Source organism: Rhodococcus sp. RCBS9, from assembly GCF_029457415.1.
Taxonomy (GTDB): Bacteria; Actinomycetota; Actinomycetes; order Mycobacteriales; family Mycobacteriaceae; genus Rhodococcus_F; species Rhodococcus_F qingshengii.
In genome coordinates this window covers 6,067,672-6,298,357 of the sequence record NZ_CP120422.1, presented here as the reverse complement: position 1 = coordinate 6,298,357, position 230,686 = coordinate 6,067,672, and the positions used below count along the sequence as shown (strand labels likewise).

Here is a 230,686-nt window from a genome sequence, read left to right as displayed (position 1 = left end):
CGGCGCGTGCATCGGTTTCCTCTGGTGGAATGCCGCACCCGCCAAGATCTTCATGGGCGACACCGGTTCTCTTGCCCTCGGCGGCATGCTCGCCGGATTGTCGATCACCACCAGCACGGAACTGTTGATGGTGGTCATCGGTGCACTGTTCGTCGCGGAGGCCGCGTCGGTGGTGATCCAGGTAGCGGTGTTCCGGTCCAGCCGACGGCGGGTCTTCCGAATGGCGCCGTTCCATCACCACTTCGAACTCGCCGGGTGGGCTGAAACCACGGTCATCATCAGATTCTGGTTGCTGGCGGCTATTGCGTCGGCTATCGGATTGGCACTCTTCTACAGCGAATACCTCGCAGCGCTCGGAGGCTGAAAACCATGACCAGCTCAGCGGATTCCGAGAACGACCTGTCCTGGCTCCGCGGTACGCGAGTGCTGGTCGCCGGTGGGCGGGTGTCCGGTCAAGCGACCATCGAACCTCTCGTCGCCCTCGGTGCTGTCGTGACGGTTGCCGATTCGACCTTGGACTTCGCGGAGCGCTGCGCGGAGCTCGGCGCGGGCATGGTGACCACCACCTCGATCGAGGATGCCCCGGATTCGATCACCGAGTACGGGCTCGTAGTCACCAGTCCCGGCTTTCGGCCGGATGCACCGATCCTTGCAGCCGCCGCCGGTCACGGGATTCCCATCTGGGGAGACGTCGAGTTCTCCTGGCGCGTCGACCACAGCGGGCACTTCGGCACACCCCGTAAATGGCTCGTCGTGACGGGGACGAACGGAAAGACCACGACGACGTCGATGCTGGCCTCGATTCTCGACGCCGCCGGAGTTGTCGGCCGAGCCTGCGGAAACATCGGGCTGCCGATACTCGACGCACTCGCCGAGACGTCGCCGCGCGTGGAGTACCTCGCTGTCGAACTGTCGTCCTTCCAATTGCACTGGGCGCCTTCGGTGCGTCCGGATGCCGGCGTGGTCCTCAACGTCGCCGAGGATCACCTCGACTGGCACGGCGGAATGAGCGCGTACGCCGAGGCCAAGTCGCGGGCGCTGAGCGGAAAGGTCGCGGTGGTCGGCCTCGATGACGCGATCGCTTCCGAACTGGGAACTCGCGCAACTGCAGACATTGTCACCGGGTTCAGATTGGGTGAACCGGGCGAAGGGGAACTGGGTGTCGAAGCGGGACACCTCGTGGACAACGCATTCGGCGATCACGTCCGCTTGGCCGAAGCAGCGTCGATAGATCCCGCCGGCCCGGCAGGCGTCATGGACGCGCTGGCCGCCGCCGCCTTGGCGCGGGCACTCGGATTCGAGGCAGACGTCGTCGAACGCGGTCTGGCCGCACACAAGGTCGGCCCACACCGAGGGGCGCTGGTCGGCCGTGTCGGGTCCGTTGTGTACATCGACGACTCCAAGGCCACCAATCCGCACGCAGCCAGACCGTCGATACTCGCGCACGATCGCGTCGTCTGGGTTGCAGGCGGTCTGCTCAAGGGAGCCAGCGTCGACCAATTGGTGAGCGAAGTCGGCCCTCGACTCTCCGGCGCTGTCCTTCTCGGGCGTGACGCTGGTGTGATCGAGGACGCGCTCGCGCGACACGCACCCGATGTTCCCGTGGTGCACGTGATGTCGGGGGACGATGCAGTGGTGAGCGAAAACAGCAGCAACTCGACTCTCACCATCCGGCTGCCGTCGGGTGCCGACGCGGATGCCGTCATGGCCGCAGTGGTAGTCGAAGCTGCCGAGTTGGCGTCCCCCGGTGATGCAGTTGTACTCGCCCCGGCCGCCGCGTCCTTGGACATGTTCGCCAGCTACGGACATCGTGGTGACAGCTTCGCCGCCGCCGTCGCCGCATTACCCGATCCGTTCACGGATTCGCCTGGCCAAGCCGGGAACTTGCTATGACCAAGGGTCCCAAGACCCGAATCGGTGCCTGGTTGGCGCGGCCGTTGGCGTCGTTCCACCTGGTGGTGACGATTGCCACGATGTTGACTGTCTTGGGGCTCGTGATGGTTCTGTCGGCGTCGAGCGTCGAGCAGTACGTGTCCGGTGGCTCGGCGTATTCGTTGTTCACCCAGCAGTTGATCTTCGCGATTCTCGGAGCTGTGCTCTTCTACGTCGCGCTGCGGATCCCGGCGAGAGTGCTCCGGCAGTATTCGTTTCCGCTGTTCGTCGTCGTGCTGATCATGCTGGTACTCGTCCTGATTCCGGGAATCGGCACAGAAGCGCAGGGCGCGCGTCGCTGGTTCAACGTCGGCGGGTTCTCGGTGCAGCCCTCGGAAATCATGAAGGTCGCGTTGGCGATCTGGGGCGCCCATCTGTTGGCTTCGCGGCGGCCGGACGACCGATCCGTGAAGTCGATCCTGATTCCGCTCGTGCCCGCAGCAATGCTGGTCTTCGCGCTGGTCGTCGCGCAACCGAACCTCAGTACGACCATCGCATTGGGAATCATCGTCGGGGCCCTGCTGTGGTTCGGTGGGCTGCCACTGAAGCTCTTCGGCTCGATCGCGGTGACGGGCGTCGTCGTGGCGGGCGTGCTGGCGATGACGGCCGGTTATCGTTCCGATCGAGTTCAAGCCTTCTTCAACAAGAGCGACGACCTGCAGGGCAACAACTATCAGGCCAAGCAGGCTTTGTATTCGCTCGCCGACGGGGGCCTTTTCGGACGCGGACTCGGTCAGAGCGTCGCCAAGTGGAACTACCTACCCAACGCGCACAACGACTTCATCTTCGCGATCATCGGCGAAGAGTTGGGATTTGTCGGCTGCGCAGTGGTGATCGGTTTGTTCGCTGTATTCGTCTACACGGGATTGCGGATCGCAGCCCGCAGCATCGATCCGTTCTGGCGGCTCCTGTCGGCCACTGCAACTACCTGGATCGTCGGCCAGGCAATGATCAACATCGGTTACGTCATCGGACTGCTGCCGGTGACCGGACTCCAGTTGCCCTTGGTCTCCGCCGGCGGTTCGTCCTTGGCGATCACATTGTTCATGTTCGGTGTCATCGCCAATGCAGCGCGCCACGAGCCCGAAGCAGTTGCCGCTCTGAACTCCGGGCAGGACGGCAAGATCTCGAAGTTGCTCAGACTGCCGAAGCCCGTGCTGTACCACCCGCCGTCAGGGGGCCGGCCGATCCGTCGACCGAAGCCCGCACGGCAGATCGAACCGGCACGCGGACGCGACGGCCGGCGCGCGATCGAGACGGGCGATCGACGCAAGCGGGCAGATCAAGGTGCTCGCCCTTCCTCGGATTCCAACCGAGGTGCGGCCGCTGGGTCACGGAAGCGCACCGCGGGAGGGCAGAATGGTCAGCGTCGGCAGGCGCCGACACGTAGGGCACAAGATCCACGAGAAGTTCGAGAGCGAGGAATTCGTAGGTGAGCGGCAACAAATCGGCTCTGTCGGTAGTGGTGGCAGGGGGAGGCACGGCTGGTCACATCGAACCCGCACTTGCTGTCGCGGACGCGGTCAAGGCCGCTGCGCCCGACACCAGAATCACTGCGCTCGGGACGGCGCGTGGTCTCGAAACCACCTTGGTGCCGGCTCGCGGGTACACGCTCGAGCTCATTCCGCCGGTTCCGCTTCCTCGCAAGCCCACGATGGATCTCGTCAAACTGCCGACACGCATCCTCGCCTCGGTGCGCAAGACCCGCGAGGTACTCGATTCCGTCGACGCCGACGTGATCGTCGGTTTCGGTGGTTACGTCGCGCTTCCGGCGTATCTTGCCGCACGTGGTGGTGTTCTTCGGCGCCGGCGCAAGATTCCGATCGTCATCCACGAGGCGAACGCCAGTGCCGGTATCGCGAACAAGATCGGTGCTCGCCTGGCGACGCGGGTGCTTGCCGCTGTTCCGGGTTCCGGAGTGAAGAACCGCGGCGATCAGGACGCCGAGATCGTTGGCATCCCGGTTCGCGCGTCGATCGCCAATTTCGATCGAGCGGGACTCCGCTCGCAAGCTCGCGAGTACTTCGGACTGCCTCAGGACGGTCCCGTTCTGCTCGTCTTCGGCGGATCGCAAGGCGCGAAGTCGCTCAACGACGCGGTGTCCGGAGCAGCGGAAGAACTGGCGAAGGCCGGGATCTCGGTCCTTCACGCACACGGACCCAAGAACTCCCTCGAGGTCACGCAGTACTCGGAGACGGCACCGTATGTGGCTGTTCCTTATCTTTCGCGGATGGATCTCGCGTATGCCGCAGCCGACGCGACGATCTGTCGTTCGGGCGCGATGACGGTCGCCGAGGTCTCGGCGGTCGGACTACCGGCCGTCTACGTTCCGTTGCCGCACGGCAATGGTGAGCAGGAACTCAACGCGAAACCCGTTGTCGCAGCGGGCGGTGCGATCATCGTCTCCGACAACGAGCTCACGCCGACGTTCGTCGCCGGTACCGTCGTCCCGATGCTGAGCGACAGCGCGCGCCTCGACAAGATGAGCAGTGGTGCTGCCAACGTCGGGCACCGCACCGCGGCAACCGAGATCGCACGGATCGTGCTCGACATCGCGGCAAAGGAAAACGCCGTCCAGGAAAACGCAAGGGGAAACCGATGACCGCGCTGCCCGCCCACCTCGAGCGAGTACACATGGTCGGAATCGGCGGTGCCGGTATGTCCGGCATCGCGCGAATTCTGCTTTCCCGCGGGGGCCTTGTCTCGGGTTCGGACGCAAAGGAGAGCCGAGGAGTCCTGGCGCTTCGTGCACGCGGGGCGCAGGTCCGGATCGGCCACGACGCCGATGCTCTCGACCTGCTGCCGGGTGGTCCGACCGTCGTCGTCACGACGCACGCGGCTATCCCGAAGGACAACCCGGAACTCGTCGAGGCCGCTCGCCGCGGAATCCCGGTGATTCTTCGGCCGGCTGTCCTTGCATCACTGATGCAGGGCAATCGCACGTTCCTGGTTTCGGGTACACACGGCAAGACGTCGACGACCTCGATGCTCGTGGTCGCCCTGCAGCACTGTGGTTTCGACCCTTCGTTTGCCGTTGGCGGCGAACTCAACGAAGCGGGAACGAATGCCCATCACGGCAGCGGTGACGTCTTTGTCGCCGAGGCGGACGAGAGCGACGGGTCGCTGCTCCAGTACGACCCCAACGTGATCGTCGTGACCAACATCGAGGCCGATCACCTCGACTATTTCGGCAGCGTCGAAGCGTATGTGAAGGTGTTCGACGATTTTGTCGACAAGTTGCGTCCGGGTGGGCTCTTGATTGCTTGCCTCGACGACCCGGGATCGGCGGATCTCGCGAAGCGAATCGTGGCCTCGGGCCGTTCGGACATCCGGGTACTCGGTTACGGATCGGCAGACGCGCAGGAGGTGGAGGCGGGCACCGCCTTCGAGCCTGTCGACGGTGTCGAGGTCGGAGTCCGACTACTGGGCTTCCATGCGCACGACGTCGGGGGAGTCCTGCAGTTCCACCTGGCGGGCGAGAGCGCCGCGCGAACCGTGCGGATGGCAGTGCCGGGTCGTCACATGGCGCTCAACGCACTTGCGGCTCTACTGGCTGCCCGTGACGCCGGCGCCGAGACGGAGGAGATCGTCGAGGGGCTCGCCGGATTCGGTGGCGTACACCGCCGGTTCCAGTTCACCGGCCGTGAGCGTGGTGTCCGGGTGTTCGACGACTACGCCCACCATCCGACCGAAGTTCGTGCGGTTCTCGGCGCGGCGGCGGATCTGGTTCGACCGGAGGACGATTCGTCGTCGACCAATTCGGCGGCCGGACGCGTGATCGTGGTCTTCCAACCTCATCTCTATTCACGCACCGCCGCGTTTGCCGAGGAGTTCGCGCAGGCGCTGGACTTGGCCGACGAGGTTGTCGTTCTCGATGTCTACGGCGCGCGCGAAGAGCCGATGCCGGGCGTCAGTGGTGCGCTGGTCGCTCAGTCGGTCACGAAACCTGTTCACTATCAACCGGATCTGTCACAGGCGCCGAAGCAGGTGGCGGCGTTGGCTCACCCCGGCGACATCGTCATCACGATGGGTGCGGGTGACGTGACCATGCTCGGCAAACAGATCCTCGATGCTTTGCGTTCGGCGCCGCATCCCGCGCCGCGATGACACCCGACGCACGAAGTCGGCGCGGGCGTCGAGATCCTCGAGCCAGACAAGCCACCAGTACGCGTCGGCGCAGTACTCGCACCGAATCGCGATACTCGACGCGGTCGACGGAGCCGGCTCCCGAACCCACACCGACTCGTAAGTGGTTCAAGCGACCGCTGATCGTGGCACCGCTGGCAATCGTGCTGGTGGTGGGAATTGCGTTGACGGCTTGGTTGTCTCCGGTGCTCTCGGTCCGGGGCACCGAAGTTCTCGGTGCGACGACCGTCAGTGAGGAACAGATCCTTTCGCTCCTGGCCGTACCGACCGGTCAGCCGTTGATGCGGGTAGACACCGGCGCCGCCGCCGCACGTGTGGCGACGATTCCGAAGGTGGCCTCGGCTCGTGTGCAGCGCATGTATCCGTCGACTATCCGCGTCACCGTCACCGAACGGGTACCGGTCGTCTTCGTCGACTCACCTGAGGGTGCACACCTGCTGGACGAGAAGGGCGTCGACTTCGAGATGGGCGTCCCGCCGCCCGGGGTTCCGCGTCTGGTGACACCGACGCCCGGGTGGAACGACGAGCCGACGCTTGCCGCGCTCGAGGTGTTGTCGGTGTTGCCGCCGGATCTGAGATTTCAGGTGGGAGAGATTGCCGCTCGGTCGATTTCGAGTGTCACGCTGACTCTGCTCGACGGTCGCGTCGTAAACTGGGGCGGTGTCGAGCACTCGGATCGTAAGGCTGCTGTGACGCTTCCGCTGTTGACCCAACCGGGGCAGACGTACGACGTGTCCAGTCCCGATCTGCCGACGGTCCGATAGCGCACGGTGCAGCCGTGCGTCAGTGCGCAGCAAATACTTCGGTGTGTCTCGGCGCGCCTAATGGCGGAACGCGACGACGGTGCATAGCGTTTCGTTTCAGATCGAATACTTGACATAACTCTAACCCTGTGGTTGAGGTTTAGGGTTGTTCTCGAAGAGCATGAAGCTACAAAAACAGCAGTAACAAAGACAGCAGCACTGACAAGCAGCGTGAAACACGACACGGAAGGCGAGAGCCGATGACGCCCCCGCACAACTACCTCGCCGTAATCAAGGTCGTCGGCATCGGCGGCGGCGGCGTGAACGCAGTCAACCGCATGATCGAACAGGGACTCAAGGGAGTCGAGTTCATCGCGGTCAACACGGACGCGCAAGCCCTTCTGATGAGTGACGCCGACGTCAAGCTCGACGTCGGTCGTGAATTGACCCGTGGCCTCGGCGCCGGTGCCGACCCGGAAGTGGGTCGCAAGGCAGCCGAAGATCACAAGGACGAGATCGAAGAGGTCATCAAGGGCGCCGACATGGTGTTCGTGACGGCAGGCGAGGGTGGTGGCACCGGAACCGGTGGTGCCCCTGTCGTGGCAAGCATCGCCCGGAAGCTGGGCGCACTCACCGTCGGTGTCGTGACGCGACCGTTCTCTTTCGAGGGCAAGCGTCGTGGGGGACAGGCGGATACCGGAATCCAGGCGCTCCGCGAGTCCTGCGACACGCTGATCGTCATTCCCAACGATCGCCTGCTCCAGCTTGGTGACGCGGCCGTCAGCCTGATGGACGCGTTCCGCAGCGCGGACGAGGTTCTCCTCAACGGCGTCCAGGGCATCACCGACCTCATCACCACTCCGGGTCTGATCAACGTCGACTTTGCGGACGTCAAGGGTGTCATGTCCGGTGCCGGTAGTGCGTTGATGGGAATCGGTTCCTCGCGGGGTGAGGGACGCGCGATCAAGGCGGCGGAATCCGCGATCAATTCCCCGCTCCTCGAAGCTTCGATGGAAGGCGCCCGCGGCGTGCTTCTGTCGATCGCCGGCGGTAGCGATCTGGGTCTGTTCGAGATCAACGAGGCGGCTTCGCTGGTGCAGGAAGCTGCCCACATCGACGCCAACATCATCTTCGGAACGGTCATCGACGATTCACTCGGTGACGAGGTTCGTGTGACGGTCATCGCTGCGGGATTCGACGGAGGAGCTCCGGCTCGTCGTCCCGTGGAGTCGACCGCGCAGGGACGTGGAGCTATCGGCGCCGGGCGCGCGGGTGAGGTCGGCCGGTCACCGGTGGCCGCCGAACCTGCTGGCGAGCAGCCGATTTCCGCAGCGCGCGAGACCACCGGTTCGGGCAGCTTGCCTCCGATCGGTGGCCCACGCCATGCGCCGGTCCAGGAAGACGAGGGCGACGACGACGTCGACGTGCCGGTCTTCATGCGTCGCTGACGTAGGGCTACAAACAGTTTCGAGAACAGGGTGCCCGGAATTTCTGGGTACCCTGTTCTTGACTGGATGTCCGGTCACGTCTGAGCCGGACGACAACTTTCGACGTTTGTGAGCACACTTATCTTGAGTACCGAGAAGTCGACCACCCGCACCCGCATTCGCCGCGTCGTGACCAGCCGAGCCGGTGGTGTTTCCGCGTCACCGTACGAGTCGTTCAATCTGGGCGATCACGTCGGAGACGATCCGGCAGCCGTCGATGCGAATCGCCGACGTCTGGCACGCGAAATAGGCGTCGAGCCTGACCATCTCGTGTGGATGGAACAAATCCATTCGCGCAACGTCACTGTCGTGACGGAACCGACCGACGAAGTGATTCCGGCGACGGATGCTCTGGTCACCACTGTTCCCGGCCTGGCGCTCGCCACCCTCAGTGCAGATTGTGTTCCCGTTCTGCTCTCCGACGAGGAGGCCGGTGTGATCGCGGCCGTTCATGCCGGACGGATCGGTGCCCGCATCGGTATCGTCCCGCGCGTCCTCGCGGAGATGGTGCGTCAGGGCGCGGACGTTTCGCGTATCGGCGCCTTCCTCGGTCCGGCTGCGAGCGGTCGCCAGTACGAGGTTCCCGCTGCGATGCGCGCGGACGTGGAAAAGCACTTGCCGGGCAGTGCAACTCGCACCGAGAAGGGCACGCCGGGGCTCGATCTGCGTGCGGGACTGCGTAAGCAGTTGCTCGCCGCGGGTGTGTCCGGTGTCGCCGAGGACCCGCGGTGCACGATCGAGGATCGCGCGTTGTTCAGTCATCGCCGAGAATCTCTGACCGGGCGTCAAGCTGCAGTGATCTGGATGGAAGCGCCCGCAGCGCAGGAAACCGTCTAGGCAGAAATGCGCGAGACGGAAATGCGGCTGACAGAAATATCGACGGCACTCGACTCGGTGAGGGCGCGATTGGCGGCCGCCTGCCTTGCCGCCGGTCGCGAGGTTTCCGACGTAGCACTGCTGCCGGTGACCAAATTCTTTCCGGCGTCCGACGCTCGAATTCTGTACGAACTGGGTTGCCGTGAATTCGGTGAGTCGCGTGAGCAGGAAGCAGTGGAGAAGGTCGCGGACTTCGACGGCGCTGCACAGACGGGCGCGATCGATGATCCGGTTCGCTGGCACATGATCGGACAGTTGCAGCGCAACAAAGCTCGATCGGTAGCGAAGTGGGCCTATGCAATTCACTCGGTGGACAGTGCGCGACTGGCCGATGCACTCGATCGGGCTGCGCTGAGTGCTTTGTCGGACGGTGAGCGCACGGAGCCGCTCCGGGCGCTCATCCAGGTAAGTCTCGACGGAGACCCCGCGCGTGGCGGAGTTCCGACGGGCGAGCTAACGCCTCTCGCCGAGCGGATCGAATCAGCCGAAGGTCTCGAATTCGCGGGACTGATGGCCGTCCCGCCGCTTGGATCAGATCCGGACGAGCAGTTCGAAATCCTCCGCAGGGCACATCTTTTGATCCTCGAATCGCATCCCCGGGCAACCGAACTCTCGGCCGGTATGACCGGCGATCTGGAGGCTGCAGTGCGCCACGGATCAACCTGCGTGCGTGTCGGAACCGCACTGCTCGGCTCACGACCAGTAATCTCGAGGTGATCGCTCAGGTGATCGCCCAACCCGTCCACACCGCTGCGACCGGTCGCAGTCGGATTGATTCCGCCGCGCCAAGGAAGGTCGATCAATGAGCAACCTGCATAAGTTCAAGGCTTACTTCGGCATGGTTCCCCTCGATGACTACGAGGACGAATACGTGGAGGAGCCCGATCAGGCTCGCCGCGCACCCCGTCGTAGTCACGACGGCTATGCCGAGCGCGACGACCGCGAGTTCGTCGAACCTGCCTTCTCGAAGGCGAGCTACGCGCCCAGTCGTCGTGACGAAGAGGACGCGGAGTTCGATCGCTACGACTCCCGGCCCCGCGTCGACACCGTTCCCAGCCGCAGCAGCCGCCCGGCGATGGCGCCGCGCCCGGCAAGCCGTGGCAACCTCGCGGTCGACGCGCGCGCAGAGCGACCCGAAGCGCGACGTGCGCCGGTTGTCGACGACGGCGGCCCGCTCGCCAAGATCACGACACTGCGTCCGCAGAGCTACGCAGAGGCCCGCACGATCGGTGAGCGGTTCCGGGACGGCACTCCCGTCATCATGGATCTGGTCGACATGAGCAACGCCGACGCGAAGCGTCTGGTCGATTTCGCGGCCGGCCTGGCGTTCGCATTGCGTGGTTCTTTCGACAAGGTAGCCACCAAAGTGTTTCTTCTCTCACCGGCCGACATCGACGTTTCCGCCGAGGAGCGCCGTCGGATCGCCGAGACGGGTTTCTACAGCCAGAAATGATGGTCTCGACCGCAGTCCGGCCCCTGAGCAGGGGTGACGTGAGCACATTCGAACGGCGGCCCGTCTCGGCGGACGCCGCATTCGGACCCATCGCCGGCCGTTACAAGACGGACTCGATGCGGACCGGTTCCGGAATTGCTGCGGTGTGTCTGTTTTGGACACACCGCAGAAGTCAGGCAGAGTGAGGGTGTGGACGCGCTTCTCTCTGTGATCTATCTGGTGCTGGTTGTCTTCTGGCTGTTGCTGATCGGCAGAGTGATCGTCGAGTTCGTTCGTTCGTTTGCCAGAGATTGGCGACCGACCGGATTGGTCGCAGTCATTCTCGAAACCATTTTTACGATCACCGATCCTCCGGTGAAACTGCTCCGCAGGTTGATCCCCCCGATCAACCTCGGTGGAGTTCGCTTGGATCTATCCATCATGGTCTTGCTTTTCATCGTCATCATCCTGATGTCGGTTGTTCGCTGAGCGCAGTCCGAGTGAGTGGTATGCCAGAATGGATGCCATAACTCATCCAGTGGTTCGCCACTACGTAGACTGTGTTGCAACTGAATGCTTGCTAGACCGCCAAATGACGCGTGAAGGGATCCTTCCATGCCGCAACTGACTCCAGCTGACGTGCACAACGTTGCGTTCAGCAAGCCGCCTATCGGCAAGCGTGGCTACAACGAGGATGAGGTCGACGCATTCCTCGACCTCGTCGAGCAGGCGCTGTCGCAGCTCATCGAAGAGAATGCGGACCTGCGCCAGCGCGTAGGTGAGCTGGATCAGGAGCTCGCGGCTGCCAAGAAGTCGCCGGCACCTGCTCAGCAGGCAGCACCCGTCGCAGCGCAGCCCAAGCCGGAGCCCGCTCGGGTCGTCGAACCGCCCAAGCCTGCACCTGTTGCAGCGCCGGTTCCCGCCGCTGCTGCCGTTGCAGCGCCGCAGAGTGGCGACACCCACATGCAGGCCGCGAAGGTCCTCGGACTGGCTCAGGAGATGGCGGATCGCCTCACCAACGATGCCAAGACCGAGTCCGAGCAGCTGCTCGGCAGTGCCCGCACCAACTCCGAGCAGCTCATGAGCGAGGCTCGCAGCAAGGCTGACGGCATGATCGCGGATGCGCGCAACAAGTCGGAGGCGATGCTCACCGACGCTCAGACTCGCTCCGAGACCCAGCTTCGCCAGGCTCAGGAGAAGGCAGACGCTCTCAAGGCGGACGCCGAGAAGAAGCACACCGAAATCATGGCGACCATCAACCAGCAGCGATCGGTCCTCGAGGGCCGTATCGAGCAGCTCAAGACGTTCGAACGCGAGTACCGGGTGCGCCTGAAGTCCTACCTGGAATCGCAGCTCGAAGAGCTCGAACAGCGCGGCTCGGCCGTTCCGGTCGACGGTGGACAGGATTCCTACAGCCCGTCCTTCGCCAAGGGAAACAGCTGACCGAGAGCGCCCCGTCGGCTCAGCTATCGGACCGGACAAAGGTTGATACGTGCTGGTCGTGACGTTGGTTCTCGCGGGAGTTGGTTTCGCTCTCCTGATCGTCGCCCTGACCACAGGGTCGCTGATCTGGGCGTGGGCATGTATCGCGATTTGTGTAGCAGGTGCCGTCCTCCTGCTGGTCAGTGCGCTGACCAGCAGGAAGGCGGTTCCTTCGTTGGATGACCGGGCATCGGGCAGCGGAATGTCGTCGCCTTACGGTCGAGTCGAGAGTTCCTCGAATTCGTCGATCGACGATGCAGCCACCGCCAACGATGACAATCAGAGAAATCATGGCGAGTCGCCGGGTGGCCCCGACAAGTCCTAGGGCGAGTTCCGACAAGGTCCAGGACGAGTATTAGACTGTCCAACACGAATACCAGGCTGTGATCCGGCAATCACCGGGGAGCTTTCGGAAGAACGGTTCTTGTCGCTTCAGGCGCCCAGAACTCAGTAGAACCGAACGGGTGAGCCCGTCACAGCTCGATCGAGTGGCACCTCGGGATCCAAGCGCGGATCTACGGGGTGCAAACGGGGTGGTACCGCGGTGTCGGCGCACAAGCGCCACGTCGTCCCCGTGCCGAGTCCGACTGGCACGAGGAGATCGCCATGGCGAGTAACGGGTATCCCAAAGTCGACTACGGTGTCCCCGCCGACACCGGAGTCAAGTTCCCCGAACTGGAACAGAAAGTCCTGAAACAGTGGGACGACGACGACACCTTCCGTGCGTCGGTTTCCAATCGGGACGGCAGCGAAGAGTTCGTTTTCTACGACGGACCGCCATTCGCAAACGGCTTGCCGCATTACGGCCACCTGCTGACGGGGTACGTCAAGGACCTGGTGCCGCGCTTCCAGACAATGCGTGGACGCAAGGTCGAACGACGCTTCGGCTGGGATTGCCACGGCCTTCCGGCAGAGCTCGAAGCGGAGAAGCAGCTCGGCATCAAGGACAAGGCCGAGATCGAAGTCATGGGTCTGGCCAAGTTCAACGAGTACTGCAAGGCCTCGGTGCTCAAGTACACCGACGAGTGGCGTGACTACGTCACCCGCCAGGCACGTTGGGTCGACTTCGACAACGACTACAAGACCCTGGACGTCGACTTCATGGAGTCCGTCATGTGGGCCTTCAAGGAGCTGCACGACAAGGGCCTGATCTATCAGGGCTTCCGCGTGCTGCCCTACAGCTGGTACGAGCAGACTCCGCTGTCCAATCAGGAGACTCGTCTCGACGACGCGTACAAGATGCGTCAGGATCCTGCAGTCACGGTCGACATGCCGCTGGTCGCTCCGGGTTCACCATTGGACGGCGCAAACGCGATCATCTGGACCACGACTCCGTGGACACTGCCGTCCAACTTGGCCACTGCGGTTCATCCCGAGGTCGACTACGTCCAGGTGCTCGGCGAGGACGGAAAGCGGTACGTGCTCGCGGAAGCACGGGTTGCTCATTACGCACGTGAGCTGGGGGAGGACCCCGAGGTCGTTTCCCGTCACAAGGGCGCCGAGTTGGTCGGACTGTCGTACATACCGCCGTTCGACTTCTTCCTCGGACATCCGAACGCGCACGTCGTGCTTTCGGCCGACTACGTGACAACCGATTCCGGAACCGGAATCGTCCACCTCGCACCGGCTTTCGGTGAGGAGGATATGGATGTCGCCACGGCCAACGGTATCGAGGTCGTGCAGCCGCTCGATCCGGGTGGAAAGTTCACCTCGATGGTTCCGCCGTACGAGGGCTTGATGGTCTTCGACGCCAACCCGGTCATCATCAAGGACCTCAAGGCCGCTGGAAAGCTGCTGCGGCACGAGACGATCGAGCACTCGTACCCGCACAGTTGGCGCAGTGGGCAGCCGCTCATCTACATGGCGGTTCCCTCGTGGTTCGTCGCGGTCACCAAGTTCCGCGATCGCATGGTCGAGCTGAACAAGGACATCACGTGGGTGCCCGAGCACATCCGTGACGGCCAGTTCGGCAAGTGGCTCGAAGGTGCACGCGACTGGAACATCAGCCGAAACCGCTACTGGGGCAGCCCGATCCCGGTGTGGGTGTCGGACGATCCGCAGTACCCGCGTACGGACGTCTACGGATCGCTCGATCAGTTGGAGGCAGACTTCGGTGTGCGTCCGACCGATCTGCATCGCCCGATGATCGACGACCTGGTCCGCCCGAACCCCGACGACCCGACCGGGAAGTCGATGATGCGCCGCGTTCCCGAGGTGCTCGACTGCTGGTTCGAATCCGGTTCGATGCCGTACGCGCAGGTGCACTACCCATTCGAGAACCGTGAATGGTTCGAGGGCCATTTCCCGGGCGATTTCATCGTCGAGTACAACGGGCAGACTCGCGGCTGGTTCTACACGCTGCACGTGCTGGCCACCGCACTCTTCGATCGTCCGGCGTTCAAAACCGTTGCTGCGCACGGCATCGTGCTCGGCGACGACGGACTCAAGATGAGCAAGTCCAAGGGCAACTACCCGGACGTGAAGGAGGTGTTCAACCGCGACGGCAGCGATGCCATGCGATGGTTCCTGATGTCTTCGCCGATCTTGCGCGGCGGAAACCTCATCGTGACCGAGCAGGGCATCCGCGAAGGTGTGCGTCAGGCATTGCTCCCGCTGTGGAACGCCTGGAGCTTCCTGCAGTTGTACGCGCCGGAATCCGGTGTGTGGCGTACCGATTCGGAGAACATCCTCGATCAGTACATCCTGGCCAAGCTCGCTACCACCCGCGACGTGATCACCGAGGCCCTCGAGGTCAACGACATCGCCGGCGCGTGCGACGAGCTTCGGTTGTTCTGTGACGCACTCACCAACTGGTATGTGCGACGGTCGCGTTCGCGGTTCTGGGACGAGGATCGCGACGCGATCGACACCCTGCACACCGTGCTCGAGGTCGTGACGCGTCTCGCTGCGCCGCTGTTGCCGCTGGTGTCCGAGGTGATCTGGCGCGGGCTGACCGGGGAGCGCTCGGTTCACCTGGCTGATTGGCCCGAGGCGTCGGAGCTCCCCGCGAACCCCGAGCTGGTAGCGGCGATGGACGACGTCCGGACCGTGTGCTCCACGGTGCTGAGCCTGCGCAAGGCGCAGAATCTGCGTGTTCGTCTTCCGCTGCCCGAGGTCACGGTTGCGGCGCCGGATGCCGAGCGTCTGCGTCCGTTCCTCGGACTGATCGCCGACGAGGTCAACGTCAAGAAGGTCGATCTGACCGATGACGTCGACGTGCACGGGCGCTTCGAGATCGCGGTCAACGCGCGTGCTGCAGGACCGCGTCTGGGCAAGTCCGTTCAGACTGTCATCAAGGCGGTCAAGGCGGGCGACTGGACCGAGAACGCGGACGGCGTCGTGGTTGCGGCGGGCATCGAACTGCTGCCCGAGGAGTACACGCAGAAACTGGTTGCGGCCGAGCCGGATTCGACGGCTGCTCTGCCGGACGGTGCGGGACTGGTCGTACTCGATTCCGCTGTGACGGAGGAACTCGAAGCCGAGGGATGGGCCAAGGACCGTATCCGTCAGTTGCAGGATGCGCGCCGTGCTGCCGGTTTGGACGTCTCGGACCGGATCAACGTCGTGCTCGAGGTTCCGCAGGACTGCAAGGAGTGGGCAGAGCGTCATCGCGAATTGATCGCCGGTGAGGTTCTGGCCACCTCCTTCTCGGTGGGTGAAGCGGGAGACGACGCCGTCGATCTCGGTGAGGGTATCCGCGCCGCAATCACGAAGGTCTAGTACCGACGCGACTACTCCGGCTCTCCGATGAATGTCTGTATGTCGGGGTGCCGGAGTAGTTTGCTCTCATGAGTACGAGCAAGGAAACCGTGGCGCGCATTCTCGAGCAGTTGGAACCGCTCGACGTGCGGGCAAGGGCGATGTTCGGCGAGTACGGATTGTATTGCGACGAGAAGATCGTGGGCTTGATCTGCGGAGACGTTCTGTTCGTCAAACCCACCGAGGTCAGTACGGAGTTCGGATCAGAGGCCGATCTGGCTCCGCCGTACCCGGGAGCGAAGGATTATTACCGGGTGACGGAGGAACGGTTGCAGGACCTCGATCACCTGCACGCCTTCATTCAACGGACTGCCGACGTATTGCCCCTGCCGAAGAAGAAGTCGCCGAAGAAGAAGGCGCGGACGTAAATTCTGCACCTACTTTTGAGAGAACCGTAACGCCCGATGAATCAAGGTGATCCCACACGAAGTCGTAGGTGGGTGCTGCATCTCGACATGGATGCGTTTTTCGCTTCCGCCGAGCAGTTGACCCGCCCCACTCTGCGAGGTCGCCCGGTGCTGGTCGGCGGCTTGGGTGGGCGCGGAGTGGTGGCCGGGGCAAGCTACGAAGCCAGAGTTTTCGGTGCGCGTTCGGCAATGCCGATGCACCAAGCACGCCGGATGGTCGGCGCTGGCGCGGTGGTATTGCCACCGCGGATGTCGTTGTATTCGGTTCTGAGTAAACGCACCTTCGACGCGTTGCGCCTTCGTATGCCGATCCTCGAGCAATTGTCGGTGGACGAAGCCTTTGGTGAACCGGTGGAGTTGGCCGGTGTCGGAGCTGACGAGGTCCGCGCGTTTTGCGAGGACCTGCGGGCGTTGATCAAAGCCGAGACCGGGTTGGTCGCTTCGATCGGGGCCGGCGCAGGTAAGCAGGTCGCCAAGATCGCGTCGGGACTGGCAAAGCCCGACGGCGTCGCAGTCATTCCTCCCGGGATGCAGCACGAGTTGCTCGATCCACTGCCGGTGCGGAAGCTCTGGGGGATCGGCCCTGTTGCCGAGGAAAAGCTCAAGCGTCTCGGCATCGAAACCATCGGAGGGTTTGCCCGCACTCCCATAGCGGAGGTGGCGTCGATACTCGGAACCACTGTTGGACCGGGGTTGCATCGGCTCGCACAGGGGATCGACGATCGGCCGGTCGCCGAGCGTGCCGAATCCAAGCAGATCAGCGCGGAATCCACGTTCGCCGCAGACATCGTCACGATGGCGCAACTGCGCGCCGCCGTCGAAAGTAGTGGTCGTGCAGCATTTTCCAGGCTGGAGAAGGACGGAAGAGCTGCTCGCACCGTCGTACTGAAGCTCAAGAAGTCCGATATGAGTATCTTGACTCGATCCGTGACGCTGCCGTTTGCCACCATCGACCGCCAAATCCTCATCGCGACTGCGCAGAAACAGGTCATCGATCCACAGGAATTGGGGCCGATTCGCCTGGTCGGTGTGGGATTCGCCGGTTTGTCCACCGTTCGGCAAGGATCACTTTTTCCCGAGTTGGATCAGGATGTTCCCGGCTATCCGGTCGAGACTCTCACGGGCGCCCTCGATGAGGCTGAACTCGACGTTCCGGTGGCCGCACGCGTGCCTCAGCGCTACTGGCACCCCGGTTTGGACGTGAAGCATCCAGAATACGGACACGGTTGGGTGCAGGGTGCCGGGCACGGAGTGGTGACAGTTCGCTTCGAAACCCGTTCCAGCGGAACGGGAATAGCCAAAACCTTCGCCGAATCGGATGAGGTGCTCGAGGTAGCAGATGCGGTCGACAGCCTTCTCTGAGGATGTCCTTAGACTTTTTCCGCTTACCGTTGGGTAATGTTGTCGACGATCCTCGAGCAAGCACGATGTTCGACTGACGCTCGAATGTGAACACCCGAATGGATAGGACTGAGAAGTTGAAGCTTCAGAAGATGACCGTTGCAGCCGTGGCGATCGCAGCAGCCCTGACGATGACCGCTTGTGGTTCAGACGGAGGAGACTCCGACAAGACGACTTCGGCGAAGCCTACGACCACCACCTCTGCGGCAGCGACGACCACCGTTGAACTGCCGACGTCTGCTGAGCTCAACGGCAAGGTCGCCCAGGCACTCGACGAGACCGTTCCGGCCGCAGACAAGGTCAACCTCGTCCAGGGCGCCGAGCAGGATCCCGAGCTGATCAACCAGGTCGCCGCTGCCGCCAAGGCTGCCGGCGCGCAGGTCGAGATCCTCGACCCGGTCACCGACACGGGCAGCGAGACGGCAGCAGCTTCGCTGAACATCGTCGTCAACGGCCAGCCGCTGCAGCAGGGCCTGCAGGCTTCGTTCGTCTACGAAGACGGCGTCTGGAAGCTCTCGAAGACCACCGCTTGCCAGATCGTCGGCGTTGCAGGTCTGACCTCGCCGGCTTGCGCTGCTTGATCTCTCGGTAACACCTGAAACACCAGAGCGGCCGCCGACTCCCGAAGGGGAGTGGGCGGCCGCTCTTCACGTGGTAAGCGACGTCAGTGATGGAATCCCTCGGTGACGCGCGGCCGCGGCATCGGGCTGTCCAGTTCGTCGAGGAACGCGGTTTCCTCTTCGATGATGCGCAGCAGATTGGCCGCCAGGTCCATGCTCAGTCCGTTACGAACCACGATGCGCTGCACTGTCAGATCCGCGAGATCGTCCGGCATGGGGTAGGCCGGCACCAACCAGCCCTTGCCTCGCAACCGGTCCGAGAGGTCGTACAGCGTCCAGTTGGACGTGTGCCCCTCGGCGAGGCGCCACGCGAAGACCGGGATGTCGGAACCGTCGTTCCACAGTTCGAACGCGTCGAGTTTCCCGATCCCTTCGGCGAGAAATTTCGCCACGTCCTGGGAGGACTGCTGGATCGCGCGATAGCCGTCGTGGCCGAGACGCAGGAACAAGTAGAACTGCAGGATCACCTGAGCGCCGGGGCGCGAGAAGTTCAGTGCGAAGGTCGGCATACTGCCGCCGAGGTAGCTCACCTTGAAGACGAGGTCGTCGGGAAGTAGATCCTGCGATCGCCAGACCACCCATCCGAGGCCGGGATAGACGAGCCCGTACTTGTGCGCCGAGGTGTTGATGGAGTGGACGCGCGGTAGTCGGAAATCCCATTCGAGTTCGGGCTGAAGGAACGGTGCGATCATCGCACCGGAAGCGCCGTCGACGTGGATGGGGACGTCGAGTCCCGTCTTCGCCTGGATCTCATCGAGTGCCTTCGAGATTTCCAGGACCGGCTCGTACATCCCGGTGTAGGTGACGCCCATGATCGCGACGACGCCGATGGTGTTCTCGTCGACGTACTTGTCCAGATCGTGACCGTCGAGGGTGCGGTGTTCCTCGCTGATCGGCACGTAACGCGCTTCGACGTCCCAGTAGTTGCAGAACTTCTCCCAGCACACCTGGACCGCGGAACTCATGATGAGATTTGGCTTTTCGGTCGACTTGCCCGCGGCTTTTCGTGCGTGCTGCCAGCGTCGTTTCATCGCCAGGCCGCCGAGCATGCAGGCTTCGGACGAACCGATCGTCGAGGTGCCGATTGCGTCCTTGGGGGAGGGTGAGTGCCAGAGATCGGCAAGGATGCGCCAGCAATAGGTTTCGATCGCGGCGGTCTGCGGATACTCGTCCTTGTCGATCATGTTCTTGTCGAACGACTCGGCATACAGTTTGGTGGCGTGATCGTCCATCCACGTGCTGACGAACGTCGCGAGATTGAGCCGCGCATTGCCGTCGAGCATCGTTTCGTCGTGGACGATCTGATACGCGGTCTCGGGAAGCATGCCATCGGGTTCGAGTGTGTACTTCGATGCAACCGAATCCTCGCCAGGCCTCGAGAAGATCGGATTGACGGCTACGTAATCGGTGTGATCTGACCTTCTGGGTTCCGGCATGAACTCTGGCTCCTCACATCAGTGTGTCGCGTTGGTCTGTTTCGTACCTACTCTCACCGTTCAGTGTGGACGGGCAGTTGTCAAAGGGTCTGTGGTCCCGAATCATTCGCGAAAGGCCGAGACAGGACGAATCCGCTCGTTGTCAGGGCGTTTGTGCGCGCAGGCGATCTGCGGCGGCCGATGCCATCGAGTGGAGAACATCGGGGGCGATCGGACTCGGCGCCGTCGCGGACACCTGAGTCAACGTCGTCCCGACTGCGGCCACGATCGCGTCGGCAACCAAGGTGAAACCGCCACTCTCCGTGATGATTCGGAAAGCGAAAGACGCGTCGCCGACGTTCGGGTCCGACGCTCCGCCGACGCGATAGGTGATTGTCGTTCCGTCGGCATCGGTTCCCGAATACTCCGCACACCCGGCCAGCGTGGTCTGAAGTTTCTCGAAAGCTGCTGCTGCTGCAGTGCCGTCGGCGTACGAAGCAGAGTCCTGATCGATGCTCGTGAAATCGGGGCCGGTGAACATGTCGGAGAGGTCGGCGACCGATCCGGGAGCCTGGGTGGCTATCGGCGCCAGAACCTGGGCGCAGACGGCGGGGTCGGTGCTCGACTTGTCCGCCTCCGAACTTTCCGGCGCCGGTGCGAGGCCGAGGTCGTCGACCGGGTCGGGAACTACGTCGAAGTCGGCAGGTAGCTCGGACAGGGTGAGCGCGGCTCGTTGCAGGCCGTCACGGTCGAGAGGCGCCCCGCTCAGCGGTGCGGCCGGAGCAGCCGTGAACGGCGCCAAGCCGACCTGTGGGGCGGAAACCTGCGTAGTCGTGTCGGCACCAGGCGAGTCGTCCGAGCCGCAACCGGTCACGACGAACAGTGCCGCCGTTGCTGTCAGGCCCAGTGCGAGCGACCGGCGTGTCACGCTTCCCACCGAATGCTGTTGGAGATGGTCTGCCGGATCACCGAGGAGCTGTCCGGGTCGCCGTATGCCTGGTCGCCGCCGACGGTCATCTGTCCGTCGATCGGCAAGGGGAGTGAGAGGTCGACGGTGAGGTTTCCGGAGCCGGCCATGACGTACTGATCGATGTTCAGCGTTCCGGCGTCACCGGCCAGGTTCCAGACCGGGCTCTGCGGGGTCTGCGATACGTCCACCGCGAGCGAAAGCCGATTGCCCTCGCGCGCGGTGAGCGTGACGGTGGTTGTCTGATCGAGCAGGATTTCGCTGCTGACTTGCTGCCGAACCACCCAACGTGCGCCGACACCGACCGGAGCGTCGGGGAGTGCAACGGTCCGGTAGACCGCTTGGCCCAGCGCTTGTTCGATTGCAGCGCGGGCAGCATTGGCCGAGTTGGCGGAGGGCTTCAACCGTAGGGCGGTGATGGCGCCCGAATCCGTGACCGACAATCCGGCCGCAGACCCGTCGGCCCCGCTCAGCGCAGCCTGCAGCGTTGCATCGGGCGAGGTCATCGACGACAGCGTGAGGTCAACGACTGCGGTGGGATCGTCAGCGGTCACGTTTGCCGAGAGCGGGATCGTGATCTCCGGCGAAGAGAAATCCTGCGCCGGTTGTTGATCGATCTGCTGACTCACGACGGCCTGGGTGACGAGCGTCGCCGTCTGCGTGGTGCCGACAGGCAAGTTCGTACGCAAAACCTCGCGCGGCTCGCTTCCCGCCTCGAGAACTTCGACCGTCGCGGCGGTCACCGGAACAGTCACCTCACTCGGCGAGGAGGTCGGGGTGTTCGGAGGTTGATCCGAGTCGCCGCAAGCGGTGAGAACGGTGGTGAGAGCGAGGGCAGCGAGGGCGAACGGAACGCGTCGGCCGGTCGTGGACAGCAGTGGCACGCGCTCCAGGCTAGCCGCAGTTGCAGAGTGCGTGACCCGGTGCGGTGAACATGAGGGATGATGGTTGCGTGAGTACAGACCACCCAGACCGAGATGTCAACGCGGAGGATCAGCCGATTACCGAAATCTCGAAGGCCGACGAGCCCGAAACCGTGAAACCGGAAGCCGTGAAATCGGAAGACGGTGACCTGGCGGTTGCGCCGGTCGAAAAGCCCCGCCGGCTGACCATGCTCATTGCCATCGCCGCTGTCATCCTGCTCTCGGACATTCTCACGAAGGTGTGGGCAGTCGCCGCGGTCAAACCGGGGCAGCCGATCGAAATCATCGGTGACGTGGTCACATTCACGATGGTGCGCAATCCGGGGGCAGCGTTCTCGATGGCGACGTCGATGACGTGGATCCTCACTCTCGTCGCAATCGGTGTGGTCATCGGGGTGATCAAGATCGGTCGCACGCTCCGATCACCGTGGTGGGCGCTCGGTCTCGGCCTCGTTCTCGGCGGCGCGCTGGGTAACCTCGTCGACCGATTCTTCCGCTCTCCCGGAATCATGCGCGGACATGTGGTGGATTTCGTCTCCGTCGGCTGGTGGCCGGTGTTCAACATTGCGGATTCCGCGATCGTCTGTGGCGCGATTCTGCTCGTCGTCCTGACACTGTTCGGCTTCGAACCCAACGGTGAACGCCTGCGTGATCACAAGGCGGACGACAAGAAGCTCACCGAATCGAAGGCTGCAGCCGAGGGAGAAACCAAGTGAGGGAATCCCGTTCGATGCCAGTGCCCGACGGTCTCGATGCCATGCGCGTCGATGCCGGCCTCGCGCGCCTTCTCGGACTCTCGCGCACCGTGGTCGCGACACTCGCGGAAGAAGGCTCGGTACTCGTCGACGGTGTGGCCGTCGGCAAGTCCGATCGTCTGACCGGAGGGTCGTGGCTCGAGGTAGTCCTGCCCGAACCGCCGCGGCCCCTGACCATCGAAGCGACACCGGTCGAGGGAATGGAGATCCTCTACGCCGACGACGACGTCGTGGCAGTCGACAAGCCCGTCGGAGTTGCCGCGCACGCCAGCGTCGGGTGGACGGGACCGACCGTCATCGGCGGACTTGCCGCGGCCGGTTTCCGCATCTCGACGTCCGGTGCCCACGAGCGTCAGGGCATCGTCCACCGCCTGGACGTCGGAACGTCGGGTGTCATGGTGGTTGCCACATCCGAGCGCGCGTACACGTTGCTCAAGCGCGCTTTCAAGCAGCGGACCATCGACAAGCGCTACCACGCTCTCGTGCAGGGACACCCCGACCCGAGCAGCGGAACGATCGACGCGCCCATCGGACGCCATCACGGGAACGACTGGCGATTCACGGTCACGGCCGACGGCAAGCCCAGCGTCACGCACTACGACACCATCGAGGCGTTCCAGGCAGCGAGTCTGCTGGACGTGCACCTCGAAACCGGTCGCACACACCAGATCCGTGTCCACTTTTCGGCGTTGCGCCATCCGTGCTGCGGCGACCTGACTTACGGCGCGGACCCTCGACTTGCCGAAAGGCTCGGCCTCGAGCGCCAGTGGTTGCACGCCGTGTCTCTTGGATTCGCACATCCGGCGGACGGGCGCTGGGTCGAGATCAAGAGCAAGTACCCGAAGGATCTCGAACACGCACTCGAAGTTCTCCGGTCCTCATGACACCGCGCGGGCTTACCCCCGCGCTGGCCGTCGTCGCGGTGGTGGTCGGTGTGGCGGCGGTGGTGGGCGTGGGGTTCGCGAATCCCGTGCCGACCCCGCCGATCCGGACGGACACTCTGGGTCCGGACAGCGGGGAAGCTGTCCCGGACTACCTCGACCGAGCGCGAGATTCTGTTGCGTCGGTCGACGGGCCGGTGTGGGCGTTGGTCTCGTTCACGAAGGCACTCACCGTCGGCGAGGTCATCACGTCGACCAGCAGTGTTCAGGTGCCGGGCGCTGAGGTCTCGGGCGTTCGCGTGTCCAGGGTCATGTTCCGAGTTCCGATCGAACGCGTCCAGACGCCGCTCATGTCGGTGCCCGTGCCCGACAACGACGAAGCAGTGCGCAGATCGCCCGGGGTTGCAGCCACGCGACTGGTCTCGCTCGGCGGCGACACCGATCGTCAGCAACAGGTGGCGCTCGCGTCGGCGAAGCGATTGTCCGGCGGGTGCGCCTGCGCGGTGGGCGTGCTGGTGCGAGCTACTCCCGAAGGACTCGAAGCGATCGAACATGACTCGAACGTCCGTGCAGTGGAAGCGTTGCCGTCCGACGCCTCGCCGTGGTTGGCGGCCGTCCGTCCCTTGCTGCCGGAGTACGTGGACGTCGTTGCTCCCGGCCCCGACGACGGACCGGTCCCGTGAACTCCGGTTCTGTGAACAAGGACGAACGCGCTGAGTCCCGTTCGTCCTCGGGGATCTTCTACGGTGTGGCGGCTTTCCTGTTGTGGGGAACGTTCCCGGCCTTCTTCGGATTACTCGACTTCGCCGATCCGGTCGAGATCCTGGCGCACCGGGTGGTGTGGACCCTTCTGTTGATGCTGATCGTGTTGGCCTTTGCCGGCCGCCTCGGATCGCTTCGCGGAATCAGCGCACGCACCTGGCTGCTGGTGACCGCGGCGTCAGCGGCGATCGCCGTGAACTGGGGCACGTACATCTATGCCGTGGTGTCAGGCCGCGTCGTGGAGGCGGCTCTCGGGTACTTCATCAACCCGCTGGTCACCGTTCTGCTCGGCGTCGTTATCTTCCGCGAACGATTGCGCCGCGCTCAGATCGCCGCGCTCGTTCTCGCTGCCACGGCAGTTGTCGTGATCACGGTCGACTTCGGGAAACCCCCGATCGTCGCTTTGCTGCTCGCCGGCTCGTTTGCCACCTATGGGTTGGTCAAGAAGGTGGTTCCGCTCGATCCTCGAACCAGTTTGACTGCCGAGGGCGTCGTTGCCGCGCCGTTCGCGGTCGGCTACCTCGTGTTTCTCGGCCTGACCGGGGCCGGTGCATTCATCAGCAGCGGTACCGGGCACAGCCTGTTGCTGCTTGCCGCCGGCCCGGTCACCGCGCTGCCGCTGCTCCTGTTCGGCGTCGCCGCTCAGAGAGTTCCGTTGGCGACGATGGGCATGCTGCAGTACCTCACCCCGGCGCTCCAGATGGCGTGGGGTGTGGCCGTCATGCACGAGGACATGCCGGCCTCACGCTGGATCGGCTTCGTTCTGATCTGGGCTGCACTGGTGATCTTCACGACAGACACCTTCGTCGCCAGTCGACGTTCGCGGCGTTCGGTGAGGTCGAGCGCCGAACCCGAGGTTCCGGTCACGTGACCGGAGGCGGCGCACGGCGACTCCGCTACGTCGGTCGCCGGTCGTGTCGGCAGCGCGGCATACACTCGATCTCGCTCCCAGACCTTCAGAGAGGCGCACGTGGCTGACTCGTTCGTACATCTTCACAATCACACCGAGTACTCGATGCTCGACGGTGCGGCCAAGGTCGGCGCCATGTTCGAGGAGGCCGCTCGTCTCGAAATGACCGCTGTCGGCATGACCGACCACGGAAACATGTACGGCGCCAGCCAGTTCTACAACGAGGCAAAGAGCGCCGGCATCAAGCCGATCATCGGCATCGAGGCGTACATCGCACCCGAGTCTCGCTTCAACACCAAGCGAGTTCTCTGGGGAGATCGCAGCCAGAAGTCCGACGACGTCTCCGGTAGCGGTGCGTACACCCACATGACGATGGTGGCCGAGAACGCGACCGGACTCCGCAATCTCTTCAAGCTGTCGTCGCTCGCGTCCATCGAGGGCCAGCTCGGTAAATGGCCACGGATGGACGAGGAGCTCATCGCCGCGCACGCCGAGGGCATCATCGCCACCACGGGTTGCCCGTCCGGTGAGATCCAGACCCGCCTTCGTCTCGGTCACGATCGCGAGGCTCTCGAAGCTGCCGCGAAGTGGCAGGAGATCTGGGGCCCGGACAACTTCTTCCTCGAACTGATGGATCACGGTCTCTCGATCGAGCGCCGTGTGCGAGAGGGTCTGCTCGACATCGGCAAGCAACTCGGTATTCCGCCACTTGCCACCAACGACTGCCATTACGTCACCAAGGACGCCGCCGAGAATCACGAGGCGCTGCTCTGCATTCAGACCGGCAAGACGCTCTCCGACCCCACTCGCTTCAAGTTCGACGGCGACGGCTACTACCTCAAGTCCGCTGCCGAGATGCGCGCCATCTGGGACAACGAGGTACCGGGGGCATGCGACAACACCGTTGCCATCGGCGAGCGTGTGCAGTCGTACGAGGACGTGTGGGCGTTCCACGACCGCATGCCGATCTTCCCGGTCCCGGAGGGACACACGCAGCAGACCTTCCTGCGCGCCGAGGTGATGCGCGGACTCGATCGCCGCTTCCCGAGCGGACCGCCGCAGGAGTACCTCGCCCGCGCCGACTACGAGATCGGCGTCATCAACGAAATGGGCTTCCCGGCCTACTTCCTCGTGGTCGGCGACCTGATCAACCACGCCAAGGACGTCGGGATCCGTGTCGGGCCCGGCCGTGGATCGGCTGCCGGTTCGTTGGTGGCCTACGCGATGGGTATCACCAACATCGACCCCATCCCGTACGGGTTGCTGTTCGAGCGATTCCTCAACCCCGAGCGTGTGTCCATGCCCGATATCGATATCGACTTCGATGATCGCCGTCGCGGCGAGATGGTTCGCTACGCGACGGACAAGTGGGGCAACGACAAGGTCGCCCAGGTCATCACCTTCGGCACCATCAAGACCAAGGCTGCCATCAAGGACTCGGCTCGCGTCCAGTTCGGCAAGCCGGGCTTCGCCATCGCCGATCAGATCACCAAGGCACTCCCGCCGCCCATCATGGCCAAGGACATCTCGGTTTCCGGTATCACCGATCCGAAGCACGAGCGGTACAAGGAGGCCGTCGAGGTTCGAGCACTCATCGACTCCAGCCCGGACGTCGCGAAGATCTACAAGACCGCGGTGGGTCTGGAAGGGCTGATCCGTAACGCCGGTGTGCACGCCTGCGCGGTCATCATGTCGTCCGAACCGCTCACCGACGCAATCCCGGTCTGGAAGCGCGCCCAGGACGGCGCCATCATCACCGGGTGGGACTACCCCTCGTGTGAAGCCATCGGCCTGCTCAAGATGGACTTCCTCGGTCTGCGAAACCTCACGGTCATCGGCGACACGCTCGAGAACATCAAAGCCAACCGCGGCATCGACCTCGACCTCGACACGTTGCCGATGGACGATGCGGCAACATACGAACTGCTCGCCCGCGGCGACACTCTCGGTGTGTTCCAGCTCGACGGCGGCGGTATGCGCGAGTTGCTGAAACTGATGCAGCCCACCGGATTCGGCGACATCGTCGCCGCCTTGGCGCTGTATCGACCGGGACCGATGGGTGTGGACGCCCACATCTCGTACGCCAAGCGCAAGAACGCCTTGGAAGACGTCAAGCCGATTCACCCCGAATTGGAGGAGCCGCTCGCGGAGATCCTCTCGGAGACCTACGGCCTGATCATCTACCAGGAGCAGATCATGCAACTGGCGCAGAAGGTGGCCGGGTACACTCTGGGTCAGGCCGACTTGCTGCGTCGCGCCATGGGTAAGAAGAAGCTGTCCGAGCTGGAAAAGGCCTACGCCGGCTTCCGGCAGGGCATGTTGGACAACAACTTCAGCGAAGCCGCCATCAAGGCGCTGTGGGACACGGTCCTTCCCTTCGCCGGCTACGCGTTCAACAAGTCGCACTCCGCCGGCTACGGACTCGTGTCGTACTGGACTGCGTACCTCAAGGCGAACTACCCGGCCGAGTACATGGCGGGTCTGCTGACCTCCGTCGGTGACGACAAGGACAAGTCCGCGATCTACCTCGCCGACTGCCGCAAGTTGGGCATCACCGTTCTCCCGCCGGACGTCAACGAGTCACGCGTCGACTTCGCGACCGTCGGCGACGACATCCGTTTCGGTATGGGGTCGGTGCGCAACGTCGGCGCCAACGTCGTCGCCTCGATCATCAAGGCGCGCACCGAGAAGTCGAAGTTCACAGATTTCTCCGACTATCTCGGCAAGATCGACGCGATGGCTTGCAACAAGAAGGTCACCGAATCGCTCATCAAGGCCGGTGCTTTCGACTCGTTGGGTCATCCGCGCAAGGGCCTGATGTTGGTCCATGCCGACGCCATCGACTCCGTGATGAGCACCAAGAAGGCGGAGGCGATCGGACAGTTCGACCTCTTCGGCGGTGCCGAGGCGGACGAGTCGATCACCTCGGTGTTCGACGTCAAGATTCCTGACGAAGAGTGGGATTCCAAGCATCGCCTGGCGCTCGAACGAGAGATGCTGGGGCTGTATGTCTCCGGTCACCCGCTCAACGGCGTCGAGCACATTCTTCGCCAGCAGTCCGACACGTCCATCGCCGCGATTTTGGAAGGCGGCGTCCAGGACGGTGCCCAGGTAACTCTCGGCGGCATCATCGCCTCGGTGGACCGCCGGGTCAACAAGAACGGTCTGACCTGGTGCATCGTGCAGCTCGAAGATCTCGTGGGTGGAATCGAGGTGCTGTTCTTCCCGCAGGCGTACGCCGTGTACGGAATGGACATCGCCGAGGATGCCATCGTGTTGGTCAAGGCTCGCGTTTCGATCCGAGACGATCGGATGTCACTGATCGGCAACGACCTTGCGGTACCTGATATTTCGGCGATCGGGGTTGCGCGTCCGCTGTCGGTCTCGCTGCCGCTTCGGCAATGCACCAAGGACAAGCTCAGTGCTCTCAAGCAGGTGTTGACCAGGCATCCGGGGACGTCCGATGTCCATGTCCGACTGATCGGCGGAACCGAAATCAGCTTGTGGAAGGTCGACGACGTCCTTCGGGTCGAACCGTCCTCGGCACTGATGGGCGACCTGAAGGCATTGCTCGGACCGAGTTGCCTGACGGTCTGACCGCCGAGCGGACCTGAACCGAACGAAGGGACCTTGCTGCTGATGCAGCAAGGTCCCTTCGTGGTTCGCGGGAGTTCGGGGGAGTGCGGTGATCAGGTGGTGCGTGAGTAGTGCACGCGCCGTACCCACCACGTGACTACAGCGGCCGTTGCGGCAGTCAGTACGGCCACCTGCATCGACTGCGTGACGGCACCGGCGACGACGAACAGCACGAACCCGACCACGAGAGCTTCGATCTTGTACAGCGGCCACCGAGTTCCGGCCAGATCGACGCAATAGTCGGGGGAGGGGCGTGATTCGCGAGTGGAGATATCGGCGGTGGTCATCTCGTCCCTTTCTGATACGGCTGTTCGAAGCTGTGGTTTCAGAGTAGCCAGAGATGAGAGTTCGGGCAAGCGAACTTTATTGATCGGCAGCTCACTTAATCGATCAACCAGGGGAGTGCGCGGGCGACAGGCCTGGTCGGCGTGGTTCGGTGGCCAAGGTGCTCGAGTGGGTGTTCACTGGTAGACATGCCAATCACAGGTGAGTACGAACCCAGTCCAGCGTCGTGGGCCGCCGATCAGGTCGCACGCATCGAGAACTCCGGTGGCACCGAGGGAAACGACATGAACGGCATGCCCGTCGTCGTTCTCACGACCATCGGGGCAAAGTCCGGCAAGGTCAGGAAGACGCCGCTGATGCGGGTCGAGCACGACGGTTCGTATGCCGTTGTGGCTTCGCTCGGTGGCGCCCCGAAGAATCCGGTCTGGTACTACAACGTCAAAGCCGACCCGCACGTCACGCTGCGTGACGCGACGCAGGTCTTCGACCTGGTTGCTCGGGAAGTCACCGGCGACGAGAAGGCGGTCTGGTGGGAGCGCGCTGTCGCTGCGTACCCCGACTACGCCGATTATCAGACGAAGACCGATCGTGAGATTCCGGTGTTCGTGCTCGAACCCAAGTAACCCCGCATTCCACAAGAAGCGCTGCATCAATCACAAGTAAATCGTCACTCCCGGGGGTCGGCGATCCCGACTCCCGTGAGTGTGTCATGGAGGTCTGATGAGTCCGAAAACCGTTGCAGATCAATTGGTTCAGCAGCTCGTTGACGCGGGTGTCAGTCGGATCTACGGCATTGTCGGTGACAGTCTCAATCCCATCGTCGATGCGGTTCGTCGCACCGGTGGTTCCGAGAAGGGCGGAATCGATTGGATACACGTCCGGCATGAGGAAGCAGCCGCCTTTGCGGCCGCAGCGGATGCCCAGATCACCGGAAAACTCGCAGTGTGTGCCGGATCCTGCGGTCCCGGAAACCTTCACCTGATCAACGGCCTGTACGACGCTCATCGTTCGGGCGCGCCGGTCCTCGCGATCGCCTCGCACATCCCCAGCGCCCAGATCGGAATGGGTTACTTTCAGGAAACGCATCCCGAGCGGATCTTCATCGAATGTTCGAGTTACACCGAACTCGTCAGCACGGCAGTCCAATCACCACGCGTGGTGCAGTCGGCGATTCAGCATTCGGTGGCTCGAAACGGCGTCTCGGTGATCGTGCTTCCCGGGGACATCGCCGATTGTCCGGCAGAAGGCACCCCGCCGACACTCGTCGAAACCCGAAGGCCGACAGTCGTTCCGGATGCCGGTGACGTGTTGGCGTTGGCAGACGTGATCAACGGCGCACGCAAAGTTGCGATCTTCGCCGGCGCGGGCGTGCGAGATGCGCGCGCGGAGGTTCTGGCGTTGGCCGAAACCGTCGGCGCTCCCATCGGGCATTCACTGCGTGGCAAGGAATGGATCCAGTACGACAATCCATACGACGTCGGGATGACCGGATTGCTCGGTTACGGTGCGGCGCACGACGGTATCCACGGCGCCGATCTCCTGCTCCTGATCGGTACGGACTTTCCCTACGATCAGTTCTTGCCCGACGACGTTCGTACCGCTCAGATCGACATCGCGGCCGAGCGGTTGGGGCGTCGAACCAGCCTGGACCTGGCTGTGCACGGCGACGTCGCGAGCACCTTGAGCGCACTGATTCCGCAGCTCGATCGAAAGACCGACCGCGGGTTCCTGGAGGACACGCTCGCCAAGCACAACACTCTGATGACCAAAGTGGTTGGTGCATACACGGATCCGGTCAAGCAGCGCACGCCGATTCACCCCGAGTATGCGGCCTCGATCTTGGACGATCTGGCAGCCGACGACGCAATCTTCACCGCCGACACCGGGATGTGCAACGTGTGGACGGCGCGCTATCTCAATCCGAACGGATCGAGACGCTTCATCTCCTCGGCGCTGCACGGATCGATGTCCAATGCGCTCCCACATGCGATGGGTGCTGCATGGTCGAGTCCGGGGCGTCAGGTCATCTCGGTGTCGGGCGACGGTGGATTGTCGATGCTGCTCGGTGAGTTGGTCACCGTCGCGATGTACAAGTTGCCGGTCAAGATCGTGGTGTTCAACAACTCGACGCTCGGAATGGTCAAGCTCGAGATGCTGGTCGACGGCCTTCCGGATTTCGGGGTCGACGTGCCCGCGGTCGACTACGCGGCGGTTGCTGCTGCGCTCGGTATCTTCTCGCGCCGAATCGAGAATCCTGCGGACATCGAAGCGGGCCTACGCGCCGCGCTCGATCATGACGGTCCGGCCTTGGTGGATCTGGTGACCGATCCGTTGGCATTGTCGTTGCCGCCCACCATCACCGGTGGTCAGATGAAGGGCTTCGCTTTGGCGATGTCGAAGATGGTGATGAACGGCGGCGTCGGCGAGGCAGTACAGATGGCCAAGTCGAATCTGCGGAACGTGCCACGTCCCTCACAGTTGGATCCGCGCGGCTGACCTACCGCCACCCTGCCTCGCAGACCATGCGGGGCGGGGTGGTGGGAAGGTTGATCTCCGACGTGCGAAAATGGCGGGGTGTCTAACTCGCCCGATGTCGTAGTAACGAAGTCCACCGTCCCCGCGCTCGACGCGCAGGAGATCGACGCGGCCATCGAGCGAATTCAGCACGTCATTGCGGCGACACCCCTGCAGTACAGCGATCGTCTTTCGGCGTTGACCGGGGCACACGTGTATCTCAAGCGTGAGGACCTCCAGGGCGTTCGTTCGTACAAGATTCGTGGCGCTTACAACCTGATCGCTCAGCTCAACGAGGCTGAACGCGGTGCCGGCGTAGTGACTGCCAGTGCCGGTAACCATGCGCAGGGTGTTGCTTTCGCGTGCCGAACGATGCAGATCAAGGGTCGGATCTACGTTCCGGCCAATACCCCCAAGCAGAAGCGTGATCGCATTCGCGCCCACGGCGGAGCGTTTGTCGAACTGTTCATGATCGGTGAGACCTATGACGCCGCCGCTGCTGCGGCCGCCGAGGACGTAGCCGAAACCGGCGCAACCATGGTTCCCCCGTTCGACGACGTGCGCACCGCTGCGGGGCAAGGAACCATCGCAGCGGAGATTCTCACGCAATTGGACGCCCCTCTCGACACGATCGTCGTGCCGGTCGGCGGCGGCGGTTGCATTGCGGGCATCGCCACCTACCTGCACGAACGGTCGCCCAAGACGTCGATCGTCGGGATCGAGCCGTCCGGTGCGGCGTCAATGACGGCCGCTCTTGTTGCCGGGGGCCCGGTGACTCTTCCCGACGTCGATCCATTTGTCGACGGCGCAGCGGTCAAGAGGATCGGCGATGTTCCCTACGAGGTCGTCTCACGTCTGGGTGCCGCCGTGGTGTCGCACGCGTCGTTGCCGCTCGTGGCTCGTCAACTTCAGACACGGTCCGGTTCGGGATCGTTTGTCGTCAATCAGATCGACGAGGGCGCTATCTGCACGGCGATGCTCGAGCTGTATCAGAGCGAGGGCATCATCGCCGAACCCGCGGGAGCGCTTTCCGTTGCGGCACTTCAGAATTTGACGTTCGAGCCGGGTTCGACCGTCGTGTGCCTGATCTCCGGTGGCAACAACGACGTCTCTCGTTACGGCGAAATCCTCGAGCGTTCGCTCGTTCACCTCGGGCTCAAGCACTACTTCCTGGTCGACTTTCCGCAGGAACCGGGAGCGCTCCGTCGCTTTCTCTCGGACGTGCTCGGGCCGGACGACGACATCGCGCTGTTCGAGTACGTCAAGCGAAACAATCGCGAGACGGGTGCCGCGTTGGTGGGTATCGAACTCGGTTCCGCCGACGGGTTGGCGGCGTTACTCGAGCGGATGGAGCGCGCGCCGATGCAGTCCGAGAGGCTCGAGCCGGGAAGCCCGGCGTACCGCTATCTGACGTAAGAGACGCCCCCGGTCAGGGCCGCAGTCGCTCGACCACCTGTCGATGCAATTCGGGATCCGGCTGGGGGAGCCCGAGCATCGCCGCCAGATACAGGCCGTCGCCGACGAGTCGGATGATCTCGGCCTGCACAGGGTCGGCGATCTCGGTCTGAAGGCCCTTGTCCCAGCTCCGCATCACATGTGTGACGGCTTTCTGGATTTCGTCGTGTTGTCCGTCGACTGTTCTCAGTGCCGCGATGATCGACCGGAAGAGTGAGAGTTCTTCGCTTTCGTTCGCATCGGGGATCTGCAGATAGAATTCGGTGACCGTCGTACCGCCTGCTACGGCGTCTTCGAGTTGCTGATCCGAGCGTTCTCCGAGTCTGCGGACCATCGCCGCGAGCAGTGCTTCCTTGCTGGGGAAGTGATAGAGAAGTCCGCCCTTGGAAACCCCGGCTTCGGCGGCAACGCCTTCGAGCGTGACTTGGGCGACGCCGCTGACCAGCAGCAGCTTCTCCAGTGCGTCGAGAATTCGATCGCGAGTGTCGGCAGCCATGTGATGTGACCCTACCCGGAAATAACTTTACCGCTCGGACGGTTCACTGTTACCGTAGACCTACTGTACCGGCTGGACGGTGCAGTGAAGTCTTTTCGAAAGAACTCAGAGAAAGTCGCAGGGGAGCAATGTCAGTGTCGGCAGATCACACGTCTGCAATCAATCCCGACGAGGTTCGGGCGACAAAGCGTGACTGGGCGGGCTTGATAGTCCTTGCCTTTGCTGTGTTGCTCATCGCAGTCGACGGCACGGTGCTCGATCTTGCGCTTCCGTTCATCAGCGCCGACCTCGAACCGAGCAGCACGCAGTTGCTGTGGATCATCGACGTCTATTCGTTCGTGCTCGCCGGTCTGCTCATCACCATGGGTACGCTCGGCGACCGGATCGGTAGGCGAAAACTGCTCCTGATCGGCGCAGTCGGCTTCGGTCTCGCCTCGATCATCGCCGCTCTCGCTGTCAGTCCCGAGATGCTCATTGGCGCCCGCGTGCTGCAGGGTATTTCCGGTGCAACGCTGATGCCGGCCACCCTCGGTCTGATCCGCACGATCTTCGTCAACCCGCGTCAGCGCACCGAGGCGATCGGTGTCTGGGGCGCGATGGCCGGTGGCGGTACCGCGGCCGGCCCGTTGGTCGGTGGTTGGTTGCTCGAGCACTTCTGGTGGGGTTCGGTCTTCTTGATCAACATTCCGGTCATGATCGCGCTGGTTGTACTCGGCCCGATCCTGATCCCGGAGTCGAAGGACCCCAATCCGGGTCGATTCGACCTCATCAGCGCTGGTCTGTCGATGGCGACCATGTTGCCGCTGGTGTACGCGGTCAAGGAATCCGTGGTGCACGGCGTCAGCATCACGTTGCTGGTGATCGGCCTCGTTGGTCTCGCGGCGGGTTACGTGTTCGTGCGTCGTCAGCGGATGCTGAAGGATCCGATGTTGGATCTGAAGCTGTTTGCCAACGCGTCGTTCTCCACCGCCGTCATCACCAACCTGCTCTCGATCTTCGCGCTGGCAGGTGTCCTGTTCTTCGGCTCGCAGTACCTGCAGTTGGTGCTGGGTAACTCGGCGCTCGACGCCGGCCTGCTGATGCTCCCGGGTATGTTGCTCAGCGCATTCACCGCGGTTGCGGCGGCCTGGTTGATTCGCCGGTGGTCGGTGTCTCACGTGCTCAGCGCGGGCCTCGCGGTTGCCGGTATCGGTGCTGCGATGCTGCTCGCGCTCGGCGTCGACAGCGGCCCGTTGATGTTCGTGATCGGCTTCGGTCTGGCCGGTGCTGGTGTCGGTGTCGCGTTGACGTTGACATCGGATCTCGTGGTCAGCTCGGTGGAACCCGAACGCGCCGGCGCTGCGTCCGCTGTGTCGGAGACCGCGTACGAACTCGGCATCGCGCTCGGCGTGGCGATCCTGGGCAGCGTGGTGATGGCGATCTTCCGCAAGGGAATCGACACCTCGATGCTCGAAGCAGATCAGGCGCACGCTGCACAGGGCACGCTCGGCGGTGCCCTGCAGGAAGCAACGTACCTACCTGGTGAACTCGGTTCGGTGCTTGCCGATTCCGCGAAGTCGGCGTTTGTCGACGGTATGCACGTTGCTGCCGGTGCAACAGCTTTGGTTCTGTTCGTCAGTGCCGCATTGGTGTTGCGGATGCTGCGGAGTACACCAGAGAACGCGAAGCGTTAATACCGGAATCTCGAGAGTTAGTCAGCTTTCGAGTACGACGAACGAGTGCCCCGGCACCACTGTTGCGGACGCGGTCTCGTCCTGTGTCGGCGGATCCCACCAGAGGATGGGGGTTCCGCCGGCCGGGACCGAGGCCGCGTCCGTTCCCAGATTGCACACGATCTGTAATGCGCCGCGGCGCAGGGTGATCCACTGGTCGTCCTCGTTGTAGTCGACGTGCAGGTGCCCCAGCCAAGGGTCGGTGATCTCGATTCGCTTCCTGCGCAGGGCAAGTAGATCGCGATAGCAGGCCAGGACGCGAGCGCGTGTCTCGTCGTCTCGCTCGTCCCAGTCCAGTTTCGATCGCAGAAATGTCTGTGGGTCTTGCGGATCCGGAATGTCGTCACTGTTCCAGCCGTGCGCCGCGAACTCCGCTTTGCGGCCTTTGGCAGTGGCCTCGCCGAGTTCCGGTTCCGGATGCGAGGTGAAGAACTGGAACGGAGTGGTCGCTCCCCATTCCTCGCCCATGAACAGCATCGGCGTGTACGGCGAGAGCAGGACCAGCGCCGCCTTGATCGCCAATTGTCCTGGCGTCAGATAGGCGCTCGGGCGGTCCCCGATCGCGCGGTTGCCGATCTGATCGTGGGTGCACGTGTATGCGAGCAGGGCGCTGGCGGGCTGATGCGTGATGTCGATCGGCCGGCCGTGAACCCGTCCACGGAACGAGGAATACGTTCCGGCGTGGAAGAAACCGCGCCGCAATGTATTTGCAAGGGATTCCAAGGATCCGAAGTCGGCGTAATAACCCTGGCGTTCGCCGGACACGGCCGTGTGAATGGTGTGGTGGATGTCGTCGTCCCACTGCGCGTCCAAGCCGAACCCGCCGGCCGCTCGTGGCGTGATCAGAGTGGCGTCGTTGAGATCGCTTTCGGCGATCAACGTGAGCGGTCGACCCAGATGAGCCGACAGTGTTTCCGTTCGGACGGCGAGTTCCTCGAGGATGTGCGTTGCGGTGTGATCGACCAACGCGTGGACGGCGTCGAGGCGTAGACCGTCGATGTGGAAATCGCGCATCCATCGCAGGGCATTGCCGATGATGTACTCGCGAACCTCGCCCGACTGCGGGCCTCCGATGTTGATCGTTCGGCCCCAGGTGTTCGCTCCATCGGCAATGTAGGGGCCGAACTTTTCGAGGTAGTTGCCCGACGGGCCCAGGTGGTTGTAGACCACGTCAAGGATCACGCCGAGTCCGCGTTCGTGGGCCGCATTCACCAAGCGTTGCAATCCGTCCGGGCCACCGTAGATCTCGTGGACCGTGTACCAGAGCACACCGTCGTAGCCCCAGTTGTGAGTTCCGTTGAAGCCGTTGACCGGCATGATTTCCACGAAGCCGACGCCGAGGTCTACCAGGTGATCGAGACGTTCGATCGCGGCGTCGAATGTTCCTTCGGGGGTGAACGTTCCGATGTGCAGTTCGTAGACCGATGATCCTGGGAGTTGTCGTCCGGTCCACTGAGAGTCGGTCCAGGACGCCTCGTCGAGTTGGTGCAGTTGGGAGCGGAGATGCACGCCTTCGGGCTGGCGTGGTGAACGCGGATCCGGGAGTGTTTCACCGTCGACGACAAAGCCGTAGCGAGCGCGGTTGTCGCAGTCGACCTCGGCGCGCCACCACCCGTCGTCGGTCCGGTCCATCTCGTGCGTGATGCCGTCGACTTCGACCCGGACCGATTCCGGTGTGGGCGCCCAGACCTCGAATGTATGCACACGATCAGCATGCCTTGTTCGGCCGGATGTGGCAGCCCGGCGGGCTGGTTCCGTCGTCAAGGACTGTTTCTATCCGCAGGTGTTGCCGGACGGTGCAGACAGCGTGATCAGTTTCGGAGCGGGGGCGCTGCAGCATCCGCCCTCGGCTTTCCCTGTGTCGGTTTCTGCTGTGTCAGGTTCGTCGAAAATGCCTGCGCCGCCGCAGACTCCGGTCTCCGGAAGGATCAACTCGACACGGGCCGCTGCCTCGTGATCGCCGGCGAGCTCGGCTGCGATGCTGCGAACCTGCTCGTAGCCGGTCATCGCCAGGTAGGTGGGTGCTCGGCCGTAGCTTTTCATTCCTGCCAAGTACACCCCCGGCTCCGGATGGCGAAGCTCCTTCGCGCCATGCGGGTAAACGGTGCCGCACGAGTGGACGTTCGGGTCGATCAGCGGAGCAAGCTCGACCGGTGCTTGTAAGACCGGGTCGAGGCCGAGTCGAATTTCCGAGAGCCAGGACAGATCGGGGCGGAAGCCGGTCAGCGTTATGACGTTGTCCACGTTCTCGATGCGATCACCCGCATCGGAGGCAAGTATGAGTTGTCCCGAAGGGGTAGTTGTCACCTCTGCGGTGCGGAAGCCGCTGACGACGCTCAACAGGCCATCCTCGACGGCCTTCTTTGCGCGCAATCCCAGGGCGCCGCGCGCGGGCAGTTCGTCAGCGTCGCCGCCTCCGAATGCAGAGCCGATGTTTCCTCGGCGGACCGCCCAGGTGATGCGGGTGCTCGGAGCCTGCTCTGCCAACCCTGACAGCGCAACGATCGCCGTCAGCGCGGAGTGGCCACTACCTGCGATGACGGTGTGCGTTCCGGCGAACTGTGCCCGCACAGCCGGATCGTCGAGATCAGGAACCCGGTACCGGATCGCAGTACCCACAGCGCCTTCGCCGAGTGCAGGAAGACCTTCACCACCGAGCGGGTTGGGGGTGCCCCAGGTGCCGGACGCATCCACAACGGCCTGGGCGAACATCCGATCCTCGGTTCCGTCCCGGCGCCGCAGGTGAATCGAGAGGGGTTCGCTGTCGCGTCCGGCGTCGACGACCAGGTCACGTCCGCGTCGAGCTACGCCGATCACCTCGGTGTCGAACTGGACCAGGTCGGCGAGGGCCGAGGCGAGTGGTTCGAGGTAGAGCTCGCGCCATTGCCGGCCGGTCGGATAGGTCTGCCCGTCGGGTGAGCTCCATCCATTCTGGTCGAGGAGTCGCCGCGCGGCGGGGGAGACGAGTTCGGACCACCGGGAGAACAGTCGAACGTGATTCCACTCGGAGATCGCAGCACCGGCTGTGGTTCCGCGCTCGAATACAAAGGGTGTGAGTCCGCGCTCGCGCAGTTCTGCTGCGGCTGCCAGGCCGATCGGGCCGGCCCCGATCACGACAACGGGTAGGGGGTTCATTTTCGTGCCTTTCATCGACGATTATCGATCTACGGGGAACTGTATCGACGATCATCAATGTAGGCAACCATCGACAGCTGTCGATATAGTGGAGAGATGACTTCGCTGCAGACTCCGACGGTGCGAGTCGGAGATTCGGACCCGGATCAGATCCGTTCTTCCGTCCTCGCGCAGGGCGATGCCGATACCTACGCGCAGTGGTTCGCCTGCCTTGCCGAGCCGATGCGCGTCCGATTGCTTCACCGGGTAGCGAGCGCGGTCGGTGGTATTACCGTCGGAGCGCTCGCCGAGGCGTTGGGGATCGGGCAGCCGACGGTGTCGCATCACCTGCGCAAGCTCGCCGATGTGGGTTTTGTGACCATGCGTAGGGAAGGGACGAGCACGGTCGTCGCGATGAGTCCGACGTGTTGCGTTGCCTTGCCGCAGGCGGCGGATGTGGTGATGGGAGTCCTTGCTCCGCGTCCGTGCTGCCCGAGTGATCTGCCCGGCGATGTCTCTGTCCGGGCCATGGTCGACGACGACTGGGATGCGGTTCGACGTATTTACCGAGAGGGTATCGCTACCCGAAATGCCACCTTTGCCGCTGAGGTCCCCTCGCGTGAGCATCTCCACGAACGGTGGCTGCCGCAGCATCGATGGGTGGCGACTATCGGGGGTGTTGTTGTCGGATGGGCTGCGTTGAGTCCGGTTTCCGAGCGTGACTGCTACCGCGGGGTTGCCGAGAACTCCGTGTACGTTGCGGACGGCATGCGTGGTCGTGGCGTCGGAAAGGCGTTGTTGCGCAAGCAAGTCATGGCCGCCGACGCCGACGGACTCTGGACTCTGCAGACGTCGATGTTCCCGGAGAACCGTGCCTCCATCTCGCTCCATCATTCGGCCGGGTTTCGAACGGTCGGCCTTCGCGAGAAGATCGCCGAACTCGACGGCGTGTGGCGCGACACTGTTCTGCTCGAGCGTCGAACGGCGATCGCCGAGGGATGAGTCCGGGATCCGGCTGACCGGATGCCCGATTGCGCGTTGATTCGATATCTGTCAATATCGAAGAATGTCGAATCAAGAGCTGCCGGACTCCGAGGCTTGCTGCACCCCGCTCGTTCGTGAACCGTTGACCGAGGATTGGGCCGGCGACTTGTCTCGGATGTTCAAGGCCCTCGGCGATCCGGTTCGTCTCCGCTTGCTCAGCTTGGTGGCAAGTCACGAGGGTGGTGAAGCCTGCGTCTGCGACATCTCCGACTCGTTCGATCTGTCTCAGCCGACTATCTCGCATCACCTCAAGGTGTTGCGCCAGGCCGGGTTACTCGATTGTGAACGACGCGGGACCTGGGTGTACTACTGGGTTATTCCGGCTGCGCTGCAACAGCTTTCCGCCGTTCTACTGGTTGAAGGTACGAGCGTGAGTGTCGCGGACGCGTGCGTAGAGGTCACCGCATGAGCAACACCGCTGCCACCACCGAACACCCCGAAGTCGTCGGAAAACTCTCCACCCTCGACCGCTATCTGGCGGTCTGGATCGGCGTGGCCATGGTCGTCGGCCTGCTGGTTGGACGCTGGATCCCCGGTGTGAACACTGCCCTGGACAAGGTGCAGATCGACGGCATCTCGCTACCGATCGCCCTCGGTCTGCTGATCATGATGTACCCGGTCCTGGCGAAGGTCCGCTACGACCGCCTCGACACAGTCACCGGGGACAAGAAACTCCTCGCCGGCTCCCTGTTCCTGAACTGGGTTCTCGGCCCGGCGCTGATGTTCGCCCTCGCCTGGCTGTTTCTGCCTGACCTGCCGGAATACCGAACCGGTTTGATCATCGTCGGTCTCGCTCGCTGCATCGCGATGGTGATCATCTGGAACGACCTGGCCTGCGGAGACCGCGAAGCCGCCGCGGTGCTGGTCGCCATCAATTCGGTGTTCCAGGTGATCATGTTCGCCGTGCTCGGTTGGTTCTACCTCTCGGTCCTGCCCGGGTGGCTCGGCCTCGAACAGACCACCATCGACACCTCGCCCTGGCAGATTGCGAAATCGGTCCTGATCTTCCTCGGTATCCCGCTGCTGGCAGGTTTTCTGTCCCGCTTCTTCGGCGAACGCGCCAAAGGCCGCGACTGGTACGACAACAAGTTCATCCCCAAGATCAGCCCCTGGGCGCTCTACGGTCTGCTGTTCACCATCGTCGTGCTCTTCTCGATGCAGGGCGAACAGATCACCTCCCAGCCTTGGGATGTCGTCCGGATCGCGCTGCCCTTGCTCGCGTACTTCGCGCTCATGTGGGGCGGAGGCTACATCCTCGGCGCCGCAATCGGATTGGGCTATGAACGCACCACGACCCTGGCGTTCACCGCCGCGGGCAACAACTTCGAACTCGCGATCGCGGTAGCCATCGCCACCTACGGCGCCACCTCGGGGCAAGCTCTTGCCGGTGTCGTCGGCCCGCTGATCGAGGTACCGGTGCTCGTCGGGCTGGTCTATGTCTCCCTTGCTCTACGCAAACGCTTTGCAGTCGAAGAGGTTTCATCCAGTCGAGAAAGAGCGAGGTCATGAGCAAACCATCGGTGTTGTTCGTCTGCGTCCACAATGCCGGTCGATCTCAGATGGCCGCGGGATTCCTGAGCCATCTCGCAGGCGACGCCATCGAGGTCCGTTCCGCCGGATCCGCACCCGCCGAGACCGTCAATTCGGCAGCGGTCGAGGCGATGGCAGAGCGCGGTATCGACATCTCAGCGCAGTCTCCGAAGATCCTCACTGTCGACGCCGTCCAGGATTCGGATGTCGTCATCACCATGGGCTGCGGCGACACGTGCCCGATCTTCCCCGGCAAGAGTTACCGAGACTGGGTTCTCGACGACCCGGCCGGACAGGGCCTTGAAGCAGTTCGCCCGATCCGTGACGAAATCGAGCGGCGCGTTCAAGCTCTGATCGACGAACTCACGCAGATTCGCCAGGCATTGACCACGGCGACAGATTCGGACCCGCCAGACACAAACAGAACGGATGACCAGCGGGATCGAGTAGAACCCGGCAACGCTCCGGCGCGTTCTGCCGGCTACCGATTTGAGCACCGAGGCTGACAGCTTGCTCCTGTGCGATGTCCAGATCATCGACCACTAAATCCAGATGAATCTGCTTCGGTATTGCAGCCAACGGCCACGTGCTCGGGCGGTGTTCGTCGATGCGGATTGCGGTGATCTGGCCACCGCCTGTGCTGACGGTCGCAAACTTCTCAGTGTTGTACGTGATTTCGCCGCCCAGCATATTTCGCCAGAATTCCGCAAGGCGTTGTGGATCACTGCAATCGAGGGTGATCGATCCCAAGCAAGCTACAGGCATGGTCTCGACGCTACAGAATTCCTTGCTTCGGCTTCCTTTGCGGAGGCGTCATTCGTCGGTGGGCTCGATGTGTTCGGCACCGAGGACGGAGAGTCGGTATTCCTGTGCGTCCTGCTCGGTTTCGAAATCTTTCTCTTCGAGGAGATTCCGGTCGGCGTCGAGGTATCGGTAAGTAGTCATTCCTCCACCGTGTCACTGATGAACGATTCGTGCTCGGATACCGGTTCGATTTCGTCGACGGCTATTTGAATCAGCCTTCCGTAGCGCCGGATCAGATCCTCCGACGACAGTGAATCCTCACCGAGGAGTTCGAGCGTCCGCATGCCGGTGGCCAGTCCGAGCAGCAGTGAGACGACGATCTGGCTGCGTACCAAACCGGGCTCCGTGTCGCCGATGCGGCGCGCGATCCCGTGAACGTATCGTTGCTTGATCTCGGCCCGAGCGGCGGCCGGATCTGGCGCCTCGTGAACGTGTACTGCGAGCATTGCCCACGGATCGGTTTCATCGGATTCTCTACGAGCGACAAGTTTCTCGACCAGTTGACAGCCGATGTCTCCGGTGGCGTCGGCATTCGGATCCTCGTCCATCGGAGGTGCGGACGGGATCGCAGCCGAGTACAGCCGAGCTTTGCTGCCGTAGATCTTCATGACCAGGGCAGGGGAGTAGCCGGCTGCGACCGCGATGTCCTTGATGGTCGTCGATGCGTAACCGCGTTCCGCGAACAAGGCTTTCGCTACTGTGAGGATGCTGGCTTCGCCGCTGCTCATGTCGCTCGCCTCCGCCTCGATACCCGATCGCCATGCGTCCGGTTGCTCATACTGGCGTTCATACTGTCGTCAACGGCTCGGCATCGACGGGTACGTCGAAGTCGACGACGGTGGACTGCGCGATGACCGCTATCTGACGAGCCAATGTGCCGTGTCCGCTCTCGGTCAGCGCGGTCAGGATGTACCGGCCGGATGTGGGAAGTGCGATTCCGTAGTGCCCGGTTCCGTCGGTGACCGTGGATGCGACGAATTCGCCGGTCGGTTTCGTGAGTGTGACGACGGTTCCCGAGGTTGTTCGGCCGCCGACTCCGACCTTGCCGGAGATGGTGAGGCGGTCACCGAGTTCGACGGTGTGCGTCGATTGCGCGCTGTCGAAAGCGATCACCTGCGACCGAGGGGACCAGCCGTCGGCACTCGTCACTACCAAATACCGTCCGGGCCGGGGTAGGGCGAGGGAAAAGTTGCCCTCGTTGTCGGCGCGACTCCAGTCGATCGGTCGACCCTCCATGTCCATCACGGTGACAACGGCCTGCCGGATCGGTCGGCTGTCGGCCCGGATCACACGACCGGCAACCACAATTTCCGTTTCGGACACGGCGGCGTCGGGAAGCTCGAACCCTTCCGGGGTCACCGGGCGAAGTGCCGCTTCCGGTTTTGCGCCGCGGCGAGGAATGAACGCAGCGGCAGCGGCAGCAGCCACGGCGGCGAGGGCGGCCAGCCAGAAGATGTTCTTGAAGGCGTCGATCGACGGAAGGCCCTCGCCCGGCCCGGACGGGATGACCATCGAAGTGAGCATGGCGGCAACCACCGCGCTGGACGTGGAAGTACCGACTGAGCGGAGCAGCGAATTGAGGCCGTTTGCCGACGCGGTTTCGGTAATCGGAACCGATCGCATGATCAGCATCGGCATCGCGGAGTAGGCGATTGCGGTTCCGATGCTGACCACCGCCGCGCTGATGATGATCAGTGCTATCGAACCGGTCAGGAACACTCGCGCGATGTAGGCGAGCGCGAGCACCGTGCCGCCGACGATCAGGGTGATCTTGGCTCCGAATCGCTTCGTGATGTTCGCGGAGACGGGCGCGAAGAAGACCATCGCGAGGCCTGCCGGAATCATGCACAGTCCGGCCGCCATCACGCCCAGTTCGAAGCCGTAGCCGGAGATCTTCGGCATCTGAAGTTGTTGGGTGGTGGAGAGGTTGTTCGCGTACATCGAGAAGCCGACGAGGATCGAGGCGACGTTGGTCAGCAGAACAGGCCGCTTGGCCGACGTTCGTAGATCGACCATCGGCTGGGTGACGCGGAGTTCGTAAGGGAACCACAATGCGAGAGTCACGATTCCGATGACGAACATCAGCAATGTCAGTTCGCTCGTCCATCCCCAACGGGCGCCCTTGGAGATGGCGAGGAGGATCGCCGTGAGTGCTGTCGAGAGCATGACCGCGCCCAGGAAGTCGAATTTGCCGCGGGTACGAACACTTGATTCCGGGACGACGACGGCTACCGCGATGATCAGCAGGACGCCCACGATCGCCGAGAGCCAGAAGATGGCGGGCCAGCCCAGATGCTCGAAGATCAACCCGGACAGCGGGAGCCCGAGTGCGCTGCCGATTCCGAGAGTGGCACTCATCAACGCTGTTGCCGACGCCACCTTCTCCTTGGGCAGTTCGTCGCGCATGATGCTGATTCCGACGGGGATCATCGAGATCGCGAAGCCCTGGAGACCACGTCCGATCAGCAGGGCGACAAAGTTGCCGCCGATCGCCGCGACCAGTGATCCGACCACGATCATCGTCATCGAGATCAGCATCATGCGTCGTTTTCCGAACATGTCTGCCAGGCGGGAGACGATCGGAGTGGCGACGGCACTCGTGAGGAGCGTGACGGTGACGAGCCAGGAGGCGTCGTCAGCGCTGACGCCGAGGATCTTCGGGAAATCGGGCAACAACGGAATGACCATCGTTTGTTGCAGCGCGACCACGGTGCCGGAAAGACAGAGAATTGCGGTAATGAGCCGACTTGAACGGCGAGTGGTCGGAGACGAGTGCAATGCCAAGAGACGGTCCTTCACGCGGCGATGGTGAACGGGAATTCACCCATGAGTGAACCACTGTTCACCCGTCGGTGTCACCTTCGGTGAATATGCGATTTCTCACGACGGCAACTCGCCCCAGGGTTTCCGAGTCGGCATGGCGGGAACAACGTCAGTGGTTGGTCTGCGCCTGCGCGAGCGGGCAGCGAGGAGGAGTGATGCATGCCGAAGTGGGTGACCGTCTCCACGTCCAGGGGCGCGTGGTGGGGCAGGCGGAGGTAACTGCCGAGGTTCTCGAGGTGCACGGCGAGGACGGCGGTCCTCCCTATCTGGTCAGGTACGACAACGGCCACGAGGCGTTGGTGTTTCCCGGTAGCGATGGCTGGATAGACCACCCCGGAAAAGGCTCCTGAGCTGCACGATTCTTTCCATGCATGGTCGTTGCATCGAATGCGGCTAAAGTGTGCGCAATGGAGGGCAGACGCCAGTACCACTCCCGCGTGCGTGAAGCTTCCGCGCAGCGAACGCGTGAACTCATTCGTGATGCGGCGACGGCCTTGTTTGTTCGAGACGGGTATGTCAGTGCCACCGTCAAGCAGATTGCCGCCTCGGCCGGCGTCGCCGATCGGACGGTGTTCACAGCCTTCCCCGGCGGGAAACTCGAGATCTTCGAAGCGGCCCTCGCTGCGGCGCTCGATGCCGAAGAGGTTCCACTCGGCGCGCCGAACCTGGCCTCGGACCCCGATGACGTTCGCCGGATCGTCTCCCAGATCGTGGCTCAGGGCATCGGACTGCTCGAACGTGCCGGCGCTCTGATGATGGTCGCGGTCGAATCCTCGGGTGCGGATGCCGACATGCGTCGACTATCCGAGGAGTCGTCGGATCAGTCGGCCGTCAATGCGATGTCGATAGCCGAGGGTCTCTCCGAGCATGGCTTGTTGAGGCCTGAGATTTCGCTCGAGAAAGCTGCGGGCATACTTGCCGCTTTCGTCTCGCCTCAGCTTCATCAGCAATTGCGTCGGGTCAGTGGATGGGACGTCGATGCGTACCGAGGATGGCTCGAGTTCAACATTCGCCAGAATCTAATGTACTAATTGGTCTGTTTTCGTTAGCATGGCGAGGGTTTTTTATTCTCGGGAGGAATCGCCAGCGTGCCCTATGCCTTGTTCGGCCTCATCACGATGTTGCTGTGGATTTTCTGCATCGTCGACGCCATCACGAGAGATGACGCCTACATCCAGTACCTACCCAAGGTCGTCTGGATTCTGATCATCATCTTCCTTCCTACTTTGGGATCGGTTCTGTGGCTGGTGGTCGGGCGCGGACAGAACGCGCCCCGCGGTTACGTCGGCCCAACCGGATACGGCGAATACGAGCGCCCGGGACGTGCCGTTGCGCAGGATCCGGCGGCGGACGAAGCCTTCTTGCGTCAGTGCCGCGAGCGGGCGGAAGAGCAGCGTCGAATTGCCAAGCAGCAGCGCCGCGACGGCGACGCTGATCGGATGTGAGTTATCGGTAGGCCGTGAGTCGGTCCAACACGAGCCGAAGCGGCGGCCACGACGATCGGCCGCGACGCGTCACCGCATAGGCAGTGAGGATGACGGGCGGATCGACGAGTGGTTCGACGCGCACGCCTTCGCGAGTCTTGCGTTCGAGCGGCATCAGCCCCACGCCGTAACTACTGAGGATCAAGAGTTCGACCAAGTCGAGACTGTCGATCTGGTGAGTGATCCGAGGGGTGAACCCGGCCAGCGACGCGAGGGTTCGCACAGCGCGCTCGTCTGCCGTGTTGCGTGAGTTCACTATCCATGACGTGTCGGCGAAGGCGCGGAGATCGATTCCGGATTCTGTGGACTTGTCGGGAGCTTTGGCGTCGTCGGGAACACACAGTCCCCAGGGCGTCGACCAGAGCGGAATTGCTTCGAGTAGTGGGCTCGGCGACGCGGGGGCAAGGTTGTAGTCGTACGTCAGTGCGAGGTCTAGATCGTCGCGTTCGAGGAGTGCAAAAGCCTCGACGGGTTCGTATTCGTAGATCATCACGTCCACCTGCGGGTGACTGCGTTGCAGGCTTCGAGCGACGGGGAGCATCGCGGTTCTGATCGCAGTTGCGAATCCGCCGACTCGCAGGGTCCCCACCGGTTCCGCGTCCGGATCGAGGTCCAGGCGAGCTGCATCGACGGCTGCCAGGATGGTGACGGCATGATCGGCCAGTCGTTGACCGGCCGGCGTCAGCCGCACCCGGCGACCGTCGGGCTCGATCAGTGCGGTACCGGTCTCCGCGGTCAAGGCCGCGAGTTGTTGGGACACTGTCGACGTCGTGAGGTTGTGCGCTTCGGCGACTGCACGCATCGAACCCAAGCGGGAGAGTTCGAGGAGGAGATGGAGTCGACGGGTTTCCATCCTTCGATCATTCACTAATCGTGAACATAATGTAGGTCAAAATCGCGTGGACACGAACGGTTGGCCTCCCGTTCAATTCAGCTATGGATACGAAAGCGCGGGCCGGAGTGGGCCTGGCTGTTTTGGCGATGTTGTGCGTGCAGCTCGGGCTCGCCGTGTCGGTGGGCCTGATCGATCAGCTCGGCGCAGACGGAGCGGCGTGGCTACGACTCGCCTGGGCAGGCATCATTCTTCTGATCATCGTCAGGCCCCGCCCTTCGGCGTTCACTCGCAAGGCGTTTCTGGCTTGCGTGGTTCTGGGTGTGGTCACCGCAGGCATGACGCTCCTGTTCATGGCAGCGGTGGAGCGCCTTCCGCTGGGAACAGCAAGCGCATTGGAATTCTTGGGTCCGCTGACGGTTGCTTTGCTCCGGGGGCGTGGCCGCGTTCTGTGGCCGGTTCTGGCAGGCGTGGGCGTCGTGCTTCTCACCGAACCGTGGGCCGGGACAGTCGATCTGGTCGGTGTGGCGTACGCACTCGGTGCGGCGCTCTGCTGGGCGATGTACATTTTGCTCACCCAGCGCGTCGGCGACGAGGTTGCCGGTATCAACGGGCTGGCGGTGTCGATGGCGGTAGCCGGGTTGGCCGCGACAATTGCCGTAGGCCACTCGGCTATCGGGCGGCTGACTCCGCATCTGATTCTCGTGGGCCTCGGACTCGCGATCTTGCTGCCCGTCGTGCCGTTCGTTCTGGAGATGGTCTCGTTGCGAAGGCTGTCCACGGCGGCGTTCGGCACGCTGATGAGTCTCGAGCCTGCTTTCGCGCAGCTTATCGGTCTGGTTGTGCTGCAACAGGTTCCGAGTGTTCTGGCCGTGGCAGGTATCGCGTGCGTCGTCGTCGCAGGGATCGGCGCGGCCCGCGGTGGTGCTCGGGATGGTGCTCGGGATGGCGCCCGGAAGCCGACTGAGCCACCCTCCGATTCCGAGCGAACGTACCTTTCGGCGCCTTCATGAGACCGAGAGTGCCGTTCGCTCAGGTCGCGTTCGCTCAGTGCGAGTGCGCCGCGGCGATTGCTCCGTCGAACACGTCGGCGACCTCGCCGAGGGAATCGAGAATCGGCTGACCGGATCGTTCGACGCGAGCCCGCACCAGCGAGCCCTCGAGCGCGGACACTGCCAGGACGGCAAGCCGTTCCGCTCGCGCACGTCCGACCCCGGACGCGATCAGTGTGTCGCGCAGTAGCGAAGTCCACTGTCGATACACCGCCTGTCCGGCGGCTGTCACGCTCTCCGAATCGGGGGCAAGTTCCAACAACACCGTCGTGATCGGCGAGCCTTCGTGGAAATCCGAATCGCTCACCCATCCGGCGAGCAACCGCGCGTACTCGCGCAGCAGCGACCCGGCGTCCGATTGGCTGTCGGCGAGTTCGGTCAGGGTGTCGGTGACCAACTGCCCGCCGACGCGGACGACCTCTTCGCCGATCTGCTCTTTGCCGCCGGGAAAGTAGTGGTAGAGCGAACCTTTCGGCGCCCCGCTCGACTTGAGGATCTCGTTGAGGCCCGTTGCCGCATACCCCTGGCGGCGAAACAGATCGGCCGCAGCTCGTACGAGTGCTTCGCGGTGTTTCGGGGGAGTCGCCACGAGTTGGAGCTTAAACACCCCAGCGATCCACCACAATCTATGTAGACTGGTCTACATGGGAAATTCTGAAATGCTCGAACAGTTGCGCGCGGTCAACGCCTCGGCGGCCTTCAACCGGTGGGCCGGATTCGAAGTCACGGAGGCCGAACCGGGTCGCGTTTGTCTGCGGCTCGAATGGCGTGAGGATCTGGGCCAGTACTCGGGACACCTGCACGCTGCGCTCGTGGCGGGACTCGTCGACACCGCGTGCGGATTTGCTGCTTTCACCCAGGTAGGTGTCGTGGCGGCGTCCAACTGCGCGGTCAATTTCGTGAGTCCGGGCGTCGGAACCGCATTTGTCGCTACGGCGCGCTCGGTCAAGGCCGGGCGCAAGCAGGTGTTCGTCACTGCCGAGGTACATGCCGAACGCGAAGGCGAATCGGTGCTCGTCGCGTTCGGCACCACCCTGTTGGTTCCACTCGCCCCTAAGGCCTAGGCAAGACAGAGCTGAAGGTCACGGAACGAGGATGAACTTTCCCGCGGGGTGCGAACTCTGCAACTCGGTGTGAGCGAGTGCCACGTCCGCTAGCGGGAAGGTCTTGGCGATCTTCACGATGAGGTGTCCGGAACCGGCTTGTTCGACAAGTTCGGATCGTGCCTTCAAACGCGCTTCCGCACTTGCCGGATTGCCTCCGCCGACGGACGCGAAGCCGTCGGTCTGGGCGCGTCCGAACGCGACGATGGTGACGATGCGACTCTTGTCGGTGACCAAAGCCAGAGATGCATCGACGGCTTCGTCCGTTCCGGCGGTGTCGAACGCCGCATCGACGCCGTTCGGCGCGAGTTCACGGACACGCGCTTCGAGGCCGTGGCCGTAGAGCACAGGCGTGGCGCCGAGCGAGCGCACGTAATCCTGATTCGAGGCTCCCGCAGTGCCGATCACCGTAGCTCCGCGACCAACTGCCAGCTGAACAGCGATCGCGCCGACGCCGCCGGACGCGCCGTGGATGAGAACGGTGTCGCCGGAACCGACCCGAATGGTGTCGAGGGCGTCGACTGCAGTTCCGCCGACCAGAAGGAGGCCGGCTGCCTGTTCCCAGCTGATGCCTGCGGGCTTCGCGGTGACAGAGGAGACCGGCACGACTACTTGTTCGGAGTAGAGGCCGTTGCCGGGGCTGACGATCACTTCGTCGCCGACGGTCACATTTGTGACGCCGTCGCCGACAGCCGAGACGACGCCCGCTGCCTCGCCGCCGAGGTGGATGGGAAGTTTCTCGGGGTCGGTGCCGAAAGCGCCGCTGTAGAGCTTGAAGTCGAAGGGATTGACGCCGATCGCCTTCACGTCGACCAGGACTTCACCTGATTTCGGCGCCGGTAAATCGACGTCCACCAGCTTCAGGACCTCGGGCGTGCCGTACGTCTGCGCTACAACAGTTTTGGTCATGTCTCGCGCAACCGTCCTCGGGGAAGCGATATTCCCCGAGGACGGGAAAAACTCGAGAAGATTCGATCAGCGGATCAGGGTGCCCAGATCGAGCGGCATCGCGATGCCGGTGATGTGATGGGCCTCGTCGGAACCGAGGAACGCGACGGCGGCGGCGATGTCCTCCGGCTGGCTGACCGGGTCGGGCAAGGTCTGCATGAAGATCGGACCGAGTGTGTGGGCGTTGGCGTCGATGAGCGGCCGCATGTCCGTCATCTGCATTCCGGTTTCCACGCCGTGTGGGTGGATGGTGTTGACCCGAATGTTGTACTGCCCCAACTCCGAGGCCATCGTCTTGGCCAGACCGGTGATGCCGTGTTTGCTCGCGACGTAATGGCCGAGGAAGGGGAGGCCGCGCAGGCCGGCGACGGAGCTGGTGAAGATGATCGAGCCACCGGTGCCTTGCTTGATCAGGTGCGGGATCGCTGCCTTGGCGGTGTGGAAGACGCCGGTCAGGTTGACGTCGAGCGTTTCCTGCCACTGCTCGGGCGTGATTTCCCAGGACATGTTGGCAGAACAGATTCCGGCGTTCGCGACGACGACGTCAAGTCGCCCCAATTCGTCGATGCCGGCCGCGAGCGCCGCGGACAGTGCAGAGAAGTCGCGAACGTCGGTCTTGGTAGCGACAATTCGACGGTCCAGGGCCTTGACCAGTTCGACTGTCTCGGCCAGGTCGTCGTCGGTGGCGCCGGCATACGAGGTGGATTCGAATTGAACACACGCGTCGACGGCGATGATGTCTGCGCCCTCTTCTGCCAGCCGGACAGCTTCGGCGCGCCCCTGACCACGGGCGGCTCCGGTGATGAAGGCAACTTTTCCGGTGAATCGACTGGCGGCCATGCTCAAACCTCCGACTAGTGGTGATGATCTGCTCTTCGGAAGTTAGCGCGACGAAGTTCTTTTCGGGGGTGAATGCCCAGTCAGCGGAAACCGCTCAGCGCACCCTGTTCAACAGGGCACATGGCCCGGCAGCGAAGATGTCCCGCGCATCCGAAGACAAGACGGGTTGTCCGCTCAGTGCGTCGACCCATTCGCCATCTGGCAGGTCCACTCGCGTATCTCTCCAACCGTGCGACGAGAGTCTGAGCGAATGTCGCGTCGCCAGAGCAACGACCATAGGCGGATCACCTGCCGGGCCGCGCGAGAAGCCGACCAGATGACCGGATCCGGAACCTGAAGCGAAGACCGGCCGGTACTCACCGTGATCGAACCACGAGGGGTTCTCCCGCCGCAGTGTCAGTGCCGTGCGAACGAGGTGCAACTTTGCGGTTCCTGTTGCGTCGATCGGCGCGGTGCCGGAATCGAGCAGTGATCGCCTCGTTCCGTAGTCGACAAGCCGCCGGTTGTCCGGATCGACCAACGAGTCCTCCCACAGCTCAGTGCCCTGGTAGACGTCGGGAACGCCGGGCCCGAGAAGTTGGAGCAGCTTTTGGCCGAGAGAGTCCGACCAGCCGTGACGCGCGATCCGGCCGACGAATTCGCTGACCGAATCACCGACCGGGCCGTCGATCACCTCGTCGATCCAGCGGTGCACTGCCGACTCGAAGTCGACGTCCGGATCGTTCCAGGAAGTCCTGGCGCCGGACTCGCGGACGGCTTTCTCCGCATAGGCGTGCAAACGCTCGCGCAGCTCTGGAACCGAGGCTGCCGAGCGGCCGTCCGTCGGCCACACACCGATGATGTTCTGCCACAAGAACAATCCGGTAAGCGGATCAGGGCTGGGGCACACGTCTTCCCACTCGCGAATCAGCCGGGCCCACAGGGTCGGCACTTGAGACACAACACCGATCCGTGCCCGCACGTCCTCGCCGCGTTTGGTGTCGTGAGTGGACAGACTCGTCATCGCGCGCGGCCACCGCTTCGCTCGGTCCGCGTTGTGGAGATGGAATTCGGCGACGGAGACGGCAAGCGATGCAGGGTTGCCGCCGACTTCCTGACGTGAGACCAGGCGCGCCGTCCGATAGAAGAGTCGATCTTCGACGGACTTGGCCATGACAGCGCCACACACCTGCTGGAAGCGAACTGAGGCCTCACCGCTGTTCACCAGGGATTGCGCCAACACGTTGAACGATGGTTCATGTCCGGGAGCCAATTCGTGCATGTCACCGACGATCCGAGCGGCCAAACCGGCGAGGGGACTGTAGTCGGATCGGTACACCGGCATCCGAGCGATCGCGACGACAACTGCGTCGTTCAGTTCGGTTTCACTGCAACGACTTCCGGTTTCGCGTCGGATTGCACGCACGAGCCTGCGAACCTCCGGTGCAAGGTCACCGCGCCCGGTGTCGCGTTTGAACTGACGTTCGGTGTGATGCAACCATGCACTGTCCCCGTCGTCGCCGGTCAGATCTGCCGAGAGTTCGGTCAATTCGAGTTCGGCGGCGGGATCGACGAAAACGCCGCCCAGCTGATTGAGGGCGTCGTATCCGGTGGTGCCGTCGATCGGGAGCATCGGATCGAGTGGTTCCGTATGGCCGAGGATCTTTTCGATCACGAGCCACTGATCTGGTCCGATCAGTTCTCGCAGGCGCCCGAGATATTCCGCCGGATTCGCGAGTCCGTCCGGGTGATCGATGCGAACGCCGTCGATCAGTCCTTCGTCGACCCACGACTTCACTTGCCGATGGCAGAGTTCGAAGACTTGGGGGTCCTCCTGGCGCAGCGCAGCGAGTTCGTTGACGGCGAAGAACCGTCGGTAATTGACGATCCCGGCGTTCCACGGTACGAGTCGGTACGACTGCCTGGAGTGCACCTCCTGTGGAGATCCGAATTCAGTACCGGCAGCGATGGGGAAGCGGTGCTCGTAGAACGCGAGAAGTGTTTCCTCGCCATCTTTCTCGACAGTCAGTGCGTCGAGATCGTCCGGGCTGCCCAGTACCGGGAGTGAGAGTTTGCCGTCGGCGCCGTTGGCTCCGTTGTCCTCGGCCCAATCGATGTCGAAGAAATGCGCGTACTCCGACGACTGCCCGTGCGTGAGAACGTCCCACCACCAAGCATTTTCGCGAGGTTTGGCGACACCGACATGGTTGGGGACCAGATCGACGATCAGGCCCATCCCACGTGATCGAACGGCGCGCGAGAGCTCCACCAGGGCCTCGCGGCCACCAAGTCCTTCGGACACGGTTGTCGGATCGGTGACGTCGTAGCCGTGCGTCGATCCGGACGTTGCCGTGAGGATGGGGGAGAGATAGAGATGTGAGACCCCCAATGCCTCGAAGTAGTCCACCTGTGCGGCCGCATCACGAAGAGTGAATGCATCCGGTCGCAACTGCAGTCGGTAGGTGCTGGTTATCGGGGCCATGTGCACGTCTCCCTCAAGCGGTTCTGCGAAGTACCGTCAATGCTCGCGCTTTTACATCCAATGTTGTTCCGGCTTTGATCACGGTATCGCTCTCACCGGTGGGGACCGAGGTGTCGAGTACGACGGTCCACTCCGACGCGTAGTCCGCGTTGGGGGTGGAGAATTCGAGATCTTCGTAGTGGGCGTTGAAGCAGAGAAGGAACGAATCTCCGGTGACGCGCTCGCCACGGTAGTTCGGTTCCGGGATCGCGTCACCGTTGAGAAAGACAGCCAACGACTTGCCGAAACCGCTGTCCCAGTCGGCCGGAGTCATCTCTTCGCCAGACGGCGTGAGCCAGGCGATGTCGCGACTCTGATCGCCGCTTCGAATAGGTCGCCCCTCGAAGAATCGACGACGCCGGAAGACCGGGTTCTTGGCGCGCAAGGCAATTGCGCGCTTGGTGAACTCGACGAGGTCGGCGTTGGTTTCCGCGAGAGTCCAATCCATCCATGACAGTTCCGAATCCTGGCAGTAAACGTTGTTGTTACCCTGCTGAGTTCGGCCCATCTCGTCGCCGTGAGCAAGCATCGGGGTGCCCTGGCTGAGCATCAGCGTAGCCAGTATGTTCCGGCTCTGACGGCCACGCAGTTCGAGGATTTCCGGGTCGTCGGTGGGGCCTTCGACCCCGCAGTTCCAAGATCGGTTGTGCGATTCGCCGTCGTTGTTGTTCTCGCCGTTGGCTTCGTTGTGCTTCTCGTTGTACGAGACTAGGTCGTGGAGGGTGAAACCGTCGTGAGCGATGACGAAGTTGATGCTCGCGCCAGGGCGACGTCCGGTGGCCTCGTAGAGATCAGAGGATCCGGTGAGACGGGAGGCGAACTCCCCCAGCGTTGCCGGCTCACCACGCCAGTAGTCGCGGACGGTGTCGCGGTATTTGCCGTTCCATTCGGTCCACAGGCCGGGGAAGTTGCCGACCTGGTAACCGCCTTCGCCGACGTCCCACGGTTCGGCGATCAGCTTCACCTGACTGACGATCGGATCCTGTTGCACGAGATCGAAGAAGGCCGAAAGGCGGTCCACGTCGTGCAGTTCACGGGCGAGTGTCGAGGCGAGGTCGAAGCGGAAACCGTCGACGTGCATCTCCGTGACCCAGTACCGCAGAGAGTCCATGATCAATTGCAGCGTATGCGGATGACGGGCGTTGAGGCTGTTGCCCGTTCCGGTGTAGTCCATGTAGTGCTCTTCGTCGCCGTCGACCAGGCGGTAGTAGGCGGCATTGTCGATTCCGCGGAAGCTGATGGTCGGCCCCATGTGATTGCCCTCGGCGGTGTGGTTGTAGACCACGTCGAGGATCACTTCGATACCCGCCTGGTGGAAGCTGCGCACCATGGCTTTGAATTCCGCTACGGCCGCATCGGGTTTCGTGGCCGAGGAGTAGTCGGTGTGCGGAGCGAGAAAGCCGAAGGTGTTGTAACCCCAGTAGTTTCGCAGACCTTGGTCGAGAAGCACCTGATCGTGCATGAACTGGTGGACCGGCATCAGTTCGATCGCCGTGACACCCAGATCGGTGAGGTGCTCGATGATCACCGGATGAGCGAGCCCCGCGTACGTGCCGCGCAATTCCTCCGGAACTCCGGGATGCGTCGCGGTCATACCCTTGACGTGCGCTTCGTAGATGACCGTCTCGTGATACGGACGCTTCGGCGAGTGGTCGGACGCCCAATCGAAGAACGGGTTGATGACGACGGTCGACATCGTATGGCCGAGCGAATCATGTTGGGGGAAAGGGATGGTGGCGGGTTCGTCGACGAGTGGTTCCGGCTCGAAGGGTTCGGGCTCGAGGATCTCGTCCGATTCCTGATCGCCCGTGGGCGAGTCGTCTTCGAGGCCCACCTCGTCCGATTCGGCTTCCGAACTCGTTTCGTCGGTAGCCTCTTGCGGCCCCACGGCGGGAGATTCGTCGTCTCCTGAAGGTTCGGGGTCCGCCGCCGATTCGACGTCGTACGAGAACAGCGAACGGTCTCCGTCGAAGTCTCCGTCGAACGCTTTTCCGTACGGGTCCAGCAGGAGTTTGCTCGGATCGCATCGCAGACCTGCAGCCGGATCGTACGGCCCGTGTACGCGGTAGCCGTATCGCTGGCCGGGGGATACCGACGGAAGGTACGCATGCCAGACGTAACCGTCGACCTCGTCCATCCGAATGCGGGTTTCGGTTCCGTCCTTGGCGATCAGGCACAGCTCGACGGCCTCGGCGACCTCGGAGAAGAGCGAGAAATTGGTCCCAGCGCCGTCGTAGGTGGCACCGAGTGGGTACGCACTGCCAGGCCATACCGGGATGGGAGTGGCTGAGGTCTCGCTCGGCGGTTGATCCATGAATCAGACCCTATCGGGTGCAGCCGATCGAATCTCGTCGACTGTCTACGGTGCCGATCACCGTTTCGCCTGGCTGCGGGCGGTTGCAAGCATTCCGGCTGTGATCTGTTCCACCTCTGCCTCCGAACACAGGTACGGAGGCATCGCGTATACGAGGTTGCGGAACGGCCGGAGCCAGACGCCGGCGTCGACGGCTGCATCGGTCGCGCTCTGCATGTCGACCGGCTGTTCGAGTTCGATCACTCCGATTCCGCCTTTGACGCGGACGTCGACGACCCCGGGAATTGTGACGGCTTCGGCGAGGCCTCGAGCGAGGCCACGTTCGAGGGTTGCGACGTCACGCCGCCAGTCCATCGCAAGCAGAAGTTCGGTCGACGCCACCGCGACGGCGCACGCGAGTGGATTGCCCATGAAGGTGGGGCCGTGCATCAGCCCGCCGCCCTCACCGGCAGTGATGGTCTCCGCGATCTCCGTGGTGCACAGCGTTGCCGCCAGACTCATGTACCCGCCGGTCAGTGCCTTGCCGACGCACATGACGTCGGGACTGACGCCGGCGTGATCGGCGGCGAACAATTCTCCGGTGCGTCCGAATCCGGTCGCGATCTCGTCGAAGACCAGGAGGACTTGGTACTTGTCGCAGAGGTTACGCAGGTCGATCAGGTACGCGGGATCGTGGAAACGCATTCCGCCGGCGCCTTGGACCACCGGTTCCACGATCACCGCTGCGAGGTCCTCGTGATGCTCGGCCAAGAGCGATTCCAACTCCTGCACGTATTCGGGGAGATAGCCCGCCGGGGGAGCCTGCGCGAAGACCTGAGGGCGCAGGACGTCGGTCCAGAGAGAATGCATGCCGCCGTCGGGATCGCAGACGCTCATGGGGGTGAAGGTGTCACCGTGGTATCCGCCGCGCCAGGTCATCAAACGATTCTTCGACGGCTTTCCGAGGCTCCGCCAGTACTGCAGGCACATCTTCACTGCGACTTCGACGGCCACCGAACCGGAGTCGGAGAGGAACACCTTGTCGAGGTGAGGTGGTGTGATGTCGACGAGCAGTCGCCCGAGGCGAGCGGCGGGTTCGTGCGTCAGTCCGCCGAACATGACATGGCTCATTTTGCCGAGCTGCCGTGCGGCGGCGGTGTCGAGCACGGGATTGCGGTAGCCGTGAATGGCGGCCCACCACGAGCTCATCCCGTCGACCAATCGGCGGCCGTCGGAGAGCGTCAGGGTAGCCCCCTGCGCAGAGTCGACGATCAGCGGACGAGTCGACGCGGGAAACGATCCGTACGGATGCCAGAGGACATCGGCATCGATGGCGGAGACGTCATGGGGATCAAGTCCGGTTGTGAGCACGGATGCACCCTAACCATTGAGTTGAACGGTGTTCAAGTATGGTCGGAAAAGTGAACACCTCGCTGAATTGGCTGACGGCCGTCGAAGCGGACCGCAGGGCCGCTGGACTGCGTCGCGAACTCCGTCCTCGCACGGTCGACTCCCCGTTGATCGACCTGGCGTCGAACGATTACCTCGGACTCGTGCTGCACCCCGATGTGATCGAGGGTGCCGCGGCGGCTCTGCGCCGTTGGGGCGCGGGCGCCACGGGCTCTCGTCTGGTCACCGGCACCACCACCGAACACGAACTGCTCGAAGTCGAACTGGCCGAGTTCGTCGGGGCGGACTCCGGACTTGTCTTCTCCTCCGGTTACACAGCCAATCTCGGCGCGGTGACGGCGCTCTCGGGTCCAGGGTCGTTGATCGTCTCCGATGCGGGATCGCATGCCTCGCTGGTGGATGCCTGCCGCCTGTCACGTGCTCGGGTCGCCGTTGCTCCGCATTCGGACGTGGGCTTTCTCGCCGACACGTTGCGCAGCAGAGTGGAAGAGCGAGCGCTGGTCGTCACCGATTCGGTCTTCAGTGCCGACGGAGACCTCGCGCCACTGCGGCAGATGCATCAGGTGTGCCGCGAGTACGGGGCGATCCTGTTGGTCGACGAGGCGCATGGCATCGGTGTGCGCGGTGCCGGTGGACGTGGACTCGTCCACGAGTCGGGCCTGGCCGGTGAACCCGACGTCGTCGTGACGGCAACACTGTCCAAGTCGCTCGCCAGCCAGGGCGGAGTTGTGCTCGGTGACAACAAGATCCGCGCGCATCTCATCGACGCGGCAAGAACGTTCATCTTCGACACCGGTCTCGCACCGGCCGCCGTAGGCGCGGCCAGGGCTGCACTCGCCGTACTCCAGCGTGAGCCGACGCGAGCGCTCGACGTCCTGGCCCGGGCATCCGAGTTGGCGGACGTCACCGGTGCTCCGTCGCCTGAATCTGCTGTCGTCTCAGTCGTTCTCGGTGATCCGCAGCGGGCGTTCGATGCCGCGTCGGCGTGCCGGGATCAGGGGTTGCATGTCGGTTGCTTCCGCCCGCCGTCGGTTCCGGAAGGAACGTCACGGCTGCGTCTGACCGCACGAGCGACGCTGTCCGCATCCGAGATGGAGCAGATCGCTCTCGTACTGCGCGAAGTATTGGCCGGAGCCCGAGCATGAGCATTTTCCTGGTGACCGGAACGTCGACCGACGTCGGAAAAACAGTGGTGACAGCCGCATTGGCATCGGTGGCCTTGCAGTCGGGAAAGTCGGTTGCAGTGCTCAAACCGGCCCAGACCGGCGTCGACGTGGACGGTGCGGGTGATCTGGCCGAGATCGAGCGTCTGACCGGCGGCGGTGCGACGCTGGTCGAGTTGGCGCGGTACCCCGAACCTTTGGCGCCGGATACTGCTGCACGTCGAAGTGGTCTCCCGTTGTTGGCGCTCGACGACGTGGTTCGGGTCGCCTCCGACCTGGACACCACCCACGACTTGACCCTGATCGAAGGCGCCGGCGGCTTGCTGGTCCGCTTGGGCGTCGACGGGTTCACCGCTCGCGATCTTGCCGCGGCTCTGGCAGCGCCAGTGGTGCTGGTGGTTGCGTCCGGCCTGGGCACGCTCAATCACACGGCACTGACCGTGGAAGCCCTACGTGCATCCGGCGTGGACTGCGCCGGGTTGGTGATCGGTTCGTGGCCGCAGGAACCGGACCTCGCCGAGAGATGCAATCGCGAGGATCTGGTCTCGGTCAGCGGTGTTCCCCTTCTCGGGGTAATGCCTGCCGGAAGTGGGGGCGCGAGTGTCCGAGAGTTTGCTCGCACCGCTTCGATCACGCTCGGTGAACTTCATTTGACCAACTGACGACGTAACATCCGATTTGTCCGCATCGATAGCCAAGGCACAGTGGGGCGCCTTGGGTTTCGACGTCCCTCGCGTACGATTCCGGTCGGTATATTTCGACGGGTGTCTTGCGGCGACCCTGCATCCGGGGCGCCTTGGTCACCGACAGTGGTTGTCGAATTGTGAGTAGGTCAGTCGAATGTAGGTGGTGAGCACGGTCGAAAAGTCGTTGTCGTCATCGGCCGTACGTCGCGCACTGCTTATCGGCGTAGTCGTCTTCGTCTCGTGCCTGGTCGGAATTCTGAGCCGTCTGCCGGGCACGCTTGCAGTCTTCTGGCCGGCCAACGCGCTGCTACTCGGGATCCTCTTTCGGTCGCCGCGTTCCGCCACACTGCTCACCTGGATCTGCGTCGTAGTCGGTTATGTCGGAGCCGACCTGATCACCGGTGGGGCATGGGAGTCCACGGTGTGGCTCAACGCGGCCAACATCGTCGGGGTTGCGAGCGGCTTCTACGGCTTTCGCTGGGTCGACAGTGAGGACCGTCGACTGACCAGTATTCAGTCCGTCGGCTATCTCGTGTCGATGACTGTCGCCGCCGCGTCGATGGCGGCGCTCGTGGGCGGTATCGCGAACCGCGTGCTGTTCGGCGGGCAGTGGTGGGACGGCTGGTTGCTCTGGTTCTCGAGTGAGTTCGTCAACTACATGACCATCGTCCCCTTGGTGCTGACATTCCCTTCGCTTCGACGAGTGGATCGAGAACCGAAAGCTGTTGCCACGCTTGTGCGTCGATCATTTGTTCCGACGGCGCTGCTGGCCGTCTGCATCATCTTGGAGTGGGTGATAGGCGGTGCCGGAGCGATCGCGTTTGCCATGCCGGCGCTGGTGACTGCAGCCTTGCTCACCAATGTATTTGTCACGTCGGTGCTCACCGCTGTGTCAACTGCCTGGACGTTGGTACTGACGGCCGACGGCCATCTCGGATTGTCCAGCGAGGGCGTCTCGCCGGTCAGCGCGTCGGTCCAGATCGGATTGTCGCTGCTGGCGGTAGCGCCGATCGCGGTGGCCTGTGTGATCCTCGAGCGTCGCCGCGCGCTCGAGGCACTCACCCAGGCCGTCACCCACGACGATCTCACCGGTGCGTTGCGCCGGGACGAATTCTTGCGGCGAGGCGGCAGCGTGACGGGTGCGACCGATCCGCGTCGCCACTCTGGACGTCCGGTCAGCGTCCTGATGATGGATCTGGATCACTTCAAGATGGTGAACGACAACCTCGGTCATCGTGCCGGCGATACAGCGTTGGTGAGTTTTGCCGATCAGGTGCGGCGGCACCTCGATGACAAGCACCTCTTCGCCCGATTGGGCGGCGAGGAGTTCGTCGTACTGATGGCCGGTGTCGATCTCGAGGGCGCGACCGAAACAGCCGAGATGATTCGACGCGCGCAAGCGGAGAATTCGTCGGCAGTATTGGGCGACTTCGGGCCGACGGTCAGCATCGGTGTCGCGTGTTCACCCCACGGCGACGCAGACCTGACGCAATTGGTCGATTGCGCTGACGAGGCGTTGTATCGAGCGAAGAAGTTGGACCGCAATCGAACCGTGGCGCTCACGGTCGGTAGCTGAAGAAATACGTGCGGACCCGCAGTTTGTTGCGGGTCCGCACGTGGTGGTGGAGTCGACCGATTCAGAACAGATTGATCAGGGCAGGAACACTGAACAGCGCTACGTAGTAACCCATGAACAGAACTCCGCCGTGAATCTTGAACAGGCGCCCGAGAAGACCACCGACCAGGCCGACCGTCACGGTGATCAGAAGCCCGAGGATGCCGCCCTCCCAGATGCTGATGACCACGACCAGTCCCGTGAACACCGCGATCACAGCTTCGTGACTGATGTGCTTGACCACCGCTGACGCAGCGCGGTACGCGTAGTTCATGGCAAAGGGGTATGCGATGACCGTTGCCGTGACCACTGCGAGCAGTCCGTAGAGCAGGAACTCCCACTGCGTCAGGTACGTGGAGAGATTGTTGATCACTCCGGTTTCCTGATTGGTCTCGAACACCGGTGGAGCGTTGAACAGAGGGGCTGCGGGGCCTGCCGCGAGCGGGCTGAGCGGAAGGCCGAAAGCGACGAGTGGGATGAGGGTTTCCGCGATGTAGGTGGATTCCGTCGTACCGTTCTTCGCCGAGACCATTGTGGTCAGTCGGTGATAGCCGTTCTTGATCCGCGCACCTACCAGCTCACCCATCAGAACAGTCATGGCGACCGGGCTGAAGACGAAGGTTGCGCTCGACACCGTGGAAGCGGCGGCGGTGTAACCGATCTGCTTGCGATCGAGGACCTTCAGAGGATTGGGGAAGTATCCCTTCCATCCTTTGATGTCCGGGGCCAATGCAACGGTTTTGGGTTCACTGCGTTCCATGTCCTTACGGCTCGACGGGCCCAAGGTCAATGCGAGGTCCGCGATCAGCGGCCCGACTGCGATCGCAAGGAAGTAGCTGATGTTCAGCGACACATCGTAATTCGACGTCAACGCGCGAGCGCCGAGGATCAAGATGACGAAGGGAACGAGGGCGACAACCCCGGCCCAGCGGCCTGGTGAGGCGTAGGCGATGCCGATGGCGGCGACCAGGAACAGCCACGGTGCTATCGACTGAACGGTGTCCGCGAACGGCGCGAGGATGGTCGCGAACAAAACGGCAACCGGCACAGCGACGAACGCCGAGATCACTGCTCCCGAGATCGCCTTGCGGAGTGCGATGTGCGGGATGCCGAGTGAGCGCATCATCTGCGCTTCCGGCAAGAGTGGAATCGCCATCGTGTCGCCGGGAATGCCCAGCAGCATCGTCGGCACCGCGTGCGTCATGTGTTTGGCGATCGCACCCGAGAGGAAGAACGTGAAGACCGCCGCCGGGGGAGCGCCGAGCAGAATCACGAGCAGAGTCAGTGGTGCGATCGTGGCGGTCTCGTCCGTGCCGGAGATCAATCCGATGAACGTGAATGCGACCGCGCCGATGATGCCGAAGAGAACGGCAATCAGAATTTCGTTGGTCAGAACCGAACTCATGCGCGCCCACCGTCCTTCGGTGTGTTCGAGACCCGTGCGTGCTCGGCCTCGGCAGCGGCGAAGTGGTCGTACAGACCCAGCTCGCGAAGTTCCTGTCGGCTCTGCTCCGGAATGTCGGCGAGAGTGCCCAGACCCTGGCGCTGTTCACTCATCGTCGTGATGACACCGTCGATCGACTCCGCGTCGGCGGCGGCCAAGGCGACTATCCGCTTCGGCTTGATGAAGATTCCGCAGACCACCCCGGCGAGCAGGCAGGCCGCGATGCCGACCAGAAGGCTGTACGCCTGGGCCAACGACGGTTCGCTGACGACCCGTTCGAACAGTGCCTGGGCCGCGAGAAGGGCCGAGGCGCCGACGACACTGCCGACTGCAACGGAGATCGCGAGGTGTCGACCGTTGACGGTGTCACCCCAGACTTCGAGGTATGTCTGCTGCTCGGTCGGCTCGGTTGTGGTGGTCGGCGTCGTTGCCGGCTGCGGTGGTGACATCAGTCTTCTCCAGTGTCATGCATGGCGGGGTCGTACAGGGAGGGGCTTGCGAGATGAGGGGCTTGCGTTGCGGGTGTCAGGTGCGTGCTGCGCGGAGGGCGGTGACAACTCGGGACGGGCTCGAGTGGCCGATCTGTTCGGCCATCCAGCTGCTTGTATCGGTGAGCGAATCCAGGTCGATGCCGGTGTCGATCCCGAGGCCGTGGAGCATCCACACCAGATCCTCGGTGGCGAGATTTCCGGTCGCGCCCTTGGCATACGGGCACCGTCCGAGACCACCTGCGGAACTGTCGAATTCGGATACCCCAGCGGTCAACGACGCATAGACGTTCGACAGCGCCTGGCCGTAGGTGTCGTGAAAGTGCATGGCGATCTGCGATGTGGGGATGCCACGTTCTCGGAGGGCGCCGAGCAAAGCGAGCACATGGCCAGGTGTGCCGACGCCGATGGTGTCGCCGAGTGAGAGTGACGTGACACCGCTGTCGATCAGGGTCTTTGCGATGTCGGCGACACGCTCGACGGGCACGGAGCCTTCCCAGGGGTCGCCGAAGCACATGGAGATGTAGCCGCGGACGGGAAGTCCCAGGGCTCGGGCGGCCGTAGTGACCTCGGCAGCCGCGGCGATCGCGCCGTCCACCGTGGAATTGAGGTTGCGTTTCGCGAATTCCTTTGTGGCGCTGACGAATACTGCAACCTCGCTCGCTCCGGCGGCGACGGCCCGCTCGAGACCCTTGCGGTTCGGGACAAGAACGACCGTACGTACCGAGTCCGGCAGGTGCAGCCGACCCATCAATTCTTCCGCGTCCGCAAGTTGCGGGATCCATCGAGGTGAGACGAAACTCGTCAATTCGACAGTGCGGGAGCCGGCCGCGACCAGGCGTTCGATGAACTGGGCTTTCGTCTCGGTCGGGATCACCGCTGTTTCCGCTTGAAGTCCGTCGCGTGGCCCGACTTCGTAGATCCGGACCGAGGTCGGCAGCCCCGGCGCCGGCACTCGATGAGGCGCCGGCTTCCACACCGGTGATCCTGCAACTGTTTCGGTCATTGTCGTCAGTTTCCGCCGCGGATCTCGGCGAGAACCTTCTCGGCATGCTCGACGCGAATGCTCTTGTCCGCGATCAGGCGTGCCACCACGGCGTCGATCTCGTTCTTCTGCGCTCCGGCGGTGGCAGCGATGTTGCGGGCGTGCAGCCCCATGTGTCCGCGCTGGACACCCTCACTGGCCAGAACGCGGACCGCAGCCAGGTTCTGCGCCAGGCCGACTGCCAGGATGATGCCGGCGAGTTCCTCGGCGCTCTCGACGCCGAGCATCTTGATTGCGGCCTGCGCTACGGGGTGCACTTTGGTGGCCCCGCCGACGAGGCCGACCGGCATGGGCAGTTCGAGGGTGCCGACGATGTTTCCGTCGGCATTCTTCTCGAAATGCGAGAGCGACGAGTAGATTCCGTCGGCGTTGACTGCATGGGAGTGGCACCCGGCTTCGACTGCGCGCGTGTCATTTCCGGTCGCCAGCACCACGGCGCTGATGCCGTTCATGATGCCCTTGTTGTGCGTCGCGGCGCGGTAGGGATCCAGCTCCGCCAAGCGTGCGGCATGGATCAGGTTGTCCACAACCTCTGCGCCGCCGATCAATTCGGCGTCGAACACGGCGCGAACGCGTGTCAGCCGCAGATCGGCCTTGTTGGTGAGGATGCGCAGGACGACGTGTCCGCCGCCGATCTCGGCGACTCGATCCGCGATTGCCTCGGCCATCGTGTTGACGGCGTTGGCGCCCATGGCATCTCGTACGTCGACGTGAAGGTGAAGGACGACGTAGGTGGCCTTGTCCGAAGAAACGATGCGTACCGAAACGTCCTTCACGCCACCGCCGACGCTGACCAGTTTCGGGTCCTGTTCGTTGGCGAGTGCAATGATTTCTTCACGTGCCTCGAGGAGTCGGATACGGGCGGCTGCCGGATCCACGACGTCGACGAGTTGTATCTGGGCCTGCATGATCGGCGGGGTACTCGAGACGTGAAAGCCGCCGAGTCCGCGTGCGATGCGAGCAGCGTTGCTTGCGGCTGCGACTACCGACGGCTCCTCGGTGGCGAGCGGGATCAGGTAGTCCGTGCCGTTGACCGTGAAGTTGGTGGCCACGCCGACCGGGATGCCGATGACGCCGAGGACGTTCTCGACCATGCGATCGGCCTGGTCGATGGTAAGGCCGTCGGCGGCGTCGTAGACCGCGATGTCTGCTTCGGTCAGGTCGGTCTGGCGGACGATCTCGGCGCGTCGTGCGGCGAGGTCGTAGGACCGGAAATCGGCGATGCGGCTGTTGATGGACCGGTTGTTCATAGACACGTGGGGTCGTCCTCCTGAAGTGGTTCTGTGCTCCGCTTCACAGTAGGGAGGTTGATGCCTGCCAGGCCACGTGCTCACGACACATCGATCGGTCGAAATTGTAGTGTCATGCACCATCGGTGCTGTCGGTGATGCCGCTTCCGGCCTCTTCGGTTCCCACGTCCCGAAGTTCGTCGAGCCTCGTCGCCATGGACACCCGGAAAAAGTTCTCGTCTTCGCGCCACGATTGACCGAGGAGCGTACGGATGCGGTCGAGACGCTGAACGACGGTGTTGGGGTGATAGTTGAGTGCGCGGGCAGCCTTGGTCGGGCTCCCTTCGTTGCGTACCAGGGCACGAAGGGTCGCGGTGAGATCGGTGTCCTTGTCGCGGTCGTACGCGCGTACCGGGCCGATTACTTCGTCGATGAACTGATGAAGTGATTCCGGATTTTCGCCGAACAGAACGGTGTACGGCAGATATGACGCCGTCGTGACCGCGCCGTCGGTCTTGCCCAATGCCGTGAGTAGGCGGGCCGTGCGCAGCGCCGAGGTGAAGCGCGCTGGGAGCTCTTCGGGGCGTTCCGCCGTCGTCGGCGCAATGACTACTGCGTGCGGTCCTACCGAACCGGTGATCTGACGGTGAATGACCGTCGCCGCGGCTGCCGGGTTTCCCGAGCGCGAGACCACCGCGATCAATCCGGCATGCTGCGCCGCCAACCCCGCTACCGGCAGAGACTGCCCGATTGCGCGGAGCGCGGCGGTGCGGAGTTCCGGAGCGACCGACACCACGAGGACGGTGTCCAGTTCGCCGAGGGAGATGCCGAGGTTTCGGGTCCTACGTTCGAGATCGCGCCTGCGCTCGGGCGCAGTGCTCAGCAAGTCGGCGACCAGTTCGTCACGTGCACGCCGGTCCGCTGCTGCTGCCGCCGAGTGTTGCAACACGAGGATGGCAGTGACCTGAGCTGCCCGTTCCACGGTCCGGAGTTCGACGGGGCCGATCGGCGCGTCCGAACGATTCAGCAAGATGGCCCCGAGGAACGATTCTCCGGCGGTGACGGCGCTGACGAGTTGGATCACGGTCTCGCTGTTATCGGCGACAAACGTGCATCGGCCGCTTCGGCGACTCTGGTCGATGGCATCGGACACGGCGGGAGGTAGCGACAACGGCACCGTCGTGATCTGCTCACCCGACGATGTGACGAGAGGGCGTAGCTCATTGTCGACGACGACGGTGCTGCGTTCGAGTGCGCTGCTGAGGGTTCGTGCAACCTGGGCGTAGCCACCGCCGCGGAGAACGGCGTGGATCAGATCCTGGTGGACGATGTTCGATTTGTCCCGCGCGGACACGTGCTCGCGCAGCTCGTCGAGTGCTCGCCCGGTCTCGGCGGCGGATTCCTCGGCGCGGTCCAGCGCCCGTGCGGTTTGCAGGACTACCGAGGCGTGATCAGCCAGCGCAGAGAGCAGGGCGATCTGATCTGCGGTAAATCGTCGTTCCCGGCGGTCGGCGGCAAACAGGACTCCGAGGATCTGGCCGTCGGAGAGCATCGGCACGCCGAGAATCGCCACCAGACCCTCGGCGACGATCGCGGCATCGACCACTTCGTCATGGCGCGACTGCGTGTAGTCGCTGTAGTTCTGAACCCATTGGGCTGCTCGAGATTCGGCAATCGCGCTGACCAGTCCCGCGCCGGCAGGAACTTGCAGATGCTGGAGTTCCGGCGAGACCGCGCCGGCCGTCTTTCGAACATTCAGGTCACGAGTGATCACGTCGAACTCGGACAGGTACGTGACGTCGGTGCCCATGATGTCGTGTGCGCGGTTGACCAGCCTCTGCAGCAGTGTGTCCACGTCGCGAACCTGCGCGAGCTCACGTGCACTCGAATAGAGAACCGCCAATTCGTTCTCGCGACGGCGAAGTCGCCGAAATTCCGACCGACTGGCCCGGATGAGGGCCGCGGTCTCCGCGACCTCCGTTGCACCAAAGCCGAATTCGGCAAGTACCTGTTCGACATGTTCGTCGCCGACTGAATCGGACGTCACGTCGAACAGCGCGGCAATCACGTTGGGCGCTGAGTCGGAGTCTGAATCAGGGGCGGTCACACCGAACAAACTACAGACCGGTGGATCCACCGAATTCGTCGAGCGGTGTGGATATGTGATTGTTGTTTGTTTCCAATGCATTCCGAGTCGTGCTCGTGTCTCCCGTTTCCCGTCTCAGTCTGTTCACGTCCTTCTCGAGCGCGCTGACTTCTGTCTCGAGGGCACTGATTTTGCGGTTCAACGCTTGGATGCTCGCCATGCAGACGCCGTTCGCGTCGACGGCGGAGATCCGGCGGGCGTTGGATCCCAAGCCGAAAATCGCCGCAAAGTCTTGCGCCATCGGACCCAGGTGACGGACCGACTTGTGGTCGAATCCGTAACTCCACGTACTTATTCGGAGTGCCGTCAACCGGTCGAGCACGTCCTGCGCGCTCGTCGGAACATCTACGCCGGTATGCACGCCACGTCGATGCGCGGCCCGTGCGAACACCCACTGCGCGGGGTGTCGCATCGCGGCGTTCACCCGAATACCGACCCGAGTGCCCAAAAATTCAGTGCGCTCGCCCTCGTCAGGCGGTGAGTTCACGTCGTGCGGTTTTGACGGTCTTGTCGCTCAGCAGAATTCCCGCTCCTGCGCCGAGCAGTCCGAGGCCGATTCCGACAGCGGCGCTGCCGAGGCCCAAAGCAATTCCCAACATGATTCCTCCAAAAATTGTGCGGTGAATTGAGGGGCCAGGTGTCCGACGAAAGTGCTGCCGACCTGCTCCGCGCTCATCTTTCACATTGCTCCGCCGTGCGGGCGATGACAACCCGTCTGGACCGAATTTCTCGTGGAAAACACAGGCGTGCAACACTGGGTGAAGAACTGCTGAGTCATCGGCGTCTTGTCGGCGCCGTACGGGCGGCAGTAATTGAGTAGCCATCGACCGATCTCTAACGCAGGTTTATCTGCGCGCGGCAACGATGACCAGGCAAAAGGGTGGCATGTGAACGAATCGAGCAGTGGCTTGTTTTCCGACCTCAGCGCGTCGGAGCCCGTTGTCGACGCAAAAAGCGCCGAGCAACTGGCTGCCGAGCGTGAAACTGCGGCAGCAGAACGCTCCAACACCGACACCGCTGAACAGCGGCAGTCGCGGCTGTTCAGCGGTTAAGCGCGTCAGGACTCCTTGATCACCGACAGAACATTGCCGGCGGGATCGGTGAACCACGCGATGTCGGGGCCGTTGCCACGCATGATGCCTCGCGCATCCTGGGGGAATCCGTCGTATTTGAGAAACTCCACGCCACGTGCGGTCAGTTGGTCGACGGTTGTGTCGATGTCGTCGACGACGAAGTTGAGAATCGTGTAGGTCGCCGCTTCGTGATTCGGCTTCGGATAAACGAGGATCTCGGTTCCGCCGGCAAGATGTAGGCGAATCAGTCCCATGTCTCCGTCGGTTACCTTCAACCCGAGTGTTTCGCCGTAGAACTTCTTTGCAGAGTCGATGTCTGTCACCGAAAATCCGCTGAATGCTTTCGTGTCTGTAAGCATGACTATCTCCGTTCCCAGCGGTTGCCGGACTAGGTGGTTTGGGAATCCGTCATTCCGGATTCCATCTCGGCCCTGGCTTCCTCGCTGAACTCGATGATCTGAACGTAGTTTCCGTCGGGGTCGATCGCAGTGGCGAACAAACTGCCCCCGCGGTCTTCGAGTGGAGCGTGCCATTTTCCGCCGAGCGCATCGATGCGCTGTGCGATCGACCGGGCGTCGTCGGTTTCGACGTTGAGGAACATGCGACCCGGCTGGGGGTTGGTCTCGCCGACGTCGTCGCGTCTGTCGAGCATCACGTAGAAACCGTTGAAGTCGAGCACGTCGTAGCCGGGTTCGCCGGGAGTCCGGTCGACCTTCGGGGCGAACGCCTCGGCGTACCAGTCGCGCAAGCGTTCGGGGTCGGTGCTCGAGAGCAAAATGCTGCTGATGCTGGATCCGGACATGGGTCCTCCTGCTGTCGGTCGTTACTGTCGTCGGCAATCGAGGCTCTGGCCACGTCACCTCCCAGATACAGACTTCCCGCAGCGGCGAAACTCATCGCGGCTCAGGTGTGTTCCGACACCAAGATCGCTGTCGTCCCTGGTTCGAGCGCCCGAAAGATGTGCTCCTCGTCGCCGGGATAAGCAAGGTAATCGCCCGGTCCGAGTTCGATCGGATTTGCAGTGGGCCCGACCTCCGCCCGTCCGGTGCCGATCACGACGTGTTCGGTGGTGCCGCGTGCATGCGGAGTGGAAATACGCGGCTCGCCCGGTTCGGCGACTATCCGATACAGATCGCGTCGTGCGTTCGGTGGGCTCGGCGCCAAGAGCGTCGCGATGTACGACGCGTTTGCCGACGCAATCGCGGGACCTTCTCCGGCTCGAATCAACTGAACGGTCTGTGCCTGAGAGTCGACGAGTTGTGAGAACGGCACACCCAATGCGTTTCCGAGTGCCCACAGAGTTTCGAGGCTCGGATTTCCGAGTCCGGATTCGAGTTGGGAGAGTGTGGACTTGGCGATATCGGCGCGCCGGGCGACCTCCGAAAGGCTCAAGCCTGCTCGGGCACGTTCGCGTTTGAGTGCGACGGCGACCAGTTTCTGAGGAGTCTCCGCTGTATCCGTTTCATTACTGGGCATCGTTCGATTCTCCGATCGATCGTTCTACTTGACGAACGGTGTCACTTCGTTCAACATAGAATACATGCGTTCTTTATGGCGAACAGTTGATCGAGACACGGTTCGGGTGAGCGTGCTGATCTGTCTCTCCGTGGCCATCGTCGGTGTGTCCTACGGTGTGACGGCAGGATCGGCTGGATTCTCGTTGTGGCAGCTTTTGGCGTTGGCTGTACTCGTTCTGGGAGCGTCTTCGGAGTTCTTGTTCATCGGAATCATCGCGGCCGGAGGCGGCGCCGTCGCTGCAGTTATAGCCGGCTTGCTGATCAACTCCCGAAACTTCGCCTACGGATTGGCAGCGGGATCTTTTCTCGGCGAGGCTCGCCACACGGATTCAGGCTGGCGCAGGGGCTCGGGCTGGCGCAAGTTGGTCGGCGCGCACCTGGTCAACGACGAAAGCGTCGCGGTTGCCATGGCGCAGGGCTCGGTGAAGCAGAAGCGTGCGGCCTTCTGGTTCTGTGGGATCGGGATCGCGGTGTCGTGGCCGATCGGAGCTCTCCTGGGCGGGCTGCTCGGCAGAGTCGTCCGAGACCCCGTCGCGTTGGGATTGGATGCCGCGTTTCCGGTTGTCATTCTGGCCCTTGTCTTGCCTGCGCTGAAGGAAAAGGTGACGCTGCTTGCCGCCCTGATCGGTGCAGCAGTCGCGGTGGCCGCGTCGCCGTTCCTGCCGCCCGGTACCGCGCCGCTCGTTGCGCTGCTGAGTATCGCGGTGACGATACCGTTCCGGGAGAAGGTTCGATGAATACCGCGTCGGTCTGGATCGGTATCGTCGTGTTCGCTTGCGGTTCTTACGCTTTGCGGGCAAGTGGCGTTCTGCTCCGCGCTCGGGTGAAGCTTTCGGTTTTTGCCGAGAAAACCCTCGATCGTGCTGTCGTGGTGCTGCTGCTCGCAGTGGTTGTGACATCGACGGTCTTCACCGGGCATGACGTTGCGGGGCCGGCGCGGATGCTCGGCGTGGTGGCCGGAGGCATCTGCGCCTGGTTCAAGGCGCCGTTGGTGGTCGTGGTGATTGTCGCGGCCGGCACTACTGCAGTACTCCGACTGTCAGGAGTGTCGTAGAGCCGATTCGATGGGCGTTGAATCGGGGATCGAATTCAGGCGAGTGCGAATGCCGTCGATGAACAGGTCCAGGCCGAACTGGAAGCGCACTGTCGGATCGCCGTCGAGGAGGTCCTCGTCGGAACCGCCGCCGATCACCTCGGGGGAGTCGGGGGAAATGGGTGCTCGGGTAAGTGCCCCCATTTCTTCCATCTGCGCTCGGGACTGCTCGTCCACGGTATGGCCGAGTACGTAATACAGCAGGGCGTACGCCGCGAGTTGGGCGTGCTCGCGTGAGAGACCGGATTCTTGCCCGGCTTGTACGAAATGCTCGCGCACCTTGCTGTTCGTCATCCGCGAAGCGAAGGTGGCGCTGACCAACTCGGCGCCATCGCGGTGCGCCAGTAGGGCAGACCGAAGTCTGTGTGCCAGTTCGGAATACGCCTCTTGCCACGTGTCTGCGTCGACGGGGGCGTCGAGGTCTTCGAGGATCTTGTCGACGACCGCGCCGAGCAAGGTCTGCTTGTTCGGGAAGTGCCAGTACAGGGCGCCGGGTTGGACGCCTAGTGAGGTTGCGAGCCTGCGCATCGTGAGGTCGGCAAGTCCGAACTCGTCGAGTATCGCCATGGCGCCGTCCAGCACGTCGCCGCGTCGCAACTGCACTTGTTGTTCCCCTCGTTTCGTCCCGCTGTGGAGCGCTTTCGATCGAATGTCGATCGGACCCGCCTTTGACAGTATTCCACCACGTCTCTAACGTGAACACCGTTCAACTTGTACGGTGTTCAATTTTGCTGGTTTCGAAGGAGACGTCTGTGACCCCGCCCCCGATTAGCACGGCCCCTGCGACGGTCGACATCCTCGACCAGGCGCGCGAGCAAGTTCTCGAAAGAGGAGTTGGCCTGACCGAAAGCCAGGTGCTCGACGTACTCCGACTCGACGACGACAGGCTCGAAGACCTGCTGGCTCTCGCCCACGATGTGCGTATGAAGTGGTGTGGACCGGAGGTCGAGGTCGAGGGCATCATCAGCCTGAAGACGGGCGGCTGCCCTGAGGACTGCCATTTCTGCTCGCAGTCCGGACTCTTCCAGTCGCCGGTTCGCGCGGCGTGGTTGGACATCCCGAGCTTGGTGGAAGCTGCCAAGCAGACTGCGAAGTCGGGTGCTACCGAGTTCTGCATCGTGGCCGCCGTCCGCGGACCCGACGCCCGGTTGCTCGCTCAGGTTGCCGCAGGCATCGAGGCGATCCGCAACGAGGTCGACATCCAGATCGCCTGCTCGCTCGGCATGCTCACCCAGGAGCAGGTCGACCAACTGGCCGCCATGGGTGTGCACCGGTACAACCACAACTTGGAAACTTCGAAGTCGCATTTCCCGAACGTCGTGACCACGCACTCGTGGGAAGAGCGGTGGAACACGCTTCGGATGGTTCGTGAAGCAGGCATGGAAGTGTGCTGCGGCGGAATCCTCGGCATGGGTGAATCGCTGGAGCAGCGCGCAGAATTCGCGGCCAACCTGGCTGAACTGGAGCCGGACGAGGTCCCGCTCAACTTCCTCAACCCGCGTCCGGGTACGCCGTTCGGTGATCTGGACGTGCTGCCCGCCAGCGAGGCGCTCAAGTCCGTGGCCGCTTTCCGTCTCGCGCTGCCTCGCACGATCTTGCGCTTCGCGGGTGGACGCGAGATCACTCTCGGCGACCTGGGTGCCAAGCAGGGCATCCTCGGCGGAATCAACGCCGTGATCGTCGGCAACTATCTGACGACCCTCGGACGTCCCGCCGAGAAGGATCTGGATTTGTTGGTGGATCTGCAGATGCCGATCAAAGCACTGAACGACACTCTGTGAGCACTCCGGTGACCGAGGAGCGGTACAACCCGTTCACCGGGCGTCGGATCGTCGACGGCGTCGACGATCCGACGCCGCCTGCGGCGTCGATGGGGCTCGAGCCTCCTCGCTTCTGCGAGCAGTGCGGGCGCCGCATGATCGTTCAGGTCAGCCCTGACGGATGGTGGGCGAAATGCTCCCGACACGGTGTCGTCGACTCGATCGACGTCGCCCGCAGGTAGCGTCACTCTGTGTGATCTCTCTTCGGCAGATTCGTCTGCGCACCGCGATCGTGATCGCCGCAACCATTGCGGGCGTGAGCGTGCTCGTCGGTGTGCTGTGGGCGTTCTTGGCTCCGGCCGAGCACCTGTTGGTGGTGTCCGAGGGGCGCGGCGTCGCGTTGACGGGTGAGAGCCTTCATCAGTTCGACGCGAGCGCCGTGTTCATCTGGCTGGCACTGATCGTCGGTGTGCTGTCGGCGGTGGCGGCCTGGTTGGCACGCCTGAGTCGAGGTCCTTATGCCCTGGGCGGGTTGATAGTCGGTTCAGTGGCAGGTACCGGACTGATGGCACTCGTGGGTTCGGGCGTGACAAAACTGCGTTTCCCCACGGCCGACAATCCGGCGGTCGGGGAGATCATCGCGCGGGCCCCGAACGTCGGAACTTTGCTCGTGCTTCTGTTTCAGCCGCTCGCGGCGTGCGTCGTGACATTGGTTCTTGCAGTGCTCAATCCGTACGACGACCTCGGGGTGGGGGACCACCCGGAATCCGGGGATCCGGAATCTGGGGATCCGGCCACCGACACCGAACAGGCCGAAGTCGAAAGCCAGCCGAAACTTCCGTAACTGTTGCGTCGCTACGCCGGCGAGGTCGACGAACGCTTGGTTTCGGCTTTCATTCGCACGTCACCCAACAGTCGCCCGGAAATCAGCGCGCCCAACCGGCGGGTTGCGAAGCGAGTGCTGATCGAGGACACCCAGTTCGGCAGTCCCGATACGACGGTCGGCGGCGCGTAGCGTCGATCCAGTGCTCGGAAAGCGGTGTCCACCACCTGAGTTGCCGTCTGCATTCGCCCGACCGCCGCGTCTTCGGAGCCGACTACGTCGAAGAACTCGGTGCGCGTCGGACCGGGGCACACCGCCAATACAGTCAATCCGCTGCCGCGAGCTTCGGCCCAGAGTGCTTCGGTGAAGTTGAGTACAAACGCCTTGGACGCGCCGTAGACGGCCATGCCCGGTGTCGGCTGGAACGACGCTGTGCTGGCGACGTTGACCAGTGCTCCGCGGCCGGTGAGAAGGTCGGGCAGGAATGTGTGTGTCAGCTCGACCAGCGTGGCGATGTTGAGCTGAATCTCGGACGTGACGCGCTCGAGATCTTCGTCCACGAATGCCCCGTGTGTTCCGAATCCGGCGTTGTTGATCAGCGAGTCGACGGTGATGCCACGGTTTGTCAGCTCCTGGTGCAGCGATGCACCGACGCCGGGTGCGGCCAGGTCGGCGGGCAGGACTGTCACGATGATGCCGTGGGCGCCACGGAGTTCGGTGGCGAGTGCCTCGAGGCGGTCGGCCCGCCTGGCGACCAGAACCAGGTTTGCGCCGCGAGCGGCAAAGCGATGAGCGAATTCCACTCCGAGCCCAGCGCTGGCTCCGGTGATGAGGACGGTGGTTCCGGCTACGTCGATGGCCATGGTGGCTCCTTCGGTTCGGGTGATCCCAAATGTAGGCACTGACACCATAGTTGTCAATGACAACATTTTGATATGGTGCCACCATGCCCGCCCACGAACAGCCGTATCATCACGGCAGCCTGCGACAGGAACTCCTGGCGTCGGCCGAAGCAACACTCGAACGAGATGGCGTCGACAAGTTGTCGCTGAGGCAACTCGCGCGTGAGGCGGGCGTGAGCCACGCGGCTCCGGGCAAGCACTTTCGTGATCGCCAGGCTTTGCTCGATGCCTTGGCCGAAAGTGGATTCCATCGGATGACCGGTGCGCTCGAGCGGGCAGTCGCGGATGCTCCACCGACCGCGAGGGCCCGGTTCTCCTCGCTCGCCAATGCCTACGTGGATTTTGCGCTGGAGCATCCGGGCCTGCTCTCTCTGATGTACAGCAACAAGCATGCGCCGGGCGCCGCCGAAACTGTCGTCAACGCGGGGCACGCGACGATGGACCTGACCGTCCGGCTCGTTTCGGAAGCTCAGGCCGCAGGTGACATTGCCGCCGGTGATCCGGAAAGTATTGCGCTGGTTGCCTTTGCGACGTTCCACGGCGTCGCGACGCTTGCTGCGGGCGGAATGTTGGGCGACGTGCCGGTGGGCGAGGTGGTGAACGCGGCCTCGACGGTCTTCTGGGCGGGCCTTTCCAGGGCTGTCTGAGGTGGGGCGCGCAATTCCCCAGAGTTCTCACAGAACCAGCACAAGGGAAGCACAAGATTGCGGACTTACATAGGAGTCAAGAAGATTGATTCCGAGTGGAGGTTCGGCAATGAGTGTTTCAGAGAACGCCGCCAACAGGGGAGTTGTACTTGTCACGGACATCGGATTCGAGCACGGTGCGCGCACGGCCGCCGAGTTTCTCGACGCTGGTTGGAGCGTGGCAGTCACGGCGCGGACGGTCACCGAATTGGTTCGCGTCATGGCGGGAAAACCTGCCCATCGCTTCTTTGCGATTGTCGCCGATCCGACGGATCGTTGGCAGGCCGATCGGATTCTCGATCGGGTGACGACTCGGTTCGGTGTAATCAACCGGGTCATCGATCCGGCCGGCGCCGTGACCTCGGTGTGGTTGCAGCGCGGAAGTCTCGAAGCTGTTGCCTGACAGTGCGATCGGTGTCAGCTTGGCGGCCGTAGTGCGGCGAATTCGTCGGTGACCCGCAAGGTGGAGTCGGTGAAACGGTACAGGGCGGGTGGACGTCCACCCGACTTGCCGGACGGTGCGGTGTTGCCGGTGGGAGTCAGAACGCCTCGACGCCCCAGCACGCGTTGCAAATTGGTGGCATCGACCTGGTAACCGAGGGCAGCGCAGTAGATTTCGCGCAGTGTCGACATCGCGAACTCTTCCGGGGCCAGCCCGAATGCGATGTTGGTGTACGAGAGTTTCGCGGCAAGTCGATTGCGCGCGTGCCGTACGACGGTTCCGTGGTCGAACGACATCTCCGGCAACTTCGAAACGGGGTGCCAGGCCGTGTCCGGTGGCAGTTGTGGGTCGGCGCTGAGGGGAACGAGTCCGAGGAAGGTCGACGCGATGCGGCGCGGACCCGGCACGCGCTGTGGATCACTGAAGACGGAGAGCTGTTCGAGGTGGGCGACCTTTCGTAGGTCGACCTTCTCGGCGAGGAGTCGTCGAGCGGAGGTCGTCAGGTCCTCGTCGTCGCGCAGAGTGCCCCCGGGCAGGGACCACGTGCCCTTCTGTGGGTTGAGTGCACGCTGCCACAGCAGCACGGCCAACTCTTCACGACCTTGCGGGCAGTGATCGCCGTCACCTGCGGCGATGCTTGCGGGGAAGGTGCGAACTTGGAACACCGCTGCAAGCACTTCGTGGGTGGTGTTACTATTGGGCACGTTTTCGATCCTAAGTCGAAAACCTCGAATACGGAAATCCGGGCCAGCCCGTCCGGATTTGAACTGGGTGACGAGCCCGGGTTCACGGTGAAGGAGAACGCCATGACGACCACGACGTTATGGGAGGGATCGGCCTCGCAGATTCACGACGGCCCCGGCGGATACAACGGAGTCGAAGCGACCCCCGAGTGGGCCGCTGAGATCAAACGTCTGGCTCGCGAACGCGGCGCGACGATTCTTGCGCACAACTACCAGCTGCCTGCGATTCAGGACGTCGCCGATCATGTCGGTGACTCCCTGGCGCTGTCGCGAATCGCTGCCGAGGCGCCCGAGGACACGATTGTCTTCTGCGGTGTGCACTTCATGGCCGAGACCGCGAAGATCCTGTCGCCGTCCAAGACCGTGCTGATCCCGGACGAGCGAGCCGGCTGCTCTCTGGCCGACTCGATCAATGCCGAGCAGCTTCGTGAGTGGAAGGCCGACAACCCGAACGCCCTGGTGGTGTCGTACGTGAACACAACCGCAGAGGTGAAGGGTCTCACCGACATCTGCTGCACCTCGTCCAATGCGGTCGACGTGGTCAACTCGATCGATCCCGACCGCGAGGTTCTGTTCCTGCCGGACCAGTTCCTGGGAGCTCACGTCAAGCGCGTGACGGGCCGTACCAACATGCAGATCTGGGCTGGTGAGTGCCACGTGCACGCCGGCATCAACGGTGACGAGCTGACGGCCAAGTCCAAGTCGCACCCGGACGCCGAGCTGTTCGTGCACCCTGAATGTGGTTGCGCTACTTCGGCTCTGTACCTAGCAGGTGAAGGCGCGGTCCCCGCGGACAAGGTCAAGATTCTCTCCACCGGCGGAATGCTCGACGCTGCCCGCGTCACCAAGAGCAAGCAGGTTCTGGTCGCGACCGAGATCGGGATGCTGCACCAGTTGCGCAAGGCAGCGCCCGACGTCGATTTCCAGGCCGTCAACGACCGCGCGTCGTGCCCGTACATGAAGATGATCACGCCTGCCGCGTTGCTTCGTTGCCTTCTCGAGGGCAAGGACGAGGTCCACGTCGATCTCGAGATGGCCAAGCGTGCACAGAAGTCGGTGCAGCGCATGATCGAGATCGGTAATCCGGGCGGCGGCGAGTGACCAGCCCTGCCGGGCGTTTCGCCTGGGAGGCTCATGCCGACCTGGTCGTCGTGGGAGGCGGTGTCGCGGGCCTCACCGCTGCGCGCACCGCTTCTCTGCGGGGACTGAAAGTACTCACGGTCAGCAAGGGCGGTCCGACGGACACCGCGACTCAGTACGCGCAGGGCGGCATCGCGGTCGTCGACGATCTGAATACCGATTCCGTCGAGTCGCACGTTTCGGATACGTGTGAGGCCGGCGTCGGTTTGTGCGACGAGGAAGCTGTCTATTCCATCGTCGAAGCTGGTCACGACGCTGTTGCTGCGCTGGCCGCGTTGGGAGCGGTCTTCGATCGCGGGCGAGACGGCGAGGTGTCGCGCACCCGCGAGGGTGGGCACAGCACGCGTCGGATCATCCATGCCGGCGGCGACGCCACTGGCGCGGAAGTGCAGCGGGCTCTCAATGCTGCCGGGCTCCCCGTTCTGTTCGGTGCAGCGGCAGTCCAGGTGGTGACCAACCGGCGTGGGGTGTGCGGACTCATCGTCTCCTCGCCGGAAGGCCTCGGAGTGATCCATGCGCCCGCGGTGCTGCTCGCTACCGGCGGACTCGGTCAGCTGTATGCCTGCAGCACAAATCCGCCCGGAGCGACTGCCGACGGAATCGCGTTGGCACTCGAAGCCGGTGCGGCGATTGCGGACCTGGAGTTCGTTCAGTTCCATCCGACGGTGCTCTTCACTCCGGGCGGGGTAGGCCGCCGACCCCTGATCAGTGAGGCGGTCCGCGGCGAGGGCGCGATTCTTGTCGACACCAACGGTGATTCGGTCACCGCAGGTGTTCATCCGCTGGGTGATCTCGCCCCGCGTGACGTGGTCTCGAGGGCAATCGCAGCACGCCTACGCGATCTCGGCACTGATCACGTCTATCTCGACGCTCGCAAGCTCGACGGTTTCGATTCGAGATTCCCGACCATCACGGCGTCCTGCCTCGGAGCGGGCATCGATCCACGCACCCAATTAATTCCGGTCGCTCCGGCCGCGCACTATTCGTGCGGCGGAGTCGCCACCGACGTCCATGGACGAACGGGAGTGCCTGGTCTCTACGCAGCAGGCGAAGTGGCTCGCACGGGATTGCACGGCGCGAATCGTCTTGCGTCCAACAGCCTTCTCGAGGGTTTGGTAGTCGGGGAGCGTGCAGGAATCGCAGCTGCCGAGCGTCGCGAGGTTCATGCCGAAGTGGTCAACGTGGTGCGCAAGCCGATGCCGATTCTGCCGCGAGAGACCGTGCAGTCCGTCATGACGGCACACGCGTCGGTGGTTCGCGACGGAGGCGGTCTCCAGATTGCGCGAGCCGCGCTTGCCGACGCCGAACAGACAGTGGCGGTGGCTGCTCCGGACCTCGAAGACGCGGCGCTCACGTTGACCGCGACTGCATTGGTCGACGTGGCCGTGGCGCGAACCGAGAGCCGTGGCTGCCATACCCGCACCGACTATCCTGAAACAGATCCGAATCAGCGTCGCAGCACTCGGATCAAGATGGGTGCCGATGGAGCGCTCGAAATACCCGACATGTTGTTGACAGGAGTTCATTGATGACCGAGCAGAAGATCCTGCACGCGCCGCTCGACCGTGACGAGCTGCTCACATTGGTCAGGCTCGCTCTGGACGAGGATCTGCGCTATGGCCCCGACATCACTTCTACCGCAACGGTTCCCGCCGATGCGGTCGCGAAGGCGTCGGTCGTCTCACGCTCCTCGGGTACTGTCGCCGGCATCGACGTCGGACTGCTTGTTCTCGACGAGGTGATCGGCGCGGGTAACTACGAGGTCGTTGATCGGGTGGCCGACGGAACTCGGGTTGCGCCAGGTCAATCGGTGCTCACCGTTGTCGCGCCCACCCGCGGACTTCTCACGGCAGAGCGCACGATGCTCAACCTCGTCTGCCATCTCTCGGGAATCGCCACGGCGACATCACAGTGGGTCGACGCCATTGCCGGCACTCATGCCAAAGTGCGGGACAGCCGAAAGACGCTGCCCGGACTGCGTTCTCTGCAGAAATATGCAGTCCACGTGGGCGGAGGCGTCAACCACCGTATGGGATTGGGCGACGCGGCGTTGATCAAGGACAACCATGTTGCTGCTGCCGGTTCGGTGGTCGCAGCACTTCGTGCGGTCCGTGAGCTCGCCCCGGACATCGAGTGCGAAGTTGAGGTCGACAACCTCACTCAGCTCGATCAGGTGCTGGCGGAGAACGTGGAACTTGTTCTGCTGGACAACTTCCCGCTGTGGCAGACGCAGATCGCGGTCCAGCGCCGAGACGCTGTTGCTCCAGAAACCAAACTCGAGTCATCCGGTGGTCTCACCATCGACGTTGCCGCAGAGTACGCCCGAACCGGCGTCGACTACCTCGCTGTCGGTGCCTTGACGCACTCGGTGACGGTCCTCGACCTCGGGCTCGACATGTAGGTGTCGCTATTGCTCGGCGTCCAGCAGTTGCGGGACGGCCGAGCGAAGCGCGTTTGTCACGGTTGCGACCGCCGGGTGAGCGTCGGAGCCCGCTCGGTGTGCAATCTTGGTCCTTCGTCGAATGGGCATCGGCGTCAGGCGCACACCTAGCGGCGGATGGATTGCTCCGAGTTCAGGAACCAGCGAAACACCCTGTCCCGCAGCGACGAGGGCGAGAACGGTGGCGAACTCGTCGATGTGGTGTCGCACTTTCGGGGTGAATCCAGCTGCCTGGCATGCGCGAATAGTCATTGCATGACAAGCAGTTCCGGGAATTGCGGTAATCCAGGGACGTTCTACGCAGTCGGTCAGTGATGCGACAGCGTCGTGGGGATCTGACTCGATGTCACTCGAAGCGAGGTACACGGCTTCGCTGCACAGCGGCAATGTCGTCAGGCCCGGTTCGGTGGGGCGAGGGACGAAGTCGTAGTCGTGAATCAATGCCAAGTCCAGAGTCCCAGCTCGTAGGTCGTCGGCGACGTCCGCCGGGTCGATCTCCGAAACCATCGGTTCCAACCCGGGATGCTCGCGAGACAGGGCGATCAATGCCGCCGGGAGGATCGCCCGTGCCGCGGTCGGGAACGTTCCGATGCGCAGCGGCCCCGCCAGTCCACGACGTGCGTCGACCAATTCACCTGACGCCTGCTCCAGGCGTTGCAGGATGGCTTCGGCATGACGTGCGAGGTTCTCACCGGCGGGTGTGAGTCGGACGCGACGGCCTGTTCGTTCCAGCAGCGGCACGCCGGCTTCACGTTCGAGGACGGCCAACTGCTGCGACACCGCGGAGGGACTGAACGACAGCGCCTCGGCAACGGCAACGATGGTTCCGCGCAGCGCTAGTTCGCGCAAGAGCTTCAGTCGGCGAACATCGAGCATCAGCTCAGCTTACGCTCGACGATGGAAATGCGAACTAGACCTACAAGGTTTGTTCGGTGAGGCTGAGTTCTATGACTACGACTCGAGTTGACCTGGCCGGAATCCATGTTCCACTGATCACGCCCTTCGAGAGCGACGGTCGTATTGCAACCGATGCACTCGAACAGCTTGCGCACCAGGTCCTCTCCGAGGGTGCGGTCGGACTCGTTGCGCTGGGGACTACAGCGGAAGCCGCAACACTCACCGAACAGGAGAGAGTGACCGTTCTGGATATTTGTGCGAATGTGTGCCGTGCGAGAGGTGCGACGTTGATCGTCGGCGCGGGCAGTAACGACACGGCGGGCAGTGCGCAGGCGCTCGGGAGGCTGGCTCGGTGGCCTGAGGTCTCGGCGGCGTTGGTGCCGGTTCCCTCCTTCACGAGGCCGTCGAAAGCCGGTGTGGTGGCGCATTTCGCGCATCTGCAGTCGTCGAGCCCAGTGTCGCTGATCGTCTATCACGTGCCGTACCGGACTGCGTGCGATCTGGACAGCGGCACTTTGCAGGAGGTGGGTACTTTGCCCGGGGTTGTTGGTGTGAAGTATGCCGCGGGCGGTATCGACGCAGCTGCCGTCGAACTCTTCGCGGATCTTCCAGGCGACTTCGCCGTACTGGCGGGGGATGATCTGTTTCTCGCGCCTCTTCTGGCCTTGGGTGCGGCCGGTGGCATCTTGGCGTCCGCTCATGTGTCGACCGCTGAGTTCGTCCGCTTGGTAAAAGCTTGGGACAGTGGCGATGTGGACGGCGCCCGTGACCTCGGGCGGAGTTTGTCGAAGCTGTCCGGAGCTCTGTTTTCCGAACCGAACCCGACTGTGATCAAGGGCGTATTGCATGCGTTGGGACAGATTCCGACTCCCAATGTGCGACTGCCGTTGCTACCTGCGGGTGACGAATCGGTAGCGCGGGCGCTCGAGGTCTACCACTCTTGACTCGAACGGGTGTTCGAGTATGATTTGGGGAGGGGATCGGGGGATTCAATGAGTGTCTTGTTGTCGGATGTGGTGTCTGGTTCTGCGGTGGGGTTGCGCGGACGGTTGTGGCGGTTGTCTGCTGCCGAGTTGCGCGCTGCTGCTGTCGAGGCGAGTGCGGAGATTCTGCGCCTCGAGGCGGTGCGTGTGGCGGTGGTGGACGAGTTGTCGTTGCGGCCGGATGATCAGGTGATTGCCAGTCGCGGGGTGGGTGCGTGGTTGGCGGCTAACACGATGCTGCAGGTTCGGGACGGGAAGAAGATCGCCGCGTTGGGTGCGGCTTTGCGGCCGTTTCCGGCGGTGGCTGCTCGGTTCGATGGCGGGGATTGCTCGTTCGAGCATGCCGTGTTGATCGTGGCGTTCTGTGAGTCACCGCCGAAGGGGATGCCGGAGGAGGCGCTACCGAAGTGCATCGATTTGTTGTTGGCTGCTGCGTCGGGTGTGGAGGCGACGACGACGAAGGTGCGGAACGTGATCGCGACGTTGGAGCGGTTGTTCGAATCGGATGAGATCCCGCCCGCCGAGGATGTCGATCTCAACGAGTTGCGGATCGCGTCGACGCTCAATGGCCGGGTGGTGGTGCGCGGTGATTTCGACGCCCTCACCGGTGAGATGTTGTTGTCGGCGTTGTCGAGTCTGACGATGCCGACCCAGGCACCGGATGGGACGCCGGATTCTCGGTCGGCGGCGAAGCGGACCGCGGACGGGTTCACGGAACTGATCCGCCGGTATCTGGACTGCGCGAAGACCGGCACGGATGGTGGTCAGCGTCCGCACGTGAACGTGCACATCAACGCTCGGGATCTGGCGGAGCATCGGGACTGCGCCGCCACACCAACTGATGGTGGTGGAGTGGCTGTGTCTGATCTCGATGTCGGGCACATGCCGTGGCTGGGCCCGCTGTCGGTGTCGCAGACCAGACTCCTCGGGTGTGATTGTTTCCTGTCGACCGTTCTGCTCGACGATCACGGCGCGCCCTTGGATGCGAAACCAGGAAAGAGGTTGGTCACCGCCGAACAACGGACTGCGTTGATTGCCCGCGACAGAGGCTGCGCGTTCCCCGGCTGCACATGCGTGCCCGCCTGGACTGATGCGCACCACATCCGGCACTGGGCGAACGGTGGCCCGACGGTGATGAACAACCTGGTGCTGCTGTGCCGTTCACATCACCGACTGATGCACCGCAAATCAGGGTTCGTCGGGAAATGGGCGATCCGAATAGGCGCCGACAACAAACCGTGGTTCATCCCGCCGCCCTCGATCGACCCCGGCCAGCACCCGCGACCGGCCAACACCACATTCAAAACCTGACTGAGTGGTGACACCCGTTCAGGCGCACAACTTCACGCCGATAGGCTTCAACTCGGAGATACACCCGGGTTGGGGCCTGGAGGCCGTGTTGTTGTGAACGGCTGCAGATATGGGGGAGGTCATATGGTTGTCGACGTTGTGCAAGCGGTCGAGACCGATGGGCCGGAGATTCTGGCGCTGCGGCACGCGGCAGAAGACTGGTTGGCAGAACGCGGAATCATCCAGTGGCGCCCGCGTGAAGTGTCTGTCGAGCAGGTCGGGGAGCAGATTTCGAGAGGGGAGTTCTTTGTTGCGCGAGACCGGGAGCAGTCGAGGATTGTCGGTGCCCTGCGGTTGATCTGGTCGGACCCTGTGGTCTGGCCCGATTCGAACGAGCCTGCCGGCTACGTGCACGGATTGGTTATCGATCGAGAATTCTCGGGCACCTCGTTGGGCGAACGCTTACTCGTCTGGGCCCATCGACGGTCCGCGCAGGAGAACGCGCAGTACCTGCGGCTCGATTGTGTAGAAACCAACGTGCGGTTGCGCCGCTATTACCGAGACGCGGGTTTCGCCGAGGTAGGGCGTCGTGACTTCGGAGACGATGCCGACAACGGTTGGTTCAGCGTCGTGCTGTTCGAGCGCTCCCTGACCTGATCCATTCACAGCAACTTTCCAGGCGGCTCCCAGTGCCGCCAGGGTTGGAGACGCGATCGTTGGCAGGACAGTAACTCGTGAAGGGACTTCCTGATGACCGCCGTTCTGCATCCGGCCCCGCGTCAGCGGCCGGCACCAACTGCCCATCGCGCGGAGCCCTCGCCGTCGTGGTTCCGCACGCGCAGTACAGGATTGGCGCTGACGATCCTGTTGGCAGCAACGGCAGTCCTGTATTTGTGGAATCTGACCGCGAGTGGCTACGCCAACACCTTCTACGCTGCAGCGGCGCAGGCCGGCTCCCAGAATTGGAAAGCGTGGTTCTTCGGTTCCCTCGATACCTCGAATTTCATCACTGTCGACAAACCGCCCGCTTCATTGTGGGTCATGGGTGTGTCCGGACGAATCTTCGGATTCTCGAGTGCCAGTCTTCTAGTTCCGCAGGCATTGATGGGCGTCGGATCAGTAGCGCTCGTATACGCGGCCGTCAAACGAGTGGCGTCGCCCGCTGCGGGTTTGGTGGCGGGAGCTGTTTTGGCAGCTACGCCCGCTGCCGCCCTGATGTTCAAGTTCGACAATCCTGATGCACTGTTGGTTCTGCTCATGACTCTTGCGGGCTACTTCGTGATTCGGGCTATGGGCACGGCGATCGGTCGTCGAGCCGCGATGTGGGTGGCGCTCGCAGGAGTAGCGCTGGGGTTTGCCTTTCTCACCAAGATGCTGCAAGGGCTGATGGTGTTGCCTGCATTCGGTGCCGCGTATTTGATCGCCGGACAGGTGCGCTTGCGGACTCGCCTGGTCCACCTGGTGATCGGTGCTGCGTCCGTTGTCATATCGGCTGGGTGGTGGGTGTTGGCAGTGTGGCTGTGGCCCGCTGATTCTTGCCCGTACATCGGCGGATCGACCAACAACAGCGTCATGGACTTGGTACTGGGATACAACGGATTGGGTCGACTTTTCGGGAGCACCGGTGGCGGTGGCGGAATGGCCGGTGGCAGTGCAGGTTCGAGCTTCGGGGGAAGTGCCGGACTCGAACGGCTGTTCGGCAGCGAGATGGGTATCCAGATTTCCTGGCTGATACCTGCGGCACTGATCGCAGTGGTGTTCGGACTGCTCGCTCGGGGACGCGCACCGCGCACAGATCTTGTCCGTGCGTCGTTGATCCTTTGGGGTGGCTGGTTTCTCGTTATCGGCCTGATCTTCAGCTACATGTCCGGCACGATCCACCCCTATTACACAGTTGCGCTGGCGCCCGCCGTCGCGGGGATGATCGGGACCGGTGGATACGCTCTGTGGTTGGTCCGTGCCCGTTGGATCGGACGTTGCGGCTTGGCTGCGACGATGCTGGCCGCAGGAATCTGGAGTTGGGTGTTGTTGCACCGCAATGCCGACTGGCTGCCGATGCTGAAGTGGATTCTGTTGGTAGGCACTGTCGTCGGCGCGATCCTGGTTCTCGTGGGAGCCAAGGATCGATTTCGCAAGCTCGCTGTCGCTGGATTGATTCTTGGATCGTTGGCAGGGATAACCGGTTCTGCGTCTTACGCGATTGCCACTGCCGCAACAGCGCACGGTGGGTCCATCCCGACGGCCGGACCGACCGGCGCCGTGTCCGACTCCGGAATCGGCGGGGGAGGAGGTATGGGTGGGGGCCCAGAGCTGCAAAACGGTGACGCTCCGCCGAATTCTTCTGACGCGACTGTAAATCCGGCGTCGAACGGGCAAGAACTGAGTAGCGGCAGCGAAAGTACTTCCGAGTTGACGGCAATGCTGGTCAATGCGGGCACCACGTGGTCGGCCGCGACCAACGGCTCGCAAAGCGCAGCAACCTACGAGTTGGCCAGCAATACCGCGGTGATGGCGATCGGCGGTTGGAGTTCCGATCCCGCACCGACATTGGATCAATTCATCCAGTACGTGGCAGACGGAAAAATTCACTACTACATTGCCGGTGGCCAGGGCGGAAGCCAGCGAGAGGGCCAAAGCGGGGACAGCACGTCGAGTGCCATCCAGGAATGGGTCGAAGCGAATTTCACGTCGACAACGGTGGGAAATTCCACGATCTACGACCTCAGCGGGTATGTCGGATAGCGACGTAGTTGTTGTGGTAGGCAATGATCGAGAAATGTCTGGGCGCACCGCACACGAGTCGAACCGTCGCCGCGAGCAATGGACCTGGCGTGACGGGCTGGTGATCGTCTCGATCGTCGCCTTGGGAACTGTTGTCGCGGCGGTGACGAACGAAGACACGGGCGCGTCGATTCCCGGCTGCGATTCGGTGGCATCGCCGGGTCCGCCGGTGCGTATCAACTACGGTTTTGCCGGTGAGCCCGGCTATGACGACCCGGACTATCCATGGTTCTCGGGACCGAAGGCCACCGCCATGAGCGACGCACTACTCGAATCGCTGCCTTCCGATGTCGACGTTGCATTTGCGAGTCCATCGAAATCGCTCGAGTTTGCGCCGATCCAGAATTACCGGGGTGCCTCGTTTCCTGACGGGGTCGACCCGATCGAGTTCAGCGGTTCTACGTCGGCGAAGGGAACCTTGACTCGCGTCGGGCGGACTGCGGATATCTCGGTTCAGGTGCGTGCATGGGATCAGCCGGTGCCGCCGTGCTTGGAGGGTCTGGTGGATCGGCGGGAGCATCTCGAAAACGGAACAGTGCTCGACATCGCCGATTTCGAGGACAGAGCCGATTTCGAAGACACAGACGGTTCGGAAGTCGGGGGCGAGCGCGGAGTCGTCGCGTATCTCGGTGATGGATCCCGGGTTGTTGCCAGCGTCGACACGTCGACCGGAACTTCGTCGGATGCTTCCCCGCTCTTGACGATGGACGAACTGATCGCGTTAGCGACCGCGCCGGGGCTTGCGGTGACTGCGCCGGTTCCAGACTCGACGCCGCCGCCGATGGCATCCTGCTACACCGATTCTGTGAATGCCGGTCCACCTGCGTCGCGCATGGATATCGACCGACTGAATCAGTTGCTCGATGCACGTTGGAAGGATCTCGGCGCGGCAGGCGTCACTTTGGAGCGCCCGCTCGGTTCGTTGGTTCCAGATGATTACGGACAGGGAGGAGTGTGCGAGCGGATCGTCGCCTCAACAGCGGACGGCAGCAGCGATGTCGAAATATCAGTTGGTACCGCTGTGCCGGAACCGGGTGAGACACTGACGTTGCCAGGCTCCACCACCGTGACTCGCCTGGTCGATCCCGATGGCTCGGGCGATGACACGGTCCGGGTTGTTCACCCCTCCGGCGAAACAGTAGTGGTGACCCAGTTCGTGACATCGGCTGGCTCCACATCGGCGTCGCCTTTGACAATCGAACAGCTCGAGTTCATCGCAACCACTCCAGGGCTGGTGATTTCGGCTCGGTGACGGTGGTGCTGGCACAATAGTGGCGAATTGTTCGTACCCAGAGACGTCGGAGGCTCAACGAATGGGCGATGCCAGCCCTGCTCGCGGTGACGATTTCTCCACCTGGTTCATCGACCAGTTCTCCGTGTACTGGCAGTCCGGCGGTGGGGCCCGCATCGAAGGACGTATTGCGGGCTATCTGTTGATCAGCGAGTCGCCAGGGGTCAGCGCCGAAGAGTTGGCGCAGGCACTCGGAGCAAGTCGCGGATCGGTGTCCACCTACATTCGTCGGTTGATCGACCGGGGGTTCGTCAAGCTCACGCGCAAGCCTCGGGATCGGACTCACTACTACGTCATGGATTCCGACGTGTGGGGCGGATTCCTCGAAACAGAGCACGTATATCTCGAGAATCAACGCAAGCTTGCGACCGAGGCCCTGCAGTACGCAAACCCCAACGGTCCCGCGTACATTCGTGTGCTCAACATGCGCGATTACATGGGGTGGATCATCGACAATCGCATGCTGAGCAGTGAGTGGATGCGATTCAAAGCTGAACGCGACGGCAAGAAACCCGCGTCCGAATAGGACGCGGGTTTCTCGATCGCACGATGCTGATCTACATCACTTGTTCAGCTTCGCGATTGCCTCGTCGATCATCGGCACGTAGCGCTCGAGCGACCAGGGCACGGTCAGAGGGTTGATCATCGAGGAACCGGTGACGAAGGGCTGTTCGGTCGGAGCGATGACAGTTCCCCGAGCCACAGCGGGGATTGCCTGGTAAGCGGGCTGCGCTTCGATCTCGGCCCGGTTGGCCGGGTCCGAGTAGAAGGTGAAGAGCAGGTCGGACTTGTCGAGGAGGTTTGCGTTCTCGAGGCCGATGACGGCGGAGTCTGTTCCTTCAGATTCCGTCAAGGTGTAGACGACGGGATCCACCTGCAGGCCAAGTGCGCGGACCATGGCCACACGCTGCTCTTCGGCGAAAAAGACGCCGAGGGTTCCTGGGCCCGTGTTGTAGATGAAGGAGAAGCTGACGTCGGCGTAGTTCGGATGTGCTGCAGTCGATTCCGCGAACTGCGACTTGATCTTGTCGATTTCGGCTGTCGCCTTCTCGGATTCGCCCATGGCTTTGCCGATGACGTTGATCTGGTCTTCCCACGTGATGGTCCAGGGGCTCTCGGCGTAGGCGACGGTCGGCGCGAACGCGTTGAGTGAGTCGAACTGCTGCTGAGTGATGCCGGACCAGGGGGCGAGGATCAGGTCGGGTTCGAGAGCGATGATCGCCTCGATGTTGAGATCGGTTCCGCCGGTGAACTGCTCTGGCAGTTCGCCACCTTGCTTCGTGACCGCTTCGTGGACCCACGGCAGATACCCGGTGTCGTCGCTGCCCCATGCGTACTTTTCGACGCCGACGGGGATCGTGCCGAGCGCGATTACGGTCTCTGCCGACCCCATGCCGAGAGTCACGATTCGCTCGGGCTTTTCGGTGATGACGGCGTTTCCGAGCGCACTTTCGATGGTGACGGTTTCGAAGTCGCTGCTGCTCGATTCGGTTGCGGTGTCGTTGTTACTGCATCCGCCGATTACCAGGGCGGCAATGACCAATCCACTCAGCGCCACAGTTCGGCGAAGTGAGCGCACACGGGCGTATCGCATGGGGAACCTTCCGTTGTCGATGCGCCGAGGAGTGAGACTCCGACGGATCGCAGCCGACGGCCGGTTCCAGGCGCGTCAGGAAGCATAGGCTAGCCTTCGCCAAAGTTTCAAATCTGCTGAAAGTTCACGAGTCCGACAAACGGCGACATGCCAGGGGCCTCGTCGACGTTTGCCGGACAAGCTCAGCAGCTAGGAACGTCGACGGTAATCTTCGGGTCGTCGACAAGCGGCTGGACCGGTACGCGAGCTTCGCCCTCGGCTGTGGGCTCGGTCAGATCGAACTTCAGCTCAACCGTCTGGCCTCGCGGAATGACGGCCCTGGTCATGTAGGCCGGGTGACCCTGTTCGGTTCCGTTGACGGCAAACGAAATCTGTCCACCCACGGAGACGGCATCGAGTTTGGCGCCGGCTGTCGCAAGCAGAGTGACTGCAGCCACATTGGTGCCATTGGGCAGTCGTCCGGGGTTGTCGACGATCCCGCTGACATATTCGGTCAGGTCGGCGTCGGGCGCGTTGTTGGTCAGTCGAACGGTGACCGTTGTCTTTCGGGTGTCGCCGGTGCACGTCTGGGCTGTGTAGTCGATTTCTCGTGTGAGGTAGTAGTCGAGCTTGTTGCCGGCTTGGTTGTTGATCACCACACCGGCGTACGGAGCGGCATCATCGGGAATGGTGTGCCCGAGGACGGTGTCGGCAAGAACCGATTGTTCGTCGGGGTGAGAGCTCCACACTGCGATTCTGCCCTCGCTGACACCTCTGCCGAGAGCCTCCAGTAATGCGCTCGGCGACTTGATGTTCCCGGTCATCTTCGCCACGACACGGGCCGCGATTGTCTGCAGATACTGCTTTCGTGCCTTGTTGTCGGAGGGAAAGCGTGCGTACGCGGTCGACTCGGTCAACTCAACGACGTTGTCGGCCGTTACCGACTCTCCGTCCGGCATCTCTACTGGTCCCACCGCCGCGAGGAGGTAACTCAGTGCTATCGGATCGGTCGCTATCGCGCCGTCGACCAGCTCACCCCCGGACTCCTGTGACCACAGGGACTGCCAGATCTGCGCTGCGTACGGAAAGTGCGAGCTGAGGTTGCTGTTGCGAAAATCGGTGGTCGGTCGACTGTTTCCGTACAGCTGGTTGAAGTCAGGACCAAGGTCTATCGGTTGATTGTCCAGTGTTAGTTCGGAGTTGGGGGAGAGTGTGTCCACCCGAGCGGCGCCGTTGTCGACTCGGACGATGCCGTATCCACCCAACAGGCCGCCGGTTCCTCGCGCTTCCGCATTGGTCTGGAAACCGATGAAGTAGTTGCGCGGTCCGTCGGTGCCGAGCATCGCCGGTGCGATGCGCGCCGCGGTGGCGGTGTTCGTCAGGAGGGTAGCCAGTTCGCTTGTCTGCGACTGTAATTCTGCTCTGGCATCGTTAACTCGGCCCAGGTACTTCGATTCGGGAACTTCCTGTGCCTGCGACGACAGCAATTCCGCGGCGATAGCTGTTTCGGCCAGTTTCGGTTCCGCTTCGCGTAACGGTGCGAGTGCCAAGCGCCCACCGGGCTGCACCAATTCCGTTGGTGCGAGTGAAGTTCCGGTAGTCACGGCAGGGCCGAGAACGTCACGCGTAAGCCCCTGAACGACCTCGGTCATCTGGCGCGTCGACTCGAACGGCGACCCGATGACGGGAATTGCGGCGGTGATGTTCCAGGGGAGTGAATGGGTGTTGTCGTATGCGGCCGATGCTTCGCGATCGGCTTCCGCCGCGGCAGACTCTGCGACTCCCGTATCTCCGGCCAGGAGAGCGCTCTTCGCCGACTGTGCGTGGTCGCGAGCCGCCTCCAGGTTGTCTTTCGCCTCGTATGCCGTGTACCCGAGCCATGCCACGAAACCGCCCACTACCAGCGTCGTTGCGGTGATCGCGACTGCCGTTCTACGGCTTCGGAGAAAAGCGGCCGCCCCCTTGGTTTCGCGCTCCGGGCCCCTCGGTGGGATGGTGTTGGAGCCGATCAGTTCAGCCCCGGAATCGTCGTCGGACTTTGGTCCCACCGTGTCGTTGTTCATCCGCTGAAGCTCCTGACGTTTGAGTGCGTGAAAGCTGCGTCGACATGTCTAGCAGTGTTGGCCCAGTGGTGAAAACTTAGACGAGACAGTAGGGTTCGGTTCGGCCGTTCGTGGTGTTCGCTCCCATGGATTCACGTGATCAGCCACCGAACGTTCGTGAAAAACAAGGCTGGTGAAATGTGAGGTGACGGGTTGAGTGCTTTTCCGTTGTCTCGGGCTCAGCTCGCGCTGTGGTTCGCGCAGCAATTGAGTCCGTCAACTCCGTTCGTGGTGGCTCAGTACGTGGAACTACGCGGACCGGTTGACGTCGACGCGCTGATCGAGGCAACGAATACGGCATGTCATGAATTGGAGTCGCCGTTCGTTCGCCTCGTCGCTACCGATGCCGAGCCGGCACAGGTCGTCGATCATTCGATCGTCGACGATCTCGCATACCTCGACTTACGCAGCGACCGCGACCCGGTTCAGCGCGCGAACGAGTGGATGACAGCGGAATACTCACGGCCACTTGACGTGATGTCTGACCGCCTGATCTCGGCAACCTTGCTTCACCTGGCAGATGAGCACTACTACTGGTACTCGCACGCCCATCACCTCGTGCTCGACGGACATGCGGCGATGACACTCACCGCTCGGGTGGCCGAGCGCTATTCGCATCTGGTTCATGGCAAGACGCTGACTCCTTTCGGTGGTCTCGGGGTACGTGCACTGCATGACCTCGACGTCGATTACCGATCCTCGTCGCGGTATCGATCGGACGAGCAGTACTGGACGGAGATGTCCGAAGGCCTGCCCCGCCCGGTTCGCCTCGCCGACGGCGCCGGCCTGACGTCCATGCCGCAGCGCATGATGGTGCGGACACTGAATCCAACTCTTGCAAAACAGCTTTCGGATGTCGCGACCGAGTGGACTACCTCCGAGGTGGCGGTCCTCGTCGGTGCATTCGCGTCCTATCTCGGTCGCATGACTGATTCCGATGACGTAGTCCTCAGCTTGCCGGTGTCCGGCCGCACCACGGCGACGTCGAAACGTTCAGGTGGGATGCTGTCCAACATCGTGCCTGTTCGTGCGCAACTCGAACGGGATCTGTCGCCACGAGAACTGGTGCGTCAGATCTCGGTTCAAATGACCGGTGCGCTACGCCACCAGCGATTCCGCTACGAGGACATGGGCTTCCAGGAAGGTCAGGGCGGATCCCGTGAGGCGGCGGGCCCGGCCGTGAACGTCATGATGTTTCACGAAGCCATTCGGCTCGGCGACGTCGTCGGCGAGTTTCACGTCCTCACATCCGGCCCCACCGAAGACCTGTTCTTCAGCATCTATCCGTCGATCGCGGGGGAGAACGTTCGCCTTTCCTTCGAAGCCAATCCGCACCTCTACAGCGAACGTGACCTGGCGATGCATCATCGTCAGTTCGTTCGGCTACTCGAGGGGTTCCTCGACTCTGCTACCCGTGCGCTCGGTGACCTCCGCATCCTCTCGACGGACGAAGTGAAGGATCTGGTCCCCGCGCTGGGTCCGCGGACGGACGGATTCGCGACGCTCGATTCGGTCATCAGAGGCGGCGCAGGGCAGGGGAGTGCTGTCGCGATCCGCGAGCAAGGTGTGGACGTCACTTACGACCAGCTCGGCGCTCGCGCGGATGCACTCTGCGCCTTGCTCGTGGAGAACGGAGTCGGACGAGGCGACGTCGTCGGGATCCTCACCGAGCGCTCGACCGATTCCGTAGTTGCATTCCACGCGGTAGTGCGGGCTGGTGCTGTCCTTCTTTACGTGGATCCTCAAACACCCTCCGAGCGTGTCGCTTTCATTCTCGACGACGCCGACGTGTCGGTTGTGGTCGGTGGCGAACTCGTGGACGTGCCGGCTTGGGTGTGCGTCGTTGATCCCAGTGGCGACGAGACCGTCGAAGGGCCGGTGGATCGACGCGTGGGGGCGGGTTCATCTATCGCCGACCTGTCTTTGGACGACACCGCCTACGTGGTCTACACCTCTGGTTCTACCGGGCGACCGAAGGGTGTCGCGGTCACGCACCGAGGCATTGTGCCGTTGCTGCGTTCTCACGCACGGCGTCTGAACATCGATAGTTCCTCCCGCGTCGCGCTCCTTGCAAACACATCGTTCGACGTGGCGATCCTCGAGATTCTGCTTGCGCACGGCTGCGGCGCGACCGCAGTGATCGTTCCTCCCGGATTGATCGGCGGAGTGGACCTCGAAGACTATTTGCGGCTCGAAGGTGTCACGCACCTGAACTCGACGCCATCGGTTCCGCTGACGATGGATCCTCGGAAACTGCCGGATCTTCGAGTGTTGAACGTCGGTGGCGAGCGACCGCCGGTGGCGCTCGTGGATGTGTGGTCGAGTCACGTCGACATCGTGAATTCGTACGGGCCCAGTGAAGCAACCGTCGCGGCATTCATGAGCGAGCCGCTCGCGCCTGGTGGTGATACTCCGATCGGGCGCCCGATCGACGGCGTTTCCGCTGTGGTGTTGGATTCGTCGTTGCTGCCCACTCCGGTCGGCGCCGCGGGGGAGCTGTACGTGATGGGACACGGACTGGCGCGAGGGTACCTTTCTCCGACGCTCACCGCGGAGCGTTTTGTCGCTGCGCCCTTCGGTGCTGCCGGCGCTGGTGAGCGTATGTACCGCACCGGGGATGTCGTGCGATGGAACGATGCCGGTCAACTCGAGTTCTTGGGCCGCTCTGACCAACAAGTCAAGATCCGTGGAGTACGCGTCGAACTGGGCGAGATCGAGGCTGTGCTCCTGTCGACTCCCGGCGTTGCGCAAGCAGCGGTGGTCGAGCGATCCGGGTCGCTTGCGGCGTATGTGACCGTGGCCGAAGGTGCAGCTCATCCGTTGAGCCAGACGATGGTGCTCGATCATCTGGCTTCCCGACTTCCTCGTTCCATGCTGCCGAGTTCGGTGACCATTTTGGCAGCATTGCCCGTCACGAGCCATGGAAAGACTGACCGTTCAGCGCTCCCCGAACCGGCGTCGTCCGCGCCGGCCGAGCAGCGCGCGGCGGTCAACCGTCCGATCGAGTACGACGAGGAATTGATTGCCTCGGTGATGGCCGAGGTCCTAGGCGTCGGAGTTCTCGGACCGCACTCCGACTTGTTCGCCTGGGGCGGTAGTTCACTCGACGCCGTGTATGTTGCCGCGCGAGTGAGTTCCGCCCTCGGAAGACGGGTTGGTGTCAGGGACGTGTTCGGTGCCCCGACGCCGGCGCGCCTGGCCCGGGTGATCCGTGCGGGGCGGGCGGAGTGGGTGGAGGAACCCCAACGCATTTCGGACGACCTCGTCGTGGAAATCGCACCGGCGCAACAACGCCTGTGGTTACTCAACCGTCTGGATCCCCAGTCGTCGGCGTACAACATTGCGTTCGAGGTCGCGTTCAGTGGTGCTCTGGATATCGAGGCGATGAGGGCGGCGGTAGGTGACCTGACCGATCGCCATCTCGTCTTGCGTACTGTTTTCTCGTTCGACCAGAATCACGATGCGTGGCCGATCCAGGTTGCGACCGCGACTCCGGTGACTCTGATCGAGGTTGCGTCCGAGGATTACGAGGCTGCGTCAGCGGATTTGGTTGCGGCGGGTTTCGACCTGGCGACCGATGCGCCTCTTCGCTTGATCCTCGCCTCCGGCAGCGACGCCGACCACCGCATGACCGTGGTTGCCCATCACATCGCCCTGGACGGCCTTTCGTTCGCGACGATCGTCTCGGACCTCGTCGCGGCGTACGACGCTCGCGCCGACGGACGGTCGCCGATCTGGCCTTCGCCCGCTCTCGACTACCGCGACTATTCCGCTTGGCACAGAACCATTCTCGGTGATCCCGCGGATCCACAGAGCTTGGCAGGACGCCAGCTGGAATTCTGGTCCGACACACTCGCCGGTGTTGATCCGACTCTTGCGCTTCCCGTGGACAGATCCCGCCGGCCGGACCAACCGTCGTCGGCTCGGGACGTGACGTTCGAGTTGCCCTCACCCATCCATGCGGCGCTGAACGAGATCGCTCGCGCGCACGACTGCACAACCTTCATGGTGTTGCACGCCTGCCTTTCGATCGCACTGAGCAAGATCACCGGTGCGTCCGATGTGGTCATCGGGACCCCGACCTCCGGACGAACGCATCCTTCGTTCGACGGTGTCGTCGGTATGTTCGTCGGGACCGTCGCGCTGCGAACGCTCCTTCGCGGCGGAGACACGTTCGGTGAGTTCTTGACTCAGGTGCGCGAGGTTGATGTGGCGGCCCTGTCCAATGCCGACGTTCCGTTCGACTGGGTGGTCGACCGTGCGGTCGGTGGGGGCGTAGGTGAGAAGAATTCCTTCCTCAGAGTGGTTCTCGCTGTCGATCCGGTAGCGCCCGACTCCGCGATCGCGATGGGAACTTTGACGGCGCACGGCACTCCGCTACCTCCGGTCCACCCTCGCTTCGACCTCGAAGTGACTGTGCGCGAGGATCGTACGATTGACGGCGACGCGAGCGGTGTTCGCGGCACTTTCCGATATGCCGCCGATCTGTTCGATGCAGGCACCGTGCAGAGCTGGGTCGAGCGGCTTCGTCGAGTGTGTGGCTCGATTACCGAGAACTCGTCAATCATGCTGCGTGACATCGATGTTCTCAGTGTTGCGGAACGCGAAGAATTGTCGGCTCGGGTGCCGGCGCCGTCGATTGTCGCGCAGTCGCTGCCTGACCTCTTCGGGGCCGTCGCAGCCCGGCATCCGAATGCAATCGCGGTGTCGAGTGGCGATACTCGTTTCACCTATGAAGAGGTGCGAGTTCGTTCGGAGGGCCTTGCCGCTGTCTTGATCGATCGAGGAATTCGAGTCGGTGATCGCGTGGCGGTCGCCCTGCCTCGATCGGTCGACCTCGTCGTAGCCATCATCGCTGTCGTTCGCGCGGGCGCGACGTACGTACCGATCGACTTGCAGTATCCCGACGCTCGTATCCACTACGTACTTGCCGATGCAGGCCCGAAAGCGATTCTGTCGACGGACGAATCTGCTGGGCGGTTCGTTGGGTACGAGCAACTTGTCATCTTCGTGGACGAGACGACTGACGCTACGGCCGACTGGCCCGTTGCACAGTCGGAGTCCGCCGCCTACGTGATCTACACTTCCGGATCAACTGGAGCTCCCAAAGGCGTAGTGGTGTCTCAGGACAACGTGTTGGCGCTGCTCGCCTCGACCCGAGAGATCTTCGACTTCAACGCCGAAGATGTATGGACGATGTTTCATTCGTACGCATTCGACTTCTCGGTCTGGGAGATGTGGGGTTCGTTGACCACTGGCGGATCCCTCGTGATCGTGGACGGTGATGTCGCGCGCTCACCCGAAAGATTCGCGGATCTGATTGTGCGGGAACGAGTGACCGTTCTCAATCAGACCCCGGCCGCCTTCTATGCGTTGGCGGAAGTCACGCAGGAAATGCTGCTTCCGCTCCGGACGATTGTTTTCGGCGGTGATCGCCTCGACGCCGGGCGCGTGGAGGCTTGGTTCGATCGGCACCCGGACGTGCGGGGCGTCAACATGTTCGGAATCACCGAAACCACAGTCCATGTCACCAGTTTCGATCTTGTCCCCGGTGACGAGACTGTCTCGCCGATCGGGTCCCCACTACCAGGGTTGCGCAGCTACGTACTGGACGCGTCGTTGAAGCCCGTCCCTCCGGGATCTGTCGGCGAACTGTATGTTGCGGGTCCGCAGGTGGCCGAAGGCTACTTGGGTCGACCCGCGATGACGTCTTCGCGATTCGTGCCTGAACCCGGATTCGATGGATCACGGATGTACCGCAGCGGCGATCTGGTCCGTTGGCGAGCCGGCCGACTCGAATATGTTCGCCGCGCCGACGGTCAGATGGCACTGCGCGGTTACCGCATCGAACCGGGCGAGGTCGAATCCGCGCTGTTGGCTCACACGTCGGTGGAGCAGGCCGCGGTAGTGGTGAGAGAACTCGACAGCGGGCCGACTTTGGTCGGTTACATCACCCCGGGGAGCGGACACGACCTCGACGGCGTCTTGCGGACTGCTCGTTCGTTGCTGCCCGCGCACATGGTTCCGTCGGCTTTGATGGCGCTCGCGTCATTACCGGTCACGATCAACGGCAAAATCGACCGAGCATCGTTGCCGACCCCGGTGTCTCTCACGCAGCCGACTCGGCAGTCGCGAGACTTCTTCGAGCAGACAGTCGCAGCCATTCTGAGCGATTTGATGGAAGTTCCGCATGTCGATCCGGTCCGGAACCTCTTCGATCAAGGCGCCAATTCCTTGATCGCCACTCGTCTTTCGTCGCGTCTGAACTCCGCCCTGGGCTGTAACCTCGACGTCCGCGATGTGTTCGAGCACCCATCCGTCGATCAGCTCGCAGACATCGCTGCTGCGCGGATAGGTGTAGGGCGAACCGGCGCGGAGCACGCGTCTGACGTGTCCTTGGGGCCTCGTTCGGACAACACGGAAGTGCACCTGTCAGCTTCCCAGCATCGAATGTGGATTCTGAATCAGTTGGATACAGACTCCGCCGGATACAACATCCCGATCGTGCTGCGCTTGGCAGGCGAGCTGGACGTGGTTGCGGCCGAACTGGCAATTCGTGACGTGATCAATCGCCATCGCACTCTGCGGACCGTGTACCCGGTTGTCGGCGGCGGCCCGGTTCAGACGGTGCTCGACGCCGAGGATGCGCTTCCGGCCTTTCAGCTCGAGGCACTCGACGGCGGCGACGCCGAGAATTGTGTAGCAGAACTGGTGGGTTCGGGCTTCGATGTCACCGTTGATCCGCCCGTACGTGCGGCACTTCTCCAGGTTTCACCTGTCGAGCACATCCTGGCTGTCGTCGTCCATCACATTGCCGCCGACGCTCGATCACTCGAATTGTTGGTCCGCGACTTCACTGCGGCGTACATCGCCCGCTCGGCGCAGCACGCTCCGCAGTGGTCGCCGCTCGCGCTCGAATACTCCGATTACAGTGCATGGCAAAGGGAATCGGGGATTCCCGAGACGGCACGCAGCTACTGGATGCAGGCTCTCGAAGGACTTCCCGAGCAGGTGACGCTTCCCCTCGATCGTCCACGTTCGACGTTCGCCCGTGCGTCGAGCTGTCGGGTGGAGATCTCAGGTTCGGTACGAACGGGCCTTCAGACACTCGCACGATCGAACAACGCGACCATGTTCATGGTTGTACACGCCGCTCTCGCGGCGCTGTTGGCGAGGTACAACGGTAGCGATGACGTAGCTGTCGGCACTGTTGTGTCCGGACGCGTCACACCTGAACTCGACGAGCTGGTCGGCATGTTTGCCGGCACGATTGTTCTTCGAACCGAAGTCGATCCGTCGAACTCGTTCGGCCGGTTGGTCGAGCAGGTTCGTCAGCGTGACGTAGCGGCGTTCGCGCACGCAGAGATGCCCTTCGAATCGCTGGTCGATCTGATCGACCCACCGCGATCGCGTTCGCGACATCCGTTGTTCCAGGTGGCGCTCTCGTTCCGAACTGCTGAGACCGCCGCGTGGTCGATACCAGGGCTGGACATCACACAGATTGCTCCTGAAGTCAGGCACGCAAATTTCGATCTGCAGGTCAACGTCACGGACGAGGGGGTCGGGGGCGAACTCGGTCTCGAATTCGTCTACAACGCTGATCTATTCGATGATCTGACGGTATCGAGCTTTGCGGGCCGGTTCGAGCGCTTCCTGAATCAAGTGTCTGTCGACCCGAATGTCGCCGTAGGGCAAATCGACCTGTTGGACAGTGCGGAACGAGCTCTTCTCGTCCCCGCACACGGCGCGGTCGACCGGCCTGATCGATCTCGACTTTCCGGTACGACACTTGCCTCCATGCTGCGCTTCGGCGTCGAATCCGCCCCGGACGCTGTGGCGGTCGAGGGTGAGGGCAACACACTGACTTACCGGGAACTCGATGCCCAGTCGGATGTCGCAGCCGACGAGTTGCGCTCCCGGGGAGTTGGAGTCGACCAGGTCGCTGCTTGGACTGCAGATCGGTCGATTGCGTCGATCGTGCAACTGTGGGCAATCGCGAAGGTCGGTGCAGCTCCGGCATTGACGGACCCGGAACAGCCGCAGGCGCGAGTACGCGATGTCCTCGAAACACTGGGCACCGGAGCGATCGGCGGCCGCAACGCTGGTGGTGAAGACGCTGGTGCTGAAGACGCTGGTGGTGAGAAAGTCACCGACTCGGTGCGCGAATATTCCGAGAACCTGGCGGCCTACGTAGTTTTCACGTCAGGAACGACCGGAACCCCCAAGGCTGTGGTCGTGACCAACGGCGGGCTCGGTGTGATCGCCGAAGACCTGCCCGGTCGATTCTCGGCTGGGCCAGGTTCTCGCGTATTCCATCGCGGAGCGCCAGGATTCGACATGACGTTGCTCGAGGTGCTCATCGCGAGTGCGTCCGGGGCCACGCTCGTTCTGGCGAAGAACGAAGAACTGTTCGGCTCGGGACTCGCATCAGCACTGAGGCGCGAGCGAATTACTCATCTGTGCGCCACACCTACTGTCGTCGCCTCCATCGGCGATCCTTCGCTGCCGGACCTTTCCACGGTGATGTTCGGGGGCGAGCGACTCGGCGGCGCGTTGGCGAAGCGCTGGCAAGCCGGACGCCGAGTCATCAACGGATACGGACCTGCCGAGTCGACGATGTATTCGCTTGCTACCGAACCACTGTCGATCGAACAACTGTCGGGTGACACTCACGACGGATCGATCGGGTATCCACTGGCCGGGGTCGACGCCGTCGTGCTCGATGATCGACTCGAACCGGTGCCGCCGGGAGTCGCCGGCGAACTGTATCTCTCAGGTCGAATGCTCGCTCGCGGTTACGCCGGCCAACCGGCCCGAACTGCGGAACGATTCGTGGCAACCGGTTCAGGCGCCCGGATGTACCGGACGGGCGATCTGGTGATGTGGAAGCCGGAAAGCCCCAAATCCGAGGGAAATACGTATCGCCTGCATTATCTCGGGCGAACCGACGTGCAGGTGAAGGTCAACGGTGTCCGGATCGAACCGGGTGAGATCGAGGCAGTCATTCAGTCTGTCGCGAACGTCGACTTCTGTGTCGTCGGGGTTCGGTCGGCCGAAGGTGGAAGTCCTCTGTTGGTCGCCTACGTGAGAAGTTCAGGTGCCGAAAGAGTTGACACAGGTCAACTTCGCGCTGCCGCCGCAGAAGTCCTTCCGACGTACATGGTTCCGCATGCCATCGTCGACATCGAGGGCGAGCTTCCGATGCGGAACGGCAAGGTCGACTTCGCCCGTCTCCCGTCGCCGACACTGGATGCTTCCCGTGCAGAGGGGCCGGCCACCGCCACCGAACGTGTTGTAGCCGGAGCTTTTGGTTCCGTCCTCGGTGGGAATGAGGACGACCGCGACGCAGACTTCTTCTCGCTCGGGGGCAACTCGCTGTCGGCCGCGGAGGTTACCTCGCTCTTGAGTAGTACTCTGGGGCTGGTTGTTCCGCTCAGGACCGTATTCGAGCATCCAACAGTTGCGGCGTTGGCAGCCCGGCTCGATTCGCTCGAGCAGAACGACTCGGTGACCGATCTTGTCCGACTGGAACCGCGCCGCGACCCCACGCCCGCACCCCTGTCACGAAACCAGCGTGCGATGTGGGTACTGAATCAGCGGAACACGGCGAGCGGCGCGTACAACCTGCCGATCTGCATCGAGATCGACGGTGAACTCGACGCGGCGGCGCTGCGTCAGGCAGCAACGGATCTTGTCGGTCGTCATGATGTCCTCAGAACCCGGTATCCGGGCACTCCACCGGTTCAGGTCGTGGATCCTCCGACCTCCGTGACAATGGAAACGCGGCTGGTCGCCGACATCGAGGTCGAGGTGCTGCTGCGAGAGTTCGGCTCGCGTGGTTTCGATGTAGCGGCAGACCTGCCGGTGCGCTGGATGCTGCTCCAAGTGTCACCGGTCAGGCACGTTCTGGCAGTGAGCTTTCATCACATCGCAGTCGACGGGGTGTCGATGCGAACGGTGGTCGGCGACCTGCTGACCGCGTACGGCAAGCGACGAGCTGGACTGGATTCGCAATGGTCTCCGTTGCCGATCCAGTACGGGGATTTTGCCGCGTGGGAGGCAGCACGTGACGTTTCCCCTGTCGTCGAGCAGTTCTGGCGCCGAACCCTCGACGGTGTGACATCTGTGTCTCCGCTGACGGTGGATCACTCCGATGGCGGGCCGGATACCGTGGCGCAGCGAGTGAACTTCGTGATACCAGCCGTCATCACCTCGGCACTGCAGGCGCGAGCCGACCGATTGAAGGTTTCGCTGTTCGCGGTGGTTCATGCGGCGTTGTCGGTGGTGCTTGCCAAGCTGAGTGGAAATCCCGATGTCGTGATCGCGACAGCTGTCGACGGACGGCGGGCGCCTCAGCTCGACGGCGTGGTCGGCATGTTCGTGGATACGGTGCCTCTTCGCCTTCGGATCGACGGGGACGTGCCGATCGATCTTCTGTTGGGTGCAGCTTTCGATGCTGATGTGGCAGCGTTCGATAACAGCTCTGTTCCTGCCGAGTTGGTTGGTGAGCTGCTCGGTGGACGAACTCCCCAGATTGCGCTGGGTCTGCAGAACTTCGCGATCCCTGCCGTGGAGGTTTCCGGCCTCACGATCGAGGCTCGCGAAATCGAGACCGCGACAACGAAGTTCCCCATGCATGTCTCGCTCGCACCCGCTGACGACGGTTCATTGACCGGAGCGCTCATCTATGCCGCGAGCGCATTCGATCCTTCGAGCGCCGACGCGGTTACCCGACAGCTGTCGAGAGTGCTCACCTCGATTGCCGAGGATGTACCAGTACTCGTTTCGGATCTCGTGGTGGGCGCGGCGCCCAGTTGGACTGCTGCCGAGGTCGATTCGTCCCGCACACTGACCGAGATCTTCGCCGCCACCGCGGCGCGATTCCCGAACAACATTGCTCTCGACGACGGACACCGCACGGTGACGTATGCCGAACTCGACTCTGCCTCGGATGCCCAAGCCTGGGAACTGGTGGCTCGGGGAGCAGGACCGGGTGCCGTGTACGAGATTCCGGCGGTACGGACTATCGCGTACCTGGTCCGAATGTTGGCGATCTCGAAAACGGGAGCGGCATTCGTGCCGATCGACCCCGACCTGCCACCGGCACGTCTGAAGCAGCTGCGCACAGTCCTCTCCGATCGCAGCCCTGTTCCCGGTCGGCAGTATCCGGATTCAGTCGCGTACGTTGTTCACACGTCCGGGTCGACCGGTGAACCGAAAGGCGTTGCAGTCACACACCGAGGACTGGGCCTGCTGACCGACGATGCTGTCCGCAAGTACGGCGTGACTTCGGACTCGGTTGTGCTGCACGGTTACAAACCGACGTTCGATGCAGCAATCCTCGAGATGATGTTGGCGATCGGCGCCGGGGCTACCTTGGCGGTCGCTCCTCGGGAGGCTTTCGGCGGAAGGGCACTCGAAGAATTCGTCGCAGAACGCGGCGTCACTCACATGTTGTCCACTCCAGCCGTACTCGACACGATGGCTCCAGAGCGGTTCGATTCGCTCGAGGTGGTGGCAGTCGGTGGCGATGTGCTCTCACCTTCCACCGCGCGTGCGTGGAGTCGCCGCGCGCGAATGCTCAATGCGTACGGACCGACGGAATGCACGGTGGTCACCACTGTCGCCGAAGTGGATCATCGGGTCACCATCGGAGTCCCGCTCGCCGGAATCGGTGCAGAGGTGCTCGATACGCGACTGCGTCCGGTGCCGTGGGCCGGGATCGGTGAGTTGTACGTCAGCGGGCCCGGGCTTGCGATGGGCTATGCCGGAGATCCTGCCGGCACCGCCACGTCGTTCATCGCAGCACCCGGTGGGCACCGCCGTTATCGGACCGGTGATCTGGTTCATCGCCGCACGGATGACACGCTCGGATTCGTCGGACGCTCCGACCGTCAGATGAGCGTGCGAGGAATCCGCGTCGAGCCCGCCGAAATCGAATCAGCTCTGCGTCGGTGCACGGGCGTCGAGGCTGCGGCGGTTGTCCTCGTCGACGACATCGCCGTTGCGTGCGCGGTCGGCGATGGTGTGGAGGCGGATCAGCTGACAATCGAGTTGGCCGCGATGTTGCCTGCGTATCTGATGCCCGGCCGCGTGGTCGTATTGGAGTCGATCCCGCTCACGACGAACGGAAAACTGGACGCAGATGCGTTGCGGCGCCATGTGTTCGAGAGCCAGGCGCCCGATGCAGCAGTGACGGTTTCGGAGGAACTCGTCACCGCTGTCATGTCGGAACACGTGTCCGGAAGTTTCGGCGCTCTGCACAACCTGTTCGAATCAGGTGGTGATTCGTTGGCCGCGGCAGCGGTGGCAGGTCGACTCGCCTCGATCTTCGCGCGAGATGTGCCTGTTCGCGCCGTCTTCGACAATCCGTCGCCGCGAGCGATGTCTCAGTGGCTGTCGGCGAGCGCGTCCGATGGCAAACGCCGCGAACTGACTCGACGTGATCCCGGCAAGCCGGCCCCGCTGGCGCCCTCGCAACAACGACTCTGGCTGATCAATCAGCTTCAGCCGGAATCGACTGCGTACAACCTGACGTTTGCAGCGGTCCTGGCAGACGACATCGATCGTTCGGTCTTGAGCAGCGCGCTCGGCGACGTCGTCGATCACCACGCCGTTTTGCGAACTGTCTGTGTTCCGGGTGAATTCGGTCCGCAACAACGTGAAATGGACTCTGTTGCATTCGATCTCACTGCGGTACACGTCGGCGATATCCGTGCGAGCGCTTCGGCATTCGCGACTGTGCCGTTCGATCTCGAACGAGATGTTCCGTTCCGTGTGCGTGTGTTCGCCGAAAAGGCAGGAGTCGACTCTGCAGGACTGACGGTCCTGGTCATCGTTGTTCACCACATCGCGATCGACGGAGCGTCGATGGGCCCGATCCTGACCGATTTCGTGGCAGCCTTCGAGGCCAGGTCGGCAGGTCTTCCCTGGGATCGCTCGTCGGGGGAGATCAGCTACGGCGACTACAGTTTCTGGGCGAGAGAGAGCTTGGGTGACCCCGAGGATTCTCTCAGCATGGCTCACCGGCAACTCGACTATTGGTCGGACGCACTTTGTGGCGTCGAGGATGTGTTGGCTCTACCCGTCGACAACCCCCGGAGTCCCGTGTCTTCACGATCCGAGGAGATGGTGACGGAAGTCCTCGACGGCGCCACCTACGACGCGTTGTCGGCGTTGGCTCGTTCGCATGGCGTCACGGTATTCATGGTCGTCCACAGCGTGATTGCCGTGCTGCTCGCTCGCGAGTGCGTCACGGACGACGTCGTGGTGGGAGCAGCTGTGAGTCTGCGGAACGATCCGGCGCTGCTGAGCGTCGCCGGAATGATGGTGGGTACTGTTGCATTGCGCACGAGGATCAACTCCACCGATCGCTTCGCTGCTGTTCTGGACGAGGTTCGCCGTGTCGATCTGGAAGCAATGGCGAACGCGGACGTCTCGTTCGACGACGTCGTTGCGAAGGTCGATCCGCCGCGCAGGATGAACGAGCATCCGCTGTTCACGGTCATGCTGGCGTACCGGCGAGCGCTGGAGTTGCCGCAGATCGACGGCATTACCGTCTTCGACATCGACAATTCAGGGGCGTCGACCGGTTACGACTTGACGTGGGACCTGGTCGACACCGGTGACAGTCTGACTATTCGATTGCTGTATGCGACGGACAAGTTCCGCGAGTCGACCGCGGAACTGTTCATGCAGCGGGTGAGACGTATCGCCGAATCAGTGACCGTGGAACCCGAGATTGTGATCGGGGAGATCGAACTGCTGTCCGGACTCGAACGCTCGGCGCTGACTGCTGCGAATCCTCGCCACGTCGAACCTCTGACGATTGCCGACATTTTCGAACGCGCTCTGCGTCAGGCGCCCGACGGCGTAGCGCTGGAAGAGAACGGCAGACGCTGGACTTACCGCGACCTGCACGAGGAGTCGTCGCACTGGACACGCGAGTTGGTGGTCCGAGGAATCGGACCCGACGACGTGGTGGCCGTTGCGCTCGGGCGCGGGCATCTGTGGATCGTTGCGTTGTGGGCAGTAGCGCGTGCAGGCGCAGCGTGGCTGTCGCTCGATCCGGCGCTGCCGACAGCGCGCCGGCAGACGATGGTCGAGGAATGCGGTTCGGTTGTCGGTTTGACAGCGGGAGGTGCATCCGAGAGTTTGCCCGAGTGCGTCGAGTGGGTGGCGATGGACGAATCCCGCACTGCTGGTGGCGCTGCCGAGGTATCGGCAACGCCGGCTCACCCCGACAACCTCGCCTACGTCATCTACACGTCGGGTTCCACGGGAAGACCCAAGGGCGTGGAGGTTTCACATCGCGGAATCATGAACGTCTGCACCGCCCACGCCGAGATCGCCGAGCTCGAGCGTGGCCCCCGAGTCCTGCAATTGGCGTCGTCGACCTTCGACGCGTCGGTGATCGAGATCCTTCTCGCGGCTGCAGGGTGTGGAACGCTGATTCTGACTCCCGACTTCGTCTACGGGGGAGAAGAACTCACGAATCTGCTGGTCGCCGCCGACGTAACACATCTGATCGTGACGCCGACGGTCCTGGCGACAGTCGATCCGGATGCAGTGCAACCGTTGATCGTCGAATCGATGGGGGAGCCGCTCTCTGCGCGCCTTGCGTCGGCGTGGTCACCCCGACATCGCATCGTCAACGGATACGGACCGACCGAATCAACGATCGCGGCATCGATTTCCGCACGGATCACTGACGGGGACGTCACTGTCGGCACTCCAGTCCCTGGTTCGACGGCATTTGTTCTCGATCAGAGGCTCCGACCGGTTCCGGATGGCGTTGCGGGAGAACTGTTCCTCGCCGGTGAGAATGTGGCACGGGGGTACGTCGCTTCCCCGGCTCTGACGTCCGAGCGCTTTGTTGCCAATCCTCATGCGGTGGGGACTCGGATGTATCGCACGGGTGACCTCGTGCGTCGTAGGCGTCACGACCGAGCGCTCGAGTACCTGGGTCGCAACGACGCGCAGGTGAAGGTGCGGGGTGTCCGCGTGGAACCGGCGGAGGTCGACGCGGCCCTGTCAAGCCATGGAGCAGTGGCCTTCTCGGTAACCGTTGTCTGTGACGACGGGCACGGAGCCGCTGAACTCCGGTCGTACGTAACGCTGGCGGAAAACGGTTCGGCGACGGAATCGGAGCTTCGCGGGTTCGTCTCCGGCCTGCTGCCGAAGCACCTGCTGCCTTCGTCGGTGACGATAGTGGGCGAGGTACCGTTGCTCGCTTCGGGGAAGATAGACGCAGCGGCACTTCCTGCTCCTTCACCGCAGCCAGGGTCGAGTGTGGATCGACCCATCTCGGATACCGAACGTCACGTGGCACAGGCATTCGAGGGCGTGACCGGCGCGAAATCGGTCGGCCGCTACGACGACTTCTTCGAGCTCGGCGGGACATCGATGGGTGCAGTTCGAGTGGTTACGCGCTTGCGTGAGAGCCTGAACAGGGAATTCCCGGTTCAATGGATTTTCACCGACCGAACTGTGGCGGAGCTTGCCTCTCGGATGGATCTCGTTCATGCCGATGTCTTCGAGGGTGATTCGCTTCGTTCGGATCCGCTGGACACGGTCGTCATGCTCGGCGGCGACCCCGATGACCAACGGCCGCCGTTGTTCTGTGTGCATCCGGTCAGCGGAATCGCCTGGTGCTACGCCGGACTCGTCGGTCAGCTGCGGGGTCGACGGGTGTACGGCATCCAGGCAACGGGAGCAGGTGAATTGCCAGGCACGGTGGCGGAGTTGGCGTCGGGGTACGTCGATGCCGTACGGACGGTGCAGCCGTCGGGTGAATACCATCTACTCGGTTGGTCTGCCGGCGGAACGATCGCGCTCGAGATGGCGAGCCAGCTCGAAGAGGCCGGCGATCTGGTCGGTTCGGTTGTCATGCTCGACGCGCTGTTACCGGAGATGATGCCATCGGTACAAGCGGCTCCGAAACCTTCCGAACTGTTCGCGCAGATCGGGCTATCCGAGGTTGAAACTGAAACTGCAGCACTGACTTTCACAGACGTTGCGACAGAGATCCGAAGGCAGACCGGTATGGATTTCCTTTCCGATACGGTACTCGAATCCGTAGTGGGTCGGGTGGAAAAACTGTCGCGAATCGTTCGGGACCACACGCCGAGGCACTATTTCGGGTCAGTGGAACTGTTTGTGGCGCAGCATGATCTGCCTGAACATCGTCACCTGGTCGAAAGGTGGTCCGAACTGGTGGGGCCGTTGCGGGCGTACCTGGTCGACTGCTCCCACTCGGAAATGTCGAGCACTGAGGTGTTGGCGGAGGTCGCCCAAGTTCTCGTCGGCTATCTCGAAGGTGTCGATTCGGATTCGAAGGATCGCAATCATACTGGGGTGCAGTAGATCTAACGGGCCGGGACTTTGGTCCGGAATTGTCACTCCCGTGGTCCCCTTGCTTCAGTTCCGCAAGTGGAATCGGTAGCATTTCCCTTGTGGCAGTAAGCCATTCAGAAACTATCTCCGGAGGATCGTATGTTGGGTTCCCTTTTTTCCATCAGCTCTGAAATCGGTGTTCCGTCCGTCGACGCGCTCTTCGAGGCTGCTCGGACCATCATCGGCGCGCTCTTCGGCCTGAGCTGACACGTCGCAGCGACCTTCCCCCGCGGTGAAGAAAGTCCCTGTTCTCCGTCAAGGAGGACAGGGACTTTCGTGCAGCCTGCAGGTGCGTTTGCGTGGCGGTGAGTGGGTGACCTACCGGCCGTTCTGTTGATACGCGATCGCTGTCAGCGATCCGACTTCGTCGTTCACGTCTGCGGTGCTGGTGAGCCCGATCTTGTGGGTCGACTGCCCGGGAGCTTTGGCCGTGACAAGAAGTTCGGATTCGGGGGCCTCGACAAAACGTAGTCCGAGGTCGACTCGGGCCGTGGTGGCCGCTGCGATGGTGGCGAATTGGCGAGCGCGAATGAAGGGTGTGTAGGTTCCGCGGCCTTCGACCCGAACATCGGTTCCGAGTTCTTCGATCAGACGTCGGGCTGCATCGAAGATCGGCCGCAGTGCTGCCTTCGGGCCGCTGTACTGCTGGTCGATGTATTGCTCGACGGTCGGCTCCACCCATCCGGACTGTTCGGCAGTCTCGAATGCAATTGCCCACTGCGAATTCTGCGGTACACCGTGCTCTGCTTTCAGCCACTTGCGCACTTCGTTCTGATCGAGCGGGTCGACCCCGGACGTCCGTACGGCCTCAACCCATTCTTCGAGGGTGCGCCCGGTACGGTCGCGCATGGACGAGGTGACTGCGGCCATCATGTCGGAGGGTTCCATGTGTCTGTTCTATCGGTTGTCACTGTTCTACTGGTTGTCGCTGTTCTTCCGGTTGTCGCTGCTCTCTCGGTTCTCACTGTGCACGGGTAGCTCGCTCAGTCGATGCCGAGCATCGTCTTGAACGCGCGCACGCCGGTCACTTCGACGGGATACGGCGGTGCGACAAAATCTTCGCGGCTGAGGGTGAAGAGACGACGCACGGTCATGCGACCGTCGGCAGCCAACTCCTCTACTGTGCCGTCTGCGCGGTACCCGACTTTGGTGGACACCGTGATCGAGGCGGGGTTGTCCGTGAATGCCGATGACACGACGCTTCGTGCACCCAAAGAGTCGAATGCGAATGCGCAGATTGCCTGTCGGGCGAGAGTGCCGACACCCCGGCCTTGGAACCCGCGTCCGATCCACGAGCCGGTTTCACCGGTACGACTTTTGGGAAAGTCCGTCGCGGCGAACGCCTGGCAGCCGACGATTTCTCCGTCGACGACAATGGCTGTTTCGAATTTCCAGTCGGTCATGGTCATCGCTCCGCGGACCGACCAGTGGTATTGGATGAATCTTCGCGACACTTCGTCGGGAGTGCCCACTGTCCAGGGGACGAGAAACGGCATCTGTTCGGCGGGGTGAATGCCGGCTCGGACCAGCGCAGTGAGTTCGGGGAAATGATCGTCGCGCACAGGGAGCAAGGTGACGGGCCCACACGTGATCGTGACTCCGTACGGAGGCCAGATCTCTCGCAGTGGGTCAACCATCGTCTTCAGACCTTCGTTTCGTGTGCGAATCGGGTCACAGTCTGGCATGCCAGGCCCGTCCGAGTGAGCGACTTCTGGTCATCGGGATTCTTTTGCCCTCGCGGTACGGAGTCGTGACATTAGTGTGTGGACGGTGACTACAGACAAACCGGTACGTCTTCGTGAAGGTAGATCGCCTGACAGGCTTTCGCGTGGTGTGGTGGCCGGATACGCAGCGGGAAGTGTCGGTACGGGTGGATTCGGTGTTCTGCCAGGTCTGGTACTGGCGTACTACCTGACCGACACGCTCGGCGTTGCCGCGGCGCTCGCGTCGCTTGTGGTCATTGTCCCGAAAATCGCCGACGTCCTGATCGATCCGCTGATCGGGTCGATCAGCGACCGAAGCTCTCATCGAACCGGTACGCGAGTGCCACTCATGCTCGCAGGCGCTCTGGGACTGCCGTTGCTCTTCATTCTCACGTTCTCGGCCCCGGTGTCGGCCGGCCCCGGAGTCGGGGCGATGTGGGTGCTCGTCTTCTTCCTGCTCGCGGCGAGTGCCTACAGCCTCTTTCAGGTTCCATATATCGCGTTGCCGACCGAGTTGACCGGCGATTACCACGAGCGCACTCGGTTGGTATCGGTTCGAATTGCGGTGTTGGCCCTGACAATTCTGGTCATCGGCGCCGGCGGACCCGAGCTCCGCGATGCTGCCGGGGGCGGAGCACGCGGTTATCTGGTCATGGCGATCGGGGTGTCGGCGCTGATGTGCGGGGCAATGATCTGGGCAGTTCGCGGAGCCGCGCGCCACACGGTGACTCACGCGGACGCGCCGGTCGGCTCGTTGCTCTCGCAGTACCGGGACGGGTTCGACGCGATACGACGTACCCGCGCTTTCCGATTGCTGGGCAGCGTCTTCGTGCTCCAAGCTCTTGCCACCGCCGTGATGTTGGCGGGTGCGCAATATCTGGCGACCTATGTGATGGGCAACGAAGGTGCGCTCACCGGTCTGTTCGTTGCACTCGTCGGACCAGCTCTCGTCGTCATGCCGCTGTGGTACCGGTTCTCGCATCGGTACGGAAAGCTTCGCGGTTACGTGGTGTCTTCGGTTCTGTTCGTCGTCGCCACGGCGTTGTTGACGCTTGCGGCTGTCGACGCGGGTTCGTGGATCTACGGTGCCGTCGCGCTTGCCGGCGTCGGCTACGCCGGCATGCAGGTGTTCCCGCTGGCGATGCTTCCGGACGTCATCGAGGACGACGCGCGAATCGGTGGGCGCCAACGCGGTGGTTCGCTCAGTGGTATCTGGACCGCCGCGGAAACCGCAGGCCTTGCCCTGGGACCCGCGGTGTTCTTGGGTGTACTCGCGGTCACCGGATTCGTCTCGAAAACTGCGGGCGAGACTGTCGTGCAACCGGAATCGGCGCTGACCGGAATTGCCCTCGGCTTCGCGGTCGTGCCGGCGATCCTGGTTGCGATCAGCCTGGTCGTATTGCGGAATTACCGCACCGAACAAGAATCCACTCACGAGAACGAAAGGTGAACGATGAGTTCCACTCGGGCCGAGGAACTTCAGGGCAAGATCGTCGAGAGCGCAAACCTCGAGAAGAGGGCGGCCGACATCTTGACTCGGCTGCGTTCGCTTCGTGAGCAGGACGCTCCGACGCACGGAGGCCGGGTTCTGTCGTACGTGTACGACAGCGGCCTCGCAGCGCTCGACGAGTTGGCAGCGGACGCAGCTCGATTGGTTCAGCCGGTCAACGGTCTCGACCCGACGGTGTTCCCGTCCACCGCGGTGATGGAGCGTGAGTTGGTTGCGTTCGCACGCGAGTTCCTCCATGGAGCTTCAGAACCAGCCGCAGATACAGACGCCGGAGGCGTAGTCGTCGGCAATGTCACCAGCGGCGGAACGGAGAGTTGTGTGTTGGCCGTCAAGGCAGCTCGCGACTTCCGTGGGCTCCCGCCGGGTGAGGGTTCGCTGGTTCTTCCGACCACCGCGCATGCCGCTTTCCACAAGGCAGCTCACCTGCTCGGACTGGAACTGATCCTGGTACCCGTAGATCCCACGTCGGGGCGCGTCGCCGCACAAGATATTGCGACGGCAGTTCGGAAAGACACGGTCTTGATCGTCGTCTCCGCGCCCAGCTACCCGTTCGCGGCGCTCGACCCGATCGCCGATGTCGCGGAAGTTGCTCGTGCACATTCGATTCCACTGCATGTCGACGCCTGCATCGGTGGGCTTGCGTTGCCGTGGTGGGGTGATCTGCCACCCTGGGATTTCCGGGTGCCCGGGGTCACCAGCATGTCCGTCGATTTCCACAAGTACGGATACTCGCCCAAAGGCGTTTCGGTCCTGCTGCACCGAGGGCGAGATCTGCATCGCAAGCAGTATTTCGGACTCACGGACTGGCCGGGGTACCCGGTGGTCAATCCCACGCTTCTCGGTTCCAAATCCGTTGCTGCTCTTGCCGGTGCTTGGGCGATTTCGCAAGTCCTCGGGCAATCCGGGTACGCCGAATTGGTGTCCCGGGCGCAGCGGGCCACTCGTGCACTGATCGGCACGGTCGAGGCAATCGAGGGTCTTCGCGTCGTGGGCTCGCCGGTGGGACCACTGTTCGCGGTCGCTACCGACGATTCCGTGCCGCTCGAACGGCGAGTGGATCCGCATCGCTGGGTGAGCGCTGTCGGTGCTCGCGGCTTCGTCCTTCAAGGGCAGCCGGCGTCGACGCAACCTGACGGGACGACGTTGCCTCGAACAACCCACCTCACCGTCACCCCGGTGACGGAATCTGTGCTCGGCGAGTTGACCAGCGCACTCGTCCTCGGTGCCGACGACGTTCGCGGCTCGGCGGCAGCCGAGGCGCCGCCGGCCCTGGCAGAGTTGGCCGGAGCATTCGAACGTGGCGATGTCACCGTCGCCGATGTTCTTGCGTTGCCCAGTGACGCCGTCGCGGCAGCGTTGACGTCGGCGGGGCTGGATCCTCGGGGCTCTTCCGATTCTCCCTTGGACATGGCGGCCGTCCTCGCGGCAGTGGAATCGCTGCCACGTGAGGTCACGAAGAGACTGCTGGTGGAATTCCTCGCCGGAATGGTGGAGCCCTGAACTCGGCGATGAATACCGAAACCGCGATGAACACTGTCCAAAACTCGGACAAATGGCGCGAAAGATTCGCGAATCGGGCGTAAGTTTTCTGTCATCGGCTAACCATCTTTTGTCGGAGGGTTGATCAGTGACTGGTGCCGCGGCCAAGATTTTGACGGTGTTCGAGGAAGTGATCGGGGTTCCGCTTCCGGTTCGCGTGCGATGTTGGGACGGTTCGGAGGCAGGGCCACCGGACGCCGCTGCGCAGGTTCACTTCCGGAATCGGCGTGCCCTACGGCGGGTCCTCTACTCTGCCAACGAATTAGGGCTGGCGAGGGCGTACGTTTCCGGCGATCTGGACGTAGACGGCGACATCTTCGCGCTCCTCGACGTCCCGGAACTGGTCACGCGGCTCGGTGAGAATCGTTTGTCGACGTTGCCGCTGCGCTCGATTGTTCGCGCCGCCGGTACTTTCGCCGGCTTGGGGGCGGTGGGTCCACCACCGTCACCCCCGGCGATCGAGATGCGTAGTAAGCGAGGCAAGCGGCACAGTAGATCACGCGATTCGGCGACTGTCTCCCATCACTACGACGTCGGGAATCGCTTCTACGAACTGTTCCTCGGGCCGAGCATGGTTTATTCGTGCGGATACTGGCCGGAAGGTGTCGAATCCCTCGAAGCTGCTCAGTACGCGAAGCTGGACTTGATTTGCCGCAAGCTCGATCTGAAGCCGGGAATGCGACTGCTCGACGTCGGCTGCGGTTGGGGATCGATGGCATTGCACGCCGCCCAGAACTACGGCGTCGACGTCGTCGGAGTCTCGCTGAGCAACGAGCAGGTCGAATACGCCAAGGGGCGAGTTGCCGACGCGGGTTTGACCGATCGCATCGAGATTCGGGTGCAGGACTACCGCGACATCGACGATGGCCCTTACGACGCGATTTCGAGCATCGGCATGTCCGAGCACGTGGGCCTGGTCAATTTGCCGGTGTACACGGCAAAACTCTACGACCTGCTCGTGCCGCGGGGTCGTCTGCTCAATCATGCCATCGCCGCGGTGAAGTCGTTGTCGGACAACGTCGATGACGGTCCCAGCTTCATCGACAGGTACATCTTCCCGGACGGTGAGATCCTTCCGTTGAGTAAAACCATTGATGCGCTGGAACTTTCGGGTTTCGAGACGCGTGACAGCGAAGCGTTGCGCGAGCATTACGCACTGACACTGCGCGCATGGGTGCAGAACCTTCGCGAGAACTGGGACGCATCGGTCTTACAGGTCGGTGCTCCCCGGGTGCGTACCTGGTTGCTGTATCTCGCTGCCAGTGCCCTGGGTTTCGAGGAGCCGCACAGGCTTACGATTCATCAGGTTCTGGCCGTGAAACCAGGGGCTCGGGGGGCCAGCGGCATGGCCCGCTCGCGTGACAGTTGGTATCGATCGATTGAAGTCCCGCAGATCGAAACCGGTCCGCGCGTCGACTGAGGCCTATACGTTGGATTTCCATGAGCACCCGGAAGGTTGTCCTCGCGGCACTGACGATTTCGGCCGTTGCGGTATCAGCGCTGTTGCCGACCTCGCTGCTGTTCACACCGATGTCGAACGCCGAACCTGTGAACGATTTCTACGATGCGATTCCGGGCGACGTCGGTGATCCGGGTTCGGTGATTCGGACGGAACCGCTGGCTCTGGCCGGTGCCGTCGGCGGAGTGCCTGGTGTGGGGACCCGGATCCTGTATTCGAGTACCGACACCCACGGATCCAAGGTTGCTGTGTCGGGCTCGTACCTGGAGCCGGCTGCCCCGTGGTCAGGAGCGGGCCCCCGCCCGACGGTGGTGATCGGTCCGGGTACGCAGGGCCAAGGTGATCAGTGCGCGCCGTCGAGGATGTTTCCCACTGCCGGTCAGCTCCGCCTGGCGGAACCCGGGAATCCGTCGAACTACGGTGCCGGTGTGGACAGTGTCGGTGTCAACTACGAGTCAGCTTTTGCTTTCGCTTTCCTCACCCAGGGCGTTCGTGTATTCGTCACCGACTACATCGGACTCGGAACACCCGGCGTCCATACCTACGTCAATCGCGCCGAGGAAGCCCATGCGATGTTGGACGGTGCGCGCGCTGCCCGAGCCCTCGCGCGGGCAGGAGAGGACGATCCGATAGCGCTGTGGGGCCACTCGCAGGGCGGCGGCGCCACTGCCGCTGCAACCGAACTGGCACCCGAATACGCGCCTGAGTTGAATCTGGTCGGGAGTTACGCGAGCGCGCCCCCGGCAGACCTGGCAAGCGTTCTGCGTCATATCGACGGTACCGGCCTGATGGCCGCGATCGGTTACACGATCAACGGCGTCCTCGACCGCTATCCCGCCGCCCGAGAGCCAATCGAATCTCGACTCAACGACTACGGCCGGTCCGTGCTCGCCGACGTCGCCGGGCAATGCCTCATCGATTCCCGAACCAAGTACGGGAAGCAGTCGACGGCGTCGTGGACCACAGACGGACGACCACTCGCCGACGTGGTGGAATCGGTACCGGAGATCCAACAGGTGATCGAGGAACAACGCATCGGGTGGCGAACCCCGGCCTCGCCGATTCTGGTCAACGGAGCGCTCAACGACGATTTCATCCCGTTCGAGCAAACCCGGCGCCTGGTTCAGGACTGGTGCGCGCGCGGGGCCGAGGCGACGTTGTTCACCGACACCTTGCCTGCGGTGAATCCGGGGAGCGGCAACAACCACCTCGCGCCGGCCGTAGCGGATTTCGGCGTCGGATTGCAGTACGTGCTGGACAGATTCAATGGCAAGCCGATAGTCGGTGCGTGCAACGCCTGAGTCGCCGTGTCACGTAACCACCGTCTCACTTCGAACAGTGGTTGACTGAGCCCGTGAACGATCGACCGCACGACCTTCCGATCAACCCGGTTCCACGGAGCGCCCTGGGTGCCGGGCCGGCGCTGAGAGTGTCGACGGGTCTGCTGCTCGGTGTGGCCGCCGGTGTCGTCACGGCGTTGGTCGGCTACCCCCGATTCGCGTTTCTGATCGGCTGGGATGTGGCGGCGATGGTGTTCACGGTGTGGACGTGGATTCTGGTCTGGCCCTTCGACGCGACGCTCACCGCAAGCCACGCAACGCGCGAAGAGCCGGCCCGAAACGTCGCGCACCTGCTGATTCTCGGTGCCGCCGTCGCTAGCCTGGTCGGTATCGCGTTCCTGCTCCTGGCGGCACCCGACGGACATCACTACCAAGTAGTGGCGGCATCGGTTGCAGTCGGCAGCGTCGTGATCTCGTGGCTGGCGGTCCACACGCTCTTCGCCCTCGGATATGCACGGCTGTACTACTCCGGCCCCGACGGCGGAATCGATTTCAATCAGGAAGAACCGCCGAGGTACAGCGATTTCGCCTACGTGGCGTACACGGTCGGGATGAGCTTCGCGATTTCCGACACCAACTTGAAGTCGTCGGACATGCGCGCGATGGCACTCGGCCACGCATTGCTGTCGTACCTGTTCGGTTCGGTGATCGTGGCGTCCGTCGTCAACTTGATTGCGGGCCTGTGATCTCTCGAGCCGTGTTACCGATCAAGCCGCTGCACGCCCGATGCTCGAGAGGAAGCCGGCGGCTCCGAAGAACAGGCCGGCGAACACTCGATTGGTGGTTCGCTGCTGTTTGGGGGAGCGCATCAAGGTGAGTACCCGGGCGGCCAGGCCGGTGTATCCGGTCATCACGATCACGTCGACTGCGCACATCGTGGCGGCGATGATCAGATACTGCGGCAGCAGCGGCGCCGACGGGTCCAAGAACTGCGGGAGCACTGCGAGCATGAAAACGACGGCCTTCGGATTGCTCGCGTTCACGAGAAATCCGCGAAGCATCATCCTCGGACCGGAGTGGCTCGCGGCTGCCTCGTCGGTCTCCACCTCGGTGGGCGCCGATCGCCACTGCCTGATCCCCAGGTAGACGAGGTATGCGACACCGAACCACTTGATCAAGGAAAAGGCCACGGTCGAACTGGCGAGAATTGCACCGACCCCCGCCGCGACAATTCCGATCTGCAGCAACAATCCCAACTGCAGCCCGAAGATGTTCCAGTATCCGCGTCGCAAGCCGTAGGCAAGTCCCGACGACATCGACGCAATGGCGCCGGCCCCCGGCGACAGGCTGATCACCCAACTTGCTCCGAAGAACGCCAACCAGACGTGCCAACTCATGTCGAAAGTCCTTTGATCGGGAAATACTCCCGACAACGAGCACGCACGGGATCAGAAAAGTGTAGACGGACAGTCCTGCTCACTGCTCGCGACAGTGCAATGATCGGGGGATGACGTCGTATCCCGTACTCGACCTGACACCCGACGAATTGCTGACCACAACGCGGACCGTTCGAAAGCGTCTGGATCTGACCCGTCCCGTGCCGTTGGACCTGGTGAAGGAATGCCTCCAGATCGCCCTGCAAGCGCCCTCCGGTTCGAATCGCCAGGGCTGGCAGTGGATGGTGGTGACCGATCCGGCACTGCGTGCAGCAGTCGGGCAGATCTACAAGGAAGTCACCGACGAGTACCTTGCCTCTCACGGTTCGGCGGCAAAACTCTTCGCCGATGATCCCGATCGCGCGCCGATTCAACAACGCGTGGGCACCAGCGTCGCGTGGCTCGGTGAGCACATGGGTGAGGTGCCGGTCCTTCTCATTCCGTGTATCAAGGCGGGCAAGACGCTGCCGGAGGGGAACCAAGCCGGCCTGTGGGGTTCGCTACTCCCGGCTGCGTGGAGTTACGCGCTGGCCGCGCGGGCACGTGGGCTCGGTACGGCGTGGACGACATTGCATTTGCAGCGTGAAGCGGAAGTTGCCGAGCTGCTGGGCATTCCGGCCGGATTCCATCAGGCTGCGCTCATCCCGACGGCGTACTTCACCGGCGAGACGTTCAAACCCGCCGCCCGTGAACCGGTCGACAACGTGCTGCACGTGGACCGATGGTGAGCCTGATCTACTCGGCGATCTGCTCGATCGACGGGTATGTGGCCGATGAGCAGGGGAACTTCGACTGGGCGGTTCCCGACGCGCAGGTCCACGCGTTCGTCAACGAGCTAGAGAGGGGAGTCGGCACGTACCTGCTCGGGCGCCGGATGTACGAGACGATGATTCCCTGGGAAACAATGGCGTCCGAGGATCTCGAGCGTTCTTCGGTGGCAGGAGGACCTTCGGCTCCGGGCGAGTTTGCCGGTATCGAGGCGGCGACCGCCGAGTTCGCACAGATCTGGCGTGGAATCGACAAGATCGTGTACTCCACGACGCTGAACGAGGTGTCGACCGCACGTACCAGGATTGTCCCGAGCTTCGATGAAGACTTCATCCGTTTGCTCGAGAGTGAAGCGGTACAAGATATCTCGATCGGTGGACCGACGGTTGCGGTTAGTGCTTTCGCGGCGGGTTTGGTCGATGAAGTCAGACTGTTCCTGTGTCCGGTCAATATCGGTGGCGGATTGCGAGCTCTCCCGGAAAGCCGGCTTGATCTGCAACTGCTCGAGGAGAAAACCTTCGACGGCGGCGTCATCTATCTGCGATACGCCGTTCGCTAAGCAATCACCATCACTGCCGTGACGACGCCGAGTAGAGCGATGTAGGTGGCGGCATGGACTCGGTCCGGTATGGCACCGACGATTCGTCGGCTCAGCGCGATCGCCGGTAGGGAACCGGCGAGTAGTGCACAGACGGCCAGAAGGTCGACAGCGCCGACTCTGCCCGCCGACAGATCCGAGGCTGAACTGTGCCCTGATGAGACCGCATACACCGCAGTCGCGACGACGGCGACAGGCAAGCTCAACGGGTTGGCGCTCGCGGCGGCGTCGGCCATCGGAACTCCGCGGCGTCGCATCATCGGAACCGTCATGACGCTCCCGCCGACTCCGAGGAAACTTGCGACGGCACCGATGCCTATCCCGACAGCGCGGACGCCGTGACGGTCAAGATGTTCGCGAGGTTCAGATGGTGTCAGAAACCCTTGTCGCAGAAGACTGTCCAGGATTGTCACCAGCAGGTAGAGCACAAACAGAATCCGGACGACGCCGTCGTCTACGTGGCCCGCCGCAACCGCTCCGAGCCCGGCTCCGAGTGCGACGGGGCCGATCAGAGGTCTGATGTACTCCGTCCGAAGCCGTCCTGACTTCCTGAATGCGACTGTGGCACCGAGTGAATTGACCACCATCACGGCCGCCGAGGATGCTACGGCGACATGCATCGGATCGATGACGTCCGGCCTCAGCGTCGATGCAGCGTAAACGACTGGGACAGTGACAAACCCGCCACCGAATCCGAACAGAACGGTGGTGACTCCGGTCAAGGCGCCGAAAGCGAGAAGGATGAGGGCGTAGTGAAGCACTTGATGAACGGTAGCGATTTCTCCGCTGGCGCACATTCGAAGGTTCGCCAGGTTCCATTGTCAATCAGACACGGACTCGGTAGGTTCCTCCGGTGCGCAACATCTCGATCAACGACGTCGATCACTCACCCCGCGGTGTTCTCGCACTCGGAACCGACTACCCACCCGGTCACGTGCTGGCCGCCCACGAACATCGACGAGCCCAGTTTCTCTTCGCTGTGAACGGTGCGATGAACGTCGAAACCGAAGACGGTGAGTGGACGGTTCTGCCGTCCAATGCGGTCATGATTCCCGCCGGTGTCGCTCATGCCGTGACAATGGACGGCGTCAGCACGCGAAGCCTCTACATCGAACCGTCCGCAGCGCCGTGGTTCCCGGTCAGGTGCCGAGTCGTCGCAGTATCGTCGCTCCTGCGTGAGTTACTTGTCGCTGCAGTCGACATGGATGTCGAGCTGAATGTGGAGGACGACTTACCCGCACACGGACGCAGCGCCGCGGTATTTCAGCTGATCCTGCACGAACTTCGCGATCTTGCGCCCCTACCTGTGGAACTCCCGCTGCCTCGGCACCCGGGATTGCGGGCGTTGTGCGCGCAGTATCTCGCAGCCCCGTCGATCCATGACTCGCCCACGCGGTGGGCTGACCGACTCCACGTCAGTGAACGGACACTGCACCGCTTGCTGATCTCGGAAACGGGGATGAGCGCGTCGTCGTGGATGCAGCGTGCCTGCATTCTTCACGCGCTTCCGAAACTTTCTGCCGGGGCCAGTGTGACGGCCGTTGCGTCTGAACTCGGATACTCGACGCCGGCTGCCTTCGCGGCGATGTGCACCCGAGTCTCGGGTGCACCGCCCAGTAGCTATCGGGCGCGCGTCACGACACAGACACCGGGATGATGTCGGCGACGACGTCGTGGATGAGACCGTCACGGACTTCGAAGGTTTCACGAATCTCCACGGTCATGAGGCGAGTGCCGCCGATTCCCGCGTCCAGCAGGTAGGTGGTCGAGACGGTGTCCCCGGCCTCTGACATCTCGAGGTCTCGGACGCCCTGGATAACGCGGTATTGGATGCCGTGTTCGAGGTCGGCGGACATCTGTGGTCCGGAGAACCCCGTCTTGAGTCCGGCTTCGACGCGGGTCGCATCCGGGGCGAAATGAACATCGGAGGCGTCATGGGAGACGAGGGCGTCGATGTAGGCGCGTGCTTGCGCCTCGCGGGGTGAATCGGCCGGGTTCGGGGCTGCCGTCGCAGCGCCTCCGGCAACCAGGATCAGGACAGCGGTGGCAGCGGCAGTTCCGGCGATATTTCGCAGTGTTCGCATGGGACATCCTAACGACGAGGAGTGGAGGAATTTCGGAAAACGGCCCTCATCGAGTAGCCGTACAGCTGCGGGGAGGATCGACGAGCGAGCAGAAAGCCGGGGCCATGACGGGCACGTAGTCGGCCCCGACGCCGTTCTCGTGAATGATCCGGCGGTAGGCGTCGACGCCGTCGGTCGGGATTCGCGCCGCAGTGGGATCGCCGAGAACATCGACCGTGTAGAGGCCGAATCGAGGTCGGTACGAACCCCATTCGTAGTTGTCGGTGATGGACCAGTAGTTGTAGCCGATCACGTCGGCACCGTCTTCTCGGGCGCGTTCCATCCAATAGATGTGATCGCGTAAGTGATTCGCGCGTGTGTATCCGTCGGCGCGCGGCGCTCCGTTGTCGGTGGGCATGCCGTTCTCGACGATGTAGAGGGGGAGTTCCGGGTACTTGCCCGAGTACCGCATCAATGCGTCGTACAGGCCTTCGGGCTGCGGCGTGACGTTGTAGAACTCGTCGAGTGCGGCGTACGCGGCAGTCGGATTGTTCAGGGCCACACCGTAGTAGTAGTCGATGCCGAGAAAGTCGAGCTTGTCGCGCACTCGATCCGTGAATACCGAATCGATCGCCTCGGACACGCCGGGAATGAAGGAGAAATTACTGCTTACGCGGGCACCGGGATCGAGAACATGGATGCGGTCGTAGATCGCCCGGTGGACTCGGACCAATGAGTCGAACATCGACGGCGCCTGGGTGAGTGCGATTCCGCCGTAGGTCAATTCGCGCTGAACGTACACAGTCGGCTCGTTGATCGTGATCCAGAGCGCCCCGATTCCGGAGTACCGCTCGACTACCTTCTCTGCGTTGACCAGCCAATCGGCTTCCGTCTTCGGATTTGTCCAGCCGCCTTGATCGACAACCCATCCCGGATACACCCAGTGGTCGAGTGTGATCATCGGAGTCATGCCCCGCGCGCGGATGTGAGCTACCACGTCGTCGTAGTAGGCGAATTCGGTCTCGTTCCAGCTCCCGGCGGCGGGCTGAACTCGCGCCCACTCGACGCCGAATCGGAAAACCTTCGATCCCAGATCGGCCGCCCGGTCGATGTCCTCGGCGTAGCGATGACGGAAGTCGACCGAGTCACCGATCTTGTCGTGGGTTCGTCCGGAATCGGAGTATCGAGACCAGTTGCTGTCCGGCGACGAACCTTCCGATTGGAACCCGGAGGTGGCAACGCCCCAGAGGAAGTCATCCGGTACCTCAGCCGAGGCGTGAGCGGGAAGGGCCAGCACCCCGAACAGGCACGTCAGTGCCATCAGCGCAGGCGCAATAGACCGTGACAGGGCTCCCATGCCTGGGAGACTAAGTCATACAAGTGTCCAGTCGCAGGCGTTTCGTCCGATCCGCCCGCGGCAGGACCGTGTCACTCAGTGACCCAGCCGCTCAGAAATTCCGCTCAGAAAACCATGGTCATCGATCCCGGGTTCCACGTCCCGGAGCGCTGAACGGTCGTTTCGTCGACCTGGGCAGGTACTGCACTCGGATCGATCGGTGTGTACTTCTCGATCGAACCCCAGTCGCGAGCCCAGTCGTTGTCGAGATACGACGGAATGGTCTGAGCGGTCAGGAGCAGATCGATCCACCCCAACGGTCCACCACCGTAGTGGTCCTGCCAGGCACTGGTCACGAGCGCGCCGGAATGGTCGGGAAGGATCCGATACTCGGGGACCTCGGCGACACCGACCCGATGATCGAAGGGGCGTTGGCATGGGAATGCCAGTCCGACAGCCCAATCCAGCATGACGGGCGCCTGTGAACCGACGACGTCGTTGAGCTTCTGGGTCTTCGGAACCCGCGGCGGGGTGACGGCCACCCATTGGTCGGGCTTGCTGTCGTAGTCGCTGACGACCAGTCGAATGCTGTTGGCTTCGACGGGAATCTGATCCAACGGCACACGCAGGTTCCGCCATGACGGCGCCGGGCCGATGTCGAGGGGCGCGATCTTTCCGAGTGTTTCGACAGCGTCTGTTTCGGCATCGTCGACGCCACGCGCTGTGCCGTACTCGACCTCGACGTTCTGGCCGTAGGTGACGATTCCGTCCTTGTCGACGGACCGAACACGACCAGCCGCGGCAATCGAGATGATGTCGCCACGTGTGGCGTTCTCGCCCACGTCGGGGAGTTGGTACCAGTCACTGGTCAGAGTGCCGGGGGAGGGCTGACCGTAACTACCCATGACGGGTGTTGTCGCCGGGTCGAGACCGAACGGCAACGCGACCGAACTGCCGTTGACTCCGGTCTGTCCGGCGCCACCGCCGGTTCCGGCCGAGTTGCCGGCGGTGTCCTCGGAGGTGTCGACGGTGTTCGCGCCGCCGGTAGCCGTGGCTTCCTTGTCTGCTCGAAGGTCGGAGGCGACGCCATTCGGATCGAATCCCGTAGCCCCACCGGCGGACAGTCCTGTGGCGACGCTGCCCGAGAGGGGCGTCAGCATCGAGGCGTTCGGATCGGTCTCGAGCAGAACGTCGTTGGCGAGTCCGCAGTGTTGGCCGAGAACGGCGTCGACGTTTGCACGGCCCACCGAATAGGCCGGGTACTGGGTGACCGCGCCCTTGGCCATGGACAGCACCTCAAAGAGGACCATGGCACCTGCGGCAACCGTCAGTGGCGAGATGGCAAGCAGTCGAGCGTGCTTCGCGGACGGTTCCTTCCCCGCGGTGTACGGCTCACGGAAGAAGTACCACGCGGCGACGCCGAGCATCAGCACCGTCAGCCCGAGGAGGACGGTGCTCGCGCCGAGTCCGCTGATGGACACAGGCTTGTCCCACCACGGAACGCTGTAGCTGGACACGTAGTAGTAGCTGTTGCTGCCGGTGAATGCCACCGCGAGGAGGAACAGGACGGCCGCCGCGAAGAGGGCCCGATTGCGCGGCGAGCGCAGGAGTTTTGTTCCCACGGCGACGGCCGTCATCATCGCCAGAACGGCGGTGAGTCCGGCAAAGATTCCGAAGTGGTGCGTCCACTTGGTCGGCGAGAACATCAGCAGTGGCAGTGCGCCGATCGTCAGCCCCACGACGCGGCGTGACGGGCCGGCGGCCAAACCGGGAATCCGGCCCCCCTTGCGCAGCATCATCGCGGTGCAGACGCCAAGGCACAGAACCATGACGAACACACCGAATCTGCGAGTCAGGGAACCGTCGACGGAGATGTTGAAGAGGTACTGATAGCGGAGGTACTCGTCGAACCAGGGCTGATTCGGTGAGATCGAGTGGACGCGTTGCATCTCGATGACGGCGGCCAGACTTTGATCGCCGAACGCGGGGATGAGAATCGAGAGTCCGGCAGCTAGCAGTGGCCCGACAGCCGCGACGTAACCGGTGGTGCGCGCACGTTCGATGATGATGCGCATGATCGGGCGTATTCCGGCGATGAGTGCGGCAAAGCAGATGAGGCCGGAAGGGCCGGCAGTCAAGGTGAATCCGGCGATCAGGATCGCGACTGCGACCGGCAGAAGTCGTCTCGTCGCGACGGCGCGTTCGATCGAGCACCAGGTCAGCAGCACGCCGAGGGCAACGATCGGTTCGGGGCGCAGTCCGTTGTTGAACGGAAGCCAGAAAGCGAGGAAGACAAGCGCGCCGGTCCAGAGGGCGAGTCGATTTCCGCGAATGGCGGCGCCCAGCCGAGGCGCAACCTCCCGGCTGATGACGAGCCAGGTGATGATGCCTGCCAACAGAGCAGGCAGACGGACCCAGGGGCTTGCGGTGCTGACGTGGGCCAGGAGTCCGAGGATGTTGTAATACGGCGTTCCGAACGGGGTTTCGGGGACCGCGAACCACCGGAAGTAGTTGGACATGTAGCCCGATTGCTCGGAGGCTCTTGCCATCGTGAACTGGTAGCCGTCGTCGGTGGTGGTAGCGCCGATGAAGTGCCACAGCACCAGCGTTCCGACGACGACCCCGTCGAGGACGGTGAACTTCCACCATCGGGCGGGCAGAAATTTGCGTGTGCCCCGGCCGTCGCGGTTGTCGAGGCGGTGCAGCGCGAAGAGGGACACGACAGCCGTGAGTGCCCCGAGAATCATGGCGAGAGTCTTGATCACCGACGGGCTCGACGTGAAGCGAGAGTCCGCCTCGATCGAGACGTTCAAACCGGCTGCCGCCGAATCGAGGTCGCTGAAGACGCCGACTACCTGTGGCCGGCTGTCGCCCTCGATGACGCGCGGTTCGGAACCGGTGGCACTGAAGGTGGTTCGGGTCGGCTCGGCGGCGAGCGTGAGTGCGCATCCACTCGGCAGATCAGCGACGGGTGTCGAGAGCAACACTCGATCGCGTAGGACAACGTCGACCCGAGCGGGAGCGTCGGAGGATTCGGGGGAGACAGTGGCAACAAATCCGTAGCGGCGCGCATCGGCGGCACCCGGGGGAGCAGTCGAGACGAGCGTTCCGCCGGTGGCGGCCAACTCACTGATCGACGCGCACGGAATCGATGCCTCCATGCGCAACGGTGTGTACGAGACCAATGGCGCCTCGACGCTTGTCGTCGACCCGGCCTGCGGCCAGTTGACGGCGGCGGTGTCCTGCTCGATCGGCAGGAACGGCACTGATCCGCACAAAACTATGCCGAGGATCGATGCGACAATCGCAACGATCCGTGCTCGGTTCGGTCCGCTGGATCGCTGAGGGGTCGGCAAGGCCGGAGGTGCGGTCGTGGCCACGTCACTGTCTGTCACGACTTTGGACCCTAGCTGTGCGTGACGTGTTTGTTATAAAAGCGCGAGTAATGGGATGGTCGTGTTCCCGGTGTCATTCCTCGGGGTGGGGTTGTCGGCGATCGAGGCGGGGGGTGCTGTGCGCGAATTTCACGAGTCCATTCCCCTGAGCCCACTACTGCGGCGGTCGGCGGTCGCATTGTGCGTCGTCCTCGGAATTGTCCTGGTAATTGTCTGCGGGTTCGCGGCAATCGTGGATCGCGACTCGGCGGGCTACGTCGGCGCCGTGTTGTCCGCGGTCCTGTCCTTCGGGTTGGCCGCGTACATGTGGAAGGTGCGCGTGATCATCACCACAGACGTCGAACGAGTGTCGATCGCGCTGTCTCCGGGGCTGCGTCAGGTATTTCGGTGGGACGAAGTTGTGTCTGCCACTGCAGTACATATCGGGATGGGCTCCGGAATCGGTTATCGAATGACCGGCCCAGGTATGCGGGTAATTCTCGCATCTCCCGGCGACGGGGTCCGCTTTCGTCTGCATGACGGCCGTGAAATCTCGGTGGCAACACCTCGAAGGGACGAGCTGATCGAACTCGCCCGGCGGCGGGCGCCGGACCTGCAGTGAGCGTTGCAGGTGGACCGGTGAAAAACGGGGTGCGCCTATCCTGGATAATTGACATCAGTTCTGTGTTTCAGGCGCGCTGTTCAGGGCCTGTGATGCCGGACCGGTTTGCTGCCGCTTGCACAGGCACCCCGTTTGCGTACGAGAGGAACTCTCATGCTTGCCCGCACCGACCTGCGTGGTCGTACCCCATCCACGGCCGAACTTCGCGCCGCGCTTCCCCGAGGTGGAGTGGATGTGGACGCGGTACTGCATCAGGTTCGCCCGATGGTCGAAGCCGTCCGTGATCGCGGGGCAGAAGCCGCCCTCGAATTCGGCGAGAAGTTCGACGGCGTTCGTCCGGCTTCGGTTCGTGTACCAGCAGCCGAGCTCGAGCGCGCACTTCGTGAACTCGACCCCGCAGTCAAGGAAGCCCTCGAGGTTGCGATCGAGCGCACCCGTAAGGTGCACGCCGATCAGCGTCGCAAGGACACCGTCACCGAGGTCGTTCCGGGTGGCACGGTCACCGAGCGTTGGGTTCCGGTCGAGCGCGTCGGGCTGTACGTGCCCGGCGGCAATGCCGTGTACCCGTCCAGCGTTGTCATGAACGTCGTGCCGGCTCAGACGGCCGGCGTCGGATCGCTTGTTGTCGCCTCGCCGCCCCAAGCCGACTTCGGCGGATTGCCGCACCCGACCATTCTTGCCGCCGCAGCCATGCTCGGCGTCGATGAGGTGTGGGCCGTCGGCGGCGGGCAGGGCGTCGCCCTCCTTACCTACGGCGGAACCGACACCGATGGAACCGAGCTTGTCCCGGTCGACCTCATCACCGGTCCCGGCAACATCTATGTCACTGCCGCCAAGCGTCTGTGCCGCGGACTGGTCGGCATCGACGCGGAAGCCGGTCCCACCGAGATCGCGATCCTCGCCGACCACACCGCTGACCCGGTCCACGTTGCCGCCGACCTCATCAGTCAGGCCGAGCACGACGTGATGGCCGCCAGCGTTCTTGTCACGACCAGCGTCGAATTGGCCGACGCGGTCGACAAGGCTCTGGCTGCGCAGCTCGAGATCACCAAGCATCGCGAGCGCGTCACCACGGCACTGACCGGCAGCCAGTCGGGCACGGTGCTCGTTTCTGATGTTTCCGCTGGTCTGCGCGTCGTCAATGCGTATGCGGCAGAGCACCTCGAGATCCAGACCGAGGATGCAACCGGGGTGGCAGCTCAGGTCACCAGCGCTGGTGCCGTGTTCGTCGGCCCGTGGGCGCCGGTCAGTCTCGGCGACTACTGCGCCGGCTCCAACCACGTTCTGCCGACGGCCGGGTGTGCACGCCACTCCTCCGGTCTGAGTGTGCAGACGTTCCTTCGTGGAATCCACGTGATCGACTACTCCGAGTCTGCACTGAAAGACGTTGCCGGACATGTCATCACGCTGGCCAATGCGGAGGATCTGCCGGCTCACGGCGAGGCTGTGCGTCTGCGATTCGAGGCTCTGCGATGAGTAGTGCTCCTGGAGAGTCGATTTCGGTCGACGCCCTGCCGATTCGCGAGAACCTGCGTGGAAAGTCGGCGTACGGCGCACCGCAGTTGACGGTTCCGGTTCAGCTCAACACGAACGAGAACCCGCATCCGCCGACCCAGGCGCTCATCGACGATGTGGCCGAATCCGTGCGCGAAGCCGCGAAGGAACTGCACCGCTACCCCGACCGTGACGCTGTGGCGTTGCGGACGGATCTGGCGGCGTACCTGGCGAAGCAGACAGGTGTACCGGTCACCGTCGACAATCTGTGGGCGGCAAACGGATCGAACGAGATTCTGCAGCAACTTCTTCAGGCGTTCGCAGGTCCGGGACGTAGCGCGATGGGTTTTGTGCCTTCGTACTCGATGCACCCGATCATCGCCGACGGTACCGATACCGAGTGGGTCGAGGTCTTCCGTCGGGACGACTTCGCACTCGACGTGGATGCTGCCGTCACCGTGATTGCGGAACGTCGACCCGACGTCGTGTTCGTGACCAGCCCCAACAACCCGACCGGACACAGCGTCGGCATTGCGGAACTGCGACGCATCCTCGACGTGGCGCCGGGCATCGTGATCGTCGACGAGGCGTACGCGGAGTTCTCCGCTGCCCCCAGCGCGATGACGCTGATCGACGAGTTCCCGGCCAAGCTGGTTGTGACCCGCACCATGAGCAAGGCTTTCGCGTTTGCCGGTGGCCGACTCGGCTACCTCGCCGCCGCTCCCGCGTTCATCGACGCACTGTTGTTGGTGCGCTTGCCGTATCACCTCTCGGTGGTCACGCAAGCGGCGGCACGTGCCGCCCTGCGTCACGCCGACGAGACCCTCGGCAGTGTGCACGCCTTGTCCGCCGAGCGCGATCGAGTGTCGAAGGCGCTGGCGGACAACGGTTTCCGAGTGATTCCCAGTGACGCGAACTTCATCTTGTTCGGTCAGTTCACCGACAGTGCACAGGCGTGGAAGGAATACCTCGACCGCGGGGTTCTCATCCGCGACATCGGCATCCCCGGATATCTGCGGGCCACCGTGGGACTCGAATCCGAGAACGACGCGTTCATCAAGGCCAGTGACGAAATCGCAGGCACCCAGCTGGTCGACACGAATTCAGGAGAGACGGCATGAGCGATCGCATCGCGCGGATCGAACGAACAACTCGGGAATCAAGCATCGTCGTCGAACTGAATCTGGACGGGACCGGCATCGTCGACGTCTCCACCGGCGTTCCGTTCTTCGACCACATGCTCAACGCGTTGGGTACTCACGCCAGCTTCGATCTCGACGTCAAGGCGAAGGGCGACGTCGAGATCGACGCCCACCACACCGTCGAGGACACCGCGATCGTCTTCGGCCAGGCGCTCGGCCAGGCACTCGGCGACAAGAAGGGCATCCGTCGTTTCGGCGACGCTTTCATCCCGATGGACGAAACGCTGGCGCACGCGTCGGTCGACGTCTCCGGTCGCCCTTACTGCGTGCACACCGGGGAGCCCGACTACATGGTGCATTCCGTCATCGGCGGGTACCCGGGCGTTCCGTATCACGCGGTGATCAACCGCCACGTGTTCGAGTCGATCGCATTGAATGCACGTATTGCACTGCACGTTCGGGTTCTGTACGGCCGCGATCAGCACCACATCACCGAGGCGGAGTACAAGGCCGTTGCGCGAGCTCTGCGTGAGGCGGTCGAGCCGGATCCGCGCGTGAGCGGCGTGCCGTCGACGAAGGGCACACTGTGAGCGTCCTCTTCACCTATCTGCTGTTCATCGGTGCGGGAATTGCCGTGGGTGGCGCCTACTCGATGTTCAAGGTCAACAAGCTTGCGTCGGGAATCCTTCTGGCGTTGGCGGTTCTGGCGGCGGTAGCGGGCGCACTGCGTCTGTGACGCGAAAAGTGACTGTGTCTGAGACGCAAGATCCTGTTCCATCACCGGGGTTGTTTCGCACTCCGGGTATGATCGGTGTCCTGATCATGGCGGCAACAGCTTTCGGTGGCTGGTCGTTGCTGTTGCCGGTGGTGCCGTTGCTGGTTGCGCAGTCCGGCGGATCGGATGCGCTAGCCGGATCGGTGACCGGTGTCTTCATGGCGGCCACGGTCTTGACGCAACTGCTCGTGCCTCGGTTGTTGCGGACGCAGGGCTACCGGCGCGTGCTGGCAGTCGGGTGTTTGCTCCTCGGCCCACCGTCGTTGGTGCTGTTGATCTCGGCCGACGCCGGCCCTGTCCTGGCGGTTTCCGCGGTGCGTGGCATCGGTTTCGGCATGCTGACGGTGGCCGGCAGTGCACTGGTGGCGGAGTTGGCGCCCAAACGAATTCTGGGCCGTGCCACCGGTGCCCAGGGAATCGCGATCGCAGCGTCACAAATGGCGGCGCTTCCGCTGGGGCTTGCGATCATGGAACGGTGGTCGGCGACACCGGTGTTCGTCCTCGGTGCGCTGATCCCGGCGCTCGCGCTGGTGGCCATTGCCGGGTTGCCGAAGATCTTCGCCCAGCCGACCGGGGAATCCGTTCGACTGAGTGTGTTCGCCGTCTTGGTTCCGGTGCTCGCTCTGGCGTGTGTGTCCGCCTCGTTCGGCGGATTGTCGTCTCTACTGCCGATCGCAATCTCGGAGCGTGCGGCCGTTGCTGGAGTGGTGTTGGCGACCGCCAGTGGGTCGATGTTGGTCGGCCGGTACTCGGCGGGCCTGATCGCCGATCGTCTCGGCAGTGGTCGGACACTCGCGCCGGCATTGGCGTCGTCGACCATCGGATTGGTGCTGCTCGCGATCAACGTCGACGGCGGGTCGACGCCGGTCTTGTTCTGCGCGGCGGTCCTTTTCGGGCTGGGGTTCGGGGCGGTGCAGAACGAATCCTTGGTCATGGCGTTTCAGGCTGCCGGCCCGAGGCAACTCGGATCCGCCAGCGCGATCTGGAACATCGGCTACGACGCCGGCACCGGAATCGGTGCACTGGCGTTGGGATTCGTGGCCACGACTGCCGGCTACGCATGGGTGTTCGCGGTCTCCGCGGTAGTTGTCGCGCTCCTCCCGGCACTGGCCGCGGGCGGCAAAGTGATCGGCAGCAGGGTTGCCCGATAGAGTTGGGGCATGAGCGCTTCCACGATTGCTGTACTCGATTACGGCTCCGGCAACCTGCATTCGGCCACTCGCGCACTGGCGCGCACCGGGGCGCAGGTGGAGGTGACCAACGACATGAAGGTTGCACTGGCGGCCGACGGTCTCGTGGTGCCCGGCGTCGGCGCGTTCGCGGCCTGCATGGAAGGTCTGCGTGCAGTGCAGGGTGACCGAATCATCGGCAGACGCCTGGCCGGTGGCCGACCGGTGCTGGGCATCTGCGTCGGCATGCAGATTCTGTTCGACCGGGGAGTCGAATTCGGTGTCGAGGCGGAGGGCTGTGGCGAATGGCCCGGCACCGTCGAGAGGCTGCAAGCAGAGGTTTTGCCGCACATGGGCTGGAACACCGTGGAGGCGCCGGAGTCCAGCACCCTGTTCAAGGGCATAGACGCCGATACCCGCTTCTACTTCGTCCACTCCTACGGTGTGCAGAGTTGGGAGCTCGCGCCGTCCGAGCACATTGCACCCCCGAAGCTGACATGGGCCGATCACGGCGGAAAGTTTCTCGCTGCCGTCGAGAACGGTGCGTTGTCGGCAACGCAGTTCCACCCCGAGAAATCCGGTGACGCAGGCGCCGAGTTGCTGAGCAACTGGGTGCAGAGTTTGTGACCGGGGGATCCGGACCGAACGGCGGTGACGATTTCTCCCTCGCCCGTCTGGCGTTGTTCTCGCTCGGCGCCGCTGTGGCTGCGCTGGCGGTCGCAACTGTCGTCATCGTTGTTCTCAAACCATCGCCGGGCGTCGGCCTCGTGATCGGTCTCGTGGGGGTCGCCGCTGCGATTGCGGCAATGGGCGTCGTATCCAAGCGGATGACCCGAAAAGCGTTCGGTGACCCGGAAGACGGTACGAGGTCCTGACCTACTAGGGTTACCGCACGTGAGCCTGGTCCTTTTGCCTGCTGTAGATGTCGTCAACGGTGAAGCTGTTCGCCTCGTGCAAGGAGAGGCGGGAAGTGAGACCGGTTACGGGTCGCCCCGCGACGCTGCTCTTGCGTGGCAGAACGACGGTGCCGAATGGGTGCATCTTGTCGACCTCGACGCTGCTTTCGGGCGTGGGTCCAACAGTGAACTGTTGGCCGGCGTCATCGGCGACCTGACGGTCAAGGTGGAACTGTCCGGTGGAATCCGCGACGACGCTTCCCTGGAAGCCGCACTGGCCACCGGCTGTGCTCGCGTGAATCTCGGTACTGCCGCTATCGAGGATCCCGAGTGGTGTGCGCGTGCATTGGCCAAGTACGGCGACAAGATCGCTGTCGGCCTCGATGTTCGTCTCGTCGACGGTCAGTACCGCACCCGTGGTCGCGGCTGGGTCACCGACGGCGGCGATCTGTGGGAGACCCTCGCGCGTCTGGACCGTGACGGCTGCACTCGTTACGTCGTCACCGACGTCTCCAAGGACGGCACACTCACCGGTCCCAATCTCGAACTTCTCAGCCAGGTCTGCGCGGTCACCGACGCGCACGTCGTCGCCTCCGGTGGTGTGTCGACCATCGAGGATCTACTCGCCATTTCCAGCCTGGTTGATCAGGGTGTCGAGGGCGCGATCGTGGGCAAGGCATTGTATGCCGGTCGCTTCACTCTCCCCGAAGCACTGGCAGCAGTTTCCGGATAGATTTTCCAGATGACTCCGACGCGTGACCTCGACGAACTTCTCGCGATTGCGGGTCGGCTTCTCGACGGCGTCCACGATCAGTTCGTCTCCGGTGTCGGCGCCCCGAGTGCGGTCCGCAAGGGCTGGGGTGATTTTGCCACCGAGGTCGATCTTGCGCTCGAGAAGCGGTTGACCGCGGAGTTGTTCGAGCAGACCGGCATCGAGGTGCACGGCGAGGAATTCGGCGGTCCCGACGTCGGTTCCGGGCTCGTCTGGGTTCTCGACCCCGTTGACGGTACTTTCAACTACTCGGCCGGATTGCCCACTGCCGGAACGTTGTTGGCGCTTCTCGACGACGGTGTCCCGGTGCTCGGATTGACCTGGCTTCCATTGATCGGTCACACGTACGCGACTCGCGCCGGCGGTCCGTTGTTGGTCAATGGAATCGCCGTACCGCCGCTGGAGCCAACCGATCTGGCGTCGTCGATCGTCGGCTTGGGTGCGCTCAACGTCAACAGTCGAGGGCGGATCCCCGGCAGTTTCCGTCTCGACCTCCTCGCCGAGATCAGCAAGGTGTCCTCGCGGATCCGGATACACGGTTCAACCGGAGTCGATCTGGCCTTCACCGCGGCCGGCATCCTGGGCGGTGCGATCGTCTACGGCCGCAACGCGTGGGACAACGCGGCCGGGGTCGCGCTCGTTCGCGGTGCGGGCGGGGTGGTCACCGACCTGGCCGGCCGCCCGTGGACCGTAGAATCGGAGTCGGTGCTCGCTGCCGCTCCGGGCATCCACGGTGAGATTCTCGATATCCTCAACGCGCTCGGTGATCCGCGCGCTTCGTCCTCAGGAGGACCACAGTCATGACCCTCGCAGTTCGTGTGATTCCGTGCCTCGACGTCGACGCCGGGCGAGTGGTCAAGGGTGTCAATTTCGAGAATCTTCGCGACGCCGGAGATCCGGTGGAACTCGCGGCAGCGTACGACGCTCAGGGCGCCGACGAACTGACCTTCCTGGACGTGACCGCCTCCACGTCGGATCGCGGCACGATGCTCGACGTCGTAAGTCGCACTGCCGAGCAGGTTTTCATTCCTCTGACCGTCGGCGGTGGAGTGCGCACGGTCGCGGATGTCGATCGTCTGCTGCGTGCCGGTGCCGACAAGGTCAGCGTGAACACCGCGGCGATTGCGCGCCCGGAACTGCTGAAGGAACTGAGTGAGCGTTTCGGCTCGCAGTGCATCGTCCTCTCGGTCGATGCCCGCACCGTTCCCCAGGGGCAGCCGGACACACCGTCGGGGTGGGAGGTCACGACGCACGGGGGCAAGCGCGGCACCGGGATCGACGCTGTCGAGTGGGCCGAGCGTGGTGCAGAGTTGGGAGTGGGGGAGATCCTGCTCAACTCGATGGATGCCGACGGCACCAAAGCGGGCTTCGACCTTCTGATGATCCGCGCTGTCCGGGCGGCAGTCCACGTACCGGTGATCGCCAGTGGCGGTGCCGGCCTGGTCGAGCACTTTGCCCCGGCTGTCGAAGCGGGCGCAGACGCAGTTCTCGCAGCAAGTGTCTTCCACTTCGGCGATCTGAGCATCCCGGAGGTCAAGGATGCGATGCGTGCCGAGGGAATCGTCGTTCGCTAGGCGTTCTCGGCGCGGATTCCGTCGAACATGAGGCGGCTGATGGCTTGGTTCAACGCCGTGCAGTCGACGGACGAACCGGCTCGCAATCCTTGAATCGCACTTGCCAGCATCATGCCGTTGACGGCGTGGGCAGTGTTGTCGACATCGAGGTCGGCGCGTAGATAGCCGCATTCGACTCCGTGGTGCAGGTACGCCGCGGTCAACGATGCCGACTGGTCGAGTAGATCGAGCATCCGGCCCGTCAGATCGGCGTCGACGCCCGTCGTCTCGAACAGCAGAACCCGCGGGATGCGGGGGTCGTCGAAGAAGATGCGGGGGAGCGCCTCGGCGATCCGTCCCACTTGGGCGCGGTACTCGTCCAGTGTGCTGGCGGCGTCGGGAGCATTCTCGGTGGCCAGTGCGCTGATGATCTTTGCGACGAGGTCGTCGATGACGTGATCGATGATGTCGCGCTTGTTCTCGAAGTACCGGTAGAAGGTCCCGTGGCCGATTCCGAGAGTTGTTGCGATGTCGGCAATTCCGGTTGCGTGATAGCCGCGCTGGGCGAAGCACTCGAATGATGCGTCGATGATCTCGCGGCGCAATTCCGCCTTTTTTCGTTCCGCTCTGGTCATGGCCTTCGTCACATCAGGAATGATACCGTTCTCAATAACGGAATGACGTGTCAGTTTCTGATGTGCAGTTTTTCTGATGTGCAGTTCACGAGAGGGATTCTCCGATGGCAGTGCAGTACGACGCAGTAGTAGTGGGGGCGGGCTTCGGCGGAATGGGTGCGGCCATTCAACTCAAGCGGCTGGGCCTGAACAACCTGGCGATCCTCGAGCGCGAGGACGATCTGGGTGGAACCTGGCACGTCAACCGCTATCCCGGTCTGGCTGTCGACATCGCGTCGGTCACCTACTCGTATTCGTTCGAGCCCAATCCGAACTGGTCCAGGCTTTTCGCACCGGGCGCGGAACTGAAGAAGTACGCCGACCACGTCGCGGACAAGTACGATCTGCGGAAGCACATGACGTTCGGTGCCGTGGTCAACGGAGCCCGCTGGGACGAGGATTCCTCGCACTGGGTCGTATCCGTCGAAGGCGCGCCGGACATCACTGCCAAGTACCTCCTGACTGCGACGGGTTTCCTCTCGCAACCGCATCGGCCCGACATCTCCGGTATCGACGACTTCGCCGGCAAGATCATCCACACCACGGCCTGGGACGATTCCTACGATCTGTCCGGCACCAAGACCGCAATCATCGGAACCGGCGCCACCGCTGTGCAGTTGATCCCCGAGGTGGCGCGTCAGGCCGCAGAGTTGACCGTCTACCAGCGCACGCCGATCTGGGTGGTTCCCAAGATCGACGTCCCCATTCCGAATGCAGTGCAGAAGCTGTTCTCGCGTATTCCGCTCACCCAGCGAATCGCGCGCGCTGTCAGTTCGTCGATCCTAGAAATGATCATGGTCAGCGCGGTCCTGCACTACAAGCAGGTCAAACTGTTGAACAAGGGTGCGGCGGCCGCATCACGTGCGTTTCTGCGGTCCCAGGTCAGCGACGCCAGCCTTCGCAAACAACTCACACCGGACTACGACTTCGGGTGCAAGCGTCCCACATTTTCCAACAGCTACTTCCGTACGTTCACCAAGGACAACGTGCATCTCGAAACGACGCCGATCGACCACATCGCTGCCGACGGAATCGTCACCGCCGACGGTCGCAAGACCGAGATCGACACCTTGGTGCTGGCAACGGGATTCAACCTCTGGGATGTGAATTTTCCAGCCATCGAGGTTATCGGTCGAGAGGGACGAAACCTCGGTAAGTGGTGGCGCGACAACCGTTTCCAGGCCTACGAAGGGGTCGCGGTTCCGTATTTCCCCAATTTCCTCACGCTCGCCAGCCCGTACTCGTACAGCGGGTTGTCCTACTTCACGACGATCGAATCCCAGATGCAGCACATGGATCGACTGTTCGGCGAGGTGAAACGGCGCGGCGCGGAAACATTCGAGGTCACCGAAACTGCCAACGCCGAGTTCCTCGACCGGATGACCGAGAACCTGGCGGACTCCGTCTTCTACGGCGGTAGTTGCCAGACTGCACGAAGCTATTACTTCAATCAGCACGGCGAGGCTGCGATTCTGCGGCCCACGTCTACACGGAATGCGTTCGTCGAAGCGAAACGCTTTCCGCTCGAGGACTATTCGATCATCTAGGCGGGCTTGTCCCGCGTTCGGCTATCTTGCCGAGCTGACTCCGGTCGGAACCGATATCACGGGATAACGGTTCTGCCGGTTCAGTCGGGAAGTGACCGAGATGTGCATCAGTCGGCTCACCGCGGAGGCAGCGCCTTTTCGCGGAGATCCGATCACGATGGTAAATGCGTCGTATTTGTCCGCGGTTGCGAGAATGACACCGGCCGGGTCTCCATAGGTGCAGTCGTACGTCCAGGTGTCGGCGTGCGAGGCAAGTGCCGAGGTTGTCTGCTCGCGTTGCGACACCATCTCGTCGTGCAGACGCGTTTCGAATTCTGGTGAGTCGGTTTCGACAGGTAGGTCCTCGGACGTGATGCAGTGAACGACGTGGAGGGCTGAATCCTCCTTGGCGGCAAGCGTCAGTGCGTAGCTGAGTACATTCTTGCTGGTAGCACCTGGGCCGATGCCGAGAACGACGTGGCGGGTTCGGACGCGATCGGTACTCAGGTTCGCGAGATGGCAGATGTACTCCGGGTGCGGACCGTCATGACGTTGATGGTTCATGTCGGATCTTCTTCCAGAGCGAGAGAAGCGAAGGAACTTCCATTCTAGGGCGGCCGTGCAGGGGAATTCCACGGAAGTCACAGGTGGAAGGTATAAACGTCATATGAGTCTTGATCCCGCAATCGCGGCGAAGCTGAAGCGAAACGACGCCGGACTGTTCAGCGCGGTTGCGCAGGAGAAGTCGACCGGTGATGTGCTGATGGTCGCGTGGATGGACGACGAAGCGCTCGCGCGAACACTGGAAACCCGTAAGGGGACGTACTATTCGCGCTCGCGGCAGCAGTACTGGGTCAAGGGAGAGACCTCCGGGCACACCCAGTACGTGCACGAGGTGCGCCTCGACTGTGACGGCGATTCCGTCTTGCTGATCGTCGATCAGGAGGGCGCCGCGTGCCACACCGGCACTCACACGTGTTTCGACACCGACGTCCTGCTCGCTGCTGAGCAGTGACGCGAGATGGCCACTGACAAGACTCCACAACCGCTCGATTACTCGTTCACCGCTCCCATCGAGAAAGACGGTGCGTTCGCAACGTTCTTGGCCGTGCCCGGCTCGGCGGAAATTCTGGGAACCAGACGCGCTGTGAAGGTGGTCGGGACCCTCGATGGTGAGCATCCCTTCGAGGCGACGCTGATGCCCTCCGGTGACGGACCGCACTGGCTTCCGCTGCGCGTGGCGCTGTGCAAGGCGATCGGCAAGAGCGCCGCTGGAGAAGAGGTAGCGGTACATCTACAGCAGCGACTGAGCTGAAAGTTTCGCTCGAACCGAGGAGTCTCATGGTCGACAAAGCAGTTGATTCGTTGCAGTTGGTGGCGCGAGAACTGGGCCCGTTCGGCGGAGACGAGGGGAAAACGCGCATGCTGCGCATGTCGCGGACTCTCGCGGCACCAATAGGCACGGTCTGGGCGGCGATCACCGAGTTCGACCGCATTCGCCAATGGTTCATGCCGGTCGCGGGAGAAGCCATGATCGGCGGCCACTATCAGCTCGAGGGCAACGCCGGCGGCGAGATTTTGGCGTGCGAAGCTCCTCGAACTCTTCGCATCACCTGGGAATATGGCGGCGATGTGAGCTATGTGACTGTAAATCTCGCCGAAAAGGGCAGTGGTGCAACGCTGTTCGATTTCGAACATGCCGCGGACGTGGAGCCGGATCGGTGGGCCGAGTACGGTCCAGGTGCCGTCGGCGTCGGGTGGGACATGGGACTGCTCGGGCTGGCTCGACACGTGGAACTGGGGATCGCGACGCCACTCGAGACACCCGAGTGGTCGGCGAGCGACGAGGCCAAGGCATTCATCGCGGGAAGCAGTGAACTGTGGGCCGAAGCTGCGATCGCATCGGGCGACGACCCGGATGCGGCTGCAGCCGCCGCGGCTCGCACGACCGCTGCATACACCGGGTAGATCACCTCTACGAGGACTAACATCGGATTAGTCTGGTTGTTGCGGGACTTCCGCGCCACGAGCGGAGACGACGATGGTGTATCGGCTCATCGAAGTAGTAACGGTGTTCGTTCACTTCGGGTTTGTCCTCTATGTGGTGCTGGGTGGATTCGTGGCGTGGAAGTGGCGTCGTACCATCGGTTTCCACCTTCTTGCAGTCGTCTGGGGAGTCGGTTCGATAGCGGTCGGATACGACTGCCCGCTGACCAATCTCGAGAACTGGGCCCGCCGGATGGCCGGGATCGCGGAGTTGCCGTCCACCGGATTCATCTCGCACTACATCACCGGCGTGTTCTATCCGGCGAGTATCGAAGGCCTTGTACAGGCGCTCGCGGCGACAGTGGTTGTCGGATCCTGGGTAGGATACGTGCTGCTCGGACGGCATGCGAAGGGTGAGGTCAAAGCCTCTTCAGCGACCTGATTCCGTACAAACGATCCCAGCCGTTTCCGAATGGAAACGACTGGGAGGTGCTACCAGGATTTACGCGCGAGTCAGGGCTACCACCGGGATTGTGCGGATCCCAGCGGTCTTCTCCGCGTATTCGGCAAATCCCGGGTATCGACTGGCCTGCTCGTCGTAGATGCGGTCACGCTTCTCGCCGGTTACTTCGCTGACGGAGACCGGGTATGTTTCGGTGCCGATCTCGACCTCTGCCTGGTCGGTGGCAACGAGGTTGTAGTACCAGTCGGGATTGGTCGGGGCACCGGCCTTGGATGCAAAAACGTAGATGGTCTTCGGATCCTGCTCGTCTGCCAGATACATCATGGGACTCACGAAATCGCGTCCGGATTTGCGTCCTGTGTGGTGGACCAACACCATGGGCGCACCTTCGAAGGGGCCACCTACCTTGCCCTCGTTCTCCCGAAATTCCGCAATGATTCCTGCGTTCCAATCGTCGGTACTCATCGTTGTCTCCCGGTCTGCGAGTGGCGAAGGGCTCTGCCGCCAAGCTTTGCACAACTGGTGAATCGACGAGAGGTCATCTTCGGCGTCCAGCATGATCTACTATCTACGTATGAACGCAGATAGTGGTGTTTGTCGCCGTAAGCTTCCCGATGATCAAGTCGACCTCGTCGTCGAGGTGTTCCGCATGCTGGCCGACGCAACCCGTGTGCAGGTTTTGTGGGCATTGGTAGACCGCGAGTGCTCGGTGAACGAACTGGCGGAACGCGTCGGCAAGCCGGCGCCCTCGGTGTCGCAGCACCTGGCGAAATTGCGCATGGCAAGGTTGGTACGAACGCGCCGCGATGGTACGACGGTGTTCTATCGCCTGGAGAACGACCATGTGCGCCAACTGGTTACGGACGCGGTCTTCAATGCGGAGCATGCCGGACCCGGATTGCCGGGGCATCACCGTAGTGAAGGTGAACTTCGGGAGATACACCCGGAGCGCTCGGCGAACGTCGATCGGACCGATCAAGAAGAAGGTGCGTCGTGACGCACGAACCCAAGACGTCCCACGGCCACGGCCACGGCCACCGCCATGTCCACGGGCCGAGGGGATTTCGATCGGCAGTCCGCGAAGTGTTCTCGCCGCACAGTCACGACGCTGCCGACAGTGTCGACGACGCATTGGAATCGAGCGCAATCGGCATCCGGGCGGTCAAGATCAGTCTTGTTGCGCTCGGAGTCACCGCAGTTGCTCAGGTCGCGATCGTGGCGATCTCGGGTTCGGTGGCGCTGCTGGCGGACACCATTCACAACTTCTCCGACGCGCTCACGGCAGTCCCACTCTGGATTGCCTTCGCGCTCGGTCGGCGCGCTGCGACCAGGCGCTATACCTATGGTTTCGGGCGTGCGGAGGATTTGGCCGGACTGTTCGTACTCGCCATGATCGCACTGTCGGCAGTGATCGCCGGTGTCGAGGCGGTGAGACGATTGATCAACCCGGTCGAGATCGAGCACCTCGGTTGGGTAGCGGCGGCAGGTTTGATCGGTTTCATCGGAAACGAATTGGTGGCGTTGTATCGGATCAGGGTCGGCAGGCAAATCGGTTCAGCGGCCCTGGTGGCTGATGGATTGCATGCTCGGACCGACGGATTCACTTCGCTCGCAGTCCTTCTGGGGGCGGGGGGAGTTGCGCTGGGTTTCCCGTTGGCAGATCCGATCATCGGCCTTGTCATCACCGTTGCCATCGTGGCGGTGCTCAGGACTGCAGCGCGAGACGTCTTCCGGAGGTTGATGGACGGCGTCGAACCTGAGTTGGTGGACGACGCAGAGCATGCATTGATGCACGAACCTGGAGTCCTCGGTGTTCGTGATCTGAAGATGCGGTGGATCGGACACCGACTGCATGCCGATGCAGAACTCGACATCGATCCCCGGGCAACACTTGCCGAAGCTCATGCGATTGCACACAGCGCCGAGCATTCGCTCACTCACGCGGTGCCCAAACTCGCTACTGCCTTGGTGCATGCGTACCCGGCGCATGACGCGGCCAACTCCGAAGTCTGATACCGGCCGCCTTCCCGGTGATCTGTGCTTGATGTCAAGCGCAGGCGGCTTCCCAGGCGAAACCGTCTGGGTCTGTGAAGGTTTCAGACGCGCCGGCAACGGTCAGACGGTGTGATCCGGTGCCTTCCGGAGCAACCCCGGCATCCTTTGCCAAAGCGCGGCGACCATACAGTGCGAGTGTCACATTGTTTGCTGCACTGGTGAATTCGACGTACTTGCGACCGAAGCTCTTGGACACCTCGAGTCCGCGGTCGAGGTAGAACTGCTTGCTGGCCTTGACGTCTTCGGCGCCGAGCAGCAGCACGAGGCTGTCGATCGTGCGGGTGGCCGGCCCGTCGTTCTTCTTCGACGACGTGGCGATCTTCCAGATGGAACCGTCTGGAGCCTGGACGACTCCGCCGTATCCCCAGAGGGATTTCTTGACAGGCTTCAAGGCGGTGGCACCGGCTGCGAGTGCTGCGCCGACGAAGGCGTCGACGATGTTCGGTTGGGAGACGACGAGCGAGAGGGTGTACCCACGAAACCCTGTTGTCGGTTCGTTCGATTCGCGTAGCTGGATTCGATCTCCGACGCCGAGAGCGTTGTAGAAGGCTTCGGCTGCCGCGAGGTCGGGAACGTCGAGGATCACGGATTGCGCGGTGGTCATCTGGGCGCTCCCTGCTGATGTGTGGATTGGCGACGTGTGGTCGGAAGTGGACTTCTGTGGTGTGTTCATGTGTTTCAACGTAATTGCGGGTCCCGTGGCTGTGCTTCTCGATTTCTGATCGGCTTGCTGAGACTGCTTGCAAGGTGCAGCACTCACGCAGGCCTTAGGTGGGCGATTTGTCGTGAATATCCTGTTCAGCCGATGTTTTCTCGATAGGCTGGTGAGCGCTGATCGGACGTACCTCACGCCACCATGGAACGGGGAAACCAGTGATCGCACTGCGAGGAAAGTCGTTAGCCGCAGCAGTAGTGGTGTCCATGACGATGGCGTTGGCCGCGTGTACCTCCGGTGAATCGGCGCCCGAGGTGGGCGGCAATTACGGCTCTGGCGGAACCGCCGTCGACTATCGGGAGCCGGTGAAACTGAGTAGCCGAGATGGTGTTCTCGAGGTGCGCTTGTCCGCTCATCAGGGAGTGATTCCGCTCGATACCGCTTCGGCGCCCGTGTCGAATTTTCTGCTCTTCGGGTACGAGGTCATCCGCGGTACGGCGTCGGACGGATCGACCTCGGCGAGTGACGTCTATCCGGCGCCGACTCTCCGCGTCAATCCCGGAGAGCGATTGATCATTCATTACGACAACGATTTGCAGGATCTCACGATCCAGGACTTCTACGATCCGGCATTCACACCGGCGGGCGGGGACGTGCCGATCTATCCGCCGGCGCTGACGTCGGCTCCGCTGAATCTGCACACGCACGGAGTGCACGTGAGTCCGGACGGCAATGCGGACAACGTGTTGCTCAACATTCCCGCCGGCCAGGGAAACGTGTACGACTACGCGATTCCGGGGACGATGCCGAACGGTCTGTACTGGTATCACAGTCACCGGCACACCCTCACCGCCCAGCAGACGTACATGGGCCTGGCCGGGCTACTGGAAATCGGCCGGCCGGACGGCAATCTGCCTGTCGTGACGGCAAACGACGTTCCGATTCGCGATATGGCACTGCAGTACAACTTCGTATTCGACCGAAAAGGAAAGGGCCGACAGCTCAACGACGCGAACTGGCCCCAATTCGTCAGTACGTTGACGCCACCCGCCGGTACGGAACTAGCCGACGGCACGTACCGTCCGAGCCTTGCTCCGGTGAATTTCTCGGACACCACCGAGGGCACGCAGTATTTCACCAACTGGTACACCGGACCGTTGTCCCCGGCCAATCATCGTGGACAGAATCAATTCGTTCCAGGCAATCTGCAGAGCTTCGTGGGTGAATCGACGACTGTACCGGCCGATCCCTCACTGCCGGACAACCAACGCGATGTGCAGTACACCGTGAACGGTCAGTTCCAGCCGTCGCTGAAACTGAAGCCGGGGCAGACCGAGATCTGGGTGCTTGCCAACATCAGCGACTTTGCCTACATGCCGGTCACGTTGACGGAAACCGCAACCGGCGCCCATCCGAAGTTCGCCATCGTAGGGCAGGACGGAAACCCGTTCGACGAGGTCAGGCCACCCGTGGACGGGGACGGAACCAGGCTGGTGATTCCGCCGGCCTCGCGATACGCAATCGCAGTGAAGATGCCGGAGTCCGGCGATCTGGTGCTGGAGATGCCACCGCTCGAAGGTGCAAAGCCGGTGAGCAATCCAGGCATTCTCTACACCAACAACGGTACCGACAATCCGCCCGCCGAACTCGGAACCGTCACCGTCGACCCGTCGGTGATCAGTTACGCGGACGGATTCTTCACGTTCCCGACTCAGCAGTTGATCCGTGCGACGCCAGACGAGGGTGAAGGAAAGACGACTCCCTTCGAGTTCGGACAGAAGCTCGATACCTACACCTCGTTCGTGGATACCGCAGCGATGACGCCCGACGTGACCCGCAATCTCACAGTGTCCGGTGGGTTCGGAAACGAGAAGGCCAGCAACAGCGATCCGAAGGCCTTCACCTACGAATTCGCCGACAACACGTTCCCCAACATTCCGCTGATTCAACCGCGACTGAATTCCGTTGAGGAATGGAAGATCACGAACCTCAACAACGACGAACACCCGATGCATATTCACGTCAACGACTTCCAGGTAACGGAAGTTGTGGATCCCGTCGCAGGTACCACGACGGGCGTTCAGCCCTGGGGAATCGACAACGTGAACGTGCCGGCGCCGGTGACGGACGAGAACGAGAATGCGCTGGAACCAGCATCGGTGACGTTGCGGACGAAGTTCACCGAGTACACCGGAACCTTTGTGATTCACTGCCACCGACTCAATCACGAGGACAACGGTTTGATGGCGACTGTCAACGTGATTCCCGAGGTATCGACATATGCCGTCGCGATACCTGGTTCGGCCGGCGTGCCCGCCAAGGTGCAGATATTCGATGCCAACGGCGACAAACTGATCACTGCTGTGACGCCCTTCCCGTCGTTCGAAGGCACGCCGAGTGTTGCGATGGCGGACGTGAATGGAGACATGGTGCTTGATCTGGTCACTGGAACAGGAGCAGGCTCGGCTCCGGAAGTGGTGGCGTACAACGCAGTCGGCGGCGTGCCGTTCACCGACGAGTTGGCAAGATTCGCCCCCTTCGATGTGGGTTTCCGCGGTGGAGTGAACGTCGGCGGTGTCGACATCGACGGAAATGCACTGGCAGACAACATCATCGTTGCATCAGGCCCGGGGATGGAGTCGCAGGTCAAGATCTACTCTACCGACCTTCCGGCGGACAAGAGGTCCGCACCCGCAGAATTCGGTTCGTTCTCGCCGTACCCGGGATCGAGTATCGGAGTCACGTTCGCAACCGGAATGGTTGACAGTCACTCCGGTCGAGCGAGCATCGTGACAGCACCCGGCGCGGGCGAGGAGCCGTTGATCAAGACGTTCCGCTACGACCTGTACGAACCGACGGCGGCTGCGCAGGGCGACTCCGATGAACACGCAGGTCATACGGCTGGTCCTGTAATGACGTCGCAGTTCTTGGCATTCGATCAGGGCTACCGCGACGGGGTGTCTCTGTCGACGGGTTGGGTGGCGGGCGCCGAGGGCGGCGCAAAGTCGATAGTGGCAGGCATGCTCGGAGGAGAAGGATCAATCCGCGTCTTTTCGAGTGGATCCAGGCTCGACGGTGCACCCGAGATGTACCTCGAGAGTCCAGATCACCATTCGCCGGACGTGGCGTTTCGGGAGGTTGCAGCTTTCGACCCGTTCACCGGTCCAGGTTCGGGTGTCGGAGTGGCCACGACGAGCACGACCAGCGGCGCGGACCTCCTCGTAAGTGGCAGCAACGGAACGGGTGCCGAAGTTCGGAAACTCACTCTCGGTCGCGCCGATCCGTCTGCGACCACATTGACACCGACGCTTGTGGGAACGCTGCCGCCCTATCCTGTCGGCGGGGGAGTTCTGCCGCTCGGTGGCCGATGATCCGGTTTTGAGAGTTACTGAAAGTAGTTTCATATCAACGGGTCTCGAGCCTTCCTGTTCTCGAAGTTGTCCGTTTTGTCTCTGGTTATCGAAAGTGTGTTCGATTAAACTTTCGGTATGGACAGTCGGGATGCGTGGCAGCTGGATGGCGAGGACCTCAAGAGTGAGGTTCTGGATCTGGTGCGCGTCCGGCACGAGTTGCAGTCGCGGATGGTGTTGCTGATCGTGGAGATGTTTTCCCGGGAGACTGTGGTCGGGAAGGGTTTTCGGGCGATCGCGCAGTGGTTGCATGGTTCGACGAATTTGGAGATCGGTGAGTGCAGCCTGTTGGTCAGTCTGGCGCGGTTGTTGATGCTCGAACCTGTTGTCGCGGATGCATTCCATCGCGGCGATGTGGATGCGTTGAAAGCCCGTCAGGTGGCGTCGTTTTGTCAGCATCCACCCAAGAACATGACGCCGGCGGACGTGGACAAGGCCCGCGGAATCTTGCTCGGGTTGGCATCGAAGAACATCGCCGATTGTGATGCGGTGCGGGCGGCGATCCGGCGGATCGAGAAGCAGTACGGAAAACGCGAAGACGGCGTCCCGGTCGGCGAGGATTCCGAACGTAACGAGTTCTACGCCTCGAAAGGGTTGTACGGACGGGTGACCGTGAAGGGCGATCTGGATGCGGTGAACGGGGCCCGTCTGATCACGTTGTTGTCGAGCCTGTCTGCGCCGACGCCGGAGAAAGACGGCGTGAAGGACACCCGTACGCCGGCGCTACGACGGGCGGACGGGTTTTGCGAATTGTTGCGGCGGTACGAGCGGGCGGGGCTGGGTCCGATCGAGGGCGGAGTGAAACCGCACATCACAGTCACCGCCAGTGCAAAAGACATGACCGACCTCAAAGCATTGAAGGATCTACTGCCGTCGACGGAGGAACTCGGGTTTGCGTGGGCGGATTGGGTGGGTCCGATCAGTATCGATACTGCGCGGATGTTGGCCTGCGATTGCACGGTCACGCGGATTTTGTTGGATGAGAATGGTGTTCCGCTCGACTGCGGTAAGGAAGCGAGAACGGCGACGGTGCCGCAGCGGCGGGCGTTGGCGGTTCGGGATGGCGGGTGTGCGTTTCCGGGGTGCGGGACACCGTCGGGGTGGTGCGATGCCCACCATATTGTTCACTGGAACGATGGTGGCCCAACAGATCTCGACAATCTGATCTTGTTGTGCGGTCATCACCACCGGACGCTGCACCACACCGAATGGAGGGTGGAGATCGGACCCGACCGAAAAACCGTGTTCTATCCACCGATGTCGGTTGATCCGTATCAACAGCCGATCGGCGGAAACGGCCCACCGACGGCCGCCTGAACGGCCAAAACTGAAAATGCCAGCGTATGCACCGGGGAAGAATCATGCCCCGTTACATGCGCTGGCATTTCGTGTTCCGGAGAGTTCAGGGCAGCGACCAGAACTGAGTAGTCACGAGGTAGAAGACGACAACCCAGAACAACGTCACAGTGGCGACGATTGCCACCCCTTGTGCGTTGGTTTTTGCGACAGGAATCCCCGGAGGTGGACGCAGCCAACGGTGCAGGAGCCGATTCACGTAGTACGGCATCGTGAAGAAACTCATGATGAAGCTCGACAACAGGTTGCCGATCAACAATCCGAGCCAGAGTGGCAGCTTCAGCGGTGACAGCGCCAAAGTAAGCAAGACGACAGTCGGGTAGAGACCGACCCAGACCGCGATCGAGGTTTTTGTCTCCGAAGGTGGAGGGGCCTCGTTTCCGTTCTCGTCGAAGGCGAACCAACTGCCGAACGAATTGTCCACGGTTCGCAGTTCGAAGTCGTGGAACTTGCGACCCTCGGCGAGAAGTTGTTGTCGCTCAGGGGAAGTCAGCCACGTGTCGAGATGGGCAGCATTGTCGAAGCGATACAGCAGGGTCCACTCATCCTGCACACCGTCGACTGGGCGAAACAGTTCGGTGCCGCGGAATCCGTCGAAAGCACTCTCCACCTCCCGAAGGCGATCCTGCCAGGCAAGGAACTCGTCGATGCTGTCGTCACCTACTCGGTGCGTCACTACGACAGTCAGCAGTGGGTCCGGAGGCCTGATCCCGCCGCTCACTACCTGCTGCGTGGCCGGGCCGTCGAAGAACTGACGACCGCTGTCGAGGTAGTTCTGCCTCGTCGCGCTGTTGATCCACGCCTGAACATGAGCGATGGAGTCGAATCGGTACACGATCACCCAATCAGGTTGGGTGGGCGTCGGAGCAGCGATTTCTGCCCCGAGGAAGCCTGCATAATCTGCGGCCGCCCGGTTGAGATCTTTCTGCCAGACCTCGAATTCTTTCTCCAGTCCGGCACGCACTCGCTGGCCGATGATGACCGTCGCGGCGCTGTCCGCCGACGTGTTCGCGGTCATCGGTTCAGGCCTGAGTAGATGCGTTCCGGGGTGAGCGGTAGTGACCGGAATCGTGACCCGGTTGCATCCTGCAGTGCGTTCGCCAATGCAGGGGCAACCGGATTGATGCAGCACTCCGCCATGCCCTTGGAGCGGAGTGGGCCGACGGAGTCGGATGACTCGACGAGGATCACCTCCGTGCGTGGGATATCTGCATATGTCGGGATCCGGTAGTTACGTAGATTCGGGTTCATCATCGCGCCGTTTGCGTCTACGTGGAAGTTCTCGGTGAGTGCGAAGCCGATGCCCTGGGCGACGCCACCTTCGATCTGTCCCCGCACCTGCGCTGGATTGATGATCACCCCAGCGTCGGTGGCTTGGACGCTGTAGAGAATGCGGATCTCGCCTGTGACGCGATGGACGGCAATCCGGAAGCCATGAGTGTTGGACACCACGCTGCGCGGAGATCCGTATGCCTTCCGCGCCTCGGTGAATCGGATCCCGCGCGGGCGTGCGGCCTCGAGTATCTCTTGCAGTGTTAATCGAGTACTACCGCAGACGATCTTGTCGTCGTCCATCGAGCACTGGTCAATCGACACGCCGGTGTGGTGCGCGGCGAAGGCAAGTAGGCGATCGCGGAGCGCATTCGACGCGCGAAGTACCGCGTTCCCAGCGACAAACAGGCCGGCGCTGGCGAAAGCGCCTGTGTCGAAACCGGTTCGGTCGGTGTCCGACTGAATGATTCGTACACGTGACGGTGTTGTGCCCAGCTGATTCGCGGCGATCTGCACGTGGGCGGTAGAAGTACCCTCACCGAATTCGACTGTGCCGATGGCAAGTTCGTATACACAGTCTTCGCCGAGGGTGAGCCAGGCCTCGGAAATGTGCTCGGTGGGTGGCGCGGTCTCGTGTAGTGAACTGGCGGTACCGGTGCCGATCAGCCAATCGTCTCCGAGCGAGGAAACCGGTTGGCGCTTCAACGCGGCGTCGATCAGATCTATGCATTGCCCCAGTCCGTCTTCGGTGAAGATCACGTCGTCTGGGCCGTCTTCGAGTGCGACGAGCGAATCGCCCGGTCGGACGATATTGCGTCGACGCAGTTCGAGCGGATCCATGTCCAGCGCGATGGCCAATTCGGTCATGGCCGATTCCACGGCAAAGGCCGGTTGCGTCATCCCGTACCCACGTAGAGCGCCGCTCGGAACATTGTTGGTGTACACGGAATACGCATCGAACTTCTTGTTGGCGCAGCGGTAGAGCGATACTGCCGCGCCGCCGGCAAAGAGTGTCTCTCCACCGTGGTTTCCGTACGCACCGGTGTTCGAGATGTTTCGGTACTGAAAGGCTGTGAGGGTTCCGTCCGACTTGGCGCCGAGCTTGATCGTGAGCTTCATCGGATGACGCGGCGACGCGGTGGTGAACTCTTCTTCTCGGGTGAACTCGAGGCAGACGGGACGACCGGTGTCGAGGGTGGCGAGCGCCACCAGATCCTCGCTGATCACTTCCTGTTTTCCTCCGAACCCGCCGCCCACGCGTTTGCAGAACACGCGTAGCTGATCCGGGCGGAGGTCGAAGAGATGTGCGAGTTTGACCTTGGCGATGGAGGGGGACTGCGAACTTGTGCGAACGTGAAGGCGTCCGTCTTCCATCCAGGAGATCGAACCGTGCGTCTCGAGGTGCGCGTGCTGAACCCGCGGCGAGAAGTAGGTGCCTTCGTGGATGACGTCGGCCTCGGCGAACCCGGCCTCGACGTCGCCCACATGACCGTGAAGTTCGAGCAGGATGTTGTGCTCGGGATCTCGAACAAAGGGATCGTCGGATCCGTGCAGGGCTGGAGCGCCGTCGGCCATGGCCTCTTCCGGATCAAACACGGAAGGCAGGATCTCGTAATCGACCTTCACCTTCCGACGGCCTTCTTCCGCAGCGACGACGGAGTCGGCGAGGACGGCCACTACACGCTGACCCACGAACCGCACGACGTTGTCGAGAATGTAGGTGTCGTCCGGATCGACAAGGTGGTCGGTATGTATTGCCGTGGTGAAGAGCTTGCGCGGCACGTCTTTCCAGGTGTAGACGCGATGGACACCGGGGACGGCGAGCGCCTCGGTGGTGTCGATGGAGGTGATGCGTGCATGTGCGTGCGGCGAGTGCAGCACTTTCAGGTGCAGCATGCCGTCGATGGCGGTGTCCATAGTGTATTCGGCTCGGCCGGTCACCACGTCGGTGGCCGCCGGCGCCCCGACGCTGGTTCCGACGGCCTGTCCCGGGAGGGCAACTTCGACAGCACCGACACCGTTGACCGCGTCTTCGATGGATCGGTAACCGGTGCAGCGGCACAGGTTTCCCTTGAGCGCTCGCGGCAAGTCTTCTTTCTGCGCGTCGGTGAGCGCCGCCGAGGTCATGATCATCCCGGCGGTGCAGAACCCACACTGAAAGCCGGGTGCATCCCGGAACTGCTGCTGAATCGGATGGAGATCTTCGGGCGTGCCGAGTCCCTCGATCGTGGTTACCGCGCGACCGTCGGCGCGAAAGGCGGGCGTGATGCAGCTGTGTATCGGCGCTCCGTCGAGCCACACTGTGCACGCCCCGCAGTCCCCGCCGTCGCACCCCTTCTTCACCCCGTGGTGTCCGAGGTGCCGAAGAAACGTCCGGAGACACTGTCCCGGGAACGGCTCCTCGTGGAACTGCCGGTCGTTCACCGTGTAGCTCATGACTGGCTCCCCGTGAGTTCGTTTCGGAGCTCGTCGGCGTAGTGGCGGGCGAGGTGGAGGCGGTGGTCGGGGGTTCCGTTGGGATCGTCGAACCAACTGTCGGCCGAAATGGAGTCGACGGCTCGTCGCAGAGAGTGCTCGTCCGGCATCGTGTCGAACGTCAGCCGGATCGGATGGGTGGTGCCGGCGGTGATGGTGAGGTGAAAGTCGTCGGCGCCAGGAGTCTGCGTCGCGATCATGAAGATCGTCGAACGGCCGAGGTGCGTGAGACTGAAGCGGCGGTGGGCGTGCCGTTTGGTGAGTGAGTGCACCGGGAACTCGATGCTCCGAAGGACTTCGCCCGGCTCCAGGACATTCTGGTGGTCACCGGTCACGAAGTCGCACGCGTCGACGGTCCTCACTGTTCCGTCGGTAGCCCATAGTGTGAACGAAGCCTCGAGTGCAACTGCCAGGGTGATCATCGGTCCGGCTGGAAGTGACATACAGATGTTGCCGCCTACGGTTGCCGAATTCCACACCTTGAAGGAAGAGAGGAAGTACTCGCAGCTGACGCGAATAAGTGGACTCGCACGCCAATTGTCCGGCGGGACAAACGCATACAGTTCGGCAACGGTGCACGTGGCCCCGACACCGAAATGAGTCGCGCCGACCTCCAGTGATGTCCAGCCGAGCGCGTTGAGGTCGACGAGTCGACGGGTGTCGGGTTGTTCCGCTGAGAACAGCCACGTTCCTCCCGCGAGCCAGGCGTCGCCGGGACGCCACACGTCCCCTGGGCGATCCGGTGGTCGGCGTATCACGTCGGTAATGGTGGTGATGTCCATGCGCCTGCTCCCCTCGGGGGATGTGTCTTCTCGGAGTGGGACATTACCGAGGTGACGAGACACATTCACACTTTTAGTACATATCGGGCACGCGAAACATGAGCGATACGTACGTGACATCGACTGGTGGGGCGGTGCATGCGCTTGCCGATTCTGGGTACGACTGCTTGAGAGGCGCGATCAGCCTCTTGCTTTCGCGCTGTTGATTCGGACGCGGCTATGCACTCGGCGGCCGCGGAGATCATGCGGGGCGGGGCGCTGTGAAACCCTTCGAGGTAAGTCGGACCGACCCTTCTGGTGAGACGCTCTTTCCGCTCTCGGCCGCCCAACGGGCAACCTGGTTCGCTCAGCAATTCGATCCCGAAGTCCCGATTCTGATAGCGCACTACGTGGAGCTGCGCGGCGAACTCGACGTCGAACTGCTGGATCGCGAAACGCGAGCGGTGGCATACGAGTTTCAATCTCCTTTGCTCAAAGTGATCGAGATCGACGGTCACCCGATGCAGTACGTGGATGAGAAGGCCGAAATCTCGGTCGGTTTGGTCGACTTCCGTGGGTCCCCCGATCCGATCGAGGATGCCCTCGGGTGGATGCGCCGAGATTGCCGGACGCAGCTCGACCTGGCAGTCGACGGAATCGTCGCGACCGCTGTGCTGCGCGTGGGTGACGCGCACTATCTGTGGTACAGCCGCATCCATCATGTTGCGCTCGACGGTTTCGGCGCCATGACCATGATGAACCGCATTGCGCATCGGTACTCAGCCTCGGCGGCGAGAAAGGACTCGCAGCCGAGTCGTGCCGCGACACTGCGCACGCTGTACGACATCGACGAGCGGTACAGAATGTCGGATCGATTCGCCGCCGACCGGGAGTACTGGGCTGAGCGCAATACCACCCTCGCTGGATCCAGCCTGGCGGAGGCTTCTGGGCCCGCGCAAACCGAGAGCCGACTCGAAAGCACACTGATCTCGGACCGAAGTTGTGCCCTTCTCTACGAATCCGAGAACCACGCTGCCCCGGTCATCGCTGCGCTCGCGTTGTACCTCGCGCGGATGACGGCGAAAGAGACTGTCCAGATTCATGTTCCGATGTCCGGACGGACTACGGCGGTGCTGCGGGACTCGGGCGGCATGATGGTGAACGTCACGCCACTGCTCATCCGTGTCGCAGCGGTCGACACCGTCGGTGAACTGTTCGCCCAGGTCCAACATGAGCTCATGGGTGCATTGCGGCACCAGCGCTGCAGCCTCGACGACATCCGTCGGGACGCAGGCGTGACGAGCGGTCTGGAAGGCGAAGACTCATATGCCGGGCCCATGGTCAACGTCATGCTGTTTCGCCAGGAGGTGCAGTTGGGCGAGGTGGTTGGGGAGTATCACATCATCACCTCCGGGCCGGTGGAAGACCTTCTGGTCAACGTGTATCCGAGCGGCGACAGGCTGCGTGTCGACTTCCGGGCAAACCCGATCCGATACGAGGAGGCGGGTTTACGCGAGCACTACCGGAACTTTGTCGGCTTGCTGGAAGAGTTGATCGCGTCTGATTCCGGTGCCGAACTCGCAGACATTCACGGCCCGACGGCCCGAGAGGGCGAGCGACGACAACGCGAAGTCCGGCACCTCGAGTATTGGAGACATGAGCTCGCCGGGGCGCCCGAACTTTTGCAACTTCCCTTCGATCGACCCAGGCCTGCAACGCAATCGCTGGACAGTGCACAGGTTGAGGTCCTGATCGCCGCCGACACCCACGCGCGGATCACGGCGATGGCGAGTGATCTCGGGACGGACACTCGTGCGGTCTTACATGCGAGCTTTGCTCTCCTGGTGAGCCGGTTGTCCGGTGCTTCGGATGTTGTGATCGGTACGCCCGCGGGATCCGACGCGAACATCGTCGCCATCCGGAGTCGCGTCGATCTGGTGACGACTTTCACGGCGCTCCTGTACAGCGTCGTCGAGGTCCACAGTAATGCGCGGGCGCACAGCGAGATACGGCTCGAGCAGTTGGTTCAGCCATTGCACGTGGAGGATGTACCCGCCTATGCGCCGGTTGTACAGGTGACGTTCGAGTCCGTCACCGGCGCTGACGAGCACCCTCGCGACATCGGCCGCTTCGATCTCGGAGTGTCTGCAGTCGAGACTTTCGACGAGGTGGGTACGCCGTCCGGAATCTCGGTAAGGCTCGCGTTTGCCACCGACCTGTTCGACGCCGAGACGGTACGTGGCCTCGGTTTGCGGTTCGCGCGCGTCCTGGAATCCGTCACAGCGGATCCGGCAATCATGGTCGGCGACATCGACATCTTGTCCGACGTCGAGCGATCCGCGATACGGCCTGTACGCAGTGACCCGCGCGCTTCGCATCGCACCCTGGCCGATTTGTTCGACGGTGCGGCGCGCACACACCCCGACGGCGTGGCCCTGTCGTATCTCGATGCCGAGTTGACGTATCGAGAACTCGACGAGCGTTCGTCGAAGTTGGCCCGAGAATTGATCGACCGCGGCATCGGTCCGGAAAACATTGTGGCGCTGGGTATGACGCGTTCGATCGAATCGGTTGTCGCGATGTTGGCCGTGAGCAAAGCCGGCGCGGCATTCGTGCCGGTGGATCCGACCTATCCGGATGAACGTGTTCGCTTCATGCTGACCGATTCCGGCGCCGTACTGGGACTCACGGTCGTCGCGGAACTTCATCGCTTGCCGGATTCGGTTCCCTGGTCAGCGATCGACGACGCCGAGTTCCGTGGCCGACTTGCACGGTTGTCCGTGCGTTCCATCTCCGATGTCGATCGGGTGCACCCGATCCGGCCCGACAATCCCGCATACGTGATCTACACGTCCGGGTCCACCGGACTCCCCAAGGGGGTGACGGTCTCGCATCGTGGACTGGAAGCGCTTGCTGCCGAACAGCGTTCGCGGTTCGGTGCGACCCAGGATGCGCGAACATTGCACTTCTCGACCCCGAGTTTCGACGCCTCGATTTTCGAATACCTGCTGGCTTTCGGTGCCGGAGCGACCATGGTGATTGCGCCGAGCACGATCTACGGCGGTGACGAGTTGTCTCACTTCCTCGAATCCCAGCGTGTCACGCATGGTTTTGTCACTACTGCGGCGCTCGGAACAGTTTCGCCCGAGGGCCTTTCGGACTTCGGCGAAGTGGTGGTCGGTGGTGAGGCCTGTCCGCCGGATCTCGTGCAGCGCTGGGCTCCCGGCCGACGGCTGTGCAATGCGTACGGGCCGACCGAGACCACCGTCATGTCGAACATCGGCGAGCCGATGGTGTCGTCGGAGGACATCACAGTGGGCGGTCCGCTCCGCGGCTTCGAGGAGATCGTGCTCGATCAGCGATTGCACCCCGTCCCCGACGGTGTTGTGGGCGAGCTGTACATCTCGGGAGACGCGCTCGCACGTGGATATCACCGGAAGTACGCGTTGACCGCAGAACGATTCGTGGCAGACCCCTTCGGCCTCCCCGGGCAGCGGATGTATCGAACGGGGGATTTGGTGCGGTGGCGCCGTGGCCGTGGACTCGAGTACGTCGGTCGTAGTGACTTCCAGGTGAAAGTTCGCGGATTTCGTATCGAACTCGGGGAAATCGACAGCGTCGTGCGGTCGTGTCCGCAGGTCGAGAATGCAGTCACCGTGGCGCGTGCGGCTCCCTCCGGGACAGCGATGATCACCACGTACGTCGTGCCTGCCGGCGGAAGTGCGCTCTCGACGGCCGAGCTGACGCGGTACGTCGCGAGCCGTGTTCCGTCGTACATGGTTCCTGCGGCATTTGTTCTACTCGACGAGTTGCCGGTAACTCCGGCGGGAAAGGTCGATCGCGCTGCCTTACCTGCACCTCGGTTCGATGCTCGGTCGGACGACTTTCGACCGCCCGAGGGCGCTGAGGAACTAGTGCTCGCCGAGATTTTTGCCGATGTTCTAGGCGTCGAGACGGTGGGTGCGGGTGACGACTTCTTCGATCTGGGCGGGAACTCACTGATTGCCACGAAGCTGATCGCTCGCGTAAATGTCGTTGAAGAAATCGATTTCGGGGTGCGGACTTTGTTCGAAGCACCGACTATCGAATCATTGGCCCGTCACGTGCGGGATGCGAAGTCATCCCGCGTTGATCGCACGCGTTCGAAGCGTCCAATCCTGCAGGCACATTGGTACAGGGACAAGATTCCGGTGTCTGTGGCACAACGACGCCTGTGGTTCGTCAATCAGTTTGACACGTCGTCCCCGGCCTACAACATTCCGATGGTGGTCCGACTGTCAGGTGCCTTGGATGTCGCTGCGATGCAGCGCGCGGTGGGAGATGTTGTCGATCGGCATGAATCGCTCCGTACCGTCTACCCGGCGTCGGTCGACGGCCCACATCAGGTAGTAGTGCCTTCGGAACGCGTGACGTCGAAGATCGCGTGGGAAGTATCCGTGGACGAGGAAGCCTTGGACAGGCGCATCGCCGATCTCGCTCGCGAGGGGTTCGACGTGAGCGCGAACGTGCCCCTGCGCGGCTCCCTTTTTCGGGTCACGCCGGACGATCATGTCCTTGCGCTGGTGGTTCACCATATTTCGGCGGACGGAGCATCCCTCGAGCCGCTGGCCCGCGACCTGACCCGCGCCTACGCGGCGCGGGCTGCGAAACGGGCACCGGACTGGTCGCCTTTGCCTGTGCAGTACGCCGACTACAGCCAATGGCAGATCGAACTGCTCGGCAGTGACGACGATCCGGACACTCTCGAGGCGAAGCAGTTGGACTACTGGACGTCCACCCTGGCCGGTCTCCCTGATGTGATCGACCTTCCGCTGGATCGACCGAGACCGGCGGAACGATCCATGCGCGGTGAATCGGTCCGATTCTCGGTGCCCGCGGACGTGCACAGTGAACTCCTCGAACTCGCTCGGAATCACAACACGACACCGTTCATGGTGATGCACGCAGTGCTGGCGGTTCTGTTGGCACGGCTGAGCGCCTCGCCGGACATAGCGATCGGGACTCCGGTAGGAGGGCGCGCCGAGCAAGTCCTCGACGATCTGGTCGGGATGTTCGTCAACACGGTCGTCCTGCGAATCACCGTTGACACCGCCGCGACTTTCGAGGAGATCCTTTCACGAACTCGCGAAGTCGATCTGGCAGCGTTCGGGCAAGCCGAGGTGCCGTTCGAGCGAGTCGTCGATGCAGTTGCGCCGGAGCGTTCGTCATCTCGCTCACCGCTCTTCCAGGTTCTGTTGGAATTCCAGAACACCGCAGATCCCCACCTCGAACTACCCGGACTGGGTGTCGATGTTGTTCCAGTCGACGTCGGTGTCGCCAAATTCGACTTGCAACTGTCGCTCTCCGAGCAGCGTGGCAAAGACGGCGTCCCCATGGGTTTCGATGCCGCCTTCACCTATGCCTCCGATATCTTCGAGCGCACCACAGTCGCAGAGTTCGGCGAGCGTTTCGTCCGCCTCCTCCGGTCGGTCGTGTCGGATCCGACAGTGCCAGTAGGGGATACGGAAATTTTGGGCGCGCCCGAGCGTGGGTTGGTGGTGGGTGGTTGGGACGGTGTGGGGGTTGTGGTGGGGGGTTTGACGTTGGTGGATGTGTTGGATGGGCGGTTTGCTGGTGTGGGTGGTGGGGGGTTGGTGTGTGGTGGGGTGGTGTTGTCGTGGGGTGAGTTCGATGTTCGGGTGAATCGTTTTGCGCGGTTGTTGATTTCGTTGGGGGTGGGTCCGGAGTCGCGGGTGTGTGTGGCGTTGTCGCGGTCGGTGGAGTTGTTGGTGGCGGTGTTTGCGGTGGTGCGGGCTGGTGGGGTGTTTGTTCCGGTGGATGTGGGTGCGCCGGTGGAGCGGGTGGGGTTTGTGGTGGGTGTGGTGGATCCGGTGGTGGTGTTGTCGCGGGTTGGTGATGGTGGGTGTTTGCCGGTGGGGGTGGGGTTTGTTGATGTGGGTTGTGTTGATGTTTCGGGGTTTTCGGGTGGTCCGGTGGGGGTGGGGGATCGGTTGGGGGTGTTGTTGCCTGAGCATGCGGTGTATGTGATGTTCACGTCGGGGTCGACGGGTCGTCCGAAGGGGGTGGTGGTGTCGCATGCGGGGGTGGTGAATCGGTTGTTGTGGATGCAGGGGGAGTTTCCGTTGGGTGTGGGGGATGTGGTGTTGCAGAAGACGCCGGTGTCGTTCGATGTGTCGGTGTGGGAGTTGTTTTGGCCGTTGATGGTGGGTGCGCGGTTGGTGGTGGCGGATCCGGGTGGGCATCGTGATCCGGTGTATTTGGTGGGTGTGATCGAGCGGTGGGGGGTGTCGGTGGTGCATTTTGTGCCGTCGATGTTGGAGGTGTTCGTGGGGGAGTTGAGCGTGGGGGAGTTGGGGGTGGGGTGTTCGGGTTTGCGTCGGGTGTTTGTGTCGGGTGAGGGGTTGTCGTCGGTGTTGGCGGGGCGGTTTGCGGGGGTGTGTGGTGCGGAGTTGGTGAATTTGTACGGGCCGACGGAGGCGTCGGTGGATGTGACGTTTCATGTGGTGGAGGGTGTTGTGGGGGTGGGTGTTCCGATTGGTCGGCCGGTGTGGAATACGCGGGTGTTGGTGTTGGATTCGCGGTTGCGGCCGGTTCCGGTGGGTGTGGTGGGGGAGTTGTATGTGGGTGGGGTGCAGGTGGCTCGGGGGTATGAGGGTCGTGTGGATTTGACGGTGGGTCGGTTTGTGGCGGATCCGGTGTCGGGGGTGGTGGGTGCTCGGGTGTATCGGACGGGTGATGTGGTGCGGTGGGGGTGTGGTGGGGTGTTGGAGTTTGTGGGGCGCACGGATTTTCAGGTGAAGGTGCGGGGGCAGCGGGTGGAGTTGGGTGAGGTGGAGGCGGTGTTGGCTGCTCAGGTGGGGGTGGCTGGTGCGGTGGTGGTGTTGCGGTCGGGTGTGGGTGGGGATTTTTTGGTGGGGTTTGTGGTGGGTGAGGTGGGGGTGGTGGTCGATGAGGTGGTGGTGTTGGAGGGGGTGCGGAGGTCTCTTCCGGGGTTCATGGTGCCGTCGGTGGTGGTGGTGTTGGGGGAGTTTCCGGTGACGGTGCATGGGAAGTTGGACCGTAAAGCCCTCCCGGACGTCAACTTCGAACCTCAACCGCTGCAGTTTGTTGCGCCGCGAACGCCGGTCGAGGAGACGGTTGCCGCAATCTTCGATGATCTGCTGGGAACGTCGACGGTGGGCGTGAACGACGACTTTTTTGCCCTGGGTGGGAACTCTCTCAGTGCGGCCAGGCTGGTTGCGCGAGTGAATTCTGTTCTCGGCGAACGGATCAACATTCGCGACGTCTTCGATGCTTCTACCGTTGCAGCGCTGGCCGAGTTGGCGCAGTGTCGCGGAGGAGAGGGGGCCAAGCCGGCGTTGAGGCCGCGGGGTACGACGACGGATATCCCACTTTCGCCGGCGCAGGAGCGAATGTGGTTTGCGAATCAGTTCGACCCCGAGTCCGCCGCCTACAACGTCGCGTGCGCGTTGAGGCTCGACGGCACAGTGAATCTGAGTGCACTTCACGCGGCATTTGTCGACGTCGTCGAGCGGCACGAGTCCTTGCGCACTGTTTTTCCTCTCACTGACGACGGCCCGCGTCAAGTGATCATGTCCACCTCACAGGTGGTATCGGATCTTGCACCGATACTTGTGCAGGGAGAGGAAGAGCTGCGCGAGCGTTGCCGGCAGATCGTTTCGGATGGTTTCGACGTCATGCAGCAGGTCCCGATGCGCGCCACCTTGTTGCGGCGAGACGACCAGGTCCACTCGCATGTCCTGGTGATCGTGATTCACCACATCGCCGCCGACGGATTCTCCACGGTACCGCTGGCCCGAGATCTCATGAGCGCATACACCTCCCGTGTGAACGGTGAGGCACCGCAGTGGGCGCCGCTCGGGATCCAGTATGCCGACTACGCGTTGTGGCAACGTGGTTGGTTGGGCTCGGAATCGGACTCTCGGTCTCTGATCTCGAAACAGCTCGGCTATTGGGCCGAGAATCTTGCGGGCGCACCGGAGGTTCTCGACATTCCGACCGATCGACCGCGTGTTGATGTGCGTTCGCTTCGACGCGGACGGATCAGGTTCGTGTTCGGTCCGAAGGTGCATGCCGGTGTGGTTGCCCTGTCGCGCAAACACAACGCCACGGTCTTCATGGTTGTGCACGCAGCCTTGGCAGTGCTGCTGGCGAGGCTCAGTGATGAGGACGACGTAGCCGTCGGAACTCCCATCGCCGGGCGTGGGGAGCGCGAACTCGACGACCTGGTGGGCATGTTCGTCAACACGTTGGTGTTGCGCACTGCAGTGGACCGCGGCGCAACTTTCGGAGACTTCCTCGACCAGGTCCGAAACGTAGATCTGAGCGCCTTCATTCACGCGGACGTGCCGTTCGAAAGAGTCGTCGAGATCGTGAATCCTTCACGTTCGACGGCGTACTCGCCCCTGTTTCAAGTCATGTTGGAGTTCCAAGACATCGAACGGCCTGCACTCGAACTCCCCGACCTGCAGGTGACCGACGTGGGCGTCGAGATCGACACCATCAACTTCGATCTTCAGTTGACGGTGACGCAGAACGCCGGCGCAGCCGGCGAATCGGACGGTCTTCGCGCCGAATTCGGATATGCCACAGATATTTTCGACGAGGAAACGGTAGCGGGCTTCGCCGACCGCCTGCAACGGATTCTCGAGCGCGTTATCAAGGATCCGCAATCACGGATCGGAGATATCGAGATCCTCGACGCCTATGAGTCAGCCGAACTGGTACCCGTGCGAGGTGAGATTTCCGCCGCTGTTCAGACCCTTCCGGATTTGCTGACTGCAGCAACAGATATGGCGACTGCCCAGGATCCCGGCGCCGTTGCGCTGGTGTTCGAGGAACGTGAAGTGACCTATCTCGAACTCGACGCGCAGTCGAACCGATTGGCCCGCATGCTGATCGAATCCGGAGTGGGTCCCGAATCGGTGGTGGCGTTGTGTCTCCCACGCTCCATCGAGTCCGTTCTGGCGGTGTGGTCCATTGCCAAGACAGGTGCGGCATTCCTTCCCGTGGACCCGGGACATCCTGCTGCTCGTATCGAGCACATGCTGGGCGACTCCGGTGCAGGGTGGGGGATAACGTCTCGAGCTCACAACGCGGCATTGTCCGGCCTCGTGCCGTGGCTGGTCCTCGACGATGCCGGTTTCGAGGAACGGCTGCGGGCGTACTCGCCATCGAAAGTCACCGACGCGGATCGGAAGGCACCGATTCGCATCGACAATCCGGTCTATCTGATCTACACGTCGGGGTCGACAGGAACACCCAAGGGCGTGACGGTCACACATCGCGGGTTGAGCGACTTCGCGCTCCAGGAGCGTGAGACCTTCGCCGCCACGACCCGATCCAGAACTCTGCACTTCGCTTCGCCGAGTTTCGACGCGTCGGTTCTCGAGCTCGTGATGGCCGTTGGTGCTGGAGCCACGATGGTGATCGTGCCACCGACCGTCTACGGCGGGTCGGAACTGGCGGCGTTACTGGAGCGCGAGCGCGTCACCCATTGTTTTGTGACTCCGGCGGCCTTAACGTCCGTCGACCCAGACGGTCTCACCACTGTCGGTTGTGTCGTGACAGGTGGGGAAGCGTGTCCGCCGGAATTGGTGGCCCGCTGGGCTCCGGGCAGAAAGATGTTCAACGCCTACGGTCCTACCGAGGCAACTGTCGTGTCGAGCATCAGTGCGGCACTGGCTCCGAACGACCCGGTCACTATCGGCACACCTACTCGCGGATTCAGCGAGGTAGTGCTGGACTCGCGTCTGCGAGCGGTACCGGTAGGTGTCGCGGGGGAGTTGTATCTTGCCGGGCCGGCTCTCGCTCGCGGCTATCACCGGCGATACCCGTTGACCGCCACGCAGTTTGTCGCAGATCCCTTCGGTGCGCCGGGAACGCGGATCTATCGCACGGGCGATCGCGTGCGGTGGACGCCCGACCGACGGCTGGAGTATCTCGGGCGCACCGATGCCCAAGTCAAAGTCCGTGGGTTCCGCATCGAACTCGGGGAAGTCGAGGTGGCACTGCAGACGCACCCGCGCGTGGCCCAGGCGGTGACGGCCGTCTGGAACGGCGACGGCAGGGATCGGTTGATCGGCTACGTGGTTCCCGATCGCGGAGCGAGTGTCGATCCGCGAGACGTCCTCGCCCATGCAGGCAAGCGCCTGCCGTCGTACATGGTGCCGGCGGCGGTGGTGGTGCTCGACGCACTTCCGCTGACGGTTCACGGAAAACTGGACCGCGCAGCGCTTCCCGCACCCGATTTCTCGTCCACGGCCACACCCGACCGGACACCGCGAACGGAAACCGAGAATCTTCTTGCCGCTCTGTTCGCGCAGGTTCTCGGTCTCGACGCGGTAGGAGTGCACGATTCCTTCTTCGAGCTCGGCGGAGACAGCATCATGTCCATCCAATTGGTGGCCCGCGCTCGCGATGCGGGTGTGATCGTCTCACCCCGAGATGTTTTCGACCACAAATCCGTCGCCGCGCTTGCCGAGTCGGCGCACCTTGAGCAGGACAGGCCTGATGTACTCGCGGAGCTACCGGGATCCGCTGTCGGAACTGTTCCACTGAGCCCGGTGGCGCAGTGGATGCTCGACCGCAGCAGTGGCGGGCTGCGTGGCGGCGGAGTGAAACGGTTCTCCCAGGCGCTCTTGCTGACAGCTCCCAATGATCTCACCCAGGACCTCCTTGTCCGTGGTCTCCAGGTGTTGCTGGACCGCCACGGAATGCTTCGAGCTCGCTTGGTTGAGAGTGACCGGGTCATGGAAGTCTTACCACCCGGCTCGATCTCGGCCGAAGGACTGATCCACCGCGTAGCTGTCGATTCGGTGGACGACGAAGGTTTCAGGGCCTTGGCGTCGGGAGAACTCGAGGCCGCGGCCGACAGCTTGGATCCCGCCGCGGCTGACATGGTGCGCGTGATCTGGTTCGACCTGGCCGACAAACCTGACGTGTCGACCGGGCGGGGCCGACTACTTGTGGTGATTCATCACCTGGTTGTCGACGGCGTCTCGTGGCGCATTCTGGTCACCGACCTGGCGTCCGTGACAGCACAACTCCAGGCCGGTGTCACGCCCGAACTGCCACAGATCGGAACGTCGTTCCGGCGATGGGCGCATGGGCTTGTCGAGCACGTGGGCGACCGGAGCGTCGAACGGGACATGTGGATAACGATCCTGGACGGCGATGACCCGTTGATCGGTTCGCGCCCACTCGATCCCACGATCGACGTCGACGACACGGTCGACACCGTTACAGTGGACATCTCGCCTTCGGTGACCAGGAACCTTCTCACCACGGTTCCTGCGGCATTCCACGCCGGCGTGAACGACGGACTCGTCACCGCTGTTGCGTTGGCCTCGATCGGGTGGCGACGACGCCGCGGTTCGGACACCGCTGCCGCCCTGATCACTCTCGAAGGACACGGCCGCGAGGAAGGGGTGGTTCCTGGCGCAGACCTCGGTCGCACCGTTGGTTGGTTCACCACGCTCTACCCGGTGCGCGTGGACCTCGGCGCAATCGACGTCGACGACGCACTGGCAGGTGGCGCCGACGCCGGGCGGGCTCTCAAAGCTGTCAAAGAGTACGTGCGTGCGATCCCCGATCATGGAATCGGATTCGGGATGTTGCGGTACCTGTCGGGCGAGAGCGACCCACTCGGCCGATTCCGTTCTCCTCAGATCAGTTTCAACTATTTGGGCCGGATCAGCTCCTCTGACGGAACACAGGACTGGCTGCCGGTGGAGGGCAATCGAAGGCTCGGCGGAACCCAGAACCCGTCCATGCCTGTGGCGTCCGTGATCGACATCAACGCCGCGGTTGAGGACCACGTCGACGGGCCGTGCCTGACAGCATCTTTCACCTTTCCCCGCGGAGTGCTCGACAGGTCTGACATCGCGGAGTTCGCGGAACTGTGGCGTCGTGCGCTCGACGGACTCAGCGCGCACGCGTCGCGACCTGATGCGGGCGGTCTGACGCCGTCGGACATTCCCCTCGTCTCGGTCGACCAACAACAGATCGAACGCTGGGAGAACGACTTCCCCGGATTGCACGATGTCTGGTCGGTGTCGCCCCTTCAGGCCGGGCTGATGTTCCATGCCTCACTGGCGGTCACGTCGACGGACGTCTACACAGCGCAGTTGTTCGTCGAGCTCGAAGGAGCGGTTGATTCCGAGCGTTTGCGCGGCGCTGCTGCCGGACTATTGGCAAACCACCCGAATCTGTGTGCAGCGTTCGTCTACGACGTACACGGCCTACCGGTGCAGTTGATTGTCGACGATGCCGTGATTCCCTGGACCGAGGTCGACCTGAGTGATCGCGGATCGGCAACCGACGCAGATCTGGAGCGCCGCCTCGCCGAGGATCGCAGTGCACCCTTCGACCTCGCTTCGCCGCCACTGCTTCGGCTGACGTTGCTGCGAATCTCGCCGACGAGGTGTGTGTTGGTGGTGACGAACCATCACATCGTTCTCGACGGTTGGTCGATGCCGTTGCTGGTTCGCGAACTGTTGATGCGATACGCGGACGACAGTCTCTCGGTCGAGAGGACCCCGGCCGATCTTCCCGAGACTCCGTCGTACCGCACCTATCTGGAATGGTTGATGCACCGCGATATGGAGACCTCGCTCGCGGCGTGGGAGGACGCCTTGGAAGGCGTCGACGAGCCGACGTTGTTGGCGCCTTCGACGCCGATCGCGGAGCAGCTGGTGCCCGAAGAGGTTGCCGTCGATCTACCCGATTCGGTGCGCGACGGACTCGGTGCGCTGGTCCAACGGAGCGGGATCACGATGAACACGGTGATCCAAGCGGCGTGGGGTGTCCTACTGTCTCGGATGCTTTCCCGTGACGACGTAGTCTTCGGCGTCACGGTTTCGGGCCGCTCACCCGAGTTGCCTGGTGTGGAAAACATGATGGGGCTGCTGATCAACACGTTGCCTGTCCGAGTGCGACTGGATCCGGACGAGACGTGTACGCAGCTGCTCGCTCGACTGCAAAGCGAGCAGACAGCTCTGCTCGATCATCACTATGTCGGACTCGGCGCGATTCAATCTGTCGTAGGGACAGGCAATTTGTTCGACACACTGTCGGTCTTCGAGTCGTATCCGATCGATACCTCGGGGATGGGCGGGAACACCGACATTGCCGGTATGCGCGTCACCGCTGTGAATGCCCGCGACGCCACGCATTACCCGCTCACCGTGCTGTCGGTCGCGGAACCGACGCTGCAGGTCAGCCTGCGGTACCAGCCGGCGGCATTCGACCGCGCCGCGGTCGACACCATTGCACAGCGAATGTCGCGGATTCTTGCCGCCTTTGCAGCGAACGCGGATACACCGGTCGGTGAGGTCGACGTGTTTGTCGCCGGTGAGCGTGGGTTGGTGGTGGGTGGTTGGGACGGTGTGGGGGTTGTGGTGGGGGGTTTGACGTTGGTGGATGTGTTGGATGGGCGGTTTGCTGGTGTGGGTGGTGGGGGGTTGGTGTGTGGTGGGGTGGTGTTGTCGTGGGGTGAGTTCGATGTTCGGGTGAATCGTTTTGCGCGGTTGTTGATTTCGTTGGGGGTGGGTCCGGAGTCGCGGGTGTGTGTGGCGTTGTCGCGGTCGGTGGAGTTGTTGGTGGCGGTGTTTGCGGTGGTGCGGGCTGGTGGGGTGTTTGTTCCGGTGGATGTGGGTGCGCCGGTGGAGCGGGTGGGGTTTGTGGTGGGTGTGGTGGATCCGGTGGTGGTGTTGTCGCGGGTTGGTGATGGTGGGTGTTTGCCGGTGGGGGTGGGGTTTGTTGATGTGGGTTGTGTTGATGTTTCGGGGTTTTCGGGTGGTCCGGTGGGGGTGGGGGATCGGTTGGGGGTGTTGTTGCCTGAGCATGCGGTGTATGTGATGTTCACGTCGGGGTCGACGGGTCGTCCGAAGGGGGTGGTGGTGTCGCATGCGGGGGTGGTGAATCGGTTGTTGTGGATGCAGGGGGAGTTTCCGTTGGGTGTGGGGGATGTGGTGTTGCAGAAGACGCCGGTGTCGTTCGATGTGTCGGTGTGGGAGTTGTTTTGGCCGTTGATGGTGGGTGCGCGGTTGGTGGTGGCGGATCCGGGTGGGCATCGTGATCCGGTGTATTTGGTGGGTGTGATCGAGCGGTGGGGGGTGTCGGTGGTGCATTTTGTGCCGTCGATGTTGGAGGTGTTCGTGGGGGAGTTGAGCGTGGGGGAGTTGGGGGTGGGGTGTTCGGGTTTGCGTCGGGTGTTTGTGTCGGGTGAGGGGTTGTCGTCGGTGTTGGCGGGGCGGTTTGCGGGGGTGTGTGGTGCGGAGTTGGTGAATTTGTACGGGCCGACGGAGGCGTCGGTGGATGTGACGTTTCATGTGGTGGAGGGTGTTGTGGGGGTGGGTGTTCCGATTGGTCGGCCGGTGTGGAATACGCGGGTGTTGGTGTTGGATTCGCGGTTGCGGCCGGTTCCGGTGGGTGTGGTGGGGGAGTTGTATGTGGGTGGGGTGCAGGTGGCTCGGGGGTATGAGGGTCGTGTGGATTTGACGGTGGGTCGGTTTGTGGCGGATCCGGTGTCGGGGGTGGTGGGTGCTCGGGTGTATCGGACGGGTGATGTGGTGCGGTGGGGGTGTGGTGGGGTGTTGGAGTTTGTGGGGCGCACGGATTTTCAGGTGAAGGTGCGGGGGCAGCGGGTGGAGTTGGGTGAGGTGGAGGCGGTGTTGGCTGCTCAGGTGGGGGTGGCTGGTGCGGTGGTGGTGTTGCGGTCGGGTGTGGGTGGGGATTTTTTGGTGGGGTTTGTGGTGGGTGAGGTGGGGGTGGTGGTCGATGAGGTGGTGGTGTTGGAGGGGGTGCGGAGGTCTCTTCCGGGGTTCATGGTGCCGTCGGTGGTGGTGGTGTTGGGGGAGTTTCCGGTGACGGTGCATGGGAAGTTGGACCGTAAAGCCCTCCCGGACACTGATTTTGCGAGCGCTGCGTTTCGGACTCCCGCCACTCCTGCCGAAATCGGAATCGCCCGTGCTGTTGCCGACGTTCTCGGTCTCGACCAGGTGGGTGCCGACGACAGTTTCTTCGAACTCGGCGGGGATTCCCTCAGCGCCACTCGAGTCATCGCCCGCATCAACGCCGCATTGCACACCAATATGGGGGTCAATGCACTGTTCGACGCCCCCGTGGTCGCGGACCTGGCGGCCTCGATAGATCCAATCGACTCCGCGCCGGGCGAGCCTGGACTCGAGGAAGCTACTCGTGTGCCCATCACGAGTAGGGCACGGCCAGAACGTATTCCGCTGTCGTTCGCGCAATCGCGGATGTGGTTCGTCAACCAGTTCGACACGTCGTCTCCGCTCTACAACATCCCCGTCGCACTACAACTGGACGGGTTCCTGGATTCGGGTGCGCTCCAAGCCGCGCTGGGTGATGTGGTGGAACGGCACGAATCCCTTCGAACGATCTTTCCTGCGTCCGCAGACGGGCCCTACCAGGTGATCGCCGAACCCGCGGTCGCTGCTCCTCGAATCCACCCCGTGCCGATTCCCGGCGAGGGGCTTTTCACGGACTTGCACGCGTTCTTCGACATCGGATTCGATGTGTCCGAAGAGTTCCCGCTGCACGTGAGGTTACTCCGAACCGGACCGGAGCAGCATGTACTCGCGATCGTTGTTCACCACATCGCCGCAGACGGCTTCTCGATGGCACCACTGGCACGCGACCTGATGAGTGCATATACCGCGCGCACGCAAGGTCGGAGCCCGGACTGGGTGCCGCTGCCGATTCAGTACGCCGACTACACCCTCTGGCAGCGTGAGATCGTCGACGCAGACGTTGGTCCGGAAACTTCGCCCTCGGCCGAATTCGATTATTGGACAGCGAAGCTGTCGGGTATTCCGGACGTCTTGCCGCTCCCTCTCGATAGACCACGAACCTCGAAACGGTCTGCCGAGGGCGCGGTGGTTTCGATGGACTTCTCGCCCGAGATCCATCGAGCTTTGAACGAACTCGCACACCAGAACGGTTCGTCTCTGTTCATGGTGATGCATGCGGCTCTGGCGGTATTGCTGGCACGGCTCACTACAGCGGACGACGTAGTGATCGGGACTCCGGTCGCAGGTCGCGGTGCATCGGTGTTCGACGATGTGGTCGGGATGTTCGTCAACACGCTCGTCCTTCGCACACCTGTCTCATCCGGAGCAACCTTTGCCGAGGTGTTGGCCGCGGTGCGGTCAACGGATCTCGGTGCTCTGGACCATGCAGACATCCCCTTCGAGAGGTTGGTGGATTACCTCTCGCCCGACCGTTCCACCGAGCATTCACCTCTGTTTCAGGTACTCCTCGAATTCCAGACCGATACGGGACTGCGCTTCGACTTGCCGGAACTGACGGTTCGCTCGCTCGACGTCGATCTCGCGGTTGCGAAATTCGATCTGCAACTGAGTGTGATGGAGCACGGCGACGAGCACGGTGAGCCCGCTGGTATCAGCGCCGGTTTCCGTTATGCAACAGATATTTTCGATCGAATGTCGGTGGCGCGCATCGCGGCGCGCTTCGAAAGAGTGATCGGCGCCGTGACCGAGAACCAGTCGGTGGTCGTCGGTGATATCGACATGATTCTGGCCGGCGAACTCAGCGGGTTGCTGGTTGCGCCCACGCCCTCTGGCGCCGGAACAGACGAGGATTCGTTGTCGGATCTCTTCGATCGCACGGCGCGGACGTCCGGTGCTGCCGTGGCGGTGCGCTGCGGCGGATTGTCGGTTACGTACCGCGAACTCGACGAGCGAGCAAACCGCCTTGCTCGACTGTTGGTGGCGCAGGGGGTGGGGCCGGAAACCTTGGTGGCAGTCGCGATGGCCCGCTCGATCGACCTGATGGTGGCATTGCTGGCGGTGGTGAAGGCGGGTGGCGGATACGTACCGGTGGACTCGACTTCTCCGGTAAACCGGGTGGACTTCGTGCTGCGTGACGCCCGGCCGAAGTGTGTGTTGACCACCCGGGCCGACGGCGACTACATACGAGACAGTGACGCAATCGCAGACAGCGAGATTCCAGTGATTGCGGTAGACGACCCGGTGATTCTCGATGCACTGCACAGGTTTTCTCCGCTTGCGGTGACCGACCGAGATCGGCTGCTACCGCTCCGACCCGAATCGGTGGCCTACGTGATCTACACCTCGGGGTCCACCGGGCGCCCGAAGGGGGTGCAGGTTTCTCACCGCAGCGTAGTGACGTTGCTGGCAAACACCAGAGCGCTCTTCGGCTTCGGCAGCGGCGATGTGTGGACGATGTTCCATTCGGAGGCATTCGACTTCTCGGTCTGGGAAATGTGGGGCGCACTCGCACACGGTGGCCGACTGGTACTGGTCGACTACTTCACGGCCCGTTCACCAGAGGCATTCCTCGAATTGCTACGGCACGAACGTGTCACGGTGCTCAATCAAACTCCCACCGCCTTCTATCAATTGGCGGAAGCCGACCGGCTTACCGGGGGTGCGGCCCTGTCATTGCGCTACGTGATCTTCGGCGGAGAAGCGCTCGACTTCGGACAGTTGACGCGCTGGTACGCCCGCCGCGGGACTTCGTCACCAGATCTGGTCAACATGTACGGCATCACGGAGACCACTGTGCACGTCAGCCATTTACCGCTCGATCGTGTGCTGGTGCGTCAACGATCGGCCTCGGTGATTGGTCGGGCGTTACCCGGATTGCGTGTGTATGTGTTGGATCAGCGGTTGCACCCGGTGCCGCCCGGTGTGGTGGGTGAACTGTATGTCTCCGGTGATCAGGTTTCACGCGGATACCTCGGCCGGTTCGGTCTGACGTCCGCGCGGTTCATTCCCGACCTCGCGGTCAGTGGTGCGCGTATGTATCGATCCGGTGACCTGGGGCGCTGGAACGACAGCGGGCAGCTGGAGTACCTCGGACGAAACGATCTGCAGGTGCAGGTGAAGGGGTACCGAATCGAACTCGGCGAGGTGGAGGCTGCACTGCTCTCCGGAGTGGGCGTGTCTCAGTCGGCGGTGGTAGCCCGCAGAGACCGGTTGGTGGGCTACGTGGTGCCGGAGTCCGGTGCCACTATCTCTCCGGCGGCGTTGCTCGAGTATGTCTCACAGAGGTTGGCGCCCCACATGGTCCCCGCTGTCGTGACGGTTCTCGAGGGTTTGCCGCTGACGGTGAACGGAAAGCTCGACCGGAATGCATTGCCTGAACCTGACTTCGGGCGACAGGCAACCGTAAGTCGTGGCCCCGCGTCCGCGACGGAAAACATCCTTGCGAGTCTGTTCGCCGAAGTTCTGGGACTCGAGGAGGTGGGGGTCGACGATTCGTTCTTCACTCTAGGCGGTGACTCGATCATGTCCATCCAGTTGGTGACGCGCGCCAGGTCTGCCGGAGTTCTGATCACACCGCGCGAGGTGTTCGAACGCAAAACTGTTGCGGCGCTGTCCGAGACGGCCGGAACGGCTGGCAACCGTGTCGTCGTCGACGAATTGCCTGGCGGCGGCGTCGGTGAGATCGAATTGACGCCGATCGTCGAATGGATGCTTGACCGTGGTGGAGATTTTCGCCGGTACTCCCAATCTGTTCTGCTCTCGGTTCCTGCCACGCTCGACGAGGTCACGCTGACACTGGCCATGCAGGCTGTGCTGGACCACCACGACATCCTCCGCGCAGGCATCCGGGCGACGCATCATCCTGAATCCGCTCGGCGGATGGACGTTGCGCCTGTAGGTACGGTGCGGGCGGAGACCGTCGTACGCCACGGGAGCCTCGGGGGTTCTGCCGCGGAGACGGTCTCGACAGAACTCGACGCAGCTCTGGGGCGGCTCGACCCGGAGGCAGGTGTGATGGTGCAGGCAGTCCTGCTCGACACCGACGGACAGATTCAAAAGGACCGGCAGAGCCGGAAACAGTTGCTAATCGTGGCGCACCACCTCGTGACGGACGGCGTTTCCTGGCGAATCCTGATCCCCGATCTTGCACTTGCCTGTGCGCAGGTGCAGACAGGCGTCGACCCGTCACTTGCTCCGGTCGGAACCTCGATGCGTCGATGGGCACATGGCCTCGTCGACGCCGCGCGCGAGCCGGATCGGGTCGCTGAAATCGACTATTGGCGAGAGGTGCTCGAGGGCCCGGATCCGACTCTGGGTGTGCGCGCCCTGACGAAGAGGGACACCGCCTCGGCCACCATTGACATCGAAGTACGAGTTCCCACGGGATTGACCGAGGCCGTGTCGACGACAGTTCCGCAGGCGATTCACGGGAGCGTCGAGGACGGATTGTTGACGGCTTTGGCACTTGCGATGGTCCGCTGGCGCATGGACCGCGGCATCGACAATCCGGAGACATTGATCAGTCTCGAGGGGCACGGACGCGAGGAACAGGTGGTTCCCGGGGCAGATCTCGCTCGCACGGTGGGATGGTTCACGTCGATCTTCCCGGTGCGGATCGATCTGAGCAGAGTGGATCCGAGCGACGCCTTCGCCGGCGGCCCGGCTGCGGGCGTCGCTGCCAAGGCCGTCAAGGAACAACTCCGGGCGGTGCCGGACCGCGGCATCGGCTTCGGGTTGCTGCGCTATCTGAACCGCGAAACGGCACCAACACTTTCGCAACTTCCGGAGCCCCAGATCAGTTTCAACTACCTCGGACGCGTCGGTGGATCCGAGGCCGACGCTACAGCGGGATGGGTACCGATCCGTGACGAGGACCTGCGGACGGTTGCGGCCGTCGATCTTCCACTCGCCAGCGTCCTCGAGGTCAACGTGATGACGGTCGACAGCGATACCGAGGACGGTCCGCAGCTCGTTGCCGGCTGGACGTTCCCACCGGACATTCTGGGTGCGGACGACGTTCGGCAACTGGGGCAGTGGTGGCTCGACGCACTGGCCGGGCTCGCAGAGTTCGCGGCGGGCGGCGGCGGATTCACACCCTCGGACTTCGATCTGGTCGATCTTAGACAGGAGGCGATCGACGACCTCGAAAGTCGGTGTCCCGACCTGAGCGATGTCTGGCCACTCTCTCCACTGCAAGCGGGGTTGTTGTTCCACGCCGAATTGGCCGAACGATCTGTCGACGCATACCTCGTACAAGTGGCTCTCGATCTAGCCGGCGCAGTCGATTCGGAGCGCCTGCGCCGCGCCGCCGACGCGCTGCTCGGCCGGCATGAGAACCTGCGTACCGCCTTCCTTCACAGCGCCGACGGCCGTGCCGTCCAGGTGGTCCGAAGCAACGTGGCAGCGCCGTGGCAGGAAATCGACCTCACTGGTGCACCAGATCAGGAAATTGATCGAGCGCTGGCCGAGGACCGAGCGCGCCCGTTCGACATGGCACGGGCGCCGTTGATCCGATTCACCCTGATCGCTCTCGCCCCCGAAAAGTTCACGCTCGTGCTCACCAATCATCACATCCTTCTGGACGGCTGGTCCATGCCCCTGCTGATCCGGGAATTGGCGACGCTCTATGCCGCCGACGGTCAAGTGGCGGCCTTGCCTCACGCGCGCGCGTATCGCGACTATCTGACCTGGATGAGCCGCCGCGATCAGCAAGCTTCCCGAGCAGTGTGGGCGAGGACGCTGAGCGGAGTCGAAGGACCGACGCTGTTGGCTCCAGCGGTTCGATCGCGTCGACTCTCGACCATGGCGGCCGAGTGGGTGTTCGATCTGGACGAGGAATTCACAACCTCACTTCGCGGAATGGCGCGTGAACTCGGGCTGACGATCAACACGATTGTTCAGGCATCGTGGGGGATCGTCCTTGCTGCACTGACCGGGAGAGACGATGTGGTGTTCGGAGCGACGGTGTCGGGTCGACCTCCCGAGCTGACCGGGATCGAAACCATGGTCGGGCTGTTCATCAACACAATTCCGGTCCGAATCACGCTGCGCCCGAGTGAAAGTATCGGCACACTCCTCGCGCGGATCCAGGCCGAGCAAGCAGAGCTGTCGGATCACCACTGTCTCGGGCTTTCCGAGATCCACGTAGGCGCGGGGCCGGAGATCGGATTCGACACGTTGACTGTCTTCGAATCGTATCCCGTTGACCGTCAAGGGCTTTCGTCCGATACCGATATTGCGGGGGTCCGGATCACCGATGTCGAAGCCAAGGACGCTGCCCACTACCCGCTTAGCCTCGTAGCATCGGTCGACACCAGGCTCCGCCTGAAATTCGAGTACATACCCGAGGTTTTCGGTGCCGCCGACATCGAAGAGATCGCCGGACGACTGCGGCGCGTACTCGAAGCGTGTACCCAGCCGGATCGTCCCTTGGCTGTGGTGTCGGTGCTCGCAGCCTCCGAACATGCTGAATTGGTGCCAGTCCGTGGCACGGCCGGCGGGTCGTCGCGCGTCTTCCCGGACATCTTCGACGAGGCAGCCCAGCGTGATCCGAACGCACCGGCCGTGGAATCGGCGGACGGCAGCATGACCTACGGCGAGCTGGACATCCTTTCCAATCGCATTGCTCGCATGCTCGTCTCGCACGGCCTGGGAACCGAGGACTATGTAGCGGTCGGTGTCCCACGTTCTCTGGCGTCCGTGGTGTCGATACTTGCCGTCGCCAAGACAGGCGCTGCGTTCGTGCCGATCGATCCCGACTATCCGGACGAGCGGATCAATCACATGCTGATCGATTCGAAGGTCAGCTTCGGATTGACCACCACCGCGGGCCGAGATCGATTGCCCGATATCGCGGAGTGGCTGATTATCGACGATCCGCATTTCACGAAGAAGTGCGAGGGATTCTCGGGGAGCCCGTTGACCGACAACGACCGACTCCGTCCGATCGGGTTGGATTCAGCTGCCTACGTGGTCTACACCTCGGGGTCGACCGGCGTGCCCAAGGGCGTCGTGGTCACGCAGCGAGGGCTCGACAACTTCGCCCGAGACCAGCTCGAACGCTACGGCGCAACTCCACAATCACGCACGCTGCACTTCTCCACTCCGAGTTTCGACGGGTCGCTCTTCGAGTATCTGCAGGCTTTCGGAGCCGGGGCGACGATGGTTATCGCTCCGCCCGGGATCTACGGGGGCGAGGACCTGGCGCAACTTCTGGCAGAGCACGCCGTCACGCACGCGTTCGTCACCACAGCGGCATTGGCATCGGTGGACCCGGCTGGGCTGGAACAACTTTCGGAAGTCGTATTCGGGGGCGAGGCGTGCCCGCCCGACCTCGTCGCTCGCTGGGCACCTGGCCGCCGCTTGTACAACGCGTACGGACCGACCGAGGCAACGATCATGTCCAACGTCAGCCCGCCGATGACCGCCGGAGAACCAATCACCATCGGTGGACCCGTCAGGGGCGTCAGCGAACTGGTGCTCGACACTCGACTTCAAGCGGTTCCCGTCGGGGTCCCCGGCGAGCTGTACCTGGCCGGACCAGGCGTGGCACGGGGATATCACCGAAGGGCGGGGTTGACGGCAGAACGCTTTGTTGCCAACCCGGCTGACCCAGGAACGCGGATGTACCGCACCGGCGACATCGTGCGATGGACGGCGGACATGTGTGTCGAGTACGTCGGGCGAAGCGACTTCCAGGTCAAGGTTCGAGGCTTCCGTGTCGAACTCGGTGAGATCGACAGTGTGCTCATGTCGGAGCCCAACGTCGGTTTTGCCGTTACGGTTGCCGATTCCGGCCCCACCGGAGACACCCGACTCGTGTCGTACGTCGTGCCCACGGCGGGTCGACTGGACACCAGGATTCTGATTCGCGCCGTGGCCCGGCGCTTGCCTTCGCACATGGTGCCTGCCGTTCTCACGGTGCTGGAGAACATTCCGTTGACCGCTGTCGGAAAAGTCGACCGTTCGGCGTTGCCAAGACCCGAAATCGAGACGACCACAGGGGATTTCCGTCCCCCGGTCGGCCCGGTCGAACAGGCAGTGTCGGACGTGTTCGGCGAGGTGCTCGGCCTCGAACGAGTCGGTACCGACATCAGTTTCTTCGAGCTCGGTGGAAATTCTCTGAGCGCCACTTCGGTCGCGGCGAGGCTACGGGCGGTGCTCGGAGCTACCGTAGGCGTGCGGGATCTGTTCGAGACGCCGACGGTGGCCGAGTTGGCTACGGTGATCGGCCAGTCGGTTGCCGAAGGGTCGGAGCGACTGGGACCGCGCCCCCGACCCGACAACATCCCCTTGTCGTTTGCTCAGCAGCGGATGTGGTTCGTCAATCAACTCGACACCAGTTCTCCTGCATACAACATTCCGCTCGTGGTGCGGTTGAGCGGTGAACTCGACAAACCGGCCTTGAGATCAGCGATGTCCGATGTCATCGCCCGCCACGAATCGCTGCGAACGATGTTCCCGGTCCACGGTGACGGACCGGTCCAGCACATCCTGCCCACCGAGAGCGCCGAGCTGCCGCAACTGACCGAGACATCGGTGACCGACGAACATCATCTCCGTGACGAGCTTGCCCGGATGGTCTCGGCCGGTTTCGACGTCGCCGCACGAATTCCCCTGCGGGCAGCGTTGTTCACCATCGATGAGCGCGAACACGTGCTTGCCGTAGTGGTGCACCACATCTCGGCTGACGGCTTCTCGATGTCTCCGTTGACCCGAGACGTGATGATTGCATACGAGACCCACGCGTACGGCGGGGATCCCCAGTGGACGCCGCTTCCAGTCCAGTACGCCGACTTTGCGCTCTGGCAACGGGAGATTCTGGGCTCAGTCGACGACCCCGGGTCGGTGATCAGTGAGCAGTTGGCTTACTGGCGACGTGCATTGTCAGGTGCTCCCGACCTCTTGGAACTTCCGCTCGATCGAGACCGGCCGACGCAACAGAGTTTTCACGGCTCGCGGATTCACTTCTCGATCAGCAGTGATCTTCACCGCCGTATTCTGAACGTGTCGCGGCAGCACGAGTCCACTGCATTCATGACTGTGCATGCAGCGCTCGCGCTCTTGCTGGCACGTTTGGGCAGCACCGACGACATCGTGATCGGCACGCCGATCGCCGGCCGGGGAGATCGTGCCCTCGATGATCTGGTCGGCATGTTCGTCGGCACGCTCGCACTGCGCACACAGGTGGATCCGGCTCGATCGTTCCGCGAGTTGGTTGAGCATTGCCGCGAAGTCGACCTCGCCGCGTTCGCTTATTCCGACGTGCCCTTCGAGCGGGTAGTGGACGCGGTCGGGCCGAAACGGTCGAGCGCTTATGCACCGATTTCCTCGGTGTCGCTGGAATTCCAGAACAACAAACGACCGATTCTGAAGCTACCGGGACTGGAAGTCCGCGGGATCGACCCGGAACTCGAGGTAGTGAAGGTAGACCTGGAATTCCTTCTGGCCGAGGAGTACGACGATCGCGGTGAACCGGGAGGGATGAGCGGAGCCGTCGACTTTGCCACTGATCTCTTCGACCCCGGTACGGTCGGCGGTTTTGCCGACATGTTCGTTCGTGTGCTCGAGGCCGTGACCCGGAATCCGCAGGTACCGATCGGTGACATCGACCTACTCGGCGATCTCGAACGTCGCGAGTTGACGCCGGCGCATGGGCTCCCCGAAGTACCTCCGAAATTGTGGCCTGAGTTGTTGGCGGACGCCGTGGCGATCGATCCTGACTCGGTGGCCCTGTCGCTCGAGAACCGGCAGCTCAGTTATCGCGACCTGGACGAGTGGTCGAATCGTGTTGCCCGGGAGTTGTGCGGTCGCGGTGTGGGCCCGGAGACCTTCGTGGCACTGGGAATGCCTCGCTCGATCGAATCGGTGGTGGCGATCTGGTCGGTGACCAAAGCCGGAGCGGCTTTTGTGCCTGTCGATCCGGCCTATCCGCGCGAGCGCGTCGAATACATGCTCGCCGATTGCCGAGCCTCGCTCGGTTTGACTGTTCAGACCAGCCGAACTCACCTACCCGACGTTGTTCCCTGGCTGGAACTCGACGACCCACACTTCGCCCGGCGGGTAGCCGCGCTGTCGCCGGAACCGATCACCGATGACGATCGAACCGGTGAACTGAACCTCGATCATCCGGCCTACCTGATCTACACCTCGGGATCTACCGGGAAACCCAAGGGAGTGAACATTACTCATCGAGGTTTGGCGAGCTTCACGGCCGAAACTCGTGAGAGGTTCGAGGTCACCCACGACTCTCATGTCTCTCAGTTGGCATCGCCGAGTTTCGACGCTTCCATCTTCGAGTTGACGATGGCATTCAGCGCCTCGGCGCAAGTCGTGATCGTTCCGCCTGCTGTGTACGGTGGCGCCGAATTGGCCGATGTTTTCCGGCGCGAGCAGGTCACTCATGCCACCATTACACCGACCGCGCTGGCGGCGTTGGGTGACAACGGTTTCGAGGCGCTCCGTGTTCTCGATCTGGTGGGCGAGGCCTGCCCGCCGGAGGTCGTCGCGCAATGGGCGCCGGGTCGGAGGCTGCACAACGGCTACGGCCCGACTGAAACCACCGTGCAGGCGAGCGTCAGCGATTCGATGAAACCCGGTGCGGGAGTGAACATCGGCTCGCCGGCAGTGGGCTTCGGCTTCCTGGTGCTGGACGAGCGTTTGCAGCCCGTCCCGGTGGGCGTGCCGGGGGAGTTGTACATCATCGGTCCAGGTATGGCACGTGGGTACCATAATCGGGCGTCGCTCACGTCGGAACGATTTGTCGCTTGCTCGTACGGGTCGCCGGGGCGCCGGATGTACCGCACCGGAGATGTCGTGCGTTGGCGTGAATCCGGCGGTGACAGTGCCAAAATCGTTGGCTCCGGCGATGGAGTGCATCACACGCTCGAATACATCGGGCGCAGCGACTTCCAGGTCAAGGTCCGTGGTTTTCGGATCGAACTCGGGGAAATCGATGCAGTTCTCTCACGCCATCCGTCGGTGGACTTCGCCGCGACTGTCGGCCACACGGGACCGTCGGGTGAAACGGTCCTGGTGTCGTACGTGCGTGCGTCAGCTGCTGACGCCACCGGCACCGACGAGATACGGGCGTACGCAGCCGACCGACTACCCTCGCACATGGTTCCGTCGGCAGTGGTGCTTCTCGAGCGGATTCCGATGACACCGGTGGGCAAGCTCGACCGAAAGGCCTTACCGGAACCCGAATTCGGTTCGGCTGCAGCCGAGTTCCGCGAGCCGGTCACCGACACCGAGCGCGCCGTGGTCGACTCGTTCGTCGAGGTTCTGGGTGTCGACCGGGTGAGCACTACCGACAGCTTCTTCGACCTGGGCGGGTCCTCCCTGGTGGCCACCCGAATCGTCAGCGCACTGCACTCTCGTTTCCGACGGAGAATCCCGCTTCAGTGGATGTTCCTCGACCCGACACCCGCTGGAATCGCTCGACGCCTCGACATGCCGACAGCCGACGCCGGTATGGAAGAGCTTCTCGCCGTGGTTGTTCCACTGCGGACGAAAGGGACTGGGCGACCGCTGTTCTGTGTGCACCCCGGTATCGGCCTGTCCTGGGGGTATGCCGGCTTGGTGCGGTATCTGCCCGAGGACAGACCCGTGTACGGACTTCAGCTCCCCGCTCTCAGCGACGACGGTGACTATCAGTCGATCGAACAGTTAGCCCATCGCTACGTCGAAGAGGTGGAGGCCGTTTCGCCGGACGGGCCGTACGACTTACTCGGGTGGTCCCTTGGCGGAGTCATCGCGCACGCCATGGCCGTCGAACTGCAATCGTCCGGCCGCGACGTCGCCACACTGGCGATGATGGACAGCTACCCCGACAACGGCGATGCCCCTGCGTCAGCCGAACTCGACGTCCGAGACATACTGCGAGGACTCGGCCTCGAGATCGAGACCGACCGAGATCTGACCTTCGACGAGGCGGCGGCCGTGTTGGCCCGGAGGCTCGGGCCCGAGACGGGAGTCGACGGTCGGGACCTCGAACGGATTGCCCGAGGGTACGAGACTTCGCAGAGAATCACGCACCAGTTCGTTCCCCAGGTCTACGAAGGAGATCTGCTGATCTTCCTGGCATCCGGAGACGACGACACGATTCCGCGCGACAGGTCGCCGCAGGAATGGAGCCCACTCGTGACGGGCCGGATCGTGGAGGTGCCCGTGCGCTGCGAACACAACGAGATGATCGAACCTCCGGCCATGGCGGTCATCGGACCGGTGCTCGCCCGGGTGCTCTCGATGTTTTCCGGATACCCCGAACGGGCATGACAACTTCAAGCCACCAAGCCGCACGCCCGCGAAGCGAGCGCCACCGAGCTGTTGCCGGGCACCGCAATCGAGCACGAGGAGCGGCAATGAGAAGAATCGGACGTACTCGGGCAATGCTTGTCGTCGCCCTCGTCGCGTGGACGGGACTGTTCGGCGAAGCAGCGTTGGCCTCGGCTGACCCGGCCCCGACATCCCCTTCAGGCGGTTCAGCTCTCGATCACGTCGAGGAGATCAACGCCCGTCAGCTGACTATGTACGTCTACTCGGCTGCGATGGACAAGGTGATTCCGCTCGAGGTGATTCGGCCGGCAGACACAAGTGCGCCCCGGCCGACCCTCTATCTACTCAATGGCGCCGGCGGAGGCGAGGACACGGCGACGTGGCAGACACGGACAGACGTCGTCGACTTCTTCGGCGACAAGAACGTCAACGTCGTCAACCCGATCGGCGGTGCCTACAGCTACTACACCGACTGGGAGAAGCCCGATCCTGTTCTCGGACTGAACAAGTGGACCACATTTCTCACCCAGGAGTTGCCACCGATCGTCGATGCCACGCTCGGGACTACGGGTACGAATGCCGTTGCCGGATTGTCGATGGCAGGTACCTCGGTTCTGAGCCTGGCCGAGGCGGCGCCATCCGTTTACCGTGCCGTCGGTGCTTTCAGCGGGTGTGCCGAGACGAGTACTCAACCCGGTCAGGACTACGTGAGATTCGTGGTCGGATTCCGCGGCGGCAACGTGGACAACATGTGGGGTCCTCCCGGCGGTCCGGGCTGGGTAGCCAACGATCCTGTGGTCAATGCCGAGAGATTGCGGGGGGTCGACCTCTACATCAGCAATGGATCGGGCCTGCCCGGCCCACACGAGAATCTGGGCGGACCGATGGTCAACGGCGACCTCGGCGTTCTGGCGAACCAGGTGATCGTGGGTGGAGTCATCGAGGCCGGGACGAACCAGTGCACCCAGCGTTTGGCCGAGCGGCTCGACTCCTTGGGCATCCCGGCCACCTATGATTTCCGGGCAACTGGCACTCACTCTTGGGGTTACTGGCAGGACGATCTTCACAACTCGTGGTCGATGATTGCCGCGTCGATCGGTGCGCGTTAGCCGGCGAACCCTGGGGTCGGTGGCTGAGTTGTTTCTCACTCCGGAACACTCTTGCCGAACCTAGCCGACCGAACTGCAGGTCAGCGGCGTTATAGTCGCCTCATGAGTTCAGAAACACTCGCTCCCCTCGACACCGACGTACTTGCGCGCAGGTTTGCGTGCCTGGGTGATCCGACGCGGCTGCGAGTGCTCCGACTTGCTGCCGGCGGTCCGATCGACGTCGACACGATTGCACACGCCGCATCACTCGAGCCGTCGGCGTTGAGTGCCCACCTCGAGGCCTTGATCGAGGTCGGTTTTGTCGAGGCTTCGGTGCGTGAAGGCACTTCGGTTGTCAGTGTTGCCGGAACGGCATACTCCGATCTGATGGCAGCGGCCGCCGTCGTGGCTGCTCGCGGTCCGGTCGAAGACACACTGGGAGTTCTTCCCGATGACGTGGTGGTGCGCCGCATGGAATCCGGCGACTGGGATGCCGTCCGCTCGATCTACCGCGAAGGAATCGACACCGGAACCGCGACGTTCACCACCTCGGTGCCATCCGCCGAGAAGCTCGACGCGCAATGGTTACCCGATCATCGATGGGTGGCCGAGATCGACGGCCGCGTCGAAGGCTGGGCGAGCCTCAGCCCGGTGTCCTCGCGAGACTGCTACCGCGGGGTCGCCGAGAACTCCATCTACATCGGTAGCGGCGCTCGCGGGCGCGGCGTGGGCAAGCTGCTGCTTCGCCGACAGGTGCAAGCCGCCGACGCCAGTGAGATCTGGACAGTGCAGTCGTCGATTTTCCCGGAGAACCGGGCAAGCGTCGCCTTGCACCAGGCCGTCGGATTCCGAGTCGTCGGCACTCGGTCGCGTATCGCTCAACTGGGTGGGCGGTGGCGTGACACGTTGTTCCTCGAACGTCGCAGCGAGGACGCTGACATCTGAGAAGAGACGCTCAGCCCTTGGCAGCGCTGATTCCCGCGCGTCGCCCGTAGAAGCTGCCGTCTCCGAGGGACGTTCCGGAGGCATACCCTCCAGCGCAGACACCGGCGGTGCATCGTCCAGCGGCAAACAGACCCGGGATCGGTTCGCCGGAGACGTGCATGACCTCCGAGTTGATCGACGTGCGCAGACCGCCGAGCGTGAAACCGGCGGTGAAATTGCGAAGATCGAGCGCAGCGACGGGTGAGCCGATCGGCTTGACCCACTCCTTCTTCTTTCCCAGTACCGGGTCCTCACCACGCGCGGCGTGGCGGTTGTAGACCTCTACGGTCGACTGGAGGGTGCCTTCCGGCAGACCCATGTCGGATTCGAGTTCCTCGACGGTCTCGGCCACCCACTTGGGCTGGAATCTGAAGAACGGTGTGGAACTGTCGGCGGCGCAGCCCTCTTCGTAGGAAGCTTCGTCGATGATCAGGTAGGCCTGATTCTCGTTGCGCAGCAGCGTCTCCTGGCCGATTCGTCCCGGGTACGTGTCCTCGTTGACGTAGCGCTGGCCGCGTCCGTTGACGAGAATGCCGCGGATCATCAACTGGGGGTCGCCGAAGAATGCGACCTCGGTGGCGTCCATGTGCGCGAGGTCGGCCCCGAGAGCCTGCGCCATCTGGATGGACTTTCCGTCGTGCTCTTCGATAGCCGCACCGGGGCGCCCGATCAGCCGTGGGGCGTACGACTGGATCATCGCTTCGTTGTAGGCGAAGCTTCCCGTCGCCAGAACGACACCCGTGCGTGCTCGAACTGCCACTTCCTTGCCGTACTGCTTGGCGATGATGCCGACCACTCGATCTCCGTCGACGACCAGGCGCTGGACTCGCATGTCGTATTCTGCTCGTACGCCGAGGCTTTCGGCTGTCTCGATCAGTGGCTTCATCAACATGAAACCACCGCCCTTCTCCCCGGTGCGCTTGCCGCTCATCTGTGGAACGTGCCCGCGAGGGGCCGGTGTCGCGATCGTGTTGAACGGTGCCGAGTTCTCGCCGCCGGAATACATGAGTCCGTCGTCGAAGGGTGTTTCCCAGCCGGGTTGGCCGTAGAAACTCTTCTTGAACGGCACACCGTTGTCGACGAGCCAGTTGTAGTGCTCGACGCTGCCTTCGCAGTAGTCGGTGATCTTCTCCTCGTCGGCGCCGGGACCGAGTGCGGCCATCATGAACGATTTCATGTTGGCGGGGGAGTCCTCGAACCCGAGTGCCTGCTGCAACGGGGTCCCGCCGCCCAGATAGATGAATCCGCCTGCCAGCGCCGCAGCGCCGCCCCAGCCGCTCGTGCGCTCGAGCACCAACACGTCGGCGCCCGCTCGCGCGGCCTCGATCGAAGCACTCACTCCGGCAATGCCGTAGCCGGCGACGACGACGTCAGCCTCGAAGTGCCACTGCTCGATGTTTGCGGAGGACTGCGGACGGATTGAGCTGGCCTCGGCCATGGATTCGGATCCTTCGTTCTTCTGGTTGGTTGGTGGGGGAATCGGTGGGTGTGATCGATGCCCTGATGGCAGTATCTCGACCGAAAGTCAGTCGGTGTCCGTTTTCGCGGAATCGGCCGCGGCCTTCTCCTTGGCGCGCGCGGCTTTACGTCTGTCGGCCTTCACGGCGATCAGCGCATTGTTGAGCCCGGTGGCCAGCGGCCAGCCGACGTAGTGGCACAGGAAGATTGCGGCCTCTTCGAACTGCTGCTCGGTCAACTCCTCGTTGTGGAGAGCAGCGTTGATCTGGATCTTCGCCACATCGTTCTGCCCCTGGGCGGTGATGGCACCGATCAGGAGTAGTCGTCGATCACGTACCGACAGTCCCGGTCGCGTCCAGATGTCGGCAAAGAGGTGGTCGGCGGTGACCGCGAAGAAGTCGCCGGGAACGTCGGCGGGAAGCTCCCAGCCGTACACCTCGTTCATCTTCGCGACGCCACGAGCACGGGCCTCGGAGATGCGGCTTTCGTCGGTTCCACCGGCATCGGTCATGTGAGTGGTGTCGGTCATGCGTGCTCCCGAGTAGTAGATGCCGTTGAAGGTTCGGCCGGCCTGTCTTCGCTGTCATTCCCGACGCCCAGACCGGCACCGAGTCCGGCGAGCGCAAGGTGCGCGAGCGGCAGGTCGAGATTCAGCCGATCACCGAGGTCGATGGCCAAGGCCAAGTCCTTCTCCCCGAGATTGCGAACATGCCGCAGTATCGAGAACCACGGGTCGTCCTCCGAGACCGGTGCGGTGGTGTCGCGGAGCATGATCGCGCCCGCGCCACCGGTGATCGCATCGGTGTGCCTGACGACCTTTCCGAGCGTGCGGAGATCGAGTCCTGCTGCTTCGGCGAGTCGCGCGGCCTCGGTCGTGGCGGTGAACGAGACGAAGTGAAGAAGGTTGCGTGCGAGCTTCATTCGCGTTCCCGCGCCGACGTCACCGGCGTGAACCGCCAGCTCGGCCCAGGATCCGAAGGGCTCGCGGACGGCTTCGAACGCCTCGTCGGAGCCGCCGATCATCACTGCCAGCCTGCCCTGCGCTGCGCCGCCGGCACCGCCACTGATCGGCGCGTCGACCAGCAGAACACCACGCTGTTGACAGATGTCAGCGAGTTCCACCGCCGTGGTGTCCGAGATAGTGGAGTGAATCGCGACGACAGTGCCTGGCTGTGCGGTCGACAGAATCCCGTGCGGCCCGCACACAACCTCGCGTACCTGCGCGTCGTCGAGCACCGTGACGGAGATGATGCTCGCCTGCGCTGCAACGTCGGCGGGCGTCGATGCTGCGCTCGCGCCCGCAGTGGTGAACGGTTCGAGCGCTTCTGCGCGGGCATCACACACCACCAGTCCGCCCGGCCAGTCCAGGAGGCGCTGCGCCATCGGCGCGCCCATGTTGCCTAGGCCGATGTATCCCAGTCTGGTTTTCGAAGCGCTGGCTTTCGGCGCCGATTGCGTCATGACCGGTACACCTGGCCTCCGTCGACGTTGAAGATCTGCCCGGTCACCCAGCCTGCGTCGTCGGAGAGAAGGAACAGGCACATGCCGACGAGATCCTCCGGCGTTCCCATGCGCTGCAACGGGATTCGCTTCACCATGTCCTTGACGATGTTGCCGGGGGTGACGGTTCGAGTCGCCTCCGTGTCGATGGGACCGGGAGCGATGGCGTTGATCCGGATGTTCGACCAGCCGAGTTCGGTCGCGAGTTGTTGTGTCAGGCTGTTGACACCGGCTTTCGCGAGTCCGTAGTAGTTCGAGTACAGCCAGGCTGCTGTGGAGGACTGGTTGACGATCGAACCGCCCTTCGCGCGCATATGAGGTACGACCGCCCGGCACACGTGCAGTGCGCCGTCCATGTTGACGCTCATGAACTTTCGGTAGTAGTCCCAGTCCACCGTCAACAGGGAATCGATCTTCATTCCGCCGTAGATGGCAGCGTTGTTCACCAGATGCTCGATGCTGCCGAACTGCTCGATCGTGAAGTCGGCAAGTGCCGCAGTCGACTCCCCGTCGGCGACGTCGACGTCCTTGAACACGGCACTTCCACCGTCCGCCGTGATCTGCTTGGCGACAGCTTCACCGAGTTCGCGATTGAGGTCCGCCACGACCACGTTGGCCCCCTCCGCGGCCAGAGCGCGGGCATACACCTCTCCGATACCCTGCGCTGCTCCGGTGACTATCGCGGTGCGACCGTCGAAACGTCCCATGTCGACCTACTTTCGTGGTGATCATTCTGTGGTGAGGGTGTGGGGTGAGGGTGTGGAATGTCAGGAAGGTGAAGCGACGAGCTTGGTTTCGAGGTATTCCTCGAAACCGGCGAGGCCCATTTCGCGGCCGATCCCGGATTGTTTGTAGCCGCCGAACGGTGCGTCGGCCGAATACCAGACGCCGCCGTTGACGCTCAGCGTTCCGGTTCTGACACCGGCAACGACGTGCGCGACGCGATCGGGATCGGTGCCCCACACCGACCCGGACAGGCCGTATGGGGAATCGTTGGCAATTCGGACGGCGTCGTCGTCGTTGTCGTACGGAAGGATCACGAGGACGGGCCCGAAAATCTCCTCCTGCGCTACGCGAGACGAGTTGTCCAGCCCGGCAATGAGAGTGGGTTCGACGAAGAAACCCCTCTCGCGATCGTCGGGACGGCCCCCACCCGTCACGATCGTGCCGCCCTCTTCGACCGCGAGGGCGAGGTAGCTCTCCACCCTGGCGCGCTGGCGCGCCGAGATGACCGGGCCACACACCGTTCCGCGCGCGCTGGGGTCACCGGCTCGGATACCCGCCATCGCGGCAGATGCCGCGGCCAGAGCATCGTCGTACCGAGCGCGCGGCACCAGAAGTCTGGTACTGAGCGCGCATCCCTGACCGGCATGAACGCAGACGGAGAACGCGGCAACCGAGCATGCACCTTTGATGTCCGCATCGTCGAGGACGATGAATGCGGACTTACCCCCGAGTTCGAGGAAGACCTTCTTGAGAGTTTGCGCGGCCGTGGCCATCACTTTCCGTCCGGTGGCGGTGGAACCGGTGAAGGACACGAGATCGACGCGCGGATCGCTGCACAGCTGCGCGCCTAGGGAGTGATCCGTCGACGTCACGACGTTGACTACGCCGGCCGGGATCTCGGTCTCTTCTGCAATCACCTTGGCGACCAGCGCGGCGCACCAGGGCGTGTCCGGCGCGGGTTTGAGAACGATGGTGTTGCCGGCTGCGAGGGCGGGACCGAGCTTGGCGAAATTGATCTGGTGCGGAAAGTTCCACGGTGTGATTGCGCCGACGACGCCGACGGCTTCCTTGAGAAGTCGGCGATGGGTCGGAATCCCCATGGGTGACGCGTGCCCGAGATCTTGTTCCCACGAATAGGTTTCGATCAGATCGGCCCAGTAGCGAAGATCTTCGATCGGGCCTTCGAGTTGCGGACCGCTCGTCAGCATGACCGGTGCGCCGACCTCGGCGACGGTGATCTCACGCAACTCCTCGATGTGGGACTGGAGTGCATCGCACAGTTGGCGCAGGCAGCGAGCGCGAAACCCGTGATCGCGTGCCCATTCGGTGTCGTCGAACGCACGGCGCGCAGCGGCGATGGCCGCGTCCATGTCCGCGGCGGTGCCTTCGGCCGCACGGCCGATCAGTTCCTCGGTCGCCGGGTTGAAAACTTCGAAGGTCCCGCCGGATCCGGGCACCAGTTTTCCGTCGACGAGAAGTGCAGAACTGTCTGCGGGTCGAAGCGTCATAGCGCAAACCCTCTCTTTCTGGACATGTGTCTGGACTCTAGTTCACACTTGTGGTTGAGGCAATGGTTTTTGGGGCATAAGAGATTTCGAGAGCCCAGCGGTCTCGAGAGGGTCTCGGATCTGCTTCGACGAAAAGCGCCTCGTGTCCGGTGCGGCGCCGCTACGGTTCACCGCACATTCACAACCACGTCTTCACATCCACAGGAGAGAGGTCGAAATGAACAGAGTTGACGGAAAAGTGGTGTTGGTGACCGGCGCTGCTCGAGGTCAGGGGCGCAGTCACGCCGTCCGTCTCGCGCAGGAGGGCGCGCACATCATCGCCTTCGATCTGTGCGCAGACATCGCCAGCAACGAATACCCGCTCGCCAGTCCAGCCGATCTGGAGGAAACCGCTCGCCTGGTAAAGGAGGCCGGGCAGCAGGTGGTGACGGCGCGTGTCGACGTCCGTGATCGCGCCGGACTCGAAACAGCACTTGCCGAGGCGGTAGGGCAGTTGGGCGGATTGCATGTCGTCGTGGCGAACGCCGGTATCTGTCCGCTGGGCAAACACGTGTCGACCGCCGGTTTCGTCGACGCCTTCGATGTGAACTTTCTCGGTGTCGTCAATACAGTGCACGCGTCGATGGAATACCTCGGCGAAGGGGGTTCGATCATCGCGATCGGCTCTGTTGCCGGTCTGGTGCCGCAGACCGGATTCAACGGGCAACAGGCGCTCCAGGGTCCGGGTGGCGACGGATACGGCCTGGCCAAGAAGCTGATTCAGGCCTACACCAGTTCGTTGGCGCTGACCCTCGGGCCGAGTTCCATTCGCGTCAACGCGATTCATCCGACCAATGTGAACACCGACATGTTGCAGAGCATGCCGATGTACCGGACGTTCCGTCCCGACCTCGAGAATCCGACCGCCGAGGATGCGGCTGTGACGTTCCCGTTCATGCAGGCGATGCCGATCCCGTGGGTCGAACCCGCGGACATCTCGCATGCAGTCGTGTACCTGTCCTCGGACGAGTCGCGATTCGTCACCGGCCAGCAACTGCGCGTGGACGCTGGTGCCGGGATGAAGATCGGTCTGTAGTAGAACTTTTCGCGTCGCTGCTGCCTGTTCGTGGTGAATTTTCCAAGTTTCCCCATTTCGTTGCCCTGGACAGGACGCTGTAGTAACGTCCAGACACGTGTCCAGCAAACGGGGCGATTCAAGTGGCGGGGGATCGATTGTCTACGAATCCACTCGCAGGCGCCTCACGGGCAAACAGGCGGAAACTGTGGCCAGGCTTGCCGAAGCAACAGTGAAAGTTCTACGCAAACAAGAGTTTTCCGGGCTGACTGTCCGTTCGGTTGCGGCCGAAGCGGGTGTGGGAACTGCGACCGCCTACACGTATTTCGCGTCCAAGGAGCATCTCGTCGCAGAGGTTTTCTGGCGAAGACTTCAGAACTCGTCGGCGCCTGATGGCTCAGGGTTGGATCGCACCGCGCACGTGCTGTCTGTACTTCGAAATATCGCGCTGCTTCTCGCGGACGAACCGGAGGTATCGGCCGCCGTGACCAATGCACTGCTCGGATCCGACCCTGAAGTGGAACATCTTCGCGGCCGGATCGGGCTCGAGATCCATCAACGACTCGCCTCGGCGTTGGATCCGAATGGCGAACCCGAAGTGTTGGAAGCGCTCGAAATGCTTTATGCCGGGGCGCTTCTGCGGGCAGGGATCGGCTACGGAACCTACGCGCAAATCGCTGGACGCCTCGAGGCCTCAGCTCTACTGATCCTGGAGAAATCATGACAGAAGCTTTGATCGATCCGGTGGTCTTCAATCCGTACGACTACCACTTTCACGACGATCCGTATCCGACGTACAAGCGTCTGCGCGAAGAATCACCGTTGTATCACAATCCGGACGTGGGATTTTGGGCATTGTCGCGATATGCGGACGTGGTCGACGGATTCAAGGACAACAAGCGTCTATCGAGCGCAAACGGAGTATCACTCGACCCCGCAGCCTACGGTCCACACGCGCATTATGTGATGTCGTTTCTCGCTATGGACGATCCCCGCCATATGCGGTTGCGCCAGTTGGTTTCTCGCGGATTCACACCGCGACGGGTTGCGGAGCTCGACGGCCGGATACTCGAACTGACGAAGCAACATCTGATACCCGCGCTGGGCGCGGGGGAGTTCGACTGGATTACGGAGGTGGCGGGAAAGCTGCCGATGGACGTCATCTCCGAACTCATGGGTGTCCCCGAACCCGACCGAGCCGAACTGCGGCGCAAGGCGGATCTGGTGGTGCATCGAGAGGCGGGTGTTCTCGACGTGCCGCAACCTGCGGTGGAGGCTTCGATCAGTTTGATGGGCTACTACAAGGAGATGATCGCGCAGCGTCGCCGATCGCGGACGGACGATCTGACCTCGGCCTTGCTCGACGCCGAGATCGACGGAGACAAGCTTTCGGACCAGGAGATCCTCGGATTCATGTTTCTGATGGTCGTGGCCGGAAACGAGACCACGACCAAGCTTCTCGGAAACGCTCTGTACTGGGGTTCGCACCACCGGGAGCAGATCGCACCGGTCCTCGACGATCCCGAACGAGCCTCGGAATGGGTGGAAGAGACTCTTCGCTACGACACGTCGAGTCAGATCGTGGCTCGGACTTCGGTTGTCGACCTCGAATACCACGGGCGCACGATTCCGGCGGGGGAGAAGGTCCTGCTCCTGATCGGATCGGCCAACCGAGACGCCGACGTCTTCGACGATGCCGACAGCTTCCAGATCGGCCGGAGTTCGTCGGGCAAACTCGCGAGTTTCGGTGGTGGCGTGCACTTCTGCCTCGGTGCCCACCTTGCCAAGCTCGAAGCCAAGATCGCCCTGGCGGAGTTCGGGCGTCGGGTCAGCGACTACGAAGTCGTCGAGTCCGGAATCGAGCGTGTTCATTCGACAAATGTCCGGGGCTTTGCGGCCCTGCCGGTGAAAGTGCAGGTGCGCTGATGCCTCGTTTCGAACCCAATCCCGTTCGCCGGCCGGCACTGATCAGTGGTGCGTCGTCGGGAATCGGCACAGCCACCGCGTATGCCCTGGCCGAACTCGGGCATCCGGTTGCACTCGGTGCGCGTCGAGTCGCCGAATGCGAAGCCATCGCCGAGAAGATCCGCAGCAACGGTGGTGAAGCGTTCGCCCACTTCCTCGACGTCACGGACGGTGATTCGGTCGACGGGTTCGTCTCGGCCGCAGAGGCAGTCCACGGCCCCGCGGAAATCGTCGTCTCCGGTGCCGGAGACCTCGAATTCGGGGCTGCGGACGAGATGAATCCTGAGGCGTTTCTACGGCAGATCCAAGTTCACCTCGTCGGTGCGCAGCGATTGGCGCATCGTGTTCTCCCCGGTATGAGGCAACGACAGCGCGGTGACTTCGTACTGATCGGCTCGGATTGTGCCGAGCGCCAGCGTCCACTCATGGGTGCGTACGACGCAGCGAAGGCCGGGCTCGAGGCAATGGGGCGTCAGATGCGAATGGAGCTCGAGGGAACAGGCATTCGCGCGTCGATCGTGCGACCCGGGCCGACACTGACCGGCATGGGGATGGACACGACGCCGGAGATCATCGGACCGGTCGGGGAATCGTGGAGCAAGTGGGGGTTCGCCCGCCATGGTTACTTTCTGCGCGCCTCGGACATCGCCAATGCCATCGTCGCCGTTGTGTCGGCGCCGCGAGGAGCACACATCGTGCTCGTCGAAGTTCAGCCCGAGGCGCCACTGGACAAACTTCCCACTGCGAACTCACAGGAGACGACATGACGCACGGAGTGCAAGAGACGTCGCGAACACTGCCAGAGCCGCCGCGGGTGTCCGGCGGGGATCTCCCGCACGGGCATCTCGAGGAACTGCGAACCGACCCGATAGCGCTCATGCGCCGGGTGCGTGAGGAATGTGGTGACGTCGGCGCCTTTCAACTTGCCGACCGCACAGTGATCTTGCTGTCCGGAGCCGAGGCAAACGAGTTCTTCTTCCGCTCCACCGACGAGGATCTCGACCAACAAGCGGCTTACCCCTTCATGAAGCCGATATTCGGTGAAGGCGTCGTCTTCGACGCCAGCCCGGAGCGGCGTAAAGAGATGCTGCACAACTCGGCTCTGCGCGGCGAACAGATGCGCGGGCACGCCGCCACGATCGGCCGCGAAGTCGAGGCGATGGTCGCGCAGTGGGGAGACGAAGGCGAGATCGATCTGCTCGACTTCTTCGCCGAGCTGACCATCTACACCTCGTCGGCGTGCCTGATCGGCAAGAAGTTCCGCGACGAACTGGATGATAGCTTCGCCAAGCTGTATCACGAGCTCGAACAGGGAACGGATGCATTGGCTTTCGTGGATCCGTACGCGCCGATCGAGAGTTTCCGCCGCCGCGACGAGGCCCGGTTGGCGTTGGTCGCTCTGGTACAGGACATCATGAACAGGCGCATCGCGAATCCTCCGCAGGGCAAGGATGACCGCGACATGTTGGACGTGTTGGTCTCGGTCAAGGACGAGAACGGCGACCTCCGGTTCAGTGCCGACGAGATCACCGGCATCTTCATCTCGATGATGTTCGCCGGCCACCACACGACTTCCGGCACGGCAGCGTGGTCGTTGATCGAGATGTTGCGGCATCCCGACACCATGACGGACGTCGTCGACGAACTCGACAATCTGTACTCCGACGGCGCCGACATCAGTTTTCATGCCCTGCGCCAGATTCCGGTTCTGGAGGCTGTGGTCAAGGAAACCCTTCGACTGCATCCGCCGTTGATCATCCTGTTGCGGGTGGCACGTGGAGATTTCGAAGTGGGCGGCTTCGAGATCCGAGAGGGCCATCTTGTCGCCGCGACACCCGCGATCTCCAATCGAATCGCCGAGGACTTTCCCCGGCCGGACACCTTCGATCCTGGGAGGTACATCGACCCGAATCAAGAGGACATCGTCAACCGCTGGACGTGGATTCCGTTCGGAGCCGGCCGGCATCGCTGCGTCGGCGCTGCGTTCGCCCAGATGCAGCTCAAAGCGATCTTCTCGATCCTGCTGCGGGACTTCGAGTTCGAGATGGCGCAACCGTCGCAGTCCTACCGAAACGACCACAGCAAGATGGTCGTCCAGTTGCAGCAGCCGTGCGCGGTGAGGTACCGGCGCCGAACACGTCCCGGGCGTGAGGGGTGATCATGCACGTCGAAGTCGACCTCGACCTGTGCCAAGGCCATGCGGCGTGTGAGCTGGAGGCACCGGAGATCTTTGTCGTCCCGAAGCGGGGGAAGGTCAGTCTTCTGGACTCGGACCCACCCGAGTCGCTCCGCGGTGAAGCCGAGATGGCGGTCAGGTACTGCCCGACCGGCGCCCTGAGAATTGTCGATTGATTGCAGCGAATTCATGTGCTCGAGGGAGGAAGTTCAGATGACGGGTTTCGACCGCGCAGAGCTCGACGAGATGGTCCAACGCTGGATCGAGGCGAACAAAAAGGCCGAAGCCGCCGGCGATTGGAAACCGTTGGCGGACATGTATACCGAGGACGCCACGTACGGGTGGAACTACGGCCCCAAGCAGGATTTCATGGCGGTGGGGCGCGAGGAGATTCGCGAAGTCGCGCTCGGTCTCGAGATGAAGGGCCTCGAAGGCTGGGAGTATCCGTATCAAGACTTTGTGATCGACGACCGTAGCGGAAACGTGATCGGCTTGTGGAAGCAGATTTCCGATGCCAAGCGTGAGGACGGTAGCAACTACTCCGTCTACGGTATCGGTGGTAGTTGGTTCCGCTACGGCGGGGATTTCCAATGGTCGTGGCAGCGTGACTTCTTCGACTTCGGGAACGTGTCGGCACTGTTCATGGAGATGATCGGCAACAACGCTCTCTCGAAGGGGATGCAGGGCCGGATCCAGCGATCGATCTCGGGCGACCCGCTACCGGGCTGGTATCCGGTGGGCACCGCGCCGGTTTCGCTGTGGTGAGTCCGATGTCGGTGCGCGATTCCTTCGAGGCACTCTCGCAGCGCGACCTTGCCGTGCTGGTGCCCGAGTTGCTCCTGTGCGGGCAGCTGATCGATCGCTCGGGCATGGCGCATCTGATCGTCGAATTCGGACGCGAGGGTATGGCACAGGTGGCCGTCGAGGAGTGGGAGTCGGCCAGCCCCTGGTACACCCGCCGCATGCAGAAGGCTCTCGGATACGAGGGCGACGACGTCGTGACGATCTTCAAAGGATTACAACTCGACATCGGCGCTCCTCCACAGTTCATGGACTTTCGATACCGGGTCGACGATCCGCTGCACGGTGAATTCTGGCTCGATCATTGCGGAGCACTCATGGACGTCGAGCCGTTGGGCGATGAGTTCGTGACCTCGATGTGTCACGACATCGAGGATCCGACTTTCGATGCAACGGCCATCGCGACCAACCCGCACGCCCAGATCCGGCCGATTCACCGACCACCGCGCAGGCCCGCGGACCGACATCCGCACTGCGCCTGGACCGTTTCCATCGACCCGTCGCACACGCCTCCCGTGATGACCGCGCACACCGAGCAGATCGGACGCACCGCCGCGGTGACGGTCGAGCTGAGCCCGATCGATCACGGTGGGGACGGTAGGGCGGACTACTCGGGTCCGTTGTTGTCCGACCTGAGGTTTTCCGACTTCTCGCGATCAGCCTTGGTTCGTATCGCAGAGGAGATCTGCGTGCAGCATCATCTGTTGGCGTTGGGCTTTCTGGCAGCGGTTCGCCGCCGTGCCGACGAAGACAAGGCTCGCGAGATCACGCGAAAGCAATTGACCGGAATCGCGGGAGTTGCGGCACAGCGTATTCGAGATGCGCTCGGGCTTCCTTCGACGCTGGAATCGTTGGCATTGGTCCTGTCCGTGCATCCCTTGCTGAATCCGAAGCAGTATGTGGAGAGCGAGATTCGACAGGACGGCGGTGCTCTGGAGCTGCGGATCTCGCGAGAAGCTCTTGTCGACCGCGACGGCGGTTGGCCGACCTTGCTCGGCAGCGAGCACCTCGATCCTCTCCAAGCTTTGGTCCGCGGCGTGAATCCGCACTTCACCGTGAGAGTGGTGGCCGAAGATGCCGCGGGGCTTCTTCTGGCCGTCGACATCACCGAAGCTCCCGCTCCGGAATGCGTCGAAGTCGCCATCACGAAGGTCAGTACCGGCGCGGCATTCGTATTCGAAGATCGCGGAATCCCTTTGCCTCTCTTCGTCGTCTGACCGGCCGAACCCGAAGGACTCAACCTATGGCGTACACGTTTGCAGACCTGTTCGAGCATTCCGTCGATGTGATGCCCGATCGCCTCGCGCTGATCGTTTCCGGCGAGGAGGTGACATACCGTGAGCTCGACGAGCGCGCCAACCGATTGGCGCATTACTTCCAGTCCGTCGGGTTGGGTGTCGGTTCGCACATCGGTATTCAGCTGCACAACTCGATCGAGGCGATGGTTGCTGTCCTCGCGGTCTTCAAGATCCGCGGCGTTCCCATCACGGTGAACTACCGCTACACGAGCGACGAATTGGTCTACCTGTACGAGAACGCGGATCTCACGGCGTTGGTTTTCCATCGTGGTTTCGCTGAGCGGGTCGCCGAGGCCTTGGTGGCCACGCCGCGGGTGAAGTACGTGATCGAGGCGGCGGACGAACTCGCTCTCGGGAACGAACCGTCGATTCCGGGGGCAGTGGCGTACGAGGATGCGCTCGGCAACCAATCCTCGCTTCGCACAGGTGAACATGCATTTCCCGAGCGTTCCGGCGATGACGTCTACGTTCTCTACACCGGCGGAACAACCGGACGACCGAAAGGCGTCGTCTGGCGGCAGGAAGACATCTGGCGCGTGTTGGCCGGCGGTTACGACTTCTATTCGGGTGAGCCGATCGCCGACGAGTACCAGCAGTCGCGCGGTGGCGCCGCGGCAGCCGAACCGATGCGGTGGTGCATGCTTCCACCGCTGATCCACACCTCGGCACTGATGCCGACGTTCAACGCTCTGTTCTCCGGAAACACCGTCATCTTCGAACCGAAGTTCGATGCGGCACAGGTCTGGAAAGTCGTCGCCGAGTATCGGCCGCAGGTCATGGTCATCACCGGCGACGCCATGGGCCGTCCACTGGTCGAAGCCCATCACGAATTGCAACCGGATGCGTCCAGCCTGGCTGTGCTCGCCTCTGGCGCTGCGCTCTTCTCCGGATCGGTCAAAGATGCGTTCTTCGACGTCTTTCCGAATCTGATGATCTCCGATTCGGTTGGATCGTCCGAAACAGGCTTCGGCGGAATCGGATTCGCAACCAAAGGGCTCGAGCAGCGTGGCGGACCCAAAGTGGGTGCCAACAGATTCACGGTCGTCGTCGACGACGACAACCGAGTGTTGGAGCCGGGCTCGGGCGCCGAAGGATGGCTGGCGAAACTCGGAAACGTTCCACTCGGCTACTACAAGGACCCGGTGAAGTCGGCCGAGATATTCCGCGAGGTGAACGGCGCACGGGCAGTGGTGACCGGAGACCGGGCGCGGATCGAGGACGACGGCTCGGTCACCCTCCTCGGACGGGGAAACATGGTGGTCAACACCGGCGGCGAGAAGGTCTTCGTGGAAGAAGTCGAAGCAGTGGTGAAGGCCCATCCCGACATCTACGACGCGACAGTGATCGGTGTTCCGGACGAGCGGTGGGGCAATCGGGTGGCGACAGTGCTTCGCATCCGCGACGGTGTGGAACCGGATTTCGAATCCATCGAGAAGCACGCCCGCAGTCACCTCTCCGGCTACAAGATTCCGCGTTCCTTCTGGATCGCCGACGAGGTCGTTCGAGCGCCGAGCGGCAAGCCGGACTACCGCTGGGCCAAGGAGTTCTCACAGAACAGTGACCCGGTCCACCGGATCGACTAGCGCTCACACGCAACACCCGGCACCCGGCACCCATCCGTAAAGGAGCATCTGCAATGCCTGAGATCGACCTTCCCGACGGGTTCGACGTGACCGACCCACATCTGTACGGCGAGCGCGTCCCGCTTGCCGAGTTCGCCGAACTACGACGATGCGCTCCGGTCTGGTGGAACGCCCAGGAACCGGGTACCGGCGGATTTCACGACGGTGGTTGTTGGGTTGTCTCCCGCCACGCAGACGTCCGCGACGTCTCGTTGCGCAGCGAGGAGTTCTCGAGCAACGTCAACGGCTGCATTCCGCGGCATGAAGACAACATCTCGGCGGAGGAGTTGGAGGCGACGAAACACGTCCTCATCAACAAGGACGCCCCTGAGCACACACAGCTGCGCAAGTTGGTGGCACGCTTGTTCACTCCGCGGTCGGTGGAAGCGATGCGGGCCGGGTTGGAAGCGCGGGCAGAAGACATAGCGTCGGCTGCCGTGGCGGAAGGTAGCGGTGATTTTGTCAGCCAGGTCGCCAGCGAGTTACCCATGCAGGCGATCTCGGAGCTGATCGGTGTACCGCAGGACGGGCGCCGTCAGCTGTACGAATGGTCGAATCAGATGACGGGATACGACGACGAGTCACTCGCCGGCGAGTCTCGGATGGCGTCGGCGCAGATATTGGGATACGCCTATCAACTGGCTGAGGCGAGACGGGAGGAACCGCTCGACGACATCATCTCACGCTTGGTGCATGCCGACATCGACGGGCAGAAACTCACCCCGGAACAGTTCGGTTTCTTCGTCATCATGTTGGCTGTCGCGGGCAACGAAACGACGCGAAACGCAACGACACTCGGCATGATGGCATTTCTCGAGCATCCGGATCAGTGGGAACTGTACAAGCGCGAGCGTCCGCGCACCGCCGCGGACGAGATCATCCGCTGGGCTTCGCCACTGACGTCGATGCAACGAACAGCAGTGGTGGACACACAGATTGCCGGCACTGCGATTGCGAAGGGGCAGCGCGTCGTACTGCTCTACGGCTCGGCGAACTTCGACGAAACCGTCTTCGGGAACCCCGACGTCTTCGACATCACCCGAGACCCGAACCCGCACCTCGCGTTCGGAGGAACCGGACCGCACTACTGCGTCGGCGCCAACCTGGCCAGAATGGAGGTCGATCTGATCTTCGGCAAGATCGCCGATCACATGCCCGACATCAGCAAGCTCGGCGATCCGAGCAGGCTCTCGTCCGGTTGGCTCAACGGGATCAAGGAATTCAAGGTCGACTACGGCAACTCCACGTCATGTCCTTCGGGGCATTGACGTGGACAGCGGAAGAGTTGCACTTGCGGGCCCGATGCGCGAACTCGGCCAGTTCTACCGGATGGGTGCCGATGTCGCAGTGGGCTTGTTCCGCAACCGCTTTCAGGTGCAAGAGTTTCTCGAGCAGAGTTGGATGATCGCCCGGGTGTCGATCGTGCCGACAGTGTTGGTAGCCGTGCCGTTCACGGTCCTGGTGAGTTTCACCCTCAACATCCTTCTCCGCGAAATCGGTGCCGCCGACCTCAGCGGCGCCGGGGCCGCGCTCGGTGCCGTGACTCAGGTCGGTCCGGTGGTGACGGTGCTGATCGTGGCAGGTGCGGGCGCGACAGCCATCGCCGCCGATCTGGGATCGAGAACGATTCGTGAAGAGATCGACGCCATGGAGGTGCTCGGGATCGATCCGATCAATCGGTTGGTGATTCCGCGGGTGGTCGCGTCGACCGTGGTGGCTTTGCTGCTCAACGGACTCGTCTGCGTCATCGGCATCGCCGGCGGTTACGCCTTCTCGGTGTTTCTCCAGGGCGTGAACCCTGGCGCCTTCGTCGAGGGAATCACGTTGCTGACCGGCCTCCCCGAGGTGGCGTTGTCGATGGTCAAAGCTGCACTGTTCGGGATGCTGGCGGGATTGGTGGCCTGCTATCGCGGACTGTCGGTACGGGGTGGGCCGAAAGGCGTGGGGGAGGCCGTCAACGAAACGGTGGTGTACGCATTCATGGCGTTGTTCGTCGTCAACACCATCGTCACCGCGGTCGGCATCCGATTGACGGCGGGGTGATCGAGGTGACGCTGTCGGATTCGCTGGCACAAATCGGCAAGTTCGGACGCACGCGGGCGCGGGTGGCTCGAACGTCACGCTCGATCGACGACGTCGGGCGACAAGCTGTCTTCTTCGCGCGCGCCATCGCTCACATCCCGTGGGCAATTCGCAAACACCCGAAAGAAGTGTTGAGGCTGGTAGCCGAGATCAGCATGGGCACCGGAGCTTTGGCAGTGATCGGCGGCACGGTTGCGGTCGTAGGATTTTTGACTCTCGCCTCGGGCGGCACCATTGCGATCCAAGGTTTCAGCTCACTGGGAAATATCGGAGTCGAAGCGCTCACAGGATTCTTCTCCGCCTTCATCAACGTTCGTATCGCTGCGCCGGTCATCGCGGGAATCGGCCTGTCGGCCACGATCGGCGCAGGTTCGACCGCGCAGATCGGTGCCATGCGCATCAGTGAGGAAATCGACGCCCTCGAATCGATGGCGATCAGTTCGGTCCCGTACGTCGTCAGCACCCGCGTCACCGCAGGGATGATCGCGATCTTGCCGCTGTACTCATTGGCGCTCGTGGGATCTTTTCTGGCCGGAAGGTTCACCACGGTCGTGCTGTTCGGTCAGTCCTCCGGTCTTTACGACCACTACTTCACGACGTTCCTCGATCCGGTCGACGTCGCATGGTCCTTCGTTCAAGTGCTCGTGATGGCACTACTGGTGATGCTGATCCACACGTACTACGGATACAACGCGTCCGGGGGACCGTCGGGCGTGGGAACTGCAGTGGGCCGCGGGGTTCGGCTCTCGCTGATCTGCGTCGTGGCGGTGACCCTGCTCGTCTCACTCGCGCTCTACGGCGGTTCCGGCAACTTCAATCTGTCCGGTTAGGGGGACTGCGTGCACAGATACGGCTACAAGTTGGCTGCTCTGGGCTTGGCTGCGGCGATCGTCGGGGTCATCGCTTTGTCGGTCGCGTCTTTCAACCAGGTGTTTGTCGCTCGCGTCCCGATCACGGTGATCGCGGAGCGCGCGGGGCTCGTGATGGATCCGGGCGCGCGGGTGAAGATGGCCGGGGTGACCGTGGGCTCGGTGGAGTCCATCACGCCGACTGACGACGCCACCGCACAACTGTCGTTGTCGATCGATCCCGAAGCGCTCGAATCGATTCCGTCAAACGTGGATGTGGCGATCACGTCGAACACGGCCTTCGGCGCGAAGTTCGTCAGCCTGTCCTCGCCGGAGCAGCCGAGTAGTGCGCGACTTGCCGCCGGAGCGACGATCGACGCATCCCGGGTGACCGTCGAGCTGAACACGGTGTTCGAGAAACTCACCACCGTGCTCCGGACGGTGGACCCGGGCAAACTCGATTCGACATTGGGTGCCCTCTCGACTGCTCTGCAAGGACGCGGCGAACGGCTCGGGGTCGCACTCGAACAAGCAGATTCCTCCTTGCTCGAATTCAACACTGCACGTGAGGCTCTCGATCATGTGTTGACGGATTTACCAGCCGTCACACAGACCTACCGCGACGCTGTTCTCGACTTGATGGACACACTCGACTCGCTCACGACGACGGGAACCACTGTTCTCGACGAGCAGCAGAATCTTGATCTCCTCTTGCTCAACGTGATCGGGGTCGCCCGCACCGGAGAAGATGTACTGGGAGAAAACGCCGACGGTATCGACACCGTTCTGTCGTTACTGCGGCCGACCACCGCACTGCTCGAGGAATACTCCCCGGTGATTCCCTGCATGTTCCACGGACTGCAGGAGAGCAAGAAGATCGGCGACGGCGCCTACAACGGACAACCAGGAATCAAGATGTCGATCGGTCTGATCGCCGGAACCGAACCGTACCGATATCCCGACGACCTCCCGAAGGTCGCGGCAACAGGTGGCCCGCAGTGTATGGGCCTTCCACTGCGCGACCCGAACGTCAATGCTCCGTACCTGGTGACCGACACCGGGGTGAATCCGTTTGCGCCCGAGCGTCAGCCGAATGGTGGGCAACCGATGAACACGGTCCCGGATCTGATGAGCTACCTGTTCGGGACGGAGATCCGATGAAAGTTCGTGGGTACACCGTCAAGTTCGGAATTTTTGTTCTGGTGATGATCCTCGTCAACGCCGGGCTGATCCTCGTGTTCGGCCAGCTGCGGGGTGGCGACGCGAGGTCGTACTCGGCGGAGTTCGTCAACGCCTCCGGGCTCAGAGCCGGCGACAAGGTGCGCATCGCCGGTGTGCCGGTCGGTTCTGTCGGCTCCGTCGAATTCGGTGGGAATCACCGTGCCCACGTGAGTTTCAGTGTGGATACGGGTGACACCGTGACCGTATCGACCAGAGCCGCTGTTCGATATCAGGATCTGGTGGGTAATCGATACCTCGAACTGCTCGACGATCCGGGGATCGCGGAACCGCAACCGGAGGGCGAGAGCATCCCCGTCGATCGCACCGCACCGGCACTCGACCTCGATGCGCTACTCGGTGGTTTCAAGCCGCTGTTTCAAGCCCTGGACCCGGAGCAGGTCAACGCGTTGTCGATGTCCTTGCTCGAGGTGTTTCAAGGCCAGTCCGGAACTGTGGCATCGGTGCTGGCGCACACCGGATCGATTACGAACACTCTCGCAGACCGCGACCAACTGATCGGTCGAGTGATCGGCAACCTCGACGGTGTGCTCAGCGAATTGCGCAGCCGCGGTGGTCAGTTCAGTGACACTCTCGATCACCTACAACAGCTGGTCAGCGGGCTCGCGGCGGACCGGGAGATGATCGGGACTGCCGTCGAGAGTGTGAACACCGCATCAGGCACCTTCGCCGATCTCCTCGCCGGAGTTCGCCCGGACATCGCGGGAAACCTGTCGAAGCTGGACGCAAGCCTGAATCCGCTGATCGAGCAACAGAGTGAGCTCGATCGGATTCTCGCGTCCATGCCCTCGAACTACAAGCAGTTGATCCGAGTCGGCTCGTACGGGTCGTTCTTCAACTTCTATCTGTGCGGAATCGCACTGAAGGTCGACGGTGCCGACGGTACGCCGCTCACTGTCGACCTGGTGGATCAGACGACCGGAAGGTGCGCACCACGATGAGAGAGATGGCACAGAGCCAGGCCGTACGCGTGGGGGTCGTGGGATTGGTCGTCACGGCCGCCGTCGTATTGGCATCGCTCCAGTATCAGAATCTGCAGTTCCTGAAATCGGGTGTCGGGTACAGCGCGGTGTTCGCCGACGCCAGCGGTCTCGCGCCGGGAGACGAAGTCAACGCCGCCGGAGTGAAGATCGGAACGGTGAACCGGATCGAGGTCGAGCACGGACTCGCCCGCGTGGACTTCACACTCGACGGCTCGATCGGTTTGGGAGAAAGCACATCGGCGGCCGTCACCACGATGTCGTTGCTCGGCAAGCGAGCGGTATCACTCGATCTGGACGGTCCGGGAAGGATCGCGGTCGGCGGTGAGATCCCGGTCGAGCGAACAAGATCGGCGTACTCGCTGCCCGACGTACTCGGTGACCTCACCACGACGGTCGAGGACATCGATCTCGACCAACTCTCCGAATCGCTCGACGCAGTGGGACAGGTGATGTCCGACAGTGCGCCGAACCTGAGGCCGGCACTGGACGGTGTCGCACGGATCTCCGACAGCGTCAATAGACGCGACGACATGTTGCGCACCTTGCTGTCCGATGCAAACGACGTCGCCGGGACGCTGGCCGAGCGTGGACCACAGGTCAACGCGCTACTCGTCGACGGCAACGCCTTGTTGGGAGAACTGGATCGGCGACAGGCGGCGCTGGGGGAAGTGATCACGAACATCTCGGCGTTGTCGACCCAGCTGAGCGGACTCGTCCACGACAACGAGGCGCAATTGCAGCCGGTCCTCGGCAAACTTGACACGGTTGTCGGAATTCTGCAGAACAACAAGGACAACCTTTCTCAGGGAATCGACGGTCTCGGTACGTACGTGGGCACGCTCGGTGACACCGTGGCCAGCGGCCCCTTCTACTACGCCTACGTCCAGAACCTGGTGCCAGCGCAATACACCCAACCGTTGATCAACGCGATGTTCGGGCTACCACCTGCGCCGCTACCGATTCCGGAGGTTCGATGATGGGTGCCTTACGAGTTCGCAAACCGGTGAACTGGCGTCGAATCGCCGTCGTTGGTGGAAGCGTCATCGGTGCGGCGATCGTCGTCGTGTCGGGATACCTTGCGGTGCAACATCTGCGCTACTACAACGTGACGGCCTACTTCACCTCGACGACCGGTCTGTATGTCGGTGACGACGTTCGTGTCGTGGGAGTCGACGTCGGCCGCGTCACCGCGATCGCCCCACAGGGAGATCGAATGCGCGTCGAACTGAAATTGGCGCGCGAGGTTCCCGTCGCCGAGGACGCGAAAGCGGTGATCGTTGCCCAGTCGCTGGTCTCGGCCCGCTTCGTGCAGTTGACGCCGGCGGTGACGGACGGCGCCGACGCACTGAATGACGGTGCGGAGATCCCACTCGACAGAACGGCCGTCCCGGTCGAGTGGGACCAGATCAAGGAACAGCTGGGCCGGGCTGCCGATGCTTTGGGTCCCGTCGGGGACGATCGCGGTCCCGCCGCCAACTTCCTCGACGGTGCCGGATCCGCACTGGCCGGCAACGGGGAAGCGCTGGGGCGCTCGGTGACCGAACTCTCGGAGGCTATGAGCACACTCGACGAAGGCGGAGCCGATCTGTTCGGCACCATCCGCGGCCTGCAGACCTTCACGACCGCACTCGCCGCAAGCGACGAACAGATCGTTCAGTTCCAAGGACGACTGGCAAATGTCTCGAGTGTGCTCGCCGAGAGCCGGACGCAATTGGCTCCGGCTCTCGCCGATCTGGACGCCGCCGTCGTCGACGTACAGCGGTTCGTCGAACAGAACCGAACCGGCTTGACGGAGCAGATCGCGAAGTTGGCCGACGTGTCCCACGTACTGGTCGACAAGCGCGCAGGCCTCGAGAAGGTACTGCATCTGGCTCCGACAGCGTTGTCGAACTACTACAACGTCTACCGGCCGGCCCAAGGAGCGATGGTGGGTGTGCCCGCATTCCAGAACGTCGGCAACCCGATCGACTTGATCTGCGGCGGAATCGCCGGCCTGGCCAACGACACCTCGAAGAAGGGCGCGGATTTGTGCATCGAATACCTCGGCCCGTTGCTCAACACGATCAAGGCCAACTACCCGGACCTGAGCATCAATCCGACCCGGGCGCTCGGCGCTCTTCCGGACCAACTGGTGTACAGCGAGCCTGATCTGGAACCGACTGGCGCCTTGGGCTTTCCGACGGTACCGGTGGCGTCTGATCTGACCGGCTTGCTCATGCCGTCGACAGGATCACGATGACTGGCCGCCGGTGGGGAACAGTGTGTGTGGCGGCGAGCGCCGTGCTCGTTCTGACGGGTTGTCAATGGAGCGGGCTGAATTCGGTGTCGCTGCCGGGCGCGGCCGGCCGCGGTGAGGGAAGTTTCTCGGTCGTGATCGAGATGCCGGACGTCACGTCGATCAGTCCCAACTCTCCGGTCATGGTCAACGACGTGACAGTCGGAAGTATCAGTGCGATCGAGACCGACAACTGGCACGCACGGGTGACGGTTGCGCTCGACGGCTCGGTGTCCCTGCCCGCCAATGCGACGGCCAAGATCGGCCAAACCAGCCTGCTCGGGTCCAAACACGTTGCGCTTGCGCCGCCTACCGATGTTGCGCCGGAAGGGCGGTTGTCGGAGGGATCGGTGATCCCCCTCGCGTCGGCCGGCGTCTATCCCACCACCGAGGAAGCGTTGACGGCACTGTCATTGGTCCTCAACGGCGGCGGGCTCGCTCAGATTCACAGCATCACCACGGAGCTGAACACGGCGCTCGGCGGACGGACCGACGCGGCTCGCGACCTGCTGAGTCAGATGGATACCGTGACCGAAACACTCGACCGCCAACGTGATGCGATGGTCACGACCATGGAGAATCTCGACGTCTTCGCCGGTGAAATCACGGCCCAGCGAGACGTTCTCGGTGAGGCGTTGGAGACCCTTGATCCGGCTTTGGCGGAACTCAGCGCCCAACGCGTCGACCTGACCACCGCCCTCGATGCGGTCGGCAGGTTCGGGGACGTCGGGACCGATCTGGTCGACCGGACCCGCGACGATTTGAAAGCCAATTTGAGCGCCTTGGAATCGACGCTGCAGAAGGTGGTCGAAACAGGACCGGACCTGATCAACAATTTGGGCAACCTGAGTACCTTCCCCTTCCCCCAGACGACCATCGACGACGGAATGCGCGGCGATTACACCAATCTGTGGGCGCTGATCGACCTCACGAGTAATCGCCTCCAGTCAGGTCTCGGCTTCGGTACGCCGTTCGGGGCGCCGCAAACCCCCGTGGAGAACGGAGTACTGGTCGATCCCTTGACCGCCCCACTCGGCACAGGGCAGCCCGGCCCACTTGGCACAGCGCAGCCCGCCCAGGGAGGTGGACGATGATTCTCACGAAGTTGGTGCGAAGGCAATTGACGATCTTCGCGATCCTGGCGGTGATAGGCATGAGCGCAGCGGCTATCTCGTACCTGAGAGTTCCGACCATGCTCGGAATCGGGCGCTATTCGGTGACAGTCGAACTGCCCGACGCCGGTGGCCTGTATCGGAACGCGAACGTGACCTATCGCGGCGACACCATCGGTCAGGTCAGATCGGTGCGTCTGTCTCCGGGAGTGGTACGCGCCGAATTATCTTTGGAGAGTGCGGTTCCCGTTCCCTCCAGCGGGCTCGCAGTAGCGGTGCGAAGTGTGTCGGCCATCGGCGAGCAATACGTCGACATGCAACCGAGAACCGCGGACGGACCGTTTCTGGCCGACGGAGACGTGATCGGCCCCGACGCTGTCACGATCCCGACCGAGATCGGACCGGTCCTCGATCAGGCGCAGGCGATGCTCGCATCGGTACCGCAGGACAAGTTGCGGTCGGTGATCGACGAGTCCGCGGCAGCATTCGGTGGCAGGGGAGAGGACCTGGCTCGTCTGCTGGATTCGACCACTTCGTTCGTCGATCAGATGTCTGCTGCCACAACCCCGGCCACGACGCTCGTACAGCAGTTGGATCCGCTCCTGCAGACACAGGTGGTGACGGGCGATCAGATTCGCCAGTGGGCGTCCAGTGTCGCTCAACTCAGTGGACAGTTGGAGGTCGCCGACGGGTCCGTGCGCAATATCCTCGAGACCGGACCGGGCTTCGCGACTGAAGCCGACCTGCTGTTTCAAGGCCTCAAACCCACTTTGCCTGTGCTGCTTGCCAATTTCACCAGCACCGCTCAGGTGGCTTTGACGTACAACGCCGGTTTGGAGCAGGTGCTCGTCATCTTGCCGCCACTGGTCGCGGCACAGGAAACCGTCGTACAACGCGGGCAGGTGGACGGCGCCGCGAACGTCAACTTCCACCTCCAAGCGCAGGACCCCGCGGCGTGCTCGACCGGTTACCTTCCGGCCGATCAGCGACGGGACCCGACCCAGACGAGTGTGCCGGACACCCCGGCTGATCTGTACTGCAAAGTTCCGCAGAACTCGGTCTTCGCAGTTCGTGGATCCCGGAACATTCCCTGTATGGAGGTACCGGGCAAACGAGCACCGAGCCCGGAGATCTGTCGGAGCCCCGAAGCGTACGTGCCGTCGGGGACCAATGCTCCCGGCGAGTTGTACACCGGGCCTGACGGTGTCGACTATCAACACACGGAATTAGCTCCTGCTGCTTCCGATTCGGGGGAGGGTGAGCCGTGGCAACAGTTGCTGACGCCGACGAATCGTTGAGAGGCGAGGTGCTCGAGCCGGTCCTAGGGAAACGCGGTGTTCTCACTGCCTTGGCATGGATCGCACTCGCGGCTCTGAGCGTCGTTGTGGTCTTCGGTGCTCTGGCAGTTCAATCCGACCGGGCGCGCGAGACCCAGCGTCAAGAGTACGTCGACGGTGCGGTCGCAGGAGCCCTCGCTCTGATCGACGTTCACTCTGCCACAGTCGACGAGAATCTCGCGACGCTACAGGCCCTGAGTACGGGAGCCTTTGCCGACGAACTGAAGTCCGGCGAATCTGCGTTCGTCGCGTCCATCCGTGAATTTGCCGTCGATTCCGACGGGCGTGTCGACACCGCAGCCCTGGCATCGGAATCCGGAACCTCGGGGGTGGTACTGATCGCGGCATCGGCTCAGGTCGCTAATTCAGCGGGAGAGTCTTCGGCGCGAACCTACCGTCTGCGCGTCGGTGTCGAAGAGGTCGACGGTCGGGTACTGATGTCGAGTGTGGAGTTCGTCCCGTGAAGCGCGCGGTCTTGGCGTTTGCAGCGCTGATCTTGGTGGGAGTCGGCGGGACTCTGCTCTGGAGTCACCACCGTTCGGCAGCCGCTGAAACCGCACGTGTCGAGGTGATCGGTGTGGCGCCGATGCTCGTCGAGAATCTCTTGAGCTACAACAGCGACACGGTGGACGAGGATCTTGCACATGCTGCCGAGGGCGCAAGTGGAACATTTCAGGACCGCTTCGCTGAATTCGGATCGAAAACCGTTGCACCCCAGTCGAAGGAGCAAGGAATCAGCACGAAGGCGCGAGTAGTCGACGTGGGAGTGCTCTCCGCTGCTGCAGACCGAGCGGAATTGCTCCTGTTCGTCGATCAGATCACGACGAGTATCGCGCGGCCGGCACCAGCGTCGACGTCGAGCCGAGTCGAGGTGACACTCGATCGAGTCGACGGCACATGGCTGGTGAGTGCCATGACCCCCGTCTAGTGAAGGTTGTCGCGGCCCGCCATGATCAGCCTGGCAGTGACTTCGAGCCGGTCTGCGATCTGCGAATAGGACTCGTAACCCATGCCGGCTCGGACAAGCGCTCCGGACCAGGAGATTTCGAGTGCTTCGAGTACGTCGGGATCGTATGACGGCCCCAGCGCCTCGATGAGCCGCTCGCGGATGTTCTTGCCGATACGTCCGCGGAGGTGTTCGACGTCGGGATCGTTGCCCATCATCGCCGTGGTCACTGCCGCCGCCAGCTCCGGTTCGTCGGAGACGAGCAGTGCGACGCTGCGCAGGACCGAACAGACCTGCGCTTCCCGTTCCGCCTCCGGGGAGGGCTCGTGGGGTACCGCGTCGAGGCGACGCCAGAACAGTTCTGCCACAAGGTGACTCTTGGACGAGAAATAGGTGTATGCCGTAGCCGCGGCGACACCGGCTTCTGCTGCCACCATCCGCACGGTCAGATCGGCAAACCCTTTGTCGCGCAGGACCGTGATCGCTGCCGCGGTCAATCGATCGACGGTTTCGGCTTGCTGCTGGGTCAGTCTGCGGCGAGTGGACTCGAACTTGGTCTTACCAGACATGTGTCCAGACACTACGGGATCAGACCCGTGCGAGCAAAGTGTGCGCTATCGCTGCTCGTTCTCGCTCCCGCTCGGCGTCATGTCTCGCTCCCGCTCGGCGTCATGTCTCGCTCCCGCTCGGTGGGACAGAATTTCGAACCCCCGCGATCGCTAAGTCCATGTGTTAGAACGATTTCTAGAACATGCTCGGAAACTGTGCCCAGAATCAGAGAGGCTGACGATGACGAAGTGGGACGAGACGTGCGACGTACTCGCTGTGGGATCAGGTGGTGGACTCACCGGCGCGTACACGGCAGCCCGCGAAGGCCTCGACGTCATTGCGATCGAAGCAACCGACAAGTACGGCGGAACAACGGCGTACTCGGGCGGCGGCGGAATGTGGTTCCCGTGCAACGCCGTTCTTCGTCGGAGCGGGGACGTCGACACCATCGAGGATGCGCTGGAGTACTACCGATCAGTGGTGGGTGATCGTACGCCCGCCGACGTTCAGGAAGCCTACGTTCGAGGTGGCGCCGGGTTGATCGACTACCTCGAAGAGGACTCGAACTTCGAGTTCCAGATACTGCCGTGGCCCGACTACTTCGGTGAGGAGCCCAAGGCTCGAGCGAGCGGACGGCACATTGTTCCCAAGCCGATGAACGCGAACAAGCTGGGTGCGCTTCGTGATTCGCTTCGTCCGCCGCTGGCGACGGAACGGCTGGGGGAGGAGTTGCCGAAGTACCTCGTCGGCGGCCAGTCGTTGATCGGTCGATTCCTGTTGGCTCTTGCGGAACTCCCGAACGCCACCATGCACCTGAAGACCACTCTCGAGGAACTGGTTGTCGAGGACGGAGTGGTGGTCGGAGCCGTCGTCGACCGAGATGGTCAGCGTCGAACCATTCAGGCACGCAGAGGAGTGATCCTCGCCGCCGGTGGATTCGAGCAGAACGAGACCATGCGTGCCGAATTCGGTGTCCCCGGATCCGCTCTCGACACGATGGGCTGCCCCGGCAACCTCGGGAAGGCGCACCAGGCGGCGGTCGCCGCGGGTGTCGACACCGACCTGATGGGCGAGGCCTGGTGGTCGCCGGGACTCACCCATCCAGATGGGCGCTCCGCGTTTGCGCTGTGGTTCACCGGCGGAATCTTCGTGGACGACGACGGTCGTCGATTCGTCAACGAATCAGCGCCGTACGACCGCTTGGGTCGCGCCGTCATCGAACACATGCGGGCAGGGAAAGTGACCACGCCGTACTGGATGATCTACGACAACAGAGAAGGCGCAGTGCCGCCGGTGAAGGCACCCAACGTACCCATGGCCCAGACGGAGCAGTATGTGGCTGCGGGGTTGTGGAAGAGTGCACAGACACTCGAAGACCTCGCTGCCCAGATCGATGTTCCCGCAGCGGAACTGGTGGAGACCGTGAAGCGATTCAACGCGTTTGCGGCGACTGGCGTCGACACGGACTTCGGTCGAGGAGACACTGCGTACGACCGCGCCTTCTCCGAGGGGGCTTCGCCGCTCGTACCGATCGATCAAGGGCCGTTTCACGCTGCCGCTTTCGGCATCTCCGACCTCGGGACCAAAGGTGGTCTACGGACCGACGCGACCGGGAGGGTGCTCAAAGCCGACGGTACGGCGATTGCCGGGCTGTACGCGGCGGGGAACACGATGGCAGCGGCCAGCGGGACTACGTACCCCGGCGGTGGAAACCCGATCGGAGCGAGCATGCTGTTCAGTCACTTGGCTGCACTCGACCTCGCGAAGCTGCCGTCTTGATCATCAGTCGCTCGTCTCGGGGATGTGGTCAGGCCTTGCCGAGTCCGGCGGCGATTCCCTTGTCCAGTTGGGTGAGCATTGCTGTACCCAACGACGAAAGCTGGGCGACCTGGCGATCGTCGAGGCCCTCGAAGAGGAGACCTTGAACTGAGGCGACGTGCGGCGGTGCGGCCGCGACCACCTTTGCCATTCCCTCATCGGTGAGCACTGCGTTGGAGCCGCGGCTGCCACGAATGACTTCCCGTTTCACCCAGCCGGCCTTCTCCATCTTCGTGATCACGTGCGAGAGGCGGGACAGGGACGCGTTCGCGCGCTGGGCCAGTACCGACAACTGGAGCTTGTGGTCGGGGGCGTCCGAGAGTGCCGCGAGTACGAAGTATTCGAAGTGTGTGAGTGCCGAATCGCGTTGTAGTTGGGTGTCGAGTGCGGCAGGCAACCGTGTCACGAGAGCGATCAGTGTCAGCCATGCTTCTTGCTGCTCGGCTGTGAGCCACTTCGTCTGAGACTGCGCGTCGGGCTGCGCGGTCGGTTCACTCATCGGTGACTTCTCCTTCGGGTCGAGCATTCTTCGTGCACGGAGCGTGCTTGTGTACAGCGTCTCAGACGCATGTCCAGAAGAATCCTGCGGGGAATAGTTGCGGGACGCAAGTGTTGAGTTCTATATTAGGTTGAATCTTCAACTTACGACGAATGTCTATCCCGAGGAGTCCGTATGTCCACCACAACCATGCCTGCGCTGTATCTCAGCCACGGTGCTCCGCCGCTGGTGGACAGCGCGTTGTGGGTCGACCAGTTGGGGGCGTGGGCCGGCGATCTTCCGCGGCCGACGGCAATCCTCGTCGTATCGGCGCACTGGGAATCAGCACCGCTGACGATCGGATCGACGACCACGGGCACCCCGCTCATCTACGACTTCGGTGGTTTTCCCGAGAGGTTCTACCGCGCGAAGTACAACGCTCCCGGCGCTCCGGAACTCGCCGCCCAGGTTGCCGCGTTGATGCCGGACAACGAACGCGTGGTTCAGCAGCCGAATCGAGGCCTGGATCACGGTGCCTACGTGCCGCTCACGGTGATGTACCCGGACGCAGACATCCCGGTACTGCAAATTTCGCTGCCAACCCTCGATCCCGAGCGTTTGCTCCATCTCGGACAGCGCCTACGGCCACTCCGTGAGCAAGGTGTACTGATCGTGGGATCCGGATTCACCACGCACGGGCTACCGTTCCTGCGCGATCCGTCACCGGAGGCGCAGGCCCCGGGATGGTCGGCGGAATTCGACGCGTGGGCAGGGGAGAGGTTCGCTGCCGGTGACGTCGATTCCTTGATCGACTTCCGCGCTCAAGCTCCCGGGATGCCGTACGCGCATCCGACCATCGAGCACTTCGCCCCGTTGTTCGTCACGCTCGGTGCGTCATCCGATCCGGAACAGGTGCCCACCCAGGTGATCGACGGATTCTGGATGGGGCTTGCGAAGCGCTCGATTCAGGTCGCCTAGAGATTTCAAATCGCGCAGAGAATCAGGTCGCCCAGGTGGGTCAGCTTCGATTGCGAAGGAACTCGAGCGCCTGGTCGCCGTGGGTGTTGGCGCGTAGTTCACTCGAGATGACTTTGAGGACGGTGCGGTCGGTGTCGATCACGAAGGTCGAGCGTTTGACCGGAGCCAACTTGCCCAGGAGTCCGCGCTTGACGCCGAACTGTTCGGCTACCTTGCCGTCGGTGTCGGCGAGTAGGGGGTAGTCGAAGGATTGTGCGGTGGCAAAGGTGGACTGAGCTTCGACCGTATCGGTGCTGATGCCCGCTCGCGAAGCGCCCACCGCGGCGAATTCGCTGCCGAGGTCACGGAAGTGGCACGCCTCGGCGGTGCACACCGGCGTCGAGGCTGCCGGGTAGAAGAAGAGGACCAAGGGGCGGTTCTCGAGCAGGCTCGTCAGCGAGCGCGGAGTCCCGTCCTGGTCGGGCAGTGAGAAATCGGGAGCGAGTTGGCCTGGTTTCATTCGGCCGAGGTTACCCGCGCACGACGGCCACATGGGGGAGCCTGGGATGATGGAGCCATGCACGGCGAGCCCACCTCCATGTCCGCACGGTCGTCCGACACCGCGATCGTCGGTGACGCGTCCGATTCCACCACCACCCGGGAGCAGTTCCGTGCCCTCGCAGCTGAGCACCGGGTCGTTCCGGTCACTCGGAAAGTGTTGGCGGACTCCGAAACTCCGCTCTCGGCGTACGAGAAGTTGGCCGGCAATCGTCCCGGCACCTTCTTGCTCGAGTCGGCCGAGAACGGTCGTTCGTGGTCGCGGTGGTCGTTCATCGGCGTCGGAAGTCCGGCTGCACTGACCGTCGTGGACGGAGAGGCGGCCTGGTACGGCAACGTTCCGGCCGGTGCTCCGGCCGGCGGCGACCCGATCGACGCGCTCGGCGCCACCCTCGAGCTGCTTCGTTCGGAGCGGCTGCCCGACCTGCCACCGCTGACCGGCGGAATGGTCGGATTCCTCGGCTACGACGCGGTGCGGCGCCTCGAGAGATTGGGTGACTCCGCGGTCGACGACCTGCAGATCCCCGAGATGGTCATGCTGCTTGCCGCCGACATCGCCGCAGTCGATCACCACGAAGGGGCGATCACCCTCATCGCCAATGCCGTCAACTGGGACGGCACGGACGAGCGCGTCGACACGGCGTACGACGACGCAGTCGCCAGGTTGGACGCGATGACTCGTGCTCTCGCGGCGCCGGCGAAATCGACGGTGTCGACATTTTCGAAAGCGACTCCGAACTACCGCCGTCAGCGCACCACCGAGAGCTTCGGTGTCGACGTCGAAAAGTTGATCGGCGACATCGAAGCGGGCGAGGCATTCCAGGTAGTTCTCTCGCAGCGATTCGAGATCGATTGCACTGCAGCGCCGATCGACGTGTACCGGATGCTGCGAGCGTCGAACCCCAGCCCGTACATGTATCTGCTCAACGTGCCGAACGGTGATGGAGAGACGGCGTTTTCGATCGTCGGTTCGAGCCCGGAAGCACTGGTCACGGTTGCTGAGGGCGTCGCGACAACACACCCGATCGCTGGAACCAGATGGCGCGGTGCCACAGAGGAGGACGACATCCTGCTCGAGAAGGACCTCCTCGCCGACGAGAAGGAAAACTCCGAGCACCTCATGCTCGTCGATCTGGGGCGAAACGATCTGGGTCGTGTCTGTCGCCCGGGCACGGTGAAGGTGCACGACTACCGGCACATCGAGCGGTACAGCCACGTGATGCATCTCGTATCGACCGTCACCGGTCATCTGGCCGAGGGAAAGCACGCTCTCGACGCCGTCACCGCATGCTTCCCCGCTGGAACCCTCTCGGGGGCACCCAAGGTCCGAGCGATGCAGCTGATCGAAGAACTGGAACCGACCAGGCGCGGTATCTACGGCGGCATCGTCGGCTACCTCGACTTCGCCGGCGACGCCGACACCGCGATCGCGATCCGAACGGCATTGATCAAGGACGGGATTGGATACGTCCAGGCGGGCGCCGGTGTCGTCGCCGACTCGGATCCGGTCTACGAGGACACCGAGGCCCGCAACAAGGCGATGGCAGTGCTGAGCGCGATTGCGTCGGCGCACACCCTGCGCACCATCGGAGGTGACGATCAGTGAGTGAGAACGAGTCGAGTGCAGCGGAGCCTACAAGCGTTTCTCGTGGCACCGCCGTGCCGAGAACGCTTCTGCTGGCGTTGTCGGCAACAGCTCTGTGGGGCAGCTCACGAATGACGTGGGTTCATCTGACCTCGAGCGACGGCAAGACGCTGGAGAGGACGACGGATCTCGACGGCAGCACCTGGGCGGCGGCGATGACTCCGCTCGCGCTCGCGCTTCTGGCGGCGATCGCGGCGTCGTTTGCGGTGCGAGGTTGGGCACTTCGGGTAGTCGGACTGTTGGTTGCCCTCGTCGCCCTCGCGGTAGCGGTTCCGGCAGTGCAGTTGTTGGTGTCCGGAGCCTCTGCGGACCGAGCGGTGGAGTTGGCCGAGTTGTCCGGTCACCCGGAAGATCTCTCGACGACTGTTTCGGTACTGCCTGCCTTGCTTGCGTTGGTCGGAGCGGTGGCGGCGCTCGGCGCGGCAGTACTTCTGATGCGCAAACCTCCAGTGCGAGGCGGGTTGTCGTCGAAATACGACAACCCTGCCGCGCGCCGCGAGGCCGCGGCCAAGCTTGGTCAGGGAGACAAACCTGCATCGGACGAGCCTGTGACACAACGGATGTTGTGGGATGCGCTCGACGCCGGAGAGGACCCGACAGCGACTGACAGGGACGACGGAGTTGGGGGAGACAACGGCGCGAAACCGGGGTCGTCCCACTGAGTAAGACTGAACCCTCACCTGCGTGGGTACCCCGACGGAGTAGCAAAATTTCGTCCCACTAGGCTGAGACCACCCTGATGACGTATCTCACATCGGGCTCTTGCCCAGAAAGGATTCGGGCCACGATGACCGTACTCGACTCGATTCTCGACGGGGTGCGCGCTGACGTCGCCGCCCGCGAAGCCGTACTCGACTTCGCTGCAGTCAAGGCTGCTGCGGCCGCTGCACCGCCTGCACTCGATGCTGCAGCAGCACTTCTGGAATCGAGCATCGGCGTCATCGCCGAGGTCAAGCGAGCGAGCCCGTCAAAGGGTGCGTTGGCCGACATTGCCGATCCCGCTGAGCTTGCCGCGGCGTACCAAGCCGGTGGCGCACGCATCATCAGTGTTCTCACCGAAGAGCGCCGTTTTCACGGCTCGTTGGCCGACCTGGACGCAGTCCGTAAAGCGGTCACCATTCCGGTGCTCCGCAAGGACTTCATCGTGGGGCCGTACCAGATTCACGAGGCTCGCGCTCACGGCGCCGACGTCATCTTGCTGATCGTCGCGGCACTCGAGCAGCAGGCGCTCGCCTCGTTGATCGATCGCACCGAATCTCTGGGAATGACTGCCCTCGTCGAGGTGCACACCGAGGAAGAAGCCAACCGCGCGCTCGAAGCCGGCGCCAAGGTGATCGGTGTGAACGCCCGCAATCTCAAGACTCTCGAGGTGGACAAGAACACCTTCGGTCGCATCGCTCCCGGTCTTCCGACCGAGACGATCAAGATTGCCGAGTCCGGTGTTCGCGGAACTGCCGATCTGTTGGCGTACGCCGGGGCGGGCGCCGACGCAGTGCTCGTCGGTGAAGGCCTCGTGACCAGCGGCGACCCTCGCAAGGCCGTCGCAGATCTGGTCAATGCAGGTGCGCACCCGTCCTGCCCCAAACCGTCTCGATAAATCGCTTCACCCGCCCGGCGTGCTTTGATGCACCCGGGCGGTGACCAGCGACACCGTTGGGGCAGACTGGTGGGGTGACTTCACGTACTCAGGAACCAGGCTCCGGTGCAATATTCAAGGGCGGCAATCTGCCGCCGGCCAGCGCGGGACTCACCGAGCGCTCCCACGATCCCGACGCCGGAGGCCATTTCGGCGTCTACGGCGGACGGCATGTGCCGGAAGCCCTCATGGCGGTTATCGACGAAGTCACTGCGGAGTACGAAAAGGCTCGAGCGGACGACACGTTCTTGAACGAACTCGACCGCTTGCAGCGCGATTACACCGGGCGCCCGTCGCCGATTTTCGAGGCAACGCGAATGAGCGAGTTCGCCGGCGGTGCGCGCATCCTTCTCAAGCGTGAAGATCTGAACCACACCGGTTCTCACAAGATCAACAACGTTCTCGGTCAGGTTCTGCTGGCAAAGCGTATGGGCAAGACCCGCATCATCGCCGAGACCGGAGCGGGCCAGCACGGTGTGGCATCGGCCACCGCCTGTGCACTGCTCGGTCTCGAGTGCGTCATCTACATGGGTGCTGTCGACACCGAACGTCAAGCACTGAACGTCGCGCGCATGCGACTTCTCGGCGCGGAGGTCGTCTCGGTCGAGACCGGTTCGCGCACGCTCAAGGACGCGATCAACGAAGCCTTGCGCGACTGGGTTTCCCACGCGGACAACACCTATTACTGCTTCGGTACCGCGGCAGGCCCGCACCCGTTCCCCACCATCGTTCGGGACTTCCAGCGAGTGGTCGGCCTCGAAACACGCGTCCAGGTTCAGGCACTGACCGGCCGCCTGCCCGATGCAGTCACAGCCTGCGTCGGAGGCGGCTCCAACGCAATCGGAATCTTCCACCCGTTCATCGACGATCTGTCGGTACGGCTGGTTGGCTACGAAGCAGCCGGCGACGGTGTCGAAACCGGAAGGCATGCAGCAACGTTCGCCGGCGGTACCCCTGGCGCATTCCAGGGTGCCTACTCGTACCTGCTCCAGGACGAAGACGGTCAGACCATCGAATCGCACTCGATCTCTGCTGGTCTGGACTACCCGGGCGTCGGACCCGAGCACGCTTACCTGAGCGATATCGGGCGCGCGACCTACGAACCCGTCACCGACAGTGAAGCCATGGATGCGCTGCTGCTGCTCTCACGCCGCGAGGGCATCATCCCGGCCATCGAATCGGCCCACGCCGTCGCCGGCGCACTCCGACTGGGCAAAGAACTCGGTGAGGGCGCGATCATCGTCGTCAATCTCTCCGGTCGCGGTGACAAGGACATGGACACCGCCGCAAGCTGGTTCGGTCTTTTCGACGGCGCCTCAGGTCAGGCAGCCGCTCCGGATGATGCAGCAGACGAGAACGACAACACGGAAGGCTCGGACAAGTGAGCGAACGACCATCACGCCTCGCACCCACCTTTGCCGCGTGCAAGGCTGACAAGCGTGCCGCCCTCGTCGGTTACCTGCCTGCCGGTTATCCGACCGTTCCCGAATCGATCGACGTGTTCAAGGCGATGGTCGACGGCGGCTGCGACATCATCGAAGTCGGTGTCGCGTATTCCGATCCGGTCATGGACGGTCCGACCATCCAGCGTGCAGCCGAAACCGCACTCACCAACGGCGTTCGCCTTCGCGACATCTTCACCGTGATCGAGCAGATCAGTTCGGTCGGCGGCAAGGCCGTCGTGATGACGTACTGGAACCCGGTACTGCAGTACGGCGTCGACAAGTTCGCACGAGACCTCGCTTCCGCCGGCGGGCTCGGACTGATCACCCCCAACCTCATTCCGGAAGAAGCCGGCGCCTGGATGGAAGCATCCGAGGAGCACCACCTCGACCGGATCTTCCTTGTCGCTCCGTCCTCGACGGAAGAACGACTCGCGATGACACTCGATGCGAGTAGTGGATTCATCTACGCGGCCTCGACGATGGGTGTCACCGGCGCTCGCGACGCCGTGTCTTCGATGGCTCCGGAACTGACCGCACGAATCCGCGCGCATTCCGACATTCCCGTCGGCGTCGGATTGGGAGTTCGCTCCGGCGCACAGGCTGCCGAAATCGCGGCATACGCCGATGCCGTCATCGTCGGCTCGGCTCTGGTCTCCGCGGTCGAGAACGGCCTGGGAGCGGTTCGCTCGCTCACCGAAGAACTCGCCGAGGGCGTCCGCTCGGCTACCGTGGCGTCGTGACCTCAACTGTGGACCTGCTGGCCTATATCCCCAGCCCGCCCCAAGGCGTCTGGTACGTCGGACCGGTGGCGCTTCGCGCCTACGCGCTCTTCATCATCCTCGGCATCATCGTCGCGATCGTGTGGGGAGATCGTCGTTGGGTCGCCCGCGGCGGCGAGAAGGGGACCGTTCTCGACATCGCGATCTGGGCCGTTCCCTTCGGTCTGATCGGTGGCAGGCTCTACCACGTTTTGACCGACTGGCCCGCCTATTTCGGCGAGAACGGTCAGCCACTCGACGCACTCAAGGTGTGGCAGGGAGGCCTCGGAATCTGGGGAGCAGTGTTCCTCGGCGGCATCGGTGCGTGGATCGGCTGCCGTCGACGCGGCATTCCGGTGTCCGCGCTCGGTGATGCGATTGCGCCCGGAATCTTGCTCGCGCAGGCCATCGGTCGTATCGGCAACTACTTCAACCAGGAGTTGTACGGTCGCGAGACCACCGTCCCATGGGGCCTCGAGATCTTCGAGCGTGTGAACTCTTCCGGCCAGCTCGATCAACTGGCAGGTGTCTCCAACGGAGAAGTCATTCGGGTCGTTCACCCGACGTTCCTCTACGAAGCTGTGTGGAACGTCCTGATCGTGATCCTGCTGGTCCTCGTCGACCGCCGATTCAAGATCGGCCACGGACGCCTGTTTGCTCTGTACGTCGCGGGCTATTGCCTGGGCCGGTTCGTCGTCGAACTGATGCGCGACGATTTCGCCTACGAGATCGCCGGCATTCGCGTCAACACATTCACTTCGGGGATCGTGTTCTTCGCCGCACTGGCTTACTTCTTCCTGGCGAAGAAGGGTCGTGAGGATCCGGCTGATTTGAAGTCGAAGGACTACGTCGCTGCGGTAGCTGCCGGCGAAGCAGGAGTCGCGGCGCCAGTTACCGAAACTGATTCGGCGAAGGCCGACGCGAAAGTCGCCGACGCTGAAGATTCTGAATCCGATGCTGCTGAATCCGCTTCCAGTGAGGCAAGCGCCTCCACGGCAGCGTCGGATGAGTCGTCGGACGCGGTGAAGCTGTCGAAGAAAGACAAGCCGTGACAGGTCCCTATTCGCAGGGGGGATTCCCCGAGGATCAGGGACCGGTCTACGGCGCGCCCAATCCGTACGGATATCAGCAGCCATTGCCGCCTCCATCGATGTACGGGTTCGGAGATCCCTACGCCCCGTACGGTCGGCACCCGGTAACCGGGGAACCGTATTCCGACAAGTCGAAGGCCACCGCTGGACTGTTGCAGATCTTGCTGGGCTTCTTCGGAATCTGTGGAGTCGGGCGCCTCTATATCGGAAGTGTCGGCATCGGATTGTGCCAACTGCTCGGCATGTTCTTCGCGCTGTTCATGTCGGCGTTCCTCATCGGAATTCCATTTGCGATCGGAATCTGGATCTGGGCGTTCGTCGACGGCATCGTGATACTTTCGGGCAATGCGCGGGACGGTGCTCGCCGGCCATTGCGAGGATGAGTCGCGAGCGCGAACCGAGGAAACATGTGTGGGGGACTGGCCTCGAGAAGGTCGAACCTTCTCGAAGTCCGATAACAAAAGCTATTACGTACCGTCGTCGAATCGAAGGAAAGTACGTTGCCTAACTTGAACAAGAATCCGGAACCTTCCGAGTCGGGGGACTCGTCTGGATCACAGCCGCCGGTTCCACCGCAGTTCGGGTCGCCGTTCGACTACGACGCGACGGCGGATGCGTCGTTGACGGAAACCTCGGCACCCACCGAAAAGACGCCGTCGACGGAGACCACCGGCACCGGTCCAGGCTGGGACACGTATTCGGGAGTCGGAAACGGTCCGGGGTGGGGAAACCACCCCATCTACCCGCCGCCGACCGGAACCGAATCGACCACAGCGTTTCCCGCTGCCGATTCTGATTCCACCCCGAATCAGCCGACAGCGCCGTACACGTCGCAGGAAAGTTACGCCGCCCAGAACTATCCGGCGCCTGACTACTCGAGCCCGACCCAAACCCCGACGGACGGTCCCGTCTACGGTGCACCGGCAGATCAGACTCCGAATCCCTACGCGGCTCCGCCGCAGGGCTACCCCCAGCCGGGATACTCACAGCCGGGTTACGGTCAGCCTCAGGGGTACCCACAAGCTCAGGGTTATCCTCAGCCTGGCTACGGCCTGGTCGACCCGTCCGCACCATACGGACGTGACCCGATGACCGGTGAACCGTACTCGGACAAGTCGAAGACGACTGCCGGATTGCTGGGCATTCTGCTCGGCGGATTCGGTGCAGGACGTTTTTATCTCAACCAGCCCGGCATGGCTGTCGCACAGATCGCGGTCACTTGGTTGACGTGTGGAATCGGTGGCATCTGGCCGCTCATCGACGGAATCATGATGTTGACCGGCAGTGTGCGCGATCAGTACAACCGCCCTTTGCGTAGCTGATCGAAACGACCCTCGGCAAGTGTGACCCCCTGATGCCTCGGTATCAGGGGGTCACCGTTTTGCTCTCGCGACCTGCGGTTATGGGCTGATAAACTAGCGCACGTCGGCTGCATGTCCGCGTGGAGGTCGCCGAGTGCTGTTTTCTCGAATACCTGAACCTCGGGGCCTGTACGACCCCGATCAGGAAACCGATTCGTGTGGTGTAGCCGTGGTAGCAGACACCTCTGGACGCCACCTGCATTCCATTGTCGACGATGCGCTCGCGGTCCTGGGCAATCTCTCCCATCGCGGCGCAGTTGGGCGCGAATCCAACAGCGGAGACGGCGCGGGCATTCTGATTCAGCTGCCGACGGAGTTCTTCGACGCGGTGACCGAGTTCGAGCTTCCACCACCCAACGCGATGGGTGAGAACACCTACGCGGCCGGAAACTGCTTTCTCCCGGTGGATCAGGAAGCACGTTGGCGCGCGGTAGTTCGGATACACCGGTACGCAGCGGCAGAAGGACTGCGGATTATCGGGTGGCGAGAGGTGCCGGTCGACCGCGACTGCGTCGGAACCGTTGCCGCGCAGTGCGCTCCGTACATCAGTCAGTGTTTTGTGACGTGCGCCGAGTCACGGGATCGTAGTGTGGGCGGAATTGCCTTGGACCGACGAGTCTTTGCCCTCAGGAGACAAGCCGAGCGGATTCACTCGGCCGACACTGCAGTGTATTTTCCCTCGTTGTCCGCCCGAACCATCGTGTACAAGGGCATGCTGACGCCGACGCAGTTATCCGGTTACTTCACCGACCTACGCGACGACCGAATGCGAACTGCGTTGGCAGTCGTGCACAGTCGATACTCCACGAACACATTTCCGTCGTGGCCACTCGCTCAGCCGTATCGCTGCATCGCCCACAACGGCGAGATCAATACGATTGTGGGAAACAGGAATTGGATGCGCGCTCGCGAGCCGATGCTGCGGAGCACACTTTTAGGTGGGGACATCGATCGCCTGTTTCCGATCTGCACCCCGGGAGGATCCGACTCTTCGTCGTTCGACGAAGTACTGGAGTTTTTGACGCTCGGGGGCCGCAGTGTGCAACACGCCATCGCGATGATGATTCCCGGAGCCTGGGAGAACGATTCTTCGATGCCCGACGAGATAAAGGCCTTCTACCAATTTCACGGTTGTCTGATGGAACCGTGGGACGGTCCGGCGTCCGTGACGTTCAGCGACGGCATTGTTGTCGGGGCCGTGTTGGATCGCAACGGTCTTCGCCCAGGGCGATGGTGGCGGATGAAGAACGACCGTATCGTGTTGGCCAGTGAGAGCGGCGTGTTCGACGCTCCCACGTCCGAGGTGTTGGAGAAGGGGCGCCTCGAACCGGGACGCATGTTTCTCGTGGACACCGCTCGCCATCGCATCGTTTCCGATGCGGAGATCAAGTCCGAACTCGCGAGCACAGCCCCCTACCGGGACTGGGTCGACGGGGGATTGGTCGACCTCGAGGACATCCCCGAGACTGCGCCTGCTCGAGGCGATCCGGCTCCGCTGTTGCAACGGCAGTTGCTCTTCGGATACCACGCCGAGGACCTGCGGGACATTCTTGTCCCGATGGCAAGCTCAGGATCGGAGCCGTTGGGGTCGATGGGTGTCGACACGCCCCTCGCCGTTCTCTCGGATCGGCCGAAGCTGTTGTACGACTACTTCGTCCAGCTCTTTGCTCAGGTGACCAACCCGCCTTTGGACGCGATTCGCGAGGAAGTCGTCACTACGCTTGGTGTCACCCTCGGCGGTGAGCAGAACTTGTTCGAAGCGTCGGCGCTGTCGTGCCGAAGGATTGTTCTCGACAAACCGGTGATCGGACCGGGGAAGATGGCGAAGGTCGCCGAACTATACGGCGCAAGAACTCCGAGAAGCGCTGTCCTTCGCGCAAGTTTCGATCCGAGGGGCAGTCTCACCGAAGGCGTCGAGAGGCTTCGTGAGTCCGCCCGAACAGCCGCCGCAGCCGGTATCGAGATTCTGGTGATCTCCGACCGTGGATCAGGCCCTGAGCAGGCTCCCATTCCGTCATTGCTCGCAGTATCAGCCGTGCACCACGATCTGGTTCGTCATGGCCTGCGGACCAAGGTTTCCCTTGTCGTCGACTCGGGTGACGCGCGCGAAGTTCATCACATCGCGCTGCTGATCGGCTACGGTGCGGCGGCTGTCCACCCGTATCTTGCTCTCGAATCTGTCCAAGCCCTCAGCGAGCAGGACGAACTTCCCGGGATAGATCCGAAGACTGCGTCGGACAACTACCTGAGAGCAACAAATTTCGGCGTGCTCAAAGTGATGTCGAAGATGGGAATCGCTACGGTTCACTCCTACACGGGCGCACAGGTATTCGAGGCCGTGGGCTTGGGTCGAGAGTTGGTCGACGAATACTTCTGCAACACACGGAGCCGGATCGGCGGGATCGGTATCACTGAAGTCGCGCGCGAAGTTCTGATGCGCCACACGGCTGCGTTCTCGTCGTCCGCAGTGCAGCATCGTCAGTTCGACAATCGTCAGTTGACCGACAGTGGACAGTACCGGTATCGCCGCGATGGTGAATTGCATGTGTTCACACCCGAATCCGTGTTCTTCCTTCAGCATGCGACCCGGACCGGGCGAAGTGAGATGTTTCGTCGCTACAGCGATGAAGTCGATCGACTGAGCGCGCAGGGCGGAACACCGCGGGGATTGTTTCGATTTCGGTGTGAGGTTCGTCCGCCGATTCCGCTCGATCAGGTCGAACCCGTCGAGTTGATTCTCGCTCGATTCAACACCGGTGCGATGAGCTACGGTTCCCTCTCTGCGGAGGCGCACGAGACGATGGCGGTTGCGATGAATGCTCTCGGCGGGCGTTCCAACACCGGTGAGGGCGGAGAGTCGCCGGAGCGGTTGCGTGACGACAAGCGTCGAAGCGCTGTCAAGCAGGTCGCGAGTGGTCGCTTCGGGGTGACCAGCGATTACCTGGTCAATGCCACCGACATTCAGATCAAGATGGCCCAAGGTGCCAAGCCGGGTGAAGGAGGGCAGCTTCCGGGGTCCAAGGTGTACCCGTGGATCGCGGAAACCCGGTACTCGACGCCTGGGGTCGGGCTCATTTCTCCGCCCCCGCACCACGACATCTATTCGATCGAGGATCTCGCCCAATTGATCTACGACCTCAGATGCGCGAACAATCGCGCGCGGATACACGTGAAGTTGGTCAGCGCAGCCGGAGTCGGGACTGTTGCGGCAGGTGTGGCCAAAGCGCACGCCGACGTGGTGCTGATCTCCGGTCACGACGGCGGGACGGGTGCTGCGGCACTCTCGTCCATCCACCACGCGGGTGCGCCGTGGGAGATCGGGCTGGCCGAAACTCAGCAGACCCTGGTGCTCAACGGGTTACGCGATCGGATCGTCGTCCAGTGTGACGGGGGTTTGCGCACGGCGCGGGACGTCGTCGTCGCCGCGTTGCTGGGAGCGCAGGAGTACGGGTTTTCCACGGCGCCACTCATCGCGGCCGGGTGCGTCATGATGCGGGTATGTCATCTCGACACCTGCCCCGTCGGAGTAGCGACGCAGAATCCCGAACTGCGCGAGCGATTCACCGGCCGGCCCGAGTACGTCGAGAACTTCTTTCGCTTCATCGCCGCCGACGTACGACGGTTGTTGGCAGAACTGGGGTTTCGAAGTATCGACGATGCGCTGGGGCACGCAGACGTATTGGAAATGTCTCCGGCGGTGGCGCATTGGAAGAGTCGGACGTTGGATCTCTCACCACTCTTCGACGTTCCGGCCACGCCGGCCGGCGCGGCCTACCAACCGTATGTACCTGTTTCGAGCGAACTCGAACGCACCCTGATCGAGTTGGCTGCGAACTCGCTCGAGGACGCTCGACCCGTGCATATCGAACTGCCAGTACACAATACGGATCGAGCGGTGGGAACGAGGCTGGGCGCTGAGGTGACCAGACGCTACGGCGCCGTCGGGCTACCTGACGGCACCATCGACGTCGTGCTCCGTGGAACGGCAGGCCAGTCACTCGGTGCGTTCCTGCCACCGGGCATCTCGCTGGTCGTTGTCGGCGATGCAAACGATTACGTGGGAAAGGGGCTCTCGGGTGGACGAATTGTGCTTCGGCCGAGTGAGGACGCACCCTTCGTGGCCGAGGAGCAGGTGATTGCCGGCAATACGCTGCTGTACGGCGCTACGAGCGGTGCGCTCTATGCCCGGGGGCGTGTCGGGGAACGATTCGCGGTGCGCAACTCGGGTGCGGTCGCTGTGGTGGAAGGCGTCGGCGACCATGCGTGCGAGTACATGACCGGGGGGCGCATCGTCATCATCGGCCCAACCGGTAGGAACCTTGCTGCGGGAATGTCCGGCGGACTTGCCTTCGTACTCGACGTGAAGGCAGAAAAGGTCAACCGCGACATGGTCGTTCTGGAGCAGCCCTCGGCGGAAGACTGTCGTCAGCTGGTCGACATTCTCGGCGAGCATTTGGTTGCGACCGGCTCGCCGGTGGCGGCAAAACTTCTCGACGACTGGGTTGGCCAGAGTCCGAGATTCACCAAAGTCTTGCCTGTCGACTACCGGAAGGTCGTGGAAGAGAACGAACTGGTGGAGCCGGCTCATGCCTGACGCACGCGGGTTCCTCAACGTGAAACGATCCGACGCACCGACCAGACCGACCGACGTGCGCGTCGGCGACTGGGCGTCGGTATACGAGTCGCTGGATCCCGTCGTGCGGAATCGAGACGTATCTGCACAGGCCTCGCGTTGCATGGACTGCGCTGTGCCGTACTGCCATTCGGTCGACATAGGGTGTCCGCTCGGCAATCTCATTCCGGAATGGAACGACCTGGTTCGGCGTGGACGGTGGTCCGAAGCCTCCGAGAATCTGCATTCCACCAACAATTTCCCCGAGTTCACCGGACATCTGTGCCCCGCACCGTGCGAAACGGCGTGCGTTCTCGCACTCGACGACGAGCACACGTCGGGGGGTGTCACCATCAAGCGCATCGAACTGGCGATTGTCGACAACGCCTGGGAGTCGGGTTGGTTGGGGCCGCAGGCTGCGGTAGTTCACAGCGGAAACCGTGTTGCGGTTGTCGGTTCGGGACCGGCGGGACTGGCCGCGGCTCAACAACTGACACGAGCCGGACACAGTGTCACGGTGTTCGAGCGGAGCGATCGGATCGGGGGACTGCTTCGCTACGGAATTCCGGAATTCAAGTTGCCCAAGGCCCTCATCAACCGGCGGCTGGACCAACTGACCGCCGAGGGGACCAGATTCGTCACCGACTGCGCCGTCGGAGTGAACGTGAGCGCGCACGACCTCTCGACGGATTTCGAGGCGGTAGTCCTGGCGGTCGGGGCTGATCGTGCCAGAGACACCGACGTACCGGGTCGTAGTCTTCGCGGAATCCATCGTGCGATGACGTACCTGCGTGCGGCCAACCACGAATGCGAGGGTGATGGTGCGTCGAGCATCTCGGCGCGAGGTAAGAACGTCGTGATCATCGGTGGCGGCGACACGGCCGCCGACTGCCTCGGCACGGTGCATCGCCAAGGCGCCCTCTCGGTGACGGAATTGGACTACCACGTCCCACCTCCGGCACGCCGCGATCGAGATCGCGACCCATGGCCGTTGTGGCCGCGGGTCCTGCGCACCTCGCCGGCGGACGAGGAGGGCAGTGACAAACGATTCCGATGGGCGGCGCAGGAATTTCTCGACGACGGTGGGGGTGCGGTCCGCGCAATCCGGATGGTTCCGGTAGCCGTGTCACGAGCGAAGGACGGACAACGGACCCTGGTGGAGACCGGCGACACGACGGATCTGGTGTGCGAGATGGTCCTACTCGCTCTGGGTTTCGACGGCGTCGAAACCGCCCCGCTGCTCACCGACCTTGATGTCGGCACCGATCCACTCGGCAGAATCGAGTGTGATGTCGGGTGGCAGACCCGGACACCCGGCGTATTCGTCTGCGGCGACGCGCATCGCGGGGCGTCGCTGGTCGTGTGGGCGATTGCCGAGGGACGGTCGGCCGCACGTGCCGTCGACATGTTTCTCACAGGCGAGTCGGCGCTTCCGGCTCCGGTTCATCCAAAGGCATTTCCGCTGTTCGTGAGCTGACCAACTGAATCGAGTAAGTACAGAAAGTGCAGGTCGCAAATGCCGGATAGAAGTGCGGTGGGGTAGCGACTAGGCTCGAGCCGTGAACCGACGGACAAAAATTGTATGCACACTTGGACCTGCGACAGCTTCTGGCGACCGCATCCGTGAGCTCGTGGAGAGCGGCATGGACGTGGCGCGCCTCAACTTCAGCCACGGCGAGCATGCCGATCACGAAGAAAACTACATTCGCGTCCGCGCCGCGTCGGACGCCACCGGAAAGGCCGTCGGTGTTCTCGCCGACCTTCAGGGGCCCAAGATTCGACTCGGTCGATTCAAGGACGAGCGGACCACCTGGGCCAACGGTGAAGAGGTTCGAATCACCGTCGACGACGTCGAGGGAACGCACGATCGCGTCGGCACCACGTACAAGGAATTGGCGCGCGACGCCAAGGCCGGCGATCGACTGCTGGTCGACGACGGCAAGGTCGGCCTGGTCGTCACGTCCATCGACGGCAACGACGTCGTCTGTCGGGTCACCGAAGGCGGTCCGGTCAGCAACAACAAGGGCCTCTCACTGCCCGGTATGAACGTCTCCGTTCCAGCCCTGTCGGGCAAGGACATCGCCGACCTCGAGTTCGCTCTCAAGTTGGGCGTCGACTTCATTGCACTCTCCTTCGTTCGCTCACCGGCGGACGTCGAATTGGTTCACGCCATCATGGATCGAGTCGGGCGCCGCGTTCCCGTCATCGCGAAGCTCGAGAAGCCCGAGGCCATCGACAATCTCGAAGCCATCGTGCTCGCGTTCGACGCCGTCATGGTCGCCCGCGGTGACCTCGGTGTCGAGTTGCCGCTCGAGCAGGTCCCGCTCGTTCAGAAGCGCGCAATCCAGATTGCTCGTGAGAACGCGAAGCCGGTCATCGTCGCGACGCAGATGCTCGAGTCGATGATCGAGAACTCACGTCCCACTCGCGCAGAGGCATCCGATGTCGCCAACGCCGTTCTCGACGGCGCCGACGCAGTCATGCTCTCGGGCGAGACTTCGGTGGGCAAGTACGTCATGGAAACCGTTCGCACCATGGCCCGCATCGTCGAGGCCGTCGAGAACGAATCAACCCGTGTCCCACCGTTGACCCACGTCCCGCGCACCAAGCGCGGTGTCATCTCGTACGCAGCACGCGACATCGGCGAACGTCTCGACGCCAAGGCCTTGGTTGCGTTCACTCAGTCCGGTGACACGGTGCGTCGACTGGCTCGTCTGCACACGCCGCTGCCGTTGCTCGCCTTCACACCGCTGCCCGCGGTGCGCAGTCAGCTGACGCTGACGTGGGGAACCGAGACGTTCCTGGTCGATGCGGTGGCCACCACCGACGAGATGGTGCGTCAGGTGGACAGTGCGTTGCTCTCCCTCGGGCGGTACGTCAAGGGCGACCTCGTGGTCATCGTTGCCGGATCCCCTCCGGGAACTGTCGGTTCCACCAACCTCATTCACGTCCACCGTATCGGCGAAGAGGACCACTGAGTGACCCACGCGAACGCGTCCACCGACCTCGGTACTCTCCTCGGTCTGTTGGATCTGGAGCAGATCGGTGAAGACGCGTTCCGTGGATACCACCCGAAACAGGTAGGTTCGCGGACGTTCGGCGGTCAGTTGGTGTCTCAGGCACTGATGGCCGCCGGGCGGACCGTCGACGGTGATCGCCCCATCCATGCGGTGAATGCCCATTTCATTCGCGGCGGAGATGTCAAGGCGCCCATCGAGTATCGGGTGGATCGTCATCGCGACGGGCGGGCGTTCGCCAACCGTCAGGTGACTGCCTATCAGGGTGAGAACGAATTGTTCGTGATGCTCGCGGCGTTCCAGGACTCCGGCAAGGGGCTCGACCATGCTGTCGAGATCCCGGATGTTCCACTTCCGGAGTCGTTGCCTCCCATCGGCGATCATCTGGTGGGGTACGAGGAAAAACTGCCGCATTTCAGTGCGGCGCTCAAGCCGATCGACATGCGGTACGCCAACGATCCGGCGTGGATCCTCAAGGGCACCGGCGAGAAACTCAACCACAATCGGGTGTGGATGCGCCCCGACGGTGATCTGCCGGACGATTCGCTCATTCACGCTGCGACGCTGGCATATTCGTCCGACACCACCGTGCTCGATTCGATTCTGACCACTCATGGTTTGTCCTGGGGTCATGATCGTATCGTCGCGGCGACGGTCAATCATTCGATCTGGTTCCATCGCCCGTTCCGGTTCACCGACTGGGTTCTGTACGCCACCGAATCGCCGGTCGCCGCAGGTTCGCGCGGTCTGGCAACCGGACGGTACTTCTCGGTGGAAGGACTGCTGTTGGCGACGGTGGTCCAAGAAGGAATGATCAGGCATTTCCCGCGTAAAGGGGAATGAGATGCGGGCCCGAGACTGAACTCGGGCCCAGAATCAAGCAGACTTGCGATATTGCGGTGAGAGTTCGTCGGCGCGGTCCCACGGAGACCAGTCGACTTTGCGTCCATCGAGTTGGGCCGCAACAACTTCCAAGCCCGCGTGCCAGCCGGCAGCGTGGGCGTACGCGGACTCTTCGTCTTCCATCGTGTGGGTGAGGGTCAGCCAGCAACCGCCGGTGCCGTCCGGTGCCAGTTCCCAATGCAGAGTATCTGCGTCCCAGAGGAATTCGAGAATTCGGTGCGGGTGGACGCTGATGACCGTCCCGCGCGTCACGTGATCTGCTGGCAGTCCGAATCGCTCGACTTGTTCCGGGGTCACCTTGAACAGCAGATCCGCGCCGGGAGTGAGATCGAAATCGACGTCCGCCGGGAACCAGGCGTCGAGGTACTCGCGTTCCGTTATCACTTTCCAGACCTTGTCCGGTGCGTGCGGAATTGCCAGTTGGAAGCTCAGTGACACCCGACCGTCATAGGTCAGGTTTATCTTGCCGTTGTCCATCGGTGCCTCCAATGCTTGGTGCCCGTGCGGTTGCCCCCATCGTGCCATCTAATTGCTTAGGATGGAATAACTGCAGGTCAGATCGTTACCTATTGATAGGTTATGTCGATTTGTCTCGTTTTGAGAGCGGCGTTCCGGATGCGTTTCGTGGCAGTGAGACAAACGCGCGGTACGCTGACCACGCACGACTGGCGCGGGTGGGAATTACCACCGGAGAGTGCACATCGCGAGGCATCGACCGCCTGGGTGCTTCACACATCTTGTGTGAAGGGGGATCCATGTCTACCGAGAATCGGCCTACCGAAAACGTCTCTACCAAGAATCTGTCGACCCAGACCGCGCCCGCTCGAATAATCGACGGACGCGCAATTGCCGATGCTGCGCTCGCGGACCTGTCAGTGCGCACCAGGCAGTTTCGTGATGAGGCGGGGCACGTTCCTTGCCTGGCCGCCGTCATCGTGGGAGCGGACCCGGCCTCGAAGGCGTATGTACAGATGAAGGCCAAACGATCTGTCGCCGTCGGAATGACGTCGCGGACGGTCGAACTCCCGGTGAGTACAACCACCGAAGAACTGGTCGGCGTGCTGAGAGCGTTGTCGGCGGACCCTTCGATCGACGGCATACTGCTGCAACACCCGGTGCCAGACCACATCGACGAACGGGCCGCGTTCGATGCCATCTCGGCCGACAAAGACGTTGACGGCGTCACTTCGGCCATCTTTTGCGGCAATGGCGTTGACCGGTGGGGGATTCGAATCGTGTACGCCGAGTGGCATCCTGCGCCTGCTCGACGCCACAGGCGTCGAACTCTCCGGAAAGCATGCTGTCGTGGTCGGCCGAAGCCCGATACTCGGATTGCCGATGGGAATGCTCCTCCTGCGTCGAGGCGCAACGGTGACATACTGCCATTCGCGCACCGTCGACCTGGCCGCCCACGTCGCCTCGGCAGACGTCGTCATCGCGGCCGTCGGTGTTCCGGAACTGATCAAAGGGGCGTGGATCAAGCCTGGGGCAGTGGTGATCGATGCGGGGTACAACGAGGGCAACGTCGGAGATGTGGAGTACGCCGCTGCGCTCCCACATGCCGGTGCGATCACACCAGTGCCGGGTGGCGTCGGCCCCATGACGGTGGCAGTCCTGCTGGAACAAACACTGGCAGCAGCAGTTCGAGCAGCGGACGTTCGGGCATGCAGTGAGAATCATGACAGTCGTGTTGAACCGGACCCCGCAATCGCCTCGGATCGATTGTGAGACCTCGGTTTCGAGACGGAGTATTCATCCGCCCCGCGATAACCGAATTACCGCGTCGAGCACCGCTGCGCTGGAATGGCTGAGCTGAGCGCGCAATTGGGTATTCGACAGTCAGCTGTCTGCCTTGGGGATGTCGATCGTCAACTGGGACGGTGAATCGGATGTCGATACGGTGTATGCCGGACGGATGTCGACCGTGCCGACAAACGACTGCAGGATCGCACTGTTCCTGGCTGCACTGTCTATGCGCGTGATGTTTTCGCCCTCGTGAGATACGGAGTTGAGCGACGAATCCGATTGGACTCCCATCAGGTCGACTTGAAGTATCGATCGACTTCCGACGTCCACGACTGTGCTGTCACCCGCTCGGATTGCTTCACTGACGTATTCGGTTTTCCAGAACACAGATCCGCTTCCGTCGAAGCGATAGGTGATGCGGGTGAAACCATCGTGATCGATCACGTCGATCTCGGTCACGTCGACGCGCGGAGTCGGTGAAGGGACCTCCGTGTCGTTCGGGAACGGGGGAGGCATGGAGATCTCGGTGGATGGGGCATCGACAGGGGGAGAGCCGACCTGAAGGGTGCCGGTCTGTGTTGCAGCATCGAGCGCGGCCTGGGTGGAAGATTCGCCGGCAGTGCTGGATTCGCCGGCAGTATTGGATTGGCCGTCTGTTTGACACCCGGTGAGCAGCGCGAGAATCGATATGGCTCCGAGCAGAGCAATCAGCCGGTGACCGTTCATGGATCGAATCTAACGGCGGTCGATCTGGGGTACAGCCGAATGCCGAAACCTTGCGGTGCGGCCAGCTGCGGCAGGTGGTGCCCTCGGTGAGACTCGAACTCACACTGGACGGGTTTTGAATCCGTTTCCTCTGCCAATTGGGATACGAGGGCTTGTTGCGATGACTACATTAGAAGATGCGATTTCAATGTCAAACACCGGTACCCTCTAATCGTTCGCGTCTCGTGTCGGGGCGGTTCGATGGAGGAGGATGGTGGCCATGAATTCGCCGCAGCCGCAAGGCAATCAGCTCGCACCCCGTCGTGTTGTCGTCGCTGAAGACGAGGCGTTGATCCGCATGGATCTGGTCGAGATGCTCCGCGAAGAGGGCTACGACGTCGTCGGTGAGGCGGGTGACGGGCAGGTCGCGGTGGAGTTGGCCGAGTCGCTCAAGCCTGATCTGGTCATCATGGACGTGAAAATGCCCAGGAGAGACGGCATCGACGCCGCTTCGGAGATTGCCGCCAAACGCATCGCTCCTGTTGTCATTCTCACAGCGTTCAGTCAGCGCGAGTTGGTCGAGCGCGCACGCGATGCCGGCGCCATGGCTTACTTGGTCAAGCCGTTCTCGATCAGTGACCTCGTTCCCGCTGTCGAATTGGCGGTCAGTCGTTTCCGCGAGGTGACGGCGCTCGAGCGTGAGGTCGCTGATCTTTCGGACCGGCTCGAAGCACGCAAGCTGATCGAGCGAGCCAAGAGTGTTCTGATGGTTCGCCAAGCGCTCACCGAACCTGAGGCGTTCAAGTGGATTCAGCGCGCCGCGATGGATCGGCGCTCCACGATGAAGGCGGTCGCACAGGTCGTACTGGAAACTCTGGGCGGTGAACCGGACGCTTGAGCAAAGTGTCCGGGTTACCCGGTTGCTGCGTCGACCGTCGAAACGTCGCGCAGCGCTACAGCCGTGTAAACACTGTGCACCTTCAGATAACAGTCAGGTCACAGGGCTTTCTTGAAGGATCGCGAAACGGTTCCAAGGTCTAGCGTCTGATCCCACAGCGAGCGCCAGTTCGGGTGGCGCGAGCACCGGCTGATCTTAGGAGCGTGGGATGGCTAGACGAACACTTGTGCGTACTGCTGCAGTTCTCGGCGCGGCATCACTGGCACTTGCAGGCTGTAGCTCGGACAAGTCGGATGACTCGTCTTCGAGTGGCTCTACGTCCGGCGCTTCTGCCGCGACGACATCCGTCACGACTGATTGCACCCCGGAGCAGGCCAAGGCCGGCGCCACCCCGTCCACGGAAGCGCTGCGCATCGGCACGCTTCTTCCCGATACAGGCAGCTTGTCGTTCCTCGGGCCGCCGATGGTCGCGGGCACCCAGCTGGGAGTCAACGACGTCAATGCAGCCGGAGGCGTTCTCGGCCAACCGGTCCAGCTGATTCCCGGCGATTCGGGTGACACCACAACGGACACCGCCAATACCACCGTCGACCGCGAATTGGCTGCAGGCACTCAGGTCATCGTCGGCGCCGCGTCGTCTTCGGTCTCGCTCAAGGTGATCGACAAGATCGCCAGCGCAGGCGTCGTGATGTTCTCGCCTGCCAACACCTCGGACCAATTCGTCTGCTACCCAGACAAGGGCATGTACTTCCGCACCGCTCCGACGGACGTACTGCAGGCTCAGGCCGTCGCACAGCTCATTTCGGACGACGGTGGTCAGCGCGTAGCGATCATGGCCCTCAACGACCCGTACGGGACGGGTCTGGCGGACAACATCGAAAAGAATCTGATCGATTCGGGTGTCCCCTCCGATCAGATCGAGAAGATCATCTACGACCCGAACGCGCAGTCGTTCAACTCCGAAGTCGATCAAGTCAAGAACTTCAATCCGGATGCAGTGGCACTGGTGGGCTTCGAAGAGTCGGCGAAGATCATCACGCGCATGCACGAAGTGGGCATCGGCCCGTCGGACGGAATGGCGATGTACGGCGTCGACGGCAACATGGGTAACGCTCTCGGCGAATCCGTGGCGAAGCCGTTGCTCGACACCATGCAGGGAACGACGCCCCTGACGGACGTCGGAGCTGCCTTCCAGGATCGTCTGAAGGCTGTGAACCCCTCTCTGATCGACTTCAACTACGCCGGAGAGTCATACGACGCGGTGGTGATCTCAGCGCTCGCTGCCGAGCAGGCGAAGTCGACGGCCGGTACCGACATCGCGGCCAACATCAACAGCGTCACCGAAGGCGGCACCAAGTGCACGTCCTACGTCGAGTGCCTGCCGTTGGTGAAGGCGGGAACCGACATCGACTACGACGGCATCACCGGTGAGTTGGACTTCAACGATTCGGGGGAGCCGTCCATCGGTTCGTACGGAAAGCTCAAGTTCGGCCCTGAGAACACCCTGACCACAGAAGGATTCGTGGTGGTGGGCAAGTAAGTCGTGGGCAGGTAAGCAGCCAACGAGAATGGGCCAGGGTCTCGCGACCCTGGCCCATTCTCGTGTCTGTCCTACTTCTCTTTGCTTCCAGCGAGCGTTCCCAAGTACAACTCGATCACCTTGGGGTCGTTCATCAGATTGGCGCCGGTGTCGGTGTACGCGTTCTTACCCTGATCGAGTACGTAACCGCGGTCGCAGATCTGAAGGCAGCGGCGCGCGTTCTGCTCGACCATGATGACCGAGACACCCGCAGCATTGATCTTCTTGCAGCGGATGAACACCTCGTCCTGGAACATGGGGGACAGGCCCGCGGACGGTTCGTCGAGCAGCAGCACCGACGGATCCATCATCAGGGCCCGGCCCATCGCGACCATCTGGCGTTCGCCGCCGGAGAGTGCGCCGGCCTTCACCTTTCGTCGTTCACTCAGAAGGGGGAACAGTTCACTCACGAAGGCGAATCGTTCCGCGAATGCCTTGGGACGCAGATAAATGCCCATTTCGAGGTTTTCTTCGATGGTCAGAGTCTGAAAGACGTTCTGCGTTTGAGGGACGTACCCGACTCCCTTCTGAACGAGGACGTGAGCGGGCGCAGACGTGATGTTGTCCTCGCGTAGGGTGACCGACCCTTCGCGTACCGGTATCAGTCCGAACAGTGATTTCAGGAGTGTCGATTTGCCTGCGCCGTTCGGTCCGATGATCCCGACGATTTCCCCTTCCTTCAGGAAGAAGTTGCATTCACGCAGGATGTTGACGCCGGGAATGTAGCCCGCGACGAGGCTGTCGGCGCGGAGCAGGGCACCTGCCGACAGTCGCTGATGCTCCTCGGCCGTCGCGGCGAACTCTGCAGGCGTGAGTGAACGTGCGTGGTTCTCGCTCATGGCTTCTCGTGCCTTCCGCGCGGTTCCTCGGGACTCGATTCCAGCGTCGCGGCGAGATCGGCCGGAAGGTTGTCGACGTCGGGTTCCGACAGGTCCCCGCCCGACTCGAGGGTTTCGACCTCGGCTTCAGCCAGGGCGGCGGCCAGAACGGCCGTCTCGCCCACCGGATTTCCGTTGTCGTCGAACTCGAGAGCCTGGTCATGGTGGCTGCCCAGATATGCGTCGACGACGGCTGCGTTGGACGAGAGTTCGTCCGGGGTGGATTCGGCGATGACGCTGCCCTGCGCCATGACCACCACCCAATCGCTGATGTCTCGGATCACGTCCATGTCGTGCTCGACGAACACCACTGTCATTCCGTCGTCGCGCAATGACTTGATGTGTCCGAGCAGGCTTTGCGTCAGAGCAGGATTGACCCCCGCCATCGGTTCGTCCAGCATCACCACCGAGGGCGAAGTCATGAGTGCGCGAGCCATTTCGAGCAGTTTGCGCTGCCCACCGGAGAGTGAACCGGCGAGGTCGTCGGCCTTGGTGTCGAGTTTGAATCGTGCGAGGAGTTCGTTGGCGCGTTCGGTGATCTCGCGTTCCTGGCCTTTCCAGATCCACGGGACGAGAGATGCAAAAATGCGTTCACCACGTTGGCCGGTGGCACCGAGACGTACGTTGTCCAGCACGGTGAGTTTGGAGAGCGCCTTGGTCAACTGGAACGTCCGTACCACTCCTTTCCTGGCTACCTGGTGGGGATACATGCGGCCCAGCGATTGACCGTCCATCGACCACGTACCGGTGTCCGGCCGGTCGAATCCGGTAAGGAGGTTGAAGAGCGTCGTTTTTCCGGCACCGTTTGGACCGATCAGACCCGTGATGCACCCTCGTTGAATCTCGAGGTGATCGACGTCGACGGCCTTGAGACCGCCGAACGTCCGCGAGACGTTGTCAGCGACCAACACCGGGTCGGGTTTCGCCGATCCGGGAAGGTGAGGAACGTCGGCAAAGATCTGTGCTCTGGTATCGGGGTCAAGCATTGAGTTGCACCTCCCGCTTGTTACCCAGTATTCCCTGCGGTCTGAAGACCATCAGGAGAGCAATCATCAATCCGAGCAGGACATACCTGGTGGCTCCGACCTGTTGTTCGGACAGCGAGAGCAGCGGATTCTCGCCGGAGATCGCCTGACGCAGCAAGGCATCAGGGATGGCGAGGAGGAACCAGAACAACATTGCGCCGACCACCGGGCCGAATACCGTTGCCGCCCCGCCCAGAATCAGTGCGCCGAACGCGAAGAACGTCTGCGCGGTCGAGTAGAAGTCCGGGTTGATGGACTTGGTCTGCAAAGCGTTGAACACCCCGGCCAGACCACCGATCACGCCGCCGA

General features: G+C 62.7%; 184 protein-coding genes, 1 tRNA gene and 2 pseudogenes (2 of these 187 running past the window's edge). 125 read left to right on the top strand and 62 right to left on the bottom strand.

Features of this window, described 5'->3' with window-relative positions; genetic code table 11:
- From mraY to P0M12_RS29190, 17 genes are all read left to right on the top strand, one after another.
- Positions 1–364: the final stretch of a phospho-N-acetylmuramoyl-pentapeptide-transferase gene (gene mraY, locus P0M12_RS29270; protein ID WP_003941699.1), read on the top strand. Its footprint begins 719 nt before the window's first position; 364 of the gene's 1,083 nt are visible here — the last part of the coding sequence; its start codon lies off the left edge, out of view; the stop codon is at positions 362–364.
- A 5-nt stretch (positions 365–369) separates the two neighbouring features.
- Positions 370–1,893 (top strand): UDP-N-acetylmuramoyl-L-alanine--D-glutamate ligase, encoded by a 1,524-nt coding sequence (murD, locus tag P0M12_RS29265; protein WP_030537034.1) that lies wholly within the window; start codon positions 370–372, stop codon positions 1,891–1,893.
- Positions 1,890–3,368 (top strand): putative lipid II flippase FtsW, encoded by a 1,479-nt coding sequence (gene ftsW, locus P0M12_RS29260; RefSeq protein WP_007730088.1) that lies wholly within the window; start codon positions 1,890–1,892, stop codon positions 3,366–3,368. Before murD ends, ftsW begins: the two co-directional genes overlap by 4 nt.
- On the top strand, positions 3,365–4,534 hold the full coding sequence (gene murG / locus P0M12_RS29255) for an undecaprenyldiphospho-muramoylpentapeptide beta-N-acetylglucosaminyltransferase (RefSeq protein WP_003941767.1): 1,170 nt from the start codon (positions 3,365–3,367) through the stop codon (positions 4,532–4,534). Before ftsW ends, murG begins: the two co-directional genes overlap by 4 nt.
- Positions 4,531–6,039, top strand: coding sequence for a UDP-N-acetylmuramate--L-alanine ligase (gene murC / locus P0M12_RS29250; protein ID WP_030537033.1), 1,509 nt, complete (start codon positions 4,531–4,533; stop codon positions 6,037–6,039). Before murG ends, murC begins: the two co-directional genes overlap by 4 nt.
- Positions 6,036–6,842, top strand: coding sequence for an FtsQ-type POTRA domain-containing protein (locus P0M12_RS29245; protein WP_233272338.1), 807 nt, complete (start codon positions 6,036–6,038; stop codon positions 6,840–6,842). The genes murC and P0M12_RS29245 overlap by 4 nt, the downstream gene beginning before the upstream one ends.
- Positions 6,843–7,081: 239 nt before the next feature.
- Positions 7,082–8,269: a cell division protein FtsZ gene (gene ftsZ / locus P0M12_RS29240; RefSeq protein WP_003941788.1), complete on the top strand. Its 1,188-nt coding sequence runs from the start codon at positions 7,082–7,084 to the stop codon at positions 8,267–8,269.
- A 108-nt stretch (positions 8,270–8,377) separates the two neighbouring features.
- Positions 8,378–9,145, top strand: a complete 768-nt coding sequence (gene pgeF, locus P0M12_RS29235; protein ID WP_051649556.1) for a peptidoglycan editing factor PgeF — start codon at positions 8,378–8,380, stop codon at positions 9,143–9,145.
- Between the two features lie 6 nt (positions 9,146–9,151).
- Positions 9,152–9,901 (top strand): YggS family pyridoxal phosphate-dependent enzyme, encoded by a 750-nt coding sequence (locus P0M12_RS29230; RefSeq protein ID WP_030537030.1) that lies wholly within the window; start codon positions 9,152–9,154, stop codon positions 9,899–9,901.
- Between the two features lie 85 nt (positions 9,902–9,986).
- Positions 9,987–10,637 (top strand): cell division protein SepF, encoded by a 651-nt coding sequence (locus tag P0M12_RS29225; RefSeq protein WP_003941752.1) that lies wholly within the window; start codon positions 9,987–9,989, stop codon positions 10,635–10,637.
- Positions 10,638–10,826: 189 nt separating this feature from the next.
- On the top strand, positions 10,827–11,105 hold the full coding sequence (locus P0M12_RS29220; RefSeq protein WP_003941780.1) for a YggT family protein: 279 nt from the start codon (positions 10,827–10,829) through the stop codon (positions 11,103–11,105).
- A gap of 126 nt (positions 11,106–11,231) precedes the next feature.
- Positions 11,232–12,059 (top strand): DivIVA domain-containing protein, encoded by an 828-nt coding sequence (locus P0M12_RS29215; RefSeq protein WP_003941722.1) that lies wholly within the window; start codon positions 11,232–11,234, stop codon positions 12,057–12,059.
- 49 nt (positions 12,060–12,108) lie between these two features.
- Positions 12,109–12,423, top strand: coding sequence for a hypothetical protein (locus P0M12_RS29210; protein ID WP_030537029.1), 315 nt, complete (start codon positions 12,109–12,111; stop codon positions 12,421–12,423).
- A gap of 281 nt (positions 12,424–12,704) precedes the next feature.
- Entirely contained in the window at positions 12,705–15,818 is a 3,114-nt protein-coding gene (gene ileS / locus P0M12_RS29205; RefSeq protein WP_030537028.1) for an isoleucine--tRNA ligase, read from the top strand.
- Positions 15,819–15,886: 68 nt separating this feature from the next.
- A complete protein-coding gene (locus tag P0M12_RS29200) occupies positions 15,887–16,225 on the top strand; it encodes a TfoX/Sxy family protein (RefSeq protein ID WP_003941748.1) in 339 nt (112 codons plus the stop codon).
- 36 nt (positions 16,226–16,261) lie between these two features.
- Positions 16,262–17,626 carry a DNA polymerase IV gene (locus tag P0M12_RS29195; protein WP_050655313.1) on the top strand — a complete coding sequence of 455 codons (1,365 nt, stop codon included), beginning with the start codon at positions 16,262–16,264 and terminating at the stop codon, positions 17,624–17,626.
- A gap of 131 nt (positions 17,627–17,757) precedes the next feature.
- On the top strand, positions 17,758–18,246 hold the full coding sequence (locus P0M12_RS29190) for a hypothetical protein (RefSeq protein WP_230587603.1): 489 nt from the start codon (positions 17,758–17,760) through the stop codon (positions 18,244–18,246).
- Positions 18,247–18,329: 83 nt separating this feature from the next.
- Here the strand turns inward: P0M12_RS29190 and P0M12_RS29185 are convergent, their stop codons facing one another.
- The 3 genes from P0M12_RS29185 to P0M12_RS29175 all read right to left on the bottom strand — a co-directional run bounded on the left by P0M12_RS29185 (position 18,330) and on the right by P0M12_RS29175 (position 21,551).
- A complete protein-coding gene (locus tag P0M12_RS29185) occupies positions 18,330–19,721 on the bottom strand; it encodes a glutamate decarboxylase (protein ID WP_003941675.1) in 1,392 nt (463 codons plus the stop codon).
- A 142-nt stretch (positions 19,722–19,863) separates the two neighbouring features.
- A complete protein-coding gene (locus P0M12_RS29180; protein WP_230587602.1) occupies positions 19,864–20,628 on the bottom strand; it encodes a sensor domain-containing protein in 765 nt (254 codons plus the stop codon).
- Positions 20,625–21,551 carry a hypothetical protein gene (locus tag P0M12_RS29175; RefSeq protein WP_030537025.1) on the bottom strand — a complete coding sequence of 309 codons (927 nt, stop codon included), beginning with the start codon at positions 21,549–21,551 and terminating at the stop codon, positions 20,625–20,627. Before P0M12_RS29175 ends, P0M12_RS29180 begins: the two co-directional genes overlap by 4 nt.
- A 167-nt stretch (positions 21,552–21,718) precedes the next feature.
- Between P0M12_RS29175 and lspA the strand changes: the two genes are divergently transcribed.
- The 5 genes from lspA to dnaE all read left to right on the top strand — a co-directional run bounded on the left by lspA (position 21,719) and on the right by dnaE (position 28,495).
- Positions 21,719–22,306, top strand: coding sequence for a signal peptidase II (gene lspA / locus P0M12_RS29170; protein WP_228402286.1), 588 nt, complete (start codon positions 21,719–21,721; stop codon positions 22,304–22,306).
- Positions 22,303–23,229, top strand: a complete 927-nt coding sequence (locus P0M12_RS29165) for an RluA family pseudouridine synthase (protein ID WP_030537024.1) — start codon at positions 22,303–22,305, stop codon at positions 23,227–23,229. Before lspA ends, P0M12_RS29165 begins: the two co-directional genes overlap by 4 nt.
- Positions 23,226–23,909 (top strand): hypothetical protein, encoded by a 684-nt coding sequence (locus P0M12_RS29160; RefSeq protein WP_030537023.1) that lies wholly within the window; start codon positions 23,226–23,228, stop codon positions 23,907–23,909. The genes P0M12_RS29165 and P0M12_RS29160 overlap by 4 nt, the downstream gene beginning before the upstream one ends.
- Before the next feature lie 11 nt (positions 23,910–23,920).
- Positions 23,921–24,859 carry an EamA family transporter RarD gene (rarD, locus tag P0M12_RS29155; protein ID WP_051720877.1) on the top strand — a complete coding sequence of 313 codons (939 nt, stop codon included), beginning with the start codon at positions 23,921–23,923 and terminating at the stop codon, positions 24,857–24,859.
- A gap of 99 nt (positions 24,860–24,958) precedes the next feature.
- Positions 24,959–28,495, top strand: a complete 3,537-nt coding sequence (dnaE, locus tag P0M12_RS29150; protein ID WP_003941755.1) for a DNA polymerase III subunit alpha — start codon at positions 24,959–24,961, stop codon at positions 28,493–28,495.
- Positions 28,496–28,587: 92 nt separating this feature from the next.
- Here the strand turns inward: dnaE and P0M12_RS29145 are convergent, their stop codons facing one another.
- Positions 28,588–28,821, bottom strand: coding sequence for a hypothetical protein (locus P0M12_RS29145; protein WP_003941759.1), 234 nt, complete (start codon positions 28,819–28,821; stop codon positions 28,588–28,590).
- A gap of 186 nt (positions 28,822–29,007) precedes the next feature.
- On the opposite strand from P0M12_RS29145, the gene P0M12_RS29140 reads away from it, so the two are divergent.
- The 3 genes from P0M12_RS29140 (at position 29,008) to ilvA (ending at position 32,749) form a co-directional block, all read left to right on the top strand.
- On the top strand, positions 29,008–29,442 hold the full coding sequence (locus P0M12_RS29140; protein WP_003941666.1) for a nitroreductase family deazaflavin-dependent oxidoreductase: 435 nt from the start codon (positions 29,008–29,010) through the stop codon (positions 29,440–29,442).
- A 97-nt stretch (positions 29,443–29,539) separates the two neighbouring features.
- A complete protein-coding gene (locus tag P0M12_RS29135) occupies positions 29,540–31,315 on the top strand; it encodes a pyruvate dehydrogenase (RefSeq protein ID WP_030537021.1) in 1,776 nt (591 codons plus the stop codon).
- Between the two features lie 78 nt (positions 31,316–31,393).
- Complete coding sequence (gene ilvA / locus P0M12_RS29130) at positions 31,394–32,749, top strand: threonine ammonia-lyase IlvA (protein WP_007733150.1); 1,356 nt, start codon at positions 31,394–31,396, stop codon at positions 32,747–32,749.
- A 13-nt stretch (positions 32,750–32,762) separates the two neighbouring features.
- On the opposite strand, the gene P0M12_RS29125 is transcribed toward ilvA, so the two are convergent.
- Complete coding sequence (locus P0M12_RS29125) at positions 32,763–33,284, bottom strand: TetR/AcrR family transcriptional regulator (RefSeq protein WP_007733148.1); 522 nt, start codon at positions 33,282–33,284, stop codon at positions 32,763–32,765.
- Positions 33,285–33,412: 128 nt separating this feature from the next.
- Between P0M12_RS29125 and P0M12_RS29120 the strand changes: the two genes are divergently transcribed.
- Complete coding sequence (locus P0M12_RS29120) at positions 33,413–34,957, top strand: MFS transporter (RefSeq protein WP_030537020.1); 1,545 nt, start codon at positions 33,413–33,415, stop codon at positions 34,955–34,957.
- A 21-nt stretch (positions 34,958–34,978) separates the two neighbouring features.
- Here P0M12_RS29120 and treZ read toward each other — a convergent pair whose 3' ends face one another.
- Together treZ and P0M12_RS29110 are read right to left on the bottom strand one after the other, a co-directional pair.
- Entirely contained in the window at positions 34,979–36,700 is a 1,722-nt protein-coding gene (gene treZ / locus P0M12_RS29115; protein WP_030537019.1) for a malto-oligosyltrehalose trehalohydrolase, read from the bottom strand.
- A gap of 69 nt (positions 36,701–36,769) precedes the next feature.
- Complete coding sequence (locus P0M12_RS29110) at positions 36,770–38,131, bottom strand: NAD(P)-binding domain-containing protein (RefSeq protein ID WP_277377201.1); 1,362 nt, start codon at positions 38,129–38,131, stop codon at positions 36,770–36,772.
- A 96-nt stretch (positions 38,132–38,227) separates the two neighbouring features.
- Between P0M12_RS29110 and P0M12_RS29105 the strand changes: the two genes are divergently transcribed.
- The 4 genes and pseudogenes from P0M12_RS29105 to P0M12_RS29090 form a co-directional block, all read left to right on the top strand.
- Complete coding sequence (locus tag P0M12_RS29105) at positions 38,228–39,112, top strand: metalloregulator ArsR/SmtB family transcription factor (protein WP_030537017.1); 885 nt, start codon at positions 38,228–38,230, stop codon at positions 39,110–39,112.
- Between the two features lie 64 nt (positions 39,113–39,176).
- Positions 39,177–39,563 (top strand): metalloregulator ArsR/SmtB family transcription factor, encoded by a 387-nt coding sequence (locus P0M12_RS29100; RefSeq protein WP_030537016.1) that lies wholly within the window; start codon positions 39,177–39,179, stop codon positions 39,561–39,563.
- Entirely contained in the window at positions 39,560–40,663 is a 1,104-nt protein-coding gene (gene arsB, locus P0M12_RS29095) for an ACR3 family arsenite efflux transporter (protein WP_003941673.1), read from the top strand. Before P0M12_RS29100 ends, arsB begins: the two co-directional genes overlap by 4 nt.
- Positions 40,660–41,049: pseudogene (locus tag P0M12_RS29090) on the top strand (arsenate reductase ArsC); the annotation flags it as partial. The gene arsB and the pseudogene P0M12_RS29090, both read left to right, overlap by 4 nt.
- On the opposite strand, the gene P0M12_RS29085 reads toward P0M12_RS29090, so the two are convergent.
- The 4 genes from P0M12_RS29085 to P0M12_RS29070 all read right to left on the bottom strand — a co-directional run bounded on the left by P0M12_RS29085 (position 41,048) and on the right by P0M12_RS29070 (position 44,287).
- Positions 41,048–41,374, bottom strand: coding sequence for a VOC family protein (locus P0M12_RS29085; protein WP_230587617.1), 327 nt, complete (start codon positions 41,372–41,374; stop codon positions 41,048–41,050). The pseudogene P0M12_RS29090 and the gene P0M12_RS29085 overlap by 2 nt on opposite strands.
- A gap of 123 nt (positions 41,375–41,497) precedes the next feature.
- Positions 41,498–41,629, bottom strand: coding sequence for a hypothetical protein (locus P0M12_RS29080; protein WP_256082667.1), 132 nt, complete (start codon positions 41,627–41,629; stop codon positions 41,498–41,500).
- Positions 41,626–42,216 (bottom strand): TetR/AcrR family transcriptional regulator, encoded by a 591-nt coding sequence (locus tag P0M12_RS29075; RefSeq protein ID WP_277377200.1) that lies wholly within the window; start codon positions 42,214–42,216, stop codon positions 41,626–41,628. The genes P0M12_RS29080 and P0M12_RS29075 overlap by 4 nt, the downstream gene beginning before the upstream one ends.
- A 58-nt stretch (positions 42,217–42,274) precedes the next feature.
- Positions 42,275–44,287: an MFS transporter gene (locus P0M12_RS29070; RefSeq protein WP_030537115.1), complete on the bottom strand. Its 2,013-nt coding sequence runs from the start codon at positions 44,285–44,287 to the stop codon at positions 42,275–42,277.
- 179 nt (positions 44,288–44,466) lie between these two features.
- Here P0M12_RS29070 and P0M12_RS29065 point away from each other — a divergent pair, with 179 nt between their 5' ends.
- From P0M12_RS29065 to P0M12_RS29055, 3 genes are read left to right on the top strand one after another with little or no spacing between them, the layout of a single operon-like run.
- The gene (locus P0M12_RS29065) at positions 44,467–44,661 is read left to right on the top strand and encodes a DUF1918 domain-containing protein (protein ID WP_003941743.1); all 195 of its coding nucleotides are present in this window, start codon (positions 44,467–44,469) and stop codon (positions 44,659–44,661) included.
- A 57-nt stretch (positions 44,662–44,718) separates the two neighbouring features.
- Positions 44,719–45,342: a TetR/AcrR family transcriptional regulator gene (locus tag P0M12_RS29060; RefSeq protein WP_030537114.1), complete on the top strand. Its 624-nt coding sequence runs from the start codon at positions 44,719–44,721 to the stop codon at positions 45,340–45,342.
- Positions 45,343–45,399: 57 nt separating this feature from the next.
- On the top strand, positions 45,400–45,756 hold the full coding sequence (locus P0M12_RS29055; protein ID WP_003941757.1) for a PLD nuclease N-terminal domain-containing protein: 357 nt from the start codon (positions 45,400–45,402) through the stop codon (positions 45,754–45,756).
- A gap of 1 nt (position 45,757) precedes the next feature.
- Here the strand turns inward: P0M12_RS29055 and P0M12_RS29050 are convergent, their stop codons facing one another.
- Positions 45,758–46,648, bottom strand: coding sequence for a LysR family transcriptional regulator (locus P0M12_RS29050; RefSeq protein ID WP_030537113.1), 891 nt, complete (start codon positions 46,646–46,648; stop codon positions 45,758–45,760).
- An 83-nt stretch (positions 46,649–46,731) separates the two neighbouring features.
- On the opposite strand from P0M12_RS29050, the gene P0M12_RS29045 reads away from it, so the two are divergent.
- The gene (locus tag P0M12_RS29045) at positions 46,732–47,640 is read left to right on the top strand and encodes an EamA family transporter (RefSeq protein ID WP_030537112.1); all 909 of its coding nucleotides are present in this window, start codon (positions 46,732–46,734) and stop codon (positions 47,638–47,640) included.
- A gap of 34 nt (positions 47,641–47,674) precedes the next feature.
- On the opposite strand, the gene P0M12_RS29040 is transcribed toward P0M12_RS29045, so the two are convergent.
- The gene (locus P0M12_RS29040; protein WP_003941729.1) at positions 47,675–48,268 is read right to left on the bottom strand and encodes a TetR/AcrR family transcriptional regulator; all 594 of its coding nucleotides are present in this window, start codon (positions 48,266–48,268) and stop codon (positions 47,675–47,677) included.
- A gap of 55 nt (positions 48,269–48,323) precedes the next feature.
- Here P0M12_RS29040 and P0M12_RS29035 point away from each other — a divergent pair, with 55 nt between their 5' ends.
- Positions 48,324–48,743: a PaaI family thioesterase gene (locus P0M12_RS29035; protein WP_230587613.1), complete on the top strand. Its 420-nt coding sequence runs from the start codon at positions 48,324–48,326 to the stop codon at positions 48,741–48,743.
- Positions 48,744–48,761: 18 nt separating this feature from the next.
- On the opposite strand, the gene P0M12_RS29030 is transcribed toward P0M12_RS29035, so the two are convergent.
- The 5 genes from P0M12_RS29030 to P0M12_RS29010 all read right to left on the bottom strand — a co-directional run bounded on the left by P0M12_RS29030 (position 48,762) and on the right by P0M12_RS29010 (position 56,734).
- Positions 48,762–49,691 carry an NADP-dependent oxidoreductase gene (locus P0M12_RS29030; protein WP_030537111.1) on the bottom strand — a complete coding sequence of 310 codons (930 nt, stop codon included), beginning with the start codon at positions 49,689–49,691 and terminating at the stop codon, positions 48,762–48,764.
- A 66-nt stretch (positions 49,692–49,757) separates the two neighbouring features.
- The gene (locus P0M12_RS29025) at positions 49,758–50,570 is read right to left on the bottom strand and encodes a mycofactocin-coupled SDR family oxidoreductase (RefSeq protein ID WP_007733124.1); all 813 of its coding nucleotides are present in this window, start codon (positions 50,568–50,570) and stop codon (positions 49,758–49,760) included.
- 94 nt (positions 50,571–50,664) lie between these two features.
- Positions 50,665–53,031, bottom strand: coding sequence for a malto-oligosyltrehalose synthase (treY, locus tag P0M12_RS29020; protein WP_277377197.1), 2,367 nt, complete (start codon positions 53,029–53,031; stop codon positions 50,665–50,667).
- Positions 53,032–53,044: 13 nt separating this feature from the next.
- Positions 53,045–55,384 carry a glycogen debranching protein GlgX gene (gene glgX / locus P0M12_RS29015; RefSeq protein WP_030537109.1) on the bottom strand — a complete coding sequence of 780 codons (2,340 nt, stop codon included), beginning with the start codon at positions 55,382–55,384 and terminating at the stop codon, positions 53,045–53,047.
- Between the two features lie 57 nt (positions 55,385–55,441).
- Positions 55,442–56,734 carry an adenosylmethionine--8-amino-7-oxononanoate transaminase gene (locus P0M12_RS29010; RefSeq protein ID WP_030537108.1) on the bottom strand — a complete coding sequence of 431 codons (1,293 nt, stop codon included), beginning with the start codon at positions 56,732–56,734 and terminating at the stop codon, positions 55,442–55,444.
- A gap of 38 nt (positions 56,735–56,772) precedes the next feature.
- Between P0M12_RS29010 and P0M12_RS29005 the strand changes: the two genes are divergently transcribed.
- The 3 genes from P0M12_RS29005 (at position 56,773) to P0M12_RS28995 (ending at position 60,198) form a co-directional block, all read left to right on the top strand.
- On the top strand, positions 56,773–57,918 hold the full coding sequence (locus P0M12_RS29005) for an 8-amino-7-oxononanoate synthase (RefSeq protein WP_030537107.1): 1,146 nt from the start codon (positions 56,773–56,775) through the stop codon (positions 57,916–57,918).
- Positions 57,915–58,598, top strand: a complete 684-nt coding sequence (gene bioD, locus P0M12_RS29000; protein ID WP_030537106.1) for a dethiobiotin synthase — start codon at positions 57,915–57,917, stop codon at positions 58,596–58,598. Before P0M12_RS29005 ends, bioD begins: the two co-directional genes overlap by 4 nt.
- 187 nt (positions 58,599–58,785) lie before the next feature.
- Positions 58,786–60,198 carry a GGDEF domain-containing protein gene (locus tag P0M12_RS28995; protein WP_230587611.1) on the top strand — a complete coding sequence of 471 codons (1,413 nt, stop codon included), beginning with the start codon at positions 58,786–58,788 and terminating at the stop codon, positions 60,196–60,198.
- Positions 60,199–60,259: 61 nt separating this feature from the next.
- Here P0M12_RS28995 and P0M12_RS28990 read toward each other — a convergent pair whose 3' ends face one another.
- From P0M12_RS28990 to P0M12_RS28960, 7 genes are all read right to left on the bottom strand, one after another.
- The gene (locus P0M12_RS28990; protein WP_003941745.1) at positions 60,260–61,642 is read right to left on the bottom strand and encodes a tripartite tricarboxylate transporter permease; all 1,383 of its coding nucleotides are present in this window, start codon (positions 61,640–61,642) and stop codon (positions 60,260–60,262) included.
- Positions 61,639–62,130 (bottom strand): hypothetical protein, encoded by a 492-nt coding sequence (locus P0M12_RS28985; RefSeq protein ID WP_003941716.1) that lies wholly within the window; start codon positions 62,128–62,130, stop codon positions 61,639–61,641. The genes P0M12_RS28990 and P0M12_RS28985 overlap by 4 nt, the downstream gene beginning before the upstream one ends.
- 76 nt (positions 62,131–62,206) lie before the next feature.
- Positions 62,207–63,175, bottom strand: coding sequence for a hydroxymethylglutaryl-CoA lyase (locus tag P0M12_RS28980; RefSeq protein WP_080712772.1), 969 nt, complete (start codon positions 63,173–63,175; stop codon positions 62,207–62,209).
- 5 nt (positions 63,176–63,180) lie between these two features.
- Positions 63,181–64,464, bottom strand: a complete 1,284-nt coding sequence (locus P0M12_RS28975; protein ID WP_030537103.1) for a hydroxymethylglutaryl-CoA reductase, degradative — start codon at positions 64,462–64,464, stop codon at positions 63,181–63,183.
- Between the two features lie 112 nt (positions 64,465–64,576).
- Positions 64,577–66,550: a GAF domain-containing protein gene (locus P0M12_RS28970; protein ID WP_233272337.1), complete on the bottom strand. Its 1,974-nt coding sequence runs from the start codon at positions 66,548–66,550 to the stop codon at positions 64,577–64,579.
- A gap of 10 nt (positions 66,551–66,560) precedes the next feature.
- The gene (locus P0M12_RS28965; RefSeq protein ID WP_030537101.1) at positions 66,561–67,076 is read right to left on the bottom strand and encodes a tail fiber domain-containing protein; all 516 of its coding nucleotides are present in this window, start codon (positions 67,074–67,076) and stop codon (positions 66,561–66,563) included.
- Positions 67,060–67,188, bottom strand: a complete 129-nt coding sequence (locus tag P0M12_RS28960; protein WP_003941742.1) for a hypothetical protein — start codon at positions 67,186–67,188, stop codon at positions 67,060–67,062. The genes P0M12_RS28965 and P0M12_RS28960 overlap by 17 nt, the downstream gene beginning before the upstream one ends.
- A 288-nt stretch (positions 67,189–67,476) precedes the next feature.
- Between P0M12_RS28960 and P0M12_RS28955 the strand changes: the two genes are divergently transcribed.
- Entirely contained in the window at positions 67,477–67,641 is a 165-nt protein-coding gene (locus tag P0M12_RS28955) for a hypothetical protein (protein ID WP_180279628.1), read from the top strand.
- Between the two features lie 5 nt (positions 67,642–67,646).
- Here P0M12_RS28955 and P0M12_RS28950 read toward each other — a convergent pair whose 3' ends face one another.
- The 3 genes from P0M12_RS28950 to P0M12_RS28940 form a co-directional block, all read right to left on the bottom strand.
- The gene (locus tag P0M12_RS28950) at positions 67,647–68,021 is read right to left on the bottom strand and encodes a VOC family protein (protein ID WP_030537100.1); all 375 of its coding nucleotides are present in this window, start codon (positions 68,019–68,021) and stop codon (positions 67,647–67,649) included.
- A 29-nt stretch (positions 68,022–68,050) separates the two neighbouring features.
- The gene (locus tag P0M12_RS28945; protein WP_030537099.1) at positions 68,051–68,464 is read right to left on the bottom strand and encodes a VOC family protein; all 414 of its coding nucleotides are present in this window, start codon (positions 68,462–68,464) and stop codon (positions 68,051–68,053) included.
- A 101-nt stretch (positions 68,465–68,565) separates the two neighbouring features.
- Positions 68,566–69,138, bottom strand: a complete 573-nt coding sequence (locus P0M12_RS28940; protein WP_030537098.1) for an XRE family transcriptional regulator — start codon at positions 69,136–69,138, stop codon at positions 68,566–68,568.
- 64 nt (positions 69,139–69,202) lie between these two features.
- On the opposite strand from P0M12_RS28940, the gene P0M12_RS28935 reads away from it, so the two are divergent.
- On the top strand, positions 69,203–69,916 hold the full coding sequence (locus P0M12_RS28935) for an AzlC family ABC transporter permease (RefSeq protein ID WP_218680125.1): 714 nt from the start codon (positions 69,203–69,205) through the stop codon (positions 69,914–69,916).
- Positions 69,913–70,233: an AzlD domain-containing protein gene (locus P0M12_RS28930; RefSeq protein ID WP_030537096.1), complete on the top strand. Its 321-nt coding sequence runs from the start codon at positions 69,913–69,915 to the stop codon at positions 70,231–70,233. Before P0M12_RS28935 ends, P0M12_RS28930 begins: the two co-directional genes overlap by 4 nt.
- On the opposite strand, the gene P0M12_RS28925 is transcribed toward P0M12_RS28930, so the two are convergent.
- A complete protein-coding gene (locus P0M12_RS28925) occupies positions 70,219–70,875 on the bottom strand; it encodes a TetR/AcrR family transcriptional regulator C-terminal domain-containing protein (RefSeq protein ID WP_007733086.1) in 657 nt (218 codons plus the stop codon). The genes P0M12_RS28930 and P0M12_RS28925 overlap by 15 nt on opposite strands.
- Positions 70,876–71,039: 164 nt before the next feature.
- Between P0M12_RS28925 and bioB the strand changes: the two genes are divergently transcribed.
- Genes bioB through P0M12_RS28910 form a run of 3 tightly spaced genes read left to right on the top strand, consistent with a single transcriptional unit; the run spans position 71,040 to position 72,876 of the window.
- Entirely contained in the window at positions 71,040–72,053 is a 1,014-nt protein-coding gene (gene bioB, locus P0M12_RS28920) for a biotin synthase BioB (RefSeq protein WP_024487821.1), read from the top strand.
- Positions 72,050–72,274 (top strand): hypothetical protein, encoded by a 225-nt coding sequence (locus P0M12_RS28915; protein ID WP_030537095.1) that lies wholly within the window; start codon positions 72,050–72,052, stop codon positions 72,272–72,274. The genes bioB and P0M12_RS28915 overlap by 4 nt, the downstream gene beginning before the upstream one ends.
- An 11-nt stretch (positions 72,275–72,285) precedes the next feature.
- Positions 72,286–72,876 (top strand): DUF2567 domain-containing protein, encoded by a 591-nt coding sequence (locus P0M12_RS28910; protein ID WP_007733080.1) that lies wholly within the window; start codon positions 72,286–72,288, stop codon positions 72,874–72,876.
- Between the two features lie 11 nt (positions 72,877–72,887).
- On the opposite strand, the gene P0M12_RS28905 is transcribed toward P0M12_RS28910, so the two are convergent.
- Positions 72,888–73,718 carry an SDR family oxidoreductase gene (locus P0M12_RS28905; protein WP_037126834.1) on the bottom strand — a complete coding sequence of 277 codons (831 nt, stop codon included), beginning with the start codon at positions 73,716–73,718 and terminating at the stop codon, positions 72,888–72,890.
- A gap of 83 nt (positions 73,719–73,801) precedes the next feature.
- Between P0M12_RS28905 and P0M12_RS28900 the strand changes: the two genes are divergently transcribed.
- Positions 73,802–74,404, top strand: a complete 603-nt coding sequence (locus P0M12_RS28900) for a TetR/AcrR family transcriptional regulator (protein WP_007733070.1) — start codon at positions 73,802–73,804, stop codon at positions 74,402–74,404.
- 109 nt (positions 74,405–74,513) lie between these two features.
- Positions 74,514–74,846: a short-chain dehydrogenase gene (locus P0M12_RS28895; protein WP_030537093.1), complete on the top strand. Its 333-nt coding sequence runs from the start codon at positions 74,514–74,516 to the stop codon at positions 74,844–74,846.
- Between the two features lie 14 nt (positions 74,847–74,860).
- Here the strand turns inward: P0M12_RS28895 and P0M12_RS28890 are convergent, their stop codons facing one another.
- Positions 74,861–75,589 (bottom strand): NUDIX domain-containing protein, encoded by a 729-nt coding sequence (locus P0M12_RS28890; RefSeq protein WP_007733069.1) that lies wholly within the window; start codon positions 75,587–75,589, stop codon positions 74,861–74,863.
- A gap of 102 nt (positions 75,590–75,691) precedes the next feature.
- On the opposite strand from P0M12_RS28890, the gene nadA reads away from it, so the two are divergent.
- From nadA to nadC, 3 genes are read left to right on the top strand one after another with little or no spacing between them, the layout of a single operon-like run.
- On the top strand, positions 75,692–76,729 hold the full coding sequence (gene nadA / locus P0M12_RS28885) for a quinolinate synthase NadA (protein ID WP_003941702.1): 1,038 nt from the start codon (positions 75,692–75,694) through the stop codon (positions 76,727–76,729).
- Positions 76,726–78,297, top strand: coding sequence for an L-aspartate oxidase (locus tag P0M12_RS28880; RefSeq protein ID WP_030537092.1), 1,572 nt, complete (start codon positions 76,726–76,728; stop codon positions 78,295–78,297). The genes nadA and P0M12_RS28880 overlap by 4 nt, the downstream gene beginning before the upstream one ends.
- Positions 78,297–79,169 (top strand): carboxylating nicotinate-nucleotide diphosphorylase, encoded by an 873-nt coding sequence (gene nadC / locus P0M12_RS28875; protein ID WP_030537091.1) that lies wholly within the window; start codon positions 78,297–78,299, stop codon positions 79,167–79,169. The genes P0M12_RS28880 and nadC overlap by 1 nt, the downstream gene beginning before the upstream one ends.
- A 6-nt stretch (positions 79,170–79,175) precedes the next feature.
- Here nadC and P0M12_RS28870 read toward each other — a convergent pair whose 3' ends face one another.
- Complete coding sequence (locus tag P0M12_RS28870; RefSeq protein ID WP_030537090.1) at positions 79,176–80,084, bottom strand: LysR substrate-binding domain-containing protein; 909 nt, start codon at positions 80,082–80,084, stop codon at positions 79,176–79,178.
- 71 nt (positions 80,085–80,155) lie between these two features.
- Between P0M12_RS28870 and P0M12_RS28865 the strand changes: the two genes are divergently transcribed.
- From P0M12_RS28865 to P0M12_RS28840, 6 genes are all read left to right on the top strand, one after another.
- Positions 80,156–81,049, top strand: coding sequence for a dihydrodipicolinate synthase family protein (locus P0M12_RS28865; protein ID WP_277377191.1), 894 nt, complete (start codon positions 80,156–80,158; stop codon positions 81,047–81,049).
- Between the two features lie 48 nt (positions 81,050–81,097).
- Positions 81,098–82,399, top strand: coding sequence for an HNH endonuclease signature motif containing protein (locus P0M12_RS28860; protein ID WP_277377189.1), 1,302 nt, complete (start codon positions 81,098–81,100; stop codon positions 82,397–82,399).
- 123 nt (positions 82,400–82,522) lie between these two features.
- Positions 82,523–83,035 carry a GNAT family N-acetyltransferase gene (locus tag P0M12_RS28855; protein ID WP_277377188.1) on the top strand — a complete coding sequence of 171 codons (513 nt, stop codon included), beginning with the start codon at positions 82,523–82,525 and terminating at the stop codon, positions 83,033–83,035.
- A gap of 93 nt (positions 83,036–83,128) precedes the next feature.
- The gene (locus P0M12_RS28850; RefSeq protein ID WP_277377187.1) at positions 83,129–85,120 is read left to right on the top strand and encodes a glycosyltransferase family 39 protein; all 1,992 of its coding nucleotides are present in this window, start codon (positions 83,129–83,131) and stop codon (positions 85,118–85,120) included.
- Between the two features lie 34 nt (positions 85,121–85,154).
- On the top strand, positions 85,155–86,411 hold the full coding sequence (locus tag P0M12_RS28845; RefSeq protein WP_042925087.1) for a hypothetical protein: 1,257 nt from the start codon (positions 85,155–85,157) through the stop codon (positions 86,409–86,411).
- Positions 86,412–86,472: 61 nt separating this feature from the next.
- Positions 86,473–86,976, top strand: coding sequence for a MarR family transcriptional regulator (locus P0M12_RS28840; RefSeq protein WP_003942377.1), 504 nt, complete (start codon positions 86,473–86,475; stop codon positions 86,974–86,976).
- 36 nt (positions 86,977–87,012) lie between these two features.
- Here the strand turns inward: P0M12_RS28840 and P0M12_RS28835 are convergent, their stop codons facing one another.
- Complete coding sequence (locus P0M12_RS28835) at positions 87,013–88,044, bottom strand: iron-siderophore ABC transporter substrate-binding protein (protein ID WP_007732282.1); 1,032 nt, start codon at positions 88,042–88,044, stop codon at positions 87,013–87,015.
- Positions 88,045–88,226: 182 nt separating this feature from the next.
- Complete coding sequence (locus P0M12_RS28830; RefSeq protein WP_214927638.1) at positions 88,227–90,086, bottom strand: DUF4012 domain-containing protein; 1,860 nt, start codon at positions 90,084–90,086, stop codon at positions 88,227–88,229.
- Between the two features lie 192 nt (positions 90,087–90,278).
- Between P0M12_RS28830 and P0M12_RS28825 the strand changes: the two genes are divergently transcribed.
- Positions 90,279–106,490: a non-ribosomal peptide synthetase gene (locus tag P0M12_RS28825; protein WP_277377186.1), complete on the top strand. Its 16,212-nt coding sequence runs from the start codon at positions 90,279–90,281 to the stop codon at positions 106,488–106,490.
- Between the two features lie 348 nt (positions 106,491–106,838).
- Here the strand turns inward: P0M12_RS28825 and P0M12_RS28820 are convergent, their stop codons facing one another.
- Together P0M12_RS28820 and P0M12_RS28815 are read right to left on the bottom strand one after the other, a co-directional pair.
- Positions 106,839–107,408 carry a DUF5655 domain-containing protein gene (locus P0M12_RS28820; protein ID WP_030537081.1) on the bottom strand — a complete coding sequence of 190 codons (570 nt, stop codon included), beginning with the start codon at positions 107,406–107,408 and terminating at the stop codon, positions 106,839–106,841.
- Between the two features lie 95 nt (positions 107,409–107,503).
- The gene (locus tag P0M12_RS28815; RefSeq protein WP_179090782.1) at positions 107,504–108,157 is read right to left on the bottom strand and encodes a GNAT family protein; all 654 of its coding nucleotides are present in this window, start codon (positions 108,155–108,157) and stop codon (positions 107,504–107,506) included.
- Between the two features lie 124 nt (positions 108,158–108,281).
- Between P0M12_RS28815 and P0M12_RS28810 the strand changes: the two genes are divergently transcribed.
- The 5 genes from P0M12_RS28810 to P0M12_RS28790 all read left to right on the top strand — a co-directional run bounded on the left by P0M12_RS28810 (position 108,282) and on the right by P0M12_RS28790 (position 114,757).
- Positions 108,282–109,673, top strand: a complete 1,392-nt coding sequence (locus tag P0M12_RS28810) for an MFS transporter (protein ID WP_192712925.1) — start codon at positions 108,282–108,284, stop codon at positions 109,671–109,673.
- Between the two features lie 3 nt (positions 109,674–109,676).
- Complete coding sequence (locus P0M12_RS28805) at positions 109,677–111,233, top strand: aminotransferase class V-fold PLP-dependent enzyme (protein ID WP_030537078.1); 1,557 nt, start codon at positions 109,677–109,679, stop codon at positions 111,231–111,233.
- A 127-nt stretch (positions 111,234–111,360) separates the two neighbouring features.
- Complete coding sequence (locus tag P0M12_RS28800; protein WP_030537077.1) at positions 111,361–112,692, top strand: cyclopropane-fatty-acyl-phospholipid synthase family protein; 1,332 nt, start codon at positions 111,361–111,363, stop codon at positions 112,690–112,692.
- A gap of 20 nt (positions 112,693–112,712) precedes the next feature.
- The gene (locus tag P0M12_RS28795) at positions 112,713–114,032 is read left to right on the top strand and encodes a lipase family protein (protein ID WP_030537076.1); all 1,320 of its coding nucleotides are present in this window, start codon (positions 112,713–112,715) and stop codon (positions 114,030–114,032) included.
- 53 nt (positions 114,033–114,085) lie between these two features.
- Positions 114,086–114,757, top strand: coding sequence for a DUF1345 domain-containing protein (locus P0M12_RS28790; RefSeq protein WP_030537075.1), 672 nt, complete (start codon positions 114,086–114,088; stop codon positions 114,755–114,757).
- A gap of 21 nt (positions 114,758–114,778) precedes the next feature.
- Here P0M12_RS28790 and P0M12_RS28785 read toward each other — a convergent pair whose 3' ends face one another.
- Positions 114,779–115,408 (bottom strand): LysE family transporter, encoded by a 630-nt coding sequence (locus P0M12_RS28785; protein ID WP_030537074.1) that lies wholly within the window; start codon positions 115,406–115,408, stop codon positions 114,779–114,781.
- Positions 115,409–115,518: 110 nt separating this feature from the next.
- Between P0M12_RS28785 and P0M12_RS28780 the strand changes: the two genes are divergently transcribed.
- Entirely contained in the window at positions 115,519–116,175 is a 657-nt protein-coding gene (locus P0M12_RS28780; RefSeq protein WP_003942413.1) for a nitroreductase family protein, read from the top strand.
- Positions 116,169–116,774, top strand: coding sequence for a dihydrofolate reductase family protein (locus P0M12_RS28775; RefSeq protein ID WP_030537073.1), 606 nt, complete (start codon positions 116,169–116,171; stop codon positions 116,772–116,774). Before P0M12_RS28780 ends, P0M12_RS28775 begins: the two co-directional genes overlap by 7 nt.
- Here the strand turns inward: P0M12_RS28775 and P0M12_RS28770 are convergent.
- The gene (locus P0M12_RS28770) at positions 116,771–117,574 is read right to left on the bottom strand and encodes a sulfite exporter TauE/SafE family protein (protein ID WP_230587605.1); all 804 of its coding nucleotides are present in this window, start codon (positions 117,572–117,574) and stop codon (positions 116,771–116,773) included. The two genes, P0M12_RS28775 and P0M12_RS28770, sit on opposite strands and share 4 nt — an antisense overlap.
- A gap of 92 nt (positions 117,575–117,666) precedes the next feature.
- On the opposite strand from P0M12_RS28770, the gene P0M12_RS28765 reads away from it, so the two are divergent.
- On the top strand, positions 117,667–118,470 hold the full coding sequence (locus P0M12_RS28765; RefSeq protein ID WP_030537071.1) for a helix-turn-helix transcriptional regulator: 804 nt from the start codon (positions 117,667–117,669) through the stop codon (positions 118,468–118,470).
- Here the strand turns inward: P0M12_RS28765 and P0M12_RS28760 are convergent.
- The 3 genes from P0M12_RS28760 to P0M12_RS28750 form a co-directional block, all read right to left on the bottom strand.
- Complete coding sequence (locus P0M12_RS28760) at positions 118,448–118,897, bottom strand: hypothetical protein (protein WP_030537070.1); 450 nt, start codon at positions 118,895–118,897, stop codon at positions 118,448–118,450. The two genes, P0M12_RS28765 and P0M12_RS28760, sit on opposite strands and share 23 nt — an antisense overlap.
- 46 nt (positions 118,898–118,943) lie before the next feature.
- A complete protein-coding gene (locus P0M12_RS28755) occupies positions 118,944–120,197 on the bottom strand; it encodes a family 1 glycosylhydrolase (RefSeq protein WP_082920640.1) in 1,254 nt (417 codons plus the stop codon).
- Between the two features lie 140 nt (positions 120,198–120,337).
- A complete protein-coding gene (locus P0M12_RS28750) occupies positions 120,338–123,592 on the bottom strand; it encodes an arabinosyltransferase domain-containing protein (RefSeq protein WP_030537068.1) in 3,255 nt (1,084 codons plus the stop codon).
- 70 nt (positions 123,593–123,662) lie between these two features.
- Between P0M12_RS28750 and P0M12_RS28745 the strand changes: the two genes are divergently transcribed.
- From P0M12_RS28745 to hisF, 11 genes are all read left to right on the top strand, one after another.
- A complete protein-coding gene (locus P0M12_RS28745; RefSeq protein WP_007732256.1) occupies positions 123,663–124,208 on the top strand; it encodes a hypothetical protein in 546 nt (181 codons plus the stop codon).
- 153 nt (positions 124,209–124,361) lie between these two features.
- The gene (hisD, locus tag P0M12_RS28740) at positions 124,362–125,684 is read left to right on the top strand and encodes a histidinol dehydrogenase (protein WP_020908000.1); all 1,323 of its coding nucleotides are present in this window, start codon (positions 124,362–124,364) and stop codon (positions 125,682–125,684) included.
- Positions 125,681–126,823 (top strand): histidinol-phosphate transaminase, encoded by a 1,143-nt coding sequence (locus P0M12_RS28735; RefSeq protein WP_030537067.1) that lies wholly within the window; start codon positions 125,681–125,683, stop codon positions 126,821–126,823. The genes hisD and P0M12_RS28735 overlap by 4 nt, the downstream gene beginning before the upstream one ends.
- Complete coding sequence (gene hisB, locus P0M12_RS28730; RefSeq protein ID WP_003942383.1) at positions 126,820–127,434, top strand: imidazoleglycerol-phosphate dehydratase HisB; 615 nt, start codon at positions 126,820–126,822, stop codon at positions 127,432–127,434. Before P0M12_RS28735 ends, hisB begins: the two co-directional genes overlap by 4 nt.
- Positions 127,431–127,580, top strand: a complete 150-nt coding sequence (locus P0M12_RS28725; RefSeq protein ID WP_007732248.1) for a hypothetical protein — start codon at positions 127,431–127,433, stop codon at positions 127,578–127,580. The genes hisB and P0M12_RS28725 overlap by 4 nt, the downstream gene beginning before the upstream one ends.
- A gap of 68 nt (positions 127,581–127,648) precedes the next feature.
- Positions 127,649–128,770 (top strand): MFS transporter, encoded by a 1,122-nt coding sequence (locus P0M12_RS28720; RefSeq protein ID WP_037126830.1) that lies wholly within the window; start codon positions 127,649–127,651, stop codon positions 128,768–128,770.
- 9 nt (positions 128,771–128,779) lie between these two features.
- Complete coding sequence (gene hisH / locus P0M12_RS28715; protein WP_003942389.1) at positions 128,780–129,415, top strand: imidazole glycerol phosphate synthase subunit HisH; 636 nt, start codon at positions 128,780–128,782, stop codon at positions 129,413–129,415.
- Positions 129,412–129,663 (top strand): hypothetical protein, encoded by a 252-nt coding sequence (locus P0M12_RS28710; protein WP_277377185.1) that lies wholly within the window; start codon positions 129,412–129,414, stop codon positions 129,661–129,663. Before hisH ends, P0M12_RS28710 begins: the two co-directional genes overlap by 4 nt.
- 19 nt (positions 129,664–129,682) lie before the next feature.
- Positions 129,683–130,417, top strand: coding sequence for a bifunctional 1-(5-phosphoribosyl)-5-((5-phosphoribosylamino)methylideneamino)imidazole-4-carboxamide isomerase/phosphoribosylanthranilate isomerase PriA (gene priA / locus P0M12_RS28705; protein ID WP_003942371.1), 735 nt, complete (start codon positions 129,683–129,685; stop codon positions 130,415–130,417).
- A gap of 9 nt (positions 130,418–130,426) precedes the next feature.
- On the top strand, positions 130,427–131,260 hold the full coding sequence (locus tag P0M12_RS28700) for an inositol monophosphatase family protein (protein ID WP_003942414.1): 834 nt from the start codon (positions 130,427–130,429) through the stop codon (positions 131,258–131,260).
- Entirely contained in the window at positions 131,257–132,030 is a 774-nt protein-coding gene (gene hisF, locus P0M12_RS28695) for an imidazole glycerol phosphate synthase subunit HisF (protein ID WP_003942380.1), read from the top strand. Before P0M12_RS28700 ends, hisF begins: the two co-directional genes overlap by 4 nt.
- Here the strand turns inward: hisF and P0M12_RS28690 are convergent.
- Complete coding sequence (locus P0M12_RS28690; RefSeq protein WP_037126827.1) at positions 132,027–132,656, bottom strand: TetR/AcrR family transcriptional regulator; 630 nt, start codon at positions 132,654–132,656, stop codon at positions 132,027–132,029. The genes hisF and P0M12_RS28690 overlap by 4 nt on opposite strands.
- Before the next feature lie 92 nt (positions 132,657–132,748).
- On the opposite strand from P0M12_RS28690, the gene P0M12_RS28685 reads away from it, so the two are divergent.
- Positions 132,749–134,230, top strand: coding sequence for an NAD(P)/FAD-dependent oxidoreductase (locus tag P0M12_RS28685; RefSeq protein WP_030537063.1), 1,482 nt, complete (start codon positions 132,749–132,751; stop codon positions 134,228–134,230).
- Positions 134,231–134,251: 21 nt separating this feature from the next.
- Here the strand turns inward: P0M12_RS28685 and P0M12_RS28680 are convergent, their stop codons facing one another.
- Positions 134,252–134,773: a universal stress protein gene (locus P0M12_RS28680; protein WP_030537062.1), complete on the bottom strand. Its 522-nt coding sequence runs from the start codon at positions 134,771–134,773 to the stop codon at positions 134,252–134,254.
- Positions 134,774–134,876: 103 nt separating this feature from the next.
- On the opposite strand from P0M12_RS28680, the gene hisI reads away from it, so the two are divergent.
- The 4 genes from hisI to P0M12_RS28660 all read left to right on the top strand — a co-directional run bounded on the left by hisI (position 134,877) and on the right by P0M12_RS28660 (position 136,637).
- Positions 134,877–135,224, top strand: coding sequence for a phosphoribosyl-AMP cyclohydrolase (gene hisI, locus P0M12_RS28675; RefSeq protein ID WP_003942390.1), 348 nt, complete (start codon positions 134,877–134,879; stop codon positions 135,222–135,224).
- A gap of 6 nt (positions 135,225–135,230) precedes the next feature.
- Positions 135,231–135,524, top strand: coding sequence for a DUF1905 domain-containing protein (locus P0M12_RS28670; RefSeq protein ID WP_030537061.1), 294 nt, complete (start codon positions 135,231–135,233; stop codon positions 135,522–135,524).
- 26 nt (positions 135,525–135,550) lie between these two features.
- The gene (locus tag P0M12_RS28665) at positions 135,551–136,177 is read left to right on the top strand and encodes an SRPBCC family protein (protein WP_007732240.1); all 627 of its coding nucleotides are present in this window, start codon (positions 135,551–135,553) and stop codon (positions 136,175–136,177) included.
- A 73-nt stretch (positions 136,178–136,250) separates the two neighbouring features.
- The gene (locus tag P0M12_RS28660) at positions 136,251–136,637 is read left to right on the top strand and encodes a DUF2784 domain-containing protein (protein WP_030537060.1); all 387 of its coding nucleotides are present in this window, start codon (positions 136,251–136,253) and stop codon (positions 136,635–136,637) included.
- Positions 136,638–136,697: 60 nt separating this feature from the next.
- Here P0M12_RS28660 and P0M12_RS28655 read toward each other — a convergent pair whose 3' ends face one another.
- Positions 136,698–137,123: a nitroreductase/quinone reductase family protein gene (locus P0M12_RS28655; RefSeq protein ID WP_029255500.1), complete on the bottom strand. Its 426-nt coding sequence runs from the start codon at positions 137,121–137,123 to the stop codon at positions 136,698–136,700.
- 109 nt (positions 137,124–137,232) lie between these two features.
- Here P0M12_RS28655 and P0M12_RS28650 point away from each other — a divergent pair, with 109 nt between their 5' ends.
- Together P0M12_RS28650 and P0M12_RS28645 are read left to right on the top strand one after the other, a co-directional pair.
- Positions 137,233–137,655 carry a metalloregulator ArsR/SmtB family transcription factor gene (locus P0M12_RS28650; RefSeq protein ID WP_003942406.1) on the top strand — a complete coding sequence of 141 codons (423 nt, stop codon included), beginning with the start codon at positions 137,233–137,235 and terminating at the stop codon, positions 137,653–137,655.
- Complete coding sequence (locus P0M12_RS28645) at positions 137,652–138,671, top strand: cation diffusion facilitator family transporter (RefSeq protein ID WP_030537058.1); 1,020 nt, start codon at positions 137,652–137,654, stop codon at positions 138,669–138,671. Before P0M12_RS28650 ends, P0M12_RS28645 begins: the two co-directional genes overlap by 4 nt.
- Positions 138,672–138,705: 34 nt before the next feature.
- On the opposite strand, the gene P0M12_RS28640 is transcribed toward P0M12_RS28645, so the two are convergent.
- A complete protein-coding gene (locus P0M12_RS28640; RefSeq protein WP_030537057.1) occupies positions 138,706–139,317 on the bottom strand; it encodes a glyoxalase in 612 nt (203 codons plus the stop codon).
- Positions 139,318–139,634: 317 nt separating this feature from the next.
- Between P0M12_RS28640 and P0M12_RS28635 the strand changes: the two genes are divergently transcribed.
- Both P0M12_RS28635 and P0M12_RS28630 read left to right on the top strand, forming a co-directional pair.
- The gene (locus P0M12_RS28635; protein ID WP_191908680.1) at positions 139,635–142,739 is read left to right on the top strand and encodes a multicopper oxidase domain-containing protein; all 3,105 of its coding nucleotides are present in this window, start codon (positions 139,635–139,637) and stop codon (positions 142,737–142,739) included.
- Between the two features lie 117 nt (positions 142,740–142,856).
- Entirely contained in the window at positions 142,857–144,095 is a 1,239-nt protein-coding gene (locus tag P0M12_RS28630; protein WP_151098070.1) for an HNH endonuclease signature motif containing protein, read from the top strand.
- Between the two features lie 85 nt (positions 144,096–144,180).
- Here the strand turns inward: P0M12_RS28630 and P0M12_RS28625 are convergent, their stop codons facing one another.
- From P0M12_RS28625 to P0M12_RS28615, 3 genes are read right to left on the bottom strand one after another with little or no spacing between them, the layout of a single operon-like run.
- Positions 144,181–145,152: an antibiotic biosynthesis monooxygenase gene (locus P0M12_RS28625; RefSeq protein WP_030538060.1), complete on the bottom strand. Its 972-nt coding sequence runs from the start codon at positions 145,150–145,152 to the stop codon at positions 144,181–144,183.
- Positions 145,149–147,842 (bottom strand): molybdopterin cofactor-binding domain-containing protein, encoded by a 2,694-nt coding sequence (locus tag P0M12_RS28620; RefSeq protein WP_030538059.1) that lies wholly within the window; start codon positions 147,840–147,842, stop codon positions 145,149–145,151. Before P0M12_RS28620 ends, P0M12_RS28625 begins: the two co-directional genes overlap by 4 nt.
- A complete protein-coding gene (locus P0M12_RS28615) occupies positions 147,839–148,663 on the bottom strand; it encodes an FAD binding domain-containing protein (RefSeq protein WP_003941432.1) in 825 nt (274 codons plus the stop codon). Before P0M12_RS28615 ends, P0M12_RS28620 begins: the two co-directional genes overlap by 4 nt.
- A 260-nt stretch (positions 148,664–148,923) precedes the next feature.
- On the opposite strand from P0M12_RS28615, the gene P0M12_RS28610 reads away from it, so the two are divergent.
- The 3 genes from P0M12_RS28610 (at position 148,924) to P0M12_RS28600 (ending at position 177,749) form a co-directional block, all read left to right on the top strand.
- Entirely contained in the window at positions 148,924–175,716 is a 26,793-nt protein-coding gene (locus tag P0M12_RS28610) for a non-ribosomal peptide synthase/polyketide synthase (protein WP_277377184.1), read from the top strand.
- Between the two features lie 86 nt (positions 175,717–175,802).
- On the top strand, positions 175,803–176,825 hold the full coding sequence (locus P0M12_RS28605) for an alpha/beta hydrolase family protein (RefSeq protein ID WP_003944025.1): 1,023 nt from the start codon (positions 175,803–175,805) through the stop codon (positions 176,823–176,825).
- A 102-nt stretch (positions 176,826–176,927) separates the two neighbouring features.
- Positions 176,928–177,749 carry a GNAT family N-acetyltransferase gene (locus P0M12_RS28600; RefSeq protein WP_003944042.1) on the top strand — a complete coding sequence of 274 codons (822 nt, stop codon included), beginning with the start codon at positions 176,928–176,930 and terminating at the stop codon, positions 177,747–177,749.
- A 10-nt stretch (positions 177,750–177,759) separates the two neighbouring features.
- Here P0M12_RS28600 and P0M12_RS28595 read toward each other — a convergent pair whose 3' ends face one another.
- The 5 genes from P0M12_RS28595 to P0M12_RS28575 all read right to left on the bottom strand — a co-directional run bounded on the left by P0M12_RS28595 (position 177,760) and on the right by P0M12_RS28575 (position 182,980).
- The gene (locus P0M12_RS28595; protein ID WP_007728632.1) at positions 177,760–179,226 is read right to left on the bottom strand and encodes an FAD-dependent oxidoreductase; all 1,467 of its coding nucleotides are present in this window, start codon (positions 179,224–179,226) and stop codon (positions 177,760–177,762) included.
- An 87-nt stretch (positions 179,227–179,313) separates the two neighbouring features.
- Positions 179,314–179,757: a carboxymuconolactone decarboxylase family protein gene (locus P0M12_RS28590; RefSeq protein WP_042450544.1), complete on the bottom strand. Its 444-nt coding sequence runs from the start codon at positions 179,755–179,757 to the stop codon at positions 179,314–179,316.
- 14 nt (positions 179,758–179,771) lie between these two features.
- On the bottom strand, positions 179,772–180,707 hold the full coding sequence (locus P0M12_RS28585) for an NAD(P)-dependent oxidoreductase (protein WP_277377183.1): 936 nt from the start codon (positions 180,705–180,707) through the stop codon (positions 179,772–179,774).
- Entirely contained in the window at positions 180,704–181,453 is a 750-nt protein-coding gene (locus P0M12_RS28580; protein ID WP_277377182.1) for an SDR family oxidoreductase, read from the bottom strand. Before P0M12_RS28580 ends, P0M12_RS28585 begins: the two co-directional genes overlap by 4 nt.
- A gap of 60 nt (positions 181,454–181,513) precedes the next feature.
- Positions 181,514–182,980, bottom strand: a complete 1,467-nt coding sequence (locus P0M12_RS28575; protein ID WP_214926866.1) for an aldehyde dehydrogenase — start codon at positions 182,978–182,980, stop codon at positions 181,514–181,516.
- Positions 182,981–183,197: 217 nt separating this feature from the next.
- Here P0M12_RS28575 and P0M12_RS28570 point away from each other — a divergent pair, with 217 nt between their 5' ends.
- From P0M12_RS28570 to P0M12_RS28475, 20 genes are all read left to right on the top strand, one after another.
- Positions 183,198–184,055, top strand: coding sequence for a mycofactocin-coupled SDR family oxidoreductase (locus tag P0M12_RS28570; RefSeq protein WP_047272231.1), 858 nt, complete (start codon positions 183,198–183,200; stop codon positions 184,053–184,055).
- A 136-nt stretch (positions 184,056–184,191) separates the two neighbouring features.
- Positions 184,192–184,758: a TetR/AcrR family transcriptional regulator gene (locus P0M12_RS28565; protein ID WP_024487471.1), complete on the top strand. Its 567-nt coding sequence runs from the start codon at positions 184,192–184,194 to the stop codon at positions 184,756–184,758.
- Positions 184,755–185,960 (top strand): cytochrome P450, encoded by a 1,206-nt coding sequence (locus tag P0M12_RS28560; RefSeq protein ID WP_003944019.1) that lies wholly within the window; start codon positions 184,755–184,757, stop codon positions 185,958–185,960. The genes P0M12_RS28565 and P0M12_RS28560 overlap by 4 nt, the downstream gene beginning before the upstream one ends.
- Positions 185,960–186,766: an SDR family oxidoreductase gene (locus P0M12_RS28555; RefSeq protein WP_003944110.1), complete on the top strand. Its 807-nt coding sequence runs from the start codon at positions 185,960–185,962 to the stop codon at positions 186,764–186,766. The genes P0M12_RS28560 and P0M12_RS28555 overlap by 1 nt, the downstream gene beginning before the upstream one ends.
- A complete protein-coding gene (locus P0M12_RS28550) occupies positions 186,763–188,157 on the top strand; it encodes a cytochrome P450 (RefSeq protein ID WP_054782105.1) in 1,395 nt (464 codons plus the stop codon). Before P0M12_RS28555 ends, P0M12_RS28550 begins: the two co-directional genes overlap by 4 nt.
- Positions 188,158–188,159: 2 nt before the next feature.
- Positions 188,160–188,351: a ferredoxin gene (locus P0M12_RS28545; protein ID WP_020907945.1), complete on the top strand. Its 192-nt coding sequence runs from the start codon at positions 188,160–188,162 to the stop codon at positions 188,349–188,351.
- A 37-nt stretch (positions 188,352–188,388) separates the two neighbouring features.
- Positions 188,389–188,940: a hypothetical protein gene (locus P0M12_RS28540; RefSeq protein ID WP_007728648.1), complete on the top strand. Its 552-nt coding sequence runs from the start codon at positions 188,389–188,391 to the stop codon at positions 188,938–188,940.
- 5 nt (positions 188,941–188,945) lie between these two features.
- Positions 188,946–190,193, top strand: a complete 1,248-nt coding sequence (locus tag P0M12_RS28535) for a hypothetical protein (protein ID WP_277377181.1) — start codon at positions 188,946–188,948, stop codon at positions 190,191–190,193.
- A 26-nt stretch (positions 190,194–190,219) separates the two neighbouring features.
- On the top strand, positions 190,220–191,857 hold the full coding sequence (locus P0M12_RS28530) for an acyl-CoA synthetase (RefSeq protein WP_277377180.1): 1,638 nt from the start codon (positions 190,220–190,222) through the stop codon (positions 191,855–191,857).
- Positions 191,858–191,910: 53 nt separating this feature from the next.
- Positions 191,911–193,164 (top strand): cytochrome P450, encoded by a 1,254-nt coding sequence (locus P0M12_RS28525; RefSeq protein ID WP_030536770.1) that lies wholly within the window; start codon positions 191,911–191,913, stop codon positions 193,162–193,164.
- Between the two features lie 61 nt (positions 193,165–193,225).
- Positions 193,226–193,939, top strand: a complete 714-nt coding sequence (locus P0M12_RS28520) for an ABC transporter permease (RefSeq protein WP_176742009.1) — start codon at positions 193,226–193,228, stop codon at positions 193,937–193,939.
- The gene (locus P0M12_RS28515; RefSeq protein ID WP_003944051.1) at positions 193,936–194,808 is read left to right on the top strand and encodes an ABC transporter permease; all 873 of its coding nucleotides are present in this window, start codon (positions 193,936–193,938) and stop codon (positions 194,806–194,808) included. Before P0M12_RS28520 ends, P0M12_RS28515 begins: the two co-directional genes overlap by 4 nt.
- Positions 194,809–194,817: 9 nt before the next feature.
- Positions 194,818–195,987, top strand: a complete 1,170-nt coding sequence (locus tag P0M12_RS28510) for an MCE family protein (protein WP_204856053.1) — start codon at positions 194,818–194,820, stop codon at positions 195,985–195,987.
- The gene (locus tag P0M12_RS28505; protein ID WP_030536767.1) at positions 195,984–197,006 is read left to right on the top strand and encodes an MlaD family protein; all 1,023 of its coding nucleotides are present in this window, start codon (positions 195,984–195,986) and stop codon (positions 197,004–197,006) included. The genes P0M12_RS28510 and P0M12_RS28505 overlap by 4 nt, the downstream gene beginning before the upstream one ends.
- Positions 197,003–198,025, top strand: coding sequence for an MCE family protein (locus P0M12_RS28500; protein ID WP_075835314.1), 1,023 nt, complete (start codon positions 197,003–197,005; stop codon positions 198,023–198,025). Before P0M12_RS28505 ends, P0M12_RS28500 begins: the two co-directional genes overlap by 4 nt.
- Positions 198,022–199,287 carry an MCE family protein gene (locus P0M12_RS28495; RefSeq protein ID WP_277377179.1) on the top strand — a complete coding sequence of 422 codons (1,266 nt, stop codon included), beginning with the start codon at positions 198,022–198,024 and terminating at the stop codon, positions 199,285–199,287. The genes P0M12_RS28500 and P0M12_RS28495 overlap by 4 nt, the downstream gene beginning before the upstream one ends.
- Positions 199,284–200,417 carry an MCE family protein gene (locus tag P0M12_RS28490; RefSeq protein WP_204856055.1) on the top strand — a complete coding sequence of 378 codons (1,134 nt, stop codon included), beginning with the start codon at positions 199,284–199,286 and terminating at the stop codon, positions 200,415–200,417. Before P0M12_RS28495 ends, P0M12_RS28490 begins: the two co-directional genes overlap by 4 nt.
- Positions 200,414–201,733: an MlaD family protein gene (locus P0M12_RS28485; RefSeq protein WP_277377176.1), complete on the top strand. Its 1,320-nt coding sequence runs from the start codon at positions 200,414–200,416 to the stop codon at positions 201,731–201,733. Before P0M12_RS28490 ends, P0M12_RS28485 begins: the two co-directional genes overlap by 4 nt.
- A complete protein-coding gene (locus P0M12_RS28480) occupies positions 201,700–202,236 on the top strand; it encodes a hypothetical protein (protein WP_228232694.1) in 537 nt (178 codons plus the stop codon). Before P0M12_RS28485 ends, P0M12_RS28480 begins: the two co-directional genes overlap by 34 nt.
- A complete protein-coding gene (locus P0M12_RS28475; protein ID WP_030536761.1) occupies positions 202,233–202,700 on the top strand; it encodes a hypothetical protein in 468 nt (155 codons plus the stop codon). Before P0M12_RS28480 ends, P0M12_RS28475 begins: the two co-directional genes overlap by 4 nt.
- On the opposite strand, the gene P0M12_RS28470 is transcribed toward P0M12_RS28475, so the two are convergent.
- Positions 202,697–203,287 (bottom strand): TetR family transcriptional regulator, encoded by a 591-nt coding sequence (locus P0M12_RS28470; RefSeq protein ID WP_003943994.1) that lies wholly within the window; start codon positions 203,285–203,287, stop codon positions 202,697–202,699. The two genes, P0M12_RS28475 and P0M12_RS28470, sit on opposite strands and share 4 nt — an antisense overlap.
- Before the next feature lie 220 nt (positions 203,288–203,507).
- Here P0M12_RS28470 and P0M12_RS28465 point away from each other — a divergent pair, with 220 nt between their 5' ends.
- The gene (locus P0M12_RS28465; protein ID WP_277377175.1) at positions 203,508–205,046 is read left to right on the top strand and encodes an FAD-binding protein; all 1,539 of its coding nucleotides are present in this window, start codon (positions 203,508–203,510) and stop codon (positions 205,044–205,046) included.
- A gap of 28 nt (positions 205,047–205,074) precedes the next feature.
- Here the strand turns inward: P0M12_RS28465 and P0M12_RS28460 are convergent, their stop codons facing one another.
- Positions 205,075–205,584 (bottom strand): MarR family transcriptional regulator, encoded by a 510-nt coding sequence (locus P0M12_RS28460; RefSeq protein ID WP_030536759.1) that lies wholly within the window; start codon positions 205,582–205,584, stop codon positions 205,075–205,077.
- A 174-nt stretch (positions 205,585–205,758) separates the two neighbouring features.
- Here P0M12_RS28460 and P0M12_RS28455 point away from each other — a divergent pair, with 174 nt between their 5' ends.
- Entirely contained in the window at positions 205,759–206,541 is a 783-nt protein-coding gene (locus P0M12_RS28455; RefSeq protein WP_277377174.1) for a class III extradiol ring-cleavage dioxygenase, read from the top strand.
- Positions 206,542–206,581: 40 nt separating this feature from the next.
- On the opposite strand, the gene P0M12_RS28450 is transcribed toward P0M12_RS28455, so the two are convergent.
- Positions 206,582–207,040, bottom strand: coding sequence for a peroxiredoxin (locus tag P0M12_RS28450; RefSeq protein ID WP_277377173.1), 459 nt, complete (start codon positions 207,038–207,040; stop codon positions 206,582–206,584).
- Between the two features lie 57 nt (positions 207,041–207,097).
- Between P0M12_RS28450 and P0M12_RS28445 the strand changes: the two genes are divergently transcribed.
- The 12 genes from P0M12_RS28445 to P0M12_RS28390 all read left to right on the top strand — a co-directional run bounded on the left by P0M12_RS28445 (position 207,098) and on the right by P0M12_RS28390 (position 223,486).
- The gene (locus P0M12_RS28445; RefSeq protein ID WP_007728697.1) at positions 207,098–208,684 is read left to right on the top strand and encodes an anthranilate synthase component I; all 1,587 of its coding nucleotides are present in this window, start codon (positions 207,098–207,100) and stop codon (positions 208,682–208,684) included.
- A 110-nt stretch (positions 208,685–208,794) separates the two neighbouring features.
- A complete protein-coding gene (locus tag P0M12_RS28440) occupies positions 208,795–209,385 on the top strand; it encodes a TIGR02234 family membrane protein (RefSeq protein ID WP_277377940.1) in 591 nt (196 codons plus the stop codon).
- Between the two features lie 125 nt (positions 209,386–209,510).
- A complete protein-coding gene (gene trpC / locus P0M12_RS28435; protein ID WP_003944016.1) occupies positions 209,511–210,320 on the top strand; it encodes an indole-3-glycerol phosphate synthase TrpC in 810 nt (269 codons plus the stop codon).
- Between the two features lie 74 nt (positions 210,321–210,394).
- Complete coding sequence (gene trpB / locus P0M12_RS28430) at positions 210,395–211,744, top strand: tryptophan synthase subunit beta (RefSeq protein ID WP_007728699.1); 1,350 nt, start codon at positions 210,395–210,397, stop codon at positions 211,742–211,744.
- Positions 211,741–212,544 carry a tryptophan synthase subunit alpha gene (gene trpA / locus P0M12_RS28425; protein ID WP_003944010.1) on the top strand — a complete coding sequence of 268 codons (804 nt, stop codon included), beginning with the start codon at positions 211,741–211,743 and terminating at the stop codon, positions 212,542–212,544. The genes trpB and trpA overlap by 4 nt, the downstream gene beginning before the upstream one ends.
- Complete coding sequence (gene lgt / locus P0M12_RS28420; protein WP_180279703.1) at positions 212,541–213,614, top strand: prolipoprotein diacylglyceryl transferase; 1,074 nt, start codon at positions 212,541–212,543, stop codon at positions 213,612–213,614. The genes trpA and lgt overlap by 4 nt, the downstream gene beginning before the upstream one ends.
- On the top strand, positions 213,611–214,036 hold the full coding sequence (locus P0M12_RS28415; protein ID WP_030536756.1) for a TM2 domain-containing protein: 426 nt from the start codon (positions 213,611–213,613) through the stop codon (positions 214,034–214,036). Before lgt ends, P0M12_RS28415 begins: the two co-directional genes overlap by 4 nt.
- Positions 214,037–214,162: 126 nt before the next feature.
- Complete coding sequence (locus tag P0M12_RS28410) at positions 214,163–214,975, top strand: TM2 domain-containing protein (RefSeq protein WP_165639873.1); 813 nt, start codon at positions 214,163–214,165, stop codon at positions 214,973–214,975.
- Between the two features lie 133 nt (positions 214,976–215,108).
- Entirely contained in the window at positions 215,109–219,608 is a 4,500-nt protein-coding gene (gene gltB, locus P0M12_RS28405) for a glutamate synthase large subunit (RefSeq protein ID WP_277377171.1), read from the top strand.
- The gene (locus P0M12_RS28400; protein ID WP_065454987.1) at positions 219,601–221,103 is read left to right on the top strand and encodes a glutamate synthase subunit beta; all 1,503 of its coding nucleotides are present in this window, start codon (positions 219,601–219,603) and stop codon (positions 221,101–221,103) included. Before gltB ends, P0M12_RS28400 begins: the two co-directional genes overlap by 8 nt.
- Positions 221,104–221,185: 82 nt before the next feature.
- Positions 221,186–222,604, top strand: a complete 1,419-nt coding sequence (gene pyk, locus P0M12_RS28395; protein WP_003944038.1) for a pyruvate kinase — start codon at positions 221,186–221,188, stop codon at positions 222,602–222,604.
- Positions 222,605–223,486 carry an acyl-CoA thioesterase II gene (locus P0M12_RS28390; protein WP_003944096.1) on the top strand — a complete coding sequence of 294 codons (882 nt, stop codon included), beginning with the start codon at positions 222,605–222,607 and terminating at the stop codon, positions 223,484–223,486. It abuts the gene before it with no gap.
- Between the two features lie 33 nt (positions 223,487–223,519).
- On the opposite strand, the gene P0M12_RS28385 is transcribed toward P0M12_RS28390, so the two are convergent.
- Positions 223,520–224,023, bottom strand: coding sequence for an SRPBCC domain-containing protein (locus P0M12_RS28385; protein WP_030536752.1), 504 nt, complete (start codon positions 224,021–224,023; stop codon positions 223,520–223,522).
- 11 nt (positions 224,024–224,034) lie between these two features.
- Between P0M12_RS28385 and P0M12_RS30435 the strand changes: the two are divergent.
- A pseudogene (locus P0M12_RS30435) lies at positions 224,035–224,664 on the top strand (tetrahydrofolate dehydrogenase/cyclohydrolase catalytic domain-containing protein); the annotation flags it as partial.
- A gap of 31 nt (positions 224,665–224,695) precedes the next feature.
- Positions 224,696–225,274 (top strand): hypothetical protein, encoded by a 579-nt coding sequence (locus tag P0M12_RS28375; protein ID WP_277377169.1) that lies wholly within the window; start codon positions 224,696–224,698, stop codon positions 225,272–225,274.
- A gap of 111 nt (positions 225,275–225,385) precedes the next feature.
- Here P0M12_RS28375 and P0M12_RS28370 read toward each other — a convergent pair whose 3' ends face one another.
- Both P0M12_RS28370 and P0M12_RS28365 read right to left on the bottom strand, forming a co-directional pair.
- Positions 225,386–226,018, bottom strand: a complete 633-nt coding sequence (locus tag P0M12_RS28370; protein WP_007728715.1) for a hypothetical protein — start codon at positions 226,016–226,018, stop codon at positions 225,386–225,388.
- A gap of 75 nt (positions 226,019–226,093) precedes the next feature.
- A tRNA-Leu gene (locus P0M12_RS28365) sits at positions 226,094–226,170 on the bottom strand.
- 107 nt (positions 226,171–226,277) lie between these two features.
- On the opposite strand from P0M12_RS28365, the gene P0M12_RS28360 reads away from it, so the two are divergent.
- Together P0M12_RS28360 and P0M12_RS28355 are read left to right on the top strand one after the other, a co-directional pair.
- Entirely contained in the window at positions 226,278–226,895 is a 618-nt protein-coding gene (locus P0M12_RS28360) for an ANTAR domain-containing response regulator (protein WP_003944029.1), read from the top strand.
- A 208-nt stretch (positions 226,896–227,103) separates the two neighbouring features.
- Positions 227,104–228,435 (top strand): ABC transporter substrate-binding protein, encoded by a 1,332-nt coding sequence (locus tag P0M12_RS28355; protein WP_003944031.1) that lies wholly within the window; start codon positions 227,104–227,106, stop codon positions 228,433–228,435.
- A 71-nt stretch (positions 228,436–228,506) separates the two neighbouring features.
- Here P0M12_RS28355 and P0M12_RS28350 read toward each other — a convergent pair whose 3' ends face one another.
- The 3 genes in view from P0M12_RS28350 to P0M12_RS28340 are tightly spaced (each overlapping or abutting the next) and all read right to left on the bottom strand, a layout consistent with a single transcriptional unit that may run on beyond the window.
- Entirely contained in the window at positions 228,507–229,313 is an 807-nt protein-coding gene (locus tag P0M12_RS28350) for an ABC transporter ATP-binding protein (RefSeq protein ID WP_007728720.1), read from the bottom strand.
- Positions 229,310–230,338 carry an ABC transporter ATP-binding protein gene (locus P0M12_RS28345; protein ID WP_277377168.1) on the bottom strand — a complete coding sequence of 343 codons (1,029 nt, stop codon included), beginning with the start codon at positions 230,336–230,338 and terminating at the stop codon, positions 229,310–229,312. The genes P0M12_RS28350 and P0M12_RS28345 overlap by 4 nt, the downstream gene beginning before the upstream one ends.
- Positions 230,331–230,686, bottom strand: the 3' end of a protein-coding gene (locus P0M12_RS28340) for a branched-chain amino acid ABC transporter permease (protein ID WP_065352944.1). Its footprint extends 634 nt past the window's final position; only the last 356 of its 990 coding nucleotides appear in the window; its start codon lies beyond the right edge, outside the window; the stop codon is at positions 230,331–230,333. Before P0M12_RS28340 ends, P0M12_RS28345 begins: the two co-directional genes overlap by 8 nt.

Bases quoted from the DNA above. Each gene is read 5' to 3' on its own strand.
- murD (WP_030537034.1), top strand. From the start codon at position 370: ATGACCAGCTCAGCGGATTCCGAGAACGACCTGTCCTGGCTCCGCGGT.
- ftsW (WP_007730088.1), top strand. From the start codon at position 1,890: ATGACCAAGGGTCCCAAGACCCGAATCGGTGCCTGGTTGGCGCGGCCG.
- murC (WP_030537033.1), top strand. From the start codon at position 4,531: ATGACCGCGCTGCCCGCCCACCTCGAGCGAGTACACATGGTCGGAATC.
- P0M12_RS29245 (WP_233272338.1), top strand. From the start codon at position 6,036: ATGACACCCGACGCACGAAGTCGGCGCGGGCGTCGAGATCCTCGAGCC.
- ftsZ (WP_003941788.1), top strand. From the start codon at position 7,082: ATGACGCCCCCGCACAACTACCTCGCCGTAATCAAGGTCGTCGGCATC.
- P0M12_RS29230 (WP_030537030.1), top strand. From the start codon at position 9,152: ATGCGCGAGACGGAAATGCGGCTGACAGAAATATCGACGGCACTCGAC.
- P0M12_RS29225 (WP_003941752.1), top strand. From the start codon at position 9,987: ATGAGCAACCTGCATAAGTTCAAGGCTTACTTCGGCATGGTTCCCCTC.
- P0M12_RS29215 (WP_003941722.1), top strand. From the start codon at position 11,232: ATGCCGCAACTGACTCCAGCTGACGTGCACAACGTTGCGTTCAGCAAG.
- ileS (WP_030537028.1), top strand. From the start codon at position 12,705: ATGGCGAGTAACGGGTATCCCAAAGTCGACTACGGTGTCCCCGCCGAC.
- P0M12_RS29200 (WP_003941748.1), top strand. From the start codon at position 15,887: ATGAGTACGAGCAAGGAAACCGTGGCGCGCATTCTCGAGCAGTTGGAA.
- P0M12_RS29195 (WP_050655313.1), top strand. From the start codon at position 16,262: ATGAATCAAGGTGATCCCACACGAAGTCGTAGGTGGGTGCTGCATCTC.
- P0M12_RS29190 (WP_230587603.1), top strand. From the start codon at position 17,758: ATGACCGTTGCAGCCGTGGCGATCGCAGCAGCCCTGACGATGACCGCT.
- P0M12_RS29185 (WP_003941675.1), bottom strand. From the start codon at position 19,721: ATGCCGGAACCCAGAAGGTCAGATCACACCGATTACGTAGCCGTCAAT.
- P0M12_RS29160 (WP_030537023.1), top strand. From the start codon at position 23,226: ATGACACCGCGCGGGCTTACCCCCGCGCTGGCCGTCGTCGCGGTGGTG.
- P0M12_RS29145 (WP_003941759.1), bottom strand. From the start codon at position 28,821: ATGACCACCGCCGATATCTCCACTCGCGAATCACGCCCCTCCCCCGAC.
- P0M12_RS29140 (WP_003941666.1), top strand. From the start codon at position 29,008: ATGCCAATCACAGGTGAGTACGAACCCAGTCCAGCGTCGTGGGCCGCC.
- P0M12_RS29135 (WP_030537021.1), top strand. From the start codon at position 29,540: ATGAGTCCGAAAACCGTTGCAGATCAATTGGTTCAGCAGCTCGTTGAC.
- P0M12_RS29125 (WP_007733148.1), bottom strand. From the start codon at position 33,284: ATGGCTGCCGACACTCGCGATCGAATTCTCGACGCACTGGAGAAGCTG.
- P0M12_RS29120 (WP_030537020.1), top strand. From the start codon at position 33,413: ATGTCAGTGTCGGCAGATCACACGTCTGCAATCAATCCCGACGAGGTT.
- P0M12_RS29110 (WP_277377201.1), bottom strand. From the start codon at position 38,131: ATGAACCCCCTACCCGTTGTCGTGATCGGGGCCGGCCCGATCGGCCTG.
- P0M12_RS29105 (WP_030537017.1), top strand. From the start codon at position 38,228: ATGACTTCGCTGCAGACTCCGACGGTGCGAGTCGGAGATTCGGACCCG.
- P0M12_RS29100 (WP_030537016.1), top strand. From the start codon at position 39,177: ATGTCGAATCAAGAGCTGCCGGACTCCGAGGCTTGCTGCACCCCGCTC.
- arsB (WP_003941673.1), top strand. From the start codon at position 39,560: ATGAGCAACACCGCTGCCACCACCGAACACCCCGAAGTCGTCGGAAAA.
- P0M12_RS29085 (WP_230587617.1), bottom strand. From the start codon at position 41,374: ATGCTGGGCGGCGAAATCACGTACAACACTGAGAAGTTTGCGACCGTC.
- P0M12_RS29080 (WP_256082667.1), bottom strand. From the start codon at position 41,629: ATGACTACTTACCGATACCTCGACGCCGACCGGAATCTCCTCGAAGAG.
- P0M12_RS29075 (WP_277377200.1), bottom strand. From the start codon at position 42,216: ATGAGCAGCGGCGAAGCCAGCATCCTCACAGTAGCGAAAGCCTTGTTC.
- P0M12_RS29065 (WP_003941743.1), top strand. From the start codon at position 44,467: ATGCATGCCGAAGTGGGTGACCGTCTCCACGTCCAGGGGCGCGTGGTG.
- P0M12_RS29060 (WP_030537114.1), top strand. From the start codon at position 44,719: ATGGAGGGCAGACGCCAGTACCACTCCCGCGTGCGTGAAGCTTCCGCG.
- P0M12_RS29050 (WP_030537113.1), bottom strand. From the start codon at position 46,648: ATGGAAACCCGTCGACTCCATCTCCTCCTCGAACTCTCCCGCTTGGGT.
- P0M12_RS29045 (WP_030537112.1), top strand. From the start codon at position 46,732: ATGGATACGAAAGCGCGGGCCGGAGTGGGCCTGGCTGTTTTGGCGATG.
- P0M12_RS29035 (WP_230587613.1), top strand. From the start codon at position 48,324: ATGGGAAATTCTGAAATGCTCGAACAGTTGCGCGCGGTCAACGCCTCG.
- P0M12_RS29030 (WP_030537111.1), bottom strand. From the start codon at position 49,691: ATGACCAAAACTGTTGTAGCGCAGACGTACGGCACGCCCGAGGTCCTG.
- P0M12_RS29025 (WP_007733124.1), bottom strand. From the start codon at position 50,570: ATGGCCGCCAGTCGATTCACCGGAAAAGTTGCCTTCATCACCGGAGCC.
- treY (WP_277377197.1), bottom strand. From the start codon at position 53,031: ATGGCCCCGATAACCAGCACCTACCGACTGCAGTTGCGACCGGATGCA.
- glgX (WP_030537109.1), bottom strand. From the start codon at position 55,384: ATGGATCAACCGCCGAGCGAGACCTCAGCCACTCCCATCCCGGTATGG.
- P0M12_RS29005 (WP_030537107.1), top strand. From the start codon at position 56,773: ATGGTCGGAAAAGTGAACACCTCGCTGAATTGGCTGACGGCCGTCGAA.
- bioD (WP_030537106.1), top strand. From the start codon at position 57,915: ATGAGCATTTTCCTGGTGACCGGAACGTCGACCGACGTCGGAAAAACA.
- P0M12_RS28990 (WP_003941745.1), bottom strand. From the start codon at position 61,642: ATGAGTTCGGTTCTGACCAACGAAATTCTGATTGCCGTTCTCTTCGGC.
- P0M12_RS28985 (WP_003941716.1), bottom strand. From the start codon at position 62,130: ATGTCACCACCGCAGCCGGCAACGACGCCGACCACCACAACCGAGCCG.
- P0M12_RS28980 (WP_080712772.1), bottom strand. From the start codon at position 63,175: ATGACCGAAACAGTTGCAGGATCACCGGTGTGGAAGCCGGCGCCTCAT.
- P0M12_RS28975 (WP_030537103.1), bottom strand. From the start codon at position 64,464: ATGAACAACCGGTCCATCAACAGCCGCATCGCCGATTTCCGGTCCTAC.
- P0M12_RS28960 (WP_003941742.1), bottom strand. From the start codon at position 67,188: ATGTTGGGAATTGCTTTGGGCCTCGGCAGCGCCGCTGTCGGAATCGGC.
- P0M12_RS28950 (WP_030537100.1), bottom strand. From the start codon at position 68,021: ATGCTTACAGACACGAAAGCATTCAGCGGATTTTCGGTGACAGACATC.
- P0M12_RS28945 (WP_030537099.1), bottom strand. From the start codon at position 68,464: ATGTCCGGATCCAGCATCAGCAGCATTTTGCTCTCGAGCACCGACCCC.
- P0M12_RS28940 (WP_030537098.1), bottom strand. From the start codon at position 69,138: ATGCCCAGTAATGAAACGGATACAGCGGAGACTCCTCAGAAACTGGTC.
- P0M12_RS28935 (WP_218680125.1), top strand. From the start codon at position 69,203: ATGCGTTCTTTATGGCGAACAGTTGATCGAGACACGGTTCGGGTGAGC.
- P0M12_RS28930 (WP_030537096.1), top strand. From the start codon at position 69,913: ATGAATACCGCGTCGGTCTGGATCGGTATCGTCGTGTTCGCTTGCGGT.
- P0M12_RS28905 (WP_037126834.1), bottom strand. From the start codon at position 73,718: ATGGCCATCGACGTAGCCGGAACCACCGTCCTCATCACCGGAGCCAGC.
- P0M12_RS28900 (WP_007733070.1), top strand. From the start codon at position 73,802: ATGCCCGCCCACGAACAGCCGTATCATCACGGCAGCCTGCGACAGGAA.
- P0M12_RS28895 (WP_030537093.1), top strand. From the start codon at position 74,514: ATGAGTGTTTCAGAGAACGCCGCCAACAGGGGAGTTGTACTTGTCACG.
- nadA (WP_003941702.1), top strand. From the start codon at position 75,692: ATGACGACCACGACGTTATGGGAGGGATCGGCCTCGCAGATTCACGAC.
- nadC (WP_030537091.1), top strand. From the start codon at position 78,297: ATGACCGAGCAGAAGATCCTGCACGCGCCGCTCGACCGTGACGAGCTG.
- P0M12_RS28870 (WP_030537090.1), bottom strand. From the start codon at position 80,084: ATGCTCGATGTTCGCCGACTGAAGCTCTTGCGCGAACTAGCGCTGCGC.
- P0M12_RS28865 (WP_277377191.1), top strand. From the start codon at position 80,156: ATGACTACGACTCGAGTTGACCTGGCCGGAATCCATGTTCCACTGATC.
- P0M12_RS28860 (WP_277377189.1), top strand. From the start codon at position 81,098: ATGAGTGTCTTGTTGTCGGATGTGGTGTCTGGTTCTGCGGTGGGGTTG.
- P0M12_RS28855 (WP_277377188.1), top strand. From the start codon at position 82,523: ATGGTTGTCGACGTTGTGCAAGCGGTCGAGACCGATGGGCCGGAGATT.
- P0M12_RS28850 (WP_277377187.1), top strand. From the start codon at position 83,129: ATGACCGCCGTTCTGCATCCGGCCCCGCGTCAGCGGCCGGCACCAACT.
- P0M12_RS28845 (WP_042925087.1), top strand. From the start codon at position 85,155: ATGTCTGGGCGCACCGCACACGAGTCGAACCGTCGCCGCGAGCAATGG.
- P0M12_RS28840 (WP_003942377.1), top strand. From the start codon at position 86,473: ATGGGCGATGCCAGCCCTGCTCGCGGTGACGATTTCTCCACCTGGTTC.
- P0M12_RS28835 (WP_007732282.1), bottom strand. From the start codon at position 88,044: ATGCGATACGCCCGTGTGCGCTCACTTCGCCGAACTGTGGCGCTGAGT.
- P0M12_RS28830 (WP_214927638.1), bottom strand. From the start codon at position 90,086: ATGAACAACGACACGGTGGGACCAAAGTCCGACGACGATTCCGGGGCT.
- P0M12_RS28820 (WP_030537081.1), bottom strand. From the start codon at position 107,408: ATGGAACCCTCCGACATGATGGCCGCAGTCACCTCGTCCATGCGCGAC.
- P0M12_RS28815 (WP_179090782.1), bottom strand. From the start codon at position 108,157: ATGGTTGACCCACTGCGAGAGATCTGGCCTCCGTACGGAGTCACGATC.
- P0M12_RS28805 (WP_030537078.1), top strand. From the start codon at position 109,677: ATGAGTTCCACTCGGGCCGAGGAACTTCAGGGCAAGATCGTCGAGAGC.
- P0M12_RS28795 (WP_030537076.1), top strand. From the start codon at position 112,713: ATGAGCACCCGGAAGGTTGTCCTCGCGGCACTGACGATTTCGGCCGTT.
- P0M12_RS28785 (WP_030537074.1), bottom strand. From the start codon at position 115,408: ATGAGTTGGCACGTCTGGTTGGCGTTCTTCGGAGCAAGTTGGGTGATC.
- P0M12_RS28780 (WP_003942413.1), top strand. From the start codon at position 115,519: ATGACGTCGTATCCCGTACTCGACCTGACACCCGACGAATTGCTGACC.
- P0M12_RS28775 (WP_030537073.1), top strand. From the start codon at position 116,169: ATGGTGAGCCTGATCTACTCGGCGATCTGCTCGATCGACGGGTATGTG.
- P0M12_RS28760 (WP_030537070.1), bottom strand. From the start codon at position 118,897: ATGCGAACACTGCGAAATATCGCCGGAACTGCCGCTGCCACCGCTGTC.
- P0M12_RS28755 (WP_082920640.1), bottom strand. From the start codon at position 120,197: ATGGCACTGACGTGCCTGTTCGGGGTGCTGGCCCTTCCCGCTCACGCC.
- P0M12_RS28745 (WP_007732256.1), top strand. From the start codon at position 123,663: ATGGTCGTGTTCCCGGTGTCATTCCTCGGGGTGGGGTTGTCGGCGATC.
- hisD (WP_020908000.1), top strand. From the start codon at position 124,362: ATGCTTGCCCGCACCGACCTGCGTGGTCGTACCCCATCCACGGCCGAA.
- P0M12_RS28735 (WP_030537067.1), top strand. From the start codon at position 125,681: ATGAGTAGTGCTCCTGGAGAGTCGATTTCGGTCGACGCCCTGCCGATT.
- hisB (WP_003942383.1), top strand. From the start codon at position 126,820: ATGAGCGATCGCATCGCGCGGATCGAACGAACAACTCGGGAATCAAGC.
- P0M12_RS28720 (WP_037126830.1), top strand. From the start codon at position 127,649: ATGATCGGTGTCCTGATCATGGCGGCAACAGCTTTCGGTGGCTGGTCG.
- hisH (WP_003942389.1), top strand. From the start codon at position 128,780: ATGAGCGCTTCCACGATTGCTGTACTCGATTACGGCTCCGGCAACCTG.
- P0M12_RS28700 (WP_003942414.1), top strand. From the start codon at position 130,427: ATGACTCCGACGCGTGACCTCGACGAACTTCTCGCGATTGCGGGTCGG.
- hisF (WP_003942380.1), top strand. From the start codon at position 131,257: ATGACCCTCGCAGTTCGTGTGATTCCGTGCCTCGACGTCGACGCCGGG.
- P0M12_RS28685 (WP_030537063.1), top strand. From the start codon at position 132,749: ATGGCAGTGCAGTACGACGCAGTAGTAGTGGGGGCGGGCTTCGGCGGA.
- P0M12_RS28680 (WP_030537062.1), bottom strand. From the start codon at position 134,773: ATGAACCATCAACGTCATGACGGTCCGCACCCGGAGTACATCTGCCAT.
- hisI (WP_003942390.1), top strand. From the start codon at position 134,877: ATGAGTCTTGATCCCGCAATCGCGGCGAAGCTGAAGCGAAACGACGCC.
- P0M12_RS28670 (WP_030537061.1), top strand. From the start codon at position 135,231: ATGGCCACTGACAAGACTCCACAACCGCTCGATTACTCGTTCACCGCT.
- P0M12_RS28665 (WP_007732240.1), top strand. From the start codon at position 135,551: ATGGTCGACAAAGCAGTTGATTCGTTGCAGTTGGTGGCGCGAGAACTG.
- P0M12_RS28660 (WP_030537060.1), top strand. From the start codon at position 136,251: ATGGTGTATCGGCTCATCGAAGTAGTAACGGTGTTCGTTCACTTCGGG.
- P0M12_RS28655 (WP_029255500.1), bottom strand. From the start codon at position 137,123: ATGAGTACCGACGATTGGAACGCAGGAATCATTGCGGAATTTCGGGAG.
- P0M12_RS28650 (WP_003942406.1), top strand. From the start codon at position 137,233: ATGAACGCAGATAGTGGTGTTTGTCGCCGTAAGCTTCCCGATGATCAA.
- P0M12_RS28640 (WP_030537057.1), bottom strand. From the start codon at position 139,317: ATGACCACCGCGCAATCCGTGATCCTCGACGTTCCCGACCTCGCGGCA.
- P0M12_RS28635 (WP_191908680.1), top strand. From the start codon at position 139,635: ATGACGATGGCGTTGGCCGCGTGTACCTCCGGTGAATCGGCGCCCGAG.
- P0M12_RS28630 (WP_151098070.1), top strand. From the start codon at position 142,857: ATGGACAGTCGGGATGCGTGGCAGCTGGATGGCGAGGACCTCAAGAGT.
- P0M12_RS28625 (WP_030538060.1), bottom strand. From the start codon at position 145,152: ATGACCGCGAACACGTCGGCGGACAGCGCCGCGACGGTCATCATCGGC.
- P0M12_RS28620 (WP_030538059.1), bottom strand. From the start codon at position 147,842: ATGAGCTACACGGTGAACGACCGGCAGTTCCACGAGGAGCCGTTCCCG.
- P0M12_RS28615 (WP_003941432.1), bottom strand. From the start codon at position 148,663: ATGGACATCACCACCATTACCGACGTGATACGCCGACCACCGGATCGC.
- P0M12_RS28605 (WP_003944025.1), top strand. From the start codon at position 175,803: ATGAGAAGAATCGGACGTACTCGGGCAATGCTTGTCGTCGCCCTCGTC.
- P0M12_RS28600 (WP_003944042.1), top strand. From the start codon at position 176,928: ATGAGTTCAGAAACACTCGCTCCCCTCGACACCGACGTACTTGCGCGC.
- P0M12_RS28595 (WP_007728632.1), bottom strand. From the start codon at position 179,226: ATGGCCGAGGCCAGCTCAATCCGTCCGCAGTCCTCCGCAAACATCGAG.
- P0M12_RS28590 (WP_042450544.1), bottom strand. From the start codon at position 179,757: ATGACCGATGCCGGTGGAACCGACGAAAGCCGCATCTCCGAGGCCCGT.
- P0M12_RS28585 (WP_277377183.1), bottom strand. From the start codon at position 180,707: ATGACGCAATCGGCGCCGAAAGCCAGCGCTTCGAAAACCAGACTGGGA.
- P0M12_RS28580 (WP_277377182.1), bottom strand. From the start codon at position 181,453: ATGGGACGTTTCGACGGTCGCACCGCGATAGTCACCGGAGCAGCGCAG.
- P0M12_RS28575 (WP_214926866.1), bottom strand. From the start codon at position 182,980: ATGACGCTTCGACCCGCAGACAGTTCTGCACTTCTCGTCGACGGAAAA.
- P0M12_RS28570 (WP_047272231.1), top strand. From the start codon at position 183,198: ATGAACAGAGTTGACGGAAAAGTGGTGTTGGTGACCGGCGCTGCTCGA.
- P0M12_RS28560 (WP_003944019.1), top strand. From the start codon at position 184,755: ATGACAGAAGCTTTGATCGATCCGGTGGTCTTCAATCCGTACGACTAC.
- P0M12_RS28555 (WP_003944110.1), top strand. From the start codon at position 185,960: ATGCCTCGTTTCGAACCCAATCCCGTTCGCCGGCCGGCACTGATCAGT.
- P0M12_RS28550 (WP_054782105.1), top strand. From the start codon at position 186,763: ATGACGCACGGAGTGCAAGAGACGTCGCGAACACTGCCAGAGCCGCCG.
- P0M12_RS28545 (WP_020907945.1), top strand. From the start codon at position 188,160: ATGCACGTCGAAGTCGACCTCGACCTGTGCCAAGGCCATGCGGCGTGT.
- P0M12_RS28540 (WP_007728648.1), top strand. From the start codon at position 188,389: ATGACGGGTTTCGACCGCGCAGAGCTCGACGAGATGGTCCAACGCTGG.
- P0M12_RS28535 (WP_277377181.1), top strand. From the start codon at position 188,946: ATGTCGGTGCGCGATTCCTTCGAGGCACTCTCGCAGCGCGACCTTGCC.
- P0M12_RS28530 (WP_277377180.1), top strand. From the start codon at position 190,220: ATGGCGTACACGTTTGCAGACCTGTTCGAGCATTCCGTCGATGTGATG.
- P0M12_RS28525 (WP_030536770.1), top strand. From the start codon at position 191,911: ATGCCTGAGATCGACCTTCCCGACGGGTTCGACGTGACCGACCCACAT.
- P0M12_RS28520 (WP_176742009.1), top strand. From the start codon at position 193,226: ATGGGTGCCGATGTCGCAGTGGGCTTGTTCCGCAACCGCTTTCAGGTG.
- P0M12_RS28505 (WP_030536767.1), top strand. From the start codon at position 195,984: ATGAAAGTTCGTGGGTACACCGTCAAGTTCGGAATTTTTGTTCTGGTG.
- P0M12_RS28500 (WP_075835314.1), top strand. From the start codon at position 197,003: ATGAGAGAGATGGCACAGAGCCAGGCCGTACGCGTGGGGGTCGTGGGA.
- P0M12_RS28495 (WP_277377179.1), top strand. From the start codon at position 198,022: ATGATGGGTGCCTTACGAGTTCGCAAACCGGTGAACTGGCGTCGAATC.
- P0M12_RS28490 (WP_204856055.1), top strand. From the start codon at position 199,284: ATGACTGGCCGCCGGTGGGGAACAGTGTGTGTGGCGGCGAGCGCCGTG.
- P0M12_RS28485 (WP_277377176.1), top strand. From the start codon at position 200,414: ATGATTCTCACGAAGTTGGTGCGAAGGCAATTGACGATCTTCGCGATC.
- P0M12_RS28470 (WP_003943994.1), bottom strand. From the start codon at position 203,287: ATGTCTGGTAAGACCAAGTTCGAGTCCACTCGCCGCAGACTGACCCAG.
- P0M12_RS28465 (WP_277377175.1), top strand. From the start codon at position 203,508: ATGACGAAGTGGGACGAGACGTGCGACGTACTCGCTGTGGGATCAGGT.
- P0M12_RS28460 (WP_030536759.1), bottom strand. From the start codon at position 205,584: ATGAGTGAACCGACCGCGCAGCCCGACGCGCAGTCTCAGACGAAGTGG.
- P0M12_RS28455 (WP_277377174.1), top strand. From the start codon at position 205,759: ATGTCCACCACAACCATGCCTGCGCTGTATCTCAGCCACGGTGCTCCG.
- P0M12_RS28450 (WP_277377173.1), bottom strand. From the start codon at position 207,040: ATGAAACCAGGCCAACTCGCTCCCGATTTCTCACTGCCCGACCAGGAC.
- P0M12_RS28445 (WP_007728697.1), top strand. From the start codon at position 207,098: ATGCACGGCGAGCCCACCTCCATGTCCGCACGGTCGTCCGACACCGCG.
- P0M12_RS28440 (WP_277377940.1), top strand. From the start codon at position 208,795: ATGACGTGGGTTCATCTGACCTCGAGCGACGGCAAGACGCTGGAGAGG.
- trpC (WP_003944016.1), top strand. From the start codon at position 209,511: ATGACCGTACTCGACTCGATTCTCGACGGGGTGCGCGCTGACGTCGCC.
- P0M12_RS28400 (WP_065454987.1), top strand. From the start codon at position 219,601: ATGCCTGACGCACGCGGGTTCCTCAACGTGAAACGATCCGACGCACCG.
- P0M12_RS28385 (WP_030536752.1), bottom strand. From the start codon at position 224,023: ATGGACAACGGCAAGATAAACCTGACCTATGACGGTCGGGTGTCACTG.
- P0M12_RS28375 (WP_277377169.1), top strand. From the start codon at position 224,696: ATGCCATCTCGGCCGACAAAGACGTTGACGGCGTCACTTCGGCCATCT.
- P0M12_RS28370 (WP_007728715.1), bottom strand. From the start codon at position 226,018: ATGAACGGTCACCGGCTGATTGCTCTGCTCGGAGCCATATCGATTCTC.
- P0M12_RS28360 (WP_003944029.1), top strand. From the start codon at position 226,278: ATGAATTCGCCGCAGCCGCAAGGCAATCAGCTCGCACCCCGTCGTGTT.
- P0M12_RS28355 (WP_003944031.1), top strand. From the start codon at position 227,104: ATGGCTAGACGAACACTTGTGCGTACTGCTGCAGTTCTCGGCGCGGCA.
- P0M12_RS28350 (WP_007728720.1), bottom strand. From the start codon at position 229,313: ATGAGCGAGAACCACGCACGTTCACTCACGCCTGCAGAGTTCGCCGCG.
- P0M12_RS28345 (WP_277377168.1), bottom strand. From the start codon at position 230,338: ATGCTTGACCCCGATACCAGAGCACAGATCTTTGCCGACGTTCCTCAC.